Origin of the sequence: Candidatus Comchoanobacter bicostacola, from assembly GCF_024172705.1 — a bacterium.
Taxonomy (GTDB): Bacteria; Pseudomonadota; Gammaproteobacteria; order Comchoanobacterales; family Comchoanobacteraceae; genus Comchoanobacter; species Comchoanobacter bicostacola.
Genome location: NZ_CP092900.1, coordinates 113,763 through 344,448 on the forward strand (window position 1 = coordinate 113,763; position 230,686 = coordinate 344,448).

The window sequence follows — 230,686 nt, forward strand, 5'->3', positions numbered from 1 at the left end:
ATGATTTAATAATAGTTTTTTACTGTTAGAGCCTGGTTGTGTGGGCGCAATGATCTCATAAGGCCAGCCTTTATATTGGCACAGTTGTGCAAAGCTTAAACCAGATAATCCATTCCCTATTATTGCAATCATGTTTAATAATTGTGCTCAATATCAGATACAGTTTTTAGTGCACCTTGGCTTAAATTTTCATAGCTGTTATTTGTGATGTGTATTACATCTTCAATTCGAATGCCAATGTCATTAAAGGATGAGTGTGACTGTATATAAATACCTGGTTCTATGGTAATTACCATTCCTGCTGTTAAGGGCTGCTCTTTTTTTGTAGGAATGTCATGTACATCAAGACCTAAAGTGTGCCCCACCCCATGAGGGAAGTATTTCTGAAATAGTTTATGCTCATAAATTACTTGGGCGCTTTCATTAATGATAGTTAAGTCACTCAAATGCAGGCTGACTCTTTTTTGGGTGGCTATGTTTAATTGAGATAGTGTAACTCCAGGCTTTATCTGATCTAACACAAATTGTTGTGTATCGAGTACCGCTTCATAAACAGCTTGCTGTTGCTTTGAAAACTGCTTCTTAGCTGGAAAGCAGCGCGTAATGTCAGAAGCGTATTGTTTGTATTCACATCCAGCATCAATTAATAGGATGTCATTAGGGTTAATTCCTTGGTCGTTGCGGGTATAATGAAGGATGCATGCATTGCTTCCAGTGGCAACAATGGCTGGATATGCGCTGCTTCTAACCCCTAAGTGGTACATTTTTTCAAGGAATGCTCCTTCAATGTGGCGCTCATTAGTATAGTGTTTTCGATTTGATAGAATATGGTTATGGCATGCTGCTGAAATACTACAGGCTGTTTTAATTGCGTCCAACTCATCTGGATTCTTGATCAGGCGAAGTGGTTCTACAAGTTCATGAAGGGGTTTGGTATTAGGGATGGTAAGGTTATTTGGGGGGGGGGCATTGGTGTGGACCAGTGAAATGTTTTTTAGATACTGGGGAAGTTTTGTAGCTAGTAGCTCTATAGGGTACCATTGACTAAATCCATGCTCCTGACAATAGTTGTCAGCGATTCTAGCTTCTTCCCAGATTAAGCGCTTTGGGTGATTGGGCTCAGACCATATGATTTGCTCATTTTTTGTGATTAGTGTCCAGCAATTAGGTTCATTAACACCTGTTACGTAGTAGGCCGTTCTGTTGGCATGGAAAGGGTGGTGAACGTCGTTGTTTCTGATTGCAGAGGGTCCCTGGTATGCAAGAACTGCTTCATCGCCTTTAAGTCTTTTTTGAATTTCTAGCCTACGTAAATAAACAGTGCTACTTTGTTCCATTATATTCTAAATCCGTGTTGTGTATCACTATTGTAGAGTGTTGTTGAAAGTTTGTCTACTTCGGCGATATTAGGATTCTTTTGCAAACTGAGCAATCAAGCTCTTTATTCGTTTGAGTTTGGAAATAAGAAGTGCATTTTGTTTTCGTAACTTTTCCACATCGGAGATGCGATTTTTAGCAGGCATTAGTAATTCTCTGTTTTTTATTTTTTTAACATATATATTTTGGGCTGTCACGACTTCTTTTTACGTCTAAAAAAATATTTCTAATATTTATTAGATGTGTTATAGTTTAAAGGACTAATATTTGAATAAAAATGTGGAATAAATTAAAAAATATTTTTTGCTGTTATCCTGCAGTGCACGCTGAATCCCAAAAATTAATCAGTCCGTTAAATGAGGTGAGTGTAGTTCTAATTTCTGTTACTGGTGCTCATACTGTTTTTAAGGCAAGGTCATATAGTGATTTGCTAAAGAATCCATGTATTAAGGCATTTATGGGGAGTCCTATTTATGATTTACAGCTGAGTATTGAGGGTAAGGAGTTAGGCTATGACTTCGTTAGTTGCTCCTCTAAAGAACTTAAAAAGCAGCTGTCCAATGGTTGTAAAGTCGAAATTATAAAAAGATATTAATAATCGGTATAGGTAGGGCCTGTGAAGTAAAAAAGCCTGATTGGATCTTCGCTCTGAACAGTTAAGTTCAGGTGGGACTTGTCGGAAACACAGCATCAGGCTTCCTAACTGAATAGGCTTGCACACCGCTGTGTGGCTCCTCTGTCCACAAGTTTTCAGTTGATTCGAGAGCAATCTCACCAACCAGGTATTATCATTATAACATCATGAAAATATTTGTCAGGAAATAATGATAACTTAATTTGACTGTTCTTTATTTTTGTTATACTTAAACATGAAAAAAGGAGTTATCGATGAGCTATATTTTTATACCTTATTACAGTGCAACTGGTGTTGTAGAGCGGTTGGCGAGTCATGTAGCGAGGGGGGTGATAATGGAAGGGCTTGAGGCAAGACTGTGTGAGATTCCTTCTCTTCAAAAGGTGGATGCCCTTGAGCAAATGAATGATATAGCTCTATCTTTAGAGCAGTCATTGGGTGTGATTATGGGTTCTCCAACACGCTTTGGTCATATGGCTGCACCTATTTCTGCTTTTTGGGATAGGACAGCGTCTATCTGGGCGTCAGGATCTTTGGTAGGCAAGCCGGCTTCGGTATTTAGTGCGTCAAATACAGTCACTGGAAATCAGGCTACATTGCTGAGTATGCTAACGCCACTTTTACATCATGGTATGTTGGTTCTGGGGGTTCCAAATGAAGGGGGGGGTGGTCAGTTGGATTCTTTAGGAGCTCCGTATGGCGCATACACAAATGAACAAAATGACCAAGCTGACTTGCCCCAGTGGAGTGTTGAGCAAGCAGTTGTGATTGGTCGTCGCGTAGCAGTATTGGCAAAGCGTTTGAATTCTTGAAATAAATTAGCAAATTGGCTTGTTAAGTCGCCCTGTTTGTGTTAGATTGTCATCGAAATAAGCACGTGGTCTGAACGGTTTTACAGGGTGTTCATTTATAAGTGAATTGTCAAACTGCTGCCGCGGGAGTTTAACCCTGGAGTTATAAATATGATAGAAGATATGTTTTCGTGTGGTGTTCATTTTGGACACAAAGCTAGTTTTAAAAACCCTAAGATGCTTCCTTATGTGATAGCGGAGCGTAGTGGTTTGCAAATCATTAATTTAGAAAAAACAAAAAAAATGTTTGAAGATTCATTGGTTTTTGTAGATCAGCTCGTTCGATCAGGTGGTCGCGTCGTTGTTGTGGGAACTAAGCAAGTAGCACAAGAAGTTGTCGCTAAGTATGGTACTGAGATGAAAATGCCATATGTTGATCAAAGATGGTTGGGTGGTATGCTAACCAACTTCAAAACAGTGCGTGGACGCGTATCACGCTTGGAGTATTTGAATAAAAAATTTGAAGAAAATGATCTCAATGGCTTAACCAAGAAAGAGCGCTTGATTTTAAGAAGAGAGCGCGCAAAGTTAGCTGTTAGCTTGGGTGGTGTTCAAGACTTAAATACATTGCCTGAAGCATTGTTTGTGATTGATGTGATACAAGAGCGAATTGCAATTCAAGAAGCGAACAAGTTGGGTATCCCAGTCATTGGTGTTGTTGATACTAACTGCTCACCAGAGGGGCTAGATTATGTGATTCCCGGGAATGATGATTCACTAAGCGCTATAGAATATTATCTAAGTTGTTTGTCTTCAGTTGTATCCACTGCTCGTTCGCACTATGAGGCTGAGCAAGCTAAGGTTGAGAAGAGCTCTATGCCTAAGATACGTAAGAAAACGGTTGCTACAGAGTCTGCGACTTCTGAGGAAGTAAAAGAAGGTGGTGATCAGTCAGATGAGTCTAAAGAAGCAGGGCAAACCAAGAAGCGAGTCGTTAAGAAAAGAGCGGAAAAGAGTCAAGAAGATACTAGCAGTGAGCAAGAGTCCCCGAAAAAAACGGTAAAAGCTGCTCCAGCTAAAAAAGCTGCGGCTGAAAAAAAGACTGTAGCGAAAAAGGTGGTTAAAAAGCCAACTAAGGCGGCAAGTAAAAGTTCCAAGAAGTCAGAGTCAGGAGAGTAATCAGATGAGTGCTAAAGTAGATGTAAAGTTAGTAAAGGCTTTGAGAGATGCAACTGGTGTTGGGATCTCTGATTGTAAAAACGCTTTGGTTGAGTCACAAGGAGATCTAGACAAGGCTAAAGACATTTTAAGAGCTAAGGGAATGAAAACTGCAAGCAGTAAATCAGCAAGGCAGGCTTCTGAAGGTGAAGTTGCTGTTGCGCTAGCTAAGGACTCAGTTGTGTTTGTTCAGGTAAATTGTGAAACTGATTTTGTTGCTAGAGAGTCAGGATTTAAAACTTTTGCTCAGGCTGTCGCTGATATTGCACTTGCAACTCAATCAGCTTCGCTAGATGACTTGCTGAAACAAGAGATGGGTTCAGGTACCGTAGAGGATGAGCGTGTTGCATTGGTAAGTCGTGTCGGTGAGAATGTTCAAATTTCCGGTGTAACTTACAAACAGGTCGATAATGCTCATGCGAGTGTTTATCAACATGGTGGAAAAGTTGCGTGTGCTGTATTCTTGGAGCAAGACCAATTAGGTGTAGGTAAAGAAGTTGCTATGCATGTAGTAGCAATGCAACCGATTGCTGTTGATAGCTCAGGCGTTTCTTTAGAGGTGATTGAGCGTGAGAGAGCTGTTTTCACTGCTCAAACTGAAAAGATGGGTAAGAACCCACAAATGACAGAAAAAATAGTGGAAGGTAAGCTGGGTAAGTTCTTCAAAGAAGTATGTCTATTAGATCAAGCTTTTGTTAAAGATAGTAATATTACTGTATCTGCGTACTTAGCTCAAACCAAGACTCGAGTTCTTGATTTTATTCGTGTAGAATTAGGTGAGTAATCACTACAAGTTGGATGTTATACAAGCGTGTGCTCATTAAAGTCAGTGGGCAAATACTGAGATCAAATACCTATTTGGTTGATATAGATGTTGTGCATCAAGTTGCAAGACATATAGTAGGCGCTTACAATAAGGGTATAGAAGTTGCTGTTGTTGTAGGTGCTGGCAACCTTTGTCGTGGTAGCGAGATGGCGGAACAAGGAATTAGTCGAGTGACCTCTGATCAAGTAGGTATGATCGCAACCAATATGAATGCTCTGGTAATACAAGAGGTTATAGAGTCATATGGCTTAGATGTTTGTGTGATGTCGGCCTTTACAATAGGTACTTTTGTCGATCCATTAAGTGTTCGCGTTGCGAAAAAGTCTTTATCAGAAGGTAAGGTGGTTATATTTTCAGGAGGGACAGGCAATGCGTTTGTAACTACTGACTCTGCTGCTAGTTTGAGAGCAGTGGAAATAGAGGCTGATTTAATTTTAAAGGGAACGCGAGTTGATGGGGTTTATTCTGCTGATCCAGAGAAAGACTCATCCGCAAAACTGTATGATGAAATTACTTTTCAACAGGCGATTAATCAATCCTTAAATATTATGGATATAGAGTCTTTTCGTTTGTGCCAGTCTCATTCATTGCCAATTTGTGTTTTTAATATAAAGGAATCTGGTGCAGTTGAATCGATTGTAGAGGGTAATTCAGTAGGAACAATGGTAAGAGGAGAATAATCATGGTGAATGAAAATATGAAGAAAAAAATGCAAGCAGCAGTTGACGCGTTTAAAGAAGAGCTAATTGGCTTACGGACAGGGCGTGCGCATCCAGGTTTGCTTGAGCGGGTAAGTGTTGACTATTATGGTAGCCAAACACCACTGAAGCAGATGGCAAATATAGTCGCTCCAGACTCACGAACATTGATGATAACTCCTTGGGATAAAAGTGCTAAAGATGTCATTATCAAGGCAATTACTGTATCTGATTTAGGTTTAACACCAGTGAATGTTGGAGAGGTTATTAAAGTTTCTATTCCTACATTAACAGAGGAAAGGCGGTTAGACTTAGTGAAGCACTTAGGTGCTGAAAGTGAAAAAACTAAAGTGGGTATTCGTAATATCCGACGCCAAGAGCTTTCAGACTTAAAAGCAGAGTTAAAGGAGAAGTTGATTTCTGAAGATGACGAGCGTAGATCTGCGGCACAAATACAAAAAGTTACCGATGAGATGGTTGCGTTAGTTGATCAAATTACGCAGCAGAAAGAAAAAGAACTCATGACTGTCTAATGTCTTCTAATTTGAAGCATGTGGCCATAATTATGGATGGGAATGGTCGTTGGGCGCAATCTCAAGGTATGACTAGGGATCAGGGGCACGGTGCAGGCTCCAATGTTTTAGACCAAGTGATTGAAACCTCTATAGCACAAGGTGTAAAACATTTGACGCTTTTTGCACTTAGTCGTGACAATATCAGTCGTCCAGAAACAGAAGTGCAAGGTTTAATTGCGTTATTCAAATCAAAAATCGAGAGTAAACGTTCTGATTTAATCACGCAGGGAGTAAGGGTGTGTTTTATAGGAGATCTTCCATCTTTGGACCCCTCGTTAGCACGTCTTGCTTATGATGTTCAAGATGAGACCAAAGATAATACTCGGCTTATACTTACAATTGCCTTGAACTTTAGTGGGAGCTGGTTTATAAAACATACCGTCAAGCAGCTGTTAGCAGACAAGCGTACATATACAGATGAGCAGGTTAGTCACGCATTTGATTCATTGCTTCCGTCGTCACCCGATATGCTTATAAGAACTGGGGGTGAACAGCGTTTAAGTGATTTTGTGATGTATCACTTGGCTTATACAGAGTTATTTTTTGTGTCAGAATATTGGCCTAGCTTTACACGAGATATCTATTTAAAATGTATTGATCGGTTTGCAGGTCGAGATAGAAGATTTGGACAAGTTTGAGATATATTATGCTATATAAGAGGGTTTTAAGTTCATTAGGCATTATTCTCTTTGGTGCTTGCCTTTTTGTTCTGCCAGAAGCTTATTCTCAAGCGTTTATATGGGCTTTATGCTTGGGGTTGGTTTATGAAAATGTAAAGTTAGCAACAGGTATCACTTATGCGGTTGCTATTAGTGCTATTTTTGTAGTTGCTACAGCTATTCTTCAGTATAGCCATGACTTTTATTATTATGCAGTTGCTATGATGTATCTAAGTTTGCTTGCTAGGGTTTTCTGTATGTATAAAGACATTCGGTCTCCATTTTTTTTCCTTGCCTCAGCATCACTTGATATCGCAGTATTTACGTATACAGTTATAGTAATGTTGCTCACAAATAAAGTTTTATTGTTTTCATCAATTTTATTAATTTCGGGTATTGATATAAGTGGATATTTTGGAGGTAAATTTTTTGGGAAAAAACGCGTTGTTCCAACAATCAGTCCAAATAAAACAGAAGCAGGTTATCTGAGTGCATTATTATGGATGGGGGTATGCGCATTTATCTTAATGATCTGGCAAGACTTATCAATTATGCTATTGACATTAAATTTGCTGGTGGTATACATACTTGCAATAGCAGGTGATTTGGCAATGAGTTTTCAAAAGCGGGTTGCTGGGGTAAAAGATACAGGATCTATTCTACCTGGTCATGGCGGATTGCTTGACCGAGTAGATAGCTGGATGACTACGCTACCTTATCTGTTTATATGGATTAGTATTAATTAGGACTAAAATTTGGAGTGCTAGAGTGAAAATAAGCCAATTTTTATTGAGTTTTTGTTTGACGGTTGTCAGTTTTGTTTCCAATGCAGAAGTGGTCAATGAAATTGAAATAAAGGGATTAGAAAAGCTGAATCAAGCTGTTGTAGATCGTTATATCATAATTAAAGAAGGAGAGGATATTTCGGCTGGTGAAATTAAGTCACAGGTCATTGAGTTATATAATTCAGGTTACTTTGAACAGGTTAATGTAGATGTAATTGATGGTGTATTAGTTATTAGGTTGGATGAGCAGCCGGTCATTAACCTTATTACCGTTGAATCTGAGCTTATTCCTGAAAGTGAGCTAGAAGACCAAATGAAGAAGCTCAATATTATACAAGGAGAGGTATTAAATGAAACTAAGGTATCTCAATTTGTTATAGCTGTAAAAAATGAATTATTAAGCAAAGGGTTCACTGGGGTGACTGTTGAGCATAAGTTAGAAGCTGTAAATGATACGAGTGTGAATTTGACACTGACAGTAGATGCTCAAGCGCGTACTAAGTTGAAAGAAATTGTTATTTTGGGTGAGCTTCCGTTTTCAGAGCGTACCCTAAGGTCAAAGCTTAGTTCACGCACAACGGGCATAGCCTCTTTTTACTTTAATGATGATTTATATTCAGAGCAGCAGTTACGTTATGATCAGATGACGTTACAACGTTGGTTGCAAAGTAAGGGGTATTTGGAAGCCGCTGTTGGTTTTAGGGAAGAAACCGTTACGCCTAGCCAGAGAATATGGAAAAATGAGTATAAAAAAGTATACTTTACTATTACTCCTGGTCCTCAATATAAGATTTCAGCCCTAGAGTTGGTTGATGAATATGATCAATTGACTGCTCAAGACCAAAGTCAGTTTTCTAAAGATTTTATAGGTACAATGTTTGATCATCAGCGTTTGAGTGATTACCAGGAACGATTGCTTAAAAAGATGAATCAATCAGAAAGTGAGCGCTATGTATTAGACTTTGATGTGCAGGGTGCAGAGGATCAGTCAGTCGCGGTTACAGTGGTTGTAGCCCCTGTTATATCAGAGGTTCGATTTATCCACTTTGAAGATAATAATTCAACTAAAGATGCGACGTTGAGAAAAACAATCAAATTAAGAGAGTCTGATTTGTTTATTGAGCGTGATTTACAAGAAGACCTTTCTAGGTTGAGAGGCTTGTCATTTATTAAAAATGCGCAATATAGAGTCGATCCGGTTGAAAATGGCCTGTATGACGTGACATATATCGTAGATGAGCAAAAGTCAACCTTCCAAATAGGAGGTAATGGAGGGTTTGATAGTGGGGCATTAAACTTTAGTGCATTTATTACTGAAACAAACTTATTGGGTAATGGAGACTCATTATCAACTTCCGTGTCTTACTCTTCAGGAAAAAAGAATGCTAATTTTAGCTTTAACCAACCTAATGTTAATGGCTCTGGCTATGGGCGTTCTTTCTCCGCAAGCATCGATCAAGTAGCAAAAGAAAGTGAGCAAACAACCACCTATTATTTTGATCAGTATTCAATATCTGGTGGGTTATCTAAAGCATTTGGAGACTCAATTTCAGCATCACTGGTTACGCGTTACTCACATAAACAGTTTAATAATATTGAGAAGGCTTCAAAAATTGTCAAAGATTATTTTACTAATCATGATACGGATGTAAACGAACTCATGTTGTCAACTTCAGTCCAGTATAGAGACATTGATAGTGCTTATATGCCTACTCATGGGATCATTCTAAGCGGGGGGGGCGGTGTAACGGCTCCGATTACAGATTCTGCAAAGTATTATACAACCAATGCACAAGCTATTGGCTACTATCCATTGATGTCATTATATGACCAACCCGTTGTCTTAAGAGGGCGTGCATTATTTGCTTTCTCTGACGGTTATGACAATGATGGTCTGCCATTTTTTGCTCGACGTTTTGCTGGCGGCATGGGATCGGTTCGTGGGTATAAAGATAACTCTCTAGGGCCAAAATACAATGATGAGTTTTATTCTGACAATGAAAATGGAACGCCTGTGCTTATTTCTAAGCAAGAAAAGCCTAAAGGTGGTGGGGCGTTGCTGGTAGCCAATGCTGAGATTCAATTGCCTTCTCCATATCCAGATTTTGTGATGCCGTATTTGTTTGTTGACTTTGGTAATGTATTTGATACACCTTCAGATGTTGAGTTTTCTGAACTAAGGGGATCGGCTGGCCTTACGCTAACAGCTAATCTACCAGTAGTTGCTGCGAAGGTATCTGTTTCATATGCAGTTAAGTTTAATTCTGATTCTGATGACGTGTTTAAAAATCTATCATTTGGTTTTGGCACGATGTTTTAATTGAGATTAATTGTGTATTTTGGCATAATGTACTAAGTAAATAAATGAGTAATGTTATGAATCAATTAGCTAAAAGAATCATTGTTTCACTATTATGTGGTTGTGCTCTAGTAACTGCAGCAAGTAGTGAATCAAGAGTAACAGGGGTTTATTTTGTTGATATGGAAGCTGCTTTCCAAGAAAGTTCAGCAAGTAAAATGCAAAAGCTACAGAACACTTTTGAAAAGAAGCAAGCGACATTGGCGAGTGAACATACACAGCTAGAAGAAGAGGCTCGTACTTTTGAGAAAAATGCGGCTACTATGCCAGCCTCCGTGAGAGAGTCTACTCAACAAACGATTAGAGAAAAAGCAGAAGCATTATCTGCTAAAAGAGCAAAATTGTCTCAAGACCAGTATCAGTCTGAAAATGAAATTAGATCAGCATTTATACAGTCTGTTAGCAAAGCTTCTAAAGAAATTGCACAGAAAAAAGGTATTAACCTGATACTTCCTAAGCAAGTTGTGCTATTTGCAGAAGCAGATTTAGATTTAACCGCTGAAGTATTAAAAGTAATGAATTAATGATTGCAGGGGTTGATGAAGCAGGGCGAGGTGCTCTTGCTGGTCCTGTAGTAGCAGCTTCTGTTATACTGACCAAGCCTTTATCGGGGTTAAATGATTCAAAGCAGTTGTCAAAGAAGAAAAGGTTGGCACTATTTTTAGAGATCACTAGAGAATGTATATGGTCTTGGGCTACAGCATCACCTTCTGAAATTGAGCGCTTAAATATAAGGGGTGCAACTTTGTTAGCCATGCGTCGATCTGTCTTAGGGCTATCGTGTACACCTGATCAGGTGTTGATTGATGGACGCGATAGTATTGAATTGCCAATGAAGTGTCAAGCAATTATTGGTGGTGATGCGTCGGTCTCTGAGATTATGGCAGCATCAATCATCGCTAAGTGTATGCGGGACAGGTTGATGGAATGTTATCACCATTCTCATCCTGAATATGGTTTTTTAAATCATAAAGGGTATGGTACGAAGTTACATTTAGATGCAATGAGGCTACATGGGTTGATTATGGACAAACACCGACTAACCTATAAGCCGTGTAGAGATCTTTTGGCAGTAAAACAAACATAAAATGTCTAGTTCAGCAATATTACAAGTAAGGTCTCATTATTCAGTATATGAAGGCTTAAATCGTATTGATGATATATGTAGCTTTGCTGTTAACAATGGCATTCATTCTATTGCGCTAACAGATCTAGATAATATGTGCGCTTGGGTTAAATTCTACCTAAAAGCAAGGTCTAATGGTATTAAGCCCATAGCTGGTGTTACTGTTTTGATTTCTGTAAATGATTACACAGTGCAATGTGTACTCCTATGCTTGAATAATGATGGCTATCTTGCATTAATTGAACTGTTAAGTAAAGCATATAAAAATGCAAACCGATATCAGCAAAAACGGCCTATTGTGCAACTTGAATGGTTGTCTAATAAAACAGGAATAGCCTATATACTTGACCCTCTTGGATATGACTTGCAGCGTCTGTTACTCCAGGATCAAGGGGTTGAGGATTTATTTGTGTGTATTAGAGAAAATTTTTCCGATAACTTATATGCAGCATTACCCATTATTGCAAGGGAAGATGAGCTATCTATTAATGAAAAGTTAGCTAAGATTTGTTATCAGTATAAGATTCCTTTATTGGCTTCTTATCCTATTTGTTTTCAAACAAAAGATGATTTTTATGCACATGAGGTTAGAGTCTGTATTGATCAAGGAAGAGTTATTCATGATGAGTCTAGAAAGGTAAGCCATACCAATCAGCAGTATATGAGGGCATCGGATGAATACCACCGCTTGTACTCTGCGGTCCCTCAAGCCATCGAAAATGCTAACAATTTATCAAAGCGCTGTAATGTTACGTTAGATATGGATCAAGTTTTATTACCGAATATTAGTCAAGGTAAAAGCGCAGATGATGATTTTAATGCCAAAGTTAAATTAGGTTTAGAGGATCGTTTAAAACAGTTAGATGTTGATGAATCACAACAAAAGCTGTACTGGGAAAGACTCGATATAGAGATTAATACAATTTGCCAAATGGGATTTGCTAGTTACTTTCTAATCGTTGCTGATTTTATTCAGTGGGCAAAGAATAATCATGTTCCGGTTGGACCAGGGCGTGGATCAGGAGCGGGTTCATTGGCAGCATATGCATTATTGATTACGGATATTGATCCATTGCAATATGATTTGTTATTTGAGCGGTTTTTAAATCCTGAGCGTGTTTCAATGCCAGATTTTGATATTGATTTTTGTATGGTGGGTCGTGACCGGGTGATCCAATATGTTGCTGATAAATATGGCCGTGATCAGGTTTCACAGATTATTACATTTGGTACAATGGCAGCAAAGGCTGTAATTAGAGATGTAGGGAGAGTATTAGGCCACCCATATGGTTTTGTGGATAAAATAGCTAAGCTAATCCCTATGGATCTCGGCACCACAATCGACTCAGCACTTGCTCAAGAACCCATTTTGGCACAAAGATACCAACAAGAGTCTGAAGTGCGGACAATGATCGACTTATGTAAGGTCTTAGAGGGCTTGACACGTAACATTGGGACACATGCAGGAGGTGTTGTGATTGCACCTAGTGCAATTAGTGATGTTGCGCCTATTTATATGGATGCTACTCAATCGAGTTTAGTTACACAGTATGATAAGGATGATATTGAGAAAATTGGTTTAGTTAAGTTTGATTTTCTGGGGTTAAGAACGTTAACTATTATTGATTGGGCTATAAAGAATATAAAAAGTGCGAATGGATCAGTAATAGATATTACTTCTATTCGTTTAGATGATGAAAAGACTTTTTCGTTGCTGCAAAAAAGTTTAACGACAGGTGTGTTCCAGTTAGAATCTCATGGGATGAAAGAGCTCATTGATCGCCTAGCACCCGATTGTTTTGAAGACATTGTTGCATTGGTTGCTTTGTATAGACCTGGACCGCTTCAGTCAGGCATGGTGGATGATTTTGTTAAAAGAAAACACGGGTTAGAGCCGGTTACCTATTTACATGAGCGTCTTGAGCCTATATTAAAAAATACATATGGCGTTATTTTGTATCAGGAACAAGTGATGCAGATTGCACAGGACTTAGCTGGTTACTCACTGGGCGGCGCTGACTTGCTTAGAAGGGCAATGGGAAAGAAAAAGCCAGAGGAGATGGAGAAGCAGCGTAATATCTTTCTTACAGGGGCAAAAGAACAAAAAATTGATTCTAAAATTGCACTTGAGATATTTAGTTTAATGGAAAAGTTTGCGGGTTATGGGTTTAATAAATCTCACTCTGCTGCTTATGCATTGATTTCTTATCAAACTGCCTGGTTGAAGGCAAATTATCCGACAGCCTTAATGGCATCTGTACTATCGTCTGATATGGATAATACTGACAAATTGATACTCTTTTTAGAAGATACTAAATCAATAGGTATTAAAGTATTGCCGCCTTGTATTAACCATAGTTCGGACTATTTCCTAGTTTCTTGTGATATGGAGATACGTTATGGGCTTTGTGCAATTAAAGGAGTTGGGGGGGGCGTTGCTCGTGAAATAAGTAAACAGGCTCCTTTTTCAGATTTAGCTGAGCTTTGTGGTTCAGTAGAGAAGATTAATCGTAGAGTATTGGAGTCTCTAATTAAGTCAGGTGCTTGTGATGTTTGGGGGGAAGATCGGGCGACAGTCCTTGCTTCAGTGGATAAAGCATTAAGTAGTAGTGTTCAGCAACGTTTAAATGCGCAACAAGGACAGGCTGATTTATTTGGGGACTCTGATGAACAGATGTTTGCATACAATAAAGTGCATTCTGTGTCACGGATGCAGACCTTAAAAGATGAGCTTGACTCATTAGGGTATTATTTGTCAGGTCACCCAGTAGATGTATGTAAGTCTGAATTGGTGCACTTAAGAGTTAAGCCAATCAGTAATCTTAAAGTAACTAACTCACCCGTACGATCAGCAGGTGTTTTAGGTAAGCTAAAAGTTGTTAAAACAAAAAAAGGTGGGAGAATCGCTTTTGGATCATTTTCTGATGATGGAGGAGAAGTTGATGTGGCTTTTTTTGATGAGTCATACCAGCAAAATTATGAGACTTTATCCACACCTGGGATATTAATCTTTGAAGGTGTAGTATCACATGATCAATTTACAAATGGTTTGAGGTTGCAGTGTTCAAAGGTGAGTACTTTGGATGACTTGAGAGCACAAATGATGCCCACGTTAGTGGTTACGGTTAAAAGCTTGATGACAGCTGATGTAAGCAGTTTTATGGGGTTGATAGAAAGTAAAAAAGGAGGCAGTAATGTTAGGATGCATTATGTCTCATCATCAGGAATAGCCTCATTGGATATGCCCTTTAAAGTAGGGGTGAATGAAGACTTATTGAGTAGTTTATATACCTTTCCTGGGGTTGAGTCTGTTGAAGTAATTTATACGTAGTTACCAGTCAATAGGTTCTTTCCCGTGTTTAGACAGCCAGTCATTGGTTCTAGAAAATGGCTTGGATCCAAAAAAGCCTCTATGTGCACTTAAGGGAGAAGGGTGCGCGCTTTCAATAATTAAATGATTTTTACGAATGAGTCGTGATTTTTTGCGAGCGTGGTTCCCCCAGAGTATAAACACTAAGTGCTCGCATTGACTATTGAGGACTTCAATAATTTGGTCAGTAAGCTTTTCCCAGCCAATTTTTGCATGACTACCAGGCTCACCATGCCGAACAGATAATGTAGTGTTGAGTAGTAGCACCCCTTGTTTTGCAACCCGGGTTAAGTCAGGTGATTGACTTATGGGGGATAATCCAATGTCATCCTGCATTTCTTTTAATATATTTCTTAGCGAGGGTGGGGGCGCTGTATGATTTGTAACGGAGAAGGCTAAGCCATGAGCTTGTCCTGCTTGGTGGTATGGGTCCTGTCCTAAAATAACAACTTTTGTTTCATGGATAGGCGTAGACTCTAGTGCCTGGAATCGCTGATTTTCTGGGGGATAGATACGCATTCCATTTTCTTTTTCTTGCGCAATCGTTTGTAAAATCTGTTTAAAGTAAGCCTGGTTTTGTGCACTTTCAAGAAATGCTTTCCAATCATTGTTCATAGACCTATTATACGGTGTGGCTAGATGCATTGCTAGACATTCTCACGAAAATACGGTAAGTTTTGATCATCTGCGCCTGTAGCTCAGCTGGATAGAGTATCTGGCTTCGAACCAGATGGTCGGGGGTTCGAGTCCCTCCGGGCGCGGTTATTCCTCTAAGTTATCAATTTTATTCGTTATGGTTTCCCATTTTTCTGCATCTGGCATGGGGTCTTTTTTCTGGTCAATAAGAGGCCAGATGTCAGCATATTTAGCATTGATTTCTTTCATGTGTTGTTGGTTTTCTGGTAAGTCTTCTTCTGAATAGATTGCATTAATAGGGCATTCAGATACACATAAATTACAGTCAATACACTCTTCTGGGTTGATAATAACCATGTTAGGACCTTCGTGGAAGCAATCTACAGGGCATGCTTCTACACAATCAGTGTATTTACAGTTGATGCATTGGTCGCTTACGATATAAGCCATTTAGTCCCTATAGTCAAGTTATAACTTGGATTACTCTAGCAAAATAGTATTTAGAAATCCATGTTTCTCAATTATTCCGTCTAGGTTTTTTATGATTAGCAGGCTTTGCTTTTTCTCTAAGCGTTTTAGTATGTTCTTTTTGTTCATTATCATTTTTGGTGCTAATAGTTGATTGAACTTCGTCTATTATACGCTTAATCCGTTTTTCAATTTTTTCATTTGCTGGTGTAGCCATGTTTTCTCTCATTATTTTATCTAGTTATAATTCAAAAAATGCTAATGTCAGGATTTATTATTCATTAAGATAAAGAATAGTTATTGACGGAGGGTGTGAACTTTTTTAATATGACTCTATGAATGAAATGATCGAAAAATTACAACAGGTATTGGGGCCAGATGTGTCGCTTCTTTCTGATGGTGCGCATTGGAAGGTGATTGTTCCCCATAGTGCTGTTGCTGGGGATACACGGGTAGCATATCATCGTAAGATAAAAAAAGTATTGATACCATGGTTCGATTCTGGGGTGATTCATGCATTGACAATAGAGGTTAAATGAAGGGGAATGATGAGTGAAATAAATCAAAAAATTGAAGCATTAATTAAAGCAAATAAAGTTGTTTTGTTTATGAAAGGAACGCCTGATGCCCCACAGTGTGGTTATTCCGCTCATGCAGTTGCAATACTTAGAGCTCATAAGTGTGATTTTTTTGGAGTAGATATTCTAGCGTACCCTGATTTAAGATCTGGGTTGAAGATTTATAGCGACTGGCCTACATTTCCTCAGCTCTATGTAAATGCTGAGTTTCAGGGTGGTGTTGATATTATGTTAGAGATGCATCAAGAGCAGTCATTATCTGCTGTCTTATCTGCGACTATTAGTAGCTAGCACTCGTCTCTTAGCTGGTATATTGCTTTATATTTATTCATTTCAGCTTTTTCTGATTCACTTCTTTTTTTACTGCGACGCATTTGATCAAGAAGAACATCAGCTTTGCAGATAAAGTACCGTATTAGTTGTCTTTTAAGGGAATGAAGCATATACCTTCCTGAATGGGCTATTTGTTTATCGTATGTTTTTAGCTCTATATAATCAATAATAGATTTGTTTTTGTCATTAATTCTGACTTTTCAGAATATCTCGTTAAAAAAAGATTAGTTATTTTGAGATTAAAAATGCAAGAAAAAGACGAAATAAAACTAGTGGATGCTATTATAGCTAAGCTGGATCAAAACAAGGACAGGCTAACTGAAGTAGCAAAGTCAGATGATCAAAAGAGGCGAATTGAATCACTCTTCGAGGCGGATGATGAATATGCCATTGATATGCTCAAGGAGGATAATTTGGGCGTTCTGCCAGCACCAATGGAGTCTTATGATGATAATAGTCTGTATGCAGACCCCATACCATATACTTATCGAGAATTGTATAAACCAACACTAGAAAGTCTGAAAGCAGAGGCTGAAAGTCAAAAGTATATAAAGGGTTCAACGGTTATGAATCTAGACTGGAGTCAGTTCGATATCGATCAGATATTAAATATGTGTTTCGATGAGCTAGTGTCAGAGTTTGATCAACAGAAACTGAAAGCATATCTCATCACTAATGTTTTAAACTCATGTGATCTATCTATGATGTACTCACTAAAGCAGCCGCAGTCAGCAGGGCAAAAGTTAATCAATAAAATTAGAATTTTATATTATCAACTTAGGACTAAGATTAGCGGTAATAAGCATAGTATTGGGGGAAAGGTTTTATTAGGTAAGGTACTATCACAGCGTGATGCTATGGTTGCCATGAATCGATTAAAGAGTTTTAGCATTAAGGGTGAAGAAGATAGTTTAGCTAATAATTTTATTTCTGAAAGCTATAAACCAGCTGCAGAAAGAAAGCAGCGAAATCCTAACTAGTAGCAAAAACTTTGTCGCTAGATGTGGATTGTTTGACTATCTCTATGTGAATACTTATACTTTTTTACAAGAATTAATGTTTAAGGGAGTAGCGTGGCTACTAAGCAACAAGAATTGTTTTTTCAACAATCAATCGATGTAATTGATGACTTGTTTTTGACAAAAACAGGCAGTACTGAGCGGGTGAGTCAGCTCAGGAAAGGAAGTGAGGTTGATATTTGTCAGTTAGCTATTTTACTAGAAGATTTTCTGGTTGATCAGTTGATGCTATCTGATGTATACGCTGGGTTGCAAAGTGAGATAGCCGGTTCCAATAAGGTTGCTCAATTTCATTTTAAGCATGTAAAACCTGCATTACGTAAGAAGATTAATCACTCAGAGACCAGTAAGCCCAAATGGGCGGATCATGTGAATCAATATATTATCGATAGCCATATAGATTTAGAGGCTGTAGTTAATTATTTAAATAAGCATAGTTCATGTGAGATCCTACAGTGGTGTCAGTGGGTTTGGGTCAATCAGATAAGCCCTTTGTGTGGATCTGATCTTTTTACCATTCATAAGAAAAAAGATTTTAAATCTTTGGTTGAGGTAGCACCAGATCATGAGCCCCGTACTAACCTTCAGTGGCCTGGGTTAACTGAAGATACGAATCAAATAACCAAAGAAAGTCATTATTGTATTTATTGTCATCATAAAGATAATGATTCATGTAGCAAAGGCTTGCGCTATAAGAAGGATCCCGGTCAAGTCTATCAAAACCCGTTGGGGGTTAATTTAACAGGCTGCCCATTAGGCCAAAAAATATCAGAAATGCATGAATTAAGACGGGATGGGTATTTAATTGCAGCATTAGCTGTCATCATGATAGATAACCCTTTGTGTGTAGCAACAGGTGATCGGATTTGTCGTGATTGTATGGATGCATGTATTTACCAGAAGTTTGATCCAGTTAATACACCGTGTGTAGAAAGTGATTTATTACAAAAGGTTTTGTCACTGCCATATGGGCCTGAAATTTATTTACTATTACTGAGATGGAATCCGATAAGACAACAATTATTCAAGCCATTGCAAGCTAAGGGACGTCATGTTGCGGTTGTTGGGATGGGGCCAGCAGGGTTTGCGATGAGTTATTATTTGTTGATGTCTGGAGTATCAGTATTAGGAATAGATGCAACAGGATTGACGCACTCATCAAAAGATGTGTTTGATCCTATTTACTCACTCGATCAAATTAATGGCGTTGCTCCTAAAGGATTTGGGGGTGTAATGGCCTACGGTATAACGGCAAGGTGGAATAAATCACTTCTTAATTTGGTATGGGTTGGTCTCAGTCGTTTTAAGGCAATGCAGTTTTTAGGTCATACACGCTTAGGTGGTGGAATTACAATCTCAGATTTGTTAGCAAGTGGATTTGACCATGTCGTTCTAGCAACAGGGTCTGGTTTGCCTAAAAGTTTATCGGTGCCTGGGGCTTATGCTAAAGGTATGTATCATGCAAATGAGTTCCTAATGCAATTACACTTATTTGGGCAGATTCAGCAAAAAGCCAGTCATCACTTCGAACTACCATTGATTGTTATTGGAGGAGGGCTAACAGCTGTTGATGCTGCAGTTGAGGCTCAAGTTTGCTATTTAAACTGGGTGCTAGAGGTTGTATTTTATTTAGACCAGTTTGGAGCGTCCGAGCAATATAGGCAATGGTTGGCTGTACAGTCTGATAAAGTGCGTACACTTTTTGGGGTGTGGCATATGCATGGGACTTTGGTTCGTCAGTACAAGGCTCGTAATCAAAGTATTAAGCCATTGCTTCGTGCTTGGGGTGGGGTTAGTATTGTATACCACAGAGCAATGAATGAGTCTTCAGCATATCGACAAAATCATACTGAGCTTGCAGATGCGATTGCGCAAGGTGTTGCGTATGAGTCTGATTTTCAAACGAAGCGTATTTTAACTAATGATACTGGCCATATAATAGGTATTACAGGTACTCAAGCAGGACAAGAGGTGTCTTTACCTGCAAAGCGTATTTTAGTTGCTATTGGTACTCAGCCGAATGTTGCCTATTATTATGAAAATAGGAAAGAGCTAAAATTACAAGGTGAATATTATGCATTGTCTGGCGGGTTTGCGGATACCCAGTTAAGTACGAAGCAGGTCAGTGTTCTAGGAGACTTACACCCTGACTATCAGGGGAGTGTAGTAAAGGCTTTGGCTTCTGCAAAAGAGCATTATCCTCATTTGTTAGATCAATTGCCGATTGGTAGAGCCGTTAAGCCTACTTTATTGGTAAATGATGTGGTATCTCGAAATCAAATAGATGCTGATATGAGTGCACTCATTATCACTCAATCATTAGGTGTTGAAGAGGGTATGCTATACCGAATTTTATGTCAGTTGGGAGATAATGCTTTTTATGTCAAGGCTGTTGTCGTCTCCATTAATGACGGGATTGAGCTATGGGTTAATCACAAGCAACATAATGGTGATTTATTTTCTAGGTCCAAGGTTGTTGGAGTCATGGGACCATCAGGTACACGCTTAGTTTCTAAAAACACTGAAAGACTAACCATTGTTATCGACTCAGATCACAGGGCATGGGGTATTGCAGCAGCAAACTATATGAAAAGAAGGGGGCTTTCTTATGAGCTGGTCTCTCATGAGTCACTAGACCTAGAGCAGTTTGGGTATTACGTATCCCATGAGCCCAGCTATATAGAAGGATCGGTTTTATATTGTGTTTCGGGCCAGCATCTAAAGAATGTGCATTTGAAACTGTCTAAATCTATGACTGTTAAGCAAGCAGTAGCAGTGGTTGATGGACCTATGATGTGTCTTTTAAAAGGTGTTTGTTCACAGTGTATACAGTGGCAAATTGATAAGCAGGGGCAACGTGTTAAAACAGTATTTAGTTGTTCATGGCCTGCCCAGCCTATTGAGTTGATTGATATTGATCATTTAAGTGTAAGACAAGAAGAGGATGTAATCGCACAATCAGTAAAAACTTTTGGGAAAATATGTGCTAATTGGTCTAAGTCAGGGGTAGCTTGAGTTTTAATATTAATATGCTAATATAATGTTACGGGGGCGACTATGGTTTCGACGTTCTTTACGAAGCTAATGGTGCATGCCGAGCAATGCTGAATATCTCGTTAAAAGGGTCAGTACTTAAAGTAAATGCAAATCAAAAGAGAAGCGTTGAAGCAATAGCTGCTTAAGCTTATTGTTTCCTTTCAGTATGAGATTGTCTATTGTCTCACTCTGAGAGTCATATTTAGATAGAATCGCTTATATGCCTTCTCCGTATATAAGTTAAACTTAGAGATCGCTCATACGATGGTATGGCTGCTGATCTTGTATGGGTTAAACCAAACAGCAGTACTAAGCATGTAGAGCTAGAGGCCTAGACTGTGCGGACGCGGGTTCGACTCCCGCCGCCTCCACTGAACTGGAGATAATATGTTTGATAGAGAGATGTTAACGTATTTAGTATGCCCGGCAACGGGAAGTGCTTTGAAGTTATCAAAAGATGGGCAGTGGTTAATATCAAGAGTTGCTAAGTTAGCATACCCAGTTTTAAATGGTGTACCCATCTTGCTTGAGGGTAAGGCTAAACAATGGAGTGAAGATGATGAGTAATATTTTTTTACAGATGATATCTGGAGAAGTAAAGGTTGATTTTGTCTATGAAGATGAACAATGTATTGTGATTGATGATGTTAATCCACAAGCACCTATTCATATGTTGGTTATCCCTAAAAAACCAATTGAGCGCTTATCTGAAGCTAGTCCGCAAGATTCTGCATTGTTGGGGCACTTGCTTACAGTTGTGCAAAAGATGGCTAAAAATAGAGGGTTAGATAGCTTCAGGGTGGCAATTAATGATGGTGTAGATGCTTGCCAGAGTGTGTATCAGCTACATATTCATGTTATGGGTGGGAGAGGTTTTGCTTGGCCACCGGGTTAAATCAATCAATAATCCAAGCTTCATCGCTACGTGAAAATATATTGCCGAGTATCTTTTTAATCAAAGAAACAGCAGGTATCGCGAGTAAAATCCCAATAGGTCCAAATAACCCCCCTCCAATCATAATAGACAGCAAGGCGCCAGGAAGGTTAATACCTAGTTTGTTTCCAAGTAGCCAAGGCGCTAAGATTAGGCTCTCAAATGTTTGTATGCTTCCATATAAAATGACAATTTTAATAATAGGGTAATAGCTAGCACCATAGGTAGCGATCATGGTAATAAGTGCAACTGTAAATGATAAAATAAAACCTGCGGCGGGGATGATGTATAATAGTCCTGTCATGATACCCAAGGTAAAGGAGTAAGAGCTTCCCACAAGGCCTAACCCTATTGTATATAAGATGCATAGAATGATAATCAAGGTTCCTTGTCCTGAAATCCAGGTAGTTAGTGTATCATTGAGGATGCTGATAAACCATGAAACTTCTTGTCTAATGGCAGCAGGTGTCCAGTCAATAAAGTTATGTACTGCTCTTTCTCCATCTTTGAGTGCAAAGAAAAAGAATAAAGGAATGAATAGCATGCTTGTGAAGAATAGTATGATATCTAAGGAATGCTGTATGGTGTTAGTGAGTAGTTTAGGTAATGCATTGAGTGATGTAATATCTTGTGTATCAATAATTCGGTCAATAATAGCTTGCCAGTTCGGAATTTGTAGTTGAAGGCCATAGTCAAGTAATAGCTTATTAACAAGTAAATAAGCAGATTCAATGCTAGATGGAAGACTCTGAATAAATTTACTAAACTCTTGTATTAGTACAGGAATGCCTTGGAGCACTAAGGCTAACATAAATATAAGAAGTAGGAGTGAAACGGTAACGGTTGATCCAAGACTGCTAAAGCCAATTTGTTTGAATGATTGTTGTATTGGTTTTGTGAGGTAAACTAATGCTATTGCAAGAGAAAGAGGGATTAAATAGCCTTTTAATCCATAGGTAATAATCGCAAGACTTAAGAAAGAAAGACTTGAGAATAAAATAAGTATGCGTTGTTTGGGTGATGTCATGCTACATGCTCCTTTGCTGCTTCATCTCTCGGTTTTGCTCTCGCTTTTGGTCGCGCTCTTTGATGGTTTGACGTTTATCGTGTGCTTTCTTACCTTCACCAACTGAAATTTCTAGCTTCACTTTCCCTTTTTTAAAATACATTTTAATGGGTACTAGGGTTCTCCCTTTTTGTTGGCAGAGCCCTATTAGTTTACTAAGTTCGTTTTTTTTCAGTAATAGTTTTCTGCTTCTAAGTGGATCTGCTTTGGAGTATGTGTCGGTAGTGCTTAGCGGAGTAATGGTTGCATGTATCAGCCAGGCTTCCCCCTTTTTAATAGAAACATAGCTTTGTGCCAGTTGTACATGATTTTTACGGATAGCCACGACTTCCCACCCTTGTAGTACAAGGCCAGCTTCGTACCGGGCTCCTAGTTCATACTGAAACCCAGCCTTACGATTACTTGCAATGGTGCTTGATGTTTTTTTTACCATGATCAGTAGGATGTTGAATAGATATAGTATATTATAAACTGTTTTAGGATAAAAGAATAGCTGATATATGGCCATATTTAAAAGGAGTTATTTCGTAAACGCTTCCCCGAAAGCAGTATTCAATTTAGTGAATGATACAGAGTATTATAAGCATATGTTGCCATATTGTTTGGACTCAGGGGTGGTTGAGCTTATTTCTGATCATGAAAAAGAAGCCTTTTTGGTGATCGGATATATGGGGTTTACTTACCGGTTAGTGACGAATAATACTCTGTATCCTCATCATAAAATAAAAGTTCGCTCTTTAGCCGGAGACATTGATTTAATTGAGGGGGAGTGGATTTTTGATCAGGAAGGTGATGGAACAAATGTCTCGGTTGTCTTTGAGTATCAATTTACAAATGCTATTGTTGGCAAAGTATTTGAAGTTGCGCTGGAGAAAATGCTATCGGAGTTAATTGAGTCTTTTGAAAACCATTTAGAACGTTACTATGAGTGAGACAAAACGTTTTTTTGAGTTATTAGTATATTATTATACTGCAGATAAGTCTCAGTTTATTGATTTTATAGGGGATTACTTGGAAGTCGAATCTGAGCTCAATATGGATTCCGAGTTGATTATAGATTATGGAGACCGTGTAAAAAAGTTAGGATTATTGTTCTTTAAGAGTCACCCTGATTTAAGAAACCAGTGTGTAGCTCGTTGGTTAGTGCATCTTAATAATGAAGATATGACGATTTTTATAGCACAAATAAAGCAGCTGATGAGCAAAATTGATCCTAATATCCTGATTCATCTGTGTAGCGAACCTTCACTTTTTTTATCTCCTCAAGATTTGTATGCGCAGTATGAGCCTCTGATCCCACTGTTTGATTGTGCAGAGTCATTGCTGTGTTGGAAGGCAGTACTTGATTACCCTCCTGTTGAGGAGAAGTTGGCATATATCTTACACAGAGTGGGTGCTCAACTTATTTTTATAAATAGCACATGGGTTAGAATATCAGCGATCAAAGAGCAGGTCATTAGTTATTTAGAAGCGTGTATTAACAATCCTTTTATTCCAGATGCAGTAGTGAGTCGCGCTGTAAGGTTAATGCGTTTAATCGGTCATGATGTGGCGTCAAAATATTTCACTGCGTTGTTAGGTCGTTGTGTACGTCATCACAAAAATTATGAGATAGTAGAAGCCCAAGAAATGTGGAGCTTGCTCAGTGATGATTGTATGGAGGTAGCATTTAACTATAATCAATGCATGGATATGATACATTTATTCCTTAGGGCAGATCTGGTCATAGACAATCGGTTACAAAAGCAAATATATGCGCAATGCATGGTAGTAGACAGTTCAATTTCAGAAAAAATTGATATGCTGAAGCTGGTATCAGAAATATCAAGTGTAGCAAGCGCTAGGTGTTTACAGTCACTGTTTGTTAATATACCTAAGAAGCTAAAGTTAGCTGATGTGTACAGGTTGGACTCAATAGTCAGTAACAACCAGGAGACACTTAGTGATATTGAAACGCATTATCAAATTATTGACCTACCGTCGAGTAGTGCAGAGATTACTGATTGCTTAAAAGTTTGGTACTTATGTTCCCCAGATTTATTATGTGTTAATCATTTACTGGCTGCAAAAGAAGAGTTATTGCTTTTAAACGTTAGTGATTTAGTGAGTGTTTTTAAAGGACTTAAGAAACATGTGCTTGAATTACAGCTTAGGGATGATGTTGCAGAGGTACTTGAATTTTGCATAGCAAAGATTAATGGTAATTTTCACATGACACATTGGTTGTTCTTTTTTAATTTAATGAGTGAGTTCAATTATTTTACTAAAGAGCGTGTGACGCGTGTTTATGCATATCTAGCTTATGATTTAAAATCGTATCAAATACAGCGTACTCGACAGATTCCTACACTGAGTAATATATTTTATTCATTATCTTTGTCAGGCTTTCGGGTAGATCAATCAGAGCACTTAGATCACCCTAAGATGCGGCTTTGGCGACAAATGGTGTTTGCACATAGAGGCTGGCAAGAAGCACATTTAAAGGAGTTCTGTGCGAAGCTAGGGCAATTTGAAAAATTATTAGTAAAGTTAATTAACGATAAAGATGGCGTGGCCAGTATGGCTTCTGGCTATGATCTGTCATCAAGGCAGGGGCTCGATGAATCAAGGATTGACGAGTCTACGCCATTAATTGTCCGTGGTAATATTCAAACGTCAAATGAAAGTGTGGATGATTTACAGGGGTATACAGAGTTTCATGTCAACTATATAAACAGTCAATTTGATATACTTAAACAAGACTATGTTCTTCCAGTACTAGTGCAGCTATTAGGTCAAGTGGGTCAACCCCTTAAAATGCGTAAAAAGTCGAAGTGTCGGTGTTTTGGGGGGAGGAAATTAGGCAAAAAGTTTCTGCATCATATAATGGTTGTTTATCATATGATTGAATTTAAAATAGAGGCAAGTGGCACTGACTTAAATTCAGGGTTTTGGATGAGGTCTACTGCAGATTACCGTCCTAGAAAGAGGGCGTTAGCAGTAGTTCGCTCAAAGCATATTAAGGCTGCACAATTGTTAGCTCCAGTACTTGGTGAATTAGAAGGTGAGTTATATCGTGTTGCAATAAAAGCAGATTTAGAAAAAAGACCTGGAGGGGAAGTCTATGATTTTTGTTTTTAAGCGATATAATTATCTTTATTTTTTAATAACTAAGTTAATGTTTTGGGATAAATTTGGTAAGTTGTTTAATATTTGTTATAGTAGCACGAGAATAATGTATGAAAGAGGAGTTTGTAAAATGTTAAGATCATTGCTTTTGTCGAGTGTGCTTCTAGTCTCCAGTATGGGTATGGTACATGCTGATTCAGTAGGGCTAGTTATTAATGGATCTGTATATACCAGTGATGATATCACTGATGAGATTGAATCATTAGCTAAGTTCTCAGGTAATTTGGATGCAGTGCATCAGAATGAGTTTAGAACTCCAGCTATGAATATGCTCATTGTTCAGTATTTAATTGAAGATTTTTCCAGACTAAATAATATTGCGTTGACTGAAGAAGAAGCGGATAATGCATGGTCAATGTATCTGAAGGGTATTGATACAACAGAGGATGATTATATAACAGAGCTTAAAGAAAAAGATCTGTCTTTGGAATGGGTTAAGGCTCATGTATTAAGACAAACACTTACACAAAAGGTGGGGATGCTCGCATTGGGTAATAAAATCAGAGTAACTGAAGATGAGGTATCTGATTTCAAAACTAAAATGTTAGCAGTAAACGCAGAGCATTTAATTGAAGCATGGATATTGCCACCAGAGCATGAGCTTGCAAATATCCAGTCTATCAAAGAGATCAAGGCAGAGTGGGCAAAGACAGGGCTGCATCCAGAAATTGGGGAACTAGTTCAATTGGGTTGGGCAAAAAGTGAAAACCTACCCGGTATTTTTTTAGAAGCAATAAAGGATGTGCAACCAGGTAACTTGGTAGGACCGGTACGGAGTAAGCATGGATATCATATACTTAATTACCGAGAGGTTAATCAGCCTGAAATGCCGGATGATAGTGTTATTGAGATGATGCTAATGAACCAAAAGTTTATGCAGAATTTTAATGTGTGGGTTGAAGACTTAAAAAGTAAAAGCTCAATCATTCAGAAAGTTTAGTGACCGGGTTTAAAAAGAAAAAGCGCTTTGGACAGCACTTTCTGAAAGATAAAGAGTTACTCAATATGATCTCGGGGTATGGAGGGCTAGATGCATCTAGCCTGTGTCTAGAGATTGGTCCGGGTCGGGGTGCATTGACAATACCCCTGTTAAAAACGGGGGCAAAGGTAGTTGCTGTAGAAATTGATCAAAGCTTAGAGCCTCGGTTACAAGATATTAAGCGGAAACATAAAAACTTTGATTTTTGTATGGCAGATATTCTGACTGTTGATTTATATCAATTATTAGGGGGAGCCCAGCGTTTCACGCTAGTATCAAATTTACCTTATGAAATATCAACGCCATTAATTTTTTATATGGCGTCTTATCTGGATCATTTACAGATGATGGTGTTGTTACTACAAAAAGAAGTAGTTATGCGGATGGCTGCATCAGTAGGGACAGCAGAATATGGTCGGCTATCTGTTATGAGCCAGATATATTTTGAGGTGACACCATTAATAGAAGTTCCGCCTGAGGCATTTTCTCCACCTCCTAGTGTCTGGTCACAAGTTGTTGTATGTAAGCCAATAAAGGTAGAAGTATCTGATATAGATTCGTTTTCTGAGTTTGTCCGCTATATGTTTACGCATAGAAGAAAGATGGTTAGGCAAAGGCTAAAAGATTTTCTTACAGAGGATGATTATAGCACTTTAGGGTTAAACTCAGATGCGCGTCCACAAGATATCAGTGTGACTGATTATATTCGAGTATTTGAATGCTTGGTTCAAAAGGGGGCTGGTCTACCTAAGTAGTGCTGCCGGAGACAGGATTTGAACCTGCGACCTACTAATTACGAATCAGTTGCTCTACCACTGAGCTACACCGGCTTTACTTCACTCGAGTATAGCTAAGCTTGTGGCTTTTTGCAATTTAGTATTTATAATGTTATAAGTATATAATCATTCGAGTTTATTTCCATGGCTGATGTTTTTTCACAAAGCCCTCAAGCAATATTAAAGCAAATGTTTTTGCCTATGGCATTAGGATTTATGATGCTAATGTTGATCGATTTCACAGATGTAGTCATTGCGCAAATGATATCTGATCATGCACTAGCAATCCTTAGTTATTGTTTCCCAATTATCTATTTTATATTGGCTGCGGGGATTGGTTTAAATCAAGGGCTAACTATAGTCGGCTCTCGTGTTTACGTCAGTGATAAAGATGAGTTATGGAGTTACGTTTGGCATACCGTTTGTTTGGCTATGCTTTTAACCTTCGCACTTGTTCTCTTGGTTTCTTTAGGGCTATCAATGCAGTGGGTAGATCCAAATTTCATTCCCTATATGAATGAGATATCCAGTTTTATTTATAGGATTATGTTTGCCATTTTCCCAATGTTTTTATTGTTGATTTTGTGTGCGCTTGTGCAAATACAATGCCGGACTCATATTATAAGGGATACATTGGTTATTATGCTAGGTGCTACATTGTTGCTTCACCCTCTGATTGCATTGCCACTGAGTACAGAGTCATTACTTAATGGCATTCAACCTTTATTAGATCTTGAGTTTCTTAATGGTTCAGGAAAGCTTATTGGACTGGGTTTGGGATTAAATGGGATTGCAATTTCTAAATGTATCGTAACAGCAGTGGGTATTATCTTTGCGGCTAAGAATGGACTTAGCGGTGTTGCAATTAATGATTTTAAACTTTCTCGTAGCAAATTTTATAGGTTAGGTAAAAATGTTTTCCCAGCTATTTCTATACAGCTTTTAATTCCTATTTATTTATATGCGCTTAATTTATTTGTTGCTGATTATGGAATTTTAGCTACAGCAGGTTTTGGGCTAGGGTATCGGATCGCTATGCTAATTGTCGTTCCGGTATTAGCAGTTCTGATTGCGCTTATGGTGTTAATTTCTCATTATCATGAAGAAAAAGCATATGCGGCATTAAAAACGGTTCTTGATATGGCAATTAAGAAAGGATGTGGAATTATATTCTTTATATTATTTATTACAGCACTCGTTAGCTCATATCTAATGAGCTGGTTTGGAATAACGCCAGAGATCGCTCAGGTTGCCTCTTCATATTTATGGTTGACAGTTATTCTGACCATCTTTGAATACATAGTAGGTGTTGTAGTTGTGTTATATCAAGCCATGTTACAGCCAGCTAAAGCCTTATTGATGGCGCTAACAAAAACAATTATATTCCCGATTCCTGCATTGTTTATTGCTAACTATTTCGGTAGCTCAATAATAAGTATTTGGTTTGCATTGTTATCTGCATTCTCAATTTCAGGGATAATAGCGCTTTACAGGCTCAGGCAAGAAAACAAAAAATGGGCAGCGGCTTAATGATGGTGCTGTGAACACGGTATTGCAGTTAGATTTGTTATTCTAAATAATAATAGAATTAAACTGAGTTAATTTATGAGTTTTACAATAGCTATAATTGGTGGTTATGGTGTTGGTAAATCTATATTACGAGATCATTTTGAGTCGTTGGGGGTAGCAGGTATTAGTATTGATACACTGTTATCACATGAGTTACGAGCTCATTATTCTAAATCTGAGGCTAATGAATATTTATTATTGATCGATAAAAGCTATAAGGATATTTTAAGGCGTCCGGAGTACATTACGTCTAAACACTTATTAAATGTGATTAAGTTAAATATATTAATGCGTTCAGAGGAGGGTAAACAGCCAAGAATTATAGAATTCCCTTCATTCATTGATGTAAGGCCATTGATGGAAAAGGGGGCAGGGATTTTAGACTACGTTATTCAAGTGATGTGCCCCATTGAAAAGCAAAAGGAATATTTGCTGGGTGCATATCATCTGTCAGATGAGCAGGTACGATTTTTAGTGGATGAAGACCCCAATGAGGGGTGTTGTTATTCAACAGATATTTTTTTTAATGCGGTGACGGTAGATCAAGTTAAGTGGGTGTGTGCTCAATTATTGAGCTCATACTATGCGCTTAATCGTTAGTAAGATAGACATGTATCATGTGTCGGGTTTTACATAAATTTATGCTATGCTGAAGCAGGTAATAAATTGAAGGATTATGACTTACGTCTATGAGAAAGCTTACAATGAGACCATCCGCTTATGTTTGTTATATGAGCAACACTTAAAGGCAATTAATCAGATGATAGGGTCAGAGCACGTATATGGTTATGTCTTTGAGGAGCTAAGTGCATTGATCCAGTTGGTAGATAGGCAGGATTTTAAGACAAAATTAGTAATGACTTTTTACCAGTTTGAAAAGCAATTAGGTATGTATGAGCATGCACAAGCTATAGATGATATTCATGATAAAATTTTGTTAACAAAGCATAACTTGAGTACTAAAACCAGTGGAGTTGTGAAGGGGCTGATGACTGACCCACTGCTGAGTCGGATGTATTATAAACATCAAGGGATAGAGTCGGAGCAGGTGCTCAGTATGTGGGAGAGGCAGTCTCCAGTAGATAAGGCACATCAGGTAAGTTACTGGTTAAAAGCTTTTTCCTATTATACTGAGGCAATAAGCTTGGTCCTCTACATGGTGAGAGGGATCGGGGATTTTAAATCTATTTATGCAAAGTCTGGCTTTTATAGAGAATCTTGTATAGAAAAAGATATAATTTCAGTCCAGTTGATTCGTATAGAGTGTCCTAACTATGCTGTGTTCCCAGTTATATCAATGGCTAAAAGATGGTTGGCTGTTACATTCCATCAAGGAGATTGGGTTGGGCAAAAATTTGAAGTTAAATCTGCCTCTAGCTCATTTAGTTTTAAACTGTCTCTATGTTCATATTCAAGCTCTGTTGCAAATATGAAATAATTGGCTTATTGGTCGGTATCATTTTTATTATATGTAGTTTATCTATCGGCGCCCACTGCAGTAGCTGTTGTTCATTAGCTATAATATCATTATTATAGGTATGAATTTGCCATACATGCAATGTTAGCAAAGATAAGGGCAGTTGGTGGCGAATGGTCATTATGTTAGATATATCAGTCGCATGAATGTTCAATTCTTCGTTTAGCTCTCGGATAACAGTTTCTTTTGGGTTTTCATCTAGATCAGACTTCCCGCCTGGGAACTCCCAATAACCAGAGTAATACCCTTCTGTGCGCTTTCCGACTAATATGCACTGCTCTCTAGTGATTAATCCAATGGAGACAATCATATTAGTGGTGGGCATTAAATACTCCTAGAGAATGGGAATGGGGGTTTGCGCTCAATACCGGTTATATAGTTAGCAATTTGCGCGTAGTATTTTATTAAATATTTGCTAATGATCATCAGACCTTCTATTTTTTTGCCACTGATCATTTCTGATGCTATCTGTATCAGGCTAATAACCATGATTACAGTCGAAATAGGGCTAAGAATAATAATGAGTAATAAAAAAAATACTCTTTTTAGCGAGTCATTAATGAGTTTTGGATTCATGGTTCTGTTGTTTGCTGTTAAACGTAATTGCATAGCCACCGCTTTGTTTGGGCTTCTGCGGAGTTTGAAGTTGCAGGGAGCTGAATAAGGTGAGTGTTGTATATTTAAGTTCTTCTAACATACGCTCAAATATAGCAAGTGCATCTTTTTTGAACTCATGGGTTGGATTCTTCTGTGCATAGCTTCTGAGATGGATCCCTGAGCGTAAGTGATCCATAGCAGCTAGATTTTCTTTCCAGTTTTTATCTAAACCTGCCAGTAGGCAGCGTTTCTCAAGACTTGGATAGTTGTCTGCAAGTGCCGTACGTTGTTCTGCTATTTTTGCATGGAGTGCTTTTTCAAGTTGGGACCCAAGTGTCTCAAAGCTGGTTTGATCATCTAAAGTGACTGCAGTTTTAAATTGTATATTGATAAGTTCTTCTATTCTTCGTAGCTCTGCTTCACCTAATTCTGAGCTGGCGCGTTGAATGGTTTTTACAATGTTATGACAAACTTTTGGTACCATGTCATCAATAACATCCGATATATGTTCAGCTGCCAAAAGTTCGTTTCTTTGTTGGTAAATGATTGAACGCTGATCATTAGCAACATTGTCTAGTTGTAATAAGTTTTTGCGCATGTCGTAGTAATGTCCTTCTATGTTACGCTGAGCATTTTCTATAGAACGATTAAGCATTGAGGCAGATAAGCGTTCTCCTTTTTTCATACCCAACTTACGCATTAAGTTACGCACTTGGTCAGATGCAAATCGTTTCATGAGTCTATCATCCAGTGATAAGTAAAACTGGGTAGACCCAGGGTCTCCTTGTCGACCAGAACGCCCTCTAAGCTGATTGTCAATACGACGAGACTCATGTCGTTCTGAGCCAATAACATGTAATCCGCCGGTTTGTAGGACTTTTGCATGCGCTTCTGTCCAGTTTTCTATTTGATCGGGGTGCCCTCCTAAGATTATATCTGTACCACGCCCAGCCATATTTGTTGCTATCGTTACAGCACTTATGCAGCCCGCACGAGCAATGATGTCAGCTTCTTTTTCATGGTGTTTAGCATTTAATACGGAGTGTTTTATTTTTTTAGAGTGTAGTACTTGTGATAAGTATTCAGAGCTTTCAATACTTGCTGTTCCAATTAATAGTGGTTGCCCAAGTTGATGTCGTTTTTGGACCTCATCAAGGATCGCTTCTACCTTATCTTGTTCGGTTAGAAATACTTGATCAGCTAAATCCTCACGGATCATCGGTTTGTTTGTGGGTATTACTAATACATCTAGACCGTAAATGTCATGAAGTTCAGTAGCTTCTGTGTCAGCTGTCCCGGTCATTCCTGAAATTTTAGTATAAAGCCGGAATAAGTTTTGATAAGTGATTGACGCCATGGTTTGGTTTTCTTTTTGTATGGCAACATTTTCTTTGGCTTCAATGGCTTGGTGTAAGCCATCAGACCAGCGCCTTCCGATAGACTTTCGGCCTGTAGACTCATCAATAATAACAACCTGATTTTTTTCAACGACATAGTCTACATCTTTTTGGTAAAGAAACTTTCCTTTTAAACAAGCGTTAATATAGTGCGTCATTTTGATATTGTGGACGTCATAAAGGTCAGAGTTAGCTGGAATAAGTTCATTCTTAAGCAGGATCTGATTAATGTGGTCATGTCCACTTTCAGTAAAATGAACTTGTCTTTCTTTATGCAGAACAGTGAGATCCCCCTCATGTTCAGCATCAGGGTCTGATACGGTTAAGGGTTGAATAAGCTGATAGATCTGTTGATAGAGTTTTGAGCTGTCTTCAATGGGGCCTGTGATAATCAGCGGTGTGCGTGCTTCATCAATTAATATGGAATCAGCTTCATCAATAATACAATAAGCTAGTCCACGCATGCACCGATCACTGTTGTTTTGCCTCATATTATCCCTAAGGTAATCAAACCCTAGAGTGTGATTTGTAGTATATGTCACATCAGCTTGATATGCAGTCTGTCTTTCTTCAAAGCTCTGATCATTGTCAGCAACATCAACGCTGAGTCCAAGAAACCGTAGTACATTACCAACGGTGTTAGCGTCTCTTTTTGCCAAATAAGCATTGGGTACAATAATGTGGACACCGTTTTCGGTGAGCGCATTTAAGTATGAGGGCAGTGTAGCCATTAACGTTTTTCCCTCACCAGTACGGGCTTCTGCAATCCATCCCCTGTGGAGTGCAATTCCACCAATGAGCTGGACATCATAATGTCGCATGCCAAGTACCCGCTGGGCGGCTTCCCGGCATGTTGCAAAGGCATCAGGCAATAGATCATCTAGGTTAGCCCCATTAGAAATTTTTTCTTTGAAATATTGTGTTTTCTCAATTAGATCTTTATCACTCAGTTTAGAGTATAAAGGTTCTAGATGATTAATTTTTTGGACAATAGGTTGCAAAGATTTCAATCTTCGATCATTTTTTGACCCTATGATTTTTTGTACAATTTTAGAGATAGAAAGCATGTTTGTGCTCATTAAATTACTAAAAAATTATTGCATAATTATTGAGTTTAGGCAAGTTAATGGTATGTGATTTGCGTCATATATTTTCAAGTGTTATGATAGTTTTGTTTTATGAGAATTTGGTATGTCCCACGTGAAGTCAACGCTAACATCGTCTGATTTAATTAAGAAGATGAGTTCTCAGGCAAAAAAGCAAAATCAAGTTAGAAAAAATGTATTGTCTGCAATATCTCCAATGCTCGCACAAGAGGTAACTAACGTCTATGTGAGGGATAATATTTATTATATTGAAATTAAATCGCGTTATGCGATTATTGCAATGCAGCATGCTTTGAAAAACTTGGGTTTCCCATTTAAGGTGTTTGCGAAATCCTAGTTAATTACAGGTGAAACTCCTTGCGTTTGCTCTTTCTGTATATTGATGAAGTGTTCACAAGAGTATGAAGGAGTAGGAGGGCCTGAAAGTCTGGTTTTGAATATTTTGTCCGTAGCAATCAGTGGCACTTTGAATATTTGCATAAACTGTTGAGAGGCATAGGTTAGGATAATTGCTAGAAGGCTATAAATAGGATTAAACAGTGTTTTTTCAAAAGCAAAGCTTGAGGCTAGTATAATTAATGCATAACCAGAAATTTTGAGTGCCGGCAATGCAATAAATAGACTGGTTAAGCTCATTAGCGATAAATAGCTTGAAATACCCATGAAAATTAATGCAGGAACTAAGACAAGTGCTGCATTAATTTCATTACGCTGGACCTTTCGTGTCGTCAAACAAAAGAGAGTGTAGAGAGGAAGAATCAACCACCCAAGATGGATTGGTGTAAGTGCAATAGATGATTGGATCAGCTGTATTAATAGGGTGAATGTTGTTTTTGCACTAAATGCACCTAAGAAGCATAACCCTATTAATGCGTATTTAACTAGGGCTGTAGGAGGCCTGTTGAGACACATACCCTCTGGTGTCTCAAGATCCTGCTTTCTTTGAAAATCATTCAGTTTGGAGAGTCTGCCTTTGAATTTCCCCCAAAGTGCAGGTGTAAGAATGTATTTGCAAATTGATTTGTATGCATCTTGGGCAGATTGTATTTGTAATGTTAGTAGGAGTCCATGGTACTGACCTGTGAATACAAGAATGGCGCTTACAGCTAAAGTAATTACGCGAAACATATCAGAAGATAAAGTAATTATTAATGCATTGACCTGTTTGCAAGCTTGCATTGCATATTCAGAGTTGGTGATCTGAAAGTGTATGTATTTGGCTTGTTGACTGCTGTGGTGCTCTTTCTCATTGAGGTCTTGAGTTAGTTTTTTAATTTTATTTTTATGGGATTCAATTGATTTAGCAAGGTATAGGCTAATAATACTAGTGGTAGCAGCTGTTAAAACTATTAGTAAAGATAATATAGGGGTAAGTAGTTGGTAAAATGTAGTTGCTGTTATAACAATAGAGCAAATAGCCATGATCAATTTAAAGAACGTTGAGTGTAGCTCTGCTTTTAAACACTTATTATCTTGATCTTCAGAGGAGAGTTGATGGTTCTCACAGCCTACAATATGTGCAAAAGTCACTTTGGTGCTATTGTGGAACATTCTATTTTGCTGCCACTTTTGGAAGAAGCTCAGAACTCCTTGGCTTAAGAATAAAAGAATTGCAGTGGGTATTTTATTATAGAGTGAGGCGCTTGCGGTGATTAATTTACAGGTTTCTTTTAACAAGGTGTGAATGAATATACCTTTAAATGCGACCAGTAATAAGTTAATAATGAGTAGTTGGAAGTGCTTGAAAAAAACGCCTACACGCATCGCTAGTGTTGGCCTATTGTGAAAAATGTTAGAGTAAAATAAAAAGTAATAAGCTAATGGAGATTTTAATCCTTTTTTTGAAGAGCTGTAATTAGCGCTAAATATACTACTAAACTTAGGGAGTTTTCCAAAGTTTTTAAATTCTGGTTTCTGGGCACTAGTATCCATTTCAAATTCCATTTTTTGACAAGGTTCCAAGGTGTATTTAATTCGCGATAATAACTAATTTGGTTTCGCAATAAATTCACTATATGTTAACATAAAACAATTGAACATAATAGAGGGGTAATCCATGCCTAGCTTGGATCTGGAAGAGGAAATTAAGGAATTAAAAGCTAAGAATGAAACTTTAAAGCAGAAGCTACAGTTTTTGGAAGAATCTTTCGATCATTTCCCAGAAAGTATTTGGATCTTGTCCAAAAATGGTGACTTGCTATATGCAACTGAGTCTTTAAAAAATAAATTAATTGCACTTGGTTGGACGCCTGGCCAAAGTATATACGCATGGTTGCGCTCAATTTCGCCTACAGCAATTAACAAAATGGTTATGAAGCATGATAAGCTGGCAATGAGCAGCAAATTACCACTGGTGTTTGAAGAAACGGAGCACCGTTTGGGCAAGGTTTTTCTATCATATAAGAAAGGGTTTAAAAGCTCCTTAAATAATCAGTCTTATTTACTGGGTGTTGCAGTAGATATCACAGAGCGAAAAAAAGCTGAAGGTGTGATTATGGAGCGGTTTAATGAGATGCAGACTGTTGAGCAAACTATGCGGACATTTGTTGAGAACTTCCGTCATGACCTTAAATCACCATTGAGTAATATTATAGGTGCCTCCGATTGTTTGTTAAATATGCCTGTGGATGATGAAACAAAAGTCTGGGTGGAATCGATAAAGCTGTCTGGTAAACACTTATTAGAATATATTAATCAGTTGACACTAGGTATCACTAAGCGCAAAGAGCCACTGCCAGTTAATCTCTCTCCAGTAGATCTAAGAAAAGAGATAGCGGTTATTGAGAAAAGTTTTCAGACGATGGCTAGAGCAAAGAATCTCACGATGCGCTTTACCTTTAGTGATGACTTTCCGAAATATATTAATTTAGATGCAATACGTATCCGCCGAATCATTTCTAATTTGGTTAGTAATGCACTAAAGTATACAGCAGAAATCAAGAAGAATGGGTATGTGGAAGTTGAGACTATTTATGCTTCAGAGGCAGATAGTGGTTTACTTGAGATCCATGTGAGAGATACTGGAATAGGTATTGCTCATAACTACCATGAGTTTATTTTTTCACCGCTTGCTAGGGTTGCAAGCAATAGGCCTTCTGATGGTTCAGGATTAGGCCTATCGATTGTTAAAGACTTTGTAGAAGACTTAAACGGCCAAGTTTCCGTAGAAAGTCAAGTCGGGGCTGGAAGTACATTTAGTGTAACGTTACCTATAATAGATATTAACTAATTGAGTTAAATAAGTATCCAGCACTAATTTTAAATCCAAAATTACTAACTCCAACGTTTTTAATGTATCCATTCACTTTGGAAAATTCTGAATAGGGTGATCCAATCATAATTATATCACTACCATTGGTTTGCGGTGATACAAAGGTTTGGAATTTAGTATAAACGTTTGACGATAGCTGAGTCATTATTTCTGCACTAAATTTTAAGTGTATGTATGAAGAAGTGACGTCAATAGGTAGCTGATGATTGTCAGTTGACTGATCTGTCAGGCTGGATATGCCAACTCCAAGGCCAAAACTGCTATATTTACTGCTTCTAATGTGAGAGCCAACCCCTAATGTGAGTATAGGTTGTCCAGGAGTAAAGGCAATGTCTGTATCTACAGAGAGAGACAATAAATTATTAATAGGCTGTATGGTGGAAATTTCAATTGATGTAGTCGGGGCATTAATGAATGCTGCGCCTAATAACTGAACGTGATTAATGGTCACAGGGGCCTCGAAAATCCCAACGCCCATTCCGAGTTGAATACTAGCGGTATCTAGTAAATTGTATTGGGTTTGCGCTAGTGTAACGGAGCTGCTTGTAATTAATGTTGCGATTAATGCTATATGGTTGTTCATGCTTTTTCCTATATAAGTGATGTTACGCTGCTAACTTCTTGGCTGTATGATATTTTAAAACCTGTTTCTATTTTTGTGACCCCTGAGTCATCAGAAGAAAATTCTAGATTTTGCGGAGAAGTTACTTCATTATTTTTGATGGCCTGTGGGAGGCTAGCAAAACCAGATAGGTTCAATCGACTGTAGCCATTAAAGTGAAGTATATAAGATAGAACAATCTTTGGGTTGAGCGATTGATAATTTAGTTCCAGGTTATACCCGTGCTCAATCACATTGGCAGTGCTTTTAATATGGTTTAGATCAACGCCAAAGCCAAATGATGTATCTTGTACAGTATAATAGCCATATAGCCCAATCGTTGGAGAAGTTGATTGAGTAAGATATAACTCCTCAATAAATAGATTAACGTTTGATTGGGCTAGTTGGCCATGGACGCCAAACGTTAGATTTTCATGAGCAGCTATTTCAATATTCAGGCCCAAATAGGGTGATGAAATATTGTGTTCAAGCGGGAGGGGTATGTTCTGACTCGCATCACACAAGGTATTACAATCAGTTATGTAATTAAGAGGGATGTCAACCAATGCATGCATATGGTGCTCCTCAAAACCTGCAGTTGCCCAAAATTTTGGTTTGTAGAATGTATTATCAGCATTGGCAAGTGCTAATTGAGTAATTGCTAATGTCCCTGCTATTATGTATCTAGATATTCTATCCATTTTAAATGCTCCATTTCTTCCTTTTCAGGTAAAGTAGAGTTTAAGGCAGCTATTGTCAATGATAATCTACGCTAATCATTTTTCAATTTTATTAGGTTTTGCATTTTATGCAAATAATGACTTGATTTTCTCAATAAATGATTTGCTTTGTGGGTTTTGCAGATTGTGCTGTGTAATAGAGTTATCAAATTGCTTAATGGATTCTATTTGCTGCGTATCTAGCTTTACAGGTGTCTCAACTTGGATATGGCAGATTAAATCACCATGACGGTTGTGCTTTACGCTCTTTATGCCGGCGTTTCGGATCCGCAGAGCGCTTCCTGATTGGGTTTCTTTAGGTATTTTCAGCTTGATCAGCTTCTCAAGCGTGGCCACCTCAGTTTCACCTCCAACACATGCTGTGTAAAAAGAGATAGGGACCGTGCAGTGTAGGTCAACCCCTTTGCGTTCAAATAGAGGGTGAGGTTGGACATGGATATCTAAGTATAAATCACCAGATGCAGCACCATTTTGTCCTGCATTACCTTTTCCGGGTACGCGCATTCTATCGCCACTTTCCACGCCAGATGGGATGCGAACGCTTATTTTGCTGGATTGTTTCGTGCATCCACTACCGGAGCAAACTCTGCATGGGTCTTTTATGATTGTTCCCTTTCCATGACACGTTGGGCAGGTTTGTTGAATCGATAAGAAACCTTGTTGCATATTGACGCGACCGTGTCCGCCACATGTTGTACAGCGCTGGGGCGTGCTTCCAGTTTTAGCGCCTGAGCCATTACATGCTGTGCAGGGGCACAGACGTTTTATAGTGATTTCTTTTGCAACGCCACTGGCTGCTTCCTGTAGGCTGATAGCGATAGAAGCGCCAAGGTCAGAACCTTTAGTTGGGCCTGGTGCTGCTCCCCCTCCACCAAAGAACTGTTCAAAAATGTCATTAATGTTAATATCACCAAAGTCTCCAGCACCAAATGGGCCAGCCCCGGCGCCACCTTGAGTGTGACCAAATCGGTCATACTCTGCTCGTTTTCGTTCATCAGAAAGCACTGAGTAGGCTTCACTCATTTCTTTAAAGGTGCGTTCAGACTCTTGTCTCTCAGCATCAGATTTTTTGGCATTTCTATCTGGATGGTGGCGCATTGCGGCCTTACGGTATGCAGCTTTAATTTGCTGTGCAGTTGCATTGCGCTCTACACCCAGCGTCTCATAAAAATCTTTTTTCTGTGACATTATTTACACTACCTTTTTAAACAATGAGGAGTAGGGCTCAAGGCCCCACCATTTATTTGTTTTCGTCAACTTCGTCAAACTCAGCGTCAACAGTTTCATTATTAGATTCAGTTGATTCAGCACTACCTTCTGGCTGTGCATTTGCGTTGTTTTTCTGATATGCCGCTTGTGCTATTTCACCTGAAATGCTTGAAAGCGCTTCTGATTTCGCATCAATATCAGCCTTATTCTTAGCAGCAACAGCTTCTTCCAGCTCTTTGATTGCAGCTTCTGTACTTTCCTTTTGAGTTGCATCTACGCCATCACCAAGATCTTTAATTGCTTTTCGAGTTCCATGGATCAGCTGCTCTGCTTGGTTGATCGCTTGTGTCAGCGCCTCAAACTCTTGATCAGCTTCAGCGTTATTTTTGGCGTCCTGTACCATTTGCTCAATCTCTTCATCACTGAGTCCGCCAGCGGATTGGATTGAAATAGATTGATCTTTGTTGGTTGCTTGATCTTTTGCGGTTACATTTAATATGCCATTAGCATCAATATCAAAGGCTACTTCAATCTTTGGCATGCCTCTTGGAGCAGGCGGTATGCTTGTTAGATTGAACTGTCCGAGCTGTTTGTTTTGTGATGCTACTTTACGCTCTCCTTGAAGCACAGTAATGGTTACTTCAGTTTGATTGTCTCCTGCAGTAGAAAACACTTGACTTGCACGGGTTGGAATTGTTGTGTTTTTCTCAACCAAAGGAGTCATGACGCCACCCATGGTTTCAATTCCAAGTGTTAGTGGTGTTACGTCTAACAAGAGTACGTCTTTAACATCTCCAGAAAGAACACCGCCTTGAATTGCTGCACCAACAGCCACAGCTTCATCAGGGTTTACGTTTTTACGTGGTGCTTTTTTAAAGAATGCTTCAACACGCTCTTGTATCTTTGGCATACGTGTTTGACCACCAACAAGAATCACATCATCAATGTCGCTAATATCAAACCCTGCATCTTTGAGTGCTGTTTCACAGGGTTTTAATGTGCGCTCAACCAGTTCTGCAGTTTCATTTTCAAAATTGGCTCTACTAATTCGTACATCTAAGTGCTTAGGGCCTGATTTATCCATAGTGATATAAGGCAAGTTGATGGTGTACTCTAAAGAAGATGAGAGTGCAATTTTACACTTTTCAGCTGCTTCTTTGATACGCTGCATTGCTTGAGCATCGTTTCCAATATTCAACCCAGGGTTGGATTGATTGAAGGATGTGAGCACCATATCGATAATTTTTTGGTCAAAGTCTTCACCACCCAAGAATGTATCACCGTCAGTAGAAACGACACTAAATTGGAAGTCATCATCGATTTTGTTCATTTCGATCACGGATACATCAAATGTACCACCCCCTAAGTCGTATACAACAATTCGGCTATCATTTTGTTGTTTGTCCATTCCGTAGGCTAGGGCTGCTGCAGTGGGCTCATTAATAATTCGCTTAACATCTAGTCCTGCAATTTTTCCAGCATCTTTAGTTGCTTGCCTTTGCTTCTCATTAAAATATGCAGGGACAGTAACCACCGCTTGAGTGACTTCATGACCTAAGTAATCTTCAGCTACTTTTTTCATCTGAGTTAGAATAACGGCTGCAAATTTTTCAGGTGCCCAGAGTTCAGTTTTACCATTTGAGGTGACTTCGATACGAACGTCATTGTTTTTTGCAGGTTTTAGTTGATAGTGTAACGTGCTGTTTTTAATAACATCATCACTCATTTGGTGACCCATAAGCCTTTTCGTTGCATAAAAAGTATTAGATGGATTGAGTGCTGCTTGGTTTTTAGCTGTGATACCAACAGTTTGCTTTCCATCATCTTCTACAGCAACATAGGATGGTGTTGTGCGTGCGCCTACGTTGTTTTCAATTACAATAGGTTTGCCATTTTGGTTAACAGCAACGCAAGAAAACGTGGTTCCAAGATCTATTCCAATGATAGTACTTGCATTAGTTGACATGGTGGTTTCTCCAGTTAGTTATGTTTGATTCATAGTGTAATTTATGGACGTATTTTAAATTCTCAAGAGTTAGATGAAATCTTTTTTGAAACAATTACTTTTGTGTGCCTGAGTACTCTATTTTTAAGCATATAGCCTTCTTGTACTACGTGTAAGACATGATTAGGTTTTATTTCATCACTTTCTTGTGTCGTTAGGGCTTCATGGAATTCAGGATTAAATGCTTCACCTAAAGATTGAATGCGTGTAATATCATGCTCTTCGAGTGTATGGTAAAACTTATCAAGTGTCATGGACATTCCTCGGTAATGATCACTCTCTTGATCAGAGCAATTATTAAGCCCCGTTTGTAATACATCACCAATGGCTATAATTTCTTTTGCAAATTTACTAATGGCAAACTCTGCTTTATTAGTGCTGTTTTTTTCAATTTGTGTAATTTGATTGCGATGAGTGGCAACTTGTCTGATAAACTGATCTTTGGTTTCTTCAATTTTTGTAGTGAGCACTTCGTTTTCAGTCTGTAGCGTTTGAATAGTAGCGTTAGCCTCTTCCAGCGCTTGTTCTAAGCTGTCAGTGTGAGCGGGTTTAAGCGCCTCAGCTGATAAGGATTCAGATTTATGTTCAGTCATGATTAGTCTCTATAAATGCTTATTTATTATCTTAAGTACTACATTTTATTTCTCAAGGCTTTGCTTGTATTAAATATGAATCGTATAATTAATACACGGATCATGAGGTGCTTGCTAAGTTAGTTATCAATGCCTGTTAGCCTTTAATGAGATAAATAGTATAGGAGTCATTGACGTTGATTAAGTTGAGCAAACAAATTACAGAAAAAAACTGGGTGATGGTGGGGGCCTTAATGGTGCCAGTGGCTGTATTGTATGACTATATGGCAGGCGTTATGCCTTGTACATTATGTGAGATACAGCGCTGGATTTTAGTGAGTGCCTTTATCATATTTTTTCTTCCGCTCTCGAGGATTCAAAAATATTATCATTATTTATATTATGTTGGCGCTATAGTTGGTCTATGGCATTTGGCTATATTAATAGGGGTTACTTCAACTACGACTTGCTTGCCATTTGGAATGATAGAGATCTTGCCTTGGTATCAATATCCTTCTTTTTTAGGTTCTTGGTTATTACAGTCAGGTCGGTCATGTGGTGCTGGGCATATTGGAATGGATTTGTTTTTTGTGCTTAGTTTGCTTGCGTATTATAGTTTTGGGGTGCTAATATCATTATGCAAAATTAAAGGAGCGCAGCATGAAGATGTATGATTTGCTTGAATCCGCACATGGTGCACAAGTTTTTAAACACAAAAAAAATGGATTAAGAGTCATTTTGATGCCTAATCCCGTGAATGATGTTGCTGGGTTTCAAGTGACCTATCATGTGGGGTCAAGAGATGAGGCTACAGGGTACACCGGTGCTACTCATATTTTAGAGCATCTGATGTTCAAAGGCTCAAAAAACTTCCACAAAGCGCTTAAAAATAATATTGATCAGTTGGAAAATGTGGGCGCAATTTTAAATGCGACTACATGGAATGACCGAACCAATTATTTTGAAATTTTGCCGACTCAGTATTTGCATCGTGCGATAGAAATTGAGGCAGATCGTATGCGAAATGCTTTCATTAGGGAGGAGGACCGTAAAGCAGAAATGACGGTTGTGCGTAATGAGTATGAGATGGATGAAAACGATCCTATATCAGCACTGCGAAAAGTACTATGGTCTACTGCATATGTTGCTCACCCATATCATCATACGACGATTGGGTGGTTGTCCGACATTGAGAATGTAAGTATTGAACGTTTACGTAAGTTTTATGATACGTATTATTGGCCGAATAATGCAACGCTATCCGTTGTAGGATCATTTGATCAAGACGATGTGTTACAACAAATTGATGAGCACTTTGGGAAAATTGAGCCAAGTAGTCATGAGATTCCTCAGGTATACACAACTGAGCCGCCTCAAGAAGGAGCCAAGCGTTACGTTTTGAAGAGAGTTTCAAATCAACCTGGTTGTGTCTGTATTGCATTCAAAACGCCTAAGGGATTATCTGATGAGCATTTGTGTTTACAAGTGTTGTCTTCTATCTTGCATCAAGGTCGATCAAGCCGCTTGTATAAAAAGTTAGTACATAAAGGCTTAGCAACATCAGTCTTTGCAGAGGATTACCCAAATATTGATGAAGGTTTGTTTGCTATATATGCTATTCCAACACCTAATTCATCATCTGAAGCGCTTGAGGAAATCATTCTTGAGGAGATTGCGTTAATCAAAAAAGAGTTGGTTAAACCTAAAGAGTTAGAGCGCGTGGTGAATATGGTTAAGGCACATAACATTTATGGACGAGGCAGTTTCTTTAGCTCATTAAGCCAAGTTAATGAAGCTATTGCGCTTAAAGATTGGCGATATTTTTATGATCTTCCTGATAGGTTAGCTAAGATTACACCAAAAATGCTTCAAGAAGCAGCAATGAAATATTTGCATGAAGACCAGTCAACAACTGGGCATTTTATCCCTCTATCGGAGAAAAAGTGATGAGTATGAATATCCAGCAAGGAAATCACCAAACCTTTTATACTTTAAAAACAAGTCACACAGGATTCATCACAGGAGCTTATGTTTTACCAGTAGGTAGTGCTTATCTCTCATATGAGCATCGGATGTTGCCAGCAATATTTGCATCAATGCTAGGCTATGATACTGAAAAACACACGGCTGATGAGCTCTATGAAATTTTAGAGGGCAGGGGGATTCAAGTGAGTCATTCCGCATCTTTAGAATATTTAATGATTTCTTTTAGATGCTGTATTCAAGATACGGCACAATTAATTGCAGTGATTGCAGAGCAATTAATGTGCCCTAAATTAGACAAAAAAGATTTAGATAGTTTGAAAGCTAAAATGCAAGCTGTATTGGCAATGCAGGATGATGATACAGGTACTCGAGCGGCAGTTGCATTTAATGAACAGCTATTTGCGGACAAGAGCTTCAACAGATTAGATGATCCTAAGGCTATGCTGAGTATCTCATCTCAGGTCAGTGTTGAGCAGTTAAAGTCGTATCATGCTTCGTTTGATTGTGTAACTAATGGATTTTGGGTCGTGGTTGGGGATGTAGATGCAAAAGCGTTTATTTCTCAGGTTGAGCAACGTTTTTCTCCACAGTCTACAAGAGCATTAAAGCACCAGCGTTTTGCAGTGCCAATTAAGCCAGTAAAAGCAGCAAAGGCTCATGTGGAGATTGCTCAAAAGACCAGTGTTAACTTAATGCTGGGACACGCTACGACTGTTGATCGACATCATGAAGATTTTTACCCATTGATGATTGCATTAGATGCTTTAGGAGGGAGTTTTTCTGCCCGATTAATGCGTACAGTCAGAGATGAGGAGGGTTTAACTTACTCAGTAGGATCAACAGTGGGTGGGATGAAGCAAAATGAAACTCTATCGTGGTATGTGTATGGCTGCTTTTCTCCGGAGCTTCTAGATAAAGGGGTTGCCGCGATTATGAAGCAGTTACAAATCTGGAAAAAATCAGGGATTACGGAAGAAGAGTTATCAGAGCGTAAGCAAGGAATAACCGGACGCTATTTAGTCGCGCAAAGTTCACCTGATGCAATATTACGGGATATCTTATCCTTTATTGAAAAAGGGTTCGGTGCAGAAGAGATCTTTAATTATACCCATCGAATTGAATCTGTAGCACTTGATCAGGTAAATGCATGCATTCAAAAGTATATTGAGCTAGATAAGCTAGCATGTGTAACCGCAGGAACTCTGAAAACCTAGTAAGCAGCTACAGCCCTGTTATCTAGATTTTCCTCTCTAGGTCTAGTATTTCTATCATATCTTGTTGCTGCTGCCTCAGGTGGGCAAGCTCTGTCGGAAGAGGGGCGTGGATTTTGAGGTCTGAATAATCCACCACTTAGCATGTAGTAAAAGAGTAAACCAGCGCTTAGCAAGTAGCAGGCAATAATTTTGATATCTCTACTAATATTTGACGTATTCTTGCCTGATTTGTTTGAAGAAAGCGCATATAGTCTGGTTAGTGAAACAAATAGGTCAATGACTCTCGTAAATAAACAGAGCGCAGCCAGTGCTGGATTAGATCTGCGATTATCATTAATCACATTATGCACGTGACAAATGATTCCAGCCGTAGAAAATACTGAAATTAAGATGGCTTCAAAAAAGAAATAAGCAGGACTTCCAGTTAGTACGCCAATTAATAATAATACTGTAGAAATTAAAAAAATATTGAAGGCTGTAATCCCGAGCGCTTTAGAAATACGCATGGGCCTGTTATCTGAGGGTTGGCACTTTGCATAGATAAGGCTACATAATAAGACTAATCCACATGAGCTGGCTGCAAATATGATTGCAAAAGGATTAATTAGCATGTAGCTAGCTAGAAAACCAGAAAACATTGCTCCTGTCAGCATGCCAAGAATTATTTCGAAATACATGGGCGTTTCTTGCCCTCTTTGATCAGCTTTATATATTTTATAGATAAAGTATACCATGGCTGTTAACCATAGGGCGGGTCCAAGGATGCTGAAAAGGGTGAGTGCATTACCAATGAGTATAGAGCCAAATGCTTCTGCGCAAAAAGATGCGGTTATGCAGGTGGTTAGAGTAAGTGCTGAAAAGCGATCAAGAACCTTTTGTTGGTATGTATAACTAGTACTCATTATATCCTATACGTTGTCATATTCTCTATTGTATTCAAGGGTTGATTTTTGTCAAGTAACAGGGTGGTTCGCTAGATTTGCATAGGCACAAAGTAGCCATTTAGCACCGGCTTGGCTAAATCTAACATGTACTCGGCTGTTGTCGCCATCTTCTTCATAATTAAGCACAATACCCTCTCCAAATTTTTTGTGAAATACAGTTTGCCCCAATTTAAAATGATAGGCGTTATTTGATTGAGTAGGATATGCTGTTTGAGCATTACCTAATCGAATGCTTTCTAATGCATCTTGTGGTATTTCTTGGATGAATCGCGAAGGTCTTTGGTAGTGTTCTTGCCCAAATTGTCGACGGGTCTCCGCGTAGGAAATATAAAGTTGAGTGCGGGCACGAGTCATGCCTACGTAGCAAAGTCTTCGTTCTTCTTCAACTTGGGCAGGGTCTGCGTGTGTCATTTTATGTGGGAATAAATCTTCTTCGACGCCCACTAAAAAGACATATTGGAACTCTAAACCTTTGGATGCATGAAGCGTCATTAGTTGGACTTGGTCACTTTGTGTCATTTGTTCTCTATTTTGATCCAGAACTACATTGCTTAGAAATTCACTCAGTGGATCATAATCAGGTTCTTGGCTTTCATAAGACTTTGCGGCGTTTACAAGTTCATCAATGTTTTCAATTTTAGAGTCTGCTTGAATGTTTTTTTGGTTCTTCCAATAGGCTTTGATATTACTGCCATCAATGATGTGGGTTATGAGTTCCTGTAGATTGCCTCTATATGTGTGCGCTTGCTCAATGATGTGTGTAAATTGATGTAGTGACTCTGATTTTTGAGTTTCTAGCATTATCTGTAAGCTTTGCCACAGTGAGCAGGTATGTTCTAGGCTATAACTCCGTATCTTATCCAGTGTAACTTTCCCAACACCTCTAGGAGGAAGATTAACCACACGTTCGAATGCAAGATTGTCATCTGGGTTTGCGACTAGTCTTAAGTAAGCTAGAATGTCTTTGATTTCGGAACGGTCAAAAAACCTGAGTCCCCCATAAACACGGTAAGCAATACCCATGTGGCTTAATTTTTCTTCAAAGATTCGAGATTGTGCATTTGAGCGGTACAATATAGCACATTCCTGAAGTCTCACATCATCTCTAAGTGTTTGAATCTGCTCACAGACGAATTGTGCTTCATCTATTTCATTATAAGCAGAATATAACTTAATTTTTTCACCGACTTCAGAGTCAGTCCATAGTGATTTAGCCAGTCGGTGTTCATTATTCCGTATTACATGATTAGCTGCATCTAAAATAGCTTTTGTGGATCGATAATTCTGTTCTAGTTTAACTGTAGTGACAGGTGAAAAGTCTTTTTCAAATGCAAACATATGATCAACTCGTGCACCACGCCAACTGTAAATAGATTGATCATCATCACCCACTGCAAAAATACACTGCTCACTACCTGTTAGGTTTTTTATTAAACGGTACTGTAGCGTATTGGTATCCTGGAACTCATCAATTAGTATATGCTTAAATTGTTTTTGATATCGCCAGCGAATGGATTCGTTCGATTCAAGTAATTCACAGACAGCAAGCATTAATTCAGTAAAATCAACTAAATGCTCTGTTTTACAGTATTTTTCGTAGCTCTGGTATAGCTCACTAATTGTTTTGAGATACACAGTGCTTTCATCATAACAGTCTTGCGCACGCATCCCATGCTCTTTTTGCGCATTAATATGATGCAGTGTTTTTTTATGAGGCCATTGTTTATCATCAAGCTGCATTTTTTTATGTATTTTTTTTATGATGCGTATTTGCTCATCAGTATCAATAACTTGGAAGTGATCATTAAGTTGACATTCTTTACTATGTATTCGCAGAAGTTTATGGCAAATACTGTGAAATGTCCCTGTCCATAAGTTAGACTGTTGTTGTTGAGGTAGTAATTTCGCTACTCTGTGTTTCAGTTCATTTGCAGCTTTGTTGGTAAATGTGACAGCTAGAATTTGATGCCAGTGTGCTTGCCCAGTCGTAATTAAGTACGCGATACGGTGCACCATAGTTCTTGTTTTTCCAGAGCCAGCCCCCGCTAGTACGAGTACATTGGACCTAAGTGCTGTTGCTGCCTCACGTTGCTGAGGATTGAGTGTATCAATAATTTCTGAAATATCCACGAGAATCTCTTTGTTTGCAGATACTATAATATTCACAGACTATCCTGTCTAGACTCAGATGTTTTAATTTTAGCACGATACCTAAATTCATGCGTAGTTTGTGTTCTCTAGAAGCAGAGTCAGGCTAATTGACAAAGTTCAAGCTAACCATACATAATGCAGTATTTAAAGAAGGATGGTAAATATGGATCATACAGCTGATACGAATATTAATGAAATAGGTCAAATTGAGGGGCAGAATGAAGCTGTGCGTCTTTTTTCGAGGTGCGTTACATGGATAAGTTGGCTAAAAGAGGTTGTTGCTATGACACCCCGAGACCTAATGTTTTTATCATGCGGCGTATTAATCCATCATTACTGGTCGCAATATCAGGATAGTTGCCCGCTTGCTGCAAATAATCTTGTGGTGAACCTTCAAGAGAATAGTGTAGATGGAACATTGTCTAAGAGGGATGATTTCTGTTCGGTAGATTCGGGGTCTGAGCTTAACTGGGTAAGAATATAGCGTAAAAGAGTTTGGGGTTTAGCGTTTTTACTTAAGGTGTGAATAGTAAATAACTTTGTATTAAACATAGCTATTTATAACGATGTTATAATAATATTCATATTGTTTTAATACAATGTTACAGACTGATTTTATAATAAAGATTTACAACATGAAAATGTTTAAATATAAAAGAGTAATTAAATTGAGAAAAGGATGAAACCAACATGTATGGAATAAATGTTAATGCTTAGTTACAAACGAGGGCTTAAGGTAAAATGAAAAATGAACATATTCATGAAGCAATAGCGCAAAAGCTACAAAAAAATCCTCTTCATCAAATCACTTATTGGCTTGGAGAGTTATCTGGGCAAGAGAATCTCGTGTTATATGGAGAACTACTTGCTTCTGTATTTTCTAATAAGGATATTGAATTTAAGAAAAGTCTCTTCAAAATACTACCTCTTGAGACAATCTATAAAATTTATCTAGAGGATAAGCTTCAGCCTATACAGCAAATTAAGTTTTCACTTGATTATTTAAAGACTATAGATAGTGTTGAAGCTCATTTTATTTTAGTTTGTGTATACCGCCAAGGGCATGGTGACCAGCAAGGTAAAGAAGCTCTAAAAGCAGCATTTAAGCATTTGAAGGTCGGTATAGATCACTCAGGGTTTTCTCAGATTCCAGCTATTGAGCAAGTAAGGGCACATTGCATAGTAGCCCACTTATACCGCCAAGGGCATGGCGACCAGCAAGGCAAAGAAGCTTTGAAAGAAGCATTTAAGTATTTTAAGGTCGGTATAGATCACTCAGCATTTTCTCAGATTCCAGCTATTGAGCAAGTAAGCGCACATCTTAGTGTAGCCCACTTATACCGCCAAGGGCATGGCGACCAGCAAGGCAAAGAAGCTCTAAAAGCAGAATTCAATCATTTGAAGGTCGGTATAGATCACTCAGCATTTTCTCATATTCCAGCTATTGAGCAAGTAAAGGCACATTGCATAGTAGCCCACTTATACTGCCAAGGGCATGGTGACCAGCAAGGCAATGAAGCTCTAAAAGCAGCATTTAAGCATTTGAAGGTCGGTATAGATCACTCAGCATTTTCTCAGATTCCAGCTCTCCAAGCATGGGCACATCTTAGTGTAGCCCACTTATACCGCCAAGGGCATGGTGACCAGCAAGGCAAAGAAGCTCTAAAAGCAGCATTTAATCATTTGAAGGTCGGTATAGATCACTCAGGGTTTTCTCAGCTTTCAGCTATTGAGCAAGTAAGTGCACATCTTAGTGTAGCCCACTTATACCGCCAAGGGCATGGTGACCAGCAAGGCAAAGAAGCTCTAAAAGCAGCATTTAATCATTTTAAGGTCGGTATAGATCACTCAGCATTTTCTCAGATTCCAGCTATTGAGCAAGTAAGGGAACATCTCGAAGCATCCGACTTATACCGCCAAGGGCATGGTGACCAGCAAGGCAAAGAAGCTCTAAAAGCAGCATTTAATCATTTGAAGGTCGGTATAGATCACTCAGGGTTTTCTCATGTGAATCCAGCTCTCCAAGCATCGGCTCATATCAGTGTAGCCCACTTATACCGCCAAGGGCATGGTGACCAGCAAGGCAATGAAGCTCTAAAAGCAGCATTTAAGCATTTGAAGGTCGGTATAGATCACTCAGGGTTTTCTCATTTTAAGCTAGCTCTCCAAGTAAGTGCACATCTCAGTGTAGCCCACTTATACCGCCAAGGGCATGGTGACCAGCAAGGCAATGAAGCTCTAAAAGCAGCATTTAAGCATTTGAAGGTCGGTATAGATCACTCAGCATTTTCTCAGATTCCAGCTATTGAGCAAGTAAGTGCACATCTTAGTGTAGCCCACTTATACCGCCAAGGGCATGGTGACCAGCAAGGCAATGAAGCTCTAAAATCAGCATTTAAGCATTTGAAGGTCGGTATAGATCACTCAGGGTTTTCTCATTTTAAGCTAGCTCTCCAAGTAAGTGCACATCTCAGTGTAGCTCACTTATACCGCCAAGGGCATGGTGACCAGCAAGGCAATGAAGCTCTAAAAGCAGCATTTAAGCATTTGAAGGTCGGTATAGATCACTCAGGGTTTTCTCATTTTAAGCTAGCTCTCCAAGTAAGTGCACATCTCAGTGTAGCTCACTTATACCGCCAAGGGCATGGTGACCAGCAAGGCAATGAAGCTCTAAAAGCAGCATTTAAGCATTTGAATGCCTGTAGGGTTCACTCTGGGTTTTCTGAATTGAGTCCAGCTGATAAAAAGAGAGTACAAGATAGGTATTCCGACGTTACCAGGCTTATTGCTAATAAGCCCAAAGATCCTAAAATATGTACGCCTGAGGATGAAACATCTTCAGCTAAAAGAAAAAGAGTTAATTCGGATTCGCCCAAGCAAAGCAAGCCAAAAAAACCTAAAGTCTCAATGTTTTCTCATGAAAAACAGAATTCAAAAAGAAATGGAAAAGAATCATTGGGCTGCTCCGCAGCCGGAGGGAAGAATCCTTCTACAACAGAAGAAAATTCAGTAGTGGTTGATGGATTTGAATTTTCTGAATCAAATTCCGCTGTTGTTGTGGGTAACATTGTTTTAGTGGATCCAATTGAAGGGGGTCTAGTCCCTTAAGGAGACTGATATACAACCAAATCTAAGAGATCATGAATAAAAGCATGATTGTATTTAGAGTAAATAGGGTATTGGATCACGGATACCCTCTTTCTTTAGATCAGTGCTGTGTATGATTCAATATTGTAGTATACTATGTTGTGTGACTTCACTGATATGGATATTAAATTAATGAGAGCAGAACGCTTTATTCCAGCTACATTACTCGCGCTGTACACCACTGTGTTGTTGTATGGTTATTATTTTGGGTCTTATCTTCCTGTAAATTTTATGTGGTTAAATGCTTATGAGTCAGGCCAGGTTAGTCAGCTTTCAAATATAAACAGTCTAGTACAATCAATTTCAAAGATGAGCTGGGTTGATAATTACACGATTCATTGGGTTTATCCAGGTTATTCACGAATTAAGCTTAAAGCAAAACGTCCTGTAGCTAAGATAAAAGATAATCTATTTTTGAGTGAGCGGGGAGCGGAGTTCAACCTTCCAAATCAGCAAAATTCAAGGCTGCCAAACTTTAATGTTGCACCCCAGCGATATCAACTAGCTGTTTCTTGGTTAGCGCTCTCAAACCAAGAGGGATTATCTGTTCAAGAAATACATTCGGTTCCATACGGAGTGAGTCAAATAACATTTGAGGGAGGAGGGACGCTGACAATGCCAGATTTGAGACAATTTCATGACGCGTCCTATTTGTCTAAAGTATCTGACTTATTGAAGTCAGGCAGTGCTTGTTACATCACTCACTCAAAATATTATGTGTGTGGGAAAGGGTAATAATATTTAATCATGGCTTGTCTCTCTTATTTTTTTTAGATTCATGTTGATCATTATGGTTAAGTTGATAATATAAGTCTAAGGAATTATACGGAAGTAAGAACGGACTACTTATGGCAGGATTTAAAGCACATATTTCATTTGGTATATTAACAGCTATCGTCTTCTCAAGTGTGCTTTTTTTGTGTACACCCATTAAGTTACCAGAAATATACTTAGCATTTTTTATTACAATTTTTTCAGCTATGTTGCCAGATATTGATAGTAATAGTGGGATACCAGTACAAATTATTTTTGCATTATTATCATTAATCTCTATGGTATTAGTTTTTGACTTATCACTTAAGCATTACAACTTGTATCTAGAAGGGGCGATTGCCGCTGTATCAGCTGGGGCATTGATGTTTGCAGGCGTTCAGTATGCGTTTAAGCGATTAACTTCGCATAGAGGGGCTTTTCATTCTGTCCCTATGGCTTTAATTTTTGGGTTGATTACATTAACTGTTTTATCTCAATATAAATTTCACTACTGGTCATTATTCACTTTTATGCTGGCCGTTGTCGTTGGCTATTTATGTCATTTGGTTTTGGATGAGCTGAATTCAGCAGTTAACTTATCAGGGAAGCTTTTTAGACCTAAGAAGTCATTAGGATCTGCACTAAAGTTAACTGCAAGTACAGCATTATCAACGGCAGTTATGTATATGGTATTGAGCTATTTGCTATATATTAATCAAGGCCTATTATATAAGATATTCAAACTCAAGGGCTTGATGGGTAAGTAACTAAATCTCAAGTGGAGCGATTATTGCTTGACCCCTCATTTCTTTCATATATACGTAGTGGCCATTGGGCACTTTAGTCCATGTTTTTGCACAGTCATGCAATGCCTCAGATGAAATAATAAATCCATCTTTGTGCATGGAGGTGCTCTGATACAATGACAAAGGCTCTTGATTGTGCGTGCTGTAGCGTGTTGCGATCATTTGTGCTCCATCAGTAATAGCGATATTTAAATGTGCTATATGACCTTTAGCAGTTAATCTTGATTCTATCCATGAAAATGCAGACTCAATGGCTTGGATGAGGTCGTTTTCTGCTTTAAGAAAATGCATAATTAAGAAAAATAAGTGCTCAGAGTCAGTGCTCCCGCTAATATGGAGAAATAGGTCGTCATCGAGTAGTGTGGATAACTCACGTTTGATTTCAGAAAATCCATCGATACGACCATTGTGCATAAAGCTATACTTTTCATAATGAAAAGGATGGCAATTATTTCTACATACATCTCCATGTGTTGCTGCTCGGATATGTGCCATAAAGCAGCTGCTGGATAGTTCATTCGCTAGATAAATTAAGTTCTGATCATTCCAAGCGGGACGAATGGACTTAAAGATGCCAGGTTGGCATCGGTTGCTGTACCAGCTGATTCCAAATCCATCACCATGAATATTTATTTTTGACTCTAATGAACCATGGCTTTGCTTAATTAGTGAGTTTTTAGGCTCATCAATAAGCGAGGCCACCGTTACCGGTTGCTCGCCAAGGTATGCAATAAAGCGGCACATAGTTTAACTCCAATATAGTCGTATTATAATAATTTATTTGTATTTGTCAGTTATAAAGCCATATAAATGCATTTAAGTAACTTGCAAAGCCCAGCCATAAAAAGTAAGGAGTAAGCAGTATAGCTAATAATAGCTGATTTTTTGATAGTATACGCATTAATGTAGCCACAAGGCAAATCAGTATTAAGATAACAATTAAAGAAAGTAAAACTTGGTTAAAATAAAAGAAAAGCGGTGACCAAATAAAGTTGAGTAATAATTGAGTAATAAAAATGAGCTTAGTGTTTGTACTTTGTTGTGTTTGCCAAATTGCCCAGCCACAATAGCCAATCATAGCATAGAGTATACTCCAAACAAGCCCAAAGACATAATCAGGTGGGGTAAGTGCTGACTTGTTTAAAGCTTGATACCAATCGGTAATGCCTGGTTGGGTCATTTGTCCAATTAAAAAACCAGTGAATAACAGAGCTGCTACCCATAAGAAAAGTGATGCTGCATTTTTTAAGTTTGTGTTCATAGTTCGTTATTTGATGTTATGGATTAATCTCTGAGCCATCCCAAGCAAATACTTTTCCTGTATCTGAGGGCTGTGTTTTGCGAATGATGTCCCATACATGCTGAGCAGAGGTTTGAGGGTCAAAGACATGACTAGGGTCTAAATGTTGATTAAAGGGCTCGGAGAGTTTGCTACTTACCGTACCTGGATGTATAGCAATGATTGGGGTATTTTTCAAAGTTCTTTGGATTTCTATAGCACATGTTTTTATAAGCATATTGAGGGCAGACTTTGAGGCACGATAACTATACCAGCCACCTAGCTTATTATCAGAAATGCTTCCTACACGTGCTGTGAGTGCTGCAAATATTGAGCTTTCTTTATTCATATAGGGCGTAAAGTGTTTGGCGCAGAGGATAGGAATAACACTGTTGACAGTAAAGAGCTTTATGAGTTTGTCAGCAGTAATCTCTTTAAGTGATTTTTCAGGCATCATGCCATCTTCATGTAAAATACCTGTAGCTACAAGCACAAGATCAATAGGCGCTGATTCAGAAATAGACTGTGCAGTTTTTTCAAGTAGCTCTTCATCATATAGGTCAAGCGTATAGTTTGTAATATTGCCACCGCTCGGATTTGGATTGGATCGTGCGATACAATGAATCATTGCTTCTGAATGGGTCTCACGCATGAGTTGTATAAATGCTGATCCAATAGCACCGGTGCTGCCTACAATTACAATGTTTTTAAATACGTTCATTTCCATTTATGCCAATACTGTTTAGATAGGATAACTCTTTTTTAGTTAAGCATCAATTTGCCCAAGACAATTGCTTTGTTATAATTAAATTGTTTAAAAAGAGATCAAGTAGTGTATCAAGGAAAATGGGCAGTAGTAACGGGGGCTAGCTCCGGAATAGGAAAAGAAATGGCGCTTCAGCTTAGCGCATACGGTATGAATTTAGTGTTGGTTGCTCGGCGTGAAGCAATTCTTGAAGAGATGAAGCGGGCAATAGTTGAAGTGGGTTGCTCGTGCGAGATACTACCCCTAGACTTGTCTTTAGAATCTTCAGTAGGCGTTTTAAAAAACTGGCTGGTAGAACATTCAATTCATCCATGTGTCGTTGTTAATAATGCAGGAGTAGGGCTGTATGGTGACTTTTTAACACAAGATGCTCATGCATTATCTCAAATGCTAAATTTAAATGTTAATGCTTTAACGATGATTAGCCGTGAAATTGCTCCATTGATGGAAAAAGGCGGACATTTGATGTTGGTTTCATCAACAATTGCTTACATTCCATCCCCAAAATATTGTGCTTATGCTGCGACAAAGAGTTATGTTCATTCATTTGGATATGCACTAGCTGATGCACTTTACCCAGATATATCAGTGACTACATTATATCCAGGTGTAACTAATACGGAGTTCTTTGATGTAAGTCACCACTCTATGGCTGGGTGGCTTAAAAAGATATGGATGTATGAACCTGAGTGTGTAGCTAGAGCTGGATTACAAGCACTCTTTGCAAAAAAAACGAGGTGTATTCCTGGTCTACTTAATCGTTGCATGGTTTATTCTACGCTAATGTTGCCTGATTATTGGCGAAGAGGGTTATTAAAGAAAATATTTGAGTTATCTAAGCATGCTGAGTGATGTATGAAAAGCTAGATAGATCAGAAATAGTTAGGAGTATATAAAACTTGAGGTTGAAATGATTGGGCTAGTTTTTGTCTGAGATAGTGGTATATTGTGTGGAATTAAAGACAGGAAATATAATGGAGATAGGGAGTGTAGTGCAAATAACTTTAGAAAAATTAATTCAAGATGTAAAAGATGATAAAGAAATTAATTTAACACGAGGTGTTTGTAGTATAGCTCGTACTCTCATATCTGATATGCCCTTAAAGGTGGATGGTTATGCTAATCCAGTTAGTAGCTTAAGTTACACGCAAATGACGGTAGGTAAGCCAGGCTTACTATCAACTGTAGATCCTAACAAAGCGGTATTGCCAAAGGATATTATTCAACAAGTAGCGTTATATGATTATTTAAGAGATGCTCAGAGAACTGTATTGAGAGCAATACAAGAAAGAGCAACAGATGAAATTATCACTTTTTGTGAAAAAACACCTTATGACGGAGATACGTTGATATACGTAGGGGATAATAAATTTCAAACGCTTTATCAGTGTGCTATAGAATCGAAAAAATATGATTTGTTCTTTGGATTAATTCGGTTAGATCGTCCTAGTATGCCTGAGAAATTGATTTCAGAAAAGGTATCAGAGGTGTGGGATAGTCTACGTCTTGATGAGAAAAAGACTGTGTTAAAAAGGGTAATCAATGGCGCAAATATTTTATATTCTATTTGTAGATATAACCCTCAAATAATCGAGGTAGATATGATTGACAAGGTTGCTCTAAATAGGGTGATTGCTCAGGGCCCAGGTGCTGGGGTTTCTACGCTTTATTTACTTGTATTCTGGCAAAGCCCACTATTAGCTGAATTAGGTTCAGCTATGATTGATAAGACGACTTTAAATAGCGTGATCACTCAGGGGCATCATGCTGGGTGCTCTGCACTTTATGGGCTTGCAAGCAACTCAGAGGGCCGCGCACTGTTGTCTAGTTTAGGTTCTGCTATGATTGATAAGGTAGCTCTAAATACTGTGATTACTCAGGGGCCTCGTGCTGGGGAATCTGCGCTTTATTGGCTTGCATGTACCTCAGAGGGGCGCACACTATTAGCTGGTTTAGATCCAGATATGATTGATAAGGCGGCTCTAAATAGTACTGTCGCTTTGGGCCCAAATGCTGGGCATTCTGTGCTTTACTGGCTTGCATGTGCCCCAGAGGGTAGAGAATTTTTAGCTAGTTTAGATCGATCTATGATTGATGGGGCAGCTCTAAATACTGTGATTACTCAGGGGCCTCGTGCTGGGGAATCAGTGCTTTATTGGCTTGCATACTATCCAGAGGGTCTTGCACTATTGGCTAAATTAGATCCAACTATGATTGAGAAGGTGGCTCTAAATACGGTGATTGCTAAGGGGCCTTGTGCTGGGTATTCTGCACTATATGTGTTTGCATGTACCTCAGAGGGTCGCGCACTATTAGCTGGTTTAGATCCAGATATGATTGAGAAGGCTACTCTAAATACGGTAATTGATCAGGACCCATATGCTGGGGCATCAGTGCTTTATTGGCTTGCATACTATCCAGAGGGTCTTGCACTATTGGCTAAATTAGATCCAACTATGATTGAGAAGGTGGCTCTAAATACGGTGATTGCTAAGGGGCCTTGTGCTGGGTATTCTGCACTATATGTGTTTGCATGTACCTCAGAGGGTCGCGCACTATTAGCTGGTTTAGATCCAGATATGATTGAGAAGGCTACTCTAAATACGATGATTGCTCAGGGGCCTTATGCAGGGTTTTCTGCACTATATGCGTTTGCATACGCCCCAGAGGGGCGCGCACTATTAGCTAGTTTAGATTCTACTATGATTGATAAGGTTGCTCTAAATACGGTGATTACTCAGGGCCAAGAAGCAGGGTATTCTGTACTTTCCTGGCTTGCATGTACCTCAGAGGGGCGCACACTATTAGCTGGTTTAGACCCAGCTATGATTGAGAAGGCTACTCTAAATACGATGATTGCTCAGGGCCCAAATACTGTGTATTCTGCACTTTATGGGCTAGCATGTACCCCAGAGGGTCGCGCACTGTTAGCTAGTTTAGGTTCTGCTATGATTGAGAAGGCTACGCTAAATAAGGTGATTGCTAAGGGGCCTTATGCTGGGTATTCTGTACTATATGTGTTTGCATGTACCCCAGAGGGTCGCGCATTATTAGCTAGTTTAGATCCAGCTATGATTGAGAAGGTGGCTCTAAATAAGGTGATTACTCAGGGGGCTTATGCTGGGTGTTCTGCGCACTCAATCCTTAATAAATCTCCAGATGGTCGTAATTTGCTGAGTAGACTTGATCTTCATAATTCTACTGCTGCTGCTATATCTATATTTTCAGGTAAAAATAAGCCTGAGGGTGATTCAAGTGTTGGCCAGGGTGGTCATGCAGTCAAGAAAAGGCGTTATAAATAAGTATCACTTTCTTTCAGGAGATACAGTCAGGGGTTAATAGCTTATAGTTCTATAAAATTGGATGGTTATTTCTATTTAGTGGGGGTGTTAAATTTGCACTCAATCGTTGATAGGTAAGCTAGATTTATCATAATGAGATATTCCTAATAAATATAATTATCTCAGAGCTACTATTCAGAATGCAGTACGATCTTAATTATTTAAGAACACACCTTAGTAGAAGATGGTTGGAGGTTTATTATATGTTTTTATTTGATTTTTTCTATTATTGATAGTATGATTTTTTTTTGAAATATAAAGACTGGTAGCATAATGACAATAACTTTAGAACAATTAATTCAAGATGTAGAAGCTGATAATGAAATTAACCTTACACGAGGTGTTTGTAGTATAGCTCATACATTAATAGTAGATATGCCCTTAAAGGTGGATGGTTATGCTAATCCAGTTAGTAGCTTAAGTTACACGCAAATGACGCTAGGTAAGCCAGGCTTACCATCAGTTGTAGATCCTAACAAAGCGGTATTGCCAGAGGATATTATTCAACAAGTAGCGTTATATGATTATTTAAGAGATGCTCAGAGAGCTGTATTGAGTGCAATACAAGAAGGAGCAGAGGGTATTATCACTTTTTTTCAAAAAACACCTTATGATGGAGATACGTTGATATACGTAGGGGATAATAAATTTCAAACGCTTTATCAGTGTGCTGTAGCATGTAAAAAATATAATTTGTTCTTTGCGTTAATACGGATAGAAGACTCTAGTATGCCAGGTCGGTTAATTTCAGAAAAGATATCAGAGGTGTGGGATATTCTAGATCTTGATGAGAAAAATACTGTGTTAAAGAGGGAAAATAATGGCACAAATGTTTTGTATTCTCTTTGTAGATATAACCCTCAAATAATCGAGGTAGATATGATTGACAAGGTTGCTCTAAATACGGTGATTGCTCAGGGCCCAAATGCTGGGTTTTCTGCGCTTTATTGGCTTTCATGCCGCGCACTGTTAGCTACATTAAATCCAGCTATGATTGATGGGGGGGCTCTAAATACGGTGATTACTCAGGGGCCTCGTGCTGGGGAATCTGCGCTTTATTGGCTTGCAAGCAACTCAGAGGGCCGCGCACTGTTAGCTAAATTAGATCCAGCTATGATTGAGAAGGCTACTCTAAATAAGGTGATTACTCAGGGCTCAGATGCTGGGGCTTCTACGCTTTTCTGGCTTGCAGGTAACCCCGAGGGTTGCGCACTGTTAGCTAAATTAGGTTCTGCTATGATTGATGAGGCTACGCTAAATGCGGTGATTACTCAGGGCCCAGATGCAGGGAGATCTGCGCTTTATTGGCTTGCATGCACTCCAGCGGGTCAAGCACTGTTGGCTAAATTAGATCCTGCTATGATTGATGGGGCGGCTCTAAATGCGGTGATTACTCAGGGCCCAAATGCTGGGACTTCTGCGCTTTATTGGCTTGCAAGCAACTCAGAGGGCCGCGCACTGTTAGCTAAATTAGATCCAGCTATGATTGAGAAGGCTACTCTAAATAAGGTGATTACTCAGGGCTCAGATGCTGGGGCTTCTACGCTTTTCTGGCTTGCAAGCAACTCAGAGGGCCGCGCACTGTTAGCTAGTTTAGGTTTTGCTATGATTGATAAGGCTACTCTAAATAAGGTGATTATTCAGGGCTCTCGTGCTGGGTGTTCTGCGCTTTATTGCCTTACAGGCAACTCCGAGGGTTGTGCACTGTTAGCTGAATTAGATCCTGCTATGATTGACAGCGTTACGCTAAATAAGGTGATTACTCAGGGCCCAAATGCTGGGTATTCTGCACTTTATAAGCTTGCATGCACTTCAGAGGGTCGCGCACTGCTAGCTAAATTAGGTCCAGAGATGATTAATAAGGTGGCTCTATACACGGTGATTACTCAGGGCCTACATGCTGGAAAATCTGGACTTTATTGGCTTGCAGGCACTCCAGAGGGTCAAGCACTGTTGGCTAAATTAGATTTATCTATGATTGATGGGGCGGCTCTAAATGCCGTGATTACTCAGGGCCCAAATGCTAGGACTTCTGCGCTTTATTGGCTTGCATGCTCCTCAGATGGTCAAGCACTGTTGGCTAAATTAGATTTATCTATGATTGATGAGGCTACGCTAAATGCGGTGATTACTCAGGGCCCAGATGCAGGGAGATCTGCGCTTTATTGGCTTGCATGCACTCCAGCGGGTCAAGCACTGTTGGCTAAATTAGATCCTGCTATGATTGATGGGGCGGCTCTAAATGCGGTGATTACTCAGGGCCCAAATGCTGGGACTTCTGCGCTTTATTGGCTTGCAGGCTATCCAAAGGGCCGCGCACTGTTAGCTACATTAAATCCAGCTATGATTGATGGGGGGGCTCTAAATACGGTGATTACTCAGGGGCCTCGTGCTGGGACTTCTGCGCTTTATTGGCTTGCAGGCTATCCAAAGGGTCGCGCACTGTTAGCTAGTTTAGGTTTTGCTATGATTGATGGGGCGGCTCTAAATGCGGTGATTGCTCAGGGCCCAAATGCTGGAAGATCTGCGCTTTATTGGCTTGCATGCTCCTCAGATGGTCAAGCACTGTTGGCTAAATTAGATTTATCTATGATTGATGGGGGGGCTCTAAATAGTACTGTCGCTCAGGGCCCAGATGCAGGGAGATCTGCGCTTTATTTGCTTGTATGTACCCTAGGGGGACAAGCACTGTTGGCTAAATTAGATCCTGCTATGATTGATGGGGCGGCTCTAAATGCGGTGATTACTCAGGGCTCAGATGCTGGGACTTCTGCGCTTTATTGGCTTGCACGTACCCTAGGGGGACAAGCACTGTTAGCTAAATTAGATCCTGCTATGATTGATGGGGCGGCTCTAAATGCGGTGATTACTCAGGGCCCAAATGCTGGGACTTCTGCGCACTCAATCCTTAGTAAATCTCTAGATGGTCGTAATTTGCTGAGTAGACTTGATCTTCATAATTCTACTGCTGCTATATCTGTATTCTCAGGTACAAATAAGCCTGAGGATAATCCAAGTTCCGAGCATAATGAACCACCGGCTAAAAGATCTAGGCCTGCTAAAATATGATACCTTATAGATCTTTAAATTAGATGTTTATTTCTATTTAGTGGGGGTGTTGAATTTGTACTCAATCGTTGATAGGTAAGCTAGATTTATCATAATGAGGTTTTCTAATAAATGTAATTATCTCAGAGCTACTATTCAGAATGCAGTACGATATTAATTATTTAAGAACACACCTTAGTAGAAGATGGTCGGGGGCTTATTATATGTTTTCAATTATTTTTTGGGGTTTGCGAATTTTGTGATTAGGCTATATGAATAACACTATTCTTGAATAGCGCTAGCTGCGTGCAGCCCACTTAAAAATGCGGCTTCAATTCTTCCTTGGATACACCAATCACCACATGCCATTAGTTTATTATGGCGATCTAAAAAATAGGGTGTGTTGTGTTGCTTTTTTACGTTAGCATACCGCCATTTATGCAAATAGTGCTCGTTGTTAGCAAAGTTAATGCCTGTGGTATATGAAAGCTCAGTTTTGAGGTGGTTGATGATCTCTGTTTCATTTAGATCAAAGTTATTTTGAGCCCATCGATTAGTGGAATGCGTTAGAAGGCTAGACTTTTGAACACGATTAGGTTTTGAATGTTGCGCACTGATCCAGCTGATGTCCTGGTTTTTAACAAGTGCAGCATCAAAGGGTAGTGTTAAATGCTCATTACTTAGGGTCATGAGTGAGAAGCAAGCGAGCATCTGAGTTGACTTAATGTCCTGTAGATGTTCAAAGTTAGCGGGCATGATTTGAAAGGCTTGTGCTGCTGGTATTGTGCTGATAACCCAATCAAATGGTCCATGTGCATTATCTTGGTCGTCAACTAAAAGCCAGCCAGTATCTTTAATTATTTGCGTTATTTTAGTGGTTTTTCGTATGTTTAGTCCTTGCGCTAAATATTTGCCGATAGCATTCATTGAGGGACTACCTACATAATGGGGTGGTGCATTTGACCAGCTGCGACTATGGCGAATGATATTGCCATCAAATTCTACAAACTTTCCATGCCATTCTTGAATGATCCCCTCTTCAATCATCGGTTGGATAAAAGCTTTGAACTCTTTAGTATTTGCCTTAAAGAATTGTGCACCATGGTCAAAAGTTACATCATTAATTACTTTTGATGCAATACGACCCCCTAGGCTTCTTGACTTTTCAAAAATATGAACGTCATATATACTTTGAAGATTCTGTCCAATGGTAAGTCCTGATAGTCCAGCACCAATGATCGCAATTTTAGGCATAGTTTTTTCAATTCAATTAAAAGCAGTTAAGTACATCAATATAAGGTTCTTCGTGAACACGCTTATACTATGTTACATATAACCAGTCTAATAGGTATAGTCTATTATGGTATATAAATCTATATTTAACCCATATCGCTTTTGACTCAGAGTAATTAAAGATATGCGTAAATAGGATTATAAATAAAAAGCTGCCTCTATTATATTTCAAATAGAGACAGCTTATTACAGGGCTACTTTTTTATTAAAGTGCGACCCACCATGTATCTTGGGTACAGCCTTGTTCTACAACATATACTTTCTTCGTTGTTCTTTGAACCGGTCGATAATAGATATATGTAGGTTTAGGGCGTCTAGCTCTTTCTATTTCATCTAATGCGTCTAATCCTGCCCATGCAAGTTTAGCAAATTCTGCAAGACCTGACTTTACTTGAATTGAAAGTGCTGGTTTAGCAAGATTTTGAGCAGTCTCATTGCTTTTTTGCTTTCTCTATTCTTTACACAAGCTTGTACTTCAATGATACTGTCATCATCTGCGTAGCATATAACATTAGTCGCAATATTGTACTCATTGTTCTTCAGTGTATAGGTGGCACTAGATTTTTGATACTTTCCATTATTTCCTTTAAGTTTTTTACTTGATCGCTTGACGGTTTTAATAGCTGGTGCAGCATTAACCAGTTGCTTCTCAACATCATTGAGTCGCTCATTTGCAGATTTATCTACATAAAGCTGTTTCAAAGTAATGGATGAAGTAAATCGTTCCTTGGTCTCTCTACCTACAGGTGTGAAGATGTATGTAGCGCTTGTGTCATCTTTATGTTCACTTGCTAATACATAGTTATCAGGTATTTTAAATTTAAAATCTGCTCCACAGATGCGTGCAGTTTCCTGAAACTTCGTGAAGTGGTTAGCTTCTTGCTCAGCTTGAACAAATGGACTCAGCATTAAAAGTACTGATAATATTATATTTTTCTTCATGTTATTCTCTTTATTTTATTGAAATATATATCTAAACCATTAATTTGTCAAGTGATGGTTTTTTTGTAATGGATAAGGTTTGAGTGAGCGCATTGAACGTAAAAAAAGTCAGATAGGGAAGGTAAGCATGATAACTCATTGTAACGTATTCTTACAAGGTAGCTGGTTTTAAATCTTTGCTTTCAATTTTGATGCCAGCAGAGCGTATGGCTTGTTCAAATTCTTTATTGTTCATGTTGGCCGCTAGTGAAAGAGGCTTATCTGCAAAAGAGATTCCATTTAATGACCCAAAAAGTTCCAGTGATTTGCTCGTAAGACTATGGGTTTTCCCAAGATTAAGGCTAACGTTTTCAGGTGTGTGTATGATTTTAAGTTTGATTTTATCTTTAACCGCATTATATTCTCCGACCCATTTGTTTCCCTTTAGATATTCAGGCCTTTTAGTGGAGAAGCGGTATATTAATGAAATGGCTGCGAGAAGAAGTGTTATAATGAGTATCAAGGCGTACATTGGTTCATCCATTACTTTGTGAGTTTTATTATAATAACTTTTTTAGGGTATATTGATACAGAAATACTTAAGAATTTACATGATCTGAGCAATCAGGTAAAATTGTAATAAGAGTATCCTGTTAGTAGAGATCTATTGGTGTGTAGTTGAGTGCCTGAACATAACATTTGGATATTAATATATAAATAATTGACACTAATAAGCAAATGATGAGTAAGATTTTTTTTGATAGCAATGAGAGTTTTGAGTATGAATAAAATATTTGTGGTTGGTGCGAGCATAGCAGGTCCTGTTGTGTGTTATTGGTTAAAAAAAGCAGGTTATGCACCAACATTAGTTGAGAAAAATGATGGCCTTAGAAAAGGTGGGTATGCGGTTGACATTCGTGGTATTGCAGTTGATGTTGTCAAGAAGATGGGTGTTTTAGAAGCTATTGCAGAACAGCGTATGAGTATACAATTGAGTCGTCACGTAGATACTGAAGGTCATACATTAAGACAGGAGGAGCCAGAAACTGCGGGTTTTCGTTTGGGTGAGGACGTTGAAATTAGTCGAGGAGATTTGGTACAAATCTTTATGGATCTTATACCTGATGTACCCTGTCACTTTTCACAGTCTATTACACAATTGGATCAACAGAAAGAGGGTGTTGAGGTTACATTTTCGGATGGTTCAATAGAACACTATGACCTAGTGGTTGGAGCAGATGGCTTACATTCTAAAACACGAAGGTTAGTGTTTTTAGAGAGTGATTACACCAAAGTAGATCTAGGAGCATGTATTAGTGTAGCCAACATACCGAACTTCTTAAAACTAAGACATGAGGAAATTTTATTTGAGGCGCATAATAAATCAATACACTATGTGAGTGATAAAGATCCGAATTTAGCTCAAGTGCGATTTATGCTCCGTTCTGATAAAAGTTCAATAAGGCGTGTTGAAGAATAAAAACAGTTTTTACAAGCAATGTTTACTGACTTTGGGTGGGAGACAAACCAATTACTAGATTACATGGTGCAAAGTAAAGATTTTTATTTCGATTCAATTTCACAAATTAAAATGGATAGCTACAGTCAAGATCGGGTTGTACTTGTGGGTGATGCGGGCTATTGTGCCTCTCCATTATCGGGGCAGGGAACCAGTCTTGCGATTGTAGCGGGGTATATATTGGCTGGTGAGTTGGCACAGTCTGATGATTGTCTATCAGCTTTAAAACGTTATGATGAGAGAATGCACCCGTTTGTTCAGAAGAACCAAGAGATTGGTTTATATGTCTCAGAAACGTATTTACTAGAAGGTGATATTAAAAAAGAAGTGATTGATGCGCGCAATAGCCAGATTATAGATAAGGTCCATCATGCAGCCAATGCGATAGAATTACCGGATTACCGGTAGTGGTATTATAGACTATAAAGAGCCTCTGTATCATGGTAAGGTTGTTATAGGATCTTTAGGGCAGTGATATGAATCAGCATTCAGATAATAAAGACAACCCTACTGGGTTTAAGAAGGGTTGGGAGAAGAAAGCCTCGTCTTTAGAAAATCATGACGTGGAGCGTATTGTATCAGCGGTGTATCCTAACCAGTATCTTTCGTATTATCTTCCCACTCAGGGCTGTGCCAATATATTGATTTGTGTGAAGTTAAAGACTGGAGCAACCAAAGTGTTAAGAGTTTATGCACGAGAGACAGCCACCCCAGAAGTTGAAAAAGCGGTATTAGATCGAGTAGCAGAAGTATTGCCTGTACCTAAAATATCTCAAATCATGTCTGTTGATGGTTGTCAGGTGGCAGAATGTGACTATATACAGGGTGAGCGTTTGTCTGATGTGCTACTAGATTTACCGGTCTTGGATCTTAAACGATTAATGTATGATTTAGGAAAAACCCTGGGTGCAATATCTCAGTGGGGTTATGGGAAGGCAGGAATCATTGATGCGCAACACCATATTGTGCAGTCACTAAATTAGCAAAATTTTACAGAGGAGGTGCTAAGTGCATTAAAGGGTAAAAAATTACTATCTCAATCTATGGTCTCCAGTTGGGAGACGGTTTTTCAACAACTATCTGCTTATTTTCCAATGCCACATGAGGATAGGTTGGTGCACGGAGATTTTGATCCTGCGAATATTCTAGTTATCCAAAAAGACGCTAAATGGACGATCAGTGGGATACTAGATTGGGAGTTTGCACACTCAGGCTCACCTATGCAGGACATTGCATCAATGCTACGCGATCGGGAGAGGCTGCCAGCTGAGTATGCTGAGGGGTTTTTAGAGGGTGTGCGACAATCTTTGAATATTCCCGACCATTGGGAGATTACGGTTAATGTGTGTAATGCTTTGGCGTTGCTAGATTGTTTAAACAGAACACACCCGGTTGATCAGCCGGATAGATTATCAGATATATTGGCTCGATTATCTCGGTTATATGATCAGTTATCATAGATAGATTTACACATGCTGGTTAAGTCTCCTACGAAGAGGATTGTAGTGAAAGCTTATGATGACGTATGACCCATTCAGTTTGATAGTGAGCAGCAGAGAATACTTAAATTAGGTTAGATGGTAGCAGTTTATCTGGATGTTTTGGTTAATGTTATAGTAGTGGCGATTTTCGACAACAATAAGCATTAAAGCCCCAAAGGTGGTGATAAGGATTGGCGTTATTATCGGTTTTAGATATTTTCGATAATAAGCTCTGCGTGCCCTTAGTATAATGGTTTCCGTGATATTGACGTCATGGTGAGCGCAATCAAGCCATCTCATCTTTGCCTAAAGTGCGTTTTGAGCAATTTAGATTGATTCAATATGGGGCTCATTATATCATAGCTGGTAAATGAAGCATAAGAAGTTATGATGGCAACACAGGTATTCATTGGTCGAAAAAATGAGCTAGATCATTTAAAGGCTCTTTACAAGAAAAAAACACCTAACTTAGTTGTTGTAAAAGGCAGGCGAAGAGTTGGCAAAATCTGGTTAATCAATTTCTTTGCGTCATCATATCCAGAAAATAGACTTTGGGATTTTGCGGGACTTGCACCTGGGGAGGGTATAATGATCAAAGTCAGCGCGATCATTTTGCGCGTCAGGTTGTGCTACTTCACCAACAAAGTCAGGACGTGTAGATAGCCAGAAAAAACCTTTTTCTCTAATTAATGCCTGTCAAAATTGCAGGTGGCTGGAAAATCTATCGCATTTATAAGGTTTTATAGTCTTGGCCCATGGGGGGTGTTTTAATTGATCTCAGACCATCAACAAAGTTTTCCGACTCATCTATAAAGGATAGCCGGTAGAGTGTTTCTCTATGGTATACAGTTTCTTCTCTCACACCTTGTGCTGGCCATCCGCTCGTTATAAGCTCTTTACTCGCACGAATCTGAGATATTTTATAAAGTATAAAGGGTGTTGAATGATTTACCTGGGCTTTATACCAGTATCCGTAAGCTACTTGTATAGCATGAGTGCCTAGATCAGATAAAGAAGTTATATCCGTTAAGTGGGCCTTTCTTGCTATGTAATCACATTTTCCATAACATAAATCGTCCCAGCTGAGGTGTTGGGGTGAAAAGCCAAGTCGTGATACGTCACATTTATCATGAAAGCCATCAAGCATCCCAGATTGATTAATCCCTTTGGAGAATGGCAGTGGATTCGCGTCCTTCTCTTTTTGGGGATAGACAAAATCAAGCTGCATATCAGTGAATTCTCCAATAAATGTAGCCTGGCTAAGCGCTTCAGCAGGAAGATGTGGCGCAAATGCTTCTTTTACATTCATAGCAAGTGGAAGCCATTCCTGAGAGCTGGTTGCAAGTTTATAAAGTCGTTTGCATGCTTTTCCAAGACGCATTACAGCAGCTACCTTATTAGGAAGGCGTCTATCATACGGCTTTGGACTACTATCTCGTGCAATGAAGTCGAATATCTTAATGATCAGCTCGTCTGGAAGTGTATCAAATAAGCTTATCTTTTCACTTTTTCGTATAGGAGTTTCTTGTTTACTAGAGTACTTAATATCCTTTTCAGCTGCAGGGCAAACAGGGGTTTCTGTGCTTGCTTTTGTTTCTTTAGGTTTGAATATTCTTAAAAAAAACATCTTCAGTGATGTGGCGATATTGCAAATCCATTGCCACAGCTTGTTACGTTTCTTTTTTAATTGTTCACTTGTTGACTTATTTTTTGAGTTCATGGTTTTTCTCCCCGTGGTAAAAGCCAGCGGACAAAATGTTCGCTGGCATGATTTTTCATTAAGCTATTATTTTAGTAAATGACTCTCTTTTCATGACAGTTTTCATCAGCTTTGTCAGTGCATCCCATTGATTTGCTTTTTCGAGATCAAAGCCAGCCATCTGTAGCGCGAGAAGCTGTGTTGTTACAGCAATGTCTGCCATAGAAAACGCATTGCCTGCTAGCCACTCATTCTTTGATGCTGCAAGGTTTAAGTAATCTAGGTGAGCTGGGAGTTCATCTTTGATTGCTTTAGAGATCATTGCTTCATCTGCTTCCATATTCAACATGGCAGGTTTCACGACACGTTCGACAAATATTTTGCTGTAGGCTACCTCACTCAATACCGTGTCTGCATATTTCTCAAACCACATAGCCTTAGCTTTTTCTTTTGCCTGGGTAGGGTAGAGACTATTGCCACTTTTGTATTCTCCATCTAGGAATGCCGCAATCACCGCTGAATCAGCAACTGAATAATCACCAACTTGTAATGCTGGAATCTTGCCTAGCGGACTCGCTTGGTCAAAATCATTAGCAACTTCTTGATTGGTCACAATAAGTAGCGATTTTGGCAGGGTTTCTGCTAGTGAGTAGTCTAGTGACTTTTCTTCAAGTGCAGCAATTATTTTGCGTACATAGGGTGAAATATTTAGTCCCCAAAGCGTGATTTCTGGGTTAGTGTTTACGTTATTTATATTATTCATTATTAGCTCTCCTGTGTACCTATTGGTAGGTAGTTTTGGTGGTAAAAAAAATGCCTATAATAGGCGGCTTATGATGACATCCATGGCATCGGTAAATCTGTTTTCATCTTTAAAAAGTCTAGTGAGCATTAGAGTCCCTTCAATTGTTGCCATCAGAGCGGTGGCAGTTGACTGGGCATCAATGTCCCTACGAAATTCGTTGGTTTTTGCACCGTTGGATATCAGTTTGGCTAGTGTCGCTTCAATACTGCCTATCAAATTTTGCACGGCTTGCGCTACTGGCGGTTCAAGCGTAAGTATGTCGATAGCGAGCATGCCAGCTAGGCACATTTTTTCTTCGGATAAATAGGTTGTTGCTAATATGCTTTGGCACAGTAATTTTATTTTTTCCCGTTCTGTGAGTGCTCCGTTGCTAGTGATGTTATGCAGATGTTTTTCTGTGGTTTCTTTTTGACTAACGACGACTGCTACTGCAAGATCTGTTTTGGTGGGGAAGTGGTAATGAATGCTGGCTGTTTTAATGCCTACTTTATTACTGATATCTTGAAAGCTAAAAGCATGGTACCCACGTGTTTGAATAAGATGGGTCCCTTCATCGATAATGCATTGTTTAGTATCTTTCATAGCAGAGGTTATGTTGTAATGTTGATTCAACATACCTATTAGTAGGTATGTTGTAAAGTGTTTTGTTAATTGTTTTGAATAAACCGTATTGATTGCATAGTTTAAGCAAAATCACTGTCAGTACACCCATGATAATCAATGATTTAAGATGGTAAGTCAATGACATATGGTTGAGTCTGGTTTTCTTTAAAATAAATTCAGGTTGATATTCTTGGCCATGACAAAATATATCTTAAAAAAGTGTTAATGGTTTAACGCGAGGCAGAGACAAGAAGCTTTTTTTTCTAACAATTCTATTTCGTTAAAATCATTTCTAGGTTTAACCAGCATAACCACAGATTCACGAGTTTGACCATAAAAGGTTTAAAGCTCGCATTCTCATATTAGGCCACTCTTGCTGGTTAATGATTATTTAGCGCTATTGGGTGGATTGCAAAAAGAACGTAATCCTTGGTTCACTTAGGTGGCTAGTTTTACTATAAATTCCGATAATGGTGATATTAAGCGTGATGCTAAAAGCTTTGTAGAGGCGTACAACTAGTAACTCTATCTTATTATCGGAATCTGGGGGTTTATTTTTTATTGTCATCTAACTTTTTTTGAGCCAATAAAAGTTTTCATATTTCATCCTTATAGGTGCATATTAGCTTGAGTAAAGTGAATTTATTGCTAAATAGATTATAGGGGTGAGTAGTATCTTAAACAATTATTTTTATATGAGGTTATAACAGATGTTATATAGGATGTATGTAAAGACGCTAAATTTACATTAAATTAAGATATAGTGTTATTAGGTAGTTAGGTGTTTAGATGGACAGGCAGGAAACGATTAGTCAGTTGAAAAAGATAAAAAATATAGGACCAGCGATGGCAAAAAAACTTTATGATGCAGAAATTTATCGCTTAGAGGATCTGATCAAGTTAGGGGCAGAGGAAGCTTATATTAAGATAGATGAATCGGGTGGCTTTTGTGGGATACATCATCCAGCCTATTTATATGCGTTGGAAGGAGCAATTATTGATTGTGGTTGGAAGGACTTGCCCCAGGAGAGAAAGCATGAGCTTAAAGCGTTTGCGGCAAGGTTATAAATTAGGTTTCATAGGGTTGTCTAACTAGGGCGTATGAATAATGTTTAGGGTGCTAATTAACATGATTTAAACTCTTTGGGTGATATTGAGACTTGAGTTGACTTATTCTTGAGTGGGTATTATAATATCTATTGTGGGTGTAAAAAGGGCTTAAGGGTTATTATGGTATCGATTAAATCGCCATTTGAGATGGCTAGTGAAATTGCTAACAGGGCTCAAGAGAAGCGTTTGAAGCTTAATTTGAGTCAACAAACTCTGTCTGAAAAATCAGGGGTGAGTTATGGCACATTAAAGAAGTTTGAGCAAAAAGGGCAAATATCATTGGAGTCATTGCTCATGATTGCCCTGGCGCTTGGTGAGATGGATGCATTTGAACATCTTTTTGCACAAACGGATGATAAATTGCCAGCATCTCTTGATGAGTTTTTAGATGATCATCCTAGAAAAAGAGGCCGAAAATGAAATTTAATCCTGTAAAAGTTGTCCATGTTTACTACAAACCTAAGGATGATAAAATTTTTGTGGGTCGATTGGCGCTGAATAACCGCAGGATTTTTTTTGAATATGCTGCAAGTTTTATAGAAACTGGTCTTAATTTATCTCCATTCAAATTACCCCTTAAATCCGGTGTCATAGCAGGAGATGATCTGACTTTTGATGGTTTGTTTGGTGTTTTTAATGATTCTCTTCCGGATGGTTGGGGTCGATTACTGCTAGATCGCACGCTCATCAAACACAACATTAATCCTGGTAGCCTCTCTGTGCTTGATAGGCTTTGCTTTGTAGGTGCTCATGGTATGGGGGCTTTAATTTACGAACCAGAGGCAGAGCGTGCACTAAATGTTCCACATGACTCTTTAGATGAAATCGCTGAAGAAATAGCTGAATTTCAGGAAAGTGACGATGATAAATATGTTGAAGACTTGCTGAATCTCGGCGGTTCTTCAGCCGGCGCGCGGCCGAAAGTTTTAATGCATCTTGATGGCGAGCATTGGCTGGTTAAATTCCCGTCTCACTTAGATCCAAAAGATATTGGAGCCATTGAATATGCTTATTATCTTATGGCAGGGGATGCAGGTCTTGATCTACCCAAAGCTAAATTGTTTCCAGCACGTAGAGGTCTTGGTTTTTTTGGAAGTAGGCGGTTTGATAAAACAGATAATTCTAGAGTCCATATGCATACGATAAGTGGGATTCTGCATGCTGATCACCGAGCGCCAAGTCTTGATTATGAAATGATCATGAAGGCAACGATGCATTTAACGAAAGATATGAAGGAATGCGAGAAACAATATAGGAGTTGCGTGTTTAATATCTTAAGTCATAACAGGGATGATCACTCTAAAAACTTCTCCTTTCTCATGGATCCAAAGGGAGTTTGGCGGGTTTCTCCTAGTTATGATTTAACGTTCTCTTCAGGGCCGAATGGCGAACATTGCTCAATGGTCATGGGTGAAGGTAAGAAACCTGGTATCAAGCAGCTATTAGAGCTGGCTAAAATCAGTAATATAAAAAAATCTGATGCGCTTCAAATTGTTGATGAAGTCAAATCATCTGTATCTAAATGGTGTCATTTTGCAAAAGATGCTGGCGTCAGCGCTGCAAGTAGTAAATTGATAGATTCCGCTATAGCAAAAATAATTAAAGATAATTTTTAAGCGCCACTCATCTAATTACTGCAGGTTTTGTATCAAAACAGAATCTTGGGTCATTTGCAACCCATAAGCTACTTAAACAGATTATATAGGGTTTCGGATCCCTATATGTGTTTTTACTTAAAGCTTGTAGAGCTTCATCGCAACAAAATAGATTTAAATGAAATCCAGAGTGCTGCTATATCAAGCTTACCTAGATTTGAAGCGCATTATGGCCTGTAGCTAGAACAACTGCTTGTTCCTGTCTTTAAGGACAAAGGTAAGTAATCGTATGTCTTCAAATACCCAATCTAATTATTCATGGTGATTATCTAACCCTGATTCTTTCCGAATTACTTCATTGATTGCAGTCCAGTCTTGATCCGCTAGATTGGATTTTGCTGCAGAGGCAAATCGTTCCCCCAATAGCTGGCCAATTCTGGGAACTGCACCAACATCATTAAATGCTTGCTGGAAAACTTGAAGGTCTTTATTACCTCCTGTTACAGCAAAATTTACGGGTGAATAGTTACGGTGATGTATTTTATTAATACATTCTCTAAATCCAGGTAATGGGAAAACTGTATATAATGTTTTTTGGATATACTCTGCAGGTATGCCTTTCTTCTCAGCAAAGACATAAAGCTCGGAAAATAACTCTAGGTTTGCAGTATAGGTATAGTTCATTGCAATTTTCATGACCATAGCCCAATCAGGCTGATCACCCATATAGAATATTTGTTCAGTGAATAATTTGAAGATTGGCTCAAACTTTTGGTTAGCGTTAGAATTTCCTGAAGTAAAAAGGGTTGCTTTCCCCGAAGAAACTTCATTGGGTCCACCTAAAATTGCTGCTGATAAATATTGTTTTTGATTCTCTTTAAAGCTTTCCCAAATATGTATAACCGTTTTTGGTAGAATGGTTTCAGTGCTAATATAACAAGCATGCTCTGGAAGACAGTGTAAGACGCCATATTCACCCATAATCATATCTAGCAGTGAAGTATCATCAAATAAGCATGAAATTACTAGGTCAGCATTTTTGACGGCTTCTTAAATTGACTGAGCGCAGGTAATGCCCTTTGTTTTAAAAGCATCCATTTATGTTTAGATCGGTTGTATATAGTAACAGTCATTCCAGAGCGATGTAAGCGTGTTGCTAGTGCGCTCCCCATTTTACCTAAGCCGATAATGGTTATGTTTACGTTTATATTACATGTTCCTTTTATTAATCAATAAAAACTTAATGTTTTCTAATGGTGGCTTAATTGATGCTGTAATTCCATTTCAGACTCCTTATTATGCATCTAATAGAGCTTATAGTACCTTTCATTGTGAGCATTACAATCAAGGTTTTACGAGCCCATGAGCTATGTAAAAAGACTTTGGATAACTTAAAACTGGCGGAGAGAGAGGGATTCGAACCCTCGGTACGCAGAACGCACACACGCTTTCCAGGCGTGCCCCTTCGACCGCTCGGGCACCTCTCCTTATTTGAGCACAGTGTAGGAGATTATGACCAGATGCGCAAGTATATTGTTTAAAATCATATAGGTTTACACAAACAGTCTGCCTATGAAAAAAGACAGACTGTTTGATGGTTGCAATTATTCAGTGTCCTCAATACTTTTCGAGAGTTGGTGCAACTCTATATCAAAGGCTTTTAGTTCAGGGAAGTATTGATATCTAACTTCCATGACGGCATTCTTAAAGTCTTCAGGGTCCATATTATCTTTATCCTTTTTCAATTGATTTAACGCTTCAAGATAAGGTTTATTCTTCGCCATCTCTTGTATGTCTACTTCATATTTTTTCATTAATTTTTGCATTTTAGGCACTAATTTTGTAAATGCTGTACCCAATTTCCCAGTTCCAACTGATCTAGCTGTATCAATAGAGCTATTGACTATATCTGCTTCAGTTAGCTTTGTCTTTGAATGTGCTAATTCCTGTAAATTCTCCTGCCACTTGCCTTGATATTCATTTAATTCAGTATAGAGTTGTTCTTCTTCTATCATCCTTTTTTTCTCGCATTGAGCATTTTCTTCAAGGTTAACTTGTTCTATTTTTTGAGGGTTTTCGCCTTTTTTTATGATTAGCTCATCGTTCATGACTCTTAATTTAACGTAGTCACCAGCTGATAGACCTACGAGCTTCATGATGCTCTGATCTAAAACAAGTGCGTTACTGTTTCCAAATTTAATTAACTTCTTTAACATGTATTTCTCCTGTATTTACCATGTATATACATTGTATTTACTTTCGGCAATTGTTCAACCATTTGTTTGTTGATTTTTTCTTTTAAACGCATATACAATGATTTAGAATCATTTTGGTGTGGAAGGACGTATACAGTGAGGATGTAATGACCGCTAAAGAGAAAGGTGTAGTTGCATTTTTTAAGAAGTTAGTTTCTAAGAAAAGTGCAAAAGCATACGAATGTGTTACTTCTGGGATTGTAGATAGAGTAAAGCCAAAGTTTATAATAGTAGGAGAACAATTTGCAAAGGACAAGGCAATGTCTGATGCATTTTCTATTCTATTTCAATTAACCCGGTGTATGAGTGTTCAAGAAAGACATATTTTGTCTGGAGAGCTACTTGGAGGAGAGCGAGCTTCATTGGTTTGGCCTGCAAACTATGAAGAAATTAAAAACAGAGCTATAAACAATGATTTTTACATGCAAGATTGGTTGTCTAGAGATAGTGGCGCAGGTAATCATGAAGCATCAATTGCTTGGCAAAAAGTCAATTACTTCTTTTGGAATAAGCTACAGATTGGGTCTGTTGTAAATAGCCAATGTCCCAAGCTCTCAGGGATGTCACCAGCATTGACTAAGTATATACGCTTAGCATTTGAGCAACGCCATTATCTTAAATAACGTGTATAAACGTTGCATATACAATATGCATTTGTAATACTTATTTAATTTGTAAATTGAGAGTTTAATGTCAGAAGTAAAGAACCATATTGTCTTAGTGGGACCGCCTGGTTCGGGTAAGGGAACACTCGCTCAGGAGTTATCTAAGAAACTTGATCTCCCGGTTCTGACTGTTAGCACCGTTTTAAAACAAGCTATGCAAAGTGATCCACAGTTAAAGGCTCTAGCAAAATCATTAATGGATCAAGGTAAATTTGTTCCAGACTCTGTGATATCTGAGGTGATACAACAAGAGTTAAAGAATAGAATCTATGAGAAAGGTGTTATTTTTGATGGGTTTCCGCGTACGTTAGCTCAAGCTGACTTTTTCTCTGATCATCAGGTTGTTGTGGATTTATTCGTGGTGTTAGAAATTGAAGATGCTAAGATTATAGAGCGAATGTCAGGGCGTTTAGTTCATCCTGGATCAGGTCGTATTTATCATGAAGTTAATCGCCCACCCAAAGTTGCTGGTATCGATGATGTCTCAGGGGAGCCTTTAGAGCGTAGAGCTGACGACCAACCTGAGATAGTAGCAGCGAGGCTTAAGGATTACCACGCTCTAACTTCACCTATCATCAAGTGGGGAAGTGCGCCTAATCACCCAAACGTAAAGCATGTGATAAAGTTAGATGGTTCCCAAAAGCCTGATGATGTGTTAGCAGACTTTCTAACGCAAGTCAGCCAGCTATAAGGTATCGTCTTCGGTTATAAACCCGCCAGATTGCATAGCCCACATTCTCGCATAGGATTTTTTGTTGCGGAGTAGCTGTGTATGTGTTCCATCTTCGACAATTGCACCATTATCAAAGACAAGGATTCTATCCATTTTACGTAGCGTGGATAGTCTATGTGCAATTACTAATGTGGTTTTGTCAGCCATAAGGTGTTCTAAACTATCTTGAATATACGTTTCTGTGACCGAGTCAAGCGCACTCGTTGCTTCATCTAAAATAAGGATAGGAGCCTGTTTTAAGAATGCGCGAGCAATTGCAATACGTTGTCGTTGTCCACCGGATATCTTAACGCCGCGTTCACCCACCATAGTATCATATCCTTCAGGTAGCTTAGAAATGAACTCATGACAATGAGCTTTTTTAGAGGCCTCAATGATTTCTTCAATACTAGCATCGGGTTTTCCATATTGGATGTTCTCCATTAGCGTTCTATGGAATAGGATGGGCTCTTGAGGGATTATTGTGATGTGCTCTCTCAGTGATGTCATGGTGACATCAGATATATCATGTTCATCGATTTTTATCTGACCCGCTTGAATATCATATAAGCGTGTAATTAGATTAATAAATGATGTTTTTCCACTACCAGAAAAGCCAACAAGCCCAACTTTCTGATGTTCAGTGATAGTGAGTTGCTTGTTTTCAAACATCTTTGTGTTTTCTTCGTAGTTGAAGTGAACTTGATTAAACGATATGTGCCCTTTTACTTTTTCAAGTGGATAGGCGTCTTTTTTATTATACATCCCTATTGGTTGCATAATGGTTAATGCTTGGTTACACTTTCCGACCTCTTCAGAAAACTGGACATAGTTATTCATTAGATGCCAGATGTTATGGATCATGCCTATGTAGGTATTGGTGACAAATGCAAAGTCCCCAACGGTAACAAGGCCTTGTGAATACAAGTCGACCAAAGTCAGCATGAAGCCACTGATTGTGACGATGATTGTAATTTCCCACCAGATACGCATTTTTAATATGTTTAGCCTAACGTCTTGGTCCATTTGTTTGGTAATGACAGTTTCAGATTCAAGTAGTTGGTTTTCAAGGCTGTTTCTTGCAAACATGCGGATGGTGCTCACATTTCCAATCGCATCAACGATATGACCTATAAGCTTGGTTTTTTGTTGAGAGAATTGACGTGACTGTACTAGAATTTTAGGTGAATAGTAGATGCCAATACTGATAAAAATAACAGACCAGGTGAGCATAATTGCCCATATATAAGGGTGAACGTTATAAAGAAAAATAAACCCAATTACGAATAGCAATAGGTTGAAAATAAATGCTTTGGTATGACTGATAATAGCAATAGAACCGTTTTGCATGTCCATAATACGGTTTGCAATACTGCCTGAAAAATCGTTTTGAAAGAATTTATGCGTATGTTGTATCCCATAGGCAAACATAGAAGTAATGATGTTTTTTCGTATAGTAGGCATAATGTGCCGATCGATTACATCTTCTATCCGATATGAAATAATAACCAACAGCCAAGTGAAGATAAATAAGAATAATGGCTGAGCCAGTACTGTCCATATAGAACCCATATTTATATTATAGTCGGTGAGTGAGTCAATTATCGTTTTAAGAATGTAAGGACTATAAGTCCAGAAAAATGCGTTATATAACGTGAGTATCCCTAAGATTCCGATACGAAACCTGAAGGAACGTAGTTGCTTTATTATAAAATGAATGAGTTGGTTTTTCGTACTAGCCATATTGTAAAGTATATGATGATTATAGATTTTTTATCATAGTCTATTTTCGGGGTTTCTTCAAGACCGTTTTTATGTTGGTTGACTTATAAATTGGTTTTGTTATTTTAACATTCTGTGTTTTGAATTTTACGGAGGATAACGTATGCCTGCTACATGTTATAAGAATGCTAAGAATTGGCGCCCACCCATTGCTAACGATATGTGGAGACATGTGAATGCACCCAGTTATGGAAATGATGAAAAGCAAATTGCTGGTCGAGAAATAAAGCCAACTGGATATTTTAGGATGTCTCTTAATCGACATGATTTCTTTGCTAGCCGAATTGATACGCCGCTAAAGTTAGAAGAATCTATAGTGGGCAACTCATATATTATTAATTGGGTGGGTGCTTTCTATGGATATTCAGTTACATCAATCGAAGCTATTGATGGGGCTAATAAAAACTTTGGTAATAATCAAATAGTGGTTGTAGATATTAAACGTAGTGACAATGTTAGCAGTCAATCATTCCAAAGTAAGATTGGAGAATATGTGTCTCATGCGTCAGAAGGTACAAAACTGGTTTTAAAGTATGATGTTGGCTCATATAGTTACCTTTGGTTCAAGGAAAATGTCGAGTCGCATAGTGAGATGTTTGTTTGGCCTGTGCTCCAGACGGCTAGTATTACGCCTAGAAGATTGGGATTGGTTCCATCTAGGATGAGTTATGCCATAGCAAAAATAAATAAATATGCTCAATATGTGCCTAAATTTTCTAAACAGAGTTATGATCTGCCTCAGCTTGAGGGAGGCGATCCAGTAGAAGAAATAATACATAAGCATTTAGACGTAGGTATTGAATACCTTAAAAAACATGTAGGGGCCAAAGGTGAACGTTTTCTTGGGCAATGGCTAAAGCATGAAGTGAATTTTGCTTTGTCAAATGAAAGCCAATGGGCTAAATTCAATAAATATATATATGCTTATCAAGGTTTTTGTACTGTTTTATTATCGCTTGTGGAATTAAAGTCGATTCACTTAGAAAGGTCACTGCATGAGCAAGTATCAGGCGCATTAGGTCTAGAAATTGAGCAGAAGAATGTTGAGATTTTCCCCTATGGTATGACACCGATAACCTTATTAGTAGATCGTTTGTTGATGAGGGGTACAAAGCGTAAAATTGGATGCTCATCACAACACTATTATGAGACATGTGAATTATTAGGGGAGGTTAAAGAGCGTTTTGGGCATCAATATATGAGCATAGATGAGTGGAAAGAGAGTGACTCTATCCCTGAGGTCATCTTTTGGGAGATGAGAGCTTCAGATGCGAACGCGTCTTCATTGTGTGCATTGCAGGGGGTTGGTGCTCAGGTTGTAAAATGGTTGCAGAGTAAAAATGCATTTAGTAGTGATAAGCCAATGAATTTAATTATAGATATAACAATTGGATCGTATCTAGATAAGAGGGTAGTTACAATGGTTCAGAACTTAGCGCCTTATACTCAGGGTGATAAGCCAATACTACAGCTTTATCTAGTCCAAAGTTTAGCTAAAGATGTGCCACAATTAACGGGAGACTTATTATCTGGAGGGCTATCTATTCATTTGGGAACAAAGTCATTAGATTATCCTTACCAGAGTCAGAAAGAGCTGGAAGTAACAACAGAGTATTACGCGCATATGTTTGCAATGAATCACGGTTTATTTGCAGAATACTGGAGTGAGCGGGTAGACCGTGCGCAGCAGGTCTATTCTTTGCTATCTAATGAAGGGTCATCAGAAACTTCTTTACAAGATACACCATTTTCTCTGGTTAAGTCAGATCAAGAAAATCCTTTTGTGGTACTAGATTTATGGGACAACAAAACCCCAACAGCAATTAGGTTGAAGTTAGAGATGATTGTGACGAACGTTGCAATATGGAGTGGGCTGGTTAAGCGCTCTAGTATGGGGTACGCACATACTTCACTCAATAGTATAGGGTATAATCGCCTCAGAATCAGCTGCGGATTAGAGTCTAAAGGTGTCATTAAACAAGCGATGATAAAAATTAAGAAATATGCTGGTTTAATGAAGGTCGTTCAACAGGGGGTTGTGAAACTTGGTTATCTAACTTTAGGTGAAATGGCAGATTTTCTACGTAAGACTAGGGAGTTGTCAGACAGTAAGTTAAAGTCTCTTGTCTTTTATAGAAATAAAATTCATAGAGTGTCACTCTATAAGTGTAGTGCAGAGAGTCTCTCAGAAAAAGCAATGATAACTTGTAAAGAGTTTTCGGGTGTAATTCCATATGAGGATGCAATAGCAATTCAAGCATTGTCATTGTTTGCAAACGGTCAGCCTACAGGTTTAGAGGTAATAAGTGTTAGTGACGATATGCAATATGAGCTTAAAAGCGACATGTAATTGCTCATATGCCGCATTAAGTAGTATTATTTTGTACTTTTTTTTCGGTCATTATTTTTTCTCTGTTAAACGTTAAAAAAAACAACATCATTTTTATTCAAAGTCATATATTTGTTTTATATCGTAATGTCGATTGACGCCGGTTAAGTAAGAGAGCCTCCTGTTCTCTATGTGAGTAAAGCTTGCATGCTAATATTTAGTTAATATAATGTGATTAAAAAGGGAAGATAATGGTTCAAGGACAATATTTCAGTATTTTAGACTTAGGCTCTAGTCAAATGCGTATGCTTGTAACTAACGGGGAGGACCCAGCACAAGTAATTGCTCATTATGAGGTAGAATCTGAAGGCGTTGCGCATGGAGCAATCATTGATTTAGAGTTAGCAGCAAAAGCTTTAAATACACTTATTAGTGTAGTCCAAGATCAAATAGAGTATAAAGTTTCATCAGTGATTTGTACCTTTTCTGGTGAATCAATTACCTCTCTGAACTCCCACGGAGTAGTTAAAGTTAGAAAGCAAGAAGTAACGGCTTATGATATTGGTGAGTTAGTGAAGACTGCTCAAGCTGTTTCATTAGAAAAGAAAACATTAATTCATGTGATCCCAAAGTCATTTAAGGTCGATAACCAAACGGGTATATCTGATCCGACAGGTATGTTTGGGGTTAGGTTAGAAGGGGACTTTCATTTAATTGCAGCTGATCAAGGAGTCTGTGAAAATATTATTAGGTGTTTACAAAAAGTAGGACTGAGTCTTGAAGGCTTTGTGTATACACCTCTTGGGCTTGCTTTTTCGGCGCTTAGTGAGGATGAAAAGCAGCAAGGTGTTGTCATTGTAGATATGGGTTCGGGAACAACTGATTGCTCAGTATATTTGAATGGTGCGCTTGAGTGGTCACATTCATTGCCTATTGGAGGGGATTCTATAACGCGCGATATTGCTCATTGCTTGAAAATTGATAATATTACTGCGGAGAAAGTAAAGTTGGCGCTGAGCCAGGACCGCAATATGGATTTAGATGTCGTTTTAGATGGGGGTGTGCTTTGCTCTCAAGTGGTGTCGGTGATTGAATCGCGTTATGCTCAAATTATTAAGATGATTGATAGAATGTTAATTAAAGAAGGTCTTAGACACCGATTGGCAAGAGGTTATGTGTTTTGTGGTCAAGCTGCGCGTTATGCAAACCTTGAAGAGGTGTTTGCTAATAATAATATAACACCTTTTAGGAAAGGGCAGTATGCACAGGAAGGGGCAGGTGCTTTGTCTCAATCATGGTTAGGTGCAATTGGATTAGTGTACTTTTATAAAAATATGATGAATGCGGATACCCCGGTTGCAAATTTGCAGCGTAAAGGGAAAGTGTCTAAGTTTTTTGATTGGCTAGAGACATATTTGTAGCTCAATGGGTTAATAGGTTGCAATTGTACAGTAAGTGTATATGCTATTTTGTAGGAAAATAATGAAAGGAGTCTCAAGTGGTACTACATGAAGATTTAAAAGGTGCTAACATCATGCTATGTGGTGTTGGTGGTGGTGGCGGTAACGCATTAACATCAATGTTACAAGAAGGAATACAAGGCGTTACGTTCATTGCTGCGAATACAGATGTCCAGGCTTTACGTCGTTTTGAAGAGTTGGATGAGAATATTAAGCTAATTCAATTGGGCGAAAAGCTAACAAAAGGTTTAGGCGCTGGCGCTGATCCTGAAGTAGGAAAGCAAGCTGCTTGTGAGGCCGTTGAGCCGATCCAATCAGCTATAGAAGGCGCTGATATGCTGTTCATTACAGCGGGTATGGGTGGAGGCACTGGAACAGGTGCGGCTCCTGAGATTGCACGTATTGCGACGGAAATGGGTATTTTAACTGTTGCAGTAGTAACTAAGCCATTCGTATTTGAAGGGGCAAAGCGAATGCAAATTGCAGAGCGAGGTATAGAGCAACTTGCACAGTATGTTGATTCATTAATCATTATCCCAAACAATAAGTTAATTTCAGTGCTGGGTAAAGATGTAACGCTGATGAGTGCATTTTTAACGGCTAACTCAGTTTTATTAGGCGCTGTGCAAGGCATCTCTAATTTGATTACACACTCAGGGTTAATTAATGTTGACTTTGCAGATGTGCGTACAGTGATGTCTGAAATGGGTATGGCTATGATGGGTACGGGTGTTGCTCATGGTGAGAATCGCGCTAAGCTCGCGGCTCAAGCAGCAGTAGCTTCACCATTACTTGAAGATTTAGATGTGTATGGGGCTAAAGGTGTATTGGTTAACATTACGGCAAGTTCCAGTATGAGTATTGGGGAGTTTGAAACAGTCGGTGCAACAATAGGGGAAGTAACTTCTGAACGCGCAAATGTGGTGATTGGTACTGTAATTGATGAGTCTATGAAAGAAGATCTGCGTGTGACTGTTGTCGTCACTGGCTTGGATCGAGGGCGCGAAGATGAAGAGCAGGAAGAAAAGTTGGACTTTCAGGCAATGAACTCAAGTCCTGCCTATGTGTCAGATACGCTTAGTAAGTCAGATCCGTCTCCTAAAGCAGAGCAGCGGAGACCTGAGTCTAGAAGAGATGATAAATATCTAGATATTCCTACATTTTTAAAACGGCATGAAGATGTGCGTTAATTAGGGGCGTACAATTGTTCGGTCACGGTGGTGAATAATTGTGGAAGGGGGTTGGTTGCCGATAACCCCTTCTAAAACAGGGAAGTTAAGCGTCTTTAGTTCTTCTGGTGTTTGAGCAGTGTGCTCTCCAGGTTTGTTGGCACTTGTAGACACAATGGGCGAATCAACGGCGATGAGTAGTTGGTTGAGTGGCTCATAATTAGGAACGCGAATCGCTATTTCATGTAATTCGTTACACAGATCTGAGGAGATGTGAGGCTGTGCTTGGAATACCCATGTGGTAGGTCGAGTTGTTTTCCTGGTTTCATCTGGGATGTTCTCAATGGTCCATTGCTGCGCTTCATCCCAGTCTTTGCATAAAATGATAAATCCAGTCTTTCTTGGTTTTAGGCTGAGTAGTTTAGCTACTGCTTCATTGTGATCAGCTCTACAACCAATTCCATATACTGTATCGGTAGGGTATATAATGAGTGCCCCTTTGTTTAGGAGTTCTACCGCCTTGTTTCGATTAATCAATATCATCCCCATCTTTGTGACCGCATTCTGGGCAAATAACTGTGGTCCCTGATTTGAGTGTTTTCTCAGTCATAATCGGCCATTTACATTTGGGGCATGATTTTTTGAGGGGTGGGTTCCAGATGGCATATTTGCACTTTGGATAGCCCATACAGCTATAAAATATTTTCCCACGTTTGGATTTACGTTTGATAATTTTGTTTTTGTTACACTTGGGGCAGTCTACATCAGTAATGTTTTCTGGTAGTGGTTCTATGTGCTTGCATTCAGGGTAGCTGCTGCAGCCATAAAAATCACCTGTTGGTCCGTGTTTTTTAACTAGGTCAGAGCTGCATTTAGGACATTTTTTATCAACAATTTCAGGCTCAGCTTGAGGTGTATCTTCAAGAGGGCGTGTATACCCACACTCAGGATAACCACTGCAACCAATGAATTTGCCATGTCGACCCAGTTTTAAGACAAGATTTTTATCACATTCAGGACATTTCTCGTCAAGCTGTTCATGGGCAACATCACTACGCTTTACGGTTTTACTAACACGCTCAACTGTTCCATGTAGATCAGTCCAAAAAGCTTGTAATAGCTGCTCTTTATTTCCGTCACCTCGAGAAATATCATCAAGCCCGTCTTCCATTTTGGCTGTAAATTGATAATCAATATAGTCGGTAAAATAGAGTGTAAGAAACTTATTAATAACATCAGCGATGTCTGTTGGAGCAAACTGTTTGTTTTCCATCTCTACATAGGCTCGTTTTTTTAATGTACTAATGATCGTTGCATAGGTAGAAGGACGCCCAATGCCTAGTTCTTCTAATGTTTTAACAATGCTTGCTTCTGTAAATCGTGCCGGGGGCTCAGTAAAATGTTGAGAGGGCGTAATCGCTGTGATGTTTAGCGTATCACCTTCTGATAGTCTCGGGAGAATGGTCTGTGTATGATCATGGTCAGCATAAGCATCTAAAAACCCTGGGAATTCAATGGTTGATCCAGAGGTTTTAAATAGGTACTCATCGACTTCAACAAAGTAAGTTGTGGTATTAATTTTTGCAGCAACCATTTGAGAAGAGACTGCTCTGGACCAGATGAGTTGATATAGCTTGAGTTGATCCGGAGAAAGAAACTGTTTGAGGTATTCAGGCGTTAGATTAGCATCAGAAGGTCTAATAGCTTCATGCGCTTCTTGTGCATTTTTTGTTTTGGTTTTGTATAAACGCGGCTCATCGGGTAAATGCTTAGGGCTAAAGTTTTGTGTGATCATCGTGCGTATGTCGCTAATAGCTTCTTTAGATAACGAGACGGAGTCTGTTCTCATATAGGTAATCAAACCCGTTTGAGTACCATCAATATTTACACCCTCATACAGCTCCTGAGCAACCTTCATTGTTTTAGCGGTTGGGAAGTTAATTCGAGTGGCAGCCTCTTGTTGCATGGTTGAGGTTGTAAAAGGGGGTTTTGGGTTTCTCTGCCTAGCTTTAGATTCAATGTTTGCTAGAATTGCACTTTTAGCGGCTAAAGCGCCAGATACAATTTTTTCTGCCTCTTCCTGATTTTGGATTGAAAATTTATCGAGTTTATTATCGCCAATTGCAGAGAGCGCCAATGCCATTTCGCTGGTTTTCGCTGTGACTTTCCAATATTCTTGTGACTCAAATGCGTTGCGCTCTTGTTCACGTCTTACAATGAGGCTAAGTGCGGGGCTTTGAACACGTCCAGCAGAGGTTCCTGGCTTAATGGTACGCCACATTAAGGGGGATATATTATACCCTAGTAGAAAGTCCATGGCTCTTCGTGTTTGTTGTGCATCAACTAAGTCCATGTTGATTGATTGTGGGTTGGCTATGGATTCTAGAATCGCCTTTTTAGTAATTTGATGGAATGTGCATCGATGTACTGTCAGGTGCTCATACTTCTTTTTACTTTTGAGGTGCTCACACACATGCCATGCGATAGCTTCACCCTCGCGATCTGGGTCAGTTGCTAAGATAAGCTGACTACATTTAGCTGCTGATTTGGTTATATTGTCGACATGCTTTTTGTTTTTGTCCACGACCTGGTAATGCATTTTAAAACCATGCTCCGTATCAATAGCATTGTTTTTTTTGATTAACTCATAGATGTGACCATAGGTTGCAAGAATAGTATAATCTTTTCCAAGAAATTTTTGAATAGTTTTGGCCTTAGTAGGTGACTCTACAATGACTAATTTGTGTTCGGACATAGTGCTTAAAGTATATAATCTGTATTTGTTATAGCATTATTATGGGGCCAGTCAAATAGTTTATATGCGCTCATAAATACAATAATCTCTAGAATACTGGATTTGATCGTCAACTGGCTTGTGTGTTTTTTGTATACAACGCCACTGACTCCACTCAATGCTAGGGAAGTAGCAATCACCCTTAAAACATTTATGTATATGCGTAATATAGAGTCTAGAGCTATAGGGTAAGAGGGCTTTATATACATGATGTCCGCCGATAACAAAAATGGGCATGCTGCTCTTAATGTTGTTGATTTGTTTTATGTGCTGGATGCAGTCAGGATCTTGTAAAGTTGTCGATAAAATGATGTTTTGTCGGTTAGGTAGTTTTCTTCCAATGCTCTCATACGTTTTTCTACCCATGAGGATAGGGTGGCCGTCTGTAGTATTTTTAAAATGTTTCAAGTCTTCTGGAAGGTGCCAGGGAAGTTTATTCTTATTGCCAATTAATTTGTTTTGATCGAAAGCAGTAATGATGTAGATTTCTTTAGACAGATAAGGCATTATTTCAGACATGAATGGTAGTTTATCATGATAACACTAGATAATGGAGTATGTAAATGGCGCTAAGGAATCAAGTGCGCAGTTATTGTTTGATGAGCCTGTGGCTTTTGGGGGAGTGTGCTTGGGCCTCTATGAATATGCCAGAGGGAGTAACGCCAATCAGTCATGATATATATCGTTTACACATGTGGATATTTTATATATGCGCCGTTGCGGGGGTAATCACATTTTCGGTGATTATCTATACACTGTTGAAACATAGGAAATCCAGAGGGGTAGAGCCTGCTAAATTTGAAAGCAATGTTTGGCTAGAGGTCGCCTGGACGGTAGTTCCATTAGTGATTCTAATTGGCATGGTATATCCTGCGGCAGTCGTGCTTCTTCGTATGGAAGATACGTCTAAATCATCGGTTTCAGTTTTGGTGACTGGCTTGCAGTGGAAGTGGCGCTATGATTATTTAGATGATGATATTTACTTTTATAGTAACTTATCCACTAGTGAAGACCAAATCGCTGGGCTTGAGCCAAAGGGCGTTAATTATCTGTTAGAGGTTGATAAGCCGGTTGTGGTTCCGATACATCAAAAGATTCGGTTTCTATTTACTTCTCAAGATGTCATACACTCATGGTGGCTGCCTGAGCTGGGTATAAAGGTTGATGCGATGCCGGGCTATATTTCTGAAGCGTGGGCATATATTGAAAAGCCTGGGATTTACAGGGGGCAGTGTACAGAGTTGTGTGGGATGAGACATGGGTATATGCCCATTGTTTTGGAGGCAAAAACACAAGAAGACTATGCTTTGTGGGTTAAAAATAAAGGCAAAGATGTATCTTTGCCTAAAGATGAGGCACTGATTGAAGCATCAAATGCACCTGTAGTTGGCGATGTAATTGATTTTGAGGATGTATCGACTGTTAAGCAAGCGGGAGAGGCTATTTATAAAGTGCATTGTGTCGCTTGTCATAAAGCAGATGGAAAGGGAATGCCACCTGTTTTCCCATCGTTTGTAGGTACCTCAATTGTAACTGGACCACCAGAAGAACAAATTAAAATATTGTTGTTAGGCGTGGCTGGAAAAGCCATGCAGTCTTATGCTGATCAATTATCCGATGAAGAAATAGCTGCTGTGATTACTTATGAGCGTAATGCTTGGGGAAATAACGATAAGGGTAAGTATGGTGAATATGCAGGAGGCATAGTGACACCAGAAATGGTCGCAGAAATGCGTGTTAAATTAGGGTTGAAGTAATGAAGAGTAGCACAGGTATTAGATATTGGATATCAACAACAAACCATAAAGATATTGGGTCACTTTATTTATGGTTTTCACTGCTGATGTTTTTTGCAGCAGGTGCAATGGCTTTGGTCATACGAATGGAGCTATCGAGTCCAGGTCGCGTATTGGTTGACCCCAATTTTTATAATCAAATGGTTACTTTGCATGGGTTGGTAATGATTTTTGGTGCTATTATGCCTGCACTAGCTGGGTTTGCAAATTGGCAGATACCATTGATGATTGGTGCGCCAGATATGGCATTCCCGCGTATGAATAACTTTAGTTTTTGGTTGCTTCCAGTAGGTTTTACACTAATGTTAGGTACGTTGTTTGTAGACGGGGGTGCTCCGAATTTTGGTTGGACGATGTATGCGCCGCTGTCTACAACCTATGGTCCTCCGAGTACAGACTATATGATTTTAGCCATTCATGTTCTAGGTGTTTCATCAATATTAGCGTCGATGAATATTATTGCTACTATTATTAACCTTAGGGCTCCTGGAATGAGTTATATGCGTATGCCAATTTTTGTGTGGAGCTGGTTTATCACTTCATTTTTGTTATTAGCGATTATGCCTATATTAGCAGGTACGGTGACGATGCTATTAACAGACCGACATTTTGGTACCAGTTTCTTTTCAGCTGCAGGAGGGGGAGATCCTCTGATGTTCCAGCATCTATTTTGGTTTTTTGGTCATCCAGAAGTATATGTATTGATTATGCCAGCATTTGGTATTATTTCTGAGGTGATACCTACCTTCAGTAGAAAGCCTTTGTTTGGCGCACGACTTATGATCTATGCAATTGCAGCAATAGCGGTATTATCATTTATCGTATGGGTTCATCATATGTTTGTAACAGGGGTAAGCGTTTGGGTTAAAATATTCTTTATGTTTACAACACTCCTAGTTGCTGTGCCTACTGCAATTAAGATATTCAATTGGACAGCAACCATGTATCGCGGCGCTATTACCTTTGAAGCCCCTATGTTATTTTCTGTTGGTTTTTTGTTTTTATTCACGTTTGGTGGTCTCTCAGGGCTTATGCTCGGGATAGTTCCTGCAGACTATCAGTATCAGGATACATACTTCGTCGTAGGGCATTTTCATTATGCAATTGTTACTGGGGTATATTATGCAATATTAGCAGGTGTTTATTATTGGCTTCCTAAATGGACAGGGCGTATGTATTCACAAACATTAGCTGCGTGGCATTTTTGGGTGAGTACAATTGCTGCAAACTTAACTTTTCTACCGATGCATTTTTTAGGTTTAGCAGGTATGCCTCGTAGAATTCCTGATTATGCTATTCATTTTGCTGACTTTAATGCAGTCGTCTCTGTTGGAGGATTTTTATTTGGGTTTGCACAATTAATTTTTGTATATTTGGTTGTTCAAAATGTATGGGGTAAAAAAGGATATGGGTCGGTGAGTGACCAGGTTTGGGAATGTGCAAAAGGATTAGAGTGGTTGTTACCATCCCCTGTGCCGCATCATTCACATGACGAACCTCCTCTTGTGACTAAGGCGTCTTATGAATGGGATTAGGGCACCGCTTAACTTGCATGTGTATGCATTATTTTGGACTGTGTCGGCACTATGCTCTGTTGTTCTATTAATTAAGCAGGTTATTTTTGCTCAAGTATTATTCTATTTTTTGCTTATTGTTGGAGGGGGTGGACTTGCTTATTGGTTCTATGATTTGCAAGCGCATGCAGATAATCGTTTGTTACGTTCAGCGCTGTGTTTAGGTGCTTTTGGTTTATCAATGTTGGTCTTTTCATATGTTATGGTGCCACTTTATCATATTTTATGCCATGGGGTCTCAGCAAGTAATGTGATGGCTGGTCAGTCAGCAGTGGCCACTGTTGATGTGTTAGCTAGGTCTTATCGTAATTTGCCAGTTAGGGTTTTTGTGGACAAAGATCAAATTTCATTGGCAAAGGGTGGTGCTGAGCAGTTTTGGGTGACTTTGAAAAATGACAGTACGTCTAGTCAGAATCTCAAGTTGTTGGTAGTCACACAGCCTCGTGAGTGGAGGAGCTCAATACATCTGGTGATGCCGGACTATATTAAGCTAGAGCCTAACCAGTTAATGAAGTTTCCATTGGAGGTGGTAACAAAATCTCCAGTGAGTTCTGATCGTCAGGTTTCAATGATGTTATTGCTTCAAGATACAAAGGATACAGGGCTGTTGGGTAAAACAGACTCGTGGAGGAAAATGGTTAGAGAATATCAAGGGTAATATTATTATGTCACATCAGCCAGCTACACCCCCAAGCTACTTGCCGATATTAGCTTCAGTGTCTATGTTAATATTTGCTATAGGTTCAGTGGGCTGGGTGCAAGGAAAGGGGTATGGCTTAGTAACTTTAATATTGGGTGTTTGTGCTCTGATTCTGGTTTGTGCGCAATGGTTTTATCGTGTTGTCATAGATGGTCAAACTTTTCTGGCTAACAATGCAGTGTTTGATCGTTCTCTTAGAATAGGGGTGATGTGGTTTATTTTTACAGAGCTGATGTTTTTTGTCGGCCTGTTTGGCGTTTTATTTTACATTAGGGTATGGGCATTGCCGGTCTTAAGCGGGCAAGTTGGATCTAAGTTGATGACTCATGTGTTACTGTGGCCCGATTTTATATCTAATTGGCCCTTGTTACAAACACCTGATCAATCGTTATCTCAGATTGAAGCAATTGAGCCGATGGGAATTCCACTTTTAAATACTTTGATTCTGTTATTGAGTGGCTTAACAATTACAATATCACATTTTATGGTGTTGAAAAGTCAGCTTAAAAAGTCAGCTTTATGGCTAGCAATTACCATTTTTCTGGGGGGGAGTTTTTTAGGGCTGCAACTATATGAGTATGTGCATGCAGTTTCAGGAGGTCTAAAGCTGGGTTCTGGGATCTATGGCAGCATTTTTTATTTGATGACAGGTTTTCATGGTTTGCATGTATTCATAGGAACCTTGGTTCTTATGGTAATGTGGTGTAGGATGTTCCTAGGACATTTTTCAGCAAAAGAACATTTTGGTTTTGAGGCAGCTATTTGGTATTGGCATTTTGTGGATGTTGTCTGGTTAATGTTGTTTGTATTTGTATATTGGATATAAAAAAGGATTTAATATGGAAGATTTTGATATTGTTTCAAAGGTAGAGTCTCAGTATGGTATTGTAGATAACCCATTTGGTGCAGAGGTCGAAGCGTTTGAGCCAGAAGACTCAGAAATAAAAAAAGCCTTGGAGCGCCAGGGGCGCTGGGATTTGTTGGTTCTTTATATACATTATACGTATAACCGACAAAATGACAGTTGGCGTTTGACATCGACAGATCATTTTGCAGCCAATGTGAGTGCAATGTTTGAAAATGCGTCGACGGTAATTCCAACTGGCTATTCTAGGGTGTGTCAATTAGTTGCTGCTTTATCTGAAACTGATCCTGGTGTTTTATCCGAAATCACGTGGCCTACTGATCCAGATTTAAAGAGGCCGTTGAACGATTCTGCAGAAAAACATCCTGATCTATATCAATATTTAGATCAGAGGGAGTCAGATGCAGATTTAAGTGACGTAGAGTCAGAGGATGGCAGTGAGTGTTTGGATGCGCCTAGAATAGATAGTTTTGACGCTGTAGAAACAGTAGAAGAAGCTGTTAAGTTAGTGGATCAGTTGAATAGTGGAAGCCAGCAGCTACTCCCTGATCATTGTTTGGCGATAGCTAAGATTTTGGATCGAGAAGTAGTAGATGGTAGGGAGCTAAGTTCCTGTGAAATGATCTTGGTTCGTAGTGTTCTGGGGAGTGATAAAGCAAAGTATCTTGGAGAAGTTCTGGATCGATTTCTTGCTAATAAAGGCCTGTGTAGATATTTAATTAATTATTACGATCAATATGCTCTAGAAAACAAAGTTGATGTTTCGATTATGAATGCAGCTCGTGTTCAAAGTGGCCAGGTAGAATTAGAAGAGTCGCCAAGTCAACTGAGGGGTAGGTTTGAAGAATATAACTATTTATTTACAAGGTTGCAGGAAGCGGCTTTTAAGCATGGGTACACAGATTTAGTCGTGTCTAACTTTTTTGTACTGTTAGCTTTGGAGAAAAATTGTTTGCTCCCTGTTAAGCCGAGTGTTGAGGGGGTTGCTCAAATTTTTTCAGACGTTCACTCTGTTTGTAAAACTACGGTGGAGCGCATTTTTGCTAATATCGTTAGGTGTGGGAAGACTGGGCATTATGCGGTGCTGGCTCGAGCAATGCGTGACTATGACGGTATGTTGGATGCGTTGGGTTTGCTTTCGCTCAAGAATATTGGTTATAGAGCAGAGCTAGATAAAGGTGGTGCTTTGGCAAAATCACACAATAAGCTAGTTAATAGAGTTGGCTTGGTCGGCATAAATTATTTGATTAGTAGTATTACAGTAATATTAGCTTTGGTGGTTTCATTTTTTGTCAATGCAGCGTTGCCAGTTTTGGGTGTCATCGCTTTTGGTGTTTGGAAAAGTAATGCGGTATTTGCTGAAGAGTTAGAGAAGGATTGGGGTGTAGGGCATCAGGGTTCTGCAACAGCTGATTTCGATGCGGGTGCTAGGCATCTAATCCAAAGACCTTGGGGTTAAATTATAAGGAAGAAACATATGTCTAAGCATTTTTTTATGGAAGTTCATTGCTCTGGTTGTATCAGCTCTGCGAAAAAAGTGTTATCAAGTTTAGGGTTGGTTTATGTGAACGATGGTGTTGCTTTTGAAATAATGTCTGATAATAAAGACATAAGGAAGGAGCTCGAAGATCGGATTAATCCTGCCAGTATTACGCCAGTAAAAAGAGAGAAGAAAAAAACATTAAATCAAAGTGCGCGGATAATGCTTGCGGTATTGGTTGTAACAGGTTTGTTCTGGTTGACTCAGTGGTTTTTTATGGTGCCTATGGTTGTTGAAACCGGGGTGTACTTATCGTTATTAGGCTTATTGCTACATAAGGAGTTGTTAAATAGCTCTAAGCAAACGCTTATAATATGCGCTTCAGTTGTTTCATTATTGGGTGTAACTTTGTTTTTTTCATTTCCTCCAATGATGTTGGTCTCGTTTTGTGTGCCGTTCTTGGTTGGGGTCAGTAGTCTATTTTTACTGCAGGATGCTACACACTTTTCTATGAGTGGGAGCAAGCTGGCATTGTGCTTCTCGTTATTAGCGTCTGTATGCGCTCTTTTTGCATATGTATGGAGCCCATTGGTTTGGTTAGCTGTAATTCCTATAATGGGTTACATTGTATTAAATTCAAATAAGGTAGTAAGTTGTGATTGGTCATTAATGATGGTGGTCTTGGTTTCATCGCTTTGTGCTATTTTAACAACGGTTTTTCATTTGCCGATGGTTGTTTGTTTGCATGATACTTTTTTAGCGGCTTTTTTGATTAAGCTGAAAAGTTTAGGTTGGCGTAAAAAAGGCAAGCGGGCAAAACTTGAGTATATTGCTCAAGGTGAGATGCTTGGTGATGACTTTATTATTTATAAATCCTCGGAAGACTTATTAATTGATTTGTCTAAAACAGATTTATCTGTTGTAAAAGCTTTAATCCTAAAAAATGATGTAGAGGTGACACATGAGGCGCGATATAAAATCTCTGACTTGAGGGCTGATACTAAGCAGACCTTGCCCAAAGATGCTGTTATCCACCAAGGGTGGGTTATTGGTGTAAGGCAGAAAAGTTCACTGTTAGAGAATCAGTCAAATAAGTTTATGAATCAGATGGACCAGCAAATTTCTAGATTGGTTCCTTGGGGGATAGGCTTATCATCTTCAGTGGGCCTTCTCAGCCTTGCGCTGCAGTATGGAGTCACTTATTCAATTGGTTTGAGCTTAACTACGCTGTTGGCATGTTGCCCGTGTATATTCTTAATGGTTTATGTATTTGAGCGTACATTTGAAAACATTATGGGTAAGGTGAATCTACCTGTAAAAGTAAATTTAAAGAATCGTTGTTTGGATGCGCTCAGGTACCAATGGTCTTCTAAAGGCAAGTGGAGCCATGTCACTGATCGAACAGGGGTAACTCATGGCCCAATAAGGGGAAGTACATACGAAGCAGATCAGCCGTATGAATTTTATCCTGAGGCCAAGTCATGGTTTACTCAAGTAGTTAAGAGGGGGGAGTCAGTTACAGGGTTGTCAGCTAGTGGAGAGTTTCAGGGTCCATATAAAGATGACATGAAAACAATTGGGGCTGATGCATATGCTGATATTAACTATGCAAATCCAGCAGAAAAGGCGAAACAGTTTGATCTGATTCGAAGTCAGTCTGGTAAGGAGCAGAGCGTTGCGTACTATGGTGATGGTGCTAATGATGCCGATATATTTAATAGAGATAATGTATTGCCAATAGCAGTTGGTTGTAGTGTGGGGCAGCTTAACCCTGTTGCGTGGATTAAAGATTTTACACGCTTTAATCGTATATTGCCTATGTTGATAGAGGCGCAGCGCTATGTAAGCAAAATTATTAATCAGGGTATTATTTATAATATGGTAGCTATGTTAGCGCCTATATTAACAAGGGTAGTAATAGGGGTAACACTTCCAATGTGGTTTTCGTGCGCGACAATGTTGATATATATGGGAGGACTTTATATAGCAATTAACCTAAAGGTCAATAAAATGGTAGAAAGTAGCGACTTAATACATAATAAGGTTCGTGCTGCTACTAGCCCCGGTTTCAAAGGGTTCTTGCAAAGATCTGGACTGGATTTTTCAAGGTAAAAATGTTTTTTATAAAAAAAAGTGAAAAAGGTGTTGACTCAGATAAACTGGCGTGTATAATCCATTTAACTTTAAATAGTTTTTGTTCTTTGAAAAGTAATAGCAATACAATTTGTGTGAGCGCAGTCAATTAAATGATGTCAGGAATGACGTAAGTCAAAACATAGTAGCTTAGGCTACAAAACCTTTAATAACGAAGAGTATGATCCTGGCTCAGATTGAACGCTTGCGGCATGCTTAACACATGCAAGTCGAACGGCAGCATGCTTTTCTTTCGGGAAAAGTGATGGCGAGTGGCGGACGGGTGAGTAATGCGTAGGAATCTACCCTGAAGAGGGGAATAACCTAGGGAAACTTAGGGTAATACCGCATAATCTTTTCGAAGCAAAGCTGGGGACCTTCGGGCCTGGCGCTTCAGGATGAGCCTACGTCAGATTAGCTTGTTGGTGGGGTAATGGCCTACCAAGGCAACGATCTGTAGCTGGTCTGAGAGGACGATCAGCCACACTGGGACTGAGACACGGCCCAGACTCCTACGGGAGGCAGCAGTGGGGAATATTGGACAATGGGCGAAAGCCTGATCCAGCAATGCCGCGTGTGCGATGAAGGCTTTCGGGTCGTAAAGCACTTTCAGTTGGGAAGATGGCTTATTAGTTAATAGCTGATAAGTTGACGTTACCATCAAAAGAAGCACCGGCTAACTCTGTGCCAGCAGCCGCGGTAATACAGAGGGTGCGAGCGTTAATCGGAATTACTGGGCGTAAAGAGCACGTAGGTTGGTATTTAAGTCAGTTGTGAAAGTCTCGAGCTCAACTTGAGGACTGCATCTGAAACTGAATGCCTAGAGTTTGGTAGAGGGAAGTGGAATTTCCGAAGTAGCGGTGAAATGCATAGATATCGGAAGGAACACCAGTGGCGAAGGCGGCTTCCTGGACCAATACTGACACTGAGGTGCGAAAGCGTGGGGAGCGAACAGGATTAGATACCCTGGTAGTCCACGCCGTAAACGATGAGAACTAGGTGTTGGGAATTATCTCAGTGCCGAAGCTAACGCGTTAAGTTCTCCGCCTGGGGAGTACGACCGCAAGGTTGAAACTTAAAGGAATTGACGGGGGCCCGCACAAGCGGTGGAGCATGTGGTTTAATTCGATGCAACGCGAAAAACCTTACCTACCCTTGACATACTCGGAACCTGCTAGTGATAGTGGGGTGCCTTCGGGAACCGAGATACAGGTGTTGCATGGCTGTCGTCAGCTCGTGTCGTGAGATGTTGGGTTAAGTCCCGTAACGAGCGCAACCCTCGTCCTTAGTTGCCAGCACGTAATGGTGGGGACTCTAAGGAGACTGCCGGTGATAAATCGGAGGAAGGTGGGGATGAGGTCAAGTCATCATGGCCCTTATGGGTAGGGCTACACACGTGCTACAATGGGCAGTACAAAGGGAAGCGAAGTCGTGAGGCTAAGCAAATCCCAAAAAGCTGCTCCCAGTCCGGATTGGAGTCTGCAACTCGACTCCATGAAGTAGGAATCGCTAGTAATCGCGAATCAGCATGTCGCGGTGAATACGTTCCCGGGCCTTGTACACACTGCCCGTCAAACCATGGGAGTGTGTTGTACCAGAAGCAGGTAGACTAACCTTCGGGAGGTCGCTTACCACGGTATGATTCATGACTAGGGTTAAGTCGTAACAAGGTAGCCGTAGGGGAACCTGCGGCTGGATCACCTCCTTACGAATTTTGCATCATAGGCAGCGCTCACTCAAATTGTATTGTATCCAGAATGTTGGGCTTGTAGCTCAGGTGGTTAGAGCGCATCCCTGATAAGGATGAGGTCGGTGGTTCGAGTCCACCCAAGCCCACCAGACAGGGGGGCATAGCTCAGCTGGTAGAGCGGCTGCCTTGCACGCAGCAGGTCGGCGGTTCGACTCCGCCTGTCTCCACATTTTGGTTTGTTCTTTAACAATTTGATGATAGTCTGATAAAATCAATCATTTTTATGAATGATTGGGTACACTTGTTATTTATGTAACAGTAATTAAGTAATTAAGTGCATATGACGGATGCCTAGGCAATAGGAGGCGATGAAGGACGTGTAAGTCTGCGATAAGCTTCGGGGAGCTGACAAAAAGCTTTGATCCGGAGATTTCCGAATGGGGAAACCCACCTTGCTTGCAAGGTATCATATTCTGAATACATAGGAATATGAAGCGAACCAGGGGAACTGAAACATCTAAGTACCCTGAGGAAAAGAAATCAACCGAGATTCTGTTAGTAGCGGCGAGCGAAAGCGGAACAGCCCTGCAACCATCAAATCAGTATCGTTAGAAAAATAGTCTGGAAAGGCTGACCGTAGAGGGTGATAGTCCCGTATTCGAAAACCATGCTGATGGGGTTGCGATGAGTAGGTCGGAACACGAGAAATTCTGACTGAACATGGGGGGACCATCCTCCAAGGCTAAATACTACCTATTGACCGATAGTGAACTAGTACCGTGAGGGAAAGGTGAAAAGAACCCCTGTTAGGGGAGTGAAATAGAATCTGAAATCATATGCATACAAGCAGTGGGAGCACGATTTAGACGTGTGACTGCGTACCTTTTGTATAATGGGTCAGCGACTTATTTGTACTGGCAAGCTTAACTTTGTCAGGTAGGCGTAGAGAAATCGAGTCTTAATAGGGCGCCTAGTCAGTACATTTAGACCCGAAACCGGGCGATCTATCCATGGCCAGGGTGAAAATTAGGTAACACTAATCGGAGGCCCGAACCCGTAGATGTTGAAAAATCTTGGGATGAGCTGTGGATAGGAGTGAAAGGCTAATCAAGCCCGGAGATAGCTGGTTCTCCCCGAAAACTATTTAGGTAGTGCCTCGTATTTTAATTCTCAGGGGTAGAGCACTGTTTCGGCTAGGGGGTAGTAAATACTTACCAAACCGATGCAAACTCCGAATACTGAGTTGTACAATACGGGAGACACACTATGGGTGATAAGGTCCATAGTGGAGAGGGAAACAGCCCAGATCACCAGCTAAGGTCCCTAAATCATAGTTAAGTGGAAAACGTGGTGGAAAGGCATAGACAGCCAGGAGGTTGGCTTGGAAGCAGCCACCCTTTAAAGAAAGCGTAATAGCTCACTGGTCAAGTCTTTCTGCGCGGAAGATGTAACGGGGCTTAAACTATGTACCGAAGCTGTGAAGTTAGTTTTTACTAACTGGTAGGGGAGCGTTCTGTAAGCCGTTGAAGGTGAATCGTGAGGTTTGCTGGAGGTATCAGAAGTGAGAATGCTGACATGAGTAACGATAATATGAGTGAAAAACTTATACGCCGAAAGTCTAAGGTTTCCTTGCGCAACGTTAATCGACGCAGGGTTAGTCGGCCCCTAAGGCGAGGCAGAAATGCGTAGTCGATGGGAAACAGGTTAATATTCCTGTACTTTGCAATATTGCGATGGGAGGACGGAGAAGGTTAGACCAGCCGAGTGATGGTTATCTCGGTTTAAGCATGTAGGAGTGAAGCTTTGGAAAATCCGGGCTTCTTTAACTCTGAGGTGTTATGACGATCACATCAAGCTTGCTTGTTGTGAGAAGTGGTTCATACCATGCTTCCAAGAAAAGTCCCTAAGCTTCAGATATTGTGGAACCGTACCGCAAACCGACACAGGTAGACAGGTAGAGAATACCAAGGCGCTTGAGAGAACTCTGGTGAAGGAACTCGGCAAAATGACACCGTAACTTCGGGAGAAGGTGTGCCGTTGGTTGTGAACGAACTTGCTTCAGGAGCGACTGACGGTTGCAATGAAATGGTGGCTGAGACTGTTTAGCAAAAACATAGCACTCTGCAAACACGAAAGTGGACGTATAGGGTGTGACGCCTGCCCAATGCCGGAAGGTTAAATGATGAGGTTAGCGTAAGCGAAGCTTTTGATTGAAGCCCCGGTGAATGGCGGCCGTAAATTTAACGGTCCTAAGGTAGCGAAATTCCTTGTCGGGTAAGTTCCGACCTGCACGAATGGCGTAACGATGGCCACACTGTCTCCACCAGAGACTCAGTGAAATTGAAATTGCTGTTAAGATGCAGTGTACCCGCGGCAAGACGGATAGACCCCGTGCACCTTTACTATAGCTTTATACTGAATTTTGGTTGTATATGTGCAGAATAGGTGGGAGGCTTTGATGTAATCACGCCAGTGATTGCGGAGCCATCTTTGAGATACCACTCTTGTACAGCTGAAGTTCTAACCTAGGTCCGTTATCCGGATCAGGGACAGTGTATGGTGGGTAGTTTGACTGGGGCGGTCTCCTCCTAAAAGGTAACGGAGGAGCGCAATGGTACCCTCAGCGCGGTCAGAAATCGCGCATTGAGTGTAAAGATAGATGGGTGCTTGACTGTGAGACTGACAAGTCGAGCAGGTACGAAAGTAGGCCTTAGTGATCCGGTGGTTCTGTATGGAAGGGCCATCGCTCAACGAATAAAAGGTACGCCGGGGATAACAGGCTGATACCGCCCAAGAGTTCACATCGACGGCGGTGTTTGGCACCTCGATGTCGGCTCATCACATCCTGGGGCCGTAGTTGGTCCCAAGGGTATGGCTGTTCGCCATTTAAAGTGGTACGTGAGCTGGGTTCAGAACGTCGTGAGACAGTTCGGTCCCTATCTGCCGTGGGCGTTGGAAATTTGAAGGTAGCTGCTCCTAGTACGCAAGGACCGGAGTGGACGTACCGCTGGTGTACCGGTTGTCATACCAATGGCATCGCCGGGTAGCTAAGTACGGACGGGATAACCGCTGAAAGCATATAAGCGGGAAGCCTCACCTAAGATAAGATTTCCCTCTGGTCTTCGGACCAGACTTAAGGTTTGTTGTAGATGACAACGTTGATAGGCTGGGTGTGGAAGTGCAGTAATGCATGAAGCTAACCAGTACTAATTAACCGTGTGGCTTAATTACTTAACATAAATCAATAATCAGACTATCGTCAAATTGCTAAGGTTGTCTGGCGACTATAGTGAGTGTGACCCACCTGATTCCATCTCGAACTCAGAAGTGAAACCGCTTCACGCCGATGATAGTGCTTTGCGCGAAAGTAGGTCATCGCCAGACTTTGTTTTTTTACCCGTCTTTATGGCGGGTTTTTTTTTGGGGAAAAATTATGCCTACAAGTAACATTGAAGCTTTAAGAGAGAATTTCTACATAGCTGTAAAAGATAATAATATTCATGAGGTTGGTAGAATGCTATCTGTTGACCCAACGTTAGCGCTATCTAAAGTAGAGTGTGATGACTTCCCTAATGAAACTGTTTTAGAGCTTAATCTGTTACAGCTGGCTATTAATTAGGATATAATGGTATTGCTGAGAAAATGATTGCGACTCATCCTGAGTTAGTGCATGAGACAGATAAAATTATTAGCACAGCTTGTTTAATCTCTCACGATGAATACAGGCGTGACAGTGATCAGCACTTTCTTCGAAATAAAAATAATCATTTTTATGTTAAGCAGGATTATAGAAGATGTATTAAAACTAACCCTGTGGATCCAATGACTAGAGAGAAACTAGTACAAAAGGAAGTAAATTCAGAGAGTATGCCTCCTTTCTTTTCTTCATGGCATTATGCTATTCAGGCAGGGATGAATGAGATATTCACGTTTGCTAAGTCAAGAGTTAGTGATTTTGCGACTCTACTACTCTTTTCTTTACATTGTGAAAATTTTGCTGCATTAGAGCAGTTAATACCTTTATTTGACTCGTCTCTCAGCGACCATGAAAAAGCAATTCAGCGTGCTGTATTTATATGTGTTGAAAAGAATCTGCATACTATTCTGGCTAAACTTTTACCCTATTATTCAAAATATATTAAACGACGTAGCGTAAATTTTGATGAAACAATACTAGATATAGCGATAAGGAAACAGAGCTATAGAAGTGTTCCGGTACTATTAGCAAACGGTGCTAGATAGGCAATTGTTGCGCTTTATTTCTACTCAGCCTCTATGGAAGGCATGTAAAGAAAATGACCTTGATACACTTGATGCATTACTAAGTACCCAACATTATAATTTTCATGAATGTTTGCCTGTTGTTAGAGGTCAATTCCTCGATGCTATCAAAGTAGTATTAATTAGAGGCTATATCTCCTGTCTTGAGTTATTCTTAAAGCATGGTGTTGATGTTGATCTACCGATCATGCCTTGTGGCTCTACTGCATTATTTGTAGCGGCAGCTAATGGTCGTGTTGACTGTATGGAGCTACTGATACGAAATAATGCGAATATTAACTTTACCAATAAGTATCATGAAACACCCTTATTTGCTGCATGCGAAAGTGGGCAGCCAAAGAGTGTTCAGTTTTTAATTGATAAAGGACTAGATGTAAATAAGCAATCTACTTTAATACGTGAAGAGATTAGACTTACTTCACCCCCACAAAAAAAAATATACAAGTATGAAAGATAGAACACCTTTAATACTGGCTATTATTAGTAAGAGTGATGGAAGTTTAGAGTGTGTAAATATTCTTCTAAGCGCTGGTGCAGATGTAAGTATATGTAACGCTGAGGGAAACTCTGCATATCAATTAGCTGTTAACTGTGGCCGGGCTAATAATCCAGCTTGGGAAGAGGTGTTAACTATTCTAGAAAAACCGACTTTGGCACAAGAGGGTCAAGAAGATAAGCGTGTTTTACGTCCATAAATGCACCCCTGATTGTTTTCGTGAATGCGCCAATATAGTCATTAGCTTGTTTGTGTGGAGTTAATTTAATTGGCTAAAGAGGTAGTTTTGGAATGTTGATTTTTGTGTCTCGTGTATCATTAAGATACATATAATCAACATCATATACCAATGGGTAAAGCAAGGTTGTTTCATAATCTTTTTACAATAAAGAAAATTAATTCTACGCGTCTTGATAGGCATCACTTCAGTAGTAGTTGTGTAGATGTAGCACAATGTTTCTCTGAGTGTGATATGAGTAGAAGCCAGATAGAGAAATTTTTAGATGAGAGTGTGATCTTGGAAGAATCTCTCTTGTCTTCTAAACTAGGTGTAAGAAGAGAAAACACCTAGTTTCTGCATGAAGGTCAAGATTAGTGTCAATTGACAGTTTTTTTTTAAAACACTATAATAAAATCAATCCTTGAATGAGATAAGAAGAGATTAACCTAATATGAGGGGCTAAAATGAAATCAATTCCTGAATACAGACAAGAAGCAATTAATCCAGTATTAAGTCTGTTACAAAAAGCATTAGTACGTGATGGTAAGAATCCGGACGATCCTGAATTGAGTCGTATGTATAGTGATACTCTAAAAGTTATTACGGCTTCAGAATGGAAACAACTATTTGCTACCGAAAAAAATGTATTTAGAGATGTAGTGCGCATATCAGGTTTGGACTATATATCGGTCTTCGAAGCTCTTGTTGATTCTGGCTTTTTTGCAGAGTCAACAGTAGCAGAGTTAAAGGGGCTATTATTGAATAGTATTCACTCACTTGGTGACTTGGCAATTGTAGTAGAAAATGCTAATTACTCAGCACCGTTAGATATCATGGTTGATCGAGGAGTGGTATCAGCGCTAACACCTGTAGAGTTAAAGGGGATATTATTTGGTGATATTAATACACTTAGTCAGTTGGCACGTGCAGCTTTACACGGCGGATACCCAAAGGCGTTAAATGCTTTTGTTGATTCTGGATTATTGAATGATCTAACTGTTACTACAGAATGGAAACAACTATTAGTACATCCCGCCACTCTTCTTGATTTAACATTATCAGCAGTTGAGGGAGCTCCAAAGGCGTTAAATATCGCTATTGACTCTGGAGCATTAGCTATGTTGACAGCAGAAGATTTTAAAGAGATATTATCTGTTGTTGAACCTGGTAGATTTGAGGGTAATCTAAAGCTCACAAAGGAGTCGGTTTTTGAATCTGGCATAAATAAAGATTTTTGTATTTTAGTATCTGCAGCAAATAGAGGGTGCCCAGTGGTGTTAAATGCTTTGGTTGCTTCTGGAGTATTGAAGGAGCTAAGTGCTAAAGATTTTAAGATAATATTAAATTATCATTGGGAAATACTAGATGAACTAGCAAATATAGCGTCTAATGGGCACCCAGCGGCGTTAAATGCTTTGGTTGCTTCTGGAGTAGTGAAGGAGCTAACACCAGCAGAGTTAAAGAAGATATTATATGATGATCAAACATTAGGTCGACTAGTAAATATAGCGTATGGTGGGCACCCAGCGGCGTTAAATGCTTTGGTTGATTCGGGGCTGTTGGCAGAGCTAACAGCTGTAGAGCTAAGAAAGATGTTGCCAGAGGATAGATTTAGAGAGGTTTTAGAGAGATATCTGAGAGAAGAGAGATATTTGAGAGAGGAGGGTTTAGGTTTATCATTGATACTATTGATGTTCCAAAAAGCATACATAGGTTTATTATCCTGGTTCTTTAGGTATATTCAACCACCATTAAGACAAAGATATTTTGTGATGAATGTTTTCAAGGTATCGCCTAATTTATTTATTGATTTGCCTTTTACTGGTATGGATGATGAGGAGGTAGTGACTGATACCCTGAAAGTATTATTGATTTCACATTATATGCCGAAAAATTTAAGTGTACAGATGTTGGCAGGTCCTATCAAGCGGGATATAGCTGAGACTAGCAGTGTCTCTAAAGCTCATCCTCACGTTACATTGCCTTATTATATTGTTTCAAATATGTGTAAAAAATATTTGGGTGGTGATGCTTTAGCAAAGTTCGAGATTCCTCCAGAGAGTATTGCACAATATTTTAATGGATATCACCAAACATTATCTATTAAGGTAGTGGCATCTGGTTTGGTACAAACCCTCTATGATGCCATGCCTTTGCCGGTGTATCTTGAGTGTGCTAAATATCGTAGGGATTTGTATAACACACTACAAACTTATTTACGCGGATTTTCTTCAGAGAATCACACTCTTTCCCAAGCAGTATGTGTGGGGTCAACCGCTGAAAGTAGAAAAGAATTAGTTGATCAGATGTTAAAACAAATCCAATCGTTAAGTAATGTGCGTTTAATTACTTTAAATTGGCTAAAGGATAAGATTGGAAATGTCAGCTTTTTTTCTTGTGAATTAAAAGATCAAGAAATATTGCCTGTAGATGCGAAGCTGCTATATCCAGGTATTAATAATGTAAGGATTATACCAGAAGCTGATAAAGTTTTTTCAGCTTGGTGCATCAATAATGGTATATTTTCTCAACGTTACATAGCATTGGATAAAGCAAGTTTATTCAATAAGCTGTGTGCTATAAAGCAAATTAGTCCTATTCTTATTTATAAGCATATCATCAATGATGATCATGGGGGGTTAGCGCAATGCTTTTCTAGGTGTGATATGAGTAGAAGTCAGATAGAGAAATTTTTAGATGAGAGTGTGATCTTGGAAGAATCTCTCTTGTCTTCTAAACTAGGTGTAAGAAGAGAAAACACCTAGTTTCTGCATGAAGGTCAAGATTAGTGTCAATTGACAGTTTTTTTTTAAAAACGCTACAATTGATACAAAAAAGAGATTAAATAATGCTATATACGTTAGGATGGATTCTTACTACCGTAATCTTATTCTTCTGCATGCTTTTCTGCTGTTTTGCGATGGGTCGTAGATCCAGATCCAAGCTTAATGAAATACGTAACTTGAAAATAAAAACACGTAAATTACGTTTACAGACGGATATTCTAAACAGTGCTATGGATGTTAATGATAAATTCAATAACTTGTCTACTTTGGCAGGAGATGCCACGAAGTCTTTCTGTGCAAGTGTGAAGGATTTCTTTAATAAATCTGGCTATCCTAAGCAAGACAATGTTGGGTTGCCTGGCCCGTCTGATAATTTACAAGAAGTGAAGCCAAACTTTAAAGTAGGTCGGAAGAATTTGGATAAGCCTAGTTATAATGATCTTTTTAGTTCAGGGAGTTCTCGTGCATGGTCTGAGGGGTATCATCTATTTCTTCAGTTGACAGACAGGTTGATTGACTGTATAGATCCTAAAGTAACAGCTAGACATATAGAGGACTTTGATATTGAAACATATGAAGAGTTATAGAATCAACTAGAGATTTTACATATTACGCGGACTGAGAACGATCTTATACATGTAAGAGAGTTAGAGTTGTCATTAAAGTCATGAGCTATATAATAAGGATTTTTATTGAGATGGATGATTATATGACAATATTAAGCGAAGACGTTTACAGTAGTCATGTAAAGGGCATCAGGAATGCTCACCTAATGTCGGTCCGTTTGTTAGTAACCATTAAGGTATAATGTAGTAACTCCTTCCGAAGTTTCTGGGGAGGGTAAGTTGGCTGCTTGCATTCCGTCTGAGCTAGCAGCTGATGCAGCGCTCCCTGCTGCCTTTGCTGACGGTGCGGCTGCCCCAGGAAAGTAGGTCAGTTATAATTAGAGGCGTTTGCTCCTTAAGTTAAGTCCATGATCAATGTTGTTCATGGATGATTAACAGTTGTTAGAGTAGGTCAATCAGTTGGCTAAGGTAACCTATGTTGAGATCAGGCGCTTTTTTTAAATTAGAGAAGAGCCTATAGAAAAAACAGCATTTTTAAAATGTGTAACTGGATTTTCTTTGTAAATTACAGCGGACTCTTAATAAGAGTAATGATTCTATGTTTTCTGGTTGGTGCTTTTGTAAATTTGACATTTTGTTAAAAGTATTGTATAATAAATGTTAAAAAAGGTATTAAATATTATGATTAAAAATAGTGGAGATATAGAAGTTCAAATTAGTTTAGATGAAATTCTGAACACGGATGGTATTAGCGACAAATTGAAAGCCTCTGTTGGTGAGTTAAAACAATTATTGAATGGAGGTAAGGTTGATTCTGAAGTAAAGTCTCAGGCTTCTAAGTTAATTAATAAGATTCTATATCAATCATACGGATGTAACTCAGTACACTCATATCGTTTAAAGTGGTTAGTTACTAAAGCAATGGTATTTGTAGTATCACTTCTAGCATTACCATTGGGTTTATTATGGTCTCCTCATTTGATAGCTATAAATTTCAAGGGCGAGCGTAAATTAGGAACTTCTTTTTTCCCTGCTTTATTAAAGTCACTTGCTAATGGGTTAATGTTTGCAATAGCAATTATGTTGCTTGGCGCAATGGCTTTGCCTGACAAGTTAAAATCACACAGCAAGCGCTTTGTTAATTTTAAAGCGACACAAATAAAGAAAATCGATCGATGGGGTCAAGTTTTTAATAAGAAGAGTCCTTCAGGTTTAATTATTCACAGCAAGTTAGTCGGAAAAAAAGATAGCAGTTCTAAAGAGGGTACTGAGATGTATACTGACTTAACGAGTGAGATGAAAGCAGTGTCTAATCTTTTAGGTTCTGGTGTTAAGCTTATGTTGGACGATGGTGATGTGACTGTAGAGGGTATCGATGGTTATATAGCGCTTCAAATTAGTATGTTACCAAGGCTTAAAGCAGATGCTATGACATTTAAGCTGCAGAAAGTTAAAGATGCTAAGCCAATGAGTGATGTATATAAGAAAGCGCATCGTGCAGTATTAGAGAAGATTCATAAGAATTATAGTACAAAATTAGTTGATGAAAAACTCTCCCTTAATAAATTACGTGAAGAAGTGATTAAGTTAGAGAAAGCTCGTTTAGCGAAGATGGGCATTACATTAAAAAACTGGAAGGATGGTAAGCTACAAACATATTTGAATACGCATACCATGCAATCAACTGTATTTGGTGGTGTATCAACAGGTCTAAAAGGTCACATGGGGTACCACGGTGGTGCAGCTATCGTGCTTGTCAATAAAGATAATGTTGCGGATGGAAAAGATGTTGGTTTTAGTCAACATGGTGTTAAGTTGTCTCAAGGAATTGATTTTGGAAAGCCTAGCTTCCATCATATTGATTACAAAATGTCACACGAAAATCATACGCTAATGGATAAGGACGTTTTAGAAAGCATTTTAAAGGCTCATGATGAGATGCAAGTAAAGCGTTATGATAATTACCGTAAAGATGAAAAAGGAGTCTCTTACATTAAAAAGTATATTGTTCCTAATTACATGCCAGGTAACTTTGACTGTCAGTTTTATTTGGGGCTTTTAGCTTCAGGTATAAAGCTAAATCATCCTGTGAAATCTGCAAATACTTCGGAAAGCTTATTAAAAAATATTGTCCGATGTGATGATTGTGGCACCCAAGGTATGGTAAAGAGAATATTAGGTGGCACATCTTTAACGCCAGTAAAAGGTGCTGGGTCTTAGGTTAAACCAAAGGCATAATTGATTAAATCAACTGCTTGTGCTAATGTTTTATTAGGTTTATAAAACAAGGGTGTGCCCATGGATGAGGCAGCAGTTGGCTGTAGCCAGACAATAGATTTAGGAACATTTAGTCCCTATAAAGAAAATAATATTAAACAGAACATGAGTAAGCGTGGGGTTATGAGCAGCTTTTTCAGCTTGCTCTATCTAATCTCTCGAGGTAGTCATAAAGAGTCTGATCCCTCTACGGGTCGTGTCTTTAGTTTTACGAATAGTATGCAGGGAATTTTTGCTCAAATATTCCTTGCTGGCTCAGGTCGAGGGCTCGTTAAATTTTTACTTTTTGTAACACAGGCCTATATCTTACCGCGTGCTGTAGATGCGCTGCGTGTTGCTAATTTAGCCCTTTTTTCACAGTGGATCATTTATGCTTCAGCTGCTTACTTGGGTAGTTTGCTGGTGCAGTTTTTAATTTTTAATGCATTTGATAAACTAAGGAACAAATTTTCTTCACGTATAAAAATACGTATGTTTCAGAATTTACTTAGAGATAATAACATTTTGCATGCTGACTTTAGTCCAGAAGATTGGATGGAAAGTGTTAAAGAAAGGCTGCATCAAACCTTAACGCATATCCCTGTTATTATTGGTATGATAGTCGCCACTATAGGGAGTATGGTTTTAGCATCTACTGCACTCAACTTATCAACGTTTGTTTTTTCATTATTTATTTGTGTGCTTACTTCATTTGTAGGCCGTTGGGTAAAAGTAAAGTTTGAGAAACATTATAGTCAGTATGTGGAGCGATACGATAACACGATGACACACAGTGCACGGAACATACAAAATGCAGCGGTTGTTAACTTGTCTCATCAAGCCATGTTAAATAGCACGGTTAGGACTGAAGTTAATAAAACCAGTCAATTATCACTGACTGCAACTTTTTATAATCGTATAAAGATTTTTGCATCAGGGATTTTGTCTCATTTTACCTATATTTTATACACCTGCTACTTTGCTGGTTGCTTGTATTTTGGTTATTTAACGCTTCCAACTGTTTTAATTCTATTGCCACTTTGTAAAAGTTTGTCAGAGTCTATGGGTGAGGCGGTAGGTATCATTCCACTCACGCTGCACACGCTTAAAGTGGCAAATAAGTTGTATAATAGTTGGCAGTTGGTTAGTAAAGGGTATGATGTATTGCCAGACTATGAGTCAGTTAAATTAACTAGAAATCAGTTAAGGATTTTGTTTTCTGCTTTATGTCTTTTATCTCCATTAATGTTGTTGATTAGTCTTAAAGCCATGATTGTGTTTTTAATGGGGTCCTGTGTCTTGGTTGTATTTGAGGTGCGTTCTAAAACTAATCTGCTTTCTATGATACTGTGTAAACGGCCATCAGTAGCTAGCAAACCATCTGGCGTTCAAGTCTCAGTCGTTGATGTCAGTGATGCCAAAAAGGTTGAAGGTGTTTTTGAAAACGAGAAAGGTGCCAAGACAGATTTCGAAATCCACACGGGCCAAGCTCATTTTGTATCAGGAGAAAATGGCTCAGGTAAGTCTTCAATATTTTCAAAGGTAATTCCGTGCAAGCTTCCTAGAATGGGCCAAAATATCAAATTTGGAAAAGGTAAAAGCTGGGTGGTTGCGGCAGCAGATTTGCAGCTATTATCACTAGATTTTAAGAGTGATGGAACGATTCTGGAGCGCTTAGCGCAACGTTATAGTGTAAAGCGTGATCAGGCGTTTGATAATTATGTAATAGAGGGTTTATCGTCTTGTGGTTTTTCCCGACTTGACTTGGATAAAAGTTATACTGATTTTTCAGATGGAGAGCGTCAAGTATTAGCTATTTGTGGCTTAGTTGCAACATTAAAACTTTACCCTAATAAGGCAAGTTATGTTTGTTGTGATGAGATGACTGGGAAAATAGACAGTGCAAAACGTCCTAGTGTATTGCAGTATTTAGGTGAGTCTTTAACTGCTTGGCAAGGCACATCAGCAGTGATTGATCACAATGTTAAAGAATCAGATGTAAAAGCGCATTTTCAACAGCAAATTCGACTTAGCGTTAAACGCTAATCAGGTATTAATGTGTATAGAACGACCTTAGAATAGGTTGATCTCTAAACCGACTTTAATTGTATTGGTACGAAATTCATACTGTTCTTCAAATTGAGTATGATCTCCAGAAAACATTTGTGTGTCTGTATCACTAGGGTTGCTATTTAACTTAGGATCAGTTGCAAAGCCATATTGTCCTTTAATAAATACAGTGGCTACATCACCTAAATGGGTGCTTAATTCCGCATATATGTACGGTGCAACTAAGTAATCAATCTCTGCTTCGTATGGCTTTCTTTCACCATCATTAAATAAGGAAGCATTGGTGTTGCCATCTATCGCGTCATTATCCATGGAGCTTAGTGCGTCAAAAACAGGACCTGTTTCTATTTTTATGCGTTGGGCGAATGCACCGCCGCCTATCTCAATCTGGTTGCCGTTACGATCAAGTACAACCCCGATATCAGCGCCAAATGTACTTCGTGGCTTGAATGTAAATAAACTTGCAAGTACGGATCTAGCCTCACCCTCATAAATCCCGTAAACTTCACTACTGATACCAAAAGTTAGCGCATCACTTGGATACGCGGTCTCTGGTAGGCTTTGGAGTTTAAACCCTACTGACAAACGGTTGACAGCTGTTGTATCAACACTATCTTTTGCAATGCTTTTCTGATCATCATTCACAAATGCTGTATTAACGTCAATTTCGTCATCATCAGCAGATGGGCATGCAAAGTGGTAGTCGTCTGTTGTGTTTAAGTAGGGAAGGTTGTAAGCGCCACTATTTTGAGCTGTGAGATGGCTAATGACCCCTGATATTCTCATATTTACAGAATGATTAAGTCCAGCATTAGAAAGGGTGTTGCTCAGTAAGAGTGTTGAAATTATGGCTGGGCGTAAAATAGTTGTGTGCATTAGCATATACTCCTTTAATTTTAACTATGTTTATAAATATGGGTTCTAAATCCTACAGAGAAGTTACTGTTTAAGAATTTAGGGGAGGAAGTAAGCTGACGTCCCAGATTTAAAGTACGGTTAGTGGGTTGAGCGACCAGAGCAGTATCTTTACAGTTGGCATTTTCTGAGGTGATTGTACCATCCAGTTCTAAATTAAAGCTCGTCAAACCATAGTCTAGGTGTAGGTATGCATCAAGCCATTCAACGACAGGAACATACATTCTGCCCATAATTGATAACGATATAGGGCGTATTTCGCTCGCATCTGCAAGTGTTGCTCCGTTATACAGTAAGCCATCACTGAGTCCAGATAATTTGAGTCCGGGTGCACTTATTTGAGCCCCTACTTGAATCTCAGATTGACTTTGAGTTTCTAAATAACCACCAAGGGTAATGGATGGGGATCCTTGATGCTCAAGTTTGAAGCTCTGCATAGCGAAGTTTTTTTCACTATCGCTAAAGGATATCCCATAAATGATACTGCCATAAAAGCCCATTTGGTCTGCGTAATTCCATTTGCCAGATAGTTCAGCATTTATTTGGTTGAACTCAGTTGCTAGCTCTTGAAGTGTCCAGTGATGTTGGTTGGTTAAGCTTCCAGGTATAAGCTGTTCATTATACTCAAAGCCCATCTTGTTGGTGCTTACGTTTGCACTTCCATAAAAGTCGATGTCTGCATAGGACATTGTGGTGGTTAAGATAATTGCCGATATTATATATTTTGCATGTGATGGCATGTATGCTCCCTTACTTAAAATATTGCTGACTTGATTTTAGCATTTCATTTTCTTTAATCAAGTATAATGACTGAATTTTGATTTATGCTCGTATCGTCAAGTTATAAGTTGTAATTAAATCCAACGGATGCTGAAGTTTGACTAGACTCAAACTTCGTAAACTCACTACCCAAATCTAGGCTTTCAAAGTTTTGTCGAGCAGAGCCATAAATGCCAACTTGGTCTCCATAAAACTGGTGCATGAAACTCACTTCAATAAAGGGTGATGTTAGGCTAATATCAGAAAGTTCAATGGTGGGATAGGATGATTCAGTTTTAATTGTTTTATCAGCAGTTAGCCTGGTCGTTCTAATTTCACCCATTACTTTTTCAATGCCTGCATAAATAACAGCGCTATTGTGTTGGCTGGTCTGAACCCCAACACCAATTGCACCAGATCCACCAAATGATGGTGAGAACTCAATGTTGGTTATGGTATTGTCAGGAGTGGTGATCGGTTGATTGGCTTTAAAAGAAACCGCTGCATAGATATAATCATATAAATATTGTAGTTCAAAACCAGCAGTTACAGATTGGAATGATGTATGGTTGGTTTCATAAGTAACTCTACCTGTTCCAACAGCCTCAACCATTTGTTTTTGTGCTTCAACGACTGAGTTTAAGGTATTCGTATTAATTATGGTGACTTTTTGATAAGAATCAGCAGTATCTAAGAATGTTGCAGTTACAACACGTGGGTTTTTTTGAAAATCAAAATATCCGGTTGCCGCTTTTGCAGTCTCAGGATCTGTGTAGGAAGGATCCCCATTATCATCAACAGCTTTAAAAATGATCTCTGTTTTATCGGCAGTAGGTGTGACATCAAAACTCGTCCCGTCTACTAGTGTAGATTGATTCCATACCTTGTGAGTACGGAGGCTGAATACTTTATTGTTGCTGCCGGTGTCCTCCAGGTAGTCGCCAAACAGAATATAAGCTGAACGCGTCTCTGTTTCCCAAGGTTGGTCAGTATCGAGTCCTAGAACAAAAATAGATGCTTGATTTAGATTGGGGAGGGCGGTAATAGTCGTATCTAGCTTTTTGATAGTAGTATATCCTATAATCATTTGAGCAGGGTCACCCTGTCTGAAAATTGCGCCACTGACTGAGACTGTATGCGATGAAATCCCTGCATTTGCTTTGACGGAAAATTGAGCGTGAGCGCAACCTGAGAGTAAGCCAAGAATAATGAGTAGTTTGTGTTTCATTAAATAATGCTCCTAAATTTTAGTATATTCCAGTAATCCCGAATGAAACGTGTTGTGAAGTCATGGAAAGAGGCGTTGTGTTTCCGTCAATCATGATGCTTTCTTGTTTTTCATTGATCTGAAAATTAACGTGTCCTTGAACATAAGGCATCAGTTCGATGTTGGCGCTAACTGAAATATAGGCTTGGAGAATATGTTCCATTTTTTTATTTTTAGTTGAGACTAATTCAACTGCTGCTTCCGTGTCAGAGATCGCTCGATATTCAGATGAAAAGCGAGTGAGTCTTTTACCGCTATGTATACCAAGATTGTTTTTAGGGTCACCTATTTTTATGCCAACATCAGCTTGCAAAGCAATCTCTGGGTCAATCTCATAATAGATGGCGTCTTGCTCAACTTTTTGGATCGGTGCGTCTAAAGTGAAATCAAGGCTGAGTTGAGAGAAGGGCGTAACGCCAACATCGATACCACCACCCAGGCTTACAGCGTAATAATCTAAGCTATTTGCTTCTATAAAGCCTTCAGCTGTACCTAGATCAATACCTTTACTGATGTTCTTAAAATTATTATCGCTTGGACTGTTCATGGATATAATATAATAATTGTCATCTCGAGCTTTTTCATTGAGAGTTATTGTTTTTGATCTTTGAGCTAATTCATCGGCTGCAGCCCCAAGTATACCTTGACTTGTCTTTAGATGTATGCGGTTTTCGTTCACATCAATGAAGTTATCGTACCAAGTAGCATTATTCGGAATAGCGTTATAATCGCCAGAAGAGCCATCGCTAAGATTAGTGACTTCTTGTAGGCCTCTATTAAGTGAATGGTTTATAGTGAGCTTGGTTTCCATATTCTCAGAGGGGTCGGTGCTAAATAGTACCATACTCAACATTTCTCCTATAACTGGTTCAAATATACTACCATTATTTGTTATAGAGTTTGCGTCTATTTCATGGGCAAATATTAAATAAATATCCGTCCCAGGTATTGCATCAGCTTCAGTCACCTCTAGAGCAGTGGATTGGGACTTTATTTTAAAATTATCTTCTGGGTCCACATAGACAACACCAGGCGCTTTCTTAAGCGCCATCTTTTGTGTTTTCTCAAACGGACCTAGGTCCTCTAGACCTTGATCTTCAGCACCACTAGCACCTTTTACTTGATCGAGTAGTGTGTTATACCCGTCACCAAGCCCTTTTACTTGAGTTTCTAGGTTCATATTTATTTTATTAATGGCTACCTTTCCTCGATAATTGATGTTGGCTTGAGTGGATTGTGCACAAAAGCAGAGGCTTAGGTAAAATACTTTAATTTGGGTTTGTGTGAGTTTCATAGACTACGCACTCCATTCGTATTGGATATTAGGTTTAAACGGTTCATATAGAATAGCTCATAGCTAAGTTGAGACTGGTTTGGTTAAATTTGAATTTGGATAAAGAGGTATTATACTCACCAGGCTCATGTTCAAAGGCATAGCGTGCATGAGCGCTAAATCCTACAGCACTGGTGTTTGCTTTCTTTTGGATGCCTAGATCAATGTAATAAGCATACTCATTTATTTCCATATCAGTGACCTCTGGGTAGCTATCTGTTGTGTAATCTGTTGTGTCGTTGGCATATTCATATTTAATCGGGCTCAAATATATATCAGTACCGTCTTTTTTTGGAAGACTGGCTGATAGTTTGCCATTGATAGATTGCGCGCCAGCAGCAATAGACACCTGTGTAAAGTCATAGACCGAAACGCTGATTCCAGCTGCAGTACCATAGTTATATTCTGGGGTAAAGTCTATCAGGCTTAAGTTATTACCTGAGTTGCTTGTTAAGGGGAAATCAAAATGAGCAGAGATAAATGCGCTAATAAAGTTTTCATACTCATAGCCTGCCTGCGCTGAGGCTTCTAGAGCGTGCACTTGTGGATTATGAATTTGGAAGTGACTGACTGTCTCTCCTGTAGCGGCGGCATCGACAAGGTTGCTAACTGATCTTGAGGCCTGGTAGAGTAGGTCACTATCCAGAAGTGCGACTACGTGTTCTGAAGTTGTAGTTGTATTACCATTAGAATCTTCCCATGTTCGTACTGAACTATAATCACTATTGACTACAGTATATGAATCAACAGCTGTTGGGTCAGCGGTCATATTAGTAAGTTCCAGTTCAGTCTTGATCAAACCATTAGTTTTATAAATAGATTTTACACTGGCTGTTCCTTCTCCGCTGGCTTTAGTAAAGTTAGGCTGAGTGATGGTAAGTGTAGTATCGAATTCTACTTTAAGTAGGGCATATTCTTCGGTCGATGCTTCCCAAGGGGTTCCGGTGGATTTAGATTTTACATAGACTGCTTTGTGGGGAACGATGAGTAGATTGTCAAGAGAACGCTTCACATCCTCTAAGTCGTAGAGTGCTTCATAAAAATCCATCTCTTCAGAGGCTTTGATAATCCGTCCTTTAATTTCTATAGTTTTAGAGGTAACTCCTGTGTTAAAGGTGAAATGGAAATTACCAAAAATTAAGTTGGGAATGAGTAAAGAGCTGTAGAGAAAGTTTTTATTCATAGAAAGAACTCCTCGTCGAGTGATGAGATAATGCCAATTGAAAATGATTGTATCTCAGAGGTTGCAAGATTGCTTTGTGCGCCTTTGAGCTCTTGTTTTTCATTTTTATTTGTGAGTGAGTAGTTGATCAGTGCACTTGCATGGTCAGATACCTTAAACGATGCCTGAAGTGCTGTGTGGGTATGGAAAAATCCAGCTTGAGTTTCTCGAGTAATATTTAGGCTCTGACTCTCAATTTCGACAGTACCATTAATATCGCTTGTAGCGAGTGATTTTACCTCTGTGCTCGCAACTAGGTATGTGATTCCTTGACTAAGCGAAATGTGTGCCCCCAAGATGTTTGCGCCAAGACCTACTGATCCATGGAATGTGAGCTCAGGTTTTATTTTATAGTAAAAGCCCGTGTGCTCAGGGTTTTCAATAGGGGAGTCTAATCCAAGATCAAATTGTATAAATGTCTCTTGAGCTAGATATTGTCGTAGATTTAGGCCCAAATCAACACTGTAATAATTAACAGTATCATAATCAGTGTAGGTATAACTCGAGGTAGGTGTATTGTAGGTAAAAGAAGCCGCTTGTTTAAGTATATAGCTCAGTTGAGTGTCATTATTAAAATCTGCTGAACGTATAAAGACAAAGTCTTTTTTCTGATTTTCTTCACTCAGCTCAAAATATTCGGGGGGATTCGTGTTTAATGCAACATACGACCCTTCGACTAAGGGAGTTAGAATGATACCACTAGCATCACCATTTAATGCAGCAGCTTTGTAGTTTCCGCCATCTAAACCTGAGGCAAAAGCATTGTCATTATTCAACACATCGTCCACCTTCACTTCGGGGTATGTATCATCAGGACCAGTGTTATAGGTAATAGTCCCATTTTCTGCTGTTGCTGGTGTTATTCGTGTAATTGTTGCTGGGCCACTGTAGTATGTGTCAGTAACGTTGTATACTTCGCTCTCATCTTCACCTTTGGCTCTATTGTAATGCTGATTAACATGCAAGCCTTGGTTGAGTGAATGATCAATTGTAATGCTGCTTTCAGAAATGGTTCCTTCTTCAGTAGATAGTCTTAAGTATGTTGAGGCGCTGTCAATGTTTAGGTTTAGGTTTTTGATGAATGTTCCTGATTTTGTAGTTGTGGCTGAAGCATCAGACAAGATTAAAATATCTTTTCCTGAAACAAAGTCAGATGCCTCAGGAGTTCGCTCTGTGCCAGTTACAAGTATGTTAAAGCCCCTTTTCCGATCTTCAAATACACTTCCAGGCGCACGCGCTATTGGGTGGTCTCCATACACACCCGCAAAGGTTCCATACTGTTCAATTGATGTGTCAGTCCAGAATTTAATTGAGCCAAAGTTATCAAACCCTTGCTTAATAGTAGCACGAGAATTAAGTTTGGTTTGGTTGATTTTTCCATAAAAGTTAATGGTGGTTTTGGCTATTCCATTATTCGCACTAAAATAGAGTAGTGTAATTAATCCCCATTTCCATATTGGGTTCTCTTTCATGTGCTAAAAACTCCTTATTAGCTATGTTACATAGTATCAAAAATATAAATGCAGTTGTCAATTTTATTGTGGAATACTTGTGATTTTAGGTAAATGGGTTATTATTAATCTTAATGATTTAATTGAGATATATAGCTATGCGTACCGCAATAACACCGACTCGAGCTGAGCACTTTTCTGATTGGTATCATGCTGCTGTTTTAGAGCTTGCACAACATGGGGATGTTGCTGGTTCCCAGGTAATCAAGCCATATGGGTTTGCAGTTTGGGAGCGGGTACAGCAGTACTTAGACGCAGAGTTTAAGCGAACCGGTCACCACAATTTTTACGCACCGTTGTTAATGAATATCTCAGCTTTAGAGCAAGAAGCGAAACATATGGATTTTGCTCAAGAGTGTGCAGTTGTTACACATTCGCGTTTGGTGAAGGATCCAGATGGAAATTTAGTACCGGATCGACCACTTACAAATCCAGTGATTATCAGACCCACATCAGAAGCAATTATTGGACCTATTGTTAAAGGATGGATTCAGTCCCATAGAGACTTGCCTATGAAATTAAATCAGTGGGCCAATGTTGTACGCTGGGAAATGCGGACTCGACTGTTTTTAAGATCCAGTGAGTTTTTATGGCAAGAAGGGCATACCTTCCATGCAGCTAAGGAAGAAGCAGAGCAGCATGCGAAAGAGATGCTGGCTGTCTATGAAGATATTTTTGTTGATGTATTAGCGTTTTCACCTTTAGTAGGAGAGAAGCCAGAATATGAGCGGTTTGCAGGTGCTGATCAAACACATACCTTAGAACTGCTAATGCAGGATGGTAGAGCGCTACAGGGAGGAACTTCTCATAATCTAGGTCAAAACTTTTCTAAGGCTTATGAGGTGCAGTACTCAGACCAAACAGGTCAATTAACGCATACCTTTGGGACTTCGTTTGGTGTTACAACCCGATTAATTGGTGCTCTGGTGATGACACATGGTGATGATGATGGTTTAAGGCTTCCACCTAAAATTGCGCCGCATCAGGTCGTGATTCTTCCCATTAATGCACATCAATCTGAAGCTGTTCTTGAGAAGTGCCAAGCTATAGCAGATCAATTGTCTCAAATGCAGTATGCGGGAGCGCCTGTGCGGGTGCATGTTGATACTCGTGATATGCGGGGTGGAGAGAAATCTTGGGACTGGATTAAGAAGGGGGTTCCTATTCGTATTGAGATCGGCCCTAGAGATTTAGAGCAAGATGTGATGATGGTTATGGCACGTCACCAAGCCCATAAGCAAAAGACAAAAGTAAGTAGCTTAGAGGTTGCCTCAGTAGTGACTATGATTGATTCTGTACACAAAGCGTTATATGACTCAGCGCAGAAAAAACGTGAAGAGGATACACATCAATACGAGAATGCTAAGGAAGTCATTGATCACTTCAATAGTAGCTCAGGCTTTGTTGTGGTTCCTTATCTTGATGGGAAAGGATCAGAGGCTCAATTAAAGCCGCATGGCTTGTCTGTGCGCTGCCTACGTCCATGTAGTCAAGCCAAGTGTGTGTTCACAGGTGAAAATACATTGACCCTCGCGGTGATCGCAAAAGCTTATTGAATATAGCTAAGCTGTATCATCAAGTCTTTAACTGCCTTGTAGTTAGCAATCAATTCTTGTGGGTACATATTGCTGAAGATGATAAAGAAGATAACGTAAGGTCCTATCCATTCAGTCAGCTTATATAAGCTGCTGAGCGATCTAGGAAGGAACATATCAATAATGACGGCTATATCCATAGGGAAAATTGGGATGCAGTGCGCAATAATCAGCATACAGTTTATTTTGATCCCGTTTTGAGCGCTGTGTGTCAGAACGGTGTAGAGTTTTGGTGACCATTCTATATAGGTGCTTAAGTGGTCCACCCATAGCCAGCCAATTGCCATCAGTATATTTGCAAGGAACCCTGACAAAATGATTATTAATACATCAAACTTACCTCTATTTAAAAAGTAGGGGCGAATGCTAAATGATCGGGCCCAACCAAATGGAAGTTGACCTTTTAAAATGAGCAAGAAGGGTGCTATAACAGAGCCAATAGGGTCTAAGTTCTTAAAAATATTTATGGATCCAAGGCCCAACATTTTGGCTGTAGAATCGCCGCGATAATGGGATACAATTGCTTTTGCTGATTCTCGCCACTTCACAGCTAGTAAAACAGGAATAACCCAGAGTGTTAGTTCGAATAACCAGTTTTGGCTGTAAGTCATGATAGTGCCATAGTATGTTCGTCTATAATACTACCGCATTTAAGTCTGTTTTATCAATATATGCATGAATTTTTAATCTACTACTTGACTGCTTGTTTGAAAATTTGCACAATAGGTTCAAAGCCGCTGTAGCACAATTTGGTAGTGCAATCGATTTGTAATCGATAGGTTGGGGGTTCAAGTCCCTCCAGCGGCAAACTTCATTTTTATCTAAACTTCACCTTAGATACTATTTAAATCTCGCTGTAGACCATGGTCACCATTGTATTCATTGGTTTCTAAGTGTCTTGCAAGTGGTAAGTTAGACAGTCTTAAATAGCTTGGGATTAATGAATCATCTTTTGCCTGTTTTATTTTAATTATAGGTAGTGTTGTCGGGGGTAATAATTGTTCTGAGGATAAGCGTTTGAATAGTCTTTTGGAGATGTTTTGATGACTGTTCATGATAAAAAGCAGTGCATAGATAAAGGGTCTAGGTATAAGTAATAGGGCCTCTTTTAGCAATAATAAGCAAGCAATAGAGAGGGAGCTGACTAAGGCTATAGGGTAGGTAATAATGTGTCCAATAGTCTTCAGGGTTCGCTCGTGTTTTAATGGATTAAGTAACGCATAGCACACTTTTTTGAGTGGATTGTCAATGAACCTCTGCATGTCATTATAGGTTATAACGTGGCATGAGAAGGATATGGTTAGTGTAATTAGTGCTATTGAGAGTGAGGTGCCCAGTATAGAAATGCCTATAGTTTGTATCAGGGTTGTTTGACTGGCTGCTCTCATAATGGTGCCTCCTAGCGTTAGTGGCAGGCTGGATAAGATAAAGCAGGCTAAGGGAAAGTTCTGGGTTAATAAAGCGTAGTAAGAAGGGAAGCTATTTAAGATTACAAACTCTAATCGGTCATTAGCAAGTTTCTTATTGTTTAGAATCGCTAAGAGTGTTGCAAGCCCACCCATTGAATGGCTAATAACTTTAATTTGAGTCTGTTCGTTATGAGTGTCATTCAGTTTTTGGATTAAGTTTTTGCATATGTGTTCGCTGTAATCATACAATGAAAAGCACGAAAACCAGTGTCTTAGCGCCGGTGGATAATAAAATTCGAGGGCGCCCTGTGTATGATGAACGGTGGGGTCAATGTCTCCAATTCCAGTGACGACAATAGTCATTTTAGTATTTGTGGTCGCTGCTCTAGAAGGGGTTGTATAGGTTAAATTAGGGGTTAATGATTGCTTGGGTGGGAATATTTTGTTTAGGTACAATGGGTATGAGTATAGCCATCTTAGCGGCCAAAAGATTAATGAGAATGGTGCTCTAATGATTTCAGATAGCTTCATAATTGCTTAATTCCTTTTAGGTATTCAATCAGTATAATGCGGTGGTTTGTTTTCTTCAAGTTAGAAAGTATTCACACTTTTCAGGGGTTGAGTTATGTGTTATAACTGAATTCAATGAGTATTGAAATGGATGGTTCATGTATTTTTTGTTATTGTTAATGTCTTTTCCTATAGTTTGGGCGTTTGATGATGTATTCGATGCTATTCCTTCTCAATTTGAAGGGAAGTCGGTGTCAGCTGTAATAGGTCGATCCGGTGTGAATCGAACATTGGAATTAGTGGGTTCAAATGAGCAATATGTTTCAGTTCGTTTGCCGGGGGTTCATGAGTTGAACGTTATACTTTCAGATACAGTAAAGTATGGTCTTATGATGCGTTACTACCAGGCAGGGTTAGCTGTTGGGGTCAAGGATGAGGGTTTGTCTATTACTAAAACAGCGAGCTCTAATTATGAGGCGGGTATGAAATATCGTGCTTCACTAGGCGCTGGGGTAGCAATTTTACCTTCTCCATCTGTGTTAGTAGGTGTGGATCTGAATGTAGGCTATCAGTGTAGTGAGGTTAAACTACCTGATGTAACAGGGTCTTTAGGTCAGTTGTTTGCTCAGTTTGCTTTAAATGCGCAAGTAGGCGTTACAGAGGATAAAGGTTTGATGTTGCGAATGGGGTTGGACTGGTCAGGTGAAGATGAGCAGAGCCTTAGTTCTACAGATAGCTTTCAGGGTGCTATAAATGCCATTTCTAAAGCAAAGTTATCAAGCGGTATTTCATACTTCGCGGGGTTTGGTGCGTTTTATAATATAAATTAACAGTTTATAGCCCCAAGTTCTAATCATAATTGTTTAATTATAATATCGGCTTGATCCATACCCTTTATTCTCTTTATTTAATATTGGCTATTGCTGATGTGTCATGATCTATGCATAATCACCCCACTAGAAGAAAACTAGTTTAAGAATACGTTAACAATTATTGGAGCAAGTTAAATGTACAAGTGTAGAACTTTAGGTGTGGCTACATTGCTAGCTATGTCTGTGACAACTCAGGCTGTCACATACGATGTTGCAGTCGGTTATGAAACATCTGCAATTAGTGGTGTTGTGGGTAAGGCGGTAGAGAATAACCATTCAGGGTTAATTTACAAAGCGCCTAAATTTGATTTGGGTTTAAACTCAGGTATTAATGGGCCGCTATCAGCTTTTGCAAGAGTTTCAACCACTATGGCGTCTGAGCAGTCATCATTTGCACCTGGTATTTCTCTTGAGAGTAGTAGAGAAGTTCAGGCACAAGCTGGCTTTGCTTATAAGTTTGGTGCAACTGTTGTATCTTTTGCTCCTGTAGTTTCTATAGCTGACTACACAGTATCATCTAATGATGTTTCTGAAACAGTTGGGCTACAAGGTTTAGGTTTATCTAGTTCTGTTGATATTGATTTGGATCGCGTTGGTGTTCGTTTCCATACTCAGTACATCATGAACAATCGAGTTGATCATTGGGCAGATTCAGTTTCCGAATTGAATGACATGGTCGGTGGTTTAGGTACAAATGTCACTAAGGTTGGTGTTTGTGTTTTTGGAAGTAAGTAAATAATTACTTATTATTAATTTTATTATCTTTTTGGAGTAATTATTGTGAATCATTTAAATAAATTAGTATGTTTAGTCGCATTAACATCATTCGCTAATGCGTCTGAGGTTGCTGTGAATAGTTCTATCGCTGTAGTTCAGTGTGCAGCTGCAGAGAAAGATGCAGGTTCAAGCAGCTTGACCGGTGCTTCTCTAGGCGTAGCATATGTGCATCCTGCTTCTGCAGACGCTGAAGTATATGGTGGAGTTAACGTTTTCTTACACCCTGCTTTAGTAAGCACGTCAGGTCCTAGAGTTGCAGCTTTTAACGTAGGTGCAGCATTCAAGCCAGTATCTAACATGAACTACACATTTAAGGTGGGTTTGGTTGCTCAGGCTGCTGTTTCTGCTGATGTTGACTCAGAAGCTGCGTATACTGCAGGTTTCCAGGTAGGTTCTGTTTATGGAATTGCACCAGGTTATGATGCTGAGCTGATGGTTTCTCAAACCTTCCCAGCTGTAGCTGCTTCAGAAAACGCTTCTTACTCTATTGCTGTAGGCTTAACTAAGACTATTGCCGTAGAAGTCTAAGAGGATTATTCTTCATTAAAAGGCCCTTTAATAGGGCCTTTTTTTGTTTTTGTTAATAGTTAAAGATCTATGTTGAAAGGTCTTCAATTGTCTTAAAAAGTAGTGTATAGTTTTAGAAGGTGGGTGACTGGGTAGCTGCTGAGAAATCAGAGGAAAGTCCGGGCTCCTCAAAGCAAGACGCCAGGTAACGCCTGGACAGCGTAAGCTGATGGAAAGTGCCACAGAAAGCAAACCGCCTTTTTAAGGTAAGGGTGAAAAGGTGCGGTAAGAGCGCACCGGTATCCAGGTAACTGGATGCGCATGGTAAACCCCGTCTGGAGCAAGATCAAGTATAGGTTGTGTGCTTTGCATTACCCTGGGTAGATCGCTTGAGTTGAATGGTGACATTTAACCTAGATAGATAGCTACACAAGACAGAACCCGGCTTACAGGTCACACCACTTAATTGTTAGGAAGTGCGGTATGCAGTTAGAGTTTGTGCCAGTTTTGTTTGTGATTTTTTTCGGAGCAGCCGTGACTTCGACTATGGCGCTCTACACACGACAGTCTTTAATGGTTGCCTATATTATTTTGGGTGGATTGTTGGGGCCATGGGGGTTTCAATTCATTACAGAAGCAAATGTTGTGCAAGATATCGGTGATGCGGGTGTAATATTTCTGCTGTTCTTATTGGGTATGCACTTAGACCCAATAGGTATGCTTGATAAGCTCCGTGAATCTGCAATGGTAGCGCTTTTAAGCTCGTTGCTTTTTATGTCCATTGGATATGGGATTTGCATCTTATTTGATTTGCCTATGGTCGACAGCCTAGTTATAGGTTTGTCATTAATGTTCTCTAGTACAATTATCTCCCTTAAGTTATTGCCTAGTGGTATGATTCATAGCTCACCTGTTTCAGAGTTTATGATTAGTATTTTGCTACTACAAGATCTGATTGCAATGATTGCTTTGTTGGTTGTACCCACGCTTAATGCGGGCTCACTTGATATATGGCCTATTGTGCTAAGACTGGGTTACCTGCCTTTCATTATTATATTTGGCTTTATGGTAGAGCGGTTTATTCTCTCAAAACTATTTGATGTGTTTGAAAGAAATAAAGAGTATTTGTTTTTACTTGCTATAGCTTGGTGTTTAAGTATGGCAGAGCTCTGTGAGGTTCTTGGCTTATCCAGTGAAATTGGTGCATTTATAGCAGGTGTTTCATTAGCATCAGATAGTCGAGTCTCACTGTATCTAGTTAAAGCACTGGAGCCCTTAAGAGATTTCTTTTTGGTCTTATTCTTCTTTTCTGTAGGCGCTTCTTATAATTTCGGTATGCTCAATAGTGTATTATATCCTACGGCAGCATTGTTAGTGGTAGCGGTTTTGTTTAAGCCTTACGTGTTTAGAATTCTTATGGCCAGAGTTGGGGAGCCGATTGATGATTCCTGGGAACTTGGGTTTCGTTTAGGCCAAGGGAGTGAGTTTTCTTTACTTTTAGCACGTATTTCGGTAGCTAATGGCGTGCTAGGGATTGAGGGAACCTCAATTATACAGGGGGTCGCAATTATTTCATTTTTAGTTTCATCGTTTTGGGTTGTGCGCCGTTATGCAACGCCAATTGGGGCCCCTGAGATACATTAGTTTGACACATGGATAAAATCATCGATCAGGAAGATAAGTTAGACTGGCAAGCTGCCTTAGAGGTCTTAGTGCAAGAGAAGGGTCAGTTGTATGCTAATGATTTAGTTAAGATGTTGGGCTTGTCTATTGATCCAAGTATGATTGCTTGGAATACGCCAAGTATTGTCAATAAGCCTATCAATGTATCGCTCGTTAATCAGACATCTGATCTTGTTTTGTGGAATGCAGCCATCATAGTTAATGAAGCCAGTCAATATGGGTCTGAAGTAGGGGGGCACATAGCTTCGTTTGCATCTAGTGCAGTTTTGTATGAAGTAGGGTTTAACTATTTTTTTAGAGGAAATACGGCTCACGAAGGTGACTTAGTGTTATTTCAAGGACACTGTGCTCCTGGAGTTTATGCTCGCTCTTATTTACTAGATGTACTCAGTGATGAGCAAGTTAAGTATTTTAGGAGAGAAGCCCAGGGTCGCGGTATCTCATCATATCCACATCCTTGGTTGATGCCTAAGTATTGGCAGTTTCCAACTGTATCAATGGGTTTAGGACCTCTACAAGGCATTTACCATGCGCGCATGATGAAATACATGTATGCACGAGATTTACTAAGTGATACCGATCGTAAGGTTTGGGTATTTTGTGGTGATGGTGAGATGGATGAGGTTGAATCTCTAGGTGCTTTAGGTGTTGCAAGTAGAGAGCAATTAAACAATCTGATTTTTGTGGTGAATTGTAATTTGGTTCGCTTAGATGGTCCCTGTAGAGGGAATGGATCAATTATTGATGAACTATCTGGATATTTCAGCGGGTTTGGCTGGCAAGTGATTAAATTGATTTGGTCGCAAGCATGGTTGGATTTAGTTGAAAAAGACCACACAGGGTTGCTGAAAAAAGCGCTTTCTTCATTGCTAGATGGTGAGATACAAGGGATCTTTGCAGTAGAAGATGGCTTGAAAAATTGGTTTGCACAGCAGCCTTTTTCGGGATTGGTCGCACAATGGTCAAATGATGACTTTAAGCGGTTAGTACCCGGGGGGCATGATGCACAATTAGTTGCCAATGCTTATGAGATGGCTGTGCAGGCATCTAAACCGTGTGTCATTTTAGTAATGACTGAAAAAGGCTATAGAATTCCAGGTGTTGCGAGTTCTAATCGCTCTCATAATCAAAAGTCATTGTCTGATGAGCAATTGTCTGAGTACCAAAAGGCATTATCAGGCTTGGGTTCGGTAACATCCTTACATGATTTTTACAAGCCGAATCATGATGACTTGCGACTTAAGTTTATGAGTGAGAATAGACAAGCATTAGGAGGGAATCTTCCTTGCCGGGTTGAGAAGGGACCCACATTAGAGATTCCATCACTAGGTGCTTATAATGATTTGTTATCAGGAGATGCTACCCGCTCATTTTCCACTACAATGGTGTTTGTTCGATTTTTAACCCTGACTCTGCGACAAGAGTCTATAAGAGACTTTATTGTGCCAATTATAGCTGATGAGGGTCGAACATTGGGTATGGAAGGGTTATTTAAGCAGCTTGGTATCTATGCGCCAGGTGGGCAAAAATATACACCTTACGATCATAAGCAAATTAGTTCTTATAAAGAAAGGAGTAATGGTCAACTATTGCAAGAAGGTATTAATGAAGCCGGTGCTATGTCTAGTTGGATAGCAGCTGCGACGGCATACTCTGTCCATGGTGTTTCACTCATTCCCTTTTATGCTTTTTATTCAATGTTTGGTTTTCAGCGTGTGGGGGATCTTATTTGGGCTGCTGCTGATTCAAGAGCTAGAGGGTTTTTAATAGGAGCGACCGCAGGTCGAACAACATTAGGTGGAGAAGGCTTACAACACAATGACGGAACCAGTCATTTAGTCGCATCAACAATACCAAATTGTTGTAGCTATGATCCTTGTTATGGTTATGAGTTGACGGTTATTCTGCAGCATGGAATGCAGCAAATGTACCAAAAGCAATTAGATGTTTTTTACTATGTAACAGTGATGAATGAAAGTTACCATCATCCTGATATGCCCAGTGGTGTAGAGCAAGGGATTATTGATGGGTTGTATATTATTGATGAGCAACCACAACCACAGGTGGAGCTTATGGCTTCTGGAACCATTTTACGAGAAGCGCAAAAGGCTGCTAAAATGCTAAATGAAGACGATGTGTCTGTTCGTGTGTGGAGTGTGACGAGTTGGAGTGAGGCAGAGCGAAAGTGCCTGGAAGATGATCAGTGGTTGTCGGGTCAACTTGATAGTCATGCTAAGTTGGTAGTAGGGGTTTCTGATTATGTACGTGCACTGCCTGGATTACTGAATCAATATATTGATCAGCCGTATTTAACACTTGGCACTGATGGATTTGGTATGAGTGATACGCGTAGCGCATTACGTGAGCATTATGGTATTTCAGCTCAAGCCATTGTTCAGCGAGTTCGTGCAAAACTTAAGGGATAAAAAGTTATGGAAGAAAAAACATTAGTGATTCCTGATTTAGGTGGCCATGCATCAAGTCGAGTCATTGAAGTCATTGTTTCACCAGGAGATACCGTATCTGAAGATCAGGGACTCATTACTTTAGAGTCTGACAAAGCTTCTATGGAAATTCCGGCTGAAGATCATGGTGTTGTACACAAAGTATTGGTGAGTGTAGGTGATGAGGTAGCTGTTGGAGATCCTTTTATTATTATTCAGTGTGTGCAGGAAGATAACCATAAACCGGTCAAGGAGGTTGCCGTACAACCTAAGTCAGTGCCTGAGGTAATACGAAAAAAAGAATTAGTTGTTTCGCAGCAGGGACAAATTAAAGCGGGACCTTTCGTGCGACGTATAGCACGTGAAATGAGTATAAATTTAGATACAGTGAGCGGCTCTGGTCCTTCAGGCCAAATTACGGTCAATGATATTAAGCATTTCTTACAAAAAAATAATGCTCAAATATCTGAAATCAAAGTTCCACTGGAAGCAATTGGGCTTGTAAGTGATGAGTCAATGACGCGTATTCAAGTGCTTGCCTCGAATCATTTACAATCAGTTTGGCAGCAAGTTCCCCAGGTAACACAGCATCATGAGGTTGATATCACAGAGCTAGATGTCTTGCGCGCAAAGCATAAAGCATTTTGTAAACAGCAGGGGGCAAATTTAACTATATTGCCAATTGTTATGAAGGTGCTAGGGCGTTTAATACCTGAGCACCATGCGTTTAACAGAATTTGGGCGGGTGATGATAAATATTGGCTCCGAACTACAACACATATTAGCTTTGCGGTAGAGACACCTCAAGGGCTTTGTGTACCAGTTGTTCATAATGTGAATGAGAAAGATATTATGGTGTTGGCAAAAGAAATTCACCAGCTTTCTGACCGAGCCCGACAGAATAAGCTCAGTAAAGCAGATATTCAGGGAGGTAGTATGAGTATCTCAAGCTTAGGTGCTATTGGTGGGGGACATTTTACTCCAATTATAAATGCGCCTGAATGTGCAATACTTGGGATAGCGAAGGCACAGTGGAAACCAACAGTAGTTGGGAAAAAAATAGTTCCTCGTTATATGATGCCGGTATCATTGTCCTATGACCACCGGTTAATTGATGGTGCTCAAGCAGCAAGAATGATTGTTGCGCTGCAGTTAAATTTAGAATCACTGGTTAAGGATGCTGGTGATGAACTATTGGCATATATTTAAATAGGGGTCGAGATGGTAAATAAGCAAGAAGAGCAAGTTTCAGTTGATGTAGTGGTAATAGGTGGGGGGCCTGGAGGTGTTGCTGCTGCGTACCGTTTACAAGATTTAGGTTTGTCTACAGCAATCGTAAACCAGTATGATCATTTAGGTGGTGTCTGTTTAAATGTGGGCTGTATCCCTTCTAAGGCGCTCTTAAATGTTGCTAAGGTTGTTGGTGATGCGCAATCTATGGCAAAGTTTGGGGTCTATTACGAAGCACCAACCATTGACGTAGAAGCGCTGAGGGCTGCAAAACAAACTTCTATTGATCAGTTAGCAACAGGCCTGGCAATGCTTGCTAAAAAAAGAAAAGTACAGGTATATGTAGGGAAAGCTTCATTTGAGGATGCGCATACGATTAAGGTATCGGGTGATCAGCCTGTTACTATTCGCTTTAAACATGCAGTGATTGCAACGGGCTCTCGTCCAATAAAGTTACCCTTTATTCCAGATGATGATCGTATATTTGATTCAACAGGTGCGTTAGACCTTAAAAAGATCGATGGACATTTGGTGGTGATTGGTGCTGGAATCATTGGGTGTGAGATGGCATCAATCTATCATGCTTTAGGCGCAAAGGTGACGGTGTTAGAGTATGCGCCATCTGCGATGCTAGAAGCAGATGTTAAACAAGCTTCTATTTGTCAAAAGCAGTTACAAAAACGCGGCATTGCGTTTAATTTTTCAGTTGAAGTGCAGAATATTGCTAATGAAGGTGATTTAGTTGTTAGCTATCTACAAGAAGGGGTTGTGCATGAGTTAAAGTGTGATCAAATTTTATATGCAACGGGACGATCACCAGATACCAGTAGCCTGAACTTAGAAGGGCTCTCCATTCAGTGTTCTGACCATGGGGCAGTGATTGTTGATGAGTACCTTAGAACCAATATTGATCATATTTATGCAATAGGTGATGTTGCTTATTTACCATTTGATCAGAGTATGCTGGCTCACCGAGCTACTGCACATGGTCACTTAGTGGCAGAGGTAATATCAGGTAAGAATGTTCGGTATGATTATTTATCGATGCCTAGTGTTGCGTATACGGATCCTGAAGTTGCCTGGGTGGGTAAGCAGGAAAAAGAATTGAAAGAGTCTGGTGTAAAATATCAAGTTGGTGTATTTCCATGGACGGCATGTGGACGTGCGGTAGCTTCGGGACACACTGCTGGGCAAACGAAAGTGTTTGCAGATGAATCCGGTTATATTGTAGGCGCTACTATAGTTGGGCGAGATGCGGGTGAGTTAATTGGCACTTTTTGTTTGGCTATTGAAATGGGGGCAACACTTACTGATTTGTCCTTAACGATTATGCCTCATCCTACATTGGTTGAGACCACCAAGTTAGCAGTAGAAGTGGCAATGGGTGTTTGCACAGATCAGTAAGCGAGTTCTTTAATGGGCGCTGACTGGTATCGCCAAAAGTAAGAAAGTGTTACTATTGCACCATAAAACGGCAGTATAATTAGAGGAAATACAGTTGGCTTTGCGGATAAATAGGTGTGACTGATATAGGTTGGAATAACTAAAAACACCCACATGTTTATCGTTGTAATAGCCATATTAGCCATGGTATCTCCGTAAGCACATAGTATGTTTGAGAGTATGTATGCGATACCATCTAAGAATAAGAAAACGAGAAGGCCACTGAGCGCAAGTATAATTTGGCTTTTGAGTACAGGTGAGATATCGTTTAGTGAAAAGCATTCTAATATCCAGTCTGGGTTTCCAACTGAGAGTAGTAATAAGCCAAATACAAAGCAACTATGTACTTTAAATGCACTTAATAAAAGCTGGGGGATGTAGTTAAAGGATCGAGCGCCTACATAGTTTGAAGCCAGTAACTTGACACCATTGCCAAGCTCACTATAAGTAAACATGAATAGAATGAAAATATTTTGAGATAAGGTGCTCATCATCATGTGTTCTTCACTGACTGATGCAAGAATGCCAGATATGGTAGACCATGCAGCCATCTCAAAGAAGTGCAGTGCTGATTCTGGAGCACCTAGTCGAAGTGCTTGATTCAAAAGTTTTGAGTCAAGTTTGATTTTAGCTGTATGATAGTTTTTTCTATTATCAGGAGAAAAATACATCCACATCATAATGAGTGTTAGTGTAATTTGAGCAATGACAGTCGCCCATGCTGCGCCAGCTGCACCATATTGTGGGATCAGTATGAAATCAAGACCTATATTCATTAAGTTACTAATGAGTAAAGCGATCATCACTATAGTGCTCTGATAAGTCCCAATAAAAAAGCCAATCAGTGCGCTGACCATGGGCCATAAGAATCCAAATAACATCGTAATTTGGTAGTATATGAGGCCATGTTCTTGTACAGCAGTTGGAATCAAGAATGGTCCAAGTTGATAAGCGATAATAAATGGTATAATGCTTAGAATAGAGAAAAAGATAAGCTGCCAGGTAATATGGCTGGTTTTATGGTATTGTTTTGCACCGTTGTATTGGCCGACATAGACTTTACTAATATAAGCGAGCCCAGATAGTGAGAATAGAAACATCCAGGAAAAATTACTACTTGTGGTGACGTGCGCCATCATTTCTGGATCATAAAAAGAGAGGATAATACGGTCAGCGAATATCGCAAAGTTTGATGAAAGTCCAGATATAATTAGTGGTAACGAAACGGTAAATACACGCCAAGCAGAAGGTTTTGGAGTTGCGGACATCCTGTCACCGAAAAAATAATTAATTTAATTGTAGAGTGCTTTTTTAGTCAAAGCAATTAGTTTATGGTATTGAGAAATAGAGCAGGGATGAATATGAGATTATTTGTTATAGGGGTTTGCGGTACATTGATGTCCGGAGTAGCAAGACTAGGTGTTGATTTAGGGTTCGAAGTTATAGGAATTGACCAAGCGTTTAATCCACCAGTATCGGATGCATTGGCCGAAATGAAAATTCAGCTGATTGAGCACTATCCCAATAAGGTGGTTGTAAACGATAGTGATTTAGTGGTTGTGGGTAATAAAGTGTCAAGAAGCCTCCCTCTGATTCAGTTTTTAATTGCTAATCAGGTCAAACTATATTCAGCGCCAGAGTGGCTAGAGTGCTTTGTATTACGTAAACGTTCGGTGATTGCTGTAGCAGGTTGCCATGGTAAAACGAGTACTTCAGCTATGGTTGCTCATTTATTATCTGAGCTAGGTGAGGATTGTGGTTATTTAATTGCTGGAGCATTGTGCTCAGGCAAACCTGCAGCACATTTAGGATCAAGTAAGTACTTTGTAATTGAGGCAGATGAGTATGATAGCGCTTTTTTTGATAAACGACCTAAATTTATGCATTACTGGCCGAGTCATTTAATTCTTGGAAAGATAGAATTTGACCATGCAGATATTTATGATGATTTTAGTGATGTTCTTAAACAGTATAAATACTTATTGCGATTACTGCCAGAGGGTGCAAATGTTGTTTCTCAAGATTTGCCGCTCGCACTGTGTGATCAAATCAATGCCTTTTCCTTAAAGCATCATAGGGTAGCCAGTAATAAAATAGATTACCCCTTGAGTATAAAGGGCGCCTTTAATCAAACCAATGCTGCATTAGCAATACAGCTTGTTCATGCGCTAGGTTTTAAGAGAGGGCTATGTGAACAGTTGATCTGTACTTTTAAGGGGGTCAAGCGGCGGTGCGAACAAGTGTATAACAATAAAGTCGAGGTCTTGGATGATCATGCGCATCATCCTACTGCACTAAATTCCTTGCTGGATAGTTTTGATCATCAGCGTATTCATCTGGTATATCATCCAGCAACTCATACTCAAAAGCTTGATGTCCATATAGCTCAAACCATTAAAGCATTAAATCGGGTAGAGTTTCCTATGGTACTATTGCCTAAAGCACATGCTTTGAAAACAGCTGTCTATGAGCAAGCATCTATTCGAGTATTACACGAGGTAGCACTTATTGACAGTATAATGCAGCAGGTGGAGGAGGGCGATAAAATTATCTTTGCTACCCCTTATCAGTTAACTGATCTTATGACCTCCTTAATTGAACAGTTAGAAAAAAAGTATTGTGAATTATTATAAAAGGATGTTTAATAAAGCGCTAGATGGAGAGGTGCCAGAGTGGTCAAATGGCTCCGACTCGAAATCGGCTGGGGGCTTTGCCCCACGCGGGTTCGAATCCCGCCCTCTCCGAGTCATATTGATTTTATAGCTATTATTGATTACAATAAATTTAATCATATTTTGGATTTTTTATGTCAAGGAACTGGCCATCATTAAGCATTACTACTCCGGTTTTTTCTCTTGCTATTAATGCTCATGCGGATCGCCCGAGAGAAATACATATGGATAAATCTGAGTATGATCATTTTGATGAGAAACACTATTTTTTCCATATAGAGCTTTTTGGGCTTCCTATTTTGAGTTTTTCTCGCGAAAAAAGATATATCAGTGAAAAAGTATGTGTCCAACATCAGTCAATCACGATAATGGGGATGACGCTTGATTTATCAAATAAAGAAGGTGAAAAGGAAGGGCGCTCAAGATCATTTATTGTCGATCTAACTTTACTGGCGTTATTTGGTGTTTTGGCATTATATTTAAATCAATCCACGTTAGGCTTGGGTAGGTTGTTTAGTTTTGCTCCTAAAATAAGACAGCTATCAAAATTTAAGCTTAAACAAATCCCTTTCTTCTTATCGTCCACAACATGCATGGTTAATATAATAAAATCAATATTCGCTTTCATGCATCTGTTGATCCGAAATATTGTTAATTATCGATATAATCAAGTTACGACTGAAGATTCATTAAGGCCTGTTAAGTGGTTAAAAATGTTTGGGCCATTTGTACACCCCAATAACTTATCCTATCTGGTAGTGCTACTGGTGAGTTATTTAACACCCTATGTTTTTTATGCCTCAATAGGTAGCTTAGTTTTCTTATCGGTATTTAAATCATTGTATGAAGGTGTAAGTCTTTTCAGTTTGCAGCTTATTCCGCGCTATATAGGTCTGAATATTTGTAGTATTGAAGTGGAGAAGCCAGATCCAGTTGTGAAGTTAGCAGATCTGAGTGCTTTTGTTGATCTGTCAGTAGGGTTGCCACATTTATTTACATCGTTCGTGCTCAAAAATTCACAAAAAGTCGGTGATGTTGTATCCAATGGTAAAGACGTTACTTTAGTGAAGGGATAATCAATATTTCTAGCTTGATTGAAGCTTGGTAAGAATTTCTGTCAAGCTATTGGACCTTATAATGGGAACTTTGAGCTTTACAGCTTTATCATATTTAGACCCAGGTTCTTGACCACAGATTAAATAGTGGGTTTTTCTGGAAATGCTGCTAGAGACGTGTATGCCGATCTTAGCAAGTTGCTCTATTATTTCATCACGCGATTTATCAAACTTTCCTGTAATTACAGCTGTATGCGTCGTATCAGGTTCTTTTGATTCTTCTTGTATGTTAACGCCCTGACTAATAAGGTATTTGATTTCGTTAATGTTTTCTGATTGTGAAAAGTAATCAATTAAATGTTTCCCGACTATTGGACCAATACCTGATATATCTGATAAAGACTCAATGCTTGCGTTTTGTAACTTAGTGATTGAATGATAATGTTTGCTAAGAAGTTTTGCAGTATCTTTGCCTATTTCGGTTATGCCCAGTGCATACAAGAAGCGAGGAAGGGTTGTGTATTTGCTCTTTTCTATCGCTAGAATAATTTTTCCTGCGGACTTAGATCCCATTCTTGGTAGAGTAGTGAGTTGTTGGACACTTAAGTTAAATAAGTCGGAGGGCTTTTGTATCAGACCCTGTTGGCATAAAATTTGTATGATTTGTTGTCCAAGTCCCAGGATATTAAATCCATGTTTGGATGCGAAATGAATAATGCGTCCTTCAATTTGTTTTGGACACTTTGTTGTGTTCATACAGCGTATGAAGATGTGCTCTCTTTGAAGGGTGCTTCCACAACTCGGACAAGTATTAGGTGGTTTAATGTCAATGCATGTTTCGTTACGTAGTGATATTATCGGCTTTACAACCTCAGGGATTACATCACCTGCACGTCGAATAATTACAGCGTCATTTATTTTTATGTCTTTCCTCTGGAGTTCATGGATGTTGTGTAGTGTTGCGTGTTGAATAACAACACCTCCTACCTGTGTAGGCTCTAGTGTGGCAACAGGGGTGATAACGCCAGTACGACCGACTTGCCAATCAATAGCAATAACCCTAGCCTGTGCCTCTTCTGCAGGAAACTTATAGGCAATTGCCCATCGAGGTGCTTTGGCAGTATAACCTGATGCCTCTTGATGCTGAATTAAATCTACTTTAATTACTACCCCATCTATTTCAAAAGGCATTGTCGCTCGTTCTTGTAAAACCTGTTGATAGTAGGCTTGAATGTGATCGGGTGAACTAACTTTGACCACTTTGGGGGTGGTGGGGATATGCCACTTATTGAGCTGTTGTAGTCGTTCATAGTGACTACCGGGCAAATGATCACCATGAGCAGAATAAGCGTAAAATCTAAGTGGTCGCGCTGCAGCAACTTTGGGGTCTAACTGTCTAATGCTGCCAGCTGCTGCATTCCTAGGGTTTGAGAATGTTTTATTGCCAGATTGCTTCTGCTTGCTATTTAATGCTTCAAGATCTTTTTTAAAGATAACAACCTCGCCCCTAATTTCCAGATGCTCAGGTGCGTCATCAGGTAACTGAAGTGGTATGCTAGACAGGGTTTTAATATTGGATGTTACATCCTCACCTTGAACACCATCACCACGTGTCACTGCGTATTCGAGTTTTTTATTTTTATAGATACAGCTTATGGCTAGACCGTCTAGTTTGAGCTCACAGGTCATAGCGTTTTGGTTTTTGGAACAGAAATTGTTAATATCTTTTTCATTGAACGCATTATCTAGTGAGCGCATAGGTTCACCGTGCTTAATTTTTTTAAATTGCTCAAGTGGTTTGTCACCAATACGCTGAGTAGGTGAATGCTTAGTGATCCATTCAGGGTGCTCTTTTTCAGTAGTAATTAGTTTTTGCATTAAGCTATCATATACGCTGTCTGATATTCTGGGTTGGTCTAGGCCATAGTAATAGAAGTTATGCGCTTCAATAGTTGTAATGAGGTTTTTATAGTCTTTAAGAGTCATGTTGCTTGATTTCATAGTTCGCTATTCTATATTTAGGGTACTCTGATTCAGTAGGAGTGATTGTATATATTATATCAAATTTTGAATGATCTGACAAAACCATAGGTATAGATATAGACCACTTATTATCTTTATCTATTAATGTAGCTGCATTTATGGGTAATGCGCTACAGCTCTTTAAGGTTAAAAAGCTAATATGGCACATTGCGTGCTTTGAGTCTTCAATTACAGTTCGTTTAAGCTCCTGATGTAGTGATGCATCATAGTAGCGACTTAGGGTTTCAGGGTATGTGCTACGTGTCTCTGGTGTCAGGTGGAAGCTTGCAACGGCGGCTTGTAAAGCAAAAACAATTACCTCTTCAGGCAGGTATGATGCTTGTATGTTTTTTTGTGGGTTATTGTTAGTGTGACTTACGGGTTGTTCTACATCATGTTTGGATATAACAATGTGCTGCTTAGGCAAAGGCTTGGTTAGCTCAGCCAGTGGATTGATTGCTAAGCACAAGCTAGGTATGAGGATAGCAATTTTATAAGTTAGTTGCTTCATTGATGTGTTCTCGCCAGATTTGCAAATCTGATTCAGTCAGTTCTTTCTTGTTTCTGGATTTAATGGTTCCGCCAAACTGATCTTTTGCTTCTAGAAGTGTTTCTAACATTAAATCGAAGTTTTCTAAGTCTTCTGGTACATGCTTGGTTTCCATAAAAAACGTTAGGCCATTAAAATACTGCTGGGGGACATCTTTTAAATTAAACGTTCCTGGCGGTGTTAAGGTTGCAATAGAAAATATGGGGCTTGCCTCGTTCCCATAATAGAATACCTTTTGGTCACCATATTGTAATTGATTAGACATGATGTAGTGAAGTAGCTCATTCCCATGGACTGGGCGGCTAAATGCGATATAAAGAAAAATTATATCTGTCTTTGGTTCAGCTTCGACCAGGTTTTTTTTCTCAGGGCTGGTTTTATTTAAGTCTATAAAATCATTGTTATTTGATTTGGGTCGCTTAGTGAGGAGCAAGATAAGTGAAACCCCTGCAATTGAGCTTAATAAGTAAAAAGGAGAAAAATACATAGTTATCGTACTGCCTGTTTAATTAAAATTGAGTAATTTGATAATAACATCATAACAATCTTATCATTCCGTGTAATCAAAAATATGGTAGTGAATACGTAGTGTATTGTCAACTAAATCGCTGTAACATTGTAGCCTGTATGCGCTTGCTAGACTTTGAATAAAATCGCTGTAGCATTGTAGCCTGTATGCGCTTGCTAGACTTTGAATAAAATCGCTGTAGCATTGTAGCCTGTATGCGCTTGCTAGACTTTGAATGAAATAGTTGCTACAATGTCGTAAGTTTATAATTATTAATAGCTAATTTAGGGTGTTATAGGTCATGAAAAAGCGGTTAGTATATTTAGTATCTTTGGTCCTAGCCTCAGTATCTTTGTATTGTTTATATAGCATTTATATAACTCAGCCTATGCTGAAAGGCAGTCTGGTTCAAAACCAGTTGTCAAGCAGTGTCTCAATTAGACGAGACCAAAATGGAATTCCGACTATTACAGCGCAGTCAGATCAAGACTTATACTTTGCACAGGGGTATGTTCATGCGCAGGATCGTTTGTATCAAATGTTGCTACTTAAGCACTTAATGTCTGGAAGAATGTCTGAATTGTTTGGTGAGCGAACAGTCAAGTTAGATGAGTACATGAGGATATTTAATGTTAAAAATAATGCAAAAAATACATACTCGTATTTGAGTGCTGAGTCACAAGATGCGCTACAGTCTTATGCTGACGGAGTGAACGCATGTATACGTGACAATCCTCAAACACTAGAAACTAAACTGTTAAATATAACTATAGATCAGTGGCAGCCTTATGATACAGTTATTATTCAAAAAGCAATTGCATTTGATTTAAGTAGACACTGGCCTAGAATTATCAGAAACTCAGTGCTGGCTCATCATAAGGGCGTGGAAGTATTAGATCAGTTTTATCCTAATGAGATGCTGTCTAATCCAAGTATTTCTGATCAAGATTTGAAAAACGAACGTTTGCCTTATCGAAGCGAGATTATTGAGTATGCTGACGGCCCAGAGTTGCCTGATGAGTTTATAGATGCGATTGAGCCTTATGCAATGCTCAATTATGCAGTATTAAAAGGTTTGTCACCAGATGATTCAGCTGCAGCTGGCTCTAATGCATGGGCACTTTCTGCAGACCGGATGGCGAAAGGGAGTGCGATGATGGCCTCTGACCCACATTTAAATTTATCAATTCCGAATACTTTTTACTTAGTGGGATTGAAGAGTAAAAGTGTTGATGCTTATGGAGCGTCTATTCCAGGAGCCCCAGGCTTAATTATTGGTAAGAATAAAGATATCAGCTGGGGGTTTACCAATGCTGCATTAGCTCAATCAGATATTTATTATGACAAAAATATTGAGACTACTACGATCAGGCATGAAATCATTAAGGTGAAAGATAAGCCAGACGTGAAAATAATCTGTCGAGAGTCTGACTATGGAGCGCTTATCACTCCTGAAGGTGCGCCATTAGATGTCGCTTTGCGCTGGGTTGCTATGGATCCAATTGATACGACCATTGACGGCATCATGATGTTGAATAGTGCCTCAAGCCTTAAAGAGGCAAAAGAAGCATTAGAGCGGTTCCATGCACCAGCACAGAATGCAATTGTTACAACCAGTAGTGGAGATATTGGGCTGTATACAAGCGGCAGTGTTCCAGTGCGTAGCCATTCAGGTCGGATCGCTGTTCCTGCGTTAAAGACATACAACTGGCAACGATATATTCCAAAAAGAGAATTGCCGTATGTTGAAAATCCTAAGCGTGGTTATGTTGCGAATGCAAACAATCATGTCGTTTCAGATCACTATGGCTATAATTTATCACGCTTGGGGTTTGATGATCTTAGAGCTTCCCGTTTAGATGAGTTATTAGGGGATAATCGTAAGCTTACGGTAGGTGACTTCCAGGATATGCAATTAGATAATATAGAGATGGAATGGATTTATTTGCGTTCTGTTCTCTTGAAGGCTCAACCTGGTAGTGAACAAGCAAAAGAAGCATTGCATGCTTTATCAGATTGGTCTGGGTCGGTCGTTTTATCATCATATGAGGCGACTATTTACCATGAGTGGATGGATAAGATATCCAGTAAACTCTATGGGCCTATTTTAAAGCAACTGCCAAAATGGGGTAAGCCATTATATAATTCAGCATATATCAAGCATGCATTAGAGTCCGAGTATTGTTTAGAGGGGGTTCGTTCATCTGACTTGTTAATCAAAACACTTGAGCAGACACTTAGCGAGCTAAGCAAGGAATTGGGTGAGGATATGACTCAGTGGGAATGGCAGAAAAAACAAAAAACAGTATTCAAGCATACCTTGTTTAAAAAAATCCCGCTTTTGAGATCAATTGCAAACCGCAGTGTTAATAGTAATGGTAGCAGTAATAGCTTAAATCGTAATCACTGGAATAGTAAGGATAAGCATGCGAATCAATTTTTCGGTACAAATGGAGCAGCTGTTAGGATGATTGCTTCACCTAAGCATGGTCATGCTCAGTTTATGATGCCTATGGGTTGCTCGGGTAATCCATTTTCAAGGTATTATGCAAACCTACTGCCGATGTGGGTAGAGGGAACCTATATTGATTCAAGTGGTACTGCGCGCAGTGACTATGATTTAGACTTAGTTTTAAAGCCTAGCGTTTAGTTTAAGTGATTTATTTCTGACAAACTGATTTTTCTCATTAAAAATTAATCAGTCAATAAGTTAGAGGTAAATAAAATGGCTGGAGATAATGAAAGTCCAACTAATGCGTACGTAGCTGATGCAAGTAAAAAATTTAGGGAAGAGTTCATAAAAGCGGTAGTACTTGCTGTAGTTTTAGCGGTGTCTGCGCCCTTTCTTACGGGTGCTGGCTTAATTGCATCTATGGTAGTGCTTGGTTTAGGGGCTTTGTACGGGCTGGCTTCATACAAGCTTAGATCCGATCAGAAAAAGTATAACATTATAAATCCTGGAATGGCGGATATGGGAAAAGAAGAAAAACCTAGGTTAAAAGATTTAAAAGGTAAAGCAGATCTCAGTAAAAGAGAGGATTTAACATCTGTGCAAAAATTAGCAATTTACTATTGTCAAATTTTAGATGTTTTGTCACCAACGTCTCGTCTATCTCAAGAGGGTGAAGACAATGTACTAAACTCTCTGAATAGTCTTGTACGTAATCGTAATGTCGCTATCCCTGAACCCCTAAGCCTAAGTGATAGGGAACAGTCTGTCCTTACAAAGATATCGGTTGTGTCAGGTTTAATACTAAATTCCAGAGTTGGGGAAAGAAAAATAGAAACACTTGAAGCATTAAAAAATAGTCTTGTGGAGGCTTTGGAAAATACCGAACCTAAACTCACTAGTGATATGATTAAAGAGCTTACCAGCCCAGATAATAATTATTACTTAAGATTGGAGCTGCAAAGACAGTTATTCGATAAATTCAATACGATTGTGGCAGGACCTGTCTCTAAAGGTCAACGTTTTAAGCTTTTTATGAAATGTCTTATCCCTGAAATAGTACTACAAGTATCTACGAAAATTGCCGGACTATTTAAGATAAAATTGAAGGCATCCGGCCAGAATGCTCAAGAACGGTTTTGGTCAGGGACGGGTGTGGCTAAGGAAAGATTAGATGATAAAAAAGGCCTTATTAGAGAATATCGATCATTGGTTAACGAGCTTTCTCCAGGTTCTCAAAAAGACTGTTTGCAGTATGGTCGATTTGCAGAGGCTCTAGCTGATCTCAAGCAAAGATTGATAGATCAAGAGGTAGACGTAATTCGGCTTGAGCCTAATAAAGTGTCGTATGCAGTGCCATCTGGGAGTATTTCAGGAGCAACTAAATACTCAGGTCAACAAAGTACGAATAATCCAAGTGGTGTACCTAGATCTGAACCAGGGTATGGGAGACCAAGTAATGGCATCTAAATACCCTTTATAGCTGTCCCCTCGATGGTGTCATGATGTTAAATAATGCCTCAAACCTTAAAGAGGTAAAAGAAGCATTACATGCTTTATCAGATTGGTCTGGGTCGGTCGTTTTATCATCATATGAGGCGACTATTTACCATGAGTGGATGGATAAGATATCCAGTAAACTCTATGGGCCTATTTTAAAGCAACTGCCAAAATGGGGTAAGCCATTATATAATTCAGCATATATCAAGCATGCATTAGAGTCCGAGTATTGTTTAGAGGGGGTTCGTTCATCTGACTTGTTAATCAAAACACTTGAGCAGACACTTAGCGAGCTAAGCAAGGAATTGGGTGAGGATATGACTCAGTGGGAATGGCAGAAAAAACAAAAAACAGTATTCAAGCATACCTTGTTTAAAAAAATCCCGTTTTTGAGATCAATTGCAAACCGCAGTGTTAATAGTAATGGTAGCAGTAATAGCTTAAATCGTAATCACTGGAATAGTAAGGATAAGCATGCGAATCAATTTTTCGGTACAAATGGAGCAGCTGTTAGGATGATTGCTTCACCTAAGCATGGTCATGCTCAGTTTATGATGCCTATGGGTTGCTCGGGTAATCCATTTTCAAGGTATTATGCAAACCTACTGCCGATGTGGGTAGAGGGAACCTATATTGATTCAAGTGGTACTGCGCGCAGTGACTATGATTTAGACTTAGTTTTAAAGCCTAGCGTTTAGTTTAAGTGATTTATTTCTGACAAACTGATTTTTCTCATTAAAAATTAATCAGTCAATAAGTTAGAGGTAAATAAAATGGCTGGAGATAATGAAAATCCAACTAATGCGTACGTAGCTGATGCAAGTAAAAAATTTAGGGAAGAGTTCATAAAAGCGGTAGTGCCTGCTCTAGTTTTAGCGGTGTCTGCGCCCTTTCTTACGGGTGCTGGCTTAATTTCATCTATGGTAGTACTTGGTTTAGGGGTTTTGTACGGGCTTGGTTCATACAAGCTTAGATCCGATCAGAAAAAGTATAACATTAGCAAATATAAAATGGAGGATATGGAAAAAGAAGAAAAACCTAGTTTAAAAGATTTAAAAGGTAAAGCAGATCTCAGTAAAAGAGAGGATTTAACATCTGTGCAAAAATTAGCAATTTATACTTACCAACAGTTAGAGATTGAGTCATCACCGTTTATGGATGAAAAATCTAAAAAACGTGCACGTGATAATTTGATGGCTCTTAAAGAGGGATACCAAACGCAATGTCAAGCTGATCTCGATCAAAATAACATGACTGATCAGCAGCGGGTTCTTTTCTCGACTTGTCAAGCTGCAAGCATTTCTGTGGGGGAGGTGTCTCATTTGGATTTGGTGAAAAAGTGTAAAGGAAAGCTCCATGATTTATTGGTGGCTGCTAAGCTCCTTCCAGATAATAATTATTATTTAAGATTGGAACAGCAAAGACAGTTATTCGATAAATTCAATACGATTGTGGAGGGACCTGTCTCTAAAGGTCAACGGTTTAAGCTTTTCATGAAATGTCTTATCCCTGAAATAGTACTACAAGTATCTTCAAGCATTGCTAATCTATTTAATAAGACATTGAAGACATCCGAGCAGAATACTCAAGAACGGTTTTGGTCAGGGACGGGTATGGCTGAGAAGAGTCCAGGTGATAAAAAAGACTTTATTAGAGAATATCGATTATTGATTAATGAGCTTTCTCCAGATTCTCAAAAAGACTGTTTGCAGTATGGTCGATTTGCAGAGGCTCTAGGTGATCTCAAGCAAAGATTGATAGATCAAGAGGTAGACGTAATACCACTTGAGCCTAGTATGTTAGGACCATTTCCGCTGTTATCGAATGTTTTACTTGAACAGCAATCAGGGCCAGAAAGTAGGCTAGGTGGTGCACCTGGACCTGAATCAGGGTATAGGGGACCAGGGCATGGCCCCTAAATACCTATTATAGTTGTCCCATTCCATATTAGATAGTAGGGGGCAGCTATTAATGGATCATTAGAATCACCGGGTAAATGAGTCGTCTCCAAAGTCTTAATAGCTTTCTTTGTTATATCGCTAGAAGTGATCTATAGGTTTATTTGTCTACCCCTGTCTATGATGTATGCACATAGATTTATCAGCTAGTGTGAGCACTTTGGTTGATTCAAGGTTTGAATGCATGTAAAGTTCAGTTATTTAGTGAATTTTTATGAAAGAGATAAAAAGTTTTGTTCGACGCAATAGCCGGTTAACGGATAGTCATAAAAAGCATCTTTCTCAAAGTGATGGTATGCTTTATACTCAGATCCCTTTTACGCTCCTGCAGCAGCAGCGTTTTGTTGGTTTAGAGATTGGGTTTGGAATGGGGGACTCTTTGCTAGATGTCGCTGCCAAAAATCCAGATCAATTATGGGTTGGTATTGAGGTTTACGAAGTAGGGGTCGCTAGTGTCATTCGACAAGCAAAGGAAAAGGGGCTTGAGAATATCATTGTGCTTACAGGTGATGTTATGGACTTTTTAGAGAGAGAGCAAGCACATCAGTTATTTGACCATATTCGTATTTTTTTCCCAGATCCATGGCCTAAAAAGCGGCATCATAAACGCAGACTGGTTCAAGGGAAATCTTTGGATGTGCTAGCATCTATTATGAAGCCTTCAGCAGTGCTCCATTTTGCAACGGATCATTTGCCATATGCTGAGGACGTTGAGTTAGTCTTATCTAACAGTCAGTATTTTAAACCTTTAGCAGTCGTGCCGTTTAGGCCTGAGACTAAATTTGCGAGAAAAGCTAAAGAGGCTGGGGTAGTTATCACTGATATTGCAGTTGAGCGTATATAGAAGTTAGTGGGCAGGTATAGATGATATAGGGGGTTGAATCAAGCTAGTATTGTAATCTGGCTAGTGCCCTTGAAGTTAAACCCAGTTGCGATGAGCTTCGCACAAGATACTTTTGGACAAGTAGCCCAGGGTTTGATTTTAGGTGTTGCTTTAATGGAGATTCCATAATAACTACTCATCCAGGATAGGTAGGTATTGATCATTATTGGTTGGGTGTTGATATTAAAAATCCCACTGTGTTTTTGAGCAACGAGATGATAGATTGCATGACTAGCGTCTTCCATACTGACCCAGTGTATTGGGTTGGGTCGGCTGCTGAAGTTTAGCTGGTTGGCTGTAAGTTTGTTTTTTGTATTCTCATAAACTGATTCATAAGTGGGTGCTATACGTAAGATTAATGAATTAAGCTGTGATTGCGCGACTTGGTGCTCAGCTTTTGCTAAGATATTTGCGACCCAATATGGTGTATTTATTGGAGTTTTCTCATCGACGCATGAGATATTGCTTTGTTTGTAAATATCAGTCGACGACATTAGAATTATTTGTGGCTTGGATCGTTTTTCGCTGATTAAGCTTAATATATGGCTCAAACCGTGGATGTAAGATCGTCTATAATGACGGACTTTTTTACACCATGGTTTAACCATATATAGAACATGGGTGATAAAAGGGATGTCATTCGGGGTTAGAGTAAAAAGATCCTTATCAATGCAATGTGCATTAGGGTGCTCAATGGGTAAATCATTTAGTGTATAGATCTTTGCACCTTTATTGCATAATGTAATGCTAAGATGCTGCGCAAACTGGTCAAATCCTAAAATAAGTATTCTGTGCATCGTGTATTCCCTTACCTAATTTACTATACACTATATTTTTTATATTTAATATTTATCGTTTAGTTTTTTTTAACAAGATGTAACTGGCTCCGAGTCCGCCATCTTTAGCAGATGCGGTGCACATACCAATTACTCTTGGGTGTCTGGGGATATGGTCCCAGATAAGATTTTTAATAATGGGTGCTTGATGTTGAGATCGATGACCCTGCCCGTGAATGACTAAAATACAGCCATTACGGTAATGGTGATCAATCGTACTCAACGTTAAATCAAGCGCTTCTTCTGAAAGCATGCCTCTTAAATTTAGGGTTTGTGTAACTTTTTTTTGGCCTTTTGAAAGTGCAATTATGGTGCTGTGCGGTGTTCCTGGTGCTCGATAGTGATCTTGATCTATTTCGGTAGCTATGCTATCAATGTATGGATTTTTTTTCATTTCAGTGAGCTTGAATATTCGGTTCATTATAAGTTGATTAATTAATGGAATCAAACTCTCTATGGATAAAGTATTAGTATTAGGAGCAACAGGGCTAGTTGGACGTACGTGTATCGAGATTCTTCAGAATTATGCGGTAAGAGTTGATGCTGCTGCATCTGACCGGTCAGAAAACCAAGTATTGATAGTGAATAATCAAGCTTTTGTTGTTAAGGGTGTGAGTCATTTAAATTATTCTGATTATGATGTTGTTTTTTTATGTGTTAGTGCGAGTGTTGCAAAGTCACAATATAAGCGTTTGATATCGTCTGATTGTCTTGTGATTGATAATTCATCAGCATTTCGTATGCATGGAAATATACCACTAGTTGTTGCTTCGTTAAATCTGAATCAGGGAGTTAATAAGCAATGGATTGCTAGCCCAAACTGTGTGGTGACCCCTCTGGTTATGGTGCTATCTGTTATACAAAAAGTGGGGTCGTTGAGTGCAGTGTTTGTTGCAACGTATCAGTCTTTATCTGGGGCTGGGCAAGCGGCATTGAATAGCCAGGGTGATTACTCAAATCGTGTGATCCCATTCATTGGTGATGTTGATAAAGATACTAATCGTTGTTCGGAAGAGGTGAAAATCATTAATGAGGTAAAAAGGTTAACTCAGGTATCTATTGAAGTCATGACTGTACGAGTTCCTGTAAATTATGGGCATTCAATGGTCTTGCATGCTCAGTTGCCAGATACAATTAATTTCGAACAACTTGTTGAGTTATTTAAGGATTGTCCTTACATTACTTTACATACAGAGAGTGCTTTTGATTTATCAGTTGTTAGAAAGTCAATGAGCGTTCATATTGGGAGAATTGTAGTTAATGAATCAAATCAATGTACAATTTGGTTTGCGGCAGATAATTTGTATTTAGGCGCTGCAGGTAATATGTGTGATATATTAAAACAGTTATGTGAAATGAAAGTTGAGGAAAAATAGATGAGTGATAAAAAACCACCCGTATGGGTTGACGATGAAGGGGAGTCTGGCGGAGGTGAGGTTACAGGGCAAGTTGAGGAGTCATGGACCCATATATTAGAAGGTTTGGGTGTAGATACACGTGCAATGAGTTATGCAGAAATACAAGCGGCTATTCGTAATTATAGTGAGCAGAATTCAGGTAGTGGCAAAGTTTATGATATGACGGGCAAAGAGATTTCTTCGGTTCCTAAAAAAGATAAGAATGCAACTTATCGTACGTACACGGTTGCTGAGGACCATTCTGGACCTGTAGCACCTGAAGATGTTGTGAAGAATAAGTTGGATAAGCGTTCTGAGAAAGAGCTTAAAAATACACCTGCTACTACGCCAGCTAAGGGGCCCAGCACCCCTAAAGGACCGGGTATTTAAGTGGTTGTATTATTTGATAATTCTTGCATCGCTTGAGCTTCTATGTTAGGGTTCCCGCAGGTGGATAACTCTTTTAGGATTTTCAAAGCCTGTGGGGATTGCTCCATTTCTAGATAAGTCATAGCTAGGTCAAGTCTGGATTGTAAGCTACTTTCGCAAGCCATAAAGTCGTATTCATCAGGACCTGTTGTATAATTGATAGCAGTTTTATGCCTGGTGCTAAAAAGTAGGCTCATTAATATGACAAGGCTTGAAAGTGAAAGCACAATGTTAACATAATGGTGCATGATGTAGTCCTGTTAAAGTGTATCCAAAGTATAAAAGATTTGGTAAGAAATGGGTAGTGAAGAAAAGCAGTTAAAAAGGCTAGTATTGGGATTAGCTTATAATGGAGCGCGTTATCATGGGTTTCAGGCTCAGACAGGATATGATACTGTTGAGGGTTGTCTACGTCATGCGATCAATCAGCTGAATAAGCAGTCAACTACTTTAGTTTGTGCAGGGCGTACGGATGCGGGGGTCCATGCCTTAGCACAAGTGGTACACTTTGATGAACAAGTCTCAAGGCCATTGTCAACTTGGTATCGTGCACTCAATGTTCATTTGCCAAGTGATATTCAGGTACTCTGGGTTAAAGAAGCCACTAAGGATTTTCACGCTAGGTTTTCTGCCAAAAGTCGATCTTATATTTACTACCTAAATGATCAAGGTCCGCACTTGTTCTCTGACCAGTATGCATGGCGAGTTGAGCAGGTTGATATAGATGCGATGCAAGCAGCTGCTACAGTGCTGATTGGTGAGCATGACTTTAGTGTGTTTCAATCACGATTTTGCCAGTCTAGTACGCCTTATCGCAATATGATGGAACTATCTGTAGATCGTAAGGGTCCGCTTGTGATGATTTCATTAACTGCTAATGCCTTTTTGCATCATATGGTCAGAAAAATTGTGGCTACATTAGTAGCCGTTGGCCAAGGGCGGTTAAGTTACTCAGAATTTTTAGAATTGTTTGTAACAAAAAATCGAGCACGCCTTCCTGGACAAGCTCCGTCAAAAGGGTTATTTTTGAGTAATGTTGATTATGCAGATGATGTTACAGATGCCTTTTTAGCAGAGTTTTTGAAAAAGGATTGATTTATGGATTTTTTTCTGTCTAAAAGTGCAGATAGCGTGCCTTCTGAGCCACTACCCATATTTAAGGTGATTCAACCCTATCAGGTGGAGCTTATTTCTGGTTATGGACCTTTGCTAAAAAAAGTAAGTGATGCGGTAGGTGTTCCAGAACAGGTTTTTGACATGGTCTATAAGCCTATGTTTAAGAGCTTGGTATTGTTTTGCCAGCATTTGCCAATGGATCAAAAGCAAAAAGATCAGTGTTTTTATGAGCATGGGTTAAAGCGTGCTGCAGCTACTATCATATATTATGCTCCGTTAATAAAAAGTAATAATGGGTATGGTTTTGATTCTGATCGCTTGATGTATGCTCTGTGTTCTGCTGCTATGTTGCATGGCGTTGGGAATATATTGCAGCAAATAAGTGTAGAACAGACAGATCGCTCAGGGTTTTATCTTAAAACCTGGTATCCGAATATATCAATAATGGAAGAGGGGTTTTATCGGATTAGGCCGACTCGTGTTAGCCCGCAAGCGTTTATTGATAAAATGAACTTGATCTATGCGCAAGTAATTCTGCCTTCCGAGGGATTGGCTTGGATTATGGAGGACCCTAGGCTCTATTTGATCTGGGAAAAAGCACTCATTGACTTTAACAGTGGGTTTGATGAGCTTGAAGCTGAAATTGTGATCAAAGAAGCGCATGATCTAGATGAGATATTTGATTTGAGTATTGAGCGATTGAGCTTGGAGGCGGCTGAGCTAGCTGAGGCTGAGAAGTTTTGGAGCTGGCTCAAAGAGCAGGTTGAGAAGCAACAAGATGGGTCTCCTCAAAAAGGAGTTTCATATGAAAATTTGACTAACGGTGTGCACTTTGATTTAGATCAAGCTATTAATCTGTATGCTACCTCAAATAATGGGGGTGTTTTATTAAAACGTCGTATTAAAGAAACAGTGGGGCGGCTTGGGGTCGGTGTCGTTTCTGGAAATTATTTAGTTGTGGACTCAGGAACAGGTTTGCTAGAAAAAGATATGGGTTCAGTTTATAGTGTACAGTCGCAATCTGCGATTACCTCATCGGAGCAGTTTTGTGCGCGAGTAGGGGGTGTTGCGCTGCAATTTATGTTGGGTCATACAAGTCATAAGAAGTAATTGACATGGTTTATAGGGTATGCGAAGGTAAGAGTAAGCTTACGTAGAAAGAGACATGAACGAAACATTTTCAATTATTTTAAATACATTCAATTTTTTTGATTATCTAGTATGGGGCATTATTGCGGTCTCCACGCTTTACGGTATTGTTAGAGGCTTTGTTAAGGAGGCAGTTAGCTTAACGGCATGGTTGTTGTCTTTGTGGTTGGCTTACGCGTATTCGAGTGACTTGAGTGCTTATTTAGCAGACCATATTTCTACTCAGTCTTTTCGTGTAGCAATCATGGTTGTTGCAATATTTGCAGTTGTTTTAATATCAGGATCGTTAGTTAGAAGGTGCGTATACTGGCTTATTGAGTCGGTAGGATTAAGTGGATTAGACTATGTTTTGGGTGCTGTGTTTGGTATGGCAAGAGGTGGTGTTATCGTACTGTTACTGATCACATTACTAGACTCTTTAGGTCTTTCTGGTGATATGTGGTGGAAAGACTCAGTGATGATTCATAAGTTAGCTGTTTGGGTCGAAGTAGCGCCCAACTATATGCCTGATTTTTTGGTAAAAATATTCGACTCAATTCGATTTGGTGGCCTTTCTATTTAAGCTCGATTGAGCGCTTTAGCAGCCAAACTTTCAAATGGTTCTCAATATTGTCTTTGCCAAATCCTTTGAGTGAGACTTCCAATGTGATTAACTCATTCAGGTGTTTTGATAAATCAGCGTAAGTATAGCAATTTAAATGTGTGTTTGCTGTTTTTTGCTGATTGGGCCATGGAAAGTGTGTTTTTAATTGCTGCGGGTTTTCTTTACATTGGAGTAGTTTCCGCCAGTGTTGAGCAATAGACCAGTAGATGCCAGCCCATTGAGTATCTTGGATGGATTTGAAGTAGACTGAAATTTTTTCAGGACCATCAGAGAGAAATTGAATCATGTCAAAAGGGGTTAATAATCCAGATGCAGACAATAGCGGTTTGATTTGTTCATCACTAACTGATTGTGTGTTGTACACCATTTTTGTTTTTTCTAAAAAGCTAGGTATTAATGATTCATGGCCTTGATAGCATAGGTTGATCCATTTTGCAGCACGTGTACTTATGTTGATGCCTTTTTCTAGTGCAATAGACTGAATCATGGTAGAGGCGTAGGGTTCTTTCATATAGTAGGTTTGCACCAACAGCTGGCTGGTTGTTTTTTCTAAATTTTTGGGCTTTTTTTCACAACCATAAACAATAAACTTTTTTTCTGGGTGTTGGTTGGGTAGGTTCAGGGTGGGTAGTAATTTATCTTGTGCTAAGCGGATGAGCCAAATCTCTGGTTCACTAAATAATGACTGTGTTGCTAGCTTTGCGCGAAGATCTTGGCAATCTGCCGTGCTGCTGATTAAATGACTTTTCCTTTTGATGTTGTGATGGGTGCAAAACTGGTCGATTAAGTGATGGCTGATGAGTCCTTCAGGCCCAATAAAGGTAACGTGTTCGTTTTTTTTATACCAGTCTTTAGGTAGTTTGTAATAGGGGGTCATGATTTGCTATTGTGTGATTCTATTGTGAGTGCGTTTTCTATCTCAAGATCGATGAATGGGCTGAGTATTAACTGGGTAATGAGTCGTCCCACTTTAGAGTTGATTTGGGCTGATAGTTTAGAAAATGGTTGTAGCGTTAGGATGGTCAAGGATTGCTTATTGATTTGCAACTTGTGCAGTTGGGGTCCAAGATGTGGCTTGATGTCTTCAACGTATAAATAATCTTTATTTTCAGAGCCATCCAAGCTTTTGGTCTTCATTTCGGTTTTTAAGGTGTAAGTGTTAGGTTTAACCGATGCTAAGGTTGCATGTATGTCGATATGATCAGTGGTGGCTAGGGCTTGTTGTAAAGGCTCAAGTGTGTGATTTGTGAATGGTATTTCAGTAGGAGGGGTGATTTGTTCAGCGTGTATGAATAATGACAAAGGTTCATTCACATTAAGCCTAGCCGTAATGAGTCCAATCGATGATTTTTTTGATTTTAGAGATTGAAAGTTTTTCATTTTAAATTGAATGTTAGAGGGTTGAGTGGGGCTGTTATTGAAATAGTCGCTGATTATACTCAGTGGAGGGGTAGATAGATAGACTGCGATAGAGTCAGATTTTAAATGATAGTCTTGCTTTGTGAATAGTTTCGCAATGGGTCCAGATTTGTATTCAATATTATGAGCATTGATTGTGAGGGATCCGGGGATGAGCCCTGGTGTTATTGTGATAGGGAGCTCCCGTTTAGCCATATGTAAGACTACATTTTGAGAGGGCCCGAATGTTTGGTGTTGAGCAGTAGTAACTTTAGCAAAAGGCAAGGTGTTGATGTGATTGATGGCTAGGTAAGGCGTTGCAACCAAAATGGCTAGATAGCTGAGTAGGGCTGTAAGTGCAAAAGTTGTTATTTTTGCTATTCGGTTCATGCGTTAAAGACTCTATATTTGCTGGTAATAGCTTACTATATTTAGGATGGAATTTAAAGTAAGGCAGGGGGCGTGATTTTATATAAACTTTTAATGGTCATTATCTACAGCTTGCTCTATACTAAGGTTAGGTGTTGTGGAAAGAAAAATGAGCTGGTTTCCTGCGTGGGTCAAACCTTATGTATACTGGGGTATTTCAGTAGCTTGTTTTTTAGTTCATTTATCAATACAAGTCTCATCAGGTATGTTGGTTGAGCAGTTGTCTCGAGATTTTAATTTGGACTCAATTTCTATTACCTTTTTACTAGGAATGGTTTTTTATCCAAATATATGTTTGCAGATCCCTGCGGGCATGGTGACGGATCGGTTTGGAGCGCGTCGCGTTTTGGGAACAGGTGCTTTTGTCTGCGCTATTGGTGCCTGGGGGTTTTCAGGGTCTCAGACATACACAGAAGCTTGTTTGTATCGCTTAGTAATGGGGGCTGGTTTATCATTTTCATTCGTGTCGATGGCTTATTTAATTGCTAACTGGATGCGAAGAGAGTCATTTTCAATGATGTTTAGTGTTGCTGAAATGATTGCATTGTTTTCTTCAGTCGTATGTATGCGCTATTTGTCTACGTTCTTGGAGTTTTCTTCTTGGCGTGACTTTACATTTTATATAGCCTATATGGCGCTGTTTTTGAGTATCGTCTCTTTTGTGTTTATACGTGACAAGCCGCATTATTTAGAAGATGAATCACCATCTTTGTCATTTTTAGATATTTTAGGTCACTTGCGGAGTTTTGTAGCAGATTATCAAATGTGGGCGAATGGTGCCTTTTCAGGATTGCTGTTTGCAAATTTAAGCTGCTTTGTAGCTATCTGGGGGCCAACTTTTTTATCGGCTTCATCAACCATTTCATTACAAGAAGCGGCATCAATGTGTAGTACATTAACTTTAGGGTTGGTAGTGGGGTGTCCATTAATCGCTATATTTTTGCCGAGGATTAATAATATTCATATGGTTCTTTCATTATCAGCATTAACAGCATCGATTAGTATGTCTATAATTGTCGTATTTCCGTTAATGGATGCATTCCTTATTAGGGTGCTGCTTTTTGTTTGTGGTTTATCAACGGTTGTTTACCTTGTGCCTTTTACGATCACCAATTATTATGTGCGGCCAGGAACTAAAAGTACGGCTATTGGCTTTACAAACTTGCTGAGTACTATATTTGGTCCGACACTTTCAGTCATAATTGGCTTTATGGTCGAGCACCATCGTGTGATAAATGGCCTTGAGTCGTATAGCTTGAGTAGTTATCAGTATGGTATGAATGTGTTGCCGATGGTCATGTTTTTAGCAGCACTACTTTGCTTCTTTGCACCTAATACGCACCGAGCAGGAGGAGAGTATGACTTCTAACGTTCATTTGGTAGCTAACCTGAAAATGAATGCGGTTAAACCATTGTTAAGTCAATATCAAGAACTCCCTGATGTTTCGATGGACTTGTTGGTTCCTTATCCATATTTGATTTATGCTCAGGAATTATTGCGGGATACCTCAATTATTGTGGGTGCTCAAAATATGTCTGTGCATGAGCAGGGTGCTTATACGGGGCAGGTTTCTGGGGCTATACTTAACGATATAGGTGTGCGTACTGTAATGATTGGCCATCAAGAGGTATCCGATAGTCTAGAGGAAAGGCGGGAGAAGCTAGTGTTAGCGAGCCGCTTAGGTATGCGCATTATTTATTGTGTAGGCACTCAGGGGGATCAACTATCTGAGCTAGATGAGCAGATTGATTGCTTGACTGGTTCTGAAGAGGTCTTAGTCGCTTATGAGCCAGCAAGTGCTATTGGAAGCGGGGTGTGTGCTGACTATGAGTTGATAAAAACACAGGTAGCTGCTATCAGAAAGCGTCTTGCTGCATCTTTTTCTGGAAAGTCTGAGCCGATTAAGGTAATGTATGGAGGTAGTGTAAATAATAAAAACTGCTTAGAGATTGTTAAAAAATCAAATGTTGACGGTTTGCTTGTGGGTGGAGTGTCACTTAATTTTGAATTGATGTTGGAGGTAATAAGATTATGCAAACAGTATTCTTAGTCATGCACTTTCTTATTTGTGCATCCTTAATTTTATTGGTATTGGTACAGCAGGGTCGCGGTGCTGATGCTGGTGTTAATTTTGGTAGTGGTAATGCATCAAGTGTCTTTGGTGCAGCAGGTAGTACGTCTTTTTTAGTTAAGCTGACTACTTTTTTTGCAGCATTGTTTTTTATGAGCACCCTTTTTCTGGGTGTGGTAGAAAGCAACGATGCTTATGATCAAATCAGGGATGTGATTAGTGATGAGTTTTAAGTTGGCCGGAGTGGTGGAATAGGTAGACACGCTGTCTTGAGGGGGCAGTAGCGGTTACGCTGTGCCGGTTCAAATCCGGCCTTCGGCAGTTTTAGGTTATGCAATGGATGTGCAGTTATTAATTAGTTATGTGCCAATTTTAGTAATGGCCTTTTTAGCACTCTTGGTGGGTGTTGTTCCTTTAGTTTTAGCATGTTTTATAGCGCCCAGTGCACCCAATGAGGCAAAGTCAAAACCATTTGAGTGCGGATTTTCTCCAGACGAAGGTATGCGGGTTCCGTTTGATATCAAATATTATTTAGTTGCTATCTTATTTATTTTATTTGATTTAGAAACTGCCTTTTTACTACCTTGGAGTGTTTGCTTAAAGGAGTTAGGCTGGCATGGATTTGTAGTAATGATGGTCTTTTTAGGGATTCTAACAGTAGGCTTTATTTATGAATGGAAGCAAGATGCGCTTACTTGGAGAAAGTAATGGCAAAAGGACTTGATGTAAATGACATTATTGTGCCTAAGGGGTATACCGTAACTTCGTTGGACGATTTAGTTTCTTGGGCGCGGGGCAGTTCAATGTGGCCTGTATCTTTTGGGTTGGCTTGCTGTGCTGTGGAAATGATGCATGCAGCTGCATCTAAACACGATATTGATCGCTTTGGTTGGGGGTTGTATCGCGGGAGTCCACGACAATCTGATGTTATTATTGTAGCTGGGACTTTATGTAACAAAATGGCCGGTGCGTTTAGACAGACTTATGACTCAATGCCACAACCAACCTGGGTAATATCCATGGGCTCTTGTGCGAATGGTGGTGGTTATTATCATTACAGTTATTCAGTAGTTAGAGGGTGTGATCGTATTATCCCAGTTGACGTCTATGTCCCCGGTTGTCCGCCAACAGCTCAAGCTTTGGTCTATGGAATTATGCAGTTAATGATGAAAGTAAAATATGCCAAGCAGTGGGAAAGAGACCGGTTATGAATATAGCAGATGAGCTGAGAGAACTAGGTCAAGGAATAGTCTCTGAAAGCTTGGGGCAAGTGTCACTTCAGATTTCAGCTGAGGAGGTATTAAGTGTTGCAAAAAGTTTAAAAACAAACCCAGCTATCAAGATGAATATGTTACTTGATCTGTGTGGTGTAGATTATTTGTATTATGGGGTGGAGTCTTGGCAAACTGAAGGTGCATGTCATCAAAGTTATTGTAGAGCTCGAGCTGAACCTCTTTCTGAAAATAGTGTTTGGACTGGAGCGCGTTTTCAGGTTGTATGCCACTTATTATCTATTACACATAATCAGCGTATGCGGTTAAAAGTAGATTTAGATGATTCTGTTTCTATGCCTTCATTGTCGGGTGTCTGGCCTTCATCTGTTTGGTATGAGCGTGAAGCATTTGATTTGTTTGGTATTCAATTTAAACAGCATCCTGACCTAAGGCGTATTTTAACAGATTATGGTTTTGTCGGCTTTCCAATGCGAAAAGATTTCCCTTTGGTGGGCAGGGTTGAAATGCGTTATGACAGTCAGTCCGCGCAATGCGTGTATGATCCCGTTTCAATAGAGTATCAAAGTCATGTCCCAAGAATGATTCGAAACGATCATCGTTATGTAGATGTAGGTGAAGAGAGTGGCGAAAGAGCATAGTTATACAATTAATTTTGGACCGCAGCATCCAGCCGCGCATGGTGTGTTACGGTTGTTAATTACGCTAGAGGGCGAGACGGTGCAAAGTATTGATCCACATATTGGTCTTTTGCATCGTGGTACCGAAAAGCTAATGGAGCATAAAACTTATTTGCAGTCAGGGGGGTATTTTGATCGTTTTTGTTATGTGTCCATGATGGCCAATGAGCATGCATATGTGATGGCACTTGAGAAAATGTTAGCGATTAAAGTGCCAGAGAGAGCTGAGTATATTCGGGTGTTGTTCGCAGAAATTACGCGTTTAATGAACCATCTGATATGGCTAGGTGCCTATGGTCTTGATTTAGGAGCGATGTCTGTCTTTTTGTATTGCTTTAGGGATAGAGATGATCTATTAGCTATGTATGAGGCGGCATCTGGTGCACGCATGCATGCAAACTATTTTCGAGTGGGGGGTGTTTGGCGTGACCTGCCTCATACAATGCCTAAGTATCAATCCAGTTCCTGGAAGTCAAAAAAGAAGCTGGCAGATTTAAATGCAGACCGTCAAGGATCTTTACTTGATTTTATTGAGTCTTTTATTGAGCGGTTTCCAGGAAGAATAGATGATTATGAGACGTTGCTAACCGACAATCGAATTTGGAAGCAGAGAACCCAGGGGGTAGGGGTCGTATCAAAAGAAAGAGCAATGAGTCTTGGCTTTACAGGGCATATGCTGAGAAGTACTGGGGTCGCTTGGGACTTGAGAAAAACACAGCCTTACTCTGTGTATGATAAACTCACTTTTGACGTTCCTGTAGGAGTAAATGGTGACTGTTATGATCGTTATATCATTCGAATTGCTGAAATGCGAGAATCTGTAAAAATCATGAAACAGTGTGTCGATTGGCTACGTGAGCACCCTGGTCCTATATTAGCTGATGCACCTAAAGTAGTCCCGCCAAGTAGGGATCATATGAAGGATAATATGGAGGCGATGATTCATCACTTTAAATTACACACAGAAGGATTCTCATTGCCCAGAGGAGAAGTTTATAGTGCTGTGGAGCATCCTAAAGGGGAGTTTGGTGTGTATATCGTATCAGATGGGGCTAATATGCCTTATAGAATAAAAGTTAGAGCAGCTGGTTTTCCGCACCTTGCAGCAATAAGTGAGTTATGTAAAGGTCATTTACTCGCTGATGTGGTTACTATTTTATCATCTTTAGATATTGTTTTAGGAGAAGTTGATCGATGATTGAATTGGATGCACAAGATAAAAAAGTTATTGATCGCTTAGCGGATAAATTTCCCAAGGGTAAACAAGCATCTTCTATTTTAATGGCATTAAATCACTTGCAAAATCGTTATGGATGGTTGTCAGATGAGCATTTGGATGCAGTTGCTGCTTATCTAGAAATGCCTGCTGCTAGGGTCTATGAAGTCGTTTCATTTTATAGTTTGTATAAGCGCGCACCGGATGCGCCTGTAAACTTAAAGGTTTGTACGAGTTTATCCTGTTGTTTAAATGGGGCACAGGGAGTTAAGCATTATCTTGAATCTCTAGTTAATGATTTGCCTGGTCAAGATGCCAGTCAATTAGCATTCTCAGTAGGAGAGGCTGAGTGTCTAGGTGCCTGTGATGGAGCACCCGTTGTGATCGTTAATGATGCGGATTATCACCGCAATGTAACTAAAGAAAGTTTACAAGCATTGATTAAGGAATATCGTTCTTCGCCAGGAAAACATAATGACTGAAGTATGTTTAAGACATCAATCTGTAGCTGGTATTCATCAGTTGGCTGTTTATGAGTCAGTTGGGGGTTATGCTACTTGGCGGGCTTTGCTTGCTGGAAAAATAAAGCCCGAGTATATATTGCAGGAGCTCAAGCGTTCTCAGCTGAGAGGACGTGGAGGTGCGGGTTTTCTGACCAGCATGAAGTGGCAGTTTATGAACCGAGGTACGCCTGGTGATAAGTTTTTAATTTGTAACTCAGACGAAGGCGAGCCAGGAACTTTTAAAGATACCCTCATCATGAAACATAACCCACATCAGCTAATTGAAGGGATTGCAATTTGTTCTTATGTGATTGGTGCCTCTAGGGCTTACAACTATATTAGAGGTGAATATTTACAAGAATACCATCAAGTTGAGCGGGCGCTCTATGAAGCCAAAGAGGCTGGGTTGCTGGGCGCAAATATTTTAGGCAGTGGCTTTAACTTATGTATTGAAAATTTATTAGGTGCAGGCTCTTATATTGTAGGTGAGGAAACTGCAATGATGGAGTCTATTGAAGGCAAGCGCGCTATGCCTAGAAATAAGCCACCTTTTCCTGCAGTTAGTGGGTTATATGGATGCCCAACTACAATTAATAACACAGAAACTTTAGCATCAGTCCCAATGATTGTTTCAAAGGGGGGTGATTGGTTTAAGTCTTTAGGTGTTGAGAATAGTGGTGGAACCAAAATATTTTGTGTGAGTGGTCATGTTGTTAACCCAGGTACCTTTGAGCTTCCTATGGGCGTTCCTATGCAGAATTTGATTGATTTATGTGGAGGTGTCCGACATAACCGAAGGATAAAAGCAGTTATCCCTGGTGGGACATCTATGCGTGTGATTCCTGGTCATACTATTCCAGAAGTAACTATGGATTATGATGGGTTAGCACGTGTTAATAGTGCTGTTGGCTCTGGTGGGATGATTGTGATGGATGAGACCACTTCAATGCCGATGGCGTTGATGCATATGATGCACTTTTATCACCAGGAGTCTTGTGGTCAGTGTACACCATGTCGAGAGGGATCAGGCTGGATCAGTCAGGCACTAAAACAGTTGGTTAAGGGCGATGGGAGTGTTGCTTTAGTGGATGAAATTTATCAAGTTGCATCAAGTATTGAGGGTCGAACTATTTGTGCGTTTGGAGAGGCAATTACGTGGCCAGTTACAAGCTTTATTGATCACTTCCGAGAAGAGTTTGATCGTACTGCTGAGCTTGGTGTGAAGGGGCGGCCGGGTTTTGAATGGAGTATAACGTGAGTAAAGAGCAATCTGAGCAGACAGTAAGCATTGTGCTGAATGGTGAAAAGATTGAGGTTAAGAAAAACAGTCGCTTAATTGATATTGCATCCCAGCATGGGTGCCAAGTCCCAAGGTTTTGTTATCATGAAAAGCTATCGGTTGTAGCAAGCTGTCGCATGTGCTTGGTTGATATAGAGGGTGTAAATAAACCCGTCCCCTCATGTGCAACAGCTGTTTCTGAAGGAATGGTGGTGCAGACGCGCTCTAAAAAAGCAGTCGACGCACAGGAATCTGTGATGCAATTTTTATTGATGAAGCATCCATTGCATTGCCCTGTATGTGATCAAGGGGGAGAGTGTGAACTACAAGATGTTTCTATGGGGTATGGAAAAGCCATCACGAATTACTCGGGTGAGAAGCGTGCTGAGGTTGATGAAGATTTAGGCGCATTAGTCGCCACCGACATGTCTCTGTGTATTCATTGCACCCGCTGTGTACGTTTTGGAGAGGAGGTTGCAGGGGTGAAAAATCTGGGTTTGATGGGTCGTAGTGATCAAGTTAAGATTAGCACCTATTTAGAAAGAGGATTACAATCTGAATGGTCAGGTAATATGGTTGATATCTGTCCTGTAGGCGCATTAACCTCAAAGCCTGCAAAGTTTTCAGGACGATCATGGAGCTATGTGCAACACGAAGGTATTGCAGCCCATGATTGCTTGGGTGCTCATATTTCATACCATACCATGGCCAAGGGATATGGTTCTAAGCATGTTTTGAAGCGTGTAGTGCCCAGGCCATGTGCAGAGATTAATTCAGTATGGCTTTCAGATCGAGACCGATTCAGTTACGAAGGTTTAGCGCATAATAGGATTGAGACGCCTATGCTACGTGTTGGAGACACATTTAGACCGCTGAGCTGGGATGATGCAGGACAGTATGTAATGCAGATGTTAGCAGACTCCTCATCAGGTCGGATCGGAGGAATTGTTTCTCCACAAACCATTACTGAAGATGCTGTTGCTTTTAAAACAGTTTTAGATCAGTTATCAGCTGATATTGATGTGGGTACGCATCAAAATTTAGGGGATGAGTTGTTACCGTTACGCTCTAGTCAACTGTCACTTCACCGTATCTCAAAAGCTAAAACAATTATCTTAATTGGGTGTGCTGTGCGTTGGGATCAACCGTATATTAGCTTATCGATTAAAGAGGCTGTTGCTAATGGCGCAAAGGTATTAAGTTTAGGATCTATTAGGCATCAAAGTGTATATCCCGTACACCATGAAATGGTTACGCCGCAGATGTTGGTTAGACGTATTGGTATTTTATTTACGCAGTGGGATCAGTGTGGCTCCATATCTCATGAGTGGAAGCAAGCGCTTCAGGATCCGGTAGTGGTCTTGGTTGGAGAAGAGGCTTTGATTCATCCACAAGCTCAGGATTTACGCCACTTAATTCACTACTATGCATCTGTTTGGTCATATGATTATGCTCTGTTGCCACAAGGCGCCAATCATCTAGGGCTTTCAGAAAGTGGTTTAAATGCTTCACAGTCAGGTGGAACTCCCTGGCTTAAGTATACTCAAAAGCCATTAGCCTGTTTGTGGGTTCATGATTTAGACCCTGTAGTTGATTTGGGGTTGAACGTGGAATCATTAGCTCAAACTAAAATTATAGTGAGTGCATCACATTGGTCTTTGGCTATTAAAAACAGTGCTGATTTAGTTTTGCCCACAGTTTGCCCACCGGAGAACTCAGGTACTTACATCAATTATTTAGGGATGAAACAACATTTTAGTCAAGCATGTGCCCCTATGCATGATGCAAGGTCACTTTATCAAGTTTGTGCTGACTTGTCTGAAAAATTACAGATTGAGTTAAACAGTAAAGAAAACCTTACTAGAGGCATCAATCAATCATTTACTGAAAATACAGAAAAACCAATAAAAATTCCCCAACCCAGTCTCGTACCTGAATACAATCAAAAACTCATGCCGATTGTTTTGACGCCGTGGGTTCAAACAGATTTATGGGTTAGAAATGCACCTAGCTTGCAAAAAGCATATCCTAAAACAAAGGTTGCATTAGTACATAAGGAGGTTTCTGCAAAAGATATTCAAGCATTGGGTTATACCCAGACCTTGCAGTCACAAGATATAGCAGTAGGTGCGGTGTTGTATTATAATAGCGATGGGGTAGAGGGACTTTAGATGTTGATGATATTTATATACGCATTATGTATTTTAATTCCTTTGGTTGTGGCAGTAGCGTATTTAACAACGTTAGAGAGAAAGATAATCGGGTATATGCAATTGCGTGTCGGGCCTAATAGAGTCGGCTTCGGAGGTATGTTGCAACCTATTGCGGATGCAATAAAATTTGTGACTAAGGAATTGGTTTACCCAGAGCATGCAGATGGTCTTTTATATTATTTGTCTCCCTTATTATTATTGGTCCCATCATTGACAGCTTGGGCTGTTATTCCGTTTTCAGAATCGTGGGTGCTTGCAGATATCGATGCTGGGTTGTTATTTGTCTTTGCGATGACATCATTGGGAAGCTATGGTGTATTATTAGCAGGTTGGGCTTCAAATTCAAAATATGCAATGCTGGGTTCTATGCGTTCTTGTGCACAAATTATCTCTTATGAGATTGCAATGGGCTTTGCGTTGGTAGGTGTTATTCTGTTAGCAGATAGCCTCAATCTACAAAAAATAGTTTACGCGCAAGCTGGTGGTATATTGCATTGGAACTGGTTGCCACTATTTCCAATGTTTATTGTTTATTGGATTTGTGCTGTTGCTGAAACAAATAGAGCACCATTTGATGTTGCAGAAGGAGAAAGTGAATTAGTAGCAGGCTTTCATGTTGAATATTCCGGAATGTTGTTTGCAACATTCTTTATTGCAGAATATGCCAATATGATATTTATATCTGTATTTACTAGTACGCTATTTTTCGGTGGATGGCTCTCACCATTTGAGGGTATTCCATATATAAGCACTTGGTTTAGTTGGGTGCCTGGGATTATATGGCTAGCAGGAAAGTCCTCTTTCTTTGTTTTTTTATATTTATGGATGCGCGCTACTTTCCCAAGGTATCGTTATGATCAGTTAATGATGCTGGGCTGGAAAACTTTAATTCCTATTTCTTTAGCATGGATTCCATTTATATCAGCGATGAAGCTTTGGGGGTGGGTATGAATCTAGTAGGTGTATTCGGTGCGTTAATTACGTTTGCATTATTAATCTATTTTATATTTGGACGTGACCAGCTAAAAAGTTTACTGCTCCTTGATTTATTAAGCGGGCTACGTGTAACTGGGAAAAAGTTATTTGAGCCTAAAACCACTTTACACTTTCCCGATGAGGGAGAATCATTACCTACCTCACCAAGATTTAAAGGCATGTTGGCTTTAAGGCGTTATGAAAATGGTCAAGAGCGTTGTATTGCCTGTAAACTATGTGAGGCAGTATGTCCGGCATTAGCAATAAACATTGAGTCACATGAGCATACTGATGGCACTAGGCGGACAACACGTTTTGATATTGACGCTTTTAAATGCATTAACTGTGGCTTATGTGCAGAAGCGTGTCCAGTAGATTCAATTGTATGCACAGACGAAATGAATTATTCTTTTTTGCGCCGGGGAGACAATATTATGACCAAAGAGCAATTGCTAGCAATTGGTGATTTATATGAAGACCAAATTGCTCGTAATATGGAGAAAGACCGTGCTTGATCTTGTTTTTTTAATCTCTGGTGTGGGCCTGGTACTGTCAGCGTTAAACGTCGCGTTATCAACCCATCCTGTACGCTCTGTTTTTAGCTTAATGCTGTCATTTATGTTTACCGCAGTGATGTGGTTAGGACTGGGTGCTGAATTTTTAGCACTAGCGCTCATCTTTATTTATGTGGGTGCTGTGATGGCTTTGTTTCTATTTGTTGTATTTATGCTCAATGTTGACCATTTGCCACGTGCATTACCAAGAATGGCTACTCTTTTCATGTTGGGCATTATTGTCTCAGGCAGTGTGTATTTATTATTAGAGCACTCTGGGTGGCAGGCAGAACTTCGTAAAGTCAGCTTGAATGAGCATACAAGACAGTTAGGCTTACTGTTGTATCGGGATTATTGGCTGTGGGCTGAGGTGGTCGCATGTATTTTGTTGGCCAGCATGGTGGGCTCAATTTTATTGGTTAAATCTAGGAGTTTAAGTCAAAAAAATGATTGAGGTTACATATTTAGTTTTATTATCGTGTGTGGTGTTTGTGATTGGTATTGTGGGTGTCGGGCTGAATCGAAACAATTTGGTAGCAATTCTTATGAACATTGAGTTAATGTTGATTGCAGTTAACATTAACTTTATTGCTTTTTCAAATTACCATCAGAACCTAGAAGGACATATAGCGGTATTTTTTGTACTGGCAATAGCTGCTGCAGAAGCTGCTATAGGCTTGGCGATATTTGTTAAACTATATGAACGTTATCACAGTATACAGGCAGATAAGTTTTCATCTTTAAAGGAGCTGGCATGACATTATTGTTTTGGACTTGGACTTGTTTGTTAGCGCCTACTATTTCTGCTGTATTAGCTAGAGTATGGGCTGTTCGCGATGCGTGCTGGATCAATATATTGGGGATGCTTGTATCATGGGTTGCATCTGTTGTGCTTTATATTCAGCAGCCAAATACATTTATTAATTTTTATGTGTATACATGGCTAGATGTTGGGGATGCGTTTAATTTTGGATTTTGGCTGGATGCACTTTCTGTCTATATGGCAGTGATTATCACTTTAGTCTCACTTTTTGTTCATATTTACTCAGTAAGCTACATGCGTGGTGATAAAGATATTAATAATTACTTTTTTTATGTCAGTTTATTTACCTCTGCAATGTTACTCCTTATCCTTGCAGATAATCTTTTAATGGTATTTTTTGGATGGGAGTTAGTAGGTGTATTTTCATATTTCTTGATTGGTTTTTGGTATCAAAAAAGTTATCCACTTGAGGCTTCGTTTAAAGCATTTATTGTTAACAGGGTAGCAGATATTGGTTTAATGATTGCTATGGGGTTATTGTTATATCAGTTAGGGTCATTGAGTTATATGGACCTGACAGTTTCACAGCCTATATTACTAGAGGGGTTAGTAGCTAATTACCGTTGGGTGGATTTAATTAGTTTGATGCTTCTAATCGGTGCTATGGGCAAATCTGCTCAAATGCCACTCCATGTATGGTTGCCTGATTCAATGGCAGGTCCTACGCCCATATCAGCATTGATTCATGCTGCAACAATGGTTACAGCGGGTGTTTATTTAATCGCACGCTTATCCTTCATTTTTGCACTCTCACCCCTGGTATGTTCGGGTATTGTTATTCTTGGGTTATTACAAATGTTTTTAATGGGTGGATTAGCACTTGTGGAGTTTGATATTAAACGTGTTGTTGCATTTTCAACCTTATCTCAGTTGGGATTAATGTTTGCTGCATGTGGAGCTGCTGGCTTTATACCTGCTATTTATCACTTAGGAACGCATGCATTTTTCAAGTCGCTGCTATTCCTATCAGCAGGAGCTATTATCATTGCATCTAACCATGAGCAAGATATTCGCTACACCGCAAGCGCACGTTATTACTGGCCGATACATGGTTCGTTGCTTGTGGGTTGTCTGAGTTTATCAGGTATGCCTCCTTTTAGCGGATTCTTTTCTAAAGATATGATATTAACGACTCTAAACAGTCAAATTACTCAATACTGGTACCTTAATTTTTTAATGATAATGGGTGTTTTAATGACAGCATTATACAGTGCTAGATTTTACTTTATGTTATGTTGGACTCCAAAGAGAGAACGTATCAAAACATTAGATTGGCAAATGAAGGGCCCATTGCTGGTATTGGCATTTTTATCTATTGCATTTGGTGCAGGGGCATATCAGGAGGTATTTTTGCTAAATAATGCCTTAATAGATACCCTTCAACGGTTAAGTATGAATGACTTTATTATTGAGTCATTCTCACATCCTTATATTTATATGGTCTTTTTAGGCTGGGCCGTAAGTGGCTTGGCTTATGTGTATTGTCCCCAAATACCCAGTCAAGTCGTGGAGCGTATTCCCATGATTTATCAGATTTGTAGAAAGCAATATGGGTTTGATATTTTCTATCAAAATTATATTGTCAGTGCATATCAATCGATTTCATTTATATTTGCAAAAGTAATCGATCGTTATGTAATTGATCAGACTATATTGGTGAATGGATCATCATTATGTTTGAGGTTGCTGTCTAATTTCAGAGTCATTCAATCGGGTTATATCTATGAGTATGTTCTGGGACTATTCTTAGCCGTCATTGTTTTGTTAGTGGGGTTATTTTAAATGTTGAATTTATTAATAGTCATGATTGGAAATGCCTTTATAGGCTCTGCCTTAACACTGAGTGTCATTTCCAAATCAATGACCCGGTATTTTGTTGCTTTTAATATGCTCTGTAGCTGGGGTTTATATAGTATGATCGTTGCTGATTTTCTACCTGGGTCAGGTATGCAGTTTATCTATGATCTACCAGGCTGGTCTTTTATTAGAAACCACCAGATTAGTTTTTCTATAGATGGCTTGTCGTTGGTGTTGATTGGTTTACTACTTTTTATTTTTTCTCTTATTTTTATCCACTTGTTTACTAAATCAATACGTTTGCAGCGCAGCTATTGGGCCACTTTATTATTTGTTATGGGAATAGTAATGGGGTTGTTTAGTGTTCAAGACACAGTTGCTTTTTATATTTTCTGGGAGGGAATGATGTTCCCTATGTATTTTTTGATTGGTATTTGGGGGGGAGAAAACCGTTATTATGCAGCAATGAAATTTTTTATATATACGTTTGCGACTTCATTGATGATGTTAATGGCATTGTTATACATTGGCGTGCAAGCAGGGGGATATTCATTTTCTGATTTATATCAATCAAACTTATCACTGGCTCAACAAATGGTGTTATTTTTCCCGTTGATGCTGGCAATGGCTGTTAAAACGCCGATGTGGCCCGTTCACACATGGTTGCCAGATGCGCATACAGAAGCTTCAACAGAGGGCTCAGTCTTATTGGCTGGCTTATTGCTGAAGGTTGGTGGTTATGCCATGCTTCGACTCTTATTGCCAGTACTACCATTGGCTTGTGCGATTTACGCGCCTTACATGGTTGTATTATCTCTTATCGCAATTATATATGTGGGGATGCTAACCAGCGCTCAAAATGACATGAAGTGTTTAATTGCATACTCCTCTATTGCCCATATGGGTTTTGTTACATTAGGATTGTTTTCTGCGTTTTTATTTTCTGACTTGGATTTGATTAACTTAGTGCTTCTAGGATCTTGTTTTATAATGGTTGCACATGGTTTGTCATCGGGTGCATTATTCTTTTCATTTGGAATGATTTATGAGCGTTTAAAAACTCGGAGTATTACACAAATGAGTGGACTATCAATTGATATGCCATGGTTAAGCGCGCTGTTTTGTATGTGCTTGTTTTCTGTAATAGGGCTGCCCGGAACAGCTGGTTTTGTGGGTGAGTGGATGATATTTGTAGGGTTGATGAAAGGCAGTCAGTGGTTGTTTGGAATTTGTGCTATATTCACTATGGTTGTGGCAGCAATTTATATGTTGCAGTTGTACCGGAATGCATTTTTAGGCCCTAAGCTAGAAGTATCAGGGGATTTAATTGATCTGTCTTTTAATGAAAAAGTAGTATTATTAATTCCTGTAGGGGCTATTTTATTTTTGGGTTTATTTCCTGGGACGATACTCAATATCATGCAGGGGTCAATCGGTGAACTGTCCAATTTAATTCTACTTGGGAGGGGCTAATGCTTGCTTATTTTCTGCCTGAAATCTTGTTGCTAACTGGAACAATGGTTACGATGTTAACGAGTCTATGGCATGATGCAAAAGCAATACATACAACGATGTTGACGCTGCTCCTTTCTTTAGCTTCATTATACTTTATGAACTTACATCAATCATATGGCTGGGTTGTTGACTCACTATCAATAGGAAGTAGCGCGTTAGTGCTCATCATGACTGGGGTAGTTATTTTGGGTATTAGACCTGCTTTAATCCGTTTCAATATTGAATCAGGGCCAATATGTACGCTAGTTTTATTAGCGACGCTGGGGTGTCTAGTCGTTGTGTCGACGGATCATCTATTATTACTGTTTTTGGGAACGGTATTAATTGCGCTTCCTAGTTATACACTTTGCACATTATCTATTGATGAGCAGCATTCGGATGAAGCAGGCTTCAAATATTTTGTTATGGGTAGTATTTCGGGGGTTATTTTTCTATATGGCGCCTCTTTTTTTTATGGTGCAACGGGTCAACTCACTTTAGGTGTGTTAGAGTTTAATAATACTGAGTTATGGTTGGGAATAGGGTTGTCTCTTGTAGTCTGTTCACTGATATTTAAACTTGGCGCATTTCCATTTCATTATTGGGTTCCAGATGTTTATCAAGCGTCGTCTTTACCGTTTGTTTACTGGGTCATTTCTATTCCTAAGATTAGCTATGTCATAGCTCTGATTCGAATTCTATCTATGCATGGTACGCTAGTAGGTCCAGTGCTTTGGTATGTAGGTGTGGGTTCATTATTGTTTGGCAGTGTTATGGCGTATTTGCAAACAGATTTTCGACGAATGCTTGGGTATGCCTCTATCACGCAGATGGGTGTAGTTTGTTTATTATTACAGCTTGAGGATCTAAGGGCATGGGTTTTTGCTTTGATGTATTTGGTGGCGTATGTTTTATCTATTGTTCTACTGTGGCAAGTATTGATTAATACTTCTTCAACTCAAATGTTTAATTGCTCAATAAGTCAACTCAATCAGTGGGTTAAGGAGAATCGATCAAATGGGTTAGTTATATTGATTACACTAGCGTCTTTAGCGGGTATCCCGTTTACCCTGGGGTTTGTTGTCAAAATAGGGGCGTTGATATATCTTGTGACTCAGGAAAGCTGGTGGGTTCTAGGTGTTATTTTATTTGGATTTTCATTATCTGCGTATTATTATTTAGCTGCTTTACGTGCCATGTACTTTGATGTTATTCTATCTGTGTCAGGAAGTAGGTTAAAATGGACAGCTACGTATTTGGGCGTGATCGGAATTTTAGCCTTGGGTATCTATCCATTACCTCTTTACTATATGTGTAAGTATACTTTACAGGGAGTGCTATTATGAGTGAAGCGAATATGTCTAGTCAGATTGCGGCAGAGGTGCTACGTATTGCACGAAATGAAAAAAAATTAAAAGTTTGGCGGTATGTTGCTTTATCACTATTGGTAGTGTTGCTGTTTAGCTTTATCTTTAATCGTAAACCTGTTACTGCAGGGCATCTTGCGGTTGTTAATGTGGAAGGAATGATTGACTCAAAAAATGATATTTGGCGGCAACTAAAAAAGATTAATTACACAACAACTAAAGGTGTGTTGGTTTTAATTAACTCAGGTGGAGGAACTGTAGGCGATTCAGAGCGTTTATATAACTCATTCAAGAGTTTACAGGAAAATATGCCTGTAGAGATTTTAATTGAAACACAGGCTACCTCTGGAGCTTATTTGGCGGCATTAGCTGGTGATAAGATTTATGCTTATAACTCATCTTTAATAGGGAGTGTGGGTGTTGTTTTTCAGAATGTATTGTTAGGTAACTTATTTGACCGCTATGGCATTGATGTAGAGGTACTCACTACAGGCTCTTATAAGGGGTACCCAAATGTATTTGAGTCAATGCCAGAAGAGGTTAAAGAGCATTTTGAACAATTGATTAATGATGATTTTGACTGGTTTGTACAGTTAGTTAAAGAGCGTAGGGGCTTAACAAGCACAGAATTAATTGATCAAGCTCAGGTATATATGGCACTAAGGGGTCTTGAGTATGGTCTGATTGATGGGATCTCTAACTATGATGAAGCAATCACTCGCCTAAAAGAAAAGACGGGGAGTCTTCCTGTGCATAATTTAGATGTTGATGAAGACGCATGGCTTCCAAAGTTAACCGGTAAAAAAGCTTCATTAGGAAGTGTTAATTGGTCGGATTTGCTACAGCCTCGTGTAATTTGATTTTGATCTTTTCTTCATCTGTTTTGGAGAGCTCAAGAATTTTCTTGAGGCAGGATTCTTGAAGTAGCGCTTTTCTAGCACTTTCTAATTTCTGAGTATTTTCCTCTTTCTTTATTTCTGATGGTGTTTGTGTGTTAGGTTCCTCAATATGTATTTGAATCGTTAGCTCAGGGTGTAATTTATGTATGTGTTGACTGAGTTTAGTCAGTGTTTCTTTAGTAAATAGGTATTTTTTCTTGGGGGCTAAGCTTAAATGCCATACTTGATCTGTAACCGTTTTTGTTGAGCAATTTTCTGCGAGCTCTTTAGTTAAGCCTTTTATAGCTAGAGGCTTAATTAACTCATGCCAAGATTGAGGGATGCTAGCTATTAGCTGAGTGCTTTTTTTTTTGTTTCTAGCTCGGGTGTGAAAACAGCCATACGCATTAAGCACATTGAAGCACCAATTTTAGGTGTTGGGCTAAACGGAAGGTCATTTAAACCAATAATAGCCATTCTATATAATACCTGTATATACCCTGGGTCCCAAAGATTTGAGAGAGGGTGTTTACTACTTTTTGTTAATTGTGCTATGGTTATTTTGTAGAGCTCATTAGCAATATTAGAGAGTAAACTTTCAAAATTGATATTGTTTTGCTCATGTTGTGCACATGCTTGTTCAATAGCTTGAGCGTCTTGCGCATGTATATGTGTCAATAGATTAATAATCAGTTCATTTGGAATGGTATTGATTAAGGATTGAACCTGAACGGTATTGATATCGCTAGGAGACAGGGAAATGCATTGTTCTAGCAAGGTTAATGCGTCACGCATACTGCCTTTAGCATGCTCTGCTATTAGATGCGTAGCTTCTGTTTCAAACTTTATTTGCTCGGCCTCAAGGATTTTTTGGACTTGGCTGGCAATGTCTGCAGTGCCGATGGGTTTTAAGTTGAAGTGGATGCAGCGAGATTTAATGGTGGTAGGAATTTTTTGCGGTTCTGTAGTGGCAAGTATAAACTGTACATGCTCTGGTGGCTCCTCAAGTGTTTTAAGAAGTGCGTTGAAGCTGTGCTGTGAAAGCATATGTACTTCATCTATGAGGTAAACTTTCTTTTTGCCCATTTGTGGTAGGTATGAGACTTGATCAAGTATTTCTCGGGTATCTTCTACTTTAGTTCTTGATGCTGCATCTATTTCATACAAATCAGCATAACGACCTTCTTGAATCATCACGCATGTATCACATTTTAAACAGGGGTTAGTACCTTGAAGTGCCTCACAGTTAATTGACTTGGCGATAATTCGAGCCAAAGTTGTTTTCCCAACACCTCGAGTTCCTGTGAGTAGATAAACAGGGTGTAAAGTTTTATTCTTGATCGCGTTGGAGATTGCTTGCGTTACTAGAGGCTGCCCAACTACATCTGTTAGGGTTTGAGGACGCCATTTTCTTGCTATAGATATATAAGCCATTAGAGTTTATCATCATTTATTAAAGTGCACCATAGCATACCCAAGTGGTCTAGAGTTCGTTGCTTCCTTCCGGACCTGGCGATTTGCTATAGATCTTGCCACACCACGGTGCATATTATTGGAGCATAATATGGATAGGAATGCAAGATCATTTACATGTAGTACCGTGCGGTCACATTGAAAAAGATAGACTCAAGTGTATCTGATCGCTGAGAGGTTATTCTGTCTCCGATAACTGCATCAGTTGAGAATGTGCTTTTATAGACCTGGGTGCTAAGTAACCCAAATTCTATACCAAAAGCTTTGTGTCGGTCTTGGCGGTATTCAATCCCTGTGCAAACCTCATAGCCAAATGTGAAATTTGAATAGGGCTTTATAGATTCTTCAACGGCGATGGCTTCGGGTAGCGCAGCATCCCCTAGCTTTACTTTGACCGTATTTGTGCCGGTTGCGGCGTCAGTAACGACTATATCTGTTGACGTGGCTGTTTCACTGGACTCAACTATTGGCTTACTGACAATTGTGCTTTGGTCAGTTGTGTTGAAAACGCAAGGTCCCCCATGGAAGATGATCGATACCTCTGTTCCTGTATTTAATCTATAAGAAAAGTCGAGTTTGATACCATTAGTTGAGATAGCTGTGCTTTCATCTTTTGGTATGGGTTCAACTATTTCGTTAGAAGCTTTTAGATCTAATATCTTAGAATTATACGTAAATATATAGTTTAACCCTATCCCTAGACCATTATCGTGTGTTAATCCAACTGAGGTGCTAATTATAGGACCAAGATTATACTCTACAATTTGCTTGCCAAATGTATTATCTTCCATAAAAGCAGGGCCCACACTAAGGTCAAAATAACCATATTCCCGATTGGTTTTTCGGTATGCGTGTGTGCTCATACATGAGAAGGCGCAAGCAATAAGTATTGCTTTAATCTTCATGAAAAACTCCTGTAATATTCTCTTTTGATCATATTATTTCAGATACTTAATTGCAAGATATAGATGTTTCAATCTCTGATGCTATTGATAGGTGTATTTGATAAAAATCTATAAATGTTTTATATTAAATGAAATATCAAGACAAAACAGAGGTGAATAAAATGTTAGTAACCAAACGAAAGCGCCGGTCAGAGACATTACTGGGTTTGTTGTATGATTATTGTGGTATTCTTGCTACGGGTCTTGGATCTATTGATGATAAAGAGAGTTCATTTGCCTACCATACGGGTTTAACGCTGCCTTATTTTAATATTGTTGCTAGCCGTGTTAATGAGTCTAATCATTTAGAGATCCAGGCATTGATTGAATTAGCTAAACAACAGGAGCAGCCTTTTACTGCGATTTTCAATTGTAAAGACCAGTGGGTTAAGCAGGGTTTGGGTGAAGATCTAATTATGCGTGGATCTATAACTGGAATGATGTGTAAAATTGGAGCCAGCTTGAAAAGTTATGAGGCTCATCCAGCTGCTAAGCTAGTTGAGGTGAATACTCAGGAGCTGTTTTATGAGTGGGTGCATGTATTTTGTCAGTCATATGATTTGCCCATAGAAGATATTGAGCGTGTCTTTGCACCATGTATCAATGATAGTGTTCCTTTGCAGTTGCATATTGTTCAAATTTACCAAAAAACAATTGCTTGCTGTGTGACGTTGTTTAAAGAGGATAAGGCGCTATTATTATGGGATACGGTTCTTCCTATGTATCGTAGGCAAGGAATAGGGAATATGATGATGTTGGGTCGTATGAAATTATGTAGTGAACATCAGTGCTCTGAGGTTTATAGTTTTGGGATGCATGCGTCTAAAGACTCGCTTCAATCAATAGGCTTTAAAAAAGTAGGGCGGTATGATCTATATCGATATGATAAACCATTAGAGGAAGATAAGCGTGGCTAAACTTTATTTCTATTTTTCTGCTATGAATGCGGGTAAGTCTACGGTTCTTTTGCAGTCAGCATATAACTATCAAGAGCAAGGTATGCAAGTTGCAATTTATACATCAGCTCTGGATGATCGTGATCAAAAGGGTTATGTTTCTTCTAGGATTGGTTTGAAGTCTGAAGCTAAGGTTTATAATGAGCAGACAAACTTGTATGAAGAAATTTATAACCAGATTGTAGAAGAGAAAGTTAAGTGTGTCTTGGTGGATGAGGCTCAGTTTTTAACACAAGCTCAAGTAGAGCAGTTAGCCTCTGTAGTTGATTTGTGTAAAATTCCGGTTTTAGCTTATGGTTTGAGAACTGACTTTAAAGGGCAGCTGTTTGAGGGGAGTCAATATTTATTAGCATGGGCTGAAGAGCTGGTTGAGATCAAAACCATATGCAAATGCGGACGAAAAGCAACTATGAATGCACGTATGAATGAATTAGGTGATTTGGTGATATCAGGTGCTCAAATTGAGATAGGTGGGAATGATCGTTATCACTCGCTATGTCGTCGGTGTTATAATGTACAAAAACGTATGATGGTAATGAAGAAAAAGTCTAAAGTTTTAGATCATTTGGAGCAGTCAGCATGAATGAGCAGTGGGAAGTAATAGAAATTAGTGAGATGCAGGTAGTAGGTGTAAATACGACTACTAGTAATGAGGTTGAGGCAACAGAGCAAGGAAGGATTGTGCCCCTGCACCGCGAGTTTATAGAGCAGAACTTATCTGATTTGATTCAAAGTGATGATAAAAGAATATTTGCAGTGTATGATCAATACTCGGATTTGGAGCATGGTGAGTACCGGTACTTCATTGGACATTGTGCAGAGACAATTCCTGAGGGGTTAAGTGCAGTAGTAATTCCTAAAGGGCGTTATCTGCGTTTTTCTTCTGAACGAGGTATTCTCTCTGATATATTGCCAGAGGCTTGGAAAAACATATGGCGGTTGACCTCTGATCCTAATTTTGAATATTCAAGATCTTTTGAATTAGATTTTGAGTTTCATAATTATGAATCTTCAGATTCACTAGATGCCCAGGTAGAGATCTATCTTTCTATTGATTAAACTACTAAGGGGATGGGTCAGATTGAGAATCATTACGATCTTGTTCTGCAATTAATTCTTCAAGCTCAGCTTCAAGCTCTTCGTCAGTAGGGGTTGATTTGTCTCCAATGGGTCTAGCAAGTACTTCGCCGATTGTGGCTTGGTGCTGGGCGGCTTCTTCGGCTTGTCTAAAAACCTCCTGGGCTTGCTCTTCCCCTTGGGCTAGAAGAGCTTCTAGCTCTTCGAGCTCCCCTGGTGTAACTCCATCCTGTTCAATGAGTGCCAGAAGCTCTTCGTCAGTAATGTTTTGTTCGACCGTGCTGCTTGCATCATTCGCTCTTTCAGCTAAAGTTCCTCCTGAGTCTGTTTGTCCCATTTCGCTGCTTGTTGTGGATTTAACTTCATACCAGGCTTGATCTTGTGCGTTAGGTTGTTTGGCCTGACTCGAACCTATAAGTCTATAAAACCAAGATATCAGGTTTTCTAATAGTGACATAATTTTTCTCCTAAAACTTATAGAGGTTATGCCTTGATTTTTAGGTTTGTCAGACTTATTTAATAAATTTTCATAATATTGTTGATTATTTCAGGGTATTCATAATAATGAATTTTCGGATTCACCAAGTGCTCAGCTAGAGACTTACCTTTCTACGGACTATTAGTCGGTGTTTTGTTTTCGAGGTGATGGGTTAGACTGGGTATCACTCCCGTTTAGAAGATCATTAAGCTCTTTTTCTTCAATTAACGCTTTAAGTTCCGCATCAGTATAACCTTGGGTGTTCCTTATGGATTGTGCAAGCGCTTCGCTGATTGAAGCTTGCTGCTGGATGATGGTTTCAGCTTCTTAGGTGGCCCCCTGAAGTGGCTTGTTAATCTGGGTTGGATCTTTTTCTAGGTCCTTAAGCTGTAAGTCACTTTCAAGGTCAGTGTCAAGTTCGTTATTAGAAGAATATCGTTTTCTGTATTTTTCTGACGCTAAGTTTTCGCTGGGAAAAGTTTGCTCAAGTACAGGTTTTTGCCTGGATTTAGCCCTAATAGCTTATAGAAACCACTAGTAATGCTAGATACGTTTCTTATCCTGATTGTTTATAGGAGTTGTATCTCGACATTTGAGTTTGTCAGATTTGTTTAATCAACTTTCATAATATTGTTGATTATTTTTTGTGCTCTAGAAGCGGTTCGCATTGAAGGCTTACTGCTTCGAAGGTGAGCTTGTGCGCAGACTAAGGTAGTATGGTCTGTGTAGCATGTGATTGCTGATGAAATAGGGCTCTCTTCATCAGAAAATTGGAATGTTGCTTGAGAAACTTGATAACTACGACCATCTCGTGTGGTGACGTTGTCACTTGAGCTACGTATTTTGCTACTGTCTTTGTGCTCTCTTTCTAAATACTCCTTGATTTGCTCAACGCGTTCAGATGCACTAATAGAGCTATTAAAATCAATACTAATGGTTAAAAGTTCTGTCCAGTCATCTTGAGTCTCATTGTCAGGCACAAAGCCGAGTGTTTGTTGATTGTGCTCATTTTGTTGTATTGCGAGATCATAATCAGTAGGGATGTCGATTTTTAAATCTCTACCTGCAATATTTATTGTTTGTAAAAATTCAGTATATCCATTATCAGCTGTGGGTGCGTCATTAATATTGTACGCATGAACTGATGATGCGCTCATTAGTAAAGATAAGGCGAGTATGCTTTTAAGTTCCATGCGTAAAATCCATTTTGTACTAATGATAATATACTCTATTTTTTTAGCCAGAAAAAGAATTTTTAGGTTTTAATTAAGTATTAAAATCTTACCATCCCATTGATATCCCTGAGGGGGTCTGTCAACTGTAATGGGTTGTCTTGTGTAGGTTTTACCATCGAGCATAATATCTTTTGCATAGCGGTTGATGTTATATCGATCTGGGTTGCAGATGAGTGCATCTTTAGACCATATGGTGTTTGGGTGTTTATCTTTAGTGATGCTACCAATCATTTTAATCGAATCACCTTCGTTGTCCCAAAGTCGAATGATATAAATGAGATCGTCTATACGTTTGCTCATGATTAATCTGGGCTGGTTGCCTTTGAATAGGGGGGGGATTATGGGTAGTGGGTTATAGAGGTAAGGGTATGTGTTTAAGAGCTGTAAGCGAGAAATAATACCGGGTTGAGTGGTGTGTATAACCCAGTTTTGTTGGATAAATTGAGTGATTAATTCATTTTGGTCCATACGGCTATAAAGGTTCAGTGGTTCTGAGCTATACCCTGTTAGTCCTGCTCTTGAGCTTGGGATGTCTCGTTCAGAGGGGTAGTTGATTACTGGTGCACTGGGTGGGCCTTGAGTAGGCACCATTATATTATGAGCTAGATTAATGGTTAGCATGGCAATTATAATCGTATTGAGCAGTTGCTGCGCATGGCACGACAGTTTATCTTGCCAAGTTTGGCGGTAGGATGAGAATAAATGATGTAGTGTCATTACGAGTAGAGCGCTAATGAGTACTTGAGAAAAATAGTGGGCTTGAATAATGACTCTGCTAGCTGCAACTAAGGTCAGGAGCAAAAGCCCTATGCGTCGCATGGTCATCCCCGCTTTATGGGACTTTGATTCTAAAATGCTACTAAAGATTAGCCATAATGTTGGGATAAGCATTGTATTTCCGCTCGGGAATCCATAGGTTATTTCTTGTGTGATAGGCCTAGCCATAGGGAGGGTTGTTTTCAATAGCGCGATGATGCTGAAAAATGAAAAGGATATAAGCGCAAAGTATAGCCCGGTGCGTCTATTTTTTTTCCATAATAGAAAGCTGCTGCCTACTGAGGCTAATATAAATGATACCGGATGTGTTAGTGCGGATATTTGAGTAGCAAAATTGTATAACAGGGGACCGCCTAAGGCTGCAATCAAGTTATTAACGATGGTATTGGTTTCTGTAAAAAATGTTTGAGCGGGTATTTCAAGTACACAGAGTGTTGTGCTTAAAATAAACAGTAGGAATGCTTTAATTTTATGAGTCTGTTCGATATGCGTATCTGGGTTGGTTAAGGGTAGACGTAGATCAAATTTGTGAACCAGAGTAGGTAATGCATACCACAAGGCAATGACTGCTACAATATAAAGTGTGTATTTAATAACGGGGATGATCCCTAATTGCGCTATGTCTGCTGATATAGCGCCAATTAAGATACCTGGTGTTAGGTAAACGATTGTCCAAAGAGTAGCAGTTGGGATAATGGCTAGTGTAAAGCGCAGATAAGGCATATTGAGTATGCCTGCAATCATTGGAATCAAGCTTCGCATAGGGCCAAAAAAGCGACCAATTACAATACTGCTCGTTCCGTAGGTTTTTATAAATGCTTCGCCATGCACAATCCAGTCGTGATAAGGAGTAACCCAGCGATGCTTTAAGATATTTTCTTTATACTTTTTCCCCAACCAATAGCTGAGATAGTCCCCAATGAGTGCACCAATAAATACCGAAAATACAGTAATTCGCCAAGGCAGGGTTCCTGAACCTAGTGAGATTCCTACCAGTGTCATCATAATGCTGCCAGGTACAATGCTTCCTATGATTGCAAGGGACTCAATAAAAGCTATAAAGCCACATAATAGGATTCCAAGCTCACTGTTGTGAGCGATAATATTATTACATGTGTTAGCAAAGTCATAAAATATACTCATAAATTTTCAGCCTGTTTGTCTGCATGGTAGGATGATCGTACGAGCGCACCTGAAGCAACCGATTTAAATCCAAGGTGGTAGGCATGCTTTTCAATCGTTTTGAATTCACTGTCTGCGTAATATTTTTTTACAGGTAGGTGATGTGCACTGGGTGACAGATATTGGCCGACGGTAAGCATATCTACATTATGTGCCCTGAGATCAGACAGTGTTTGCAATAGTTCTTCAAGTGTTTCACCTAATCCAACCATTAAACCAGATTTAGTCGGAATGCTGGGGTGTTGTTCTTTGAATTTTTTTAGTAAGTCTAGGGAATGCTGGTAGTCAGACCCAAGACGAGCGGTTTTGTAAAGTCTGGGAATGGTCTCTAGATTGTGGTTGAAGACATCAGGAGGGTGTTGCTTTAGTGCATCCAAAGCTCTTTGCATTCTTTTTTTAAAATCAGGGACCAGTATTTCTATCTTTATGTTGGGTGTTTGTTCTCGTATTTCTTTAATGCATGCTGTAAAGTGAGCGGCTCCACCGTCAAGCAGGTCATCACGATCAACTGAAGTTACAACCACATATTTAAGCTGCATTTGTTGAATGGTTTGAGCGAGTTGAATAGGCTCATTAGGGTCAAGAGCGTCAGGTTTTCCATGCGCAACATCACAAAAAGCACAGCGTCGGGTGCATTTGTCTCCCATGATCATAAAGGTTGCAATTCGTTTAGAAAAGCACTCAATCATGTTAGGGCAGCTTGCTTCTTCACAGACAGTAACCAGTGCTCGCCCACGAAACAGTTTCTTTAGATTTTTTACATCTTGTAATTGCTGTTGTGTCGGTCTTATTTTGGGTTTAATGATCTCAGTTTTTGGCGCAGAGCTTTGTACATCAATATTAATCCGTTTAAACTTTTCAAAGCCACGCTCTTTGCTCATGTCTCACACTCATATTTTAAAAGTACTAGGTCGAGAATTGTTTCTAGCCACTGATATCTTACCTCAAATACAGTGGTGTTGGCCAGCATGTTTAAATTAATTATCTGGAGTTCTTTATATCCACATGGATTAATAGCATCAAATGCAGTTAAATCAGTATTTATATTGAGTGCTATACCGTGGTAGGACATACCTTTGTGAATCTTGAGACCTATAGAGGCAATTTTCATTTGGTTTACATATACACCTCTCATTTTTGGGTCAGCATAAGCATCTACGCCATATTTTTTTAGTAAGTTGATCACTGATTGTTCGAGTAAGTCGACAAGCGCTAAGGGTTTCAAGTTACATTGTAGTAAATTAAGTAGTGGGTATGCAATGAGTTGTCCAGGGCCATGGTATGTAACCTGACCACCACGGTCGGATTGAATGATAGGTATATGGTTTTTTTCTCGGATATGCTCATATTTTGCTGCACGGCCCATTGTGTAAACTGGGAAGTGTTCAAGCATCCATAGCTCATTATTAGATGACGTTTGCACGTGCTTTTGCATAGCGCTCAGCGTTACTTGATAGTGCTGTTTATGTTTGTGCTTGATGTGAATGGGCATGGGTTAGGCCAATATAGTGCTGGAGAAGTTTATTCCAAATTTTTCCGGGTTTCTTGTATGAGAAGTTATTAGGTATAAAGTTAATTGGTTTAAGAATTTTGATTGAAGAGCTTAAGAAAACTTCTGTGCAATTCAGTAGCTCTTTTGTATGAATTGGACGTATTTGGTAATTCATGCCAAGTTGTTTTGCGAGTTTTAAAACAAGGTGTCGAGTGACTCCTGGAACTATATTACCTAGCGGGGGGGTAATTAGGGTGTTGTCAGAGACAATAAAAAGGTTGCTGGATGCGCCTTCGGTGAGTAGATTGTTTTTAACAAAGATTGCTTCATTCATGCCAGCCTGTTGTGCCTGGTTTAAAGCATTGGTGTTAATTGATAACTGAGTGCTTTTATGTTTTGCAAGGCCAGAGCGTATATCTGGGAGCAAGATAGCGGAGTATCCTTGTTTGTATCGCTCGATATCAATGGGCTCACAACGATACTCACTGATGATGATATTGGGTATGCATGCATTGTTATGAAGGTGGTTTCGATGTTTTTGCTGTGACCCGGTAGTAACCTGGATGTATATAGCGCTAAATGCAGCAGTATTCATGTTCTGAAGAAACGAGGTAATCCATTGAATGATTTGTTGCTGATCAAGGTTAATAGCAAATAATGTTTTAAAACTACTCGATAGCCTGGATAGATGCATATCCAGACAAAAGGGTTTTTGATTGTATATGGGGATGACTTCATAGATTGACTCCCCAAAAAGTAAACCACGATCATGTGGAGAAATGCTTTGGTTTAGCCGTCCATTTATGCTTGTTAAGATCATAATCCAACCATGAGTTTTAATTGATCAATTAAGCGATGGATTCCAGTGCTTTCTTGAATGGTCGTGTGAGGATAGAGTGGGGCAGTAGCAATCACTTGATTGTTTATTTTAGTGACTAATTGAGCCGAGGGTGTGGATGCATCGAGTGGTGCAATTAACTTAGTTGCTTCTACATCAATGAGAAGCTGCTCTGTAGTTCCCTTTGGAATAGTAACCCAGAGTGGTTTATGTGTGGTGAGATGAGCTTCCTTGAGTACGCCTTTATAAACTTTTTGAGTGGTTATTTGAGTGTCTTTAGGGTAGACCAATGTCGTTTCAAAAAAGCGAAATGCATAGTTTAATAGTGCTAATGTATCTCTGTCACGTGCTTGTGCACTGGGTGAGTTTGCAGTGACTATAATTAAGCGCGTATTTCCACGTTTAGCTGTTGTGGCTAAGCAGTATCCCGCTTGTTTTGTGTACCCTGTTTTTAATCCATCAATATCATCATGCTTAAGCATGAGTTGGTTTCGGTTGCTTTGTGTTATATCGGCATGTTTAACCTCTTCTTCTTGAAACCAATGAAAGTATTCTGGAAAATCTTGAATAATACGTGACGAGAGTTTGGCAATATCTGCAGCTGAAGAGTAGTGGTTTTTTTTATCCAGTCCTGTAGATGAGCTGAACTGAGTGTTTTTAAGACCAAAGTTTTGTGCCATTCGGTTCATAATCGCATAGAAGCTTTCTTCAGAGCCTGCGTAGTGCTCACTTAAGGCAACGCTTGCATCATTAGCTGAGGTGACGATCACACCTTTGAGTAATTTTTCTAGATTCACTTTTGAGTGTTCAGATAAAAACATTCTTGAACCTTCAGTTTTCCATGCTTGGGTAGAGATATAAACATCATCCTCCAAGGAAACATGATTTTGAGATAAGGCATGGAAAATAACGTATGAGGTCATTAGTTTAGTCAGACTAGCTGGTGAAATTTGTGTATGGGCGTTTTTCTCGGCAATAACAGCACCCGTTTCAGCATCTATTATGATGTAGTTTTTAGCTTGAACACTGGGTGGTGGAGGCATTAGTAATTCTTTTTGACTAATTTCAGATAATGATGTTGCATAAGTTAGCTGCAACAATGCAAAGGTAAGCGTACAAATAAATTGTTTGAGGCTAAGGTCCGTTTTCATCAATATATCATCCATTCTTTGTGTGCTGGTTTATTATGAACGGTTGTTTCTCATTTTACAATGAGGAGCGCTGTTTGCATAGAAATTGTATGTGTCATAAGGCTATTATGCAGGACTTAATCTTAAGCATGTTGGCTTTTTGCTTTGAGGGTTGTGTTCATAGTGCTGAATGAGTTTATTCATCATTTTTTATTAAGCAATATTTCTTTTTAGTTTGATTTGTCAGTTTGTGCGCTATATAAATGCGTATGAATTAATGAGTAAAGCAGGTTAAAAATGATTACAATTCATACAATATGGCTTGGTAGTTGGCCGCCCACATACCCTAAAATATATTTAACACACTTGGTTATGATGGCAAAATCACGCAATCATAATATTGCTAAAGTATGGCTATGGGTTTGTGGGTCAATTATGTCTGCAGATCAGTTAGCTAGTGCAAGAGACTTTTGCCAGATCTTTGGGGTAGAGTTATATGATATTGGGGCCTTTAAAATAATTGCTAATCAAGCATTAGTCCTTCGCATATTAAATTTAGGTTCTGAGCATAGTGCACGCTTTCATGCTGCAAGTGATATTTTACGTGCGTCAATTTTATATCATTATGGAGGGATATACTGTGATTTGAGTTTGCGGATTTCCAATCAGTTGGAGGCGTATCGATCATTGGTTGTATGGCTTAAGTCATGCAGTGTTGTGGCGTTGCAGCGAGCTGATCAGTATTTGCCTTTTGGTGAAATTAAATTCATGGCATCAAAAAAGCAGAGTTCTTTTATGCGTGCTGTTTGTGATGAATTTGCAAATCTTGCTATTGTTGATGCTTTTGAGCGAGATAGGCCTAAGGTGGCTAATGCATATACAGGTATGACTTATAAATACGTATATGGAGACTGGGCAAGAAAAAAACGTTATGGAGAGTTAAGTTCAGTGAAGTGTTTAGAGGTAAATATTTCCCCCTCTGCAGTGCGCTTTGACTCATTTAAAGGCTTGCTGGTTCCAATCAAGTTTGAGGGAGATGAAGTGATATATGCGTGGTTTAAATCAAGCACGCCTGGCTTTGACCCGGATGCGATAGAAAGACGGTTTAATATTGCGAAAACATTGATTCATTTCTCAATAGGTTAATTTATTTTAGGATTAACTGGTGTAGTCCCAGATATAAAAAGAGATCAATAATCAGTGATATATAAGACAGATTTTGGTTGAAGATGAAAGCGTTTCAAGTTGCTTCTTTTAATGTGGTTGGCGGTGCATATTATTTATCATATTTATCCTAGAGTTCTTTTGTGAGGTTTGACTCTCTGAGGATTTGTACTATCATCATTTTGGGGTGCATCTATTTAACTTGAGTGTGTTTGCTTGCGTCAAGGCTTTTGAGTCTATTGTAGGTAGCGTCACTTGTGTTAGATCTACGGATTTCCGTGATCTTTCATCTATATAGTCTTCAGTACGTGTGTTAAACCAAGCGCTCATACCCGTGGTTGATTCTTTTTTAGCCTGAGAAGAAACCTTGCCAAGTACTTTTACCATATAGTTGATGCTGAGCTTTGCTTCAACGGGTGCATTATTTTCTGTATCCACTCCATCAATGCCAAAGCTAAAGTATACCTCAGTCGTATTCTTCCCACCACGGTTATGCTGACAGACTGGTAGTCCTAGCTCTAAGAGTTCATTTGAGAGTTGAATAGCCTCTGGGCTAGGGTTTTCAATGCTAAAACTAAGCGAAACGTGCCCAGGGTAAAGCCCTTCAATGACTTTAGGATGTTTCTTTCTTTACTTCCCCATACGAGTACTTCACAGCTTGTTTTCATTATTCATTACCTTTTATTTGTATGTTTATTAGGTTAAAAAAAAGAAAAAGTCAGAAAAAAGTTGATAAAGGATAGGAGGCGTTGTGAATTAAGGTCAGAGCATCATAGATTTTTTATAAGTAAAAGTATTTGGATCTGTTGGTGTGGTCAGTCATTTCTAAGAATTGAAGTGACTGATGATTAATCAGTAAGTTGAGATTAAAGCCAATCACTCTTATCAAAAGCAGATACAAGGCTGGTGGCTAAAGATGTTTGTTATGAGTTTAGAGAGATACGTGCGATCTGAAAAAAGGTTGTTTATTCAATTCTCTTGAGAATACGTAAGAAAATGTTATATTTAGAACTGATTAGTAAAGAGATATTTTATGCATAAAGCAAGTGGGTTACATGTGCTGCAAGCTTTGTTGAAAACAAAGCGATTTACGGTGGTTAAGATTGAGGTCATCAAAAATAGGAAAACAGATTTTTCAAAAGAATTAGGTGAGGCTCAAAAACTGGGATGGTCCATCCGTTATGTAGAGCAGTTTAGTGATAAACAAGTCGGTCGGCAGCATGGTGTTATCAGTTATTTCAATTTCAATACATTAGATTTTAAACAGTTAGATCCCAGTTCTTCACGTTTGTTAATGTTGGATAGAGTGCAAGACCCACATAATTTAGGTGCTTGTCTTCGATCTGCTGCTGCATTTGGTGTGGATGCAGTGATTATGCCCCAGCGATCATCTGCGCCCATAAATGATATCGTTCATCAAGTATCGTGTGGTGGATCAATTATTGTACCGTTGGTCTTTGTTAATAATCTGAGTCAAAGTGTTTCTGAGTTGAAAGACCTGGGTATATGGTTTGTAGCCACTACTGAGCATGCGACACAAACGATTGCGGATGTTCCATTAAATCGTAACTTATGTTTGTTAATGGGGTCAGAGGGTGAGGGTGTTAGACAAAAGTTGCTTGAAGTCTGTGATTATAAAGTATGCATTAAAACGTCTAAGTGGCTGCCTACGCTAAATGTTTCAGTCGCAACAGGCGTTTTGCTTCATGCAATGTACCAGCCCAGTTAATTTAGACCTTTGTATAGGTGTTTTTATACGAATTGGTTGAAAAAGCTATTGTTTTGGTGTATAAATTTATATCCTTGCGTGAAAACGCTGTTTAAACCAAAAGGAGCCAAAAAATGGTTGATAAAAAAGTATATGAAATGGTTTTGATCATTGACCCTGCTCAAAGTGAGCAAGCTGATGAAATATTAAGCCGTTATTCACAATTAGTTGATGAGCATGCAGGTAAGTTAATACGTGCTGAAAACTGGGGGCGCAAAAAGCTTGCTTATGCAATTAAAAGACAATTTAAAGGACATTATTTGTACCTTAACTTCCAGTCTAGCCATGCGTTGATTGAATTAATTAGAAATAATTATTTGAAGCATAATGATGCTGTGTTACGTCACTGGATCGCAGGTGTAGATTCGCCTGTAGCAGTACAGTCTCCATTATATGTTGAAAGTGAAAATGATAAAGAGGCGCGTGTTCCTGATGATCACCCTGAACGTGTCAACTGGAAAAATGTTCGATTGCTGCGTGACTCTATTATGGAGACATGTCGTATTCTTCCTCGTAGAACCACTGGGTTAAGCTCTAAAGAGCAGCGTGTGTTGACACGTAGCATTAAAGTAGCTCGCTTCTTGGCATTAATTCCATATTGCGATAGGCATAAGCATTCCATTTAATTTGGGTGGGGTAAAAGCTTGCTCAGACTGACAGAACGAACTGAACAGTATAGTATCCTGATAAGCAGGTGAGTCGGGTAAGCTTTTTTAAAAATAATTGGAGATAAAATATGAACGTTATTTTAGTACAGTCTGTTATAGGACTAGGTCGAGCAGGTGAAACTGTTTCAGTGAAACCAGGTTATGCAAGAAACTGGTTGGTTCCAACTGGGATTGCTGTACATGCAAATGCAGAAAATCAAGCTGTTGTAGAAGCTAAGCGTGCAGAAATGGAAAAAGAAGACGCAAAGCTTCGTAAAGAAGCGAACAAAGTGGCTGAAAAACTTGAAGCATTAACATTAACGCTAAAGGTTGAGGTCAATGATGAAGGAAATATGTTTGGCACTGTAGGTGTCAGTGAGTTACACAAGCTATTACAGGCAGAGGACTTAAATATTGAGCGGAAATGCATTAATATCGCACAGCCATTTGAATCATTAGGGACGCATGAGTTTTCTGTGCAGTGTCATGTTGACGTTTCAGCTAAGATGAAGGTTTTGATTGAAGGTTAATGTCAATAGAGGCAAAAACACCCCCTCATTCAGTAGAGGCAGAGCGGTCATTACTAGGCGCTTTGCTTCTAGACTCTGAATCATTTGAACATATTTCAGATATTATTAGGCCTGATTCATTTTATCATAAGTCTCATCAGCTAGTCTTTGAGTCCATAGTAGCTTTAGCTAAGCAAGACAAGCCTTATGATGTGTTGATGGTTAAAAGTAGCTTAGAAAAGAAGCGTGTCCTCGATAAAGTTGGTGGGGATGTCTATTTGTATGAGCTCGCAAATGATTGTGCATCGTCTGCACATATTAAATCATATGCAGAGTTAGTTGCAGATTGTGCTGCATTACGCTCATTAATAAAGGTTTCATCAGAGTTTATAGAAAGTGCGTATAAACCTGGAGATCGGTCGGCACGGGATTTACTTGATGAGTCAGAGCAAAAGTTAAGCAGACTTGCTCAAAATGATACGAGGAATGATGGCCCATATCGCATGGAGCATTTAGTTCCAGTAGTTGCAAGTAAGCTAGAAAAGCTCTCTGAGTCGAAAGGTGGCATCACTGGTATGCCTTCGGGTTTTAATGATTTAGATGACATGACCTCAGGTCTGCAAACGAGTGATTTGATTATTGTAGCAGGGCGACCTTCGATGGGGAAAACTGTATTTGGGGTAAATATTGCTGAAAGTGTTGCGCTGGTGGCAAAAAAACCAGTTGTTATTTTTAGCTTAGAGATGCCAGCAGAGTCGATTGTTATTAGGCTTTTATCATCTTTATGCCGCATCAATCAGACAGATTTGCGTACAGGGAACCTTGATGAAACCCAGTGGTCTAAAGTGTCTTCTGCACTTGGGATGTTATCCGAGTCTTCGTTATATATTGATGACACGCCTGGTATCACGCCTATGCAGTTACGTGCTAAATTACGTAAAATCGCGCGCACTGAGGGACAATTGGGCTTAGTAGTGGTTGATTACCTTCAATTGATGCGTGTCCCAGAATTACGTGATAATCGAACACTTGAGATATCGGATATATCTAGAATGCTTAAAATTACAGCAAAAGAGTTTTCGGTTCCTGTCATTGCTTTGTCACAGTTAAATAGAAGTTTAGAGCAACGCCAGGATAAAAGGCCCATCATGTCAGATCTTAGGGAGTCTGGTGCTATTGAGCAAGATGCAGATTTAATTGCATTTATTTATCGTGATGAAGTGTATAACGAGGCTACTGAGCACAGAGGGCTAGCAGAAATTATTATAGCAAAGCATAGAAATGGACCGATTGGTAAGATCGTATTAACTTTTTTAGGTAAGTTCACACGATTTGAAAACCATGCTAAAGACTCGGAGGTCCTGTCATTAATAGAGATGGAATAACTGACTCAGAAGTACATTGGCGTTGTAGGCGAAGCACGCTAGAGCTGGATATATTATTTGAGCGATTTTATCATCATACATATTCTAGTTTGTCTCATGAGGAAAAAAAGGATTTCTATAGATTGCTTTGTATGGAAGACGCTGAAATTATGGATTTAATTGTAGAAGAGTCTAGTGATTACATCATTCTAAAAAAAGTTATTCAGTCCAACTTGAATTAGGTAACATAAAGATCCGTTCATTATTGATGCTAATAGGATGATTGGGGTGCATCTCTAGGTTTAAGACCCACTGGTTCTTAGGGTCATTAATTGTATATGTTTTCTTATTGGTTTGCTTTAACCCCCTTAAGAATGAAATAAATGACCAATAGTCTGAGTAAGAGTAGTTAATAATTCTTTTGTCAGTTAGCTGGATTTCTAGAGAGATAAAGTCGCCTGGGGTCCAATGCAGTGTGGTTAGTTTATGTTCGCTTAGCCGTTGCTTATTCTTGTTTGTGATTAATGTTACGCTCTCAATGGGGTGTTGAGGCTGCATGAGTTTTATTCCCCAATTTTGCAGAATGTTTTCTTTACTAGAAATCAACGCTGCATTTAAAACCTTCGCATGCATAATGGTGCTAATGATATTGTCAGGAACGGGTATCGATAAGAGTTTATTGTTTGCCTTGTTTTTATCTAAATCAATATTTATGAATGTTTCTAAATGGTTCTTATAGAATTTGTTTATAATTCCTGATGTTGCGTATAGCTGCGTGATCTCGCTTTCATTACAATTAGTTTGAGCATTTTTATCAAATGGAAATTGATGGCGAATAACGTTTATTGAGTGCTCAATATCTTTCCATTGCCCTGTAATATGTTGAATAGCCAATGTCTCTATTCTATGTCTCTCATAGTTAATATACTTATTAAACCATTGTTGTTGGTAAGGATTTAGGTTACTTAATGCGCTTTGTACCGTGTTTGCAGTGTGATCATGTATTGAATATGATGATTTTATATAATTAAAGGCTTGAGATGGTGTTTCAATATGTGAGGACTCTTTAAAAAAGTCTTTTAAACGATTAAGTAATACTATACCCTCATTGGCTTGTAATAAGTTTAATATGTCTGAGAGCTGTTCTAGGCTTGTGCGTAATTCTTCTAAATTGTGATTGGATATTTTATGTTCAAGACTATAGAGTTCCTCACGGATGTTTTGACCAATAACGCTCTGGTTCTTAGTTATATATGCTAACTGTTTATGGGCTTGCATAGCGTTTTCGGGATCTACAGGTAATAGTGTTTTTGAAATATAGTCGATTTTATTTTTAACTTTTATATAGGATAAGTCATCTTTTAGCGTTGAGTGACACTGGGTGTAGTTATACCCTTCAATAATTTGGCATATATTTGTGATTTCACTGGGTTCTATAAAGTGAGCTAAGGTCCTGAGATTGATTTTAGACGGTGCAGTAGCAACCTGACGCCATAATAAGGAAAGCTGTGATGCTTCTTCCTCATTTAATTTAATACCCATATATTTAATTATTTCTTTTTGTGCGTGTGATAGATGATTGCTGTTGGATGCAGAGAGCAAGAGACCTGCAACATCACGCTCTTCTGATGTCAATTCTTTACTCCATGCAGATAATGAGCGTTTGAGGTGTGTTTTATGTGGGGTATATTTACTACTGTTTTTTATCATTGGGTAAATAACTTCTTGTGCATCATATCGGTTTAGCTCAATTTTTTGTTTATAGGTTGTATGATAATTATTTAAGTTTATGATAACCAAGGTACACAGGAGCATAAAAAATAGTTGTTTTAGGCGTTGAGTTATGTTCCATCTATCATAACATAAGCTAGGTGGCTGAGTATGAAACAGCCCTAAGCCAAAACTACAAATGTTTAGTTTGGCTTCGTTGCAATACTCGATAGCATTTAACAGATTATATTTGAGCTTTGAAAGCGTATGAGGCAATGTAAACAAGTTTTGGCTAACACTGCTGTTGCTTTGTGCAACTAGCGTTAATTCATTGAGTTGCGCCATTAAGCTTTGAATAAATTCGCTATACTGCGTATTAATGCTTTGCCTGATTGTGTTGTCAGTGGAGTTTGGAAAACTAAATAATGGGATATTACATTCTCCGTATTCACAGCAAAAGTATAGATCTTGATGTAAGTCCTGATTGTATAGGATTAGATGGTTTTGTTTCACACTACTGAGTATGGGGGTTAACAGGGCCCAGTCTTTCTGTAAATAATCACCAAGGTTGATTAGCTGGGTTTGGGAGATTAGGAAGTGAATGTTTTTAAATTTGATACCTGATTTTCTAAGCTCCCGGAATAACTGGTGCAATGCAATCATATTATTTTCATCATGGGAAATCTCAATCAGCATGCTACAGTATAGTTTTTGAAATCCACGTATATAGCAGTTTTGGTATTTGAAGTTAAAGACGGGCTCTAATCCGGGTACTAGTGTGTAATCGATAGGGTGATTAGATAAATTTAAACAAAGGCCATAGGGTTGACTTCTTACCCCAATACGCATTAGCCATGGCAAAGTTTGTCGCCATCGCTGGGTAAAGGGTTTGATCATAATGTTAAAGGGATGGTTATGGATTGTCACTTGCTCAATCGTTATCAGGGTAATGAGCGCAAAGATAATGGTTAACTCAACATGAACCACTATGGGGCTCGCTATGACACCATAAGCCTGACATATACTTGCAACTATTAATAATAAAAAGATAAGTAACTGAGTGGATCGGTAGTTCATAGCGTGATGCAGTATATTATACTTAATAAGAGAAAGAGGTTAGCGATGCATAATGATATTATGTGGTTTTTGTATAGTTGAAAAGCAGATGATGGGGGTTGTTTTTTTTTGTCTACAGATGAGAGTAGTTGCATGAGTGCTTCAATTTTAGGGTTTTTCTTATCGTCTGCTAGTTTTGCTTGTGTCATGAGCATTAAGCTGAGCTTCATGAGCTCTTGGTTATCTTTGGGATTGCGTTTAGCAAAATCGATAGCCTTTAAAAAGTGTCCAGGGTTTTGTAGGGTGTTATTAATTGTGAATAGTTTAGACTGTGTTGTAAAATCTACTTTTTCTTTCAGGTGCATATAGCCCCAGTCTCTAAATAAATATTTCAGACATTCATTTTGTTGTGTGGTAAAACTATGATATAAATCTATTTGAGCATCAAGCTCAATAATTAAATATTGTAATGTCTCTATTGTGGGGCATGCAAGGAGTTGGCAGATTGAGTCATAGATCGTTAACTCAATAATGGTTATATTTGATAGTGTAGGAATTAATTGATTAATATATTTACTCATTACGCTTTAGGATGCATCATCAATGAATTTGCGACCAGATAGTGCTCTAGCCATCGTTTGTGGGTCAATGTAATCTAAGAGTCCACCAGAGGGTAAGCCATGAGCAGGTCTTGTAACTTTAATTCTGTCTGAAAACTGGTCTGCAAGATAGTATGCGGTAGCTTCACCTTCAATTCTCGTGCTTGTTGCGATAATCATTTCATGAATTTCATATTGGCTAATAATTTCAGCTAACATGGGTATGCCTATTTTCTCTGCTGTAATACCTTCTATGGGTGATAAAACACCATGAAGCACAAAGTATAATCCATTATATGCTTTAGATTGTTCAATAATGTCAATATTAGAAGGGCTTTCTACAATGCATATAGTGCTTTTATCCCTGCTGGGTGATGTGCATATATCACATTGATCATTTTCGGATAAGTTCCTACATGTTTTACAGTATTTAACTTGATCTAATGCTTGTGTGAGAGTTTGTACAAAATCATAAGCTTTAGTACGGTCTTTGCTGAATATATGGTGCGCGAATCTTTGCGCGGTTTTTTCACCTACCCCTGGTAGAAACTGAAAATCATGGACTAGCTGCTTTAGTATTGTTGACATAATCTCTTAGCTCTTGATCTCTGGTAAAGACAGTTGTTAATTGTATCACGATAGCCGCTGAAAATAAAGGTGGGAGGACTGAGAATACAGATGGGTTAATGTTAAAGGCGCCAATGTTAGAAAGAATGATGCTGTGCATACATTTCATTGAGTTATGTAGTAGATAAGAGGTATATACTGCATAGCTTACTTTTAAAAATTCTTTAGAAAATAATGCGCTAATTAATGTGGTTATGCTGAGCAGACAGACAGTAACTATAGGTGCTATTTGAATGAGCGCCATAATTATATTCGTACCCATGTATATTACAGATGCAATGATAAGGGGTTTAAAATTAACTTTTCTTTTCTTAGTGACGACGGAACTTAGTGTTTTGTAAAACTCATATCGGTTTTCAAAACGGTGGTGAGAATGAACATATCCAGCATAAATAAATGCACTAATGAGTATTTTCCCATTAGTAATTAGATAGCTAATAGGGAAGACGGTCGTAGCAAGTACTTGGAATAAACTGATAAAGCCAAGAAAGTCTGTTAAAAAGCTAGAGAATAATATAAATGATAATAGTAGTAAGTGTGAATTTGAAATCTTACTATTATTCTGGCTCTGGTGTAACTTGGATGAGAGTTTTTTATATTGTGAATGCTCGTAATATACTTTTATAAATATAGTAGGGATGGCTATTATGAAACCAGTTGAGATAGTAATTAAACTTGTAGGGATAAAGAAAAATCTAGCTATCCAGGTTGCAATACCAAATCCCATTATAATGCTTGGTAGTAGCACCCTTATAGCTGAGGATGCTTTGTCAAAAACAGGTAAGCGGGGGCTTATATCTTTAACATCCCCGCTCGTTGTGTTTTGTATACTGGGCTCTTTATTCCTGTCCATCCTGTGAGTCAGATCCAAGGTCCTTCATTGAAAGTCTAACTTTATTGTTACGGTCTATTTCTGTGACTTTAACCGTAACTTCCTGTCCCTCAGAGAGATAATCTCTGATTTCATTAATTCGCTCATATGAAATTTGAGAAATATGTAAAAATCCATCTTTTCCACCACCAAAGGCAACAACTGCACCAAAGTCTAGTATCTTGGTTATTTTTCCAGCAAATACTTGGCCAACTTCTAATTCGGATACCAGCTCAAGTATGTGAGCTTTACACGCTTCAGCATTGCTGTTTTCAGATGAGGCAATCGTTATCGTCCCACTGTCTGAAATATCAATCTCAACACCAAACTGTTCAATGAGTCCACGGATAACAGATCCACCTTTACCAATAACATCTTTTATTTTTTCAGTCTTGATGTCAAAGTTGATCATTCTAGGAGCGTATCCTGAAACTTCATTTTCTTTAGGTAATGCTTTGTCCATCTCACTAAGAATAGTTGTACGTGCTATTTTAGCCTTATGAATGGCAGTAGACAGCATTTCATGAGTGATCCCGTCTATCTTGATATCCATTTGAAGCGCAGTAATTCCGCTTTCAGTTCCAGCAACCTTTAAGTCCATATCTCCGATGTGGTCTTCATCACCAAGAATGTCAGTTAGTATGTGTGGGGTCTCTCCATCAAGTACGAGTCCCATTGCTACACCAGCAACATGTGACTTGATAGGTACTCCGGCCGCTCTTAGCGCTAGACTGCCACCACAGACGCTCGCCATAGAACTTGAACCGTTACATGACATGATTTCTGATACAACTCTTAATGTGTATGGAAATAATTCTTGGCTAGGTAACACAGGTTCCAGCGCTTTTCTTGCTAAAATTCCATGTCCTATTTCTCTACGCTTTGGAGGGCCCATACGACCAACTTCACCTACTGAATAGTGAGGGAAGTTATAGTAAAGCATGAATGAACGTTGAATTTCTGCACCAGACAGTAATTCCATGTATTCACCTTTCCCAGGAGGTGCTAATGTTGCAGTGGCTAATGCACTGGTTTCACCACGTTGGAATATTGCATCACCATGAACTCTAGGTAGGATATTGGTTTGTATATTAATAGGTCTCACTGTGTCAAAGTCACGCCCATCAATTCTTTTCTTATTCTTGAGCATATATTGATATACCCAGTCTTTTCTTAAGCTGTTAAGCTCATCCATAACTTGCTTGGAGGTGATTTCTTCATTAACAAGTGTTTCAGCAATCTGCTTATGTTGTGCTGATAGGTATGCATTACGCTCTTTCTTACTTGGCATGCTTAAGCTGTTTTCATAGGCTGAATGTGCGCTATTTATTTCAGCATCAGTAAGTAGAGAGGTGGCTGTTTCTGTATTAAGAGTTTCTTTTGCAAACTCAGGATGCTCTGCTTTGTGCTTTTCTGCAAATGATGAGATCCCTGCTGTTGCATCATTCATTGCTTCTAGACCCAGTTGGAATGACTTAAGTACATCATCTTCACTTACTTCTTTTGCTTGTGCTTCAATCATAACGATGTCATTGACTGATCCAGCTGGCTTTCCAGCGAGTAGTAAGTTCAAGTCTGATGAAGCTAATTCATCAGACGTTGGGTTGATGATATACTTTCCACCTACGCGACCTACTTTAACAGCAGCCACAGCATGTGTGAAAGGAAGTTTTGATACAGCAAGTGCAGCACTTGCTGCAAGGAAGCAAGGCACTTCTAGATCTACACTTGGGTCTGTAGACAGGATCTCAATAAAGATTTGTACTTCATTGCTGTATCCCTCAGGAAAGAGAGGTCTAAGTGCTCTATCAACTAAGCGTGATGCGATGATTTCAGATTCGTTTCCACGCGTGTTCTCACGTTTGATATGACCGCCTGTGATTGATCCGCTTGCATAATGTTTTCTTAAAACCTGCACAAGAAGTGGGAAGAAGTCATTCTTTTCATCACTCTGTACACTTGAAATCACGGCATGAATTCGAGTATCGCCAATGGATAAAAGTACACTACCATCTGCCTGTTGAGCAAAGTTGCTTGATAGTGTTATGGTCTTAGTGTTGTATTCAAAGCTATGTTGAACTGATTTTGATAATGTCACGATGCAATCCTGTGTCTGATGTTAAACTCTTTTACAACTTTAGAATAAAGTTGTGGTTCAGTTTTATAAAGGTAGTTGAGTAACTTTCTGCGGTTTTGAACCATAGCGACTAGACCTCTAATAGCAGAATTATCTTTTTTGTTGATTTGGCAATGTGAAGTTAGGTGCTGTATTTTTTCAGTTAACCTAACAATTTGCACGCTGCTTGAGCCGCAGTCTTTTTCATGCTGCGCATATTGCTTTGCATTACTGGTTTCGTTATTTGTTGCCATTTTTACTCCGAGTCTATAAAAAATTAACTAGTGATCATCATATACATTTTTTTTGCGATTAACAAGTGTTTTATATTGTTTATTGGTGGATTTCTTAAATGCCTACAAGGTGATGTGTTTTGTATTGATGAGTTTAATACTCTTGTAAGTGTTATGGTTAGTAAATGTAAGCATGCCAATGAATTGCTCATTGTAAAAAGCTGTAGTAGGGGTGTTTTGGATTTTGTTTTCAGTACTTATTTGCTTTCCATGTATTAGGTTTTGTGTTTGTGTTTGTGTCAAGTTTATACGCGGGTATTGGCTAAATGCTTCTTCAAGGGAAATAATAGGGGGGGTGTCTGGTAAATTATCTAAAGGAATATAGGTGTTGTTTTGAAAGGGTGCTACCCATCGCCTATGCAGTTGATTTAAATGTGCATAGGTTCCTAATTCATGGCCGATATCACGGGCTAATGAACGAATATACGTGCCTGATCCGCAGTGAGTCTCAATAATTATTTCGGAAGTCGTTTTGTTATAGTGTATGAGTTTGTTGCTGTGAATAGTGACTAATCGTGTGGGCAGCTCAAAACTAGCTTCAGCACGAGCAAGTTTATAAGCACGTTTCCCGTTAATATGTATGGCGCTAAACTTAGGTGGGACTTGATTGATTTCTCCTGTGAACTTTGAGAGTACTTCAGTAATTTGGGTAATAGTTAACGAGGGAGGTGTTTGCTCATTAATGGTTTGCCCAGTTGCATCGTCAGTGCTGGTTTGCTGCCCTAATTTGATTGTAGCAGTATAGGCCTTATCTCGAGCAATGATCCATTGACTAAACTTAGTTGCATCATTCAGCGATAGAATCATAGCTCCAGTAGCCATGGGGTCGAGTGTTCCTGTGTGCCCAACTTTTGCATGATATTTTTTCTTTACGATTGCAACACATTGATGCGACGTGATGCCGTGAGGTTTTGAGATTGCTAAGAATCCATTAATCATTGTGTTTTTTAGCAATTTCGTTGAGAATTGAGTCTAGTTTTTGATCCTGTGTCTCTAGCTCTGATTCATAGAATTTAAACTTAGGTATTTTTCTTATTTTCATATTATTAACTATATGTTTTCGGATAAAGTAGTTTTGTTTATTTAGTTTACGCAGTAGTGGGGGGTCAATACTTTCGTGATAGCAAAATATTTTTGCTAATGACAAGTCTTTGCTTAAGATAATTTTGTCAATACGTAATGTAATAATCCTTGGGTCGAGTTGTTTATTATTAATCAGCCATTCGTGAAGGTTTTGCTTGAGTAGGGACTCTATCTTTGATGTGCTAAAATTACTCATAGGCTTGTTCAATGAGTTCGTAGCAAAATACATTATCGCCAACTTCAGCTTTGTTAAAGTTTTTTGATCCTATTCCGCACTCTGTTCCTTTACGTGCCTCAGAGACGGTGTCTTTTTCTTTTTTAAGAGAGTTAATTTCCCCGTCAAAAATTACTTTATCGCCGCGTGTGAATCTAACCTTGGCACCTCTTTTAATGATACCTTCTAAGACATCACATCCTGCAATCTGACCAAATTTAGAGGATCTAAATACGGCTTTGACGCGTCCTGTTCCAAGCTTGGATTCTATGTATTCAGGTCCTTTAAGCTTTTTAAGTTCTAAGGTGACGTAGTCAATAAGCTGGTAAATTATTTTGAAAGTTTGCGCGTTGACCGCTTGTTGCTCTATTGTTTTTTTAGCAGAGGACTCTGTTGATACATTAAAGCCAATAATTTGCGCGCCAGAACTATTTGCTAGGTTAGAGTCTGATGAGTTAATGCTACCTACTTGTGCATCAATAATGTTGAGCTCTGTCTCTGGGATAGACAGGCTTTCAAGAATGTCTTTGATTGCTTCAAGAGACCCCTGTGTGTCTGCTTTTAAAATAATTCTTAGAGTAAGTTTTTCCTCAATACTAGCAAATAAACTATCAATTGAAGTAGGAGTAGCAATGGTTACCTGATTTGGATCTGCATATTGCTGTGCAAAGAGGCGTGCACTTTTTTCATCAGGGTGTGAGGATAGCTCGTCATTAGCATTAGGTATAGGGGATATGCCTGTAATCTCAACGGCACAAGAGGGGCCTGCTGATTTTACTTTTTTATTGCCTTCGCTCATCATGGTTCGGACTTTACCGTAACCAGGGCCAATGGATACACAGTCACCGATTTTTAGTGTGCCTGATTGGACAATAAGTGTAATGACTGTACCACGACCACGATCTAGCCTTGATTCAATAACTCGACCAACCGTAGGGCCGCTATCATATGATTTCAGTTCCAGCATCTCTCCAAGTAAGCTAATAGACTCTAGTAGGTCATCTACACCTTCACCTGTTTTTGAGGAAATGGGTACAACCATGGTATCACCACCCCAGGATTCTGCTAATACGTTATGTGCGCTGAGCTCTTTTATTGCAACATCTACCTGACTTTTTTCAGCGATGTCCATTTTAGTAAGGGCAACGATCATAGGGGTTTGTGTTTTTTGCGCATGTTGTATGGATTCTATAGTCTGTGGCTTGAGTCCTTCAGTGCATGCAACAATTAAAACAATAATGTCTGTAATATTTGCGCCTCTACCACGCATGGCTGAAAATGCTTCATGTCCAGGGGTGTCCATGAAGGTAATTAAACCTTTAGATGTTGATACCTGGTAAGCAGAAATATGTTGCGTAATTCCACCCGCTTCTTTTTGTGCTACTTTAGTTTTGCGAATATAGTCAAGCAGAGATGTTTTCCCATGATCTACATGCCCCATAATGGTTACTACTGGAGCTCTACTTATTTCGTTGCCTTCTGTTCCTGTAGATACTTTCTTTTTTTGTGCCGCCTTTTTCTTCTCAACAGGCTCTTTTTTCGTTGCAGTGACTCCAATAGCTTCAAGTAGCAAGGAGGCTGTTTCAAACTCTATGGCGTCATTTTTCTTTAGAATAAAGCCTTGGTCAAAAAATGCTTGAGTGAGTTTGATAACGCTTAATTTAGTCAGTTGTGCTAGTTCTTCTAGGTTTGTAACATCGCCAATAGCTACTGTGTTGGAATCAAGCTGAAGATCCAGGCTTGCTTTTTCCTTTTTGAGGGGTTCTGTTTTCGGTTCAGGGCTCTTTGTTTCAGTTGGCTTTGGGGCTTCTTGCTTTATGGTTACTTTTGGTTTTTCTGCAGGGGCTGGCGTTGATTTGGTTATTGGCTTCGCCTGTTTTTTGACGCGTGGGTTAATGGTTAATGTGCTGGGTGCTTTTTCTTGTTTATCTTTGCGGGTAATTGTTAGTTTGTTACTAGTGGGTTCTTTATTTTTAGTGATACTTACTGTGCTACGCTGTGTTTGTGAGGATGAGGACTTTTTCATGCCTGAACGAATTGCTTGAATCTGCTCTGGGGTAAGCGTTGCATCATCACTGCTAGCAGGTGTATCTGCATCCTTGAGTAATTTATGTAGCTTTTGAGGCTCAATACCCATCTTTGATGAGAGCAGTGCTATGCTCAATTTTATTGACATATGAAGTCCTATTGTGGTTTGTCTGTGTCTTGCTCAAACCAATGGGCTCGAGCGCTAAGAATGATTTTAGCTGCTTGATCGGCGTCAATTCGTATAGATTCAGTAAGCTCGTCAACAGACATATCTGCTAGTGCATCACGATTTGAAATGTTGGTAGAAATGAGTTGCTCGGCAACAGTCATTGTCATCCCATCCAGCTCCATAAGCGCATCTATCTCATCGTTTCCGGATAAGGCTAGGTCAAGTAAATAATCTTTGGCACGGTTAATTAATTCTTCGGCAATCTCAGTATCAAAGCCATCAATTGCAGCAATGGTTTCAATGTCTGTATCTGCAAGTTCAGAGATTGTTTTAATATTTTCATTGGCAAGCGCTGTAGCTACACTTTCATCAACGTCAATTTTGTTGGTGAAGATGTTAATTGCTGTATCAATCATTTTTTTAGATAGCTCATTAGCCTGCTCATTAGAAATGATCTTTAGTTTCCAGCCAACCAGTTCACTTGCTAAATTAATGTTCTGCCCACTCTTTCCAATTGCTTGTGATAGCATTTCAGTGCTGATCGCAATATTCATGGTTCGCTCTTCATCATTGATGTCAATAGATCTGACTTCAGCAGGGGATAGTGCATTAACTGCAAGTAGCGCAGGGTCGTTGTCCCATTTAATGATATCAATTCGCTCACCGTGTAGCTCATTTGAAATGGCTTGAACACGTGATCCTTTAACTCCAATGCACGCGCCGATAGGATCAATGCGAGCGTCATTTGATTTTACTGCAATTTTCGCTCTTGATCCTGGATCTCGTGCTGCTGCTTTAATTTGGATGATTCCCTCGGAAATCTCAGGCACCTCTTGCTTAAAAAGGGTGGCAAGCATTGAATTGTTTTTTCTAGAGAGTTGTAATAGAGGTCCGCGGCCTTCTACATTAATATGTGTTAAACAACCCTGGATTCTATCACCTTTACGGATGATTTCTTTAGGAATAAGTTCTGATCTGGGTATTTCCGCTTGAATGCCAGTGGTCTCAAGTGTGATTGAGGCGCGGCTAACATGGGTGACTTCTCCAATAAAGAGGTCGCCAATGGCTGATTCGTACTCTCTTGCAATGTGTGCGCGCTCCGCGTCCCTAACAGCTTTGAGCATAACTTGTTTTGCTTTTTCAATTTCTATGCGACCAACGCTACTACTTGCTCCACCATCATCTGAAGATAGGTCTAAATTGAGTTCTTCTATAATATCATCGCCAATTGATAAATTATCATAGTCCTTTTTTGTATCGGATATTCTAATCTCTTGGTCAGGGTTGAAGTCTTCATAGTCATCAGATACGACAGTCCAAACCCTGTAATACGTTGATTCACCTGTTTTTCTATTGATCTCGCATGATATCGTTATATCTTCAGAAAATGTTTTTTTCGTGCTAGTAGCAAGTGCTAGTTCAAGTGCACTGAATACATCTTCAGGGTTTAAACCTTTTTCGGCTGCTACAGCTTGAATGTAAGTGATGATTGATTGTGTCATGCTACCGCTCCAGTCTGTTTCAATGTGGACTTTCTGATGTTTTTCCAGTAAATCGTTTCTTTTTCTTGATTGTGCTTTTCTAATATTATTCCTGTGTCAAGGATTTCGCTTATTGACCCGGTTAAAGGTTTTTTGTGTGTGAGGGTATAGCATTTAATTTTTTTCCCTAAGTGCGGCTCATAGTGTTTGGGCTCTAGTAATGGGGCGTATATACTTGCAGACTCAACTTCTAGGTGAATGTCTGATGTATCAATCGTATAACTAATTTGTTTGAGTACCTTCTCACAATCTTTGATGCTCGTTCCTTCTGGGTTTTTGATATAGACGAAAGCGCTGTCTTGTGTAAATAAAACGCCATAAAGCTCCAGCTGATGTGCTTTGACAGCTGAAGTGATCGCTTCATTTAGTTTTTCACGGTTCATCGCAATACTCGCATTTTCCTATGAAAAAAACCCCATACGGGGCTTCATTCGTTCGTATTCATTTTGGTAGCGGGGGTAGGATTCGAACCTACGGCCTCCGGGTTATGAGCCCGGCGAGCTGCCAGACTGCTCCACCCCGCTGTGCTTAATTATACGTTTCCACACTGATATTGCAAGGATTAAATGTCGGTGCTTGCGGCTTTGTCGTCTATCTTGATAAGGTTTAGGTGAATTCCTGGGTGTAATGATTTGATTTTGCTATATTTTTGATAGCTGTCTTTGATAGTGTATGAAGGTCCAAAATAGGTCTTTTTTGCACTTTTTTGGTGCATTATTTCAAGATTTGGTTCTATTTTGTCTGTGTTTAGTACTAAATAAAATCCTGGGTTTAGATTTTCTGGCCACTGTGTGACTTGAGTTGAGTAGTATGTGTCGGCTGTTAGAAAATATGCAGAGGTTGCACATAGTGTGCAGAAGATGCATGCGCGTGCAAGATTTTGGATGGTTGCGAACATTACATTGATTCCGGTGCATTAATCCCAAGGTTTTCTAGTGCTTTGGATAAACATTGTGCGGTTAAAAAACAAATGAGTAAGCGGTGGTATCGTTCTTGAGAATCATCCGATAAGATTTGTGTATTGTTATAATAACGGTGAAAATGGGTTGCAATACGGTAACAGTATTGAGTCCATTGATAGACTTCACTTCTTTGAGCTGTTTTGATTAATACAGTAGGGTACTCTGCAAGTGCGTCAAGCAGCTCAACCTCAGTATCCGATGGATGCAGGAAGTGCTTTGAGCTTGGAATATACTGTCCATTCTTTGCAAGAATGCTCTTGATTCTGGCGTGGGCATACTGGATGTAGTAGACAGGGTTTTTGTTATTATTTTGTTTGGCCAGTTCCAGATCAAAATCTAAATGTTGATCTGATTTCCGCATGCAGTAAAAATAACGTGCAGCGTCAACTCCAACTTCTTTATATAAGTTCTCCAGGGTGACAAATTGCCCTTGACGTGTAGACATTGAAATCTTTGTCTTTCCTCGGTATAAGTTGGCAAACTGTATTAATATAGTTTTAAAGTTTTGCTCATCATGCCCCAGTGCTTTAATACCGGATTTAATTCTGGGTGTGTATCCATGATGGTCTGCCCCAAAGATATCAAGTACCTGTGTGTTTGGGTTGGATAGCTTTTTGTGATGGTAAGCTAGGTCGGTTGCAAAGTAGGTCCAAACACCGTTAGAGCGTTTGATAACACGGTCTTTTTCATCCCCATGCTTTGTAGACTTAAACCATTGAGCACCTTCTTTTTCATAAATGACGTCTTGTTGACTCAGTAAGTCTAAAACTGGCTCAAGTTCATTGTTGTCGAGTAGTGAAGATTCGTGAAACCAGTGGTCGTATTCGACACCAAATTGTTTAAGATCTTGTTTAATTTGAGTAGTGATTTCGTGTACAATCCATTGCTTTGCTTCATCATAATGTTTGCCAAGTGCATCTTTGCATAGTTGAATCAGCTTAGGTGTTAAATCAGTCGCAGTTTCTTCATTCCACTTTTGCAGAAGTGATTCGAGAATCTGGGGGACAGCAGTAGTCCATTCAGGCTTGGTAGGTAGATTAACTAAATAGTCTCCAGTATAACACCCTTTAGGTGGTGTTAATCCAAGGATTCTGAGCCAAAGACTGGTTGTCAATACATCTATTTGTAAGCCGGCATCATTAACATAGTATTCAGTATGGACTTTAAAGCCAGTGCTGGACAAAATCTTTGCTAATGAAGACCCGTATGCTGCAGATCTACCATGACCAACATGCAGCGGACCCGTTGGGTTTGCAGATACATATTCTAGATAAACAGCTTTGTTTTCTCCAATGTTTGGACGAAAAAAATCGGAGTCATTGTTGATGATTTTTTTGATGGTTTCCGTGAAATCACTAGCAATGTAAAAGTTTATAAATCCAGGCGGAGCTACTTCAATACGTGTTACCTCACTATCAATAATTGCGTCGTGTATTTTACGTGCAATCTTCATAGGGGGGAGGCCCACATGCTTAGATAGCACCAGCGCAATATTTGAAGTAAAATCGCCATGCTCAGCATTTTTGGTCTTGGTGACTATAACTGGTGCGTGCTGATCCCAGCCGAGCTGAGTCAATGCGGTGCCTAAAATTTGTTTGATCGTATTATTCATGTCAATAGTGTATCATAAAGTTTAGATACCGCAAGTCAGGGTTAGCTATTGCTTCTACTCTCTCTCTTTCGGTCGCTTTCCTTTAAAAACTTCTTTCTGATTCGAATGTTTTTAGGTGTGATTTCAACCAGCTCATCGGTGTTAATCATGCCCATAGCCTGTTCCAATGTAAATTTAATAGGTGGAGTAAGGATCATGCTTTCATCAGTTCCTGATGCACGAACATTTGAAAGTTGTTTGTTTCTGCATATATTAACCACTAGGTCATTGTCACGGTTGTGTAAACCAATCACCATACCTTCATAGACTTGATCGCCGGGTTTAATTAACATTCGACCACGACCTTGAAGATTGTATAAGGCATAGGTTGTAGCAGGGCCTGCAGCATTCGCAATTAAGGCACCATGATGTCGACTGTGTTCAGAGATTTTAACGTAAGGTCGATAATCTAAGAATACATGGTGGGCAATACCTGTGCCTTGGGTAAGACTCATCATCTCATTTTGGAAGCCAAAAAGGCCTTGAGAAGGCATTTCGTAGTCGAGGCGGACACGTCCATGAGCATCTGGAATCATGTCTCGTAGTATACCTCTTTTTGCATTGAGTTTTTCAATGATCGCGCCCTGATGTTGTTGTTGGACATCCAATGTAACCAGTTCATAGGGTTCATGCATGACACCATCAATTTCTTTTAAAATAACTTTCGGTCTGCTGATTGCGAGTTCAAATCCTTCACGGCGCATATTTTCAATTAGAATGGATAAGTGGAGCTCACCTCTACCAGAAACAAGAAACTTTTCGCTTGAATCGGATTCAGCTACTTTCAAGGCTACATTATGTTGTGTTTCATCAGTCAAACGTTTTCTTATTTGTCTTGATGTTAAAAATTCACCGTCTTGTCCGGAAAAAGGCGACCCATTGACCTCGAATGTCATCGAGATTGTAGGTTCATCAACGTTTAGCGCAGGCAGGGCTTCAATACACTCTGGGTCACATAAGGTGTCTGAAATATCTAGATCCCCAGCACCGGTGATAGCAATGATATCCCCAGCGACTGCTTGGTTGGTTTCTACACGAGTTAGTCCATGATGGGATAAGATTTGCAAGATTCGTCCACCTCGAATATCGCCCGATCTGTCTATAACTTTAATCGGACTATTTGGGGTTATTCTTCCACGCGTAACACGGCCAATTCCGATAGTTCCAGTATATGAAGAATGGTCCAAGCTTGATATTTGCATTTGGAATGCTTGATCAGGGTTAACTTTTGGTGCGGGTGTATGATTAATAATATGGTCTAAAATAGGAAAGATGTCAGTAGCAGTATCCTCAAGGTTGTCAGATGCGATCCCTTGAATTGCTGATGCATAAAGTACAGGGAAGTCTAGCTGTTCATCTGATGCACCTAAGTGATCAAAAAGTTCAAATACTTGGTCAATAACCCAGTCAGGTCGCGCGCCATCTCTGTCTATTTTATTGATGACTACTACAGGCTTTAGACCATGTTCAAATGCTTTTCGAGTAACAAACCTTGTTTGTGGCATAGGCCCTTCAGCCGCATCAACAATTAATAGGCAGGTATCAACCATGGATAGGATACGTTCTACTTCTCCGCCAAAATCTGCGTGTCCAGGTGTATCTACTAAATTAATTTGATGGTCTTTATAGTTTAGGCTCGCAATTTTAGATAAAATGGTGATACCTCTTTCTTTCTCTAGATCGTTTGAATCAAGAGCAAGTCCTCCATCAGGCGTTTCTTTGAGTGTACCTGTTTGTTTGAGTAGTTGGTCAACCAGTGTGGTTTTACCGTGGTCAACGTGAGCGATAATTGCAATATTTCTTAAGTTGTCAGCCATTTGGAGGCTCCTATTTCATGTTCGTGGTTATTATAGCGAGATTAATGAGTTTGTGCAGATTTTTTTTAAAAATTAATTGTTTTGTAAGGGTCCGCCCGACCATGGGCAAAAACCAAGTCCCAATATAGCGCCTACATTTGCACTGGCTGCATCTATTATTCCTGTTTCTACCAGCTCTTTTGCTGCATTCGTTTGTGCAGAAAATAGCTGATGTTCAATGTTTGCAATATCATAAGACTGATCTAATTTTTCCCACTGTTTAATGCCATCCCATAGTATGCGTGACGGGGTATATGAATAAAATCCAGCCTTTTCCTTTCGGCCCATTCTCTTTTGTGTATAAAGTTCGGTGATAATTTTTTCAGCATGGGGGTTCACTTTTTGGCTTAAGCTTTTTTGTTGCTGAATAATACCATGAATCACGTCAATGCCGATCTCGTCTAATAGCTGGAGTGGTGGTGTTGGCATGCCAATGCGCCGTGCTGCAGTTTCTATTAAATGAGCGGGAATGCCTTTGCTTAACATGTCAAGCGCAGAGGAGGCGTATGCCATAGCTACATTTGTTGTATAAAATCCAGCAATATCTTTGACCAGTATGGGCGTTTTCTTCAATAGAATGCTGAGCGCTAATGCTTTTTGTTGACTTGCAATATTACTTTTTTTGCTACTAATGATTTCTACCAGTTGCATTTTCCTTACGGGGGAAAAGAAGTGTATGCCGATAAACTGCTGAGGGCTTTCTAGCGCTTGTGCTAAGATGCCAACTGGAATAGATGATGTGTTCGTTGCTAGAAGTGCTCCTTTCTTTAGGTATTGTTCAGCCTCTTTGAGTATGCTTTGCTTGAGTTCAATATTTTCGAATACGGCTTCAATCACGACATCAGCTTTGCTTAGCTGCTTCATATCACTTGTTATTTTCATTTTAGCAGAGGTGGGCGGGTAGTTTTGCAGGCATGCATGTAGGGTCTGTGTAACTTGAGTAATGCGCTTAGGTTGTTCAATAACAGTGCAGGGGATGCCATTTGCGAGTGCGTGTGCAGCAATAGCCGATCCCATAAACCCTCCGCCAATAATACCTAAGTGTTCAATAGCATGCCTCTTAGCGCAGGATTTAGCATGCTTTCTTATGGCCATGCGATCAAAAAATAAGGTTTTCAGTATATCTTGGCTTTGTTTGCTGTTGAGTGTTTTTAAGAAAAAGTGTGCTTCACACTCAAGACTAAGTCGTAATGGAAGCAAGGCGCCTTCATAAATACATTGGATAAGGTTTTCTACATGTGTATAGCATCCTTGCGTGTCTTTTTTTATGAGTGCGCAGGCGCCTGAGAATGTTTGTAGATTTCGATAAGGGTTTACTGAATGTTTTTTTCTGGATGTCTCTGGGTTTTTTATCCAGGCGATGGATTGAGTGATGGCTATTTTTTTTGTTTTAGAGAGAGCATCAATTAGTTGATATTGTAATGCCTGGTCTTCGTGGACATTATTTCCTTTTAATAGTGTAGGAAGTGCATGCTCTAGACCTATGAGTCTGATAAGTCTCTGAGTTCCTCCGAGTCCAGGGATTAAACCGATTTTAACCTCAGGAAGGCCGAGTCGCATTTGTGTGTTCATAATGCCAATACGGTATTGAGTGGCTAATGCAATCTCTAACCCTCCGCCTAAGCATAAACCATTAATTAAACATACACTGGGTTTACCCTCAGTAAGCACCATAAGTACTTCATGCATGTCCATTATTTTCTTGTACTGTGTCGATAAAGGTGTGGTCGTTAATTTTTGAATAAATGCGACATCAGCTCCATAGCAAAAATGATTAAAGCCACTGGTGATAATCAGTCCTTGAATATTATCATCATGGTTGGCTTGATAAATATATTTTTTAAGTTCTGAAAATACTGAAGCAGTGATTAGGTTATTGGACTTGTTTTTTTGTTGTAGTGTTAATATCGCTACATTAGATTGGACTTGATACAGTATATGATTCATTATTCAACTCGCTCAATAAGCATTGAAGCTGCCATTCCAGCAGCTGTACATAGCGTTACTACGCCGCGTTTAAGTTGTCTACGTGTGAGTTCATCCACAATGGTTCCGACTAGCATACCCCCAGTCGCTCCTAAAGGATGCCCATAAGCAATAGCACCTCCATTTACATTGACTCTAGAAGCTTCTAGATTAAGCTCTTGTATGAACTTAAGTGCGACAGCAGAAAAAGCTTCATTAATTTCCCAAAGGTCAATATCAGAGGTGTGTAGTTTACATTTCTCTAAAAGTCTTTTACAGCTAGCTGCTGGAGCTGTGAGCATAATAGTTGGATCGGTACCTATTTGGTCAAAGGCAATGATCTGTGCACGTGGCTTTAATCCATGTTGGTGAATAGCAGTTTCGCTAGCTAAAAGTGTAGCAGTAGCACCGTCTGCTAATGCTGATGAGTTTCCAGCGTGATGGAGGTGATTGATTTTACTTTGCTCTGGATATTGATTGAGTGCTAGCGCATTGTAACCAGCCATATTCCCAATGAGTTCAAAGCTGGGCTGTAGTGAACTTAGCGCCTTGGAATTGCAGTTTCTTGGCACTTCATCATTTGTAAGTGCTTCAATGCCAGAGGCGTGATAAATTGGAATAATAGATTTCAAGTAGTTTCGTTTAATCGCATTTAAGGCTTTCTTGTGGCTATCGACTGCAAACTGATCAAGCTGTTCACGAGTGTAAGATTCAATAGTCGCAATTAAATCAGCACTAATTCCTTGTGGGATAATGTTGTGCTGCATTGCAATAGAGGGGTCAGCAACTAGAGCACCTCCATCACTTAGCATAGGGACTCGGGACATCGATTCTATACCGGCAGCAAGGTTTAGAGATTGCTGTCCAGCCATGATTTTGCTAGCACACAGAGCTATAGCATCCAAACCGGATGAGCAAAACCGATTTATTTGCATTCCAGGGACTGTGTCTGGGAAGCTTGCGCGGAGTAGAGCACTGCGTGCAATATTTGCTCCTTGTTCGCCAACGGGCATGACACACCCAGTGATTAAATCTTCTATAAATGGTTTTAGCGCATATGGGACCGTAGCTTCGAGTGTTTGGCTTAATAATGATAACGATGAGACGGTATGTAAGCCTCCAGACTCTTTTCCTATCCCTCTAGGCGTGCGTTTGCTGTCAACAATATAGCATTTATGCATGATGTTCTATCCATTGATTATTTCAGTTTATGCTCCTTTTAACGTATGTGCAATCGGAATTGTAAAAGTTTTTTGTGCAGGAAGAAAGCTGCTAACCATGCTGACAAAAGTGATAAAACTCATTGATTTAATAAGTGTTAGCCAAGAGATGCCATGACCCCAGTTCATAAGGGCATTGGTTTTGCTGATAATCATTAGACTTATGAGTATTGAAATACCACCTGATAATAAACAAATTGACCAAGTTTCTAAAAATAGCATCTTGATGATGTCTCTAGGTTTTGCACCAATGGCTTGTCTGAGTGCAAACTCTGGTTGGCGCTGAGAGTAAATGGATACATTTAAATTGGTTAAGCTTGCAATAGCAAGTATAGCAATCAGGGCTTTCAGTCCAAATGAGGCTGCATTAATGGTTTTGAGTGTTTGAGTTTTAAGTGTAGTGACATCATTGGGTGCAATGATATGTGTATTAAACTCATTATGAAATTTGCGGATACAGTCACGTATCATCTGTTCAGCCTCATGGCTTTTTTTTGAGTTTTCGGGTGTAATGATAATTGATTGAGGTGGGGTTTTGCCAAATAGTCTTGTAAACGTTAGCGGGCTAACTTGCATGGAGTAATCATAAGGCTTGAGAATGTGTGCAGCATTATGTGTCATGGCTTTGCCTATGGGTTTGATGACTGTATCATTGATGATGATGGGTTCTCGTTTTTGGATAGGTGTTTGATGATCGATAATAACAACACCGTAAGGATCAATATCATTGGGATGAAGATCTCGACCGCTATACATTTTCTTGTCAATCTGATTAGGGGTTGCGGAGAAGATAAAGATAGGGTCATTTTGTATGTTATATACCTGACTGTGTATTTGAATTAGACTTTTGTAAGGAACATTAGATAGTAGTTTTAGGAAGTTTTCAAAGTGAACTGTTTTAGATTTATGCTGAAAATATAGAGTGATGTGCTGTTGTGATTGATCAAACTGTTGGTTAATTTGGGCGCGTGTATTAAGAATACAATAGTCAGTGAGTATAAACGATGTAAAGCTAATGACCATTGCCGTCACGGTTAACCAGATATACCGATGGTACATACCTTTAAAGTAGCTCATACGCTCACCAGTTTTTTATTGTGGATTTGATAGTGTTGGTCGCTTTTAGCGATGAGTTGATGGCTGTGGGTGCTCATAATGATTGCGCAGGTTGGGTTCATCTCTCTTAATAGTCGCATGATTCTGTGAGTGTTGTTTGGGTCTAGTGCACCAGTAGGTTCATCGGCAATAATTATTTCAGGTTTTAAAATTAGTGCGCGTGCGATTGAGACTCTCTGTTGCTGCCCCAATGATAAGTATGTGACTGGTGTTTTAAGATGTTGTTCAAGTTGACAGATCTCAATAAGTTGCATTGCATAGTCTTTGAAATTGTCTGTATAAGGTGTATATGTCGTGGGAAGAATGATGTTCTCATAGAGTGATAAATGAGAAATTAGATGCGGCTTTTGAAAGATATAACCAAAGGTTTGGTTGCGCATATTTGCTAATTTGCGGTTGCAAAGTAACTGGGTGTTTGTGTGTGAGATGAATACCTGGCCCTTACAGGGTGGAGCCAGTAGCCCAATGATGTTTAGCAATGTACTTTTTCCTGTTCCAGAGTCACCTGTTATTGAGGTAAAAGAATTAGGTTCAATAATTAGATTGATATCTTGAAGGATGCAGACATCATAATGAGCGCTTACATGCGTTAATTTAATTAGGCTCAACGATTTGATCTCCTATTGTTAGACCAGATAGAGCATGGATATAATTTCCTGATGTATTTCCCAGCTCAACAGGTATCAGTATCACTTGGTTTTTGGGGTTATATTTTTTCACCATAGGTTTATTATCGATGTATAAAACACTAGAGATTGGAATCATTACTTTAGATTGAGTGCTAGTAACAATATCAACAGTAGTCTGCATCCCAAAGGTATATACCGTGGTGTCATTATTTTCAGTATCAATTGCAACGTATACGCTATAGCGTGCAGGTTTCGCCCCTGGTTTAGGTATGGGGTTAATGGATGTCACATGTCCATCAAGCTTTGTTTTACTGGCTAGAAGGGTAATAACAGCAAGTTGTTCGAGCTGTATTTTATTCAGTGCGTATTCATCAACAGACAACTCAATATAATATGCATCATTGTTAAATATTTTAGCAAAGACAGTGTCTTTATGGATATTGTTTTTAAAGGGCGTGTTTTCAGATATTAAGGTACCGCTTGTCGGTGCATAAATATATGCAGTTAACTCTTGATCAATATATTGAGAGAGCTCAGATAAGGGTAATGTGCTTAATTCATCTTTTTTAGAATCAGGGAGATGGTAGTGCTCAAGGTTTTTGTTGAGTGTTTGTGTACTATGGAATAAATTATAGCTGGCTTGATTATAGGCTTTATTAGCTTCTATCCATTTGTTGGCAGAAATAGACCCAAGTGAAAATAACTCCTTTTGTGCGGCAAAGGTATTTTTTTCAATTTCAAAGTTCATTATATTTTGATTGTGATCATATATAGATTTGATTAATGCTGTTTTCAAACTGGACGATTTGATTTCAAATATAGGTGTGTTGGGCTGAACGAATGAGCCAAATGGAACAAGCGGTATTAGGATGGCATCATGAGGGTGTTGGAGTTCAGTACATTGGCTTGCATGAATCTCACCACTGTATGATTCTATGCTGTTTACCTTGGATGTCTGAACGATGTAAGGCGTGTTACTTGCTTGGCTAATTAGGGCGGTTACTATTAATAATAGTAGTTTAACGGGTAGCGGTAATATAGTTGATAATTTCATGGAACCTTCCTGAAGTCTGATAAAAGTCATCAATAGCATTGGCATATTCTGCCTGGAGTTCGAGGGTTGAATTGTATTGATCTCTAAGTTCTATAGTCGCTCTAACTAACTCTGAGTTAGAAATTTGGCCGTATTTAAATTGGGTGTGCGCAGCTTGAAGATTACTTTGTGCCAGTTGTAGTTCTTCTGCGGAGAGTTTGAGTTTTTCATTTAATAGCAATGTTTGGAAGTATTGTTTGTCGAGTTGTGCAGTGTGGAGATGCTTGGCTTGTTGTGCTTTAATTTGCTGCTGTTGTTTCGTTAAGGGGTAGACTTTTCGATGGTGTTGATCGGATGCTGTTTGGGGGGTGAGAACAAAGTTTAGTCCAATGCTGTACTTCCCGGTGTGGTCTATCGATCCTTCAAGCATTAATTCCGGAGTATTCCGATCAGGAACAGATTCTAAAAAGTTTTTTTCATGGACAAGGTTTGCTTGTTGCCATGGGAGGTAGTTCTCGAGTGGAATAATCATATGCTCAGGTTGATGAAAGTGTATCGTTTCATCCAGCTCAATAGGTTGGTGGTAGGGGATACCCATTGTTTCTTTTAATTGATTCATTTGGCTATTGAGTGTGTATTCAGCCTCCCAATCTTTTAATGCTTCTTTTTGTATGTTATTGAGTACTTTTTTGTGCTCATACTCTGAGATAACTCCATGTGTTAATTGGGATTGTGCTATTTGAGACTGTTCTCGTAATAGTTGAACGGTCAAGGTTTGTACTTGGTGCTTTAGATGAGAAACAACACAGGCTCGATAACTTTTGAGGGTAGATAAAATGATTTTTTCAGAGTTTGATGTGTAGTCAAGTACTCTGATCTGTTTGTTTAGCGTTTTTAGATGCTGTTGTGTGGCTGTTTCTTGATGGGTTAGCGGAATGGATGCTTTTAGTTGATAGGATATAGTCTCAATTTCATTGTTGAAAATGTTTGTACTGATATCAGCATCTATTTTTAATCTTTTGAAGGGAGACCATGCTATTTTAGAAGATAAGTCATGCTTGTTGCTGAGTGGGTCTGAGTGATTTTTAATATCAATGATTTGTGGTTTGTTTTTAAAAATGTTAGCAGTATTTTCTTTTTTTTCTTCTAGGTTTAAACTCAGGACATCTGCATTAAGTGCTTGAACATGTTGTAGCATGTCTTGAAGTGAAATAGGTATCGCTGATGATAGTGTCATGCAGCTAAATAGGTATAGAATGCTGTTCTTTTTTATACTTTCCATTGTCTCAGTAATATCATAATGATAATTGTGTGAGTAATTATATAAGCGCCTATAGGAATTGTCAATTGGGTAGTAAGGCTAAGCGTACAGCCCACTGTAACCCCGAGGATGAATAGGCTTGAGGATCTTGTTTTCGTTGTTGCAGGGGGTTTTTGTTTTAAATGAGCATGCAGCAAGCGGGGTATTTCTGGTGATTGAGAAAAAATTCGAGGGAGTTCATGCTTCATGTGGTGCCAGCCAGATTGGATGCTGACGCGCTTTTTCATAAAGGATTTAATATAAGGGGCTGCTGCTTGCCATATGTTTAGCTCTGGATAGAGCTTGCGACTAATGGATTCAGTGTGGAATAGTGTTTTTTGTAGCATTAATAATTGTGGCTGAATATTTAAATCAAACTTTTTACAGGTTGTTATAATCTCGTGCATTAAATGCGCGATTGAAATTTCTTGTAGTGGGAGTGTAAGTAAAGGTTCACAGACGCCTCTTAGTGCATGCTCTAATTGAATAATGTTCGCATTAGGGCTGACCCACTGTGCATCAACATGGAGTTGTGCTATTCGAGTATAGTCTCTATGATAAAATGCTAAAAAACACTCTGCTAGGTAATATTGGTCGTTAGGTGATAGAATTCCGATGATTCCAAAGTCTATTAATATATATTTGGGCTTGTTCGGGTTAGTGGTATCAAAGAATAAGTTGCCAGGATGCATGTCAGCATGAAAGAAGCGGTGCTCAAATACTTGTTCGAATAGGAGTTGGATACCCGTGTAGGCAAGTTCTTTTTTACAGACTTCAGGGTTAGATAATACATCAGCTAGCTTAGAGGCTTTTATATGTTCAAGTACGATGATGTTTGTAGCGGAGTACTGCCAATAAACATAAGGAATGTAGATTCGTTCATCCTGGCTGAAATTATGACGCATTTGAGAATAGTGGCTGGCTTCTTGGTAAAGATTAAGCTCGTGCATGAGTGTGAGTTCGTATTCATGAAGTAGCGTTTTAGCAATAGCTTTGTGTTTGATAAATCTGCATAAGAAGTTGAGTAATTTAAGATCTCGTTTAATTTCTTTTTTGATGTTGGGTTTTAAAACTTTTATTACAACTGATTTACCATTATTAAGTTGTGCTGCATGGGCTTGTGCTATTGATGCGGAGCCAATGGGTATGGGGTTAATTTGGCTAAAAACCTGGTCAATGCTTTTATTAAGTGCACTTTCTATTTGTGTTTGTATGGCCTGAAAATCTGCAGGTGGTGTCTTATCTTGTAATTGAGTCAGTGTGTTTGTGATATCATCTGGAAAAAGGTCCTGCCGTATGGAGACTAATTGCCCAAGTTTAACAAATAAGGGGCCAAGCTGAATACATGCGTGAAAGCAACGCACATCTCGTGTCATTGTTTTAATCTCTTTAGGGACCAACCAGTGTGTAAAATATGAGAGACGTAGAATCTTAGGAAATATTAACTGGTCAATTTCATAGGTGTAGAGGATAGATAAAATTCTTAGTGTTCGTGTAATGTTTTGGATCATAGTCGGTTAGTTCTGCTTATTTATCTGTTTGATTTTATGGTGTAGTTGCATTATTTCTTCATGCTGATTATTGTGCTCACGATGTGTGACAGCAAGTTGATGTTCATCCAAATAGTGACGGGTTCGATGATATCCTTCTTGTTGAACCCCAGAGCAGCTTTTTTTAAGGAACGACTTGAGTAATTGTCCACTGCTAAAAATCGTATGGGGTAAGTAACTGGCTAGCAGGTCTTCCCAAAGTATCGGGGTTGATTTAATGAGCTTTTTAATATCAATGGCCAATCCAGCATCTCCTGAAAATTTTATTTTTGGTAATAATTTAGGTTTTTTGCTTAATAAGTCGAGGGTAAGTGTTAATGAAGGAGATGGGTGGTATGCAATACATTGTAAACCCTTAGAGCAAATCACTACATGTTGTGTAAGAGAACTTGGCGTGGTTGAAATATAGAGAGTCTTTCCTTCGTGTTTTTCGAGAAAGGATAATATTTCAGGATGATGGGGTAGAATAAACATAGTTAGGTATATTTGTATGCTTCAAAGATGCCTACGATACCGAAACTTAAAGATTGATAAGATATCGACTCAAATCCACAGGAGCTAAGAAGCGCCATGCGTTCATCGGGTGAAGGTTCCTGTTGTATAGAGTCTGATAGATAGGTATAGCTCTCTGCATCGTTTGCAACCATACGACCTATTTTAGGAAGCATAATGTTTAAGTATTTTTGGTATGTATATTCAACGGAAGAAGCTGAAGGTGGGTTAAATTCAAGGATGACAATTTTCCCAGTGGTTGTTAAGTTTTGATAAATACGCTGTAGAGCCTGCATGGGGTTTGAGAAATTTCTAATGCCAAAACAGATGATGGCACGATTAGGTTGGGGGTCCAGTGTAGGTAAAGATTCTCCTGGGGTGCATAAGTATGACACCCGTGGGTCATTTATCCTTTTTTTACACTCATCAAGCATTGCTGTGCATGGGTCAGCACAGAGAATGCTGCCTGCTGTAGAGATAAGGGGTAAAATAAGCTCACTAGCATCACCAGTGCCGCATGCTAGATCTAAGATATGATCTCCTGGGCTCGGGTCAAGTGCAATGACTGCATTTTTTCGCCATAGGTGGTGTGACCCTAGTGACATGCAGTTGTTCATCAATCGGTAGTAACTGGATACATTGGAGAAGATGTTATTTACATACTTAGTTTTTTTTGTATTGTCATCAAGTAGATCAATGTCTGTCATATAATTTTTGCTTCCTTAATGTCTTTAGATACGGATTCAGTAGACGGTTTAAATAAACCAGTGAGTGCATTATAGTTTGCGGCACACGTTAGTAACCCGTATGTACTATTGGGAACAACTTTAAATCTACCAAATTTGGACCATATGGGTGAATAGATAGAGCCAGGGATTACTGTAAATATGGTTGCGGCTGCTGTATTAAATACGGCAGATATTCCAAAGAGTATCTTAGCTAATGGGTGGGTATTTGTATTTGTACCGTAGTGTTTATATGCATGGTATGTGAGTGTAACACATAGAGAAACTACCAAGTATTGAGTTAAGCTTTGCAGTGTTAGTGCAAGAGCTAGAGAAGTAAGCAATAACTTACCTATGCAAAGTATAGCCATGAGGGTTGTAAACATGAGCAAGCTAACTTTGAAACTTGGGTGTTTTGTTATTTGTGAGAGCTTCTTTTGTAAATTATTACTGCCAAATGACATTAATGTATATGTGTGGTCGTAACAGGCAATAAATGCAGCAAAGCCAGCTAGTATACATATCAATGGAGCTGAAAATGGGTGGGTGATCAGGGTAAATAGCGTTTTTAAGGTTATGCTGGTTAGTTTCGCATTAATTAGTAGGTAAAGCATTTGAGTAAAGGCTGTTACAGATAAGAACTGTCCAATTGATATGCCAAATGTAACAATTGCATTTAATTTCTTTTGAGTATGACTATGCAGCCTCAGGATAGACTTTTTATGTGATTGAAAAGCTGATTGGGTAATGTATTGTTTTGTTTTAGCGCTTCTAGCTTGAGCTAGTCTTTTTTCATATAAAGATGCAGGAATGTCTGTTTTTTGTGCACAGAAATAACCGGATGCAAATACATAAGCCGCTGCTAATATTTGCAGAGGTAGATTAGGGAGGAGCATAATAAGGGGTACTGCTTGATTAGTTAAGCCCATTCCATTCGCTAAAACGTATATCAGTGCTGATATTTTGTTGAGTAGTGATTTAATCAAGTTTTTAGCTTTAGAGGGCTTTAGAGGAAGAGCTGCTTTAATTTCTTCTTGCAAGATTTGTGTATTAATATTTACGGTTTCTATGGAAGATCGTTCTGTTACGGTGGATTTAATTTTTCCTTCTACGGATTTGAGTAGAGCTTGGCACGCCGATGCATATTTGTTGAGCTGGTTTTGAGGTTGATGTAGGATTTTTTTCAAAAATGAGTTGTGGATTGCACGATATACGATGGCTTTGAAACCTGACTTCGCTCGTATGGCTTTGTCTGCAATAGAGAATCGCTCCATCTGTTCGGTGGTTGTTTTTATTTCTTGGGTTAATGTTTGTATAACACTATCGCGTAATTTGATTTTATCACTTGCATTGCTTGCATGGCTTTGCGCATTATCTATAAGCGTTTCAACTGTTTCGTTACGACGCTCATTCTCACTACGATAAGGGGCTTTAACTTTCTTGATTGCATTTTTTATTGTTGGGAAGTGATAGATTGTCCAGCAGAATGTATTGATTAATGCTAAAGCTATAAATAAAGGCTTTAGGAGCAGAACAGGAGCAAAAGGAAAAAGAGCTTTAGCTAGATTATATAGTGGTATCGCGCATAGTGATGATATAATGCTGTTAGTAACAGCAAGTAATAATCCGACTCCATTTTCCATAGCAACTCCTTTAGTAATCATTCGTCATCTCTATACTAATGATTAAATGTTGCTCTTTCAATATTGTAGTTGACTGAAGTGTAACTTTTTTGTTTATTCATCGATTGGGATGATTGTAAATGACCCCTCAAGCTTACAGTCAATTAAGTGCTTTTGTATGGCATCGTAGTGATGCCATTTTAAACCCAGTACTTCTGTAAGTATCATGTCACCATGTTGTTCAAAGACTGTAAGTGTCTCTTTGTCGCCATTGATAATGATCTCAATTCTTTGGGCGACATTCAAGTCCAGGTCCTTCCGAGTCTTTTGAACCTGTGAAATAATTTCACGCGCATAACCTTCTTGGATTAAAGCTGGGTTCAAGCTAATATCAAGGATCGTGGTAATGCGTGCATTGGATAACCCATTAAATTCGGGTTTGCATGTACGATTAATGAGTAGTGCATTGTCTGGTAGTGTAATACCCTCTATGGTAATAGAATCTTGTTGCTCTAAATTTTTAATTTCACCGGTGGTAAGTTTAAGGATTGCGTTTTTGACTTGAGGCATTTTAGGGCCCAGTGCTTTGCCTAAAATGGGTAAATTAGGTTTGGCTGAAAGTTCTACGAATGTAAACTCATCTTGTCTGAATGCAACATGTTTAACATTGAGTTCATCACAAATAAGTTGTTCAAATTGTTGGATTTCATTCAGTATTTTAGCATCATGGTGTACAACAGTTAACTCAGACAATGGGGTTTTTATCCTGATGTTAGCTTCAACACGCTTTGCACGTCCCATATTGAGGATTTCTTGTAACAAGGATACGGCTTCCTCTAGCTGGGGGCGCATGTATTTCTTAATGGGTTGTGGATATTCACATAAGTGAGCAGAAAGGTGAGTATCTATGTTTTGATAGGATTTAAGTGCTTGGAATACGTGCTCAGCCATGTAAGGGGTGAATGGTGTTAGGATCAATGCTATCTCATATAAAACGGTATACAGAACCTCATATGCGTCTTGTTTATCAGGTGTGTTATCATTCCCCCAGTATCGGCTGCGGTTCATTCTAATGTAGGTGTTGGTTAACTCTTCAATAAATGATAATAGTTGAGGGGTAATTAAATAAAGTTTGTATTGCTCCATATTTTCATGAACCAATGCCTTTAAGGATTGAAGACGGGATAAGACCCATTGGTCTAGTGGCGTCAAATTGTTGAATTTTTCTTGTGCTTTCCATTGATCGATATCAGCATAAGTTTGGAAAAACTTAAGCGCGCTAAGCAGTGGTATCAAAGTGCTTCGACACATCTGTTTTACACCATCATCAGAAAAGCGCTGCTCTTCTCCTTTGACTAGGTTTGAAGATATTAGATAGAGCCTTAAAGCATCTGCTCCATAAATAGAAATGAGCTCATCGGGGGGTGTATAATTTCTAAGACGTTTTGACATCTTTTTGCCGTCTTCAGCCATGACGATGCCACTAACAATGACATTTTCAAATGCGGGTTTATCAAATAATACGGTCGATAAAACAGTTAATGTGTAAAACCAACCGCGGGTTTGATCTAGTCCTTCAGCGATGGACTGGGCTGGGAAGCTAGCCTCAAATTGCTCTTTATTTTTAAAAGGGTAGTGCATTTTAGCATAGGGCATGGCGCCGGACTCAAACCAGCAGTCAAGGACTTCAGGCACACGCTTGTAAACACCCGGCTCTCCAGGAATTGAAAATTCTATGGGGTCAACATGCTCTCTATGTAGGTCTGAAGGCCTTTGGTTGCTATGTTTTTGAAGGGAGTCTAAACTATCAATGCAAATGATGTTGCCGGTCTCATTGTTGATCCATAAGGGTATGGGGGTCCCCCATACACGATTTCTAGATAAAGCCCAATCTTTAGCATTTGCGATCCATTTCCCGAATCGCCCATGTTTAATGTGCTCTGGAACCCAATTGATTTGCTCGTTAGATGCTACGAGTTTATCTTGTATAGAGGATACAGACATAAACCAGGAAGGAACAGCCATATAGATTAATGGTGTATCAGACCTTGGGCAGAATGGGTAGTTATGCTCAATAACATCTTGTTTAATCAATTGACCACGCTCTTTCAAATCTTTGATAATTGTTTTATCAGCTTCTTTAATGTATTGCCCGGAACACATAGGGAGCGAATCAGTATAAATACCTTGATGATTGATTGGGCAGATCATATTTTTTATGCCCTGTTGTACACAAGCTGCGTGATCATCTTCTCCAAAAGCAGGTGCTAAGTGGACAAACCCAGTACCAACTCCCGTTTCAACAAAGTCTCCAGAGATAATTGTGTGTTGTTTTTCATGAGGTTCAGCATCTAGATTGAATAAGGGTTGATAGCGCATGCCAATGAGCGACTGGCCTGCTTTTTCTTCAATAATTTCTATGTTTGTTTTGGCAAACAAAGCACTAATTTGTTCTTTGCATATCCAAAAAGGAGTTTCAAAGTCTGGGTGCTGAATAAGTGCATAGGTAAGTTCAGGGTTTACAGCAATTGCCTGGTTAGCGGGTAATGTCCATGGGGTTGTGGTCCAAATTGCAATGCCCGTATTGTCTTGGGTATGAACCAGCACGGTGATAGCAGGATCTTGTACCATTTGATAATTTGAGCCAGCTTCAAAGTTTGACAAAGGTGTTTGTAGGCTAGTAGAGAAGGGCATAACTTTTTTGCCTTGATAGATGAGCCCTTTATTCCATATCTGTGCAAAAGCCCACCAAACAGACTCCATATACTCGGGGTCCATTGTTTTATAATCATTATCAAAGTCGATCCAACGACCCAGTCGATTGATCGTTGATTGCCACTCTTTTCTGTAGCGCATAACAATATCTCTACAGGCTTGGTTGTATCCAGATACCCCGAGTTTTTCAACTGCTTCATGGGCTTGCATATTTAGAGATTTATTGATTTCGTGTTCAATAGGAAGCCCATGGCAATCCCAGCCTCCGCGTCGCTCAACATGGTATCCCATTTGGGCGAAATATCGCTGTACAGTGTCCTTAATTGTAAGGGTTAATAAGTGTCCGCAGTGTGGTAGCCCTGTTGCAAATGGAGGTCCATCATATAACATGTAGGGTTTATTGTTTTTGTTTTTTTTGATGCTAGCTTCAAATATACCGTTTTCTTTCCAGAAGCTACGTATACTTTCTTCATTAACTGGTGTTTGACTCACGCTTATCCCCTTGCTATTTGTGTGATTGTAAACTGAAAATCCAATAAATTCTAGTCTTGTCTAGAATTTATGGCTAGATGACAAGTTTGTTCCGGATATTTAATAAAGGTAGATTTTTTAATAGAATAATAGCTGCAGCTATAGAAATGTAAATGTCAGCTATATTGAAAACAAACGGCCAAGTAAATGAGAATACATTTAACTGGATCATGTCAATAATATAGGTATAGAATACGCGATCAATTAAGTTTCCAAGGAAGCCAGCTGTAATCAGGGTGGAGGGTAAGACATCTTTAACATTTTGCATGATATACACCCAGACACATATTTGTAGTAAAATAAGCATGATAGGTGGGATACTACTTAATGCGCCAAAGGAAACCCCCTGGTTTTTAACCAGTACCCAAGTAATCATATGGCCGGGTATAGAGGGGAGACTATGTTGCATAGCATATGCTTTAATTATATGGTCTAAGACGACTAAAACTGCTACCCAAATGTAACGTGCTTTTTGCATAATATTTGTATCATTCAATAAATGCAGTTAGTATAAACTAGTTTATTGGCATAGTCATGTAAATGACGTGCATTAATTCATTGATAGCTTGAAGGTATTTGTAACATGGTAGGTTTGTCTGGCTATATTTTAGGTGTTTATTTTTTACTTGGGTTGTGCATCATAGTGTATGGCGCGATGCAATTTGTTATGTCATGTTCATCAATTTCACTACGGTTTGGGCTCCCGAAATTTATAGTGGGTTCGGTTGTTATGAGCTTAGCTACGACTTCTCCGGAGCTTTTTGTATCTTACTTGTCGGCATCTCAGGGGTATGTTTGGTTAGGAGTCGGGAATGTATTTGGTTCTTATATTGCAAATATTGGACTGGTTTTGGGTGTGGCAGGTTTGCTCCGACCGGTTATGGTTTCTCAATCTATTCTGAGTAAACAGATCCCATATTGTATTCTCGGCGTGTGCGTATTGATTGTTTGTTCACTTAAAAACACTCTTTTTTGGGTAGATGCGTGCTTACTGCTCTTGTTGCTTGGAGGGTGGTTTGTAGCCGTTGTGTATAATCAAGAGTCTAGTGAAAGTGTGATTTCAACGCAACATACTACGCTGGAAATGTTGTTGCGATTGATCCTGGGGGTTGGTTTGCTCTATATGGGGTCATGGCTGCTAATTGAGTCATCACAGGCACTTGCTATTCAATTTGGGGTTTCATCGTATGTGATTGGGTTAACCTTAGTGGCTATATCTACCAGTTTGCCAGAATTAAGTTCAGCACTAGTTAGTGTTTATTTGAAGGAGTATGATTTATTGATGGGTAATATTGTGGGAGCAAATATTTTATTGTTATTGTTGGTATTGCCAGTAACGATACTAGCTGCAGGCCGACCTATTGTTCTTTCGATGGTTTGGCCAGAATATTTCTTTATGGCATTATTAACGATGCTATTGTGGCTTTTTGTCACACATTTTGATGATCAAGCTAGGATTGGTCGACAAGAAGCTGCGGGGCTGTTGTTATCATTTTTAGCTTATCAATTTTTTGTTTTGTTGTATGTATGAAAGTAATCATATGCGCTCAGGATCATAAGCTGAACTGTAAGCAGCATACTTAGGGTGTATAGGTTGGGAAATTGACTTTGAACCAAAGCAAGAACTGTAGTACTGGTTACCAAACACATACATACTTTTCCAGAGAATATTGATTTAGGTGTCTTTTTAGTTAGTGTTTTATAACGATTCAAAATGTAAAAAATAAAGAGGTAGCGAAATATAATAAGTGCTAGAAACCAATAAGGAATGATTTGGTTGATCGACATTACAATGAGTATGCTGGTGATAATGATAAAGTCAACGACTGGATCAATTAATTGGCCAAGCGCACTTCTTTGATTAAGTAGTCTGGACAAAAATCCATCTATGTAATCAGAAATAATAACAATGCTTCCGATAATAATGATGTGAGGGAGTGATTGTATGTGTATTGCATAAAGAAGAGGTAGCCCCAAAAATAGACGAGATATGCTAATGATATTAGGGATAGTTATCACTTTATTCATTGTGTTCTCGATGGTTGATAATGATATCGTAGGCTTCTTCTATACTATCGGTTAGATGAATTTGTTTGAGGTCTTCATCAGCTATAGTTCCTGCGGGTATTTGTACCTCTCTTAAATATTTAACTAGCCCACCCCAGTAATCTTTATTGATTAGGATGACTGGGAATGGTCTATAACATTTGGTTCTGATGAGTGTTAGTGTTTCAAATAGTTCATCAAGTGTTCCAAACCCACCAGGGAATGCGACAAATGCAATAGAACTATGTCTTAAAATAAACTTTCTAACAAAAAAGAATCGTGTTTGAAAGCTGGTGCTCATGTATTTATTTTTCTTTTGTTCAAACGGTAATATGATGTTGCAGCCAAAGGAGAGTTTGTTTGGGCTGCCATCTAAGGAGCCATGGTTAGCAGCTTCCATGATGGAGGGGCCTCCACCCGTCATAATGGGTAGACCTGCTTTGGCAAGCATTTTTGAAAGTTGATATGCATCATGATACATTGGGTTTTCTTTTGAGAATCGTGCAGAGCCGAAAATAGCTACTGTTTTTCTCACTTTGCGAAAGATATAAAGACCTCGTGTTGTTTCTAATAGCATGTAGAATAGAAATTTGGTTGTAGGTATAAACCCTTTCTCTCTAGCTAAGGATTCATCTGGTTTCATGCTTTCTCCACTTAATATTTGCATTATTATGTGTGTTTTTTGAGCTGAACACAAGAAAGCGCTCTATGTTTGTGATATTTGATCTGGTAGTATACGAGGAACTATTCGATGTTTTAGATATGCAGAAAAACGCAAAAAGAGTTTTGAGTGTTGCGTTAGTGAGTTTTGGCTCAGGGTTTCCTCTATTGTTTAGTTCTGAAATATACAAGGCATGGTTGCTCAGTCAGGGAGGAGATATTAAAAGTTTAATTTGGATTAGTCTGTTTACGTTGCCTTATTTATTAAGCTGGCTTTGGGCTCCAATTATTGATTATTGGGTAGAAAAGCGATCAGTGTCTGTCAAGCTGATTATGTCTAGTATCTTTTTATTTGCTTCCTGTCTCATCGCGATATTGCCACAATATGATCCTATCAATGATGGTGCAGTTGTGCGTGTTATTCTCGGGATGCTAGCATTTGTTTGTGCATCCCAAGATCATGTGGTTGAGAACTATCGGCAAGCTTTACTGAAAGTTAAGGAACGAGCTGTTGGTGTTGCATATTCTATGGTTATGTTCCGTCTTTCAATCATGATGGCAGGAGCAGGGGGACTCATTATTTCAGATTATGCGGGGTGGTCTCATTTCTTTTATGTCAGTGCATTGATTATGTTTCTTTGTGCAGTGAGCTCGTTGCTGTTGCCATCGGTTAAGGTTGCTAAGAAGCCTGGTTCATTTTTATCACAGTATCGAATTAGTTATCAAATTTTGAGGGATTTAGGGAGTGCTCCAGAAAAGCTAAGCTTTTTAGTAGGCTTTAGGATGAGTGTTTTTTGGCATGAAGCAATGATTATGGTGTTTTTAGCACAGCAGGTGGGTTACTCCTATGCTGAGATTGGTGCATTGCAAAAGTTATATGGGACAGCAGGCTTGCTTCTGGGAGGATTGCTAGCAAGATACTTGTTGGAGTTTTGGGGTTTAAAGAAGACATTTTCATCCATATTAGTTGCTCAAATTGTGGTTAGTCTTTTATTTTTTACATTGAATGCAGCTCATATAAGTTTAACATCTTGGATTGGCACAATGGTAGTTGTAGAGTGTGCAGTGCAAGGTATGCTGGTTACTGCATGCAGTTATTGGATGATGGCATGCTGTGGTTCAAGTGGAGTAACCTTTACCTATGCTTTGTGGAATGGGGTGAGTATGCTAGGACGTGTTGTAGTAGGGCCAATAGCAACACTATGTGTCTTAGAAAAAGGCTGGGTTACCTATTTTGAAGTCGGTGTAGTATTGAGTGTTTTATCGTATATAGTAGGAAGTGTTTACTTTAACTCTCAATCCTTTACTTCAGTGCATTCCAAAGTTTATCAAAATCTTTAATGATTTCTTTATGTGCATTACGTATTTGTTCAATTCTTTGGCTAGACTCGTCTTTAGAGTAGGGGCTGTAGGTTATTTTTTGAACAGTGCCTTCATTTGAGGGTGAGTGAATGCTCATTCCCCATTGGCTATTGTCTGAAAAGTTAGAGCGAAGCTTGGATAGTTCAGCCCATCCCGTTTGTCCAGTTTGAGTATCGGTTACTTTGACCCAGTCTTGTGTTTCTATGGTGAGTTTGTGTTCGGGATTTATTTCAGTGATGACTTCTGAGTTTATGTGTGGTTCAGCGTGTAATTGGACAGCTGCTGCGTGAGTGAATGCAATACTGCATAATGATAATAGGACTAGATTTGCTTTACTCATGATAGGCTAACTCCGATTTTCTATATTTATATCATAAGATGATTTTATTTTTAGGTCAAGATTGTGTATGTTGAGCATACAAAAAGGGGGAGTGTAGTATGTCTTACTCAGGTATCGTTCATAAGGTGAATTTATATGAAGGTAATCCAGCTCGTTATGTTTGGCAGGTGGGCCTGGATACGATTGATTTAAATGCGTATATAGGTAAAACCCTTCATATAAAATACTCAGGTCATATAGTTTGTTTAGCCTGTGCAGCAGTGACTAATAAATCTTATAATCAGGGTTTTTGTTATGAGTGCTTTAGTAAGCTTGCGAGGAATGATCAATGCGTGATGAATCCACATTTATGCCATTACCATTTGGGTACTTGCAGGGAACCATCGTGGGGGCTTACTCATTGTATGAATAAGCACTTAGTGTACTTAGCTTGGACTTCAAATTTAAAAGTAGGCATTACGAAGGTAATCAATCAGCCAACCCGCTGGCTTGATCAAGGGGCAATTGCAGCAGTACCTGTTTGCTATACACAAACTAGATATCACGCTGGATTAGTTGAGGAGTTTCTAAAGGCTCATTACGCAGATAGAACCAATTGGCGAGGAATGTTGAAGCCTCAAGTAATCGATGTAGATCGATTGGCTACAGAGCAGCGGATGGCCTGTAACCGGATTAAGGAACACTCATTTTCAGAGGAGGTTGTGAGTGGGTTGCGCTTTTTAGAGGTTAATGTGAGACGGTTTGAGTATCCGTTGCCTGAATTTTTTCCAGCTCTGAAGTCAATTAATCTCGATAAAACCAATACTTTTTCCTCAAAGCTTTTAGGTATGAAAGGCCAGTATTTATATTTAGAGGATGGTGTCTTTAACGTGCGCAGACATACAGGATATGCGGTTGACTTGGCATTTGTTTAAGTCATTTCCTCGGGTTTGATCAGCGTATCGTATTCAGATGCTGTCAACATTTTGAAGTGAAGCACGGCCTCTTTTAAACTGGTTTCGTTTTTATGCGCGTATTGAGCGGCCTTTGCTGCATTGTCATATCCAATGTGAGGGCGGAGAGCGGTAACCAGCATGAGAGAGCTATGGATATCTTCATTGCATTGTTTGGTATTTATCGTAATGCCTTTGAGACAGTTTTGTGTGAAGCTATTAACGCTATCATTAATTAATCTACATGATTGGGTTAATAAATGTAGAATAAGTGGCTTATTGGTATTGAGCTCGAAATAGCTTTGAGTGCATGCTTGAGTGATGCCGCTATGGTTTGCGATCACAGCGATACTAACCATAATAGCTGATTCACATTGGGTTGGATTAGTTTTACCTGGCATAATAGAAGATCCTGGCTCATTACTATCGAGTATTAGGTTGTTTAATCCACAACGTGGTCCAGAACTTAAGAATCTAATGTCATTACACATTTTTTGGTAGCAAGCAGCAAAGTTATTTAATATGGATGATAACTCTAGTAGAGCTAGGTGCTGACTCATATCATTTCCTGGGTAAGCGCTAGCAGAGAAGGGTAATTTAAATGTTTTAGAGATTTCTTCAATCATGTAGTCAGTGTATTTGGGGTGTGCACCAAATCCTGTGCCAACAGCTGTACCGCCTATTGGGATCAGATAAAGCTTATCGAGCACGGCATATAGTTCTTTAATGGTATGGTCTACAAAGTTTAAGTAAGGTGTGAATGATTGGGCCATTTTTATCGGTAAAGCGTCTTGTAGATGCGTTCTTGCAATATGTGTTTGGTGGTCAAATTCTTCAATTTTTTCTTCTATATTTTTTTTGAATTTAACTAATGTGGGTAGCAATGACTCCACAATAAATAGGGAGAAATAGATATGCATTGTGGTTGGGAATGTGTCATTAGTGGACTGAGACAGATTCACATGGTCGTTTGGATGTATGGGTTCTTTTGGAGAATGGCTATTGCCTAATTTACTATTAGCAAGGTTTGCAATGACTTCGTTGACGTTCATATTAGTTTGAGTCCCACTGCCGGATTGCCAAATACTGACTTCAAACTGATTTAAGTGCTTTCCATTGGCTATTTCACTAGCTGCATATTCAATGGCTACACAATATTTTTTATCTAAAAGGTTAAGTTTTAGGTTGGTGCGCGCAGCGCATGCTTTTAATGTTGCATAGCATTTTATAAATGCATCAACAGGTTTTTCTATTCCAATATCAAAAAAGTTGAGTGCGCGTGCAGTTGACGTATGGTATAACGCATCATGTGGTACATTTACATCACCCAAAGTATCTGATTCCTTTCTATATTTGTCCATAAATAGTCCTTTATTGGTCTGCTTTATGTTAGCATGTTATGTGTGATGTGCAAATATACGATTAATCAAATCATTTCTGCCTTTAGGGACAACTAAGCTATAACAGTGCGAAAAGGAGATTAACATGAGTGTATATCGAGCGCCTAAAAATCGCTATGGGCAAATTTTAAAGCAGATTGCAGTTGAGCATGATCATTATGATCAAGAGACTTTGAAGCAGGTTGTGGATGCGGTTGCAAGCTATGCTGAATCATTGCTGTTACCAACAAATAAAATAGGTGATTTAGAAGGGATTAATTACAATGCTCAAGATCAGTCGGTAAGTGTGCCTAGTGCGTATCATGAAGTGTATCAGACACTGTGCAATAATGGCTATGCAACAATTGCATTAGATGCGCAGTATGGAGGGGGCGGTGGTACATGGCTTTTACATCATATTGTAGCTGAGATGCTGGCTTCTGGGAATTTAGCGCTATCAACTTGTCCTATGCTGACGAGTGGTGCTATTGAAGCTTTGATTGCGAACGCCAGTCAAGAGTTATTGGACCGGTATTTGCCGTCTTTAGTATCAGGTAAGTACGCAGCTACAATGTGTTTGACCGAGCCTCAATGTGGTACTGATCTAGGTTTGATTACAACGTGTGCTGAGAAAAATGAAGATCATTATTTAATTACTGGGCAAAAAATTTGGATTACTTTCGGTGAACATGACTTGACGGATAACATTATCCATTTAGTCCTGGCTAAGACCCGGGATGCACCGAAGGGCAGTAAAGGGGTCAGTATGTTTGTGGTGCCAAAGTTTAATCCAGATGGTCAACGTAATGGTGTTAAGTGTATTGGGCTTGAGCATAAAATGGGGCAAAATGGATCCCCGACTGCGACATTAGCCTTTGACCAAGCTAAGGGTTGGCTGGTGGGTGAGCAATGTTCAGGGATGCGTATGATGTTTGAGATGATGAATCCAGCTCGAATGGGTGTCGGTGTTCAGGCATTGGGATTGTCTGAAGCTGCATTTCAACAGGCATTATCATTTGCGCGAGAACGCAGACAATCTCGATCACTGGATAAACAATATAGGGAGCCTGAGTTTGATGCAGACTTAATTCTCGTGCATCCGGATGTAAAGCGTATGTTGATGCATGTTGAGTCAACGACTGTTGCCATGCGGTGGATGGTTGGTTTATGCAGTGTTTATATGGATCAGGGTAAAGATAATTTGGCTTCGATATTGATACCCGTTGTGAAAAGCTATGTAACAGAACAAAGTGTCGCCAATGTTTCAATGTGTATGCAAATCATGGGTGGTTTGGGATATGTGCGTGATGGTCAATGTGAGCAGTATTACAGAGACGGTCGCATTACTATGATTTATGAAGGGACAAATGGGATTCAAGCATTAGACTTGTTGGGTAGAAAGATTGCAAAGGATTCGGGCAAAGGCTTAAGGCGCTTAATAAAGGATTTGAAATCCAGACCGGTCAAGTATGGTAAGCGTAGGGTAAGGGCGCGTTTGTTTCGATATCTACTCAGTGCAAACATATATCTGCTACGCCATTCCAACAATGTGAGTCATATACAATCTGCTGCGCCACACTATCTTAATTTGCTAGCAATTGTTGTACAGTATACTTTGTTGGCAGCTTATGAATCAGACCAAGAAATCGTTCTTTTTTATGAACAGTATGTAGTTCCAGAAGCAAAACTTAACCTGGCGCGTATTAAATCTGGGTCTAAGGTATTGATGACTCGTAATTATTTAAAATAGTAAAAACACAGTTGCACTGGCTCATCTTTCTGATTAGAATTTATTAGGTGTTTTTGGAACGATAGATGCAACGTTTATTAAGTTTTCTATTCGCATTGACGTGTTTGTTTGTGCATGCTCAGGGTGATGAGTTGACGTTGGTTGCTGTAACACATCCTGATTGTCATGTGTGTGCGCGTTGGAAGGATGAGATTTTAGAGCAATACACGATTTTGCAAACAACACATGGTTTCCCAGAATTAAATGTTATGAGTCAGGATGATTTAAAAAATCGTCTTTGGGTTTATCGAAACTTAGGTATGATTACTGCATTACCCACATTCTTCTTGATGAAGAATGGTGAGGCGGTAGGTGATTTTAAAGGGTATTCTGATCCAGAATACTTTATTGAAATGATGGGGCTTCTCATGGAAGGAGAGTAAAAGCCTTCATAGTTTTTACTTAAGCTGTATTCGTAATTATTAGTATGATATGGTTGGTATAGTTTGAATAATGAGAAAAATATGCTCGCCGCTGTAGAAAAAAGAGTTAAGCGTTTAGAAGCTGAGTTTGCAAATACTTCAAAAGAGATTGAAGCATTAAGAGTTAGAATTCAGCGTGTTTCACTTAGGGCGGAGCGGGATACGTACACAGAGTCGAAGTGTATTGTTTTATCAGAAGGTGTCAAAGCAATGACCCGATCCCTCTTTAATTCATCTGTTGATAAATACCAATATTTAGATTTGCTGAGCCCCGGTTATTTATTAATTGAACTTATTCCTACGTCACTTAGAAAAAAAACAATTGTTGCGAAGTTTGTTAAAAAATGTGAGAAAGGGCTAGATAGTGCGCATAAAGGGTTAAATCCAGACTTAGAATCAGAAGCTTTATATGTTATAAGCGAGCTGAAACAAGCGGTTAAAGACTCCTCTATAGAGTCAGATTGTCAATATTTATCTCTCTTGCAGTCATTCTGGATTTGTTTGGCTAAGGCGTTGCCGCTGTTGCGAGAACGTCTTATGTTGGCTAGACGCTTTGAATGTAGCATGTTAGCTAAAGAGATAGCGGGTGCCATTCCAGATGTTATGAGTGAACAACGCTTAGATTCTCAATCACTACTACCTGATTTAAAAGAAGGAGACTATTATGAGCCGTATCCTGTTTCTACATATGTTCCTGAATGCTTGAATGAAACAATAGCTTATACTTACAGTAGGGTGGGTGCCAAGGAGTTCTTATCATTTCATTGGGGGGTGAAGTTTAAGCGTCCATCAGTACTTCCCTTTATGACCTCAGAGCCCGAAAAACCTTGGTATGGGGCACCATTAAAGTCTGGGCATGTATTAGGGGTAGCTTTTGCCAAGCTGCCATCTAAGGATGTTAGAATGACATTTGTACGTGTGTCTATACAAGATAAAGGGGGTCAGCGTATCAATCGAATTTCAGTTTATGGTGCGCTGCCAAATGGAGTATTAAGCTGTCCAGACCTATGCGATAGAATTGCGGCTGAACGTATTACTGGGGAAGATGTTCCAAAATTAGTAAATATATCAAAGGGGCATGCGCTTGCTGAGTTGGGTAGAATTAGTTTCTGATCTTCAAAGTAGTCGCAGTAAATTGATCATGTTCTAATGAATATGGCTCCCCGGGACGGACTCGAACCGCCGACCAAGTGATTAACAGTCACCTGCTCTACCAACTGAGCTACCGAGGATCGCTTCGACAATAATACTGTTTTTATGGCTTAGAATCAAGAGGTAGTTTCATTATCTTCAGTAGATTCTGTAGGGTGTATAACTTCGTTGATACGCTTGATGGCTTCTTTTAATCGATCGTCGCTGCTAACAAAGCTAATTCTTAAATGTCCTTCAACTCCAAATACTGAACCAGGTAATACAGAAACTCCAGCTTTTTCTAGAATTAAGTCGACCAGCTCAAGATCACTTTTAAGCTCTAGACGCTTAATAATTTCAGTTACCTTAGGGAATAGATAGTATGCTCCTTGTGCAGGTTGCACCTCACAACCCTCAAGATTGGTTAAAAATTCAAACATAAAGTTGTGTCTCTTTTGGAATGTTTGCACCATTTTATCTATAGTAGAAAGGTTGCCATCCAGTGCTTCTAGTGCTGCATATTGTGTAATACTGCACGGACATGAGGTTGCTTGTGATTGAAACGACTTCATTTTTTGTATGAGATCAATAGGTCCTGCTGCATACCCCATTCGCCAACCGGTCATTGCGAAAGACTTAGAAATACCGTTAATGATGAGTGTCCGCTCTTTGAGTGAAGGGCAAACGTTTAATATGTTTGAGAATTCAGTCTCAGACCATTTTATATGCTCGTAGATGTCATCAGTAATAATTAGTATTTGGGGATGCTTAAGTAATATTTTTGATAGTTTCTTAAGCTCAGAAGCAGAATATATCTGACCCGACGGGTTATTGGGTGAGTTGATAATAACAATGCGAGTATTTTTTGTGATGGCTGCTTCTAATTGTTCTGGGAGTAGCTTAAATTTCTTTTCTAAACTGGTTTTTATAATAACGGGCTTAGCGCCTGTGAGTACAATGTTGTCATAGTATGAAGGCCAATAAGGTGCTGTTAATATAACTTCATCTCCTTTGTCTAATAAACACATCATAGCGTTATGAATGGATTGTTTGGCACCAGTGGAAACAATCACCTCATATGGATTATATTCTAAGTCATTTTCTTGCAGTAGTTTCTGACAAATAGCTTGCTTCAATTTAGCAATGCCATCAACAGGTGTGTATTTTGTTTTACCACTATCAATCGCTTCTATAGCTGCAGCTTTGATATGCAGAGGGGTATCAAAGTCATCGGTTTCACCGAGTGCAAGTGAAATAATATCTTGTCCGGCTTCTCTCATTCGGGTTACTTTGCTGGATTGAGAAAATATAGGGGAGGGGCGAAGCTCGGATCGCTTGGAAAATTTGATGTTCATTTAGATCTCCTTGGCATTACAGATAGCTGGCAATCACCCAGTTCTTGTGTCATCATGCTCACAACTTCTTTTCTATAGTAGTATGAGCACTAAGTCAAATTATTTCCGAATTAAATCAGAATTTCAACCCAGTGGTGGTCAGCCGGATGCAATTAATCAATTGTTGGATGGATTAGAGAAACACGATAAGCAAACTTTATTGGGTGTAACAGGGTCTGGTAAAACATTCACCATGGCGCATATAATTACAGAGTCTCAGCGACCCGCTTTAATTTTAGCGCCCAATAAAACACTCGCTGCTCAGCTATATGCAGAGATGAAAAACTTTTTCCCAGACAACCATGTTTCATGTTTTGTATCGTATTACGATTACTATCAGCCAGAGGCCTATGTGCCAGGTTCGGATACCTTTATTGAAAAAGATGCCAGTGTAAATGAGCAGATAGAGCAGCTCAGGTTGTTTGCAACAAACTCTATGCTTGAGCATAAAGATACGATCATAGTAGCAAGTGTGTCTGCGATTTATGGTTTGGGAGATCCTACAGCATACCGTTCGTTATCATTGGCGCTATCGGTAGGTGATAGAATTGAACAGAATGATTTGGTAAAGCGTTTGGCGGCAATGCAATATCGAAGAAATCAGGTTGCATTTGAGCGGGGGCTTTATCGAGTTCGAGGTGATGTGATTGATATTTATCCATCTGAAAGTGAAGTTCATGCGGTTCGTATTGAATTATTTGATGATGAGATTGAAGCGATCGAATGGTTTGATCCATTAACGGGTGCAGTTGAGCGTAGTGTGCAAGAGGTAACCATTTATCCTAAGTCCCATTATGTGAGTTTAAAAGAGCAATTGCCTAATGTCATTGCGATGATTAAGAATGATCTAACGGTTAGACTGGCAGAGCTTAAAGCTCAGGGTAAGTTAGTGGAAGAGCAGCGGCTTAAACAACGTACCATGCATGATATCGATATGTTAGAGGAGTTGGGTTACTGTCAGGGTATTGAGAATTACTCTCGCTATTTATCAGGTCGAGATGATGGGCAGCCACCGCCAACACTTATGGATTATTTGCCGCCTGAAACGTTACTCATTATTGATGAGTCGCATGTCATGCTCCCACAAGTTAGAGGGATGTATTTTGGAGACCGCTCAAGGAAGCGGACATTGGTTGACTATGGTTTTAGGCTACCATCTGCATTAGACAATCGTCCGCTACAGTTTTCAGAGTTTGAAGGTTTATCCTTTCAAACGGTGTATATTTCAGCAACACCAGGTGTTTATGAGTTAGAACAGTCTAAGCAAGTGGTTGAGATGGTTGTGCGTCCGACAGGGTTGCTTGATCCCAAGATTACTGTCAAGCCAGCAACAGGTCAGGTAGATGATGTTTTAGGAGAGATAAAAGAAGAGGTGGCTGCGAAAAATAGGGTGTTGATTACTACGCTTACAAAACGAATGGCAGAAGATTTAACATCTTATCTTGATGACCAAGGTATTCGCGTAAAGTATATGCATTCGTCAATAGATACAGTTGAGCGTGTTGAGATACTCAAAGGCTTGAGGCAAGGAGACTTTGATGTGTTGGTGGGGATTAACTTGCTTAGAGAGGGTCTTGATTTACCTGAGGTTGCATTAGTGGCAATACTGGACGCTGATAAAGAGGGCTTTTTAAGGTCAAAGTCCTCACTTATTCAAACGATTGGGAGAGCTGCTAGAAATTTGAATGGACGTGTGATTATGTATGCAGATAAAGTCACTAAATCGATGAAGTATGCAATCGATGAAACACATAGGCGCCGTAAAGTTCAAGATGACTTTAACAAAAAGCATGGAATTACACCTCAGTCGATTAAAAAAGCAGTACATGATTCATTAACTCAAAAGGAGGCGGAGGAGCGGCTTAAGAAAGAGCCTGAGTATGATCGTGCTACACTGGCTAAAATGATCAAAAGGATAGAGAAAGATATGCACAAAGCGGCAGAATCTTTTGAGTTTGAAAAAGCAGCTGAATTACGAGATCAGCTCATTAAGCTAAAAGATCAGTTATTAGATTCTTAAGCGCATTTATCAAGCTGTATTGAATGATAATAAGTGGATTGTTGGAGTGTATTAACAAAAATAAAAGAGCAGCATATGATTTATATGATGCTCTTTCAATGATTTGTTGGTTTTAGAATTGCGTAGTTTTAGCAAAATCTTCGTTTCCGAATGACTTTAGATGATCTGGGGCCGCAACTTCTTTTGGTGCTCTTGTTATGATTTTAAGTTGATGAGCCTTTACAGGATTCCAATTTGCTTTGAAGTCTTTGTGTGCGTTTGAAAATACACGTAGATCAAAGTGAATGAGGAGTGTCAATGCGTTAAGTAACTGTTTAATCACATAGGTGGTTAAAAGTAGCGCTTTCTTCCAAAAACCAGGTTTGGTGACGGTTTCTTTTGTTTCACAGAGTGGACCTTTACCTTCTTGATCCTTCCAAGTAACTTTTGGAGACTTTTTTATTAGAGCTTGCTTTATTCCATTATGAACTGCTCTGGAAGCCAAACGTTCTGCTATTGTTTCCACTGCAGCTTTCTTTGGGATTGCATAAAAAGATAGTTCGTGAGCATATTTGATGCTTTCAATCATATTAATTTTTTTCATGAGTTGTACAACAAACTTGAGACTTTCAGGTGTGAGGCTCGGAGACCTTGTTGTCTTTTCCTCAGCTAGATCTATTCGTGCGTAAGGCACAATCTGAAGATTTGCAAGTCTTGTCTTTTCCTCAGCTAGATCTTTTCTAATTTCTGATTTTTCTAAGAACTGTTTTAACATAATGGTTTCTCTATTTATTTTGACAGAATTATAAGGCAAAAGTGCGTGATTGTAAAGGAATAATTTGATTGTGAGTTTTTTTATTGCTTAGCTTGATTGTTGTTGCGTAAGAAATATTAGCATAGGATCCTGATGAAAAAAGCAGCACAGGGACTACGAGTGCTGCTTTTCAACGGCTCACTAGTTTGACCTAGTGATTGGCTTGTGTGTTTATGCTACTAATAGCTTCATCCACTTTTCTGATATTTTCCTTAAGGACCAGGGCTTGTGCTTTGATAACGTTGTTTAACTCCTGTGCATTAGCTGGTGTTGAGCCTTTGCTCGGCTTTTTGCTGTAGCTAGAAGCTTGATTCCAATTTGCTTTGAAGTCTTTGTGTGCGTTTGAAAATACACGTAGATCAAAGTGAATGAGGAGTGTCAATGCGTTAAGTAACTGTTTAATCACATAGGAGGTTAAAAGTAACGCTTTCTTCCAGAAACCAGGATTAACTTTAGCCTCAGGTGTTTCGTTCTTTTCAATTGTTTTTATTGGACAGAGAGGATCGTTGCCTTCTTGATCCTTCCTAGTAACTTTTTTAGACTTTTTCTTTTTCATTAGAGCTAGCTCTTTTCTTACTTTGCGATCTTTAAAGGCAGCTTGAATAGTAGTAGCTGCATTCTGGTATTCTTGTTTTTTTAGGAGAAAGCGATATAATTTGCCAGCAATTGATTGGCTATCATGGGTGCTTTCCGAGATGTGTTGCAGTAGTTCTTTAGAAGCTGCTTTTCTTTCTTCATCATTAAACTCTTGCGCTGCCTTTATAAACTTACCGTATATATCTGTGTGGCTTTCTACTTTGGCATCGTAAAGCTTTTTTAGTTTACTAATTTTTTTTTTTGCTAATAACTGTTTTAACATAATGGTTTCTCTATTCATTTTGACAGCATTATAAGGCAAAAGTGCATGATTGTAAAGGAATAATTTGATTGTAAGTTTTTTTATTGCTTTGGGTAGTTAGTTCCGTAGGTTTAAAACCAATCTCAGGATAGTATTTAATACACTTTTCTGTTAAAATGCATTTATTTTCAAAGTATAAGTATGAATGAATTAGTTTTTTTAGCACACATTGCATGGGTTAGCTTAGCCTCATATTGGTCTCGGTCGCAGTCTTATGCTGCTATGGTCATGTTAATGGTTGCATTTAGTCTTTTAGGCAACTTGATGGTCTTTAAGCAAATGCTGTTATTTGGATTAACAGTTACGACTGCAGATGTTTATACGGTAGGGGTAATTTTGGTATTAAACTTCATCAGGGAGCAGTTTGATGATCAGCATGTTTATCAAGCAATGAAATATTCTTTTATAGCCTTAGCGCTATTATCTTTAGCAGCATATACCCAGTTAGCGTATCAAGCCGTTGATGGTGATGTTTTTCAAGCATCCTATCAAGTCTTATTGGAAAAGATGCCAGGTTTGGTTTTAAAATCAGCCTGTGTTTACTGGGTTGTTCAGTATATTGATAATAAGTTTTTTGTTTGGTTGAGTGATGTATTTAACCAAAACTATTTATTAGCTAGAATTACGTTGTCACTTATTTTTTCACAGTTCTTAGATACCTGGTTATTTAGTGTATGGGCTTTAGAAGACATTGCTTATTCTCTATGGGATATTATACTATTCTCATCTATGGTGAAAATTATTTGCTCATTACTGATGATGTCTAATACTTGGCTATATGCAACCCTTTCAAAATGCTTAG

General features: G+C 39.2%; 214 protein-coding genes, 10 tRNA genes, 3 rRNA genes and 3 other RNA genes (2 of these 230 only partly in view). 129 read left to right on the forward strand and 101 right to left on the reverse strand.

Annotated features, from left to right (window positions below; all coding sequences use genetic code 11):
• Nucleotides 1-132, reverse strand: partial view of an FAD-dependent monooxygenase gene (locus MMH89_RS00540; protein ID WP_258568438.1) — the start only. Its footprint begins 888 nt before the window's first position; only the first 132 of its 1,020 coding nucleotides appear in the window; it begins with the start codon at nt 130-132; its stop codon lies beyond the left edge, outside the window.
• A gap of 2 nt (nt 133-134) precedes the next feature.
• Complete coding sequence (locus MMH89_RS00545) at nt 135-1,337, reverse strand: aminopeptidase P family protein (RefSeq protein ID WP_258568439.1); 1,203 nt, start codon at nt 1,335-1,337, stop codon at nt 135-137.
• A gap of 317 nt (nt 1,338-1,654) precedes the next feature.
• On the opposite strand from MMH89_RS00545, the gene MMH89_RS00550 reads away from it, so the two are divergent.
• From MMH89_RS00550 to dnaE, 12 genes are all read left to right on the forward strand, one after another.
• The gene (locus MMH89_RS00550) at nt 1,655-1,972 is read left to right on the forward strand and encodes a hypothetical protein (protein ID WP_258568440.1); all 318 of its coding nucleotides are present in this window, start codon (nt 1,655-1,657) and stop codon (nt 1,970-1,972) included.
• Between the two features lie 293 nt (nt 1,973-2,265).
• Nucleotides 2,266-2,823 carry an NAD(P)H-dependent oxidoreductase gene (locus tag MMH89_RS00555; protein ID WP_258568441.1) on the forward strand — a complete coding sequence of 186 codons (558 nt, stop codon included), beginning with the start codon at nt 2,266-2,268 and terminating at the stop codon, nt 2,821-2,823.
• Between the two features lie 150 nt (nt 2,824-2,973).
• Complete coding sequence (gene rpsB / locus MMH89_RS00560) at nt 2,974-3,981, forward strand: 30S ribosomal protein S2 (protein ID WP_258568442.1); 1,008 nt, start codon at nt 2,974-2,976, stop codon at nt 3,979-3,981.
• A gap of 4 nt (nt 3,982-3,985) precedes the next feature.
• A complete protein-coding gene (gene tsf / locus MMH89_RS00565; protein WP_258568443.1) occupies nt 3,986-4,804 on the forward strand; it encodes a translation elongation factor Ts in 819 nt (272 codons plus the stop codon).
• Between the two features lie 14 nt (nt 4,805-4,818).
• On the forward strand, nt 4,819-5,526 hold the full coding sequence (gene pyrH / locus MMH89_RS00570) for a UMP kinase (RefSeq protein ID WP_258568444.1): 708 nt from the start codon (nt 4,819-4,821) through the stop codon (nt 5,524-5,526).
• Between the two features lie 2 nt (nt 5,527-5,528).
• On the forward strand, nt 5,529-6,077 hold the full coding sequence (gene frr / locus MMH89_RS00575) for a ribosome recycling factor (RefSeq protein WP_258568445.1): 549 nt from the start codon (nt 5,529-5,531) through the stop codon (nt 6,075-6,077).
• Entirely contained in the window at nt 6,077-6,757 is a 681-nt protein-coding gene (gene uppS, locus MMH89_RS00580; protein ID WP_258568446.1) for a polyprenyl diphosphate synthase, read from the forward strand. Before frr ends, uppS begins: the two co-directional genes overlap by 1 nt.
• Nucleotides 6,758-6,765: 8 nt before the next feature.
• On the forward strand, nt 6,766-7,524 hold the full coding sequence (locus tag MMH89_RS00585; protein ID WP_258568447.1) for a phosphatidate cytidylyltransferase: 759 nt from the start codon (nt 6,766-6,768) through the stop codon (nt 7,522-7,524).
• A gap of 22 nt (nt 7,525-7,546) precedes the next feature.
• Nucleotides 7,547-9,883 carry an outer membrane protein assembly factor BamA gene (gene bamA, locus MMH89_RS00590; RefSeq protein ID WP_258568448.1) on the forward strand — a complete coding sequence of 779 codons (2,337 nt, stop codon included), beginning with the start codon at nt 7,547-7,549 and terminating at the stop codon, nt 9,881-9,883.
• 56 nt (nt 9,884-9,939) lie between these two features.
• Entirely contained in the window at nt 9,940-10,446 is a 507-nt protein-coding gene (locus tag MMH89_RS00595; protein ID WP_258568449.1) for an OmpH/Skp family outer membrane protein, read from the forward strand.
• Nucleotides 10,446-11,009 carry a ribonuclease HII gene (locus tag MMH89_RS00600; protein WP_258568450.1) on the forward strand — a complete coding sequence of 188 codons (564 nt, stop codon included), beginning with the start codon at nt 10,446-10,448 and terminating at the stop codon, nt 11,007-11,009. Before MMH89_RS00595 ends, MMH89_RS00600 begins: the two co-directional genes overlap by 1 nt.
• Before the next feature lies 1 nt (nt 11,010).
• Entirely contained in the window at nt 11,011-14,379 is a 3,369-nt protein-coding gene (gene dnaE, locus MMH89_RS00605; protein ID WP_258568451.1) for a DNA polymerase III subunit alpha, read from the forward strand.
• On the opposite strand, the gene ung is transcribed toward dnaE, so the two are convergent.
• A complete protein-coding gene (ung, locus tag MMH89_RS00610) occupies nt 14,380-15,033 on the reverse strand; it encodes a uracil-DNA glycosylase (protein WP_425491978.1) in 654 nt (217 codons plus the stop codon).
• A 72-nt stretch (nt 15,034-15,105) separates the two neighbouring features.
• Between ung and MMH89_RS00615 the strand changes: the two genes are divergently transcribed.
• Nucleotides 15,106-15,179: transfer RNA gene (locus tag MMH89_RS00615), tRNA-Arg, on the forward strand.
• 1 nt (nt 15,180) lies between these two features.
• Here the strand turns inward: MMH89_RS00615 and fdxA are convergent.
• Both fdxA and MMH89_RS00625 read right to left on the reverse strand, forming a co-directional pair.
• Nucleotides 15,181-15,504 carry a ferredoxin FdxA gene (gene fdxA, locus MMH89_RS00620; protein ID WP_258568453.1) on the reverse strand — a complete coding sequence of 108 codons (324 nt, stop codon included), beginning with the start codon at nt 15,502-15,504 and terminating at the stop codon, nt 15,181-15,183.
• A gap of 67 nt (nt 15,505-15,571) precedes the next feature.
• Nucleotides 15,572-15,739 carry a hypothetical protein gene (locus MMH89_RS00625; protein ID WP_258568454.1) on the reverse strand — a complete coding sequence of 56 codons (168 nt, stop codon included), beginning with the start codon at nt 15,737-15,739 and terminating at the stop codon, nt 15,572-15,574.
• Between the two features lie 118 nt (nt 15,740-15,857).
• On the opposite strand from MMH89_RS00625, the gene MMH89_RS00630 reads away from it, so the two are divergent.
• Nucleotides 15,858-16,061 (forward strand): BolA/IbaG family iron-sulfur metabolism protein, encoded by a 204-nt coding sequence (locus tag MMH89_RS00630; RefSeq protein WP_258568455.1) that lies wholly within the window; start codon nt 15,858-15,860, stop codon nt 16,059-16,061.
• Between the two features lie 9 nt (nt 16,062-16,070).
• Nucleotides 16,071-16,391 carry a Grx4 family monothiol glutaredoxin gene (grxD, locus tag MMH89_RS00635; RefSeq protein ID WP_258568456.1) on the forward strand — a complete coding sequence of 107 codons (321 nt, stop codon included), beginning with the start codon at nt 16,071-16,073 and terminating at the stop codon, nt 16,389-16,391.
• Here grxD and MMH89_RS04935 read toward each other — a convergent pair.
• Nucleotides 16,388-16,543 (reverse strand): CBU_0585 family protein, encoded by a 156-nt coding sequence (locus tag MMH89_RS04935; protein ID WP_425491979.1) that lies wholly within the window; start codon nt 16,541-16,543, stop codon nt 16,388-16,390. The genes grxD and MMH89_RS04935 overlap by 4 nt on opposite strands.
• A gap of 135 nt (nt 16,544-16,678) precedes the next feature.
• Between MMH89_RS04935 and MMH89_RS00640 the strand changes: the two genes are divergently transcribed.
• From MMH89_RS00640 to MMH89_RS00660, 5 genes are all read left to right on the forward strand, one after another.
• Nucleotides 16,679-17,413, forward strand: coding sequence for a hypothetical protein (locus tag MMH89_RS00640; protein ID WP_258568457.1), 735 nt, complete (start codon nt 16,679-16,681; stop codon nt 17,411-17,413).
• Between the two features lie 93 nt (nt 17,414-17,506).
• Nucleotides 17,507-20,467, forward strand: a complete 2,961-nt coding sequence (locus MMH89_RS00645; RefSeq protein ID WP_258568458.1) for an FAD-dependent oxidoreductase — start codon at nt 17,507-17,509, stop codon at nt 20,465-20,467.
• Between the two features lie 32 nt (nt 20,468-20,499).
• Nucleotides 20,500-20,862, forward strand: a transfer-messenger RNA (tmRNA) gene (ssrA, locus tag MMH89_RS00650).
• A 13-nt stretch (nt 20,863-20,875) separates the two neighbouring features.
• Entirely contained in the window at nt 20,876-21,055 is a 180-nt protein-coding gene (locus MMH89_RS00655; protein ID WP_258568459.1) for a Trm112 family protein, read from the forward strand.
• A complete protein-coding gene (locus MMH89_RS00660) occupies nt 21,048-21,383 on the forward strand; it encodes an HIT domain-containing protein (RefSeq protein WP_309477197.1) in 336 nt (111 codons plus the stop codon). The genes MMH89_RS00655 and MMH89_RS00660 overlap by 8 nt, the downstream gene beginning before the upstream one ends.
• Nucleotide 21,384: 1 nt before the next feature.
• On the opposite strand, the gene MMH89_RS00665 is transcribed toward MMH89_RS00660, so the two are convergent.
• Both MMH89_RS00665 and smpB read right to left on the reverse strand, forming a co-directional pair.
• On the reverse strand, nt 21,385-22,449 hold the full coding sequence (locus MMH89_RS00665; RefSeq protein ID WP_258568461.1) for an AI-2E family transporter: 1,065 nt from the start codon (nt 22,447-22,449) through the stop codon (nt 21,385-21,387).
• A gap of 1 nt (nt 22,450) precedes the next feature.
• A complete protein-coding gene (gene smpB / locus MMH89_RS00670; RefSeq protein WP_258568462.1) occupies nt 22,451-22,921 on the reverse strand; it encodes an SsrA-binding protein SmpB in 471 nt (156 codons plus the stop codon).
• 67 nt (nt 22,922-22,988) lie between these two features.
• On the opposite strand from smpB, the gene MMH89_RS00675 reads away from it, so the two are divergent.
• From MMH89_RS00675 to rsmA, 4 genes are all read left to right on the forward strand, one after another.
• On the forward strand, nt 22,989-23,420 hold the full coding sequence (locus tag MMH89_RS00675; protein ID WP_258568463.1) for a type II toxin-antitoxin system RatA family toxin: 432 nt from the start codon (nt 22,989-22,991) through the stop codon (nt 23,418-23,420).
• Entirely contained in the window at nt 23,413-25,608 is a 2,196-nt protein-coding gene (locus tag MMH89_RS00680; RefSeq protein ID WP_258568464.1) for a hypothetical protein, read from the forward strand. The genes MMH89_RS00675 and MMH89_RS00680 overlap by 8 nt, the downstream gene beginning before the upstream one ends.
• A 118-nt stretch (nt 25,609-25,726) precedes the next feature.
• On the forward strand, nt 25,727-26,596 hold the full coding sequence (locus tag MMH89_RS00685) for a peptidylprolyl isomerase (RefSeq protein ID WP_258568465.1): 870 nt from the start codon (nt 25,727-25,729) through the stop codon (nt 26,594-26,596).
• A complete protein-coding gene (gene rsmA, locus MMH89_RS00690) occupies nt 26,596-27,390 on the forward strand; it encodes a 16S rRNA (adenine(1518)-N(6)/adenine(1519)-N(6))-dimethyltransferase RsmA (RefSeq protein WP_258568466.1) in 795 nt (264 codons plus the stop codon). Before MMH89_RS00685 ends, rsmA begins: the two co-directional genes overlap by 1 nt.
• A gap of 3 nt (nt 27,391-27,393) precedes the next feature.
• On the opposite strand, the gene MMH89_RS00695 is transcribed toward rsmA, so the two are convergent.
• Nucleotides 27,394-27,465 (reverse strand) — tRNA-Thr (locus MMH89_RS00695).
• Nucleotides 27,466-27,555: 90 nt separating this feature from the next.
• Here MMH89_RS00695 and MMH89_RS00700 point away from each other — a divergent pair.
• The 3 genes from MMH89_RS00700 to zapD all read left to right on the forward strand — a co-directional run bounded on the left by MMH89_RS00700 (nt 27,556) and on the right by zapD (nt 30,418).
• Nucleotides 27,556-28,941, forward strand: coding sequence for an MATE family efflux transporter (locus MMH89_RS00700; protein ID WP_258568467.1), 1,386 nt, complete (start codon nt 27,556-27,558; stop codon nt 28,939-28,941).
• A gap of 75 nt (nt 28,942-29,016) precedes the next feature.
• Nucleotides 29,017-29,580 (forward strand): nucleoside/nucleotide kinase family protein, encoded by a 564-nt coding sequence (locus MMH89_RS00705; protein WP_258568468.1) that lies wholly within the window; start codon nt 29,017-29,019, stop codon nt 29,578-29,580.
• 76 nt (nt 29,581-29,656) lie between these two features.
• Nucleotides 29,657-30,418, forward strand: a complete 762-nt coding sequence (zapD, locus tag MMH89_RS00710; RefSeq protein WP_258568469.1) for a cell division protein ZapD — start codon at nt 29,657-29,659, stop codon at nt 30,416-30,418.
• On the opposite strand, the gene MMH89_RS00715 is transcribed toward zapD, so the two are convergent.
• From MMH89_RS00715 to secA, 3 genes are read right to left on the reverse strand one after another with little or no spacing between them, the layout of a single operon-like run.
• Nucleotides 30,369-30,782, reverse strand: coding sequence for an NUDIX domain-containing protein (locus MMH89_RS00715; RefSeq protein WP_258568470.1), 414 nt, complete (start codon nt 30,780-30,782; stop codon nt 30,369-30,371). The genes zapD and MMH89_RS00715 overlap by 50 nt on opposite strands.
• Nucleotides 30,782-31,066 carry a DUF4389 domain-containing protein gene (locus MMH89_RS04940; protein WP_425491980.1) on the reverse strand — a complete coding sequence of 95 codons (285 nt, stop codon included), beginning with the start codon at nt 31,064-31,066 and terminating at the stop codon, nt 30,782-30,784. Before MMH89_RS04940 ends, MMH89_RS00715 begins: the two co-directional genes overlap by 1 nt.
• Nucleotides 31,014-33,530 carry a preprotein translocase subunit SecA gene (gene secA, locus MMH89_RS00720; RefSeq protein ID WP_258568471.1) on the reverse strand — a complete coding sequence of 839 codons (2,517 nt, stop codon included), beginning with the start codon at nt 33,528-33,530 and terminating at the stop codon, nt 31,014-31,016. Before secA ends, MMH89_RS04940 begins: the two co-directional genes overlap by 53 nt.
• Nucleotides 33,531-33,642: 112 nt before the next feature.
• Here secA and MMH89_RS00725 point away from each other — a divergent pair, with 112 nt between their 5' ends.
• Nucleotides 33,643-33,894 (forward strand): hypothetical protein, encoded by a 252-nt coding sequence (locus MMH89_RS00725; protein ID WP_258568472.1) that lies wholly within the window; start codon nt 33,643-33,645, stop codon nt 33,892-33,894.
• On the opposite strand, the gene MMH89_RS00730 is transcribed toward MMH89_RS00725, so the two are convergent.
• Nucleotides 33,891-35,489 (reverse strand): hypothetical protein, encoded by a 1,599-nt coding sequence (locus MMH89_RS00730; RefSeq protein ID WP_258568473.1) that lies wholly within the window; start codon nt 35,487-35,489, stop codon nt 33,891-33,893. The genes MMH89_RS00725 and MMH89_RS00730 overlap by 4 nt on opposite strands.
• A 124-nt stretch (nt 35,490-35,613) precedes the next feature.
• On the opposite strand from MMH89_RS00730, the gene MMH89_RS00735 reads away from it, so the two are divergent.
• Nucleotides 35,614-36,786: a PAS domain-containing sensor histidine kinase gene (locus MMH89_RS00735; protein WP_258568474.1), complete on the forward strand. Its 1,173-nt coding sequence runs from the start codon at nt 35,614-35,616 to the stop codon at nt 36,784-36,786.
• Here the strand turns inward: MMH89_RS00735 and MMH89_RS00740 are convergent.
• From MMH89_RS00740 to MMH89_RS00760, 5 genes are all read right to left on the reverse strand, one after another.
• Nucleotides 36,779-37,411 (reverse strand): hypothetical protein, encoded by a 633-nt coding sequence (locus tag MMH89_RS00740; RefSeq protein WP_258568475.1) that lies wholly within the window; start codon nt 37,409-37,411, stop codon nt 36,779-36,781. The genes MMH89_RS00735 and MMH89_RS00740 overlap by 8 nt on opposite strands.
• A gap of 8 nt (nt 37,412-37,419) precedes the next feature.
• A complete protein-coding gene (locus MMH89_RS00745) occupies nt 37,420-38,130 on the reverse strand; it encodes a hypothetical protein (protein ID WP_258568476.1) in 711 nt (236 codons plus the stop codon).
• A gap of 105 nt (nt 38,131-38,235) precedes the next feature.
• Nucleotides 38,236-39,357: a molecular chaperone DnaJ gene (gene dnaJ / locus MMH89_RS00750; protein ID WP_258568477.1), complete on the reverse strand. Its 1,122-nt coding sequence runs from the start codon at nt 39,355-39,357 to the stop codon at nt 38,236-38,238.
• Between the two features lie 52 nt (nt 39,358-39,409).
• Nucleotides 39,410-41,344 carry a molecular chaperone DnaK gene (dnaK, locus tag MMH89_RS00755; protein ID WP_258568478.1) on the reverse strand — a complete coding sequence of 645 codons (1,935 nt, stop codon included), beginning with the start codon at nt 41,342-41,344 and terminating at the stop codon, nt 39,410-39,412.
• Nucleotides 41,345-41,406: 62 nt separating this feature from the next.
• Nucleotides 41,407-41,976 carry a nucleotide exchange factor GrpE gene (locus tag MMH89_RS00760; protein WP_258568479.1) on the reverse strand — a complete coding sequence of 190 codons (570 nt, stop codon included), beginning with the start codon at nt 41,974-41,976 and terminating at the stop codon, nt 41,407-41,409.
• A gap of 176 nt (nt 41,977-42,152) precedes the next feature.
• Here MMH89_RS00760 and MMH89_RS00765 point away from each other — a divergent pair, with 176 nt between their 5' ends.
• From MMH89_RS00765 to MMH89_RS00775, 3 genes are read left to right on the forward strand one after another with little or no spacing between them, the layout of a single operon-like run.
• A complete protein-coding gene (locus MMH89_RS00765) occupies nt 42,153-42,629 on the forward strand; it encodes a disulfide bond formation protein B (RefSeq protein ID WP_258568480.1) in 477 nt (158 codons plus the stop codon).
• On the forward strand, nt 42,616-43,902 hold the full coding sequence (locus MMH89_RS00770; protein ID WP_258568481.1) for a M16 family metallopeptidase: 1,287 nt from the start codon (nt 42,616-42,618) through the stop codon (nt 43,900-43,902). Before MMH89_RS00765 ends, MMH89_RS00770 begins: the two co-directional genes overlap by 14 nt.
• The gene (locus MMH89_RS00775) at nt 43,902-45,155 is read left to right on the forward strand and encodes a M16 family metallopeptidase (protein ID WP_258568482.1); all 1,254 of its coding nucleotides are present in this window, start codon (nt 43,902-43,904) and stop codon (nt 45,153-45,155) included. Before MMH89_RS00770 ends, MMH89_RS00775 begins: the two co-directional genes overlap by 1 nt.
• On the opposite strand, the gene MMH89_RS00780 is transcribed toward MMH89_RS00775, so the two are convergent.
• Entirely contained in the window at nt 45,152-46,057 is a 906-nt protein-coding gene (locus MMH89_RS00780) for a hypothetical protein (protein WP_258568483.1), read from the reverse strand. The genes MMH89_RS00775 and MMH89_RS00780 overlap by 4 nt on opposite strands.
• Nucleotides 46,058-46,108: 51 nt before the next feature.
• Nucleotides 46,109-48,265: a UvrD-helicase domain-containing protein gene (locus tag MMH89_RS00785; protein WP_258568484.1), complete on the reverse strand. Its 2,157-nt coding sequence runs from the start codon at nt 48,263-48,265 to the stop codon at nt 46,109-46,111.
• Between the two features lie 148 nt (nt 48,266-48,413).
• Here MMH89_RS00785 and MMH89_RS00790 point away from each other — a divergent pair, with 148 nt between their 5' ends.
• From MMH89_RS00790 to MMH89_RS00805, 4 genes are all read left to right on the forward strand, one after another.
• A complete protein-coding gene (locus MMH89_RS00790) occupies nt 48,414-48,734 on the forward strand; it encodes a hypothetical protein (RefSeq protein WP_258568485.1) in 321 nt (106 codons plus the stop codon).
• A 257-nt stretch (nt 48,735-48,991) separates the two neighbouring features.
• The gene (locus tag MMH89_RS00795) at nt 48,992-51,358 is read left to right on the forward strand and encodes a hypothetical protein (RefSeq protein ID WP_258568486.1); all 2,367 of its coding nucleotides are present in this window, start codon (nt 48,992-48,994) and stop codon (nt 51,356-51,358) included.
• 135 nt (nt 51,359-51,493) lie between these two features.
• Nucleotides 51,494-52,132 (forward strand): cell division protein FtsQ/DivIB, encoded by a 639-nt coding sequence (locus MMH89_RS00800; protein ID WP_258568487.1) that lies wholly within the window; start codon nt 51,494-51,496, stop codon nt 52,130-52,132.
• Between the two features lie 113 nt (nt 52,133-52,245).
• Nucleotides 52,246-52,917: a metal-dependent hydrolase gene (locus tag MMH89_RS00805; protein WP_258568488.1), complete on the forward strand. Its 672-nt coding sequence runs from the start codon at nt 52,246-52,248 to the stop codon at nt 52,915-52,917.
• Here the strand turns inward: MMH89_RS00805 and MMH89_RS00810 are convergent, their stop codons facing one another.
• Genes MMH89_RS00810 through MMH89_RS00820 form a run of 3 tightly spaced genes read right to left on the reverse strand, consistent with a single transcriptional unit; the run spans nt 52,918 to nt 54,956 of the window.
• On the reverse strand, nt 52,918-53,700 hold the full coding sequence (locus MMH89_RS00810) for a class II glutamine amidotransferase (RefSeq protein WP_258568489.1): 783 nt from the start codon (nt 53,698-53,700) through the stop codon (nt 52,918-52,920).
• 46 nt (nt 53,701-53,746) lie between these two features.
• Nucleotides 53,747-54,217, reverse strand: a complete 471-nt coding sequence (locus MMH89_RS00815; protein WP_258568490.1) for a TspO/MBR family protein — start codon at nt 54,215-54,217, stop codon at nt 53,747-53,749.
• Nucleotides 54,218-54,233: 16 nt separating this feature from the next.
• Nucleotides 54,234-54,956 carry an SDR family NAD(P)-dependent oxidoreductase gene (locus tag MMH89_RS00820; protein WP_258568491.1) on the reverse strand — a complete coding sequence of 241 codons (723 nt, stop codon included), beginning with the start codon at nt 54,954-54,956 and terminating at the stop codon, nt 54,234-54,236.
• Between the two features lie 111 nt (nt 54,957-55,067).
• On the opposite strand from MMH89_RS00820, the gene MMH89_RS00825 reads away from it, so the two are divergent.
• The 3 genes from MMH89_RS00825 (at nt 55,068) to MMH89_RS00835 (ending at nt 61,411) form a co-directional block, all read left to right on the forward strand.
• Entirely contained in the window at nt 55,068-55,853 is a 786-nt protein-coding gene (locus MMH89_RS00825) for an SDR family NAD(P)-dependent oxidoreductase (protein ID WP_258568492.1), read from the forward strand.
• A 122-nt stretch (nt 55,854-55,975) separates the two neighbouring features.
• Complete coding sequence (locus MMH89_RS00830; protein WP_258568493.1) at nt 55,976-58,303, forward strand: hypothetical protein; 2,328 nt, start codon at nt 55,976-55,978, stop codon at nt 58,301-58,303.
• A gap of 312 nt (nt 58,304-58,615) precedes the next feature.
• Nucleotides 58,616-61,411, forward strand: a complete 2,796-nt coding sequence (locus MMH89_RS00835; RefSeq protein WP_258568494.1) for a hypothetical protein — start codon at nt 58,616-58,618, stop codon at nt 61,409-61,411.
• A 261-nt stretch (nt 61,412-61,672) separates the two neighbouring features.
• Here the strand turns inward: MMH89_RS00835 and MMH89_RS00840 are convergent, their stop codons facing one another.
• The 3 genes from MMH89_RS00840 to MMH89_RS00850 all read right to left on the reverse strand — a co-directional run bounded on the left by MMH89_RS00840 (nt 61,673) and on the right by MMH89_RS00850 (nt 64,148).
• The gene (locus tag MMH89_RS00840; RefSeq protein WP_258568495.1) at nt 61,673-62,644 is read right to left on the reverse strand and encodes an NAD(P)/FAD-dependent oxidoreductase; all 972 of its coding nucleotides are present in this window, start codon (nt 62,642-62,644) and stop codon (nt 61,673-61,675) included.
• A 426-nt stretch (nt 62,645-63,070) separates the two neighbouring features.
• Entirely contained in the window at nt 63,071-63,625 is a 555-nt protein-coding gene (locus MMH89_RS00845) for a hypothetical protein (RefSeq protein WP_258568496.1), read from the reverse strand.
• A gap of 151 nt (nt 63,626-63,776) precedes the next feature.
• Complete coding sequence (locus MMH89_RS00850) at nt 63,777-64,148, reverse strand: hypothetical protein (protein ID WP_258568497.1); 372 nt, start codon at nt 64,146-64,148, stop codon at nt 63,777-63,779.
• A gap of 237 nt (nt 64,149-64,385) precedes the next feature.
• On the opposite strand from MMH89_RS00850, the gene MMH89_RS04925 reads away from it, so the two are divergent.
• The 4 genes from MMH89_RS04925 to MMH89_RS00865 all read left to right on the forward strand — a co-directional run bounded on the left by MMH89_RS04925 (nt 64,386) and on the right by MMH89_RS00865 (nt 66,583).
• Nucleotides 64,386-65,084: an FAD-dependent monooxygenase gene (locus MMH89_RS04925; RefSeq protein ID WP_343218877.1), complete on the forward strand. Its 699-nt coding sequence runs from the start codon at nt 64,386-64,388 to the stop codon at nt 65,082-65,084.
• Nucleotides 65,085-65,150: 66 nt separating this feature from the next.
• Nucleotides 65,151-65,531: an FAD-dependent monooxygenase gene (locus MMH89_RS04930; RefSeq protein ID WP_343218878.1), complete on the forward strand. Its 381-nt coding sequence runs from the start codon at nt 65,151-65,153 to the stop codon at nt 65,529-65,531.
• 68 nt (nt 65,532-65,599) lie between these two features.
• Entirely contained in the window at nt 65,600-66,106 is a 507-nt protein-coding gene (locus tag MMH89_RS00860) for a hypothetical protein (RefSeq protein WP_258568498.1), read from the forward strand.
• A gap of 60 nt (nt 66,107-66,166) precedes the next feature.
• Entirely contained in the window at nt 66,167-66,583 is a 417-nt protein-coding gene (locus MMH89_RS00865; RefSeq protein WP_258568499.1) for a phosphotransferase, read from the forward strand.
• Between the two features lie 751 nt (nt 66,584-67,334).
• Here the strand turns inward: MMH89_RS00865 and MMH89_RS00870 are convergent.
• From MMH89_RS00870 to MMH89_RS00880, 3 genes are read right to left on the reverse strand one after another with little or no spacing between them, the layout of a single operon-like run.
• Entirely contained in the window at nt 67,335-68,324 is a 990-nt protein-coding gene (locus tag MMH89_RS00870) for an F-box protein (protein ID WP_258568500.1), read from the reverse strand.
• Nucleotides 68,325-68,382: 58 nt separating this feature from the next.
• Entirely contained in the window at nt 68,383-69,066 is a 684-nt protein-coding gene (locus MMH89_RS00875) for a glutathione S-transferase family protein (RefSeq protein WP_258568501.1), read from the reverse strand.
• Nucleotides 69,067-69,120: 54 nt separating this feature from the next.
• Nucleotides 69,121-69,690 (reverse strand): TetR/AcrR family transcriptional regulator, encoded by a 570-nt coding sequence (locus MMH89_RS00880; protein ID WP_258568503.1) that lies wholly within the window; start codon nt 69,688-69,690, stop codon nt 69,121-69,123.
• 810 nt (nt 69,691-70,500) lie between these two features.
• Here MMH89_RS00880 and MMH89_RS00885 point away from each other — a divergent pair.
• The 3 genes from MMH89_RS00885 to MMH89_RS00895 all read left to right on the forward strand — a co-directional run bounded on the left by MMH89_RS00885 (nt 70,501) and on the right by MMH89_RS00895 (nt 72,437).
• The gene (locus MMH89_RS00885; protein ID WP_258568504.1) at nt 70,501-70,779 is read left to right on the forward strand and encodes a TfoX/Sxy family DNA transformation protein; all 279 of its coding nucleotides are present in this window, start codon (nt 70,501-70,503) and stop codon (nt 70,777-70,779) included.
• 162 nt (nt 70,780-70,941) lie between these two features.
• Nucleotides 70,942-71,241, forward strand: coding sequence for a helix-turn-helix domain-containing protein (locus MMH89_RS00890; protein WP_258568505.1), 300 nt, complete (start codon nt 70,942-70,944; stop codon nt 71,239-71,241).
• The gene (locus MMH89_RS00895) at nt 71,238-72,437 is read left to right on the forward strand and encodes a type II toxin-antitoxin system HipA family toxin (RefSeq protein ID WP_258568506.1); all 1,200 of its coding nucleotides are present in this window, start codon (nt 71,238-71,240) and stop codon (nt 72,435-72,437) included. Before MMH89_RS00890 ends, MMH89_RS00895 begins: the two co-directional genes overlap by 4 nt.
• 291 nt (nt 72,438-72,728) lie before the next feature.
• On the opposite strand, the gene MMH89_RS00900 is transcribed toward MMH89_RS00895, so the two are convergent.
• The 4 genes from MMH89_RS00900 to MMH89_RS00915 form a co-directional block, all read right to left on the reverse strand.
• The gene (locus tag MMH89_RS00900; protein ID WP_309477200.1) at nt 72,729-73,439 is read right to left on the reverse strand and encodes an NAD(P)-binding domain-containing protein; all 711 of its coding nucleotides are present in this window, start codon (nt 73,437-73,439) and stop codon (nt 72,729-72,731) included.
• Between the two features lie 2 nt (nt 73,440-73,441).
• A complete protein-coding gene (locus tag MMH89_RS00905) occupies nt 73,442-73,588 on the reverse strand; it encodes an NAD(P)-binding domain-containing protein (RefSeq protein ID WP_425491981.1) in 147 nt (48 codons plus the stop codon).
• 226 nt (nt 73,589-73,814) lie between these two features.
• Nucleotides 73,815-73,903 (reverse strand) — tRNA-Ser (locus MMH89_RS00910).
• Nucleotides 73,904-74,020: 117 nt separating this feature from the next.
• Nucleotides 74,021-74,632: an AbrB/MazE/SpoVT family DNA-binding domain-containing protein gene (locus tag MMH89_RS00915; RefSeq protein ID WP_258568508.1), complete on the reverse strand. Its 612-nt coding sequence runs from the start codon at nt 74,630-74,632 to the stop codon at nt 74,021-74,023.
• Nucleotides 74,633-74,778: 146 nt separating this feature from the next.
• On the opposite strand from MMH89_RS00915, the gene MMH89_RS00920 reads away from it, so the two are divergent.
• Together MMH89_RS00920 and MMH89_RS00925 are read left to right on the forward strand one after the other, a co-directional pair.
• Nucleotides 74,779-75,294, forward strand: a complete 516-nt coding sequence (locus MMH89_RS00920; protein ID WP_258568509.1) for a hypothetical protein — start codon at nt 74,779-74,781, stop codon at nt 75,292-75,294.
• 67 nt (nt 75,295-75,361) lie between these two features.
• On the forward strand, nt 75,362-76,027 hold the full coding sequence (locus MMH89_RS00925; protein WP_258568510.1) for an adenylate kinase family protein: 666 nt from the start codon (nt 75,362-75,364) through the stop codon (nt 76,025-76,027).
• Here the strand turns inward: MMH89_RS00925 and MMH89_RS00930 are convergent.
• A complete protein-coding gene (locus tag MMH89_RS00930) occupies nt 76,022-77,791 on the reverse strand; it encodes an ABC transporter ATP-binding protein (RefSeq protein ID WP_258568511.1) in 1,770 nt (589 codons plus the stop codon). The two genes, MMH89_RS00925 and MMH89_RS00930, sit on opposite strands and share 6 nt — an antisense overlap.
• A gap of 142 nt (nt 77,792-77,933) precedes the next feature.
• On the opposite strand from MMH89_RS00930, the gene MMH89_RS00935 reads away from it, so the two are divergent.
• The 3 genes from MMH89_RS00935 (at nt 77,934) to ftsZ (ending at nt 82,809) form a co-directional block, all read left to right on the forward strand.
• Complete coding sequence (locus MMH89_RS00935) at nt 77,934-80,180, forward strand: hypothetical protein (protein WP_258568512.1); 2,247 nt, start codon at nt 77,934-77,936, stop codon at nt 80,178-80,180.
• A 230-nt stretch (nt 80,181-80,410) separates the two neighbouring features.
• Nucleotides 80,411-81,580 (forward strand): cell division protein FtsA, encoded by a 1,170-nt coding sequence (gene ftsA / locus MMH89_RS00940; RefSeq protein ID WP_258568513.1) that lies wholly within the window; start codon nt 80,411-80,413, stop codon nt 81,578-81,580.
• Between the two features lie 113 nt (nt 81,581-81,693).
• Nucleotides 81,694-82,809, forward strand: coding sequence for a cell division protein FtsZ (ftsZ, locus tag MMH89_RS00945; protein WP_425491983.1), 1,116 nt, complete (start codon nt 81,694-81,696; stop codon nt 82,807-82,809).
• Here ftsZ and MMH89_RS00950 read toward each other — a convergent pair whose 3' ends face one another.
• Genes MMH89_RS00950 through MMH89_RS00960 form a run of 3 tightly spaced genes read right to left on the reverse strand, consistent with a single transcriptional unit; the run spans nt 82,810 to nt 86,101 of the window.
• Nucleotides 82,810-83,337: an L-threonylcarbamoyladenylate synthase gene (locus tag MMH89_RS00950; RefSeq protein ID WP_258568515.1), complete on the reverse strand. Its 528-nt coding sequence runs from the start codon at nt 83,335-83,337 to the stop codon at nt 82,810-82,812.
• Nucleotides 83,318-85,543, reverse strand: coding sequence for a type I DNA topoisomerase (gene topA / locus MMH89_RS00955; RefSeq protein WP_258568516.1), 2,226 nt, complete (start codon nt 85,541-85,543; stop codon nt 83,318-83,320). Before topA ends, MMH89_RS00950 begins: the two co-directional genes overlap by 20 nt.
• A 60-nt stretch (nt 85,544-85,603) precedes the next feature.
• Nucleotides 85,604-86,101: a dihydrofolate reductase gene (locus MMH89_RS00960; protein WP_258568517.1), complete on the reverse strand. Its 498-nt coding sequence runs from the start codon at nt 86,099-86,101 to the stop codon at nt 85,604-85,606.
• Between the two features lie 80 nt (nt 86,102-86,181).
• On the opposite strand from MMH89_RS00960, the gene coxB reads away from it, so the two are divergent.
• From coxB to MMH89_RS01060, 19 genes are all read left to right on the forward strand, one after another.
• Nucleotides 86,182-87,339, forward strand: a complete 1,158-nt coding sequence (gene coxB, locus MMH89_RS00970; protein WP_425491984.1) for a cytochrome c oxidase subunit II — start codon at nt 86,182-86,184, stop codon at nt 87,337-87,339.
• The gene (gene ctaD / locus MMH89_RS00975; protein ID WP_258568520.1) at nt 87,339-88,913 is read left to right on the forward strand and encodes a cytochrome c oxidase subunit I; all 1,575 of its coding nucleotides are present in this window, start codon (nt 87,339-87,341) and stop codon (nt 88,911-88,913) included. The genes coxB and ctaD overlap by 1 nt, the downstream gene beginning before the upstream one ends.
• The gene (locus MMH89_RS00980) at nt 88,900-89,610 is read left to right on the forward strand and encodes a hypothetical protein (protein WP_258568521.1); all 711 of its coding nucleotides are present in this window, start codon (nt 88,900-88,902) and stop codon (nt 89,608-89,610) included. The genes ctaD and MMH89_RS00980 overlap by 14 nt, the downstream gene beginning before the upstream one ends.
• Nucleotides 89,611-89,617: 7 nt before the next feature.
• Nucleotides 89,618-90,478 (forward strand): cytochrome c oxidase subunit 3, encoded by an 861-nt coding sequence (locus MMH89_RS00985; RefSeq protein WP_258568522.1) that lies wholly within the window; start codon nt 89,618-89,620, stop codon nt 90,476-90,478.
• 13 nt (nt 90,479-90,491) lie between these two features.
• A complete protein-coding gene (locus MMH89_RS00990) occupies nt 90,492-91,976 on the forward strand; it encodes a hypothetical protein (RefSeq protein WP_258568523.1) in 1,485 nt (494 codons plus the stop codon).
• 18 nt (nt 91,977-91,994) lie between these two features.
• The gene (locus tag MMH89_RS00995; protein WP_258568524.1) at nt 91,995-94,109 is read left to right on the forward strand and encodes a hypothetical protein; all 2,115 of its coding nucleotides are present in this window, start codon (nt 91,995-91,997) and stop codon (nt 94,107-94,109) included.
• 190 nt (nt 94,110-94,299) lie between these two features.
• Nucleotides 94,300-95,838 (forward strand): 16S ribosomal RNA (locus MMH89_RS01000).
• Nucleotides 95,839-95,892: 54 nt separating this feature from the next.
• Nucleotides 95,893-95,969: transfer RNA gene (locus tag MMH89_RS01005), tRNA-Ile, on the forward strand.
• A 5-nt stretch (nt 95,970-95,974) separates the two neighbouring features.
• A tRNA-Ala gene (locus tag MMH89_RS01010) sits at nt 95,975-96,047 on the forward strand.
• A gap of 93 nt (nt 96,048-96,140) precedes the next feature.
• Nucleotides 96,141-99,051: ribosomal RNA gene (locus MMH89_RS01015) — 23S ribosomal RNA — on the forward strand.
• Nucleotides 99,052-99,096: 45 nt separating this feature from the next.
• Nucleotides 99,097-99,204, forward strand: a 5S ribosomal RNA gene (gene rrf / locus MMH89_RS01020).
• The 16S, 23S and 5S rRNA genes sit together here with 2 tRNA genes alongside, the layout of an rRNA operon.
• Before the next feature lie 49 nt (nt 99,205-99,253).
• Entirely contained in the window at nt 99,254-99,439 is a 186-nt protein-coding gene (locus MMH89_RS01025) for a hypothetical protein (protein ID WP_258568525.1), read from the forward strand.
• A gap of 23 nt (nt 99,440-99,462) precedes the next feature.
• Nucleotides 99,463-100,062 (forward strand): hypothetical protein, encoded by a 600-nt coding sequence (locus MMH89_RS01030; protein ID WP_258568526.1) that lies wholly within the window; start codon nt 99,463-99,465, stop codon nt 100,060-100,062.
• A complete protein-coding gene (locus MMH89_RS01035; RefSeq protein WP_258568527.1) occupies nt 100,052-100,558 on the forward strand; it encodes an ankyrin repeat domain-containing protein in 507 nt (168 codons plus the stop codon). The genes MMH89_RS01030 and MMH89_RS01035 overlap by 11 nt, the downstream gene beginning before the upstream one ends.
• Nucleotides 100,548-100,796, forward strand: coding sequence for an ankyrin repeat domain-containing protein (locus MMH89_RS01040; protein ID WP_258568528.1), 249 nt, complete (start codon nt 100,548-100,550; stop codon nt 100,794-100,796). Before MMH89_RS01035 ends, MMH89_RS01040 begins: the two co-directional genes overlap by 11 nt.
• A gap of 485 nt (nt 100,797-101,281) precedes the next feature.
• Complete coding sequence (locus MMH89_RS01045; protein ID WP_258568529.1) at nt 101,282-103,582, forward strand: hypothetical protein; 2,301 nt, start codon at nt 101,282-101,284, stop codon at nt 103,580-103,582.
• Nucleotides 103,583-103,665: 83 nt separating this feature from the next.
• Entirely contained in the window at nt 103,666-104,190 is a 525-nt protein-coding gene (locus tag MMH89_RS01050; RefSeq protein ID WP_258568530.1) for a hypothetical protein, read from the forward strand.
• 636 nt (nt 104,191-104,826) lie between these two features.
• The gene (locus MMH89_RS01055; protein ID WP_258568531.1) at nt 104,827-106,389 is read left to right on the forward strand and encodes a hypothetical protein; all 1,563 of its coding nucleotides are present in this window, start codon (nt 104,827-104,829) and stop codon (nt 106,387-106,389) included.
• A gap of 78 nt (nt 106,390-106,467) precedes the next feature.
• Nucleotides 106,468-108,471 (forward strand): ATP-binding cassette domain-containing protein, encoded by a 2,004-nt coding sequence (locus MMH89_RS01060; RefSeq protein ID WP_258568532.1) that lies wholly within the window; start codon nt 106,468-106,470, stop codon nt 108,469-108,471.
• A 27-nt stretch (nt 108,472-108,498) separates the two neighbouring features.
• Here MMH89_RS01060 and MMH89_RS01065 read toward each other — a convergent pair whose 3' ends face one another.
• The 6 genes from MMH89_RS01065 to MMH89_RS01090 form a co-directional block, all read right to left on the reverse strand.
• Nucleotides 108,499-109,371 carry a hypothetical protein gene (locus MMH89_RS01065; RefSeq protein ID WP_258568533.1) on the reverse strand — a complete coding sequence of 291 codons (873 nt, stop codon included), beginning with the start codon at nt 109,369-109,371 and terminating at the stop codon, nt 108,499-108,501.
• Between the two features lie 20 nt (nt 109,372-109,391).
• On the reverse strand, nt 109,392-110,150 hold the full coding sequence (locus MMH89_RS01070; RefSeq protein WP_258568534.1) for a hypothetical protein: 759 nt from the start codon (nt 110,148-110,150) through the stop codon (nt 109,392-109,394).
• A gap of 101 nt (nt 110,151-110,251) precedes the next feature.
• Nucleotides 110,252-111,397, reverse strand: coding sequence for a hypothetical protein (locus tag MMH89_RS01075; RefSeq protein ID WP_258568535.1), 1,146 nt, complete (start codon nt 111,395-111,397; stop codon nt 110,252-110,254).
• Between the two features lie 19 nt (nt 111,398-111,416).
• Complete coding sequence (locus MMH89_RS01080) at nt 111,417-112,730, reverse strand: hypothetical protein (protein ID WP_258568536.1); 1,314 nt, start codon at nt 112,728-112,730, stop codon at nt 111,417-111,419.
• 43 nt (nt 112,731-112,773) lie between these two features.
• On the reverse strand, nt 112,774-113,952 hold the full coding sequence (locus tag MMH89_RS01085; protein WP_258568537.1) for a hypothetical protein: 1,179 nt from the start codon (nt 113,950-113,952) through the stop codon (nt 112,774-112,776).
• Entirely contained in the window at nt 113,949-115,463 is a 1,515-nt protein-coding gene (locus MMH89_RS01090) for a hypothetical protein (RefSeq protein WP_258568538.1), read from the reverse strand. The genes MMH89_RS01085 and MMH89_RS01090 overlap by 4 nt, the downstream gene beginning before the upstream one ends.
• A gap of 137 nt (nt 115,464-115,600) precedes the next feature.
• On the opposite strand from MMH89_RS01090, the gene proS reads away from it, so the two are divergent.
• Nucleotides 115,601-117,058 carry a proline--tRNA ligase gene (proS, locus tag MMH89_RS01095; protein ID WP_258568539.1) on the forward strand — a complete coding sequence of 486 codons (1,458 nt, stop codon included), beginning with the start codon at nt 115,601-115,603 and terminating at the stop codon, nt 117,056-117,058.
• Here proS and MMH89_RS01100 read toward each other — a convergent pair.
• Nucleotides 117,052-117,708 (reverse strand): site-2 protease family protein, encoded by a 657-nt coding sequence (locus MMH89_RS01100; protein ID WP_258568540.1) that lies wholly within the window; start codon nt 117,706-117,708, stop codon nt 117,052-117,054. The two genes, proS and MMH89_RS01100, sit on opposite strands and share 7 nt — an antisense overlap.
• 122 nt (nt 117,709-117,830) lie before the next feature.
• Here MMH89_RS01100 and MMH89_RS01105 point away from each other — a divergent pair.
• Nucleotides 117,831-117,904 (forward strand) — tRNA-Thr (locus tag MMH89_RS01105).
• Between the two features lie 26 nt (nt 117,905-117,930).
• Here MMH89_RS01105 and MMH89_RS01110 read toward each other — a convergent pair.
• The gene (locus MMH89_RS01110; protein ID WP_258568541.1) at nt 117,931-119,037 is read right to left on the reverse strand and encodes a hypothetical protein; all 1,107 of its coding nucleotides are present in this window, start codon (nt 119,035-119,037) and stop codon (nt 117,931-117,933) included.
• Nucleotides 119,038-119,195: 158 nt separating this feature from the next.
• Between MMH89_RS01110 and MMH89_RS01115 the strand changes: the two genes are divergently transcribed.
• The 8 genes from MMH89_RS01115 (at nt 119,196) to lpdA (ending at nt 127,933) form a co-directional block, all read left to right on the forward strand.
• Nucleotides 119,196-119,846 carry a hypothetical protein gene (locus MMH89_RS01115; RefSeq protein ID WP_258568542.1) on the forward strand — a complete coding sequence of 217 codons (651 nt, stop codon included), beginning with the start codon at nt 119,196-119,198 and terminating at the stop codon, nt 119,844-119,846.
• A 177-nt stretch (nt 119,847-120,023) separates the two neighbouring features.
• Nucleotides 120,024-120,623 carry a hypothetical protein gene (locus tag MMH89_RS01120; RefSeq protein WP_258568543.1) on the forward strand — a complete coding sequence of 200 codons (600 nt, stop codon included), beginning with the start codon at nt 120,024-120,026 and terminating at the stop codon, nt 120,621-120,623.
• A 45-nt stretch (nt 120,624-120,668) separates the two neighbouring features.
• Nucleotides 120,669-121,193: a hypothetical protein gene (locus tag MMH89_RS01125; RefSeq protein ID WP_258568544.1), complete on the forward strand. Its 525-nt coding sequence runs from the start codon at nt 120,669-120,671 to the stop codon at nt 121,191-121,193.
• A 119-nt stretch (nt 121,194-121,312) separates the two neighbouring features.
• Nucleotides 121,313-121,638: RNase P RNA component class A (gene rnpB / locus MMH89_RS01130), an RNA gene on the forward strand.
• 17 nt (nt 121,639-121,655) lie between these two features.
• Nucleotides 121,656-122,816 carry a cation:proton antiporter domain-containing protein gene (locus tag MMH89_RS01135; protein ID WP_258568545.1) on the forward strand — a complete coding sequence of 387 codons (1,161 nt, stop codon included), beginning with the start codon at nt 121,656-121,658 and terminating at the stop codon, nt 122,814-122,816.
• 8 nt (nt 122,817-122,824) lie between these two features.
• Nucleotides 122,825-125,281 carry a pyruvate dehydrogenase (acetyl-transferring), homodimeric type gene (gene aceE, locus MMH89_RS01140; RefSeq protein WP_258568546.1) on the forward strand — a complete coding sequence of 819 codons (2,457 nt, stop codon included), beginning with the start codon at nt 122,825-122,827 and terminating at the stop codon, nt 125,279-125,281.
• Between the two features lie 6 nt (nt 125,282-125,287).
• Nucleotides 125,288-126,508 carry a 2-oxo acid dehydrogenase subunit E2 gene (locus MMH89_RS01145; RefSeq protein WP_258568547.1) on the forward strand — a complete coding sequence of 407 codons (1,221 nt, stop codon included), beginning with the start codon at nt 125,288-125,290 and terminating at the stop codon, nt 126,506-126,508.
• 12 nt (nt 126,509-126,520) lie between these two features.
• On the forward strand, nt 126,521-127,933 hold the full coding sequence (gene lpdA / locus MMH89_RS01150; RefSeq protein ID WP_258568548.1) for a dihydrolipoyl dehydrogenase: 1,413 nt from the start codon (nt 126,521-126,523) through the stop codon (nt 127,931-127,933).
• Here the strand turns inward: lpdA and MMH89_RS01155 are convergent.
• Nucleotides 127,927-129,240: an MATE family efflux transporter gene (locus tag MMH89_RS01155; protein ID WP_258568549.1), complete on the reverse strand. Its 1,314-nt coding sequence runs from the start codon at nt 129,238-129,240 to the stop codon at nt 127,927-127,929. The two genes, lpdA and MMH89_RS01155, sit on opposite strands and share 7 nt — an antisense overlap.
• 87 nt (nt 129,241-129,327) lie before the next feature.
• On the opposite strand from MMH89_RS01155, the gene MMH89_RS01160 reads away from it, so the two are divergent.
• From MMH89_RS01160 to MMH89_RS01170, 3 genes are all read left to right on the forward strand, one after another.
• Nucleotides 129,328-130,605, forward strand: coding sequence for a glutamate ligase domain-containing protein (locus MMH89_RS01160; RefSeq protein ID WP_258568550.1), 1,278 nt, complete (start codon nt 129,328-129,330; stop codon nt 130,603-130,605).
• 25 nt (nt 130,606-130,630) lie between these two features.
• Nucleotides 130,631-130,716 (forward strand) — tRNA-Ser (locus tag MMH89_RS01165).
• A 62-nt stretch (nt 130,717-130,778) separates the two neighbouring features.
• Nucleotides 130,779-131,720, forward strand: a complete 942-nt coding sequence (locus MMH89_RS01170; protein WP_258568551.1) for a hypothetical protein — start codon at nt 130,779-130,781, stop codon at nt 131,718-131,720.
• Nucleotides 131,721-131,729: 9 nt separating this feature from the next.
• Here MMH89_RS01170 and ligA read toward each other — a convergent pair whose 3' ends face one another.
• Genes ligA through MMH89_RS01185 form a run of 3 tightly spaced genes read right to left on the reverse strand, consistent with a single transcriptional unit; the run spans nt 131,730 to nt 134,758 of the window.
• Nucleotides 131,730-133,700: an NAD-dependent DNA ligase LigA gene (gene ligA, locus MMH89_RS01175; RefSeq protein WP_258568552.1), complete on the reverse strand. Its 1,971-nt coding sequence runs from the start codon at nt 133,698-133,700 to the stop codon at nt 131,730-131,732.
• Entirely contained in the window at nt 133,675-134,232 is a 558-nt protein-coding gene (locus tag MMH89_RS01180) for a hypothetical protein (protein ID WP_258568553.1), read from the reverse strand. Before MMH89_RS01180 ends, ligA begins: the two co-directional genes overlap by 26 nt.
• Nucleotides 134,213-134,758, reverse strand: a complete 546-nt coding sequence (locus MMH89_RS01185; protein WP_258568554.1) for a cell division protein ZipA C-terminal FtsZ-binding domain-containing protein — start codon at nt 134,756-134,758, stop codon at nt 134,213-134,215. The genes MMH89_RS01180 and MMH89_RS01185 overlap by 20 nt, the downstream gene beginning before the upstream one ends.
• Nucleotides 134,759-135,080: 322 nt before the next feature.
• On the opposite strand from MMH89_RS01185, the gene MMH89_RS01190 reads away from it, so the two are divergent.
• From MMH89_RS01190 to trmB, 5 genes are all read left to right on the forward strand, one after another.
• Complete coding sequence (locus MMH89_RS01190) at nt 135,081-137,429, forward strand: penicillin acylase family protein (RefSeq protein WP_258568555.1); 2,349 nt, start codon at nt 135,081-135,083, stop codon at nt 137,427-137,429.
• Nucleotides 137,430-137,504: 75 nt separating this feature from the next.
• Nucleotides 137,505-138,698, forward strand: a complete 1,194-nt coding sequence (locus MMH89_RS01195) for a hypothetical protein (protein WP_258568556.1) — start codon at nt 137,505-137,507, stop codon at nt 138,696-138,698.
• A 35-nt stretch (nt 138,699-138,733) separates the two neighbouring features.
• The gene (locus MMH89_RS01200) at nt 138,734-139,426 is read left to right on the forward strand and encodes a penicillin acylase family protein (RefSeq protein ID WP_258568557.1); all 693 of its coding nucleotides are present in this window, start codon (nt 138,734-138,736) and stop codon (nt 139,424-139,426) included.
• 75 nt (nt 139,427-139,501) lie between these two features.
• Nucleotides 139,502-140,647 carry a hypothetical protein gene (locus MMH89_RS01205; protein WP_258568558.1) on the forward strand — a complete coding sequence of 382 codons (1,146 nt, stop codon included), beginning with the start codon at nt 139,502-139,504 and terminating at the stop codon, nt 140,645-140,647.
• 253 nt (nt 140,648-140,900) lie between these two features.
• Nucleotides 140,901-141,530 (forward strand): tRNA (guanosine(46)-N7)-methyltransferase TrmB, encoded by a 630-nt coding sequence (gene trmB / locus MMH89_RS01210; RefSeq protein ID WP_258568559.1) that lies wholly within the window; start codon nt 140,901-140,903, stop codon nt 141,528-141,530.
• A gap of 38 nt (nt 141,531-141,568) precedes the next feature.
• On the opposite strand, the gene MMH89_RS01215 is transcribed toward trmB, so the two are convergent.
• The gene (locus MMH89_RS01215; RefSeq protein WP_258568560.1) at nt 141,569-142,366 is read right to left on the reverse strand and encodes a Rossmann-fold NAD(P)-binding domain-containing protein; all 798 of its coding nucleotides are present in this window, start codon (nt 142,364-142,366) and stop codon (nt 141,569-141,571) included.
• Between the two features lie 52 nt (nt 142,367-142,418).
• A complete protein-coding gene (locus tag MMH89_RS01220; RefSeq protein WP_258568561.1) occupies nt 142,419-142,826 on the reverse strand; it encodes a Smr/MutS family protein in 408 nt (135 codons plus the stop codon).
• Between the two features lie 34 nt (nt 142,827-142,860).
• Between MMH89_RS01220 and MMH89_RS01225 the strand changes: the two genes are divergently transcribed.
• Together MMH89_RS01225 and MMH89_RS01230 are read left to right on the forward strand one after the other, a co-directional pair.
• Nucleotides 142,861-143,781, forward strand: coding sequence for an Asd/ArgC dimerization domain-containing protein (locus tag MMH89_RS01225; RefSeq protein ID WP_258568562.1), 921 nt, complete (start codon nt 142,861-142,863; stop codon nt 143,779-143,781).
• Complete coding sequence (locus MMH89_RS01230; protein WP_258568563.1) at nt 143,782-144,192, forward strand: hypothetical protein; 411 nt, start codon at nt 143,782-143,784, stop codon at nt 144,190-144,192. It abuts the gene before it with no gap.
• On the opposite strand, the gene MMH89_RS01235 is transcribed toward MMH89_RS01230, so the two are convergent.
• Complete coding sequence (locus tag MMH89_RS01235; protein WP_258568564.1) at nt 144,189-144,479, reverse strand: hypothetical protein; 291 nt, start codon at nt 144,477-144,479, stop codon at nt 144,189-144,191. The genes MMH89_RS01230 and MMH89_RS01235 overlap by 4 nt on opposite strands.
• Before the next feature lie 49 nt (nt 144,480-144,528).
• Between MMH89_RS01235 and truA the strand changes: the two genes are divergently transcribed.
• Genes truA through MMH89_RS01250 form a run of 3 tightly spaced genes read left to right on the forward strand, consistent with a single transcriptional unit; the run spans nt 144,529 to nt 147,058 of the window.
• Entirely contained in the window at nt 144,529-145,326 is a 798-nt protein-coding gene (truA, locus tag MMH89_RS01240; protein ID WP_258568565.1) for a tRNA pseudouridine(38-40) synthase TruA, read from the forward strand.
• Between the two features lie 3 nt (nt 145,327-145,329).
• Complete coding sequence (locus tag MMH89_RS01245) at nt 145,330-146,457, forward strand: hypothetical protein (RefSeq protein ID WP_258568566.1); 1,128 nt, start codon at nt 145,330-145,332, stop codon at nt 146,455-146,457.
• A 55-nt stretch (nt 146,458-146,512) separates the two neighbouring features.
• Nucleotides 146,513-147,058, forward strand: a complete 546-nt coding sequence (locus tag MMH89_RS01250) for a CvpA family protein (protein ID WP_258568567.1) — start codon at nt 146,513-146,515, stop codon at nt 147,056-147,058.
• Here MMH89_RS01250 and MMH89_RS01255 read toward each other — a convergent pair.
• Nucleotides 147,051-147,977 carry a hypothetical protein gene (locus tag MMH89_RS01255; protein WP_258568568.1) on the reverse strand — a complete coding sequence of 309 codons (927 nt, stop codon included), beginning with the start codon at nt 147,975-147,977 and terminating at the stop codon, nt 147,051-147,053. The two genes, MMH89_RS01250 and MMH89_RS01255, sit on opposite strands and share 8 nt — an antisense overlap.
• A complete protein-coding gene (locus tag MMH89_RS01260) occupies nt 147,974-148,888 on the reverse strand; it encodes a hypothetical protein (protein WP_258568569.1) in 915 nt (304 codons plus the stop codon). The genes MMH89_RS01255 and MMH89_RS01260 overlap by 4 nt, the downstream gene beginning before the upstream one ends.
• 148 nt (nt 148,889-149,036) lie before the next feature.
• Between MMH89_RS01260 and MMH89_RS01265 the strand changes: the two genes are divergently transcribed.
• The 19 genes from MMH89_RS01265 (at nt 149,037) to sppA (ending at nt 165,992) form a co-directional block, all read left to right on the forward strand.
• Nucleotides 149,037-150,296 (forward strand): MFS transporter, encoded by a 1,260-nt coding sequence (locus tag MMH89_RS01265; protein WP_258568570.1) that lies wholly within the window; start codon nt 149,037-149,039, stop codon nt 150,294-150,296.
• Nucleotides 150,286-150,978: a triose-phosphate isomerase gene (locus tag MMH89_RS01270; RefSeq protein WP_258568571.1), complete on the forward strand. Its 693-nt coding sequence runs from the start codon at nt 150,286-150,288 to the stop codon at nt 150,976-150,978. The genes MMH89_RS01265 and MMH89_RS01270 overlap by 11 nt, the downstream gene beginning before the upstream one ends.
• The gene (secG, locus tag MMH89_RS01275) at nt 150,960-151,232 is read left to right on the forward strand and encodes a preprotein translocase subunit SecG (protein ID WP_258568572.1); all 273 of its coding nucleotides are present in this window, start codon (nt 150,960-150,962) and stop codon (nt 151,230-151,232) included. Before MMH89_RS01270 ends, secG begins: the two co-directional genes overlap by 19 nt.
• Nucleotides 151,233-151,236: 4 nt before the next feature.
• Nucleotides 151,237-151,320: transfer RNA gene (locus tag MMH89_RS01280), tRNA-Leu, on the forward strand.
• A gap of 21 nt (nt 151,321-151,341) precedes the next feature.
• Nucleotides 151,342-151,707: an NADH-quinone oxidoreductase subunit A gene (gene ndhC, locus MMH89_RS01285; protein ID WP_258568787.1), complete on the forward strand. Its 366-nt coding sequence runs from the start codon at nt 151,342-151,344 to the stop codon at nt 151,705-151,707.
• Entirely contained in the window at nt 151,707-152,210 is a 504-nt protein-coding gene (locus MMH89_RS01290) for a NuoB/complex I 20 kDa subunit family protein (protein ID WP_258568573.1), read from the forward strand. Before ndhC ends, MMH89_RS01290 begins: the two co-directional genes overlap by 1 nt.
• Nucleotides 152,207-152,872 carry an NADH-quinone oxidoreductase subunit C gene (locus MMH89_RS01295; RefSeq protein ID WP_258568574.1) on the forward strand — a complete coding sequence of 222 codons (666 nt, stop codon included), beginning with the start codon at nt 152,207-152,209 and terminating at the stop codon, nt 152,870-152,872. Before MMH89_RS01290 ends, MMH89_RS01295 begins: the two co-directional genes overlap by 4 nt.
• Nucleotides 152,856-154,109, forward strand: coding sequence for an NADH-quinone oxidoreductase subunit D (locus tag MMH89_RS01300; RefSeq protein ID WP_258568575.1), 1,254 nt, complete (start codon nt 152,856-152,858; stop codon nt 154,107-154,109). The genes MMH89_RS01295 and MMH89_RS01300 overlap by 17 nt, the downstream gene beginning before the upstream one ends.
• Nucleotides 154,106-154,609: an NADH-quinone oxidoreductase subunit NuoE family protein gene (locus MMH89_RS01305; RefSeq protein ID WP_258568576.1), complete on the forward strand. Its 504-nt coding sequence runs from the start codon at nt 154,106-154,108 to the stop codon at nt 154,607-154,609. Before MMH89_RS01300 ends, MMH89_RS01305 begins: the two co-directional genes overlap by 4 nt.
• Entirely contained in the window at nt 154,599-155,888 is a 1,290-nt protein-coding gene (nuoF, locus tag MMH89_RS01310) for an NADH-quinone oxidoreductase subunit NuoF (protein ID WP_425491985.1), read from the forward strand. The genes MMH89_RS01305 and nuoF overlap by 11 nt, the downstream gene beginning before the upstream one ends.
• The gene (nuoG, locus tag MMH89_RS01315; RefSeq protein WP_258568578.1) at nt 155,885-158,080 is read left to right on the forward strand and encodes an NADH-quinone oxidoreductase subunit NuoG; all 2,196 of its coding nucleotides are present in this window, start codon (nt 155,885-155,887) and stop codon (nt 158,078-158,080) included. The genes nuoF and nuoG overlap by 4 nt, the downstream gene beginning before the upstream one ends.
• A complete protein-coding gene (gene nuoH, locus MMH89_RS01320; protein WP_258568579.1) occupies nt 158,081-159,073 on the forward strand; it encodes an NADH-quinone oxidoreductase subunit NuoH in 993 nt (330 codons plus the stop codon). It begins immediately after the preceding gene.
• On the forward strand, nt 159,070-159,612 hold the full coding sequence (gene nuoI, locus MMH89_RS01325) for an NADH-quinone oxidoreductase subunit NuoI (protein WP_258568580.1): 543 nt from the start codon (nt 159,070-159,072) through the stop codon (nt 159,610-159,612). Before nuoH ends, nuoI begins: the two co-directional genes overlap by 4 nt.
• Nucleotides 159,605-160,105, forward strand: a complete 501-nt coding sequence (locus MMH89_RS01330) for an NADH-quinone oxidoreductase subunit J family protein (RefSeq protein ID WP_258568581.1) — start codon at nt 159,605-159,607, stop codon at nt 160,103-160,105. Before nuoI ends, MMH89_RS01330 begins: the two co-directional genes overlap by 8 nt.
• Nucleotides 160,098-160,409 (forward strand): NADH-quinone oxidoreductase subunit NuoK, encoded by a 312-nt coding sequence (nuoK, locus tag MMH89_RS01335; protein WP_258568582.1) that lies wholly within the window; start codon nt 160,098-160,100, stop codon nt 160,407-160,409. The genes MMH89_RS01330 and nuoK overlap by 8 nt, the downstream gene beginning before the upstream one ends.
• Nucleotides 160,406-162,256 (forward strand): NADH-quinone oxidoreductase subunit L, encoded by a 1,851-nt coding sequence (gene nuoL, locus MMH89_RS01340; RefSeq protein ID WP_258568583.1) that lies wholly within the window; start codon nt 160,406-160,408, stop codon nt 162,254-162,256. The genes nuoK and nuoL overlap by 4 nt, the downstream gene beginning before the upstream one ends.
• The gene (locus MMH89_RS01345) at nt 162,257-163,744 is read left to right on the forward strand and encodes a complex I subunit 4 family protein (RefSeq protein ID WP_258568584.1); all 1,488 of its coding nucleotides are present in this window, start codon (nt 162,257-162,259) and stop codon (nt 163,742-163,744) included.
• Nucleotides 163,744-165,111, forward strand: coding sequence for an NADH-quinone oxidoreductase subunit N (locus MMH89_RS01350; RefSeq protein WP_258568585.1), 1,368 nt, complete (start codon nt 163,744-163,746; stop codon nt 165,109-165,111). Before MMH89_RS01345 ends, MMH89_RS01350 begins: the two co-directional genes overlap by 1 nt.
• Nucleotides 165,108-165,992: a signal peptide peptidase SppA gene (gene sppA / locus MMH89_RS01355; RefSeq protein ID WP_258568586.1), complete on the forward strand. Its 885-nt coding sequence runs from the start codon at nt 165,108-165,110 to the stop codon at nt 165,990-165,992. The genes MMH89_RS01350 and sppA overlap by 4 nt, the downstream gene beginning before the upstream one ends.
• Here the strand turns inward: sppA and MMH89_RS01360 are convergent.
• The 4 genes from MMH89_RS01360 to MMH89_RS01375 form a co-directional block, all read right to left on the reverse strand.
• The gene (locus MMH89_RS01360; protein ID WP_258568587.1) at nt 165,955-166,425 is read right to left on the reverse strand and encodes a DNA polymerase III subunit gamma/tau C-terminal domain-containing protein; all 471 of its coding nucleotides are present in this window, start codon (nt 166,423-166,425) and stop codon (nt 165,955-165,957) included. The two genes, sppA and MMH89_RS01360, sit on opposite strands and share 38 nt — an antisense overlap.
• Nucleotides 166,362-167,444: a DNA polymerase III subunit gamma/tau gene (gene dnaX, locus MMH89_RS01365; RefSeq protein WP_258568588.1), complete on the reverse strand. Its 1,083-nt coding sequence runs from the start codon at nt 167,442-167,444 to the stop codon at nt 166,362-166,364. Before dnaX ends, MMH89_RS01360 begins: the two co-directional genes overlap by 64 nt.
• A 20-nt stretch (nt 167,445-167,464) precedes the next feature.
• Nucleotides 167,465-167,559, reverse strand: an RNA gene (ffs, locus tag MMH89_RS01370) — signal recognition particle sRNA small type.
• A 37-nt stretch (nt 167,560-167,596) separates the two neighbouring features.
• Nucleotides 167,597-168,388 carry a hypothetical protein gene (locus MMH89_RS01375; RefSeq protein ID WP_258568589.1) on the reverse strand — a complete coding sequence of 264 codons (792 nt, stop codon included), beginning with the start codon at nt 168,386-168,388 and terminating at the stop codon, nt 167,597-167,599.
• 161 nt (nt 168,389-168,549) lie between these two features.
• Between MMH89_RS01375 and MMH89_RS01380 the strand changes: the two genes are divergently transcribed.
• Genes MMH89_RS01380 through MMH89_RS01390 form a run of 3 tightly spaced genes read left to right on the forward strand, consistent with a single transcriptional unit; the run spans nt 168,550 to nt 170,442 of the window.
• Complete coding sequence (locus tag MMH89_RS01380; protein WP_258568590.1) at nt 168,550-169,344, forward strand: hypothetical protein; 795 nt, start codon at nt 168,550-168,552, stop codon at nt 169,342-169,344.
• Nucleotides 169,337-169,966, forward strand: a complete 630-nt coding sequence (locus MMH89_RS01385; RefSeq protein ID WP_258568591.1) for a thymidine kinase — start codon at nt 169,337-169,339, stop codon at nt 169,964-169,966. The genes MMH89_RS01380 and MMH89_RS01385 overlap by 8 nt, the downstream gene beginning before the upstream one ends.
• Nucleotides 169,963-170,442, forward strand: coding sequence for a GyrI-like domain-containing protein (locus MMH89_RS01390; protein WP_258568592.1), 480 nt, complete (start codon nt 169,963-169,965; stop codon nt 170,440-170,442). Before MMH89_RS01385 ends, MMH89_RS01390 begins: the two co-directional genes overlap by 4 nt.
• 4 nt (nt 170,443-170,446) lie before the next feature.
• On the opposite strand, the gene MMH89_RS01395 is transcribed toward MMH89_RS01390, so the two are convergent.
• The 7 genes from MMH89_RS01395 to MMH89_RS01425 form a co-directional block, all read right to left on the reverse strand.
• Nucleotides 170,447-170,917 carry a hypothetical protein gene (locus MMH89_RS01395; RefSeq protein WP_258568593.1) on the reverse strand — a complete coding sequence of 157 codons (471 nt, stop codon included), beginning with the start codon at nt 170,915-170,917 and terminating at the stop codon, nt 170,447-170,449.
• A 632-nt stretch (nt 170,918-171,549) separates the two neighbouring features.
• Nucleotides 171,550-172,131, reverse strand: a complete 582-nt coding sequence (locus MMH89_RS01400) for a hypothetical protein (RefSeq protein ID WP_258568594.1) — start codon at nt 172,129-172,131, stop codon at nt 171,550-171,552.
• A 69-nt stretch (nt 172,132-172,200) separates the two neighbouring features.
• Complete coding sequence (locus tag MMH89_RS01405) at nt 172,201-174,093, reverse strand: VTT domain-containing protein (RefSeq protein ID WP_258568595.1); 1,893 nt, start codon at nt 174,091-174,093, stop codon at nt 172,201-172,203.
• Nucleotides 174,090-175,013: a lipoyl synthase gene (lipA, locus tag MMH89_RS01410; protein WP_258568596.1), complete on the reverse strand. Its 924-nt coding sequence runs from the start codon at nt 175,011-175,013 to the stop codon at nt 174,090-174,092. The genes MMH89_RS01405 and lipA overlap by 4 nt, the downstream gene beginning before the upstream one ends.
• Nucleotides 175,010-175,624, reverse strand: coding sequence for a lipoyl(octanoyl) transferase LipB (gene lipB, locus MMH89_RS01415; RefSeq protein ID WP_258568597.1), 615 nt, complete (start codon nt 175,622-175,624; stop codon nt 175,010-175,012). Before lipB ends, lipA begins: the two co-directional genes overlap by 4 nt.
• Nucleotides 175,596-176,444 carry an aminotransferase class IV gene (locus tag MMH89_RS01420; protein WP_258568598.1) on the reverse strand — a complete coding sequence of 283 codons (849 nt, stop codon included), beginning with the start codon at nt 176,442-176,444 and terminating at the stop codon, nt 175,596-175,598. The genes lipB and MMH89_RS01420 overlap by 29 nt, the downstream gene beginning before the upstream one ends.
• On the reverse strand, nt 176,441-177,613 hold the full coding sequence (locus MMH89_RS01425; RefSeq protein WP_258568599.1) for a D-alanyl-D-alanine carboxypeptidase family protein: 1,173 nt from the start codon (nt 177,611-177,613) through the stop codon (nt 176,441-176,443). The genes MMH89_RS01420 and MMH89_RS01425 overlap by 4 nt, the downstream gene beginning before the upstream one ends.
• A gap of 276 nt (nt 177,614-177,889) precedes the next feature.
• On the opposite strand from MMH89_RS01425, the gene MMH89_RS01430 reads away from it, so the two are divergent.
• Entirely contained in the window at nt 177,890-178,738 is an 849-nt protein-coding gene (locus MMH89_RS01430) for a glycosyltransferase (RefSeq protein WP_258568600.1), read from the forward strand.
• Nucleotides 178,739-178,933: 195 nt separating this feature from the next.
• On the opposite strand, the gene MMH89_RS01435 is transcribed toward MMH89_RS01430, so the two are convergent.
• Nucleotides 178,934-179,194 (reverse strand): hypothetical protein, encoded by a 261-nt coding sequence (locus MMH89_RS01435; protein ID WP_258568601.1) that lies wholly within the window; start codon nt 179,192-179,194, stop codon nt 178,934-178,936.
• A 595-nt stretch (nt 179,195-179,789) separates the two neighbouring features.
• Between MMH89_RS01435 and rlmB the strand changes: the two genes are divergently transcribed.
• From rlmB to MMH89_RS04945, 5 genes are all read left to right on the forward strand, one after another.
• On the forward strand, nt 179,790-180,485 hold the full coding sequence (gene rlmB / locus MMH89_RS01440) for a 23S rRNA (guanosine(2251)-2'-O)-methyltransferase RlmB (RefSeq protein ID WP_258568602.1): 696 nt from the start codon (nt 179,790-179,792) through the stop codon (nt 180,483-180,485).
• 113 nt (nt 180,486-180,598) lie between these two features.
• Nucleotides 180,599-181,150 (forward strand): 30S ribosomal protein S6, encoded by a 552-nt coding sequence (gene rpsF, locus MMH89_RS01445; RefSeq protein ID WP_258568603.1) that lies wholly within the window; start codon nt 180,599-180,601, stop codon nt 181,148-181,150.
• 110 nt (nt 181,151-181,260) lie between these two features.
• Nucleotides 181,261-181,701 (forward strand): 50S ribosomal protein L9, encoded by a 441-nt coding sequence (rplI, locus tag MMH89_RS01450; protein WP_258568604.1) that lies wholly within the window; start codon nt 181,261-181,263, stop codon nt 181,699-181,701.
• The gene (gene dnaB / locus MMH89_RS01455; RefSeq protein WP_258568605.1) at nt 181,701-183,065 is read left to right on the forward strand and encodes a replicative DNA helicase; all 1,365 of its coding nucleotides are present in this window, start codon (nt 181,701-181,703) and stop codon (nt 183,063-183,065) included. The genes rplI and dnaB overlap by 1 nt, the downstream gene beginning before the upstream one ends.
• Before the next feature lie 50 nt (nt 183,066-183,115).
• Nucleotides 183,116-183,286: a succinate dehydrogenase assembly factor 2 gene (locus tag MMH89_RS04945; RefSeq protein ID WP_425491986.1), complete on the forward strand. Its 171-nt coding sequence runs from the start codon at nt 183,116-183,118 to the stop codon at nt 183,284-183,286.
• Here MMH89_RS04945 and MMH89_RS01460 read toward each other — a convergent pair.
• The 27 genes from MMH89_RS01460 to MMH89_RS01590 form a co-directional block, all read right to left on the reverse strand.
• A complete protein-coding gene (locus MMH89_RS01460; protein WP_258568606.1) occupies nt 183,264-185,831 on the reverse strand; it encodes a hypothetical protein in 2,568 nt (855 codons plus the stop codon). The genes MMH89_RS04945 and MMH89_RS01460 overlap by 23 nt on opposite strands.
• The gene (locus MMH89_RS01465; protein ID WP_258568607.1) at nt 185,828-186,391 is read right to left on the reverse strand and encodes a hypothetical protein; all 564 of its coding nucleotides are present in this window, start codon (nt 186,389-186,391) and stop codon (nt 185,828-185,830) included. The genes MMH89_RS01460 and MMH89_RS01465 overlap by 4 nt, the downstream gene beginning before the upstream one ends.
• Before the next feature lie 6 nt (nt 186,392-186,397).
• Nucleotides 186,398-186,997, reverse strand: a complete 600-nt coding sequence (recR, locus tag MMH89_RS01470; protein WP_258568608.1) for a recombination mediator RecR — start codon at nt 186,995-186,997, stop codon at nt 186,398-186,400.
• Nucleotides 186,966-187,889: a hypothetical protein gene (locus MMH89_RS01475; RefSeq protein WP_258568609.1), complete on the reverse strand. Its 924-nt coding sequence runs from the start codon at nt 187,887-187,889 to the stop codon at nt 186,966-186,968. The genes recR and MMH89_RS01475 overlap by 32 nt, the downstream gene beginning before the upstream one ends.
• Nucleotides 187,876-190,005, reverse strand: a complete 2,130-nt coding sequence (locus tag MMH89_RS01480; RefSeq protein ID WP_258568610.1) for a polyribonucleotide nucleotidyltransferase — start codon at nt 190,003-190,005, stop codon at nt 187,876-187,878. Before MMH89_RS01480 ends, MMH89_RS01475 begins: the two co-directional genes overlap by 14 nt.
• Nucleotides 190,002-190,277 carry a 30S ribosomal protein S15 gene (gene rpsO / locus MMH89_RS01485; RefSeq protein WP_258568611.1) on the reverse strand — a complete coding sequence of 92 codons (276 nt, stop codon included), beginning with the start codon at nt 190,275-190,277 and terminating at the stop codon, nt 190,002-190,004. Before rpsO ends, MMH89_RS01480 begins: the two co-directional genes overlap by 4 nt.
• A gap of 102 nt (nt 190,278-190,379) precedes the next feature.
• The gene (gene truB / locus MMH89_RS01490) at nt 190,380-191,255 is read right to left on the reverse strand and encodes a tRNA pseudouridine(55) synthase TruB (RefSeq protein ID WP_258568612.1); all 876 of its coding nucleotides are present in this window, start codon (nt 191,253-191,255) and stop codon (nt 190,380-190,382) included.
• Complete coding sequence (rbfA, locus tag MMH89_RS01495; protein ID WP_258568613.1) at nt 191,248-191,595, reverse strand: 30S ribosome-binding factor RbfA; 348 nt, start codon at nt 191,593-191,595, stop codon at nt 191,248-191,250. Before rbfA ends, truB begins: the two co-directional genes overlap by 8 nt.
• A complete protein-coding gene (infB, locus tag MMH89_RS01500; RefSeq protein WP_258568614.1) occupies nt 191,588-193,789 on the reverse strand; it encodes a translation initiation factor IF-2 in 2,202 nt (733 codons plus the stop codon). Before infB ends, rbfA begins: the two co-directional genes overlap by 8 nt.
• A gap of 8 nt (nt 193,790-193,797) precedes the next feature.
• Nucleotides 193,798-195,312 (reverse strand): transcription termination factor NusA, encoded by a 1,515-nt coding sequence (nusA, locus tag MMH89_RS01505; protein ID WP_258568615.1) that lies wholly within the window; start codon nt 195,310-195,312, stop codon nt 193,798-193,800.
• Nucleotides 195,309-195,734, reverse strand: coding sequence for a ribosome maturation factor RimP (locus MMH89_RS01510; protein WP_258568616.1), 426 nt, complete (start codon nt 195,732-195,734; stop codon nt 195,309-195,311). The genes nusA and MMH89_RS01510 overlap by 4 nt, the downstream gene beginning before the upstream one ends.
• 64 nt (nt 195,735-195,798) lie before the next feature.
• Nucleotides 195,799-195,875, reverse strand: a tRNA-Met gene (locus MMH89_RS01515).
• Between the two features lie 38 nt (nt 195,876-195,913).
• A complete protein-coding gene (locus MMH89_RS01520) occupies nt 195,914-196,249 on the reverse strand; it encodes a hypothetical protein (protein ID WP_258568617.1) in 336 nt (111 codons plus the stop codon).
• Nucleotides 196,249-197,925: an arginine--tRNA ligase gene (argS, locus tag MMH89_RS01525; protein ID WP_258568618.1), complete on the reverse strand. Its 1,677-nt coding sequence runs from the start codon at nt 197,923-197,925 to the stop codon at nt 196,249-196,251. The genes MMH89_RS01520 and argS overlap by 1 nt, the downstream gene beginning before the upstream one ends.
• A 41-nt stretch (nt 197,926-197,966) precedes the next feature.
• Nucleotides 197,967-199,781, reverse strand: coding sequence for a translational GTPase TypA (gene typA, locus MMH89_RS01530; protein WP_258568619.1), 1,815 nt, complete (start codon nt 199,779-199,781; stop codon nt 197,967-197,969).
• A gap of 72 nt (nt 199,782-199,853) precedes the next feature.
• On the reverse strand, nt 199,854-201,767 hold the full coding sequence (locus MMH89_RS01535; RefSeq protein WP_258568620.1) for a 3-hydroxyacyl-CoA dehydrogenase NAD-binding domain-containing protein: 1,914 nt from the start codon (nt 201,765-201,767) through the stop codon (nt 199,854-199,856).
• A complete protein-coding gene (locus tag MMH89_RS01540; protein WP_258568621.1) occupies nt 201,767-202,966 on the reverse strand; it encodes an acetyl-CoA C-acyltransferase in 1,200 nt (399 codons plus the stop codon). The genes MMH89_RS01535 and MMH89_RS01540 overlap by 1 nt, the downstream gene beginning before the upstream one ends.
• A 27-nt stretch (nt 202,967-202,993) precedes the next feature.
• Nucleotides 202,994-204,082, reverse strand: coding sequence for an ABC transporter permease (locus tag MMH89_RS01545; protein ID WP_258568622.1), 1,089 nt, complete (start codon nt 204,080-204,082; stop codon nt 202,994-202,996).
• Nucleotides 204,079-204,729 carry an ABC transporter ATP-binding protein gene (locus MMH89_RS01550; RefSeq protein WP_258568623.1) on the reverse strand — a complete coding sequence of 217 codons (651 nt, stop codon included), beginning with the start codon at nt 204,727-204,729 and terminating at the stop codon, nt 204,079-204,081. Before MMH89_RS01550 ends, MMH89_RS01545 begins: the two co-directional genes overlap by 4 nt.
• Nucleotides 204,716-205,804, reverse strand: a complete 1,089-nt coding sequence (locus MMH89_RS01555) for an efflux RND transporter periplasmic adaptor subunit (RefSeq protein WP_258568624.1) — start codon at nt 205,802-205,804, stop codon at nt 204,716-204,718. Before MMH89_RS01555 ends, MMH89_RS01550 begins: the two co-directional genes overlap by 14 nt.
• Nucleotides 205,770-207,065, reverse strand: coding sequence for a TolC family protein (locus tag MMH89_RS01560; RefSeq protein ID WP_258568625.1), 1,296 nt, complete (start codon nt 207,063-207,065; stop codon nt 205,770-205,772). Before MMH89_RS01560 ends, MMH89_RS01555 begins: the two co-directional genes overlap by 35 nt.
• Nucleotides 207,053-208,594, reverse strand: a complete 1,542-nt coding sequence (locus tag MMH89_RS01565; protein WP_258568626.1) for an AarF/UbiB family protein — start codon at nt 208,592-208,594, stop codon at nt 207,053-207,055. Before MMH89_RS01565 ends, MMH89_RS01560 begins: the two co-directional genes overlap by 13 nt.
• Nucleotides 208,595-208,600: 6 nt before the next feature.
• Entirely contained in the window at nt 208,601-209,107 is a 507-nt protein-coding gene (locus MMH89_RS01570; RefSeq protein ID WP_258568627.1) for a hypothetical protein, read from the reverse strand.
• A 2-nt stretch (nt 209,108-209,109) separates the two neighbouring features.
• Nucleotides 209,110-209,832, reverse strand: a complete 723-nt coding sequence (locus MMH89_RS01575) for a ubiquinone/menaquinone biosynthesis methyltransferase (RefSeq protein ID WP_258568628.1) — start codon at nt 209,830-209,832, stop codon at nt 209,110-209,112.
• Nucleotides 209,829-211,514, reverse strand: a complete 1,686-nt coding sequence (locus MMH89_RS01580) for a hypothetical protein (RefSeq protein ID WP_258568629.1) — start codon at nt 211,512-211,514, stop codon at nt 209,829-209,831. Before MMH89_RS01580 ends, MMH89_RS01575 begins: the two co-directional genes overlap by 4 nt.
• Nucleotides 211,515-211,586: 72 nt before the next feature.
• Entirely contained in the window at nt 211,587-214,679 is a 3,093-nt protein-coding gene (ileS, locus tag MMH89_RS01585) for an isoleucine--tRNA ligase (RefSeq protein ID WP_258568630.1), read from the reverse strand.
• Nucleotides 214,680-214,752: 73 nt separating this feature from the next.
• Nucleotides 214,753-215,196: a signal peptidase II gene (locus tag MMH89_RS01590; protein WP_258568631.1), complete on the reverse strand. Its 444-nt coding sequence runs from the start codon at nt 215,194-215,196 to the stop codon at nt 214,753-214,755.
• Between the two features lie 105 nt (nt 215,197-215,301).
• On the opposite strand from MMH89_RS01590, the gene MMH89_RS01595 reads away from it, so the two are divergent.
• Entirely contained in the window at nt 215,302-216,249 is a 948-nt protein-coding gene (locus MMH89_RS01595; RefSeq protein WP_258568632.1) for a sodium:calcium antiporter, read from the forward strand.
• Here the strand turns inward: MMH89_RS01595 and MMH89_RS01600 are convergent.
• Both MMH89_RS01600 and MMH89_RS01605 read right to left on the reverse strand, forming a co-directional pair.
• Entirely contained in the window at nt 216,222-216,746 is a 525-nt protein-coding gene (locus tag MMH89_RS01600; protein ID WP_258568633.1) for a CDP-alcohol phosphatidyltransferase family protein, read from the reverse strand. The genes MMH89_RS01595 and MMH89_RS01600 overlap by 28 nt on opposite strands.
• Nucleotides 216,739-217,431, reverse strand: coding sequence for an LOG family protein (locus MMH89_RS01605; protein WP_258568634.1), 693 nt, complete (start codon nt 217,429-217,431; stop codon nt 216,739-216,741). The genes MMH89_RS01600 and MMH89_RS01605 overlap by 8 nt, the downstream gene beginning before the upstream one ends.
• A 41-nt stretch (nt 217,432-217,472) precedes the next feature.
• Here MMH89_RS01605 and MMH89_RS01610 point away from each other — a divergent pair, with 41 nt between their 5' ends.
• Nucleotides 217,473-218,765, forward strand: coding sequence for an MFS transporter (locus tag MMH89_RS01610; RefSeq protein ID WP_258568635.1), 1,293 nt, complete (start codon nt 217,473-217,475; stop codon nt 218,763-218,765).
• On the opposite strand, the gene MMH89_RS01615 is transcribed toward MMH89_RS01610, so the two are convergent.
• Nucleotides 218,728-219,126, reverse strand: coding sequence for an SH3 domain-containing protein (locus MMH89_RS01615; RefSeq protein ID WP_258568636.1), 399 nt, complete (start codon nt 219,124-219,126; stop codon nt 218,728-218,730). The two genes, MMH89_RS01610 and MMH89_RS01615, sit on opposite strands and share 38 nt — an antisense overlap.
• 98 nt (nt 219,127-219,224) lie before the next feature.
• Here MMH89_RS01615 and MMH89_RS01620 point away from each other — a divergent pair, with 98 nt between their 5' ends.
• Nucleotides 219,225-220,040 carry a DUF2797 domain-containing protein gene (locus MMH89_RS01620; RefSeq protein WP_258568637.1) on the forward strand — a complete coding sequence of 272 codons (816 nt, stop codon included), beginning with the start codon at nt 219,225-219,227 and terminating at the stop codon, nt 220,038-220,040.
• Here MMH89_RS01620 and MMH89_RS01625 read toward each other — a convergent pair.
• Nucleotides 220,037-221,419 carry a class II fumarate hydratase gene (locus MMH89_RS01625; RefSeq protein ID WP_258568638.1) on the reverse strand — a complete coding sequence of 461 codons (1,383 nt, stop codon included), beginning with the start codon at nt 221,417-221,419 and terminating at the stop codon, nt 220,037-220,039. The genes MMH89_RS01620 and MMH89_RS01625 overlap by 4 nt on opposite strands.
• 124 nt (nt 221,420-221,543) lie before the next feature.
• On the opposite strand from MMH89_RS01625, the gene MMH89_RS01630 reads away from it, so the two are divergent.
• The 3 genes from MMH89_RS01630 to MMH89_RS01640 all read left to right on the forward strand — a co-directional run bounded on the left by MMH89_RS01630 (nt 221,544) and on the right by MMH89_RS01640 (nt 224,761).
• Entirely contained in the window at nt 221,544-223,187 is a 1,644-nt protein-coding gene (locus tag MMH89_RS01630) for an acyl-CoA dehydrogenase family protein (RefSeq protein WP_258568639.1), read from the forward strand.
• A 65-nt stretch (nt 223,188-223,252) separates the two neighbouring features.
• Nucleotides 223,253-223,609, forward strand: coding sequence for a thioredoxin domain-containing protein (locus MMH89_RS01635; protein ID WP_258568640.1), 357 nt, complete (start codon nt 223,253-223,255; stop codon nt 223,607-223,609).
• 63 nt (nt 223,610-223,672) lie between these two features.
• Nucleotides 223,673-224,761 carry a hypothetical protein gene (locus MMH89_RS01640; RefSeq protein ID WP_258568641.1) on the forward strand — a complete coding sequence of 363 codons (1,089 nt, stop codon included), beginning with the start codon at nt 223,673-223,675 and terminating at the stop codon, nt 224,759-224,761.
• 43 nt (nt 224,762-224,804) lie between these two features.
• On the opposite strand, the gene MMH89_RS01645 is transcribed toward MMH89_RS01640, so the two are convergent.
• Both MMH89_RS01645 and MMH89_RS01650 read right to left on the reverse strand, forming a co-directional pair.
• Nucleotides 224,805-224,880 (reverse strand) — tRNA-Asn (locus MMH89_RS01645).
• A gap of 36 nt (nt 224,881-224,916) precedes the next feature.
• Nucleotides 224,917-226,134 carry a pyridoxal phosphate-dependent aminotransferase gene (locus MMH89_RS01650; protein ID WP_258568642.1) on the reverse strand — a complete coding sequence of 406 codons (1,218 nt, stop codon included), beginning with the start codon at nt 226,132-226,134 and terminating at the stop codon, nt 224,917-224,919.
• A gap of 82 nt (nt 226,135-226,216) precedes the next feature.
• On the opposite strand from MMH89_RS01650, the gene uvrB reads away from it, so the two are divergent.
• A complete protein-coding gene (uvrB, locus tag MMH89_RS01655; RefSeq protein ID WP_258568643.1) occupies nt 226,217-228,193 on the forward strand; it encodes an excinuclease ABC subunit UvrB in 1,977 nt (658 codons plus the stop codon).
• Between the two features lie 112 nt (nt 228,194-228,305).
• Here the strand turns inward: uvrB and MMH89_RS01660 are convergent, their stop codons facing one another.
• Complete coding sequence (locus tag MMH89_RS01660) at nt 228,306-228,947, reverse strand: hypothetical protein (protein WP_258568644.1); 642 nt, start codon at nt 228,945-228,947, stop codon at nt 228,306-228,308.
• A gap of 190 nt (nt 228,948-229,137) precedes the next feature.
• Nucleotides 229,138-229,845, reverse strand: coding sequence for a hypothetical protein (locus tag MMH89_RS01665; protein WP_258568645.1), 708 nt, complete (start codon nt 229,843-229,845; stop codon nt 229,138-229,140).
• 180 nt (nt 229,846-230,025) lie between these two features.
• Between MMH89_RS01665 and MMH89_RS01670 the strand changes: the two genes are divergently transcribed.
• Nucleotides 230,026-230,686, forward strand: partial view of a queuosine precursor transporter gene (locus MMH89_RS01670; protein WP_258568646.1) — the 5' portion only. It continues 17 nt past the right edge of the window; 661 of the gene's 678 nt are visible here — the first part of the coding sequence; the start codon lies at nt 230,026-230,028; its stop codon lies off the right edge, out of view.

Bases quoted from the DNA above. Each gene is read 5' to 3' on its own strand.
- MMH89_RS00545 (WP_258568439.1), bottom strand. From the start codon at position 1,337: ATGGAACAAAGTAGCACTGTTTATTTACGTAGGCTAGAAATTCAAAAA.
- MMH89_RS00550 (WP_258568440.1), top strand. From the start codon at position 1,655: ATGTGGAATAAATTAAAAAATATTTTTTGCTGTTATCCTGCAGTGCAC.
- MMH89_RS00555 (WP_258568441.1), top strand. From the start codon at position 2,266: ATGAGCTATATTTTTATACCTTATTACAGTGCAACTGGTGTTGTAGAG.
- rpsB (WP_258568442.1), top strand. From the start codon at position 2,974: ATGATAGAAGATATGTTTTCGTGTGGTGTTCATTTTGGACACAAAGCT.
- tsf (WP_258568443.1), top strand. From the start codon at position 3,986: ATGAGTGCTAAAGTAGATGTAAAGTTAGTAAAGGCTTTGAGAGATGCA.
- pyrH (WP_258568444.1), top strand. From the start codon at position 4,819: ATGTTATACAAGCGTGTGCTCATTAAAGTCAGTGGGCAAATACTGAGA.
- frr (WP_258568445.1), top strand. From the start codon at position 5,529: ATGGTGAATGAAAATATGAAGAAAAAAATGCAAGCAGCAGTTGACGCG.
- uppS (WP_258568446.1), top strand. From the start codon at position 6,077: ATGTCTTCTAATTTGAAGCATGTGGCCATAATTATGGATGGGAATGGT.
- MMH89_RS00585 (WP_258568447.1), top strand. From the start codon at position 6,766: ATGCTATATAAGAGGGTTTTAAGTTCATTAGGCATTATTCTCTTTGGT.
- MMH89_RS00595 (WP_258568449.1), top strand. From the start codon at position 9,940: ATGAATCAATTAGCTAAAAGAATCATTGTTTCACTATTATGTGGTTGT.
- MMH89_RS00600 (WP_258568450.1), top strand. From the start codon at position 10,446: ATGATTGCAGGGGTTGATGAAGCAGGGCGAGGTGCTCTTGCTGGTCCT.
- dnaE (WP_258568451.1), top strand. From the start codon at position 11,011: ATGTCTAGTTCAGCAATATTACAAGTAAGGTCTCATTATTCAGTATAT.
- ung (WP_425491978.1), bottom strand. From the start codon at position 15,033: ATGAACAATGATTGGAAAGCATTTCTTGAAAGTGCACAAAACCAGGCT.
- fdxA (WP_258568453.1), bottom strand. From the start codon at position 15,504: ATGGCTTATATCGTAAGCGACCAATGCATCAACTGTAAATACACTGAT.
- MMH89_RS00625 (WP_258568454.1), bottom strand. From the start codon at position 15,739: ATGGCTACACCAGCAAATGAAAAAATTGAAAAACGGATTAAGCGTATA.
- MMH89_RS00630 (WP_258568455.1), top strand. From the start codon at position 15,858: ATGAATGAAATGATCGAAAAATTACAACAGGTATTGGGGCCAGATGTG.
- grxD (WP_258568456.1), top strand. From the start codon at position 16,071: ATGAGTGAAATAAATCAAAAAATTGAAGCATTAATTAAAGCAAATAAA.
- MMH89_RS04935 (WP_425491979.1), bottom strand. From the start codon at position 16,543: ATGCTTCATTCCCTTAAAAGACAACTAATACGGTACTTTATCTGCAAA.
- MMH89_RS00640 (WP_258568457.1), top strand. From the start codon at position 16,679: ATGCAAGAAAAAGACGAAATAAAACTAGTGGATGCTATTATAGCTAAG.
- MMH89_RS00655 (WP_258568459.1), top strand. From the start codon at position 20,876: ATGTTTGATAGAGAGATGTTAACGTATTTAGTATGCCCGGCAACGGGA.
- MMH89_RS00660 (WP_309477197.1), top strand. From the start codon at position 21,048: ATGAGTAATATTTTTTTACAGATGATATCTGGAGAAGTAAAGGTTGAT.
- MMH89_RS00665 (WP_258568461.1), bottom strand. From the start codon at position 22,449: ATGACATCACCCAAACAACGCATACTTATTTTATTCTCAAGTCTTTCT.
- smpB (WP_258568462.1), bottom strand. From the start codon at position 22,921: ATGGTAAAAAAAACATCAAGCACCATTGCAAGTAATCGTAAGGCTGGG.
- MMH89_RS00675 (WP_258568463.1), top strand. From the start codon at position 22,989: ATGGCCATATTTAAAAGGAGTTATTTCGTAAACGCTTCCCCGAAAGCA.
- MMH89_RS00680 (WP_258568464.1), top strand. From the start codon at position 23,413: ATGAGTGAGACAAAACGTTTTTTTGAGTTATTAGTATATTATTATACT.
- MMH89_RS00685 (WP_258568465.1), top strand. From the start codon at position 25,727: ATGTTAAGATCATTGCTTTTGTCGAGTGTGCTTCTAGTCTCCAGTATG.
- MMH89_RS00700 (WP_258568467.1), top strand. From the start codon at position 27,556: ATGGCTGATGTTTTTTCACAAAGCCCTCAAGCAATATTAAAGCAAATG.
- MMH89_RS00705 (WP_258568468.1), top strand. From the start codon at position 29,017: ATGAGTTTTACAATAGCTATAATTGGTGGTTATGGTGTTGGTAAATCT.
- zapD (WP_258568469.1), top strand. From the start codon at position 29,657: ATGACTTACGTCTATGAGAAAGCTTACAATGAGACCATCCGCTTATGT.
- MMH89_RS00715 (WP_258568470.1), bottom strand. From the start codon at position 30,782: ATGCCCACCACTAATATGATTGTCTCCATTGGATTAATCACTAGAGAG.
- MMH89_RS04940 (WP_425491980.1), bottom strand. From the start codon at position 31,066: ATGCAATTACGTTTAACAGCAAACAACAGAACCATGAATCCAAAACTC.
- secA (WP_258568471.1), bottom strand. From the start codon at position 33,530: ATGAGCACAAACATGCTTTCTATCTCTAAAATTGTACAAAAAATCATA.
- MMH89_RS00725 (WP_258568472.1), top strand. From the start codon at position 33,643: ATGTCCCACGTGAAGTCAACGCTAACATCGTCTGATTTAATTAAGAAG.
- MMH89_RS00730 (WP_258568473.1), bottom strand. From the start codon at position 35,489: ATGGATACTAGTGCCCAGAAACCAGAATTTAAAAACTTTGGAAAACTC.
- MMH89_RS00735 (WP_258568474.1), top strand. From the start codon at position 35,614: ATGCCTAGCTTGGATCTGGAAGAGGAAATTAAGGAATTAAAAGCTAAG.
- MMH89_RS00740 (WP_258568475.1), bottom strand. From the start codon at position 37,411: ATGAACAACCATATAGCATTAATCGCAACATTAATTACAAGCAGCTCC.
- MMH89_RS00745 (WP_258568476.1), bottom strand. From the start codon at position 38,130: ATGGATAGAATATCTAGATACATAATAGCAGGGACATTAGCAATTACT.
- dnaJ (WP_258568477.1), bottom strand. From the start codon at position 39,357: ATGTCACAGAAAAAAGATTTTTATGAGACGCTGGGTGTAGAGCGCAAT.
- dnaK (WP_258568478.1), bottom strand. From the start codon at position 41,344: ATGTCAACTAATGCAAGTACTATCATTGGAATAGATCTTGGAACCACG.
- MMH89_RS00760 (WP_258568479.1), bottom strand. From the start codon at position 41,976: ATGACTGAACATAAATCTGAATCCTTATCAGCTGAGGCGCTTAAACCC.
- MMH89_RS00770 (WP_258568481.1), top strand. From the start codon at position 42,616: ATGAAGATGTATGATTTGCTTGAATCCGCACATGGTGCACAAGTTTTT.
- MMH89_RS00775 (WP_258568482.1), top strand. From the start codon at position 43,902: ATGAGTATGAATATCCAGCAAGGAAATCACCAAACCTTTTATACTTTA.
- MMH89_RS00780 (WP_258568483.1), bottom strand. From the start codon at position 46,057: ATGAGTACTAGTTATACATACCAACAAAAGGTTCTTGATCGCTTTTCA.
- MMH89_RS00790 (WP_258568485.1), top strand. From the start codon at position 48,414: ATGGATCATACAGCTGATACGAATATTAATGAAATAGGTCAAATTGAG.
- MMH89_RS00795 (WP_258568486.1), top strand. From the start codon at position 48,992: ATGAAAAATGAACATATTCATGAAGCAATAGCGCAAAAGCTACAAAAA.
- MMH89_RS00800 (WP_258568487.1), top strand. From the start codon at position 51,494: ATGTTGTGTGACTTCACTGATATGGATATTAAATTAATGAGAGCAGAA.
- MMH89_RS00805 (WP_258568488.1), top strand. From the start codon at position 52,246: ATGGCAGGATTTAAAGCACATATTTCATTTGGTATATTAACAGCTATC.
- MMH89_RS00810 (WP_258568489.1), bottom strand. From the start codon at position 53,700: ATGTGCCGCTTTATTGCATACCTTGGCGAGCAACCGGTAACGGTGGCC.
- MMH89_RS00815 (WP_258568490.1), bottom strand. From the start codon at position 54,217: ATGAACACAAACTTAAAAAATGCAGCATCACTTTTCTTATGGGTAGCA.
- MMH89_RS00820 (WP_258568491.1), bottom strand. From the start codon at position 54,956: ATGAACGTATTTAAAAACATTGTAATTGTAGGCAGCACCGGTGCTATT.
- MMH89_RS00830 (WP_258568493.1), top strand. From the start codon at position 55,976: ATGGAGATAGGGAGTGTAGTGCAAATAACTTTAGAAAAATTAATTCAA.
- MMH89_RS00835 (WP_258568494.1), top strand. From the start codon at position 58,616: ATGACAATAACTTTAGAACAATTAATTCAAGATGTAGAAGCTGATAAT.
- MMH89_RS00840 (WP_258568495.1), bottom strand. From the start codon at position 62,644: ATGCCTAAAATTGCGATCATTGGTGCTGGACTATCAGGACTTACCATT.
- MMH89_RS00845 (WP_258568496.1), bottom strand. From the start codon at position 63,625: ATGAAGAAAAATATAATATTATCAGTACTTTTAATGCTGAGTCCATTT.
- MMH89_RS00850 (WP_258568497.1), bottom strand. From the start codon at position 64,148: ATGGATGAACCAATGTACGCCTTGATACTCATTATAACACTTCTTCTC.
- MMH89_RS04925 (WP_343218877.1), top strand. From the start codon at position 64,386: ATGAATAAAATATTTGTGGTTGGTGCGAGCATAGCAGGTCCTGTTGTG.
- MMH89_RS00860 (WP_258568498.1), top strand. From the start codon at position 65,600: ATGAATCAGCATTCAGATAATAAAGACAACCCTACTGGGTTTAAGAAG.
- MMH89_RS00865 (WP_258568499.1), top strand. From the start codon at position 66,167: ATGGTCTCCAGTTGGGAGACGGTTTTTCAACAACTATCTGCTTATTTT.
- MMH89_RS00870 (WP_258568500.1), bottom strand. From the start codon at position 68,324: ATGAACTCAAAAAATAAGTCAACAAGTGAACAATTAAAAAAGAAACGT.
- MMH89_RS00875 (WP_258568501.1), bottom strand. From the start codon at position 69,066: ATGAATAATATAAATAACGTAAACACTAACCCAGAAATCACGCTTTGG.
- MMH89_RS00880 (WP_258568503.1), bottom strand. From the start codon at position 69,690: ATGAAAGATACTAAACAATGCATTATCGATGAAGGGACCCATCTTATT.
- MMH89_RS00885 (WP_258568504.1), top strand. From the start codon at position 70,501: ATGGACAGGCAGGAAACGATTAGTCAGTTGAAAAAGATAAAAAATATA.
- MMH89_RS00890 (WP_258568505.1), top strand. From the start codon at position 70,942: ATGGTATCGATTAAATCGCCATTTGAGATGGCTAGTGAAATTGCTAAC.
- MMH89_RS00895 (WP_258568506.1), top strand. From the start codon at position 71,238: ATGAAATTTAATCCTGTAAAAGTTGTCCATGTTTACTACAAACCTAAG.
- MMH89_RS00905 (WP_425491981.1), bottom strand. From the start codon at position 73,588: ATGGGGAGCGCACTAGCAACACGCTTACATCGCTCTGGAATGACTGTT.
- MMH89_RS00915 (WP_258568508.1), bottom strand. From the start codon at position 74,632: ATGTTAAAGAAGTTAATTAAATTTGGAAACAGTAACGCACTTGTTTTA.
- MMH89_RS00920 (WP_258568509.1), top strand. From the start codon at position 74,779: ATGACCGCTAAAGAGAAAGGTGTAGTTGCATTTTTTAAGAAGTTAGTT.
- MMH89_RS00925 (WP_258568510.1), top strand. From the start codon at position 75,362: ATGTCAGAAGTAAAGAACCATATTGTCTTAGTGGGACCGCCTGGTTCG.
- MMH89_RS00930 (WP_258568511.1), bottom strand. From the start codon at position 77,791: ATGGCTAGTACGAAAAACCAACTCATTCATTTTATAATAAAGCAACTA.
- MMH89_RS00935 (WP_258568512.1), top strand. From the start codon at position 77,934: ATGCCTGCTACATGTTATAAGAATGCTAAGAATTGGCGCCCACCCATT.
- ftsA (WP_258568513.1), top strand. From the start codon at position 80,411: ATGGTTCAAGGACAATATTTCAGTATTTTAGACTTAGGCTCTAGTCAA.
- ftsZ (WP_425491983.1), top strand. From the start codon at position 81,694: ATGCTATGTGGTGTTGGTGGTGGTGGCGGTAACGCATTAACATCAATG.
- MMH89_RS00950 (WP_258568515.1), bottom strand. From the start codon at position 83,337: ATGGGGATGATATTGATTAATCGAAACAAGGCGGTAGAACTCCTAAAC.
- topA (WP_258568516.1), bottom strand. From the start codon at position 85,543: ATGTCCGAACACAAATTAGTCATTGTAGAGTCACCTACTAAGGCCAAA.
- MMH89_RS00960 (WP_258568517.1), bottom strand. From the start codon at position 86,101: ATGTCTGAAATAATGCCTTATCTGTCTAAAGAAATCTACATCATTACT.
- coxB (WP_425491984.1), top strand. From the start codon at position 86,182: ATGAGCCTGTGGCTTTTGGGGGAGTGTGCTTGGGCCTCTATGAATATG.
- ctaD (WP_258568520.1), top strand. From the start codon at position 87,339: ATGAAGAGTAGCACAGGTATTAGATATTGGATATCAACAACAAACCAT.
- MMH89_RS00980 (WP_258568521.1), top strand. From the start codon at position 88,900: ATGAATGGGATTAGGGCACCGCTTAACTTGCATGTGTATGCATTATTT.
- MMH89_RS00985 (WP_258568522.1), top strand. From the start codon at position 89,618: ATGTCACATCAGCCAGCTACACCCCCAAGCTACTTGCCGATATTAGCT.
- MMH89_RS00990 (WP_258568523.1), top strand. From the start codon at position 90,492: ATGGAAGATTTTGATATTGTTTCAAAGGTAGAGTCTCAGTATGGTATT.
- MMH89_RS00995 (WP_258568524.1), top strand. From the start codon at position 91,995: ATGTCTAAGCATTTTTTTATGGAAGTTCATTGCTCTGGTTGTATCAGC.
- MMH89_RS01025 (WP_258568525.1), top strand. From the start codon at position 99,254: ATGCCTACAAGTAACATTGAAGCTTTAAGAGAGAATTTCTACATAGCT.
- MMH89_RS01030 (WP_258568526.1), top strand. From the start codon at position 99,463: ATGATTGCGACTCATCCTGAGTTAGTGCATGAGACAGATAAAATTATT.
- MMH89_RS01040 (WP_258568528.1), top strand. From the start codon at position 100,548: ATGAAAGATAGAACACCTTTAATACTGGCTATTATTAGTAAGAGTGAT.
- MMH89_RS01045 (WP_258568529.1), top strand. From the start codon at position 101,282: ATGAAATCAATTCCTGAATACAGACAAGAAGCAATTAATCCAGTATTA.
- MMH89_RS01050 (WP_258568530.1), top strand. From the start codon at position 103,666: ATGCTATATACGTTAGGATGGATTCTTACTACCGTAATCTTATTCTTC.
- MMH89_RS01055 (WP_258568531.1), top strand. From the start codon at position 104,827: ATGTTAAAAAAGGTATTAAATATTATGATTAAAAATAGTGGAGATATA.
- MMH89_RS01060 (WP_258568532.1), top strand. From the start codon at position 106,468: ATGGATGAGGCAGCAGTTGGCTGTAGCCAGACAATAGATTTAGGAACA.
- MMH89_RS01065 (WP_258568533.1), bottom strand. From the start codon at position 109,371: ATGCACACAACTATTTTACGCCCAGCCATAATTTCAACACTCTTACTG.
- MMH89_RS01070 (WP_258568534.1), bottom strand. From the start codon at position 110,150: ATGCCATCACATGCAAAATATATAATATCGGCAATTATCTTAACCACC.
- MMH89_RS01075 (WP_258568535.1), bottom strand. From the start codon at position 111,397: ATGAAACACAAACTACTCATTATTCTTGGCTTACTCTCAGGTTGCGCT.
- MMH89_RS01080 (WP_258568536.1), bottom strand. From the start codon at position 112,730: ATGAAACTCACACAAACCCAAATTAAAGTATTTTACCTAAGCCTCTGC.
- MMH89_RS01085 (WP_258568537.1), bottom strand. From the start codon at position 113,952: ATGAATAAAAACTTTCTCTACAGCTCTTTACTCATTCCCAACTTAATT.
- MMH89_RS01090 (WP_258568538.1), bottom strand. From the start codon at position 115,463: ATGAAAGAGAACCCAATATGGAAATGGGGATTAATTACACTACTCTAT.
- proS (WP_258568539.1), top strand. From the start codon at position 115,601: ATGCGTACCGCAATAACACCGACTCGAGCTGAGCACTTTTCTGATTGG.
- MMH89_RS01100 (WP_258568540.1), bottom strand. From the start codon at position 117,708: ATGACTTACAGCCAAAACTGGTTATTCGAACTAACACTCTGGGTTATT.
- MMH89_RS01110 (WP_258568541.1), bottom strand. From the start codon at position 119,037: ATGAAGCTATCTGAAATCATTAGAGCACCATTCTCATTAATCTTTTGG.
- MMH89_RS01115 (WP_258568542.1), top strand. From the start codon at position 119,196: ATGTCTTTTCCTATAGTTTGGGCGTTTGATGATGTATTCGATGCTATT.
- MMH89_RS01120 (WP_258568543.1), top strand. From the start codon at position 120,024: ATGTACAAGTGTAGAACTTTAGGTGTGGCTACATTGCTAGCTATGTCT.
- MMH89_RS01135 (WP_258568545.1), top strand. From the start codon at position 121,656: ATGCAGTTAGAGTTTGTGCCAGTTTTGTTTGTGATTTTTTTCGGAGCA.
- aceE (WP_258568546.1), top strand. From the start codon at position 122,825: ATGGATAAAATCATCGATCAGGAAGATAAGTTAGACTGGCAAGCTGCC.
- MMH89_RS01145 (WP_258568547.1), top strand. From the start codon at position 125,288: ATGGAAGAAAAAACATTAGTGATTCCTGATTTAGGTGGCCATGCATCA.
- lpdA (WP_258568548.1), top strand. From the start codon at position 126,521: ATGGTAAATAAGCAAGAAGAGCAAGTTTCAGTTGATGTAGTGGTAATA.
- MMH89_RS01155 (WP_258568549.1), bottom strand. From the start codon at position 129,240: ATGTCCGCAACTCCAAAACCTTCTGCTTGGCGTGTATTTACCGTTTCG.
- MMH89_RS01160 (WP_258568550.1), top strand. From the start codon at position 129,328: ATGAATATGAGATTATTTGTTATAGGGGTTTGCGGTACATTGATGTCC.
- MMH89_RS01170 (WP_258568551.1), top strand. From the start codon at position 130,779: ATGTCAAGGAACTGGCCATCATTAAGCATTACTACTCCGGTTTTTTCT.
- ligA (WP_258568552.1), bottom strand. From the start codon at position 133,700: ATGAAATCAAGCAACATGACTCTTAAAGACTATAAAAACCTCATTACA.
- MMH89_RS01180 (WP_258568553.1), bottom strand. From the start codon at position 134,232: ATGAAGCAACTAACTTATAAAATTGCTATCCTCATACCTAGCTTGTGC.
- MMH89_RS01185 (WP_258568554.1), bottom strand. From the start codon at position 134,758: ATGTATTTTTCTCCTTTTTACTTATTAAGCTCAATTGCAGGGGTTTCA.
- MMH89_RS01190 (WP_258568555.1), top strand. From the start codon at position 135,081: ATGAAAAAGCGGTTAGTATATTTAGTATCTTTGGTCCTAGCCTCAGTA.
- MMH89_RS01195 (WP_258568556.1), top strand. From the start codon at position 137,505: ATGGCTGGAGATAATGAAAGTCCAACTAATGCGTACGTAGCTGATGCA.
- MMH89_RS01200 (WP_258568557.1), top strand. From the start codon at position 138,734: ATGTTAAATAATGCCTCAAACCTTAAAGAGGTAAAAGAAGCATTACAT.
- MMH89_RS01205 (WP_258568558.1), top strand. From the start codon at position 139,502: ATGGCTGGAGATAATGAAAATCCAACTAATGCGTACGTAGCTGATGCA.
- trmB (WP_258568559.1), top strand. From the start codon at position 140,901: ATGAAAGAGATAAAAAGTTTTGTTCGACGCAATAGCCGGTTAACGGAT.
- MMH89_RS01215 (WP_258568560.1), bottom strand. From the start codon at position 142,366: ATGCACAGAATACTTATTTTAGGATTTGACCAGTTTGCGCAGCATCTT.
- MMH89_RS01220 (WP_258568561.1), bottom strand. From the start codon at position 142,826: ATGAACCGAATATTCAAGCTCACTGAAATGAAAAAAAATCCATACATT.
- MMH89_RS01225 (WP_258568562.1), top strand. From the start codon at position 142,861: ATGGATAAAGTATTAGTATTAGGAGCAACAGGGCTAGTTGGACGTACG.
- MMH89_RS01230 (WP_258568563.1), top strand. From the start codon at position 143,782: ATGAGTGATAAAAAACCACCCGTATGGGTTGACGATGAAGGGGAGTCT.
- MMH89_RS01235 (WP_258568564.1), bottom strand. From the start codon at position 144,479: ATGCACCATTATGTTAACATTGTGCTTTCACTTTCAAGCCTTGTCATA.
- truA (WP_258568565.1), top strand. From the start codon at position 144,529: ATGGGTAGTGAAGAAAAGCAGTTAAAAAGGCTAGTATTGGGATTAGCT.
- MMH89_RS01245 (WP_258568566.1), top strand. From the start codon at position 145,330: ATGGATTTTTTTCTGTCTAAAAGTGCAGATAGCGTGCCTTCTGAGCCA.
- MMH89_RS01250 (WP_258568567.1), top strand. From the start codon at position 146,513: ATGAACGAAACATTTTCAATTATTTTAAATACATTCAATTTTTTTGAT.
- MMH89_RS01255 (WP_258568568.1), bottom strand. From the start codon at position 147,977: ATGACCCCCTATTACAAACTACCTAAAGACTGGTATAAAAAAAACGAA.
- MMH89_RS01260 (WP_258568569.1), bottom strand. From the start codon at position 148,888: ATGAACCGAATAGCAAAAATAACAACTTTTGCACTTACAGCCCTACTC.
- MMH89_RS01265 (WP_258568570.1), top strand. From the start codon at position 149,037: ATGAGCTGGTTTCCTGCGTGGGTCAAACCTTATGTATACTGGGGTATT.
- MMH89_RS01270 (WP_258568571.1), top strand. From the start codon at position 150,286: ATGACTTCTAACGTTCATTTGGTAGCTAACCTGAAAATGAATGCGGTT.
- secG (WP_258568572.1), top strand. From the start codon at position 150,960: ATGCAAACAGTATTCTTAGTCATGCACTTTCTTATTTGTGCATCCTTA.
- MMH89_RS01290 (WP_258568573.1), top strand. From the start codon at position 151,707: ATGGCAAAAGGACTTGATGTAAATGACATTATTGTGCCTAAGGGGTAT.
- MMH89_RS01295 (WP_258568574.1), top strand. From the start codon at position 152,207: ATGAATATAGCAGATGAGCTGAGAGAACTAGGTCAAGGAATAGTCTCT.
- MMH89_RS01305 (WP_258568576.1), top strand. From the start codon at position 154,106: ATGATTGAATTGGATGCACAAGATAAAAAAGTTATTGATCGCTTAGCG.
- nuoH (WP_258568579.1), top strand. From the start codon at position 158,081: ATGTTGATGATATTTATATACGCATTATGTATTTTAATTCCTTTGGTT.
- nuoI (WP_258568580.1), top strand. From the start codon at position 159,070: ATGAATCTAGTAGGTGTATTCGGTGCGTTAATTACGTTTGCATTATTA.
- nuoK (WP_258568582.1), top strand. From the start codon at position 160,098: ATGATTGAGGTTACATATTTAGTTTTATTATCGTGTGTGGTGTTTGTG.
- nuoL (WP_258568583.1), top strand. From the start codon at position 160,406: ATGACATTATTGTTTTGGACTTGGACTTGTTTGTTAGCGCCTACTATT.
- MMH89_RS01345 (WP_258568584.1), top strand. From the start codon at position 162,257: ATGTTGAATTTATTAATAGTCATGATTGGAAATGCCTTTATAGGCTCT.
- MMH89_RS01350 (WP_258568585.1), top strand. From the start codon at position 163,744: ATGCTTGCTTATTTTCTGCCTGAAATCTTGTTGCTAACTGGAACAATG.
- sppA (WP_258568586.1), top strand. From the start codon at position 165,108: ATGAGTGAAGCGAATATGTCTAGTCAGATTGCGGCAGAGGTGCTACGT.
- dnaX (WP_258568588.1), bottom strand. From the start codon at position 167,444: ATGGCTTATATATCTATAGCAAGAAAATGGCGTCCTCAAACCCTAACA.
- MMH89_RS01375 (WP_258568589.1), bottom strand. From the start codon at position 168,388: ATGAAGATTAAAGCAATACTTATTGCTTGCGCCTTCTCATGTATGAGC.
- MMH89_RS01380 (WP_258568590.1), top strand. From the start codon at position 168,550: ATGTTAGTAACCAAACGAAAGCGCCGGTCAGAGACATTACTGGGTTTG.
- MMH89_RS01390 (WP_258568592.1), top strand. From the start codon at position 169,963: ATGAATGAGCAGTGGGAAGTAATAGAAATTAGTGAGATGCAGGTAGTA.
- MMH89_RS01395 (WP_258568593.1), bottom strand. From the start codon at position 170,917: ATGTCACTATTAGAAAACCTGATATCTTGGTTTTATAGACTTATAGGT.
- MMH89_RS01400 (WP_258568594.1), bottom strand. From the start codon at position 172,131: ATGGAACTTAAAAGCATACTCGCCTTATCTTTACTAATGAGCGCATCA.
- MMH89_RS01405 (WP_258568595.1), bottom strand. From the start codon at position 174,093: ATGAGTATATTTTATGACTTTGCTAACACATGTAATAATATTATCGCT.
- lipA (WP_258568596.1), bottom strand. From the start codon at position 175,013: ATGAGCAAAGAGCGTGGCTTTGAAAAGTTTAAACGGATTAATATTGAT.
- lipB (WP_258568597.1), bottom strand. From the start codon at position 175,624: ATGCCCATTCACATCAAGCACAAACATAAACAGCACTATCAAGTAACG.
- MMH89_RS01420 (WP_258568598.1), bottom strand. From the start codon at position 176,444: ATGATCTTAACAAGCATAAATGGACGGCTAAACCAAAGCATTTCTCCA.
- MMH89_RS01425 (WP_258568599.1), bottom strand. From the start codon at position 177,613: ATGAAAACGGACCTTAGCCTCAAACAATTTATTTGTACGCTTACCTTT.
- MMH89_RS01430 (WP_258568600.1), top strand. From the start codon at position 177,890: ATGATTACAATTCATACAATATGGCTTGGTAGTTGGCCGCCCACATAC.
- rlmB (WP_258568602.1), top strand. From the start codon at position 179,790: ATGCATAAAGCAAGTGGGTTACATGTGCTGCAAGCTTTGTTGAAAACA.
- rpsF (WP_258568603.1), top strand. From the start codon at position 180,599: ATGGTTGATAAAAAAGTATATGAAATGGTTTTGATCATTGACCCTGCT.
- rplI (WP_258568604.1), top strand. From the start codon at position 181,261: ATGAACGTTATTTTAGTACAGTCTGTTATAGGACTAGGTCGAGCAGGT.
- dnaB (WP_258568605.1), top strand. From the start codon at position 181,701: ATGTCAATAGAGGCAAAAACACCCCCTCATTCAGTAGAGGCAGAGCGG.
- MMH89_RS01460 (WP_258568606.1), bottom strand. From the start codon at position 185,831: ATGAACTACCGATCCACTCAGTTACTTATCTTTTTATTATTAATAGTT.
- MMH89_RS01465 (WP_258568607.1), bottom strand. From the start codon at position 186,391: ATGAGTAAATATATTAATCAATTAATTCCTACACTATCAAATATAACC.
- recR (WP_258568608.1), bottom strand. From the start codon at position 186,997: ATGTCAACAATACTAAAGCAGCTAGTCCATGATTTTCAGTTTCTACCA.
- MMH89_RS01475 (WP_258568609.1), bottom strand. From the start codon at position 187,889: ATGGACAGGAATAAAGAGCCCAGTATACAAAACACAACGAGCGGGGAT.
- rpsO (WP_258568611.1), bottom strand. From the start codon at position 190,277: ATGGCAACAAATAACGAAACCAGTAATGCAAAGCAATATGCGCAGCAT.
- truB (WP_258568612.1), bottom strand. From the start codon at position 191,255: ATGATTAATGGATTCTTAGCAATCTCAAAACCTCACGGCATCACGTCG.
- rbfA (WP_258568613.1), bottom strand. From the start codon at position 191,595: ATGAGTAATTTTAGCACATCAAAGATAGAGTCCCTACTCAAGCAAAAC.
- infB (WP_258568614.1), bottom strand. From the start codon at position 193,789: ATGTCAATAAAATTGAGCATAGCACTGCTCTCATCAAAGATGGGTATT.
- nusA (WP_258568615.1), bottom strand. From the start codon at position 195,312: ATGACACAATCAATCATCACTTACATTCAAGCTGTAGCAGCCGAAAAA.
- MMH89_RS01510 (WP_258568616.1), bottom strand. From the start codon at position 195,734: ATGAACCGTGAAAAACTAAATGAAGCGATCACTTCAGCTGTCAAAGCA.
- MMH89_RS01520 (WP_258568617.1), bottom strand. From the start codon at position 196,249: ATGTTCGCAACCATCCAAAATCTTGCACGCGCATGCATCTTCTGCACA.
- argS (WP_258568618.1), bottom strand. From the start codon at position 197,925: ATGAATAATACGATCAAACAAATTTTAGGCACCGCATTGACTCAGCTC.
- typA (WP_258568619.1), bottom strand. From the start codon at position 199,781: ATGGCTGACAACTTAAGAAATATTGCAATTATCGCTCACGTTGACCAC.
- MMH89_RS01535 (WP_258568620.1), bottom strand. From the start codon at position 201,767: ATGAATCATATACTGTATCAAGTCCAATCTAATGTAGCGATATTAACA.
- MMH89_RS01540 (WP_258568621.1), bottom strand. From the start codon at position 202,966: ATGCATAAATGCTATATTGTTGACAGCAAACGCACGCCTAGAGGGATA.
- MMH89_RS01545 (WP_258568622.1), bottom strand. From the start codon at position 204,082: ATGAGCTACTTTAAAGGTATGTACCATCGGTATATCTGGTTAACCGTG.
- MMH89_RS01555 (WP_258568624.1), bottom strand. From the start codon at position 205,804: ATGAAATTATCAACTATATTACCGCTACCCGTTAAACTACTATTATTA.
- MMH89_RS01560 (WP_258568625.1), bottom strand. From the start codon at position 207,065: ATGGAAAGTATAAAAAAGAACAGCATTCTATACCTATTTAGCTGCATG.
- MMH89_RS01565 (WP_258568626.1), bottom strand. From the start codon at position 208,594: ATGATCCAAAACATTACACGAACACTAAGAATTTTATCTATCCTCTAC.
- MMH89_RS01570 (WP_258568627.1), bottom strand. From the start codon at position 209,107: ATGTTTATTCTACCCCATCATCCTGAAATATTATCCTTTCTCGAAAAA.
- MMH89_RS01575 (WP_258568628.1), bottom strand. From the start codon at position 209,832: ATGACAGACATTGATCTACTTGATGACAATACAAAAAAAACTAAGTAT.
- MMH89_RS01580 (WP_258568629.1), bottom strand. From the start codon at position 211,514: ATGATTACTAAAGGAGTTGCTATGGAAAATGGAGTCGGATTATTACTT.
- MMH89_RS01590 (WP_258568631.1), bottom strand. From the start codon at position 215,196: ATGCAAAAAGCACGTTACATTTGGGTAGCAGTTTTAGTCGTCTTAGAC.
- MMH89_RS01595 (WP_258568632.1), top strand. From the start codon at position 215,302: ATGGTAGGTTTGTCTGGCTATATTTTAGGTGTTTATTTTTTACTTGGG.
- MMH89_RS01600 (WP_258568633.1), bottom strand. From the start codon at position 216,746: ATGAATAAAGTGATAACTATCCCTAATATCATTAGCATATCTCGTCTA.
- MMH89_RS01605 (WP_258568634.1), bottom strand. From the start codon at position 217,431: ATGCAAATATTAAGTGGAGAAAGCATGAAACCAGATGAATCCTTAGCT.
- MMH89_RS01610 (WP_258568635.1), top strand. From the start codon at position 217,473: ATGTTTGTGATATTTGATCTGGTAGTATACGAGGAACTATTCGATGTT.
- MMH89_RS01615 (WP_258568636.1), bottom strand. From the start codon at position 219,126: ATGAGTAAAGCAAATCTAGTCCTATTATCATTATGCAGTATTGCATTC.
- MMH89_RS01620 (WP_258568637.1), top strand. From the start codon at position 219,225: ATGTCTTACTCAGGTATCGTTCATAAGGTGAATTTATATGAAGGTAAT.
- MMH89_RS01625 (WP_258568638.1), bottom strand. From the start codon at position 221,419: ATGGACAAATATAGAAAGGAATCAGATACTTTGGGTGATGTAAATGTA.
- MMH89_RS01630 (WP_258568639.1), top strand. From the start codon at position 221,544: ATGAGTGTATATCGAGCGCCTAAAAATCGCTATGGGCAAATTTTAAAG.
- MMH89_RS01635 (WP_258568640.1), top strand. From the start codon at position 223,253: ATGCAACGTTTATTAAGTTTTCTATTCGCATTGACGTGTTTGTTTGTG.
- MMH89_RS01650 (WP_258568642.1), bottom strand. From the start codon at position 226,134: ATGAACATCAAATTTTCCAAGCGATCCGAGCTTCGCCCCTCCCCTATA.
- uvrB (WP_258568643.1), top strand. From the start codon at position 226,217: ATGAGCACTAAGTCAAATTATTTCCGAATTAAATCAGAATTTCAACCC.
- MMH89_RS01660 (WP_258568644.1), bottom strand. From the start codon at position 228,947: ATGTTAAAACAGTTCTTAGAAAAATCAGAAATTAGAAAAGATCTAGCT.
- MMH89_RS01665 (WP_258568645.1), bottom strand. From the start codon at position 229,845: ATGTTAAAACAGTTATTAGCAAAAAAAAAAATTAGTAAACTAAAAAAG.